Source organism: Haloplanus salinarum, from assembly GCF_024498175.1.
Lineage (GTDB): Archaea > Halobacteriota > Halobacteria > Halobacteriales > Haloferacaceae > Haloplanus > Haloplanus salinarum.
Window position 1 is genome coordinate 2,077,999 of sequence record NZ_CP101823.1, and the last position, 225,755, is coordinate 2,303,753.

Here is a 225,755-nt window from a genome sequence, read left to right on the forward strand (position 1 = left end):
CCGACCGAGGACCACAACCCTGAAGCGCGGCGCCGTCGGGGTCTTCGGTATGGCTACCGTCGCGGAACGCCTCGGCGTCGAACCGGCGCGGCTCTGGCTCGGGTCCGTCCTCGCCTTGCTCGCCGCGCTGATCGGCGGGTCGCTCGTCTTCCCACGCGCCGTCTACGACGGCTTCGTCTGGCACTACTTCTGGGGACCGGTGCAGGCGGACGCCAACGCCGCCGTCTGTGCCATCCGCGAGGGCGGCACCACGCGCTATCTCTACGACAGCGCGGCGTGTTCTGCGGCGGCCGAACCGGTCGCCTACCCGGGGTACACCCTCGTCTCGGAGGTCGGCTACGTCGTCGTCCTCCTGATCGCTCTCGCCGGGGTCGTCTTCCTCTTACAGCGACTCGAGATCGGCTCCGACCGCAGCCTCTTTTTCTCGCTCCTGCCGTTCGTCTTCTTCGGCGGCGCGCTCCGGGTCGTCGAGGACGTGACCGACGCCCCCACCGAGTCCGTGATCACCTACCCCCTGAACACCCTCCTCATCAGCCCCATCATCTACTTCACCGTCTTCGCGGTGACGCTGCTCGCCTTGCTCGCGAGCGTGACGCTCGAACGGAAACGGGTCGTCGAGCGGTACACCAGCCCGCTCGTCGGAATCGGGTGTGCCGTCCTCGTCACGACGCTCGCCTTCCTCCTCTGGAGCGCCGTCGTCCCCGGGGGTCCGGGCACGTTCTACCCGCAGGTGCTCGTCGTGATCCTCGCCGGGGCGACGGCCTTGGCGGGCCTCGTCTGGTGGCTGCTCGAACGGTACGCGCCGGCGGTCAACGCGGGCACCGGCCGCATCGGTGCGGTCGTCATCTGGGGACACGCCGTCGACGGCGTCGCCAACGTCGTCGGCCTCGACTGGATGGTCGCGCTGGGTGCCGGGACGAACCTCGTCCCCAAACACCCGGTCAATCGCTTCATCGTCGACGTCACCGCGTCGACCCTGCCCGCCTCGGTGCTGGCGATCACCGGAGACACCTGGCCCTTCCTCGTCGTGAAACTCGTCGCCGCGACGCTCGTCGTCTGGCTGTTCGACGAGCAGATCTTCGAGGAGAGCCCGCAGTACACCATCCTCCTGCTGGTCGCCATCCTCGCGGTGGGGCTGGGTCCCGGGACCCGCGACATGCTCCGGGCGACCTTCGGCGTCTAGGGGTACGGGTGGAACGGCCGGTCGAGACGCGGTTCGTACCCTAGGTCCCGCGGGACGGTCTCGGCCCGGTCGCCGAAGTAGGGGTCGTCGACGAACAGGGGTTGGGCCTCGGGAGAGAGGACGCGGACCGCCTCGAACCCGAGGGCGGCGACGTCGGGGGTGGTGAGCCGCGCGGCGAACGTCGAGAGGCCGGCGTCGGCCGCCCGCTCGACCACCGCGTCGAGTTCGGCCTCGCCCGTCGGCACGGGGTCGGGACCGACGCTCGCCGCCGGCACGCCGTCGTCGGCGTCGGTGAACGCCCGCGTCTCGGGCGGCCGGTCGGCGTACCGGCCGATGGCGCCCTCCTCGGCCGCCGCGTCCTCGGGACCCAGCGCCCGCAACTCCATCCAGTTCTGGAGCGCCTCCGCGAGCGCCGACCGCGCCGCCGCCCCGGCGTCCAGGTCGGCGGCCGAACCCAGGGCGAAGCGGGGCCACGCCCCCTCGCGGTGGACCGCGACGGCGACGACGGGCACGTCGACGTCGCCGGTGACCAGGACCGGCGACACCGACAGCCGTTCCGCGCGGGCGCGGTCGGCGAGCGCCGCGAACCCCTCGTCGTCGACGGCGAGCCCCAGCGGTTCGTACGTCGAGTACCACGCGCACATCGTCGCGTCACGCTCGATCACCTCGTAGAGCCCCGAGCGAAGCGCCTCGGCGCCGCTGCTGCCGAGTCCCAGCCCCGTGGTGATCGGCGGACGGTGTCGCTCCGTGGGCGGCGGGTAGTGGACGAACTCGGCTGGCAGGGAGACGGCCTCGCCGGTCCGCAGGTCCGTCCCCGGCACCCAGGGAATCGGGGCGTCGGGGTCGACCGTCGCGTCGTCGGGGCGGACGAACGCCGCCGGCGAGACGCCGTCCGCCCGGGCCGCGGGGGGCGCCGTCTCGAACGACGCCTCCCGGTAGGTTCCGGCACAGTAACGCTCCAGTCCCTCGCCGAGGGCCTTCATGAAGGCGTGGTCCCAGTCGTCGTCGACGCCGGCGGCGTAGGCCGCCGCGCGGGCGTCGCTGTAAACGGTCGTGTCGGCCGTCGCGGCGATGTAGTACGGTGCGGGGAACGACTCGCGCTCGCCGATCCGAGTGAGTAGGCCGACCCGGTCGTCGACGGCCCGCTCCGCCCGAGCGAGGGCGTCGTCGAGGGCCACGTCCCGGAATTCCGTCCGGAGGGTCCGGTCACGGTCGTCCGGCTCGGGCACGGCGAACAGACGCCGCTCGTCGCCGGGTACCTCGACGACCGTGCCCGCGAGGTCGGCCCCGGCGAGCAGGGAGACGGCGCGGCGGCCGGCGACCGCGCCGGCGAGGCGGACGGCGCTCCGATCCCCCGAGGGCGTGCCGTCGGCCCCGTCGTCGGCGTCGGCGGTCGACGCCACCCGGGCCCGCAGGTCGCGGTAGCCGACGCCGTCCGCGAGGACCGTCACCGCGGCGTCGAGGTCGGGGACGGCCCGGCCGCCGAGGCCGCCGATCTCGACGGCCAGCCAGTCGGTCGCCGCGTCGTCGGCCGTCCCGAACGCCGGGGCGCCCGTGGGCGCGATCACGACGCCCAGGGGGTAGGCCCCGAGTTCGTCGGGCGTCGTCGCCGTCGCCGTCGCGTCGATGTCGTCGAGGGCGGCCCGGACCGATTCGGCGGCCGGGCCGCTTCCCGCGATGCCGATCTGCATGGGACGGCCGAGGCCCCCCGGCGGCAAAAGTGATCGGGAGTCGGCCGGGTCGGGAGGGCGGCGGGCCCGACCGGCCCCGTCAGGCGGAGTGGTTGAGGGTGACGGCGGCGAGCTCCGCGGGCGTCACCCCGTCGAAGCGGTCCCCGTGGAGTTTCAGGCGGAGTCGGGGACGACCCACGTCGATGGGGACCTTCTCGGTGCGGATCAGCCCCTCTTCCTCGAGGGTGGTCTTGGTTCGCGAGAACGTCGCCTTGCTCGCGATTCCCACGTCCTCGCCCCACTTGCTGATGTCGTAGAGGAGGACGTCGTTGTGGGCCGCGACCAGAAGCGTGAGCGTCACCTCGTCGAACTGGGAGGCGGCGTCGCGGGCGTCGTTCAGGGCATCGAGGGCGGCGTCGAAATCCTCGCGGACGTCCTGCCCGATCTCCTCGGCGAGGGTCTCGCGGACCCGCGAGAGCGGGGGCGTCCGCAGGTCGAACGTCGGGGCGGGGTCCCACTGGGCGCCGTAGGTCTCCCGGACCGCGTCGACGAACGCCGTTTCGTCGCCGCCGAGGGCGGCCACGCGGTCGCCGACGGAGACCAGCGCCCACACCGCCGTCTCGGTGACGACGAGCGTGTTCGTGCTCCCGGTGCCGCCCGCGCGCATGGAGAGGGTGTCGGCGGCGACGTGGTCGGCCGCGTTGCTCGCGACCACGAAGTCGTCCATCACGTCCTTCAGCAGGGCCTCGTCGGCCAGGATCCGGATCGACGGCGGGTCGCTCGCCGAAGTGGTGACGGCCATCAGTGCCCGTACCGCCTCCGCCGTCGGATCGACCAGCAACAGTTCCTCGGCCGACTCGAAGACGGTCTCGAGTATCTCCTCGAACACCTTCCCGTGCAGGTTCGCCCCGGCGACCATGGCCCCAATACCGGCAGGTCCGTATTAATTTTAACGACGAGCGGTGCTCGTAACAGAGTAATTCCCGCCTCTACGTCGGCTTAATTTTTCCTCCGTGGGATGTGGCACCGTCGATCGACGGGACGGCGGAGAGACAGGTTTATGCGTCGCTTGTGCCGGAAGTACGTATGGAACACGAACACGTCCGCGAAGCCGATCCGGCGGTGGCGACGGCGCTCGCCGACGAAGTCGACCGCCAGCGGAACACGCTCTCGATGATCGCCTCGGAGAACCACGCGAGCAGGGCCGTCGTCGACGCCCAAGGGAGTGTCCTGACGAACAAGTACGCCGAGGGGTATCCGGGCGAGCGCTACTACGCCGGCTGCGGCCCCGCCGACGCCGTCGAGGAACTGGCCATCGAGCGCGCGAAGGAGCTGTGGGGCGCCGACCACGTCAACGTCCAGCCCCACAGCGGATCGCAGGCGAACATGGCCGTCTACCTCGCCACCCTGGATCCCGGCGACAGGATCCTCTCGCTCGAACTCGAACACGGCGGCCACCTCAGCCACGGGCATCCGGCCAACTTCGCCGGCCAGCTCTTCGAAGTCGAACAGTACCGCGTCGACCCCGAGACCGGCTACCTCGACTACGAGGGGCTGGCCGACATCGCGGACGAGTTCGACCCCGACGCCATCGTCTCGGGCTTCTCCGCCTACCCACGGACGGTGGACTGGGAGCGGATCGACGCCGTCGCGGACGCCGTCGACGCCTACCACGTCGCCGACATCGCCCACATCACCGGCCTCGTCGCTGCGGGCGTCCATCCCTCGCCCGTCGGGATCGCCGACTTCGTCACCGGCAGCACCCACAAAACCATCCGAGCCGGCCGCGGCGGGATGATCATGTGCGGCGAGGAGCACGCCGACGCCGTCGATAACGCGGTGTTCCCCGGCGTCCAGGGCGGGCCCCTGATGCACAACGTCGCGGGCAAGGCCGTCGGCTTCGGCGAGGCCCTAGAGGACTCCTTCACCGAGTACGCCGAGCAGGTCGTCGCGAACGCCCGCGCGCTGGGCGAGACGCTCGCCGACGCCGGCCTCACGCTCGTCTCCGGCGGGACCGACACCCACCTCGTGTTGGTCGACCTGCGTGACTCCCATCCCGACCTCTCCGGCGGCGACGCCGAGGCGGCCCTCGAATCGGCGGGGATCGTCCTCAACGGGAACACCGTCCCCGGCGAGACGCGGTCGCCGTTCGACCCCAGTGGGATCCGTGCCGGCACCGCCGCCCTCACCACCCGCGGGTTCGACGAGGCGGCGATCCGCGAGGTCGGGGACCTGATCGTCCGCGTCCTCGACGCCCCGACCGACGAGGCCGTCCTCGCGGCCGTGAGCGAGCGGGTCGACGAACTCTGTGCGGCCCACCCGCTGTACGAGTAGCGTAGTCCCGCCGAACCGTCGCCCTCTATCGACGTATATAGCGCTCCTAGTAACGGATATATCTCCGTCTTCCGACGAGTTTGTAATGACGTGCCGGACCGGCGCGATACTCCGAGCGGCGTACGACGACCTCCACGTCGGCATCGTGTTGTACGATCCCGATACCGGCGCGGTGCTGGACGCCAACGACAGACTGGAGTCGATCTTCGGGTTCACGACCGGCGAACTGCGCGACCTGTCGGTCGGGACCTACACCGCGAACACACACTCCTTTTCCGCGTCGGAGTTCCACGAGCGCCTCCGCGCGAGCGCCGACGGGGAGCCCCAATCGTTCGTCTGGCGGGTGAAACGCGGCGACGGGGAACTCGTCTGGGTCCGGCTGCACCTCTCACGACGGGCGGACGGCCTCGTCCGCGCGGAGGTGCGTGACGTCACGGACTCGTATCACACGCAACGCCGGGAGGAGCTGTTCTGGCGACTCCTCCGACACAACCTCCGAAACGGGGCGAACGTGCTCACGGGCCACGGCGAGCGGATCGCTACCGAGGCGGAAACCGAAGGGGTGCGCAGGTCGGCGGCAGTCGTTCGCGACACGGCGGGCAACCTGGGTCGGATGGCGGAGTCGGTCACGGAGATCGAACGGGCGATGAGAGGGGAAGACGGGGGACGGCGACGACCCGTCGCCGACGCGATCCGGGAGGTGGCCGACGACCTGGCGGTCGACCGTCCCGCGGCGACGGTCGAGATCGCGGAACGCGAGCGGATGTGGACGGTCGTCGACGACGCCTTCACCCACGCCGTCGCACACGCGCTCGAAAACGCCGTCTTCCACGCCGATCGGTCGGGGCCGGTCGTCGACGTCGCGGTCGGCCCGTCGCCGAACACCGGCCGCGTCGAGATACGGATCGAGGACGACAACCCCCCGATACCGAACGCCGAACTGCGCGCGCTCGACGACCGCGCGGAGACGACCACCACGTCCCACGGATCGGGCGTCGGGCTGTTCGTGATGAAGTGGTGCATCGAGTCGCTGGGCGGGGAACTCGCCATCGGGAGCGACGATCACCGCGGGAACACGATCCGGTTCTACCTCCCGCCGAAGGCACCGTCCACGTAGCCCCGGCGGGGATCACTCGACCGGCGTCTTGACCACCACCACCGGTTCGTCGGCGAGGCGGACCACGCGGTCGGTGACGCTGCCGAGCAGGCTCCGGTACTCCTCGGGGTGTCGACGGGTCCCGAGGACGATCAGGTCGACGCCCTCCTCGCCGGCGTAGTCGACGATCTCCTCGTGGGGGCGACCGTGTCTGAGCGTCTCGATCACCTCGACGCCGTGCTTGGCGGCGCGATCGGTCACCGCCGCGAGCGCCTCCTCGCCGACCTCCTCGAGGCCGTGTTCGGGGCCCTCGCGTTCGTCGACGTACTCGTCGCCGCTGTAGGCGGAGTAGACGTCGCTGTCGACGATGTAGAGGGCGTGAAGCATGGCGTCGTGGAGGTCGGCCAGGCCGATGGCGTGTGCGGTCGCGTCCTTGGAGGCGACGCTGCCGTCCGTCGCGAGCAGGATGTCATCGTACATATGGGAGGGTTGGCGGCCGCGTGTGAAAAATCCACACCGTGGCTCCCGGCGGCTGCGACTGCGGCAAACGGTGACTTGAATAGCACACGGAGACCCGGTTCGGGTATGACCGACGTTATCGACGGCGACGCCGTGGCGGCGGACGTCCGTGAGGGACTGGCCGACGCCATCGGGACGCTCGACGACGCGGGCGTCACGCCCACGCTCGCCACCGTACTGATGAGCGACGACCCCGCGAGCGAGACGTACGTCTCGATGAAACAGCAGGACTGCGCGGAAGTGGGGATCGAGGCACGGGACGTGGAACTCGATCCCGAGGCGCCCGCCGAGGAACTGTTCGAGACGGTCGCGGACCTGAACGCCGACCCCGCGGTGAACGGCATCCTGGTCCAGATGCCCGTCCCGGACCACGTCGAGGACCGGGACGTGATCCGCGCCATCGACCCCGCGAAGGACGTCGACGGCTTCCACCCCGAGAACGTCGGCCGACTGGTCGCCGGCGACCCCGTGTTCAAGCCGTGTACCCCCCACGGCGTCCTGAAACTCCTCGACGCCGCCGGCGTGGAGACCGAGGGCGCCGACGTGACCATCGTCGGTCGATCGAACATCGTCGGCAAGCCGCTGGCGAACCTGCTGCTCCAGAAGGCCGACGACGGCAACGCGACCGTGACGGTCTGTCACTCCCGGACCGAGGACGTCTCCGAGAAGACCCGGCGGGCGGACGTCGTGATCGCCGCCGCGGGCGTCCCCGAACTCGTCGACGGATCGATGCTCACCGACGGTACCGTGGTGATCGACGTGGGCGTCAACCGCGTCGAGCGCGACGGCGAGTCGACGCTCGTCGGCGACGTGGACTTCGAGAGCGCGAAGTCGAAGGCGCGGGCCATCACGCCCGTACCCGGCGGCGTCGGCCCGATGACCCGCGCGATGTTGCTCTACAACACGGTGAAGGCGACGAGCCGACAGGCCGAGGTGCCGGTCGACCTATAGTAGCGATTGAAACTGTTTGCACAGCCGACCGTACGCAGTACTGCGATCGGCTGTGTAATGACTTTCAATCGCTACTATACCGTAACCGGTCGCGGGCGGCCGCGAGCGCCGTCTCGTCGTCCTCGCGGAGGTACGTGCCGATCTCACGGGCCGCCGTCACGAGCGACTCGGCGTCCGACGGCGATACGTCGCCCTGGAGCGCTTCGATCCGCTTGATCCGCTCGCGGAGGGTTCCGAGCGCCCGTCGGGCCTCGGAGTCGGGGTGTTCGTCCAGCCACGCCAGCAGGTCGTCGCGGTAGGCGTCGGCGGCGTTCGCGTCGCCGAGGCCGCGGGCCGGGGCCAGCGCGTCGGTGACCGCCGACGGTCCCGGCCGGCCCCCACCGTCGGCGTCGCGGAGGAGCGCGAGGACGTAGGCGTGGTCGGCGTCGGTCGGGGACCGGAGGCGGTCGAAGGCGTCGACGACCTGCAGGAGCTCGGCGGCGGCGACGAGCGTCTCGTCGAGCGGGCGGAGCTGCCCCCCGTCGACGAAGCCACGGCGGCGGACGTACGTCCGCAGGTCGCGCTTGCAGTCGTCGACGACGTCGTCGAGTCTTCCCTCGGCCGCGGCGGTCCGGTACGGCGTCAGATCGAGCGTCGCCGGCGAGTCGGTGTGGAGGGAGCGGTCGTCGACGCCGACGCTACGGAGGCTCTCGCAGTCCGGACACGCCACGCTCCCCGTCTCGTAGTACGACCACCGGTAGCCACAGTCCTGGCACTCCCGTCGGCCGCGAACCTTCATGCCCGTCGTTCGCCGGGCGGCGACAAAAGGCCGACGCTCGGCCGGCGGCCGGGGGATACAGGTGGCCGGCGCCGCCACACGAGACCATGCGAGACGAAACCGAGGTGCGCGAGCAGTACGAGTTCCTCCGGGAACAGCTCGACGACGACGAGATGCGCCACGAGGGCGTTCGGGAACTGTTCACTCACTACAAGCGGGCGCTGGGCTGGGTGTTGGAAGAGGAACACATGTGAGGCCGAGGCGGTACATTTATATCTCCCGGCTCCACAGGTTCAGGTGACGCTTCGTCTGGAGGGCCGAAGCGTCAGCGGGGACCAATTCAGGGCGGCAAGCTTCCACGCGATTTTCGCGTGGCTTGCTTTCCTTTTGTCGTACCGAACTCCCGAGTCGACCGACCGGTCAGCCCCGGCCACGGACGTTCCGGCTACCCGCTCGTACGGATCGGTGTCCCGACGGGACCGATCCCCGACGACCCGTCTCAGTCACCCGCCGTCTCGTTCTCGTCCGTCCCCAGACTTCCGGGGTCGACCGCGAAGGGTCGGATGGGTTCGGATTCGAGGAGTTCGGGGAGAACGATCCGTGCGAAGTGGACGATCAACACGAGAAGCATGGGCGCGAGGAAGATGCCGTACCAGCCGAACAGCAGGGGCCCGAAGGTGTAGGCGATCATCAGGCTCCCGACGTGGAGACGCCGTCCCGAGACGTACGGCCGGAGGACGAGGTCGGGGATGGTGTCGACGACCACGAACGAGACGGCCACGAAGGCCACGACGAACCAGAGCGTGGTCGGATCGGTCAGGAACCCGACCCCGGCGAGGTAGGCGGTCACGGGCACGTAGACGAGTTTCATCCCGACCATGGGGACCAAACTCGCTACGCCGGCGAGCAGGCCGACGAGCGGCGCGGCGGGAATCCGGAGGCCGGCCGGCGCGTAGACGTTCAGGATCGAGTACATCAGAACGCCGATGGTCCCGGTCAGGACGGCGTTGAGGATGTTGCCGAAGAAGATGGCCTTGAAATCGCGGTCGACGGCCCGGACGTACGCTTCGAAGACGCCGCGGTCGTCGCCGAACCGTGCGAGCGTCCACCGCGCGAACCGACCCCCGTCACGGAGCAGGTAGAACGCGAGCGCGAGCATCACGAACAGGTGGACGGCACCGACGCCCAGAAACGCCACCGTGTCGACCGCCGAACTCAGCGACGACAGCAACGACTGCAGGCCCTCGCCGGTGAGGTACCGCTCGGGGTCGAGCGCCAGGAGGGCGGCCGGGTCGGCGACGGTATCGAGTAACTCGGAATCGACCAGCGGCCACCGCGCGGGGTCGAGCATCCCAGTGTTGACGTATTTCATGAGTTCGTTCAGCGCGATGCTGAGGGCATACAGGACCAGGAGGAGCGCGGGGAGCGCGAGGGCGAAAAGCGAGATGGCGGCCGCGAGGCTGGGCGGCCGGACCACCCGCCGCATACGGCCGTAGATGGGCCGGGTGGCGTAGTAGATGAACACGCCGAAGACGAAGGTGCCGACGAAGGAGTAGACGACGTAGGTCAGCGCGGCGCCCAGGACGAGCCCCAGACTCCACCATCCGAGCCGATAGCGGGACGGCCTGAACTCCGACATGGTAGCCACAGTCGGGTGCCGGGGTGAAAAACCTCCCCTGCGCCGGCCTCAGGTCCAGCGATCGAGCCCCGTCTGGACGAGCGCGTCCTCGATGCGCTCGAAGCCGCGTTCGACCTCCGCGGCGTCGACCTCCCAGTCCTCGATCACGTACTCGCGGGCGGCGGCCACGTCGGGGTCGACGTCGCCGTCGAGGGCGTAGTCGTCGGTCACGGGCGGATCACGGAAGAGCTCCCGCACCCGGTCGGCGTTGGCCACCTGCCAGCCCTCGGCGTCGAGGGCAGCCCACAGGTCGCCGTGCTCCGCGATGGCCCGGAGTGCCGTCTTCGGGCCGACGCCGTCGACGCCGGGGTTGAAGTCCGTCCCACAGAGGATGGCCACGTCGATCAGCCCCTCCCAGCTGATGCCGTGGCGGTCGAGGGTCGCCTCCAGGTCCATCAGTTCGGGCCGCCCCTTGCTCGTCAGTTGTCGGAGGGTGAGCGGCGCGCCGAACAGCAGGGTGTCGTAGTCCTCGCTGCCCGCGTAGTCGGCGTCGCCGCGACGGGCCATGTACGCCGCCTGAGCCTCGCCCTCGGCGGGCGCGTCGACAACCGGCACGTCCAGGCGGGCGAGCAGTTCGCGGGTCGTCTCCAGGATGACGTCGGTGAGTCGCTGGGTGCGCGCTTCGAGGCGGGCGGCCTCGACGGCGTCGCCGCGTTCCTCCGCCTCGGCGCGCCGCTCCTCGGCGCGTTCGCGCTGTTCCCGACGGGCCGCCACCTCGTCGTCCTTCAACTCGGTCACGCCGCCGTCGAAGACGAAGACCGGCGTCAGGTCGTGGTCGAAGAACTTGGGCAGGCCCTGAACGACCCCGACCAGGTTGGCCACCTCCTCGCCCGCCGCGGTGGTGTACACCTCGTCGTTCGTCCACTTGACCGTCGTCGTGAGGTAGCGATACAGCCAGTTGTGCGCGTCGACGGCCACGACGCTACCGGCCACCTCGTCCCAGTCCACCTCGGAGAGGGCCGCGAGCTGTCGGAGGTCTGCGTTGCCCATCGCCCGCGACTACGCGGGCGCGGGCTTTCAACGTCCGGGTTCGTGCCCGCCGCCGACGCGCTCGCCGTCGGCGTCGACGCCCGGCGGCGGGGCGACGGTCGGGGGCGGATCGCCCCCGAGCCAGTCGTCGAGCCGGGCGGCCAACCCTTCGTTCAGGTCCCGCTCCCGGTATCGGTCCAACCCCGCCCGGTACCGTTCGGGGTTCCGGTCGGCGGGCGTGGCCGCGGGTCGCTCACAGACGAGTTCCGCAAGCCCCGTCTCCCGACCCGTGAAGGCGAAGCCGGCGCGGTAGGCCGCACGGTAGGCCGCGGGGTTGTTGACGGCGATGCGGACCCGGTCGTACCCCCGGTCGGCGGCGCGGGTGGCGACGAAGGCGAGCAGCCGGGGCCCCAGCCCCTCGCCGCGCCGGTCGTCGCGGACGGTCACGTAGCGGACGACGAGGCAGTCGGCGTCGGTGCGGTCCGCGCTGAACGACGCGGCCGCGAGCACGTCGCGGTCGAAGTCGTCGTCGGGGTCGCCCTCCGGCGGGGAGTCGGAACGACGCACGACCGCCGTCCCCGTCGATCCGCGGACGAACTTGCCCGCGTAGGCGAACCGGCGGTAGTCGAGACGGAGCGTGGGAGCGCCCGGCGGCCACCCGAGGAGGGCAAACTCCATGCGACCCGTAGCCGTGCGTCCCCGAAACCTTTGGCGCTCGGCCGTCGACGTGGTGTATGACCGACGACGGTGCGGAACGCGGTTCCACGGGGGGGCGGTGGGAACCCGGCGACGTCGACTTCTTCGACCGCGTGGCGCGCCTCTACGACCGACTCGCGCCCGAGGCGGATCCGGAGCCGCTCTGGGCGGGGCTGGCGCGGGCGGACCGCCCCGTCGAACGGGTGCTCGACCTGGCCGGGGGCACCGGCCGGGCCGCGCGGGCGGCGAGTCGGCCGGGGGCGGACGGGTGGCGCGCCCCGACGGCCGTCGTCGTCGACGCCTCGCGGCCCATGCTTCGCCGGGCGGTCGAGCAGGGGTCGGCCGCGGTCCGGGGCGACGCCGGGCGGCTCCCGCTTTGCGACGGGGCGGTCGACGCCGCCGTCGTCCTCGACGCCTTCCATCACCTCCCCGACCCCGACGCGGCGCTCGTGGAGGCGGCGCGGGTCCTCCGACCGGGCGGGGTCCTGGTGATCCGGGAGTTCGACCCCGGGACCGTCCGGGGGCGGGCGCTGGTCGCGGCCGAGCGCCTCGTCGGCTTCGACTCGACGTTCCGGGGACCGGAGGCGACGGCGACGGCCGTCGCGGCCGCGGGGCTGGCGCCCTCGGTCCTCGACCGCGGGTTCGCGTTCACGGTTGTCGGGAAAAAGCGGGGAAGCCATTAGGCCCCAGTCGCAAGCGCGGATATGGCAAACGCAGTCGCGGACTTCTTCGACCGCCGCCTCGACGGCCGTGCGACGCCGCTCGCGGTCGGCGACCTGCTCGTCGTCGCCGCCGTCTTCAGCGCGGGCACGGTTCACCACAACGGCCTGCCGTTCGTCCTCGGGAACCCCGGCTACCTGCTGAGCACCATCGCCCCGTTTCTGATCGGATGGATCGTCGCGGCACCGCTGCTCGGAGCGTACGCTCCCGGCGCCGCCGAGTCGGCGAAGGCAGCCGTCCCGCTGGCGCTCCGCTCGTGGCTGGTCGCGGACGCCATCGCGCTGGGGATTCGCTCGCTGCCGTTCGTCCACGGCGGCGTCCAGTTGTCGTTCGTCGCCATCTCGCTGGTGACCGGGCTCGTCGGCCTCGGACTCTGGCGGACGCTCTTTTTCAAGCTCCGGTAGACCGGATCGGCCCACCGGGGGACTCACGGGCCGGCGACGACGGGACGCCCGCTCAGTCCCGGACGACGAGATAGACCGCAGCGGCGGACGCCACGAGCGCGAAGCCAGCCAGGACGCCGAACAGAACCCCGGCGTCGGCGTACGTCAGGACGGCGCCGGCGACGGCGCCGCCGAGCGCACCGACGCCGAAGGAGCCGAGGTACGTGTAACCGTAGGATAGCCCGCGCGTCCCGGCGGGAGTGTAGTCGGCGACGGCCGCCTGGTAGAGCGGCTGGGCCGCGAAGAGCGTGAGACCGAACACGGCTCCGAAGGCGAGGAGAGGGCCGATCCCCAGCGCCGCCACCGGGAGGAACGAAAGCGAGAGGAGGGCCAGGAGGCCGAAGACGCCGGCGATGCCGTACTCCGGGGGAACGTGGTCGGTGAGCTTCCCGCCGAGATACTGTCCGGCGATGCCGACGAGCAACAGCCCCGCGTAGAAGTACCGTTCCGGCCTGAGCGTGCGTTCCGCCCCCGCCTCGATACCGGGGACGAACGCGGCGAGGGGAACGGGGTCGAACCCGGGCAACCCCTCCAGTAAGTTCGGCAGGAAGGTCAACACCCCACGGTAGAACAGGCCGTTCCCCATGACGATCACGAAGACGACGACGAAGGCGCCGGCAAAGAGGAGTCTGGACTCGGCGACGAACTCGGACAGCGAGTCGACGCCCCCCTCGGCGCGAGGGTCGCCGCCGTCTGTACCGACGCCCTCGACGGCCGCCGTCTCGTCGAACTCGGCCCGGAGAGCGTAGAGTCCGGCGAGGACGGCCGGCACCGCGAGCACCGTCGCCACCGCCGTCCAGTCGAAGAGGAGCAGGAGGACGGCCGTCAGAAGGGGTCCGAGCCCGATGCCCACGTTGCCGGCCGCGCCGTGGTACGCGAAGCCGGTCCCACGCGCCCGCATCCCCTTACTGATGAGCGTCAACCCGGCGGGGTGATAGACGCTCGCCGCCAGCCCCCACAACAGGAGGGACACCGTCACCACCACGAGGTCGGGCGCAATCCCGAGGAGGAAAAAGGAGCCACCCATCCCGAACAGACAGGCGGCGATGAGTCGCCGGGATCCGAACCGGTCGACGAGGATCCCACCCGGCAACGCACCGAGACCGAACAGACCGTAACCGGCGGTGACGACCAGCCCCAAGGTCGCCTGGGTGACACCGACCTCGAACCCCGCGAGGGCGATCACGTCGAACTCGGCGAGCCAGATGGTGACGAAAATCGGGATCGAGAGCTCGTAGGTGTGGACCATCCCGTGTGCGAGCATCAGTAATCCCACGATCGACCGGTCGTTCGAGTTCACGGTCGAAAGAACGCCATCATCCAACTTAATTCCTGCTGGAATGGGCTGTAAGTATAATTATCGTCGGTGTTGGTCTTTCGACTCAAAACTTATGAATTAGTTATCGAATGGCTTCGAAATGGTTCTTCAAGTTCACGGAAAAAGCTATGTGATGCCCACACATACTATCGATCGGATCGTACCATGGTTGGATACTACGACTGCGTGCTCGGTCTCGTCCCCGTCGCCCTCGTGGGCCTCACCGCGGTCCTCGTCGCCCGTGGGTTCGCGTTCACCGTCGCCGTCCCCGCCGGCGCGGGAGCGGCGGCGCTGATCGTCGGTCACGCGCTGTTCGTCAACGGACCGGTTTCCCCCTCCGCGTCGGGGCGGGCGACGGACGATCGGTCGCCCGTCGATGCCGACTGAGGGCACCCGGTACGCGTCGGTCCCCGTCTCCGGGCCAACAGTATAACTACCCGCACGCACTGAGAGGCGGTATGACCGACACGCTGTTCCTGTCGAGCGAGGACGTCGCGGGACTGGCGACTCCCGCGGAGTACGTCGACGCCGTGCGCGACGGCTACCGCCAGCGCGGCGAGGGGGCGCCGGCCGAACCCCGGACCGCCCTGTACAACGAGGAGCCACCGGGGCTGTTCACCTCCTACACGGCCGTCCTCCCCGACACCGGAGTGATGGGTGGATACGTGTACGGCGCGGGCTTCGGCGAGGGCGACGCCTGGTTCGTCACGCCGCTGTTCGACGCCGACTCCGGGGAACCGCTGGCGCTCCTCGACGGTGCGAGCATGAACCCGTTCAAGACTGGCGCCGCGGGCGCCGTCGGCGTCGACGCCCTCGCCCGCCCGGACGCGTCGACGATGGCGGTCCTAGGGGCCGGCGCGCAGGCCCGCGGACAGTTACGCGCGGCCGCGACCGTCCGCGACCTCGAAACCGTGTGGGTGTACTCGCCAACCAAGGAGAGCCGCGAGGGCTTCGCGGGCGAGATGGACCGACTGCTCGACGCCAGCGTCGCCGCCGTCTCCTCCAGCGCCGCCGCCGTCGAGGGCGCCGACGTGGTCGTCACCGCGACGAACTCCCCGGAACCGGTCTTCGACGGCGACCTGCTCGACCCCGGCACCCACGTGACCGCCATGGGCCAGTACCACCCCGAGAAGCGGGAACTCGACGACACCACGGTCGCGCGCTCGACGTACGTGATCGACCTCCGGGGACGGCTCACGCAGGACGCCGGCTCGTACATGCACGCCGTCGAGTCCGGCGCCGTCGAGGCGGACCACTGTCACGGCGAACTCGGCTCGGTCGTCGCCGGCGAGCGTCCGGGCCGGCCCGACGAGGAGGCGATCACCGTCTTCGACAGCGGCGGGACGGGCATCGAGACCGTCGCCGCCGCCGCGATGCTCCACGGGAAGGCCGTCGAGGCGGGATTGGGGGAGACCATCTCGTTCGCGCCGGCCAGCGAGGCGCTGACCGGACGGGACGATCACTCCAGCCGGTAGCGCAACAGCGCCGCGATCCCGCCGAGGTTCTTCAGCCGCTGGCCGGGCTCGAACTCGCCCGAGAAGACGACCACGTCGCCGCCCTGTCGCTCGACCGAGGTGATGACCTCGTCGGCGTCGACGTCCCAGTCCCCGCGGCCGCCCCGCTCCTCGCGCAGCCGGTCGTCGAGGACGAGCAACGTCTCGACGGCGCCGTACTCGGCGGCTTCGGCGGTCGCCTCGGGACCGTACGTCGCCTTCGTGCCCGTCGCCATCCGCTCGGTCAACTCGTCGATGAGTTCCGCCTCGCGGGCGATGCGCGTCTCGTCCTGGACGTCCTCGACGGCGCCCCGCTTCAACACCTCGTGGACGCCGCGGTCGCCGACGCCCGAGGTGTCGACGGTCGTCGTCAGTTCCGCCACCTCGGGGAACTCGTCGTCGAAGTGATCCAGGGCGTCGCCCTTCGTGAACCCCGGCCCCGCGAGGATGATGGCGTCGGGATCGAGATGCGAGAGCGCCTCGCCCAGTTCGTGGAACAGCTCCGACCGCGGGCGGGCGTACTCGCCCTTGCCCGTCGGCCGGGTGAACGAGGCGTACTCCTCGGTGCCGTACTGGGCGACGGTGTGGACGTGGGCCTCCCCCTCCTCGACGGTCGCGATGGCCACGTCGGGGTTCTCGGCGGCCGCCTCGGCCTCCTCGACCCGTTCCATCTGGTCCGGTTTGAAGTGTTTCTCGATGGTCAGCTCGTCGTGTTCCTCGACGTTCAGCGTGTGGTGGTGGCCGAGCTGGTCCTCGCGGGAGCAGCCGACGATGACGCCGCCGACCCGGAGCCGGTTGGCGAAGCGGGCGAACTCCACGTCCTCGACCTCCAGGGTGACGTGGATGTGCTCGCGCTCGCCGCCGGTGTCGCGCATCTGATCGTCGTCGCGCTGGATGCGTCGGCTCGTGTCGCCCTCCACGTTGTCTCCGGGTTCGAGGACGTAGGAGAGGTGCCAGAGGTCGTCGACGTTCTCGGGGACGACCGTCAGCCGGGTGCGTCCCTCCTCGCCGCGACCACGGCTCTGGATTCGCATACCGGAAGGTCGCCGCCCACGGCCACATACCTTGCCATTCCGGACGGCGCGGAAGCCGTGAGCGTCCGACGTCAGGCCGTCGTCGACTCCGCCCCCACGCCGCCATCCTCGTCGTCGTGGAGCGTCAGTCCCCGGACGTCACCCCACGCGTGGCCGACGACGTAGTACGCGGCGACCGCGGCGTAGAAACTCAGGAACGCCCCGACGAGCGTCCCGAGCACCGGCACGGCGTTGAGGGCGCCGGCGACGATGCCGGCGCCGACGAGGAGGGCGAAGGCGAGCAGCCACGCCGTGGCGTACGTCCCCGAGGAGAGGACCGGACGCAGGTCGTCGACGGCGAAGCCCGCGCGGAGCGACCCCCGTTCGGCGTAGTTGGCGACGGCCGCCGGCACGACGTACGCGGCCAGGAGGCCGGCGATCAACGCGAAGAGGCCACCCACCAGCACCACGCCGCCGACGAGCAGTCCGCTCCGGGGACCGGGGCCCGCGATCAGCGCCCCGGCCGCGGCGGTCGCGGCGACCAACAGTCCGGGAACCACGCCGTAGACGAACGCGATGACGACCGCCCGGACGCCGTCGCCCGCGAGCGGCCCCCAGTCGTCGAACCGCGGTGGCACGTCGTCGCCGTGCATCGTCCCTCGGAGGACGCGGACGAGATAGCCCGCGACGAGAATCGCCGGCAGAATCAACACCCCGAGGAGTGACAGGAGACCGCCGATCAGAACCGTCTGTACCCAGTCGTCGCTCGTCCGGAGGTAGGTGAGTGATTCGTCGAGCATGGTGGCTGGCGACGGAGCGGACCGATCCGACATCGCCCGAACATATAACACAGCTGAAGATATTAAAGCTGCCGAGCGGGACGGCCCACGGCGCCCGACTCAGTCCCGAAGGTCCCGCAACGCGTCCCGGAGGTAGAGGACGGACTCGTAACGAGCCCGTTTCTCCTTTTCGAGGGCCGTCAGCAACACGTCGTCCAGCGTTTCGGGGACGTCGGCCACCTCGCTCGGCGGCGTCGGCGCCTCGTGCAGGACGCGGTGCATCGTTTTCGCCGGCTTGCCCTCGAACGGCGGCCGGCCCGTGAACAGTTCGTACAGCACCGCACCCAACTGGTAGACGTCGGTGATGTCGTCGACCGGGCCGAACTCGTCGTCGAACTGCTCGGGCGCGGCATATTGGGGTGAGAGCCCTTCGACGCTCGCCGAGTGGTCGAGCAGGTGTTTCGACAGGCCCCAATCCGCGACCTTCGGCACGTCCCAGGCGCCCTCGACGGACCGAAAGAGGACGTTCGCGGGTTTCAGATCGAGGTGGGCGACCCCTCTGCGGTGGGCGTGGCGGACGCCCTTGGTGATGCCGAGTGCCGTCCACAGCGCCTGGTCGAAGTCGAATTCGCCCGCCCGTTCCGAGAGGTCGCCGGCGTCCATGTACTCCATGGCGATCCAGGGGAGCGGTTCGGCGCCGTAGTCGACGACGCCCACGATGTGGTCGTGATCGTCGAGTTTGTCCCACGTCTCCGCCTCCGCCATGAGCCGTTCGACGGCGTCGGTGTGGAGCGTCCCCTGCATCCGCGGGCGCTTGATCGCCAGGGTCACGTCACCGGTCGGCGTCGACAGCGTGGCCCTCGTCACGTCGGCGTTGCCCCCGCCGCCGATCGGTTCCTCGTCGGTCAGCGCGTCGTAGTCGACCGACACGTCGGGCGCCCGCGGGATCGACTCCGGCGGGCCGAGGCGGCCCGTGCCTTCGGCGTCGGCCGACGGGTCCCGCCGGCGGCGGTCGTCGAACCCCGCTTCTGTCAGCCGATCGGCCAGCGCGCCGGCGCGGGCCGTCGCTTCCCGGAGCCAGCCACGGCCGTCGTCGAACCGCATCCCCTGGATCTCCCGTTCGGTGTCGTCGAGTCGGTCCAGTCGCTCGTCGACGGTGTCGGCGTCGACCGCGTCGCTCTCGCCCGCCGCGTCGCGGGCCCGACGGTACGCCTCGCGGGCGTCGTCGAGGAGGGAGAGCGCGCGGTCGTACTCGCCGGCCGCGGCGAGGTTCGTCGCCTCGACCTCGAGGCTGTCGCCCTCGTCGACGGCGTCGGCGGCGGGGTCGACCGTCCCGTCTTCGTCCGCCTCGGCGTCGGTCTCGGCCGCCTCGCCGTCGTCCGCCTCGGACCGGAGACGTTCGACGTCCTCCTTCGGCCACGAGATCCCGTCGGGATCGTCGTCGACGTCGAGGTCTCGAATGCGTTCCAGCGCCGTCGGCGTGTCGTCGTCGCGGAACACGTACTGTTCGTCCCCCTCTTGCGCCCGTCGCCGTCGCGTCAGGACGAGTCCGAAACCGAGGACGACACAGAGGCCGCCGCCGACGAGGAGTATCGGCCGCGGGTCGATGCCGGACGGAGGGAGGGCGTTTGGGAGGACGAGTGCGGCGGCGAAGAGGACACCCCCGGCCACCAGAGAGAGGAGGATCAGCACCGCGTCCGCGAACGTCCAGCCGTCGCCCATCACTACGGTCGACCGACCGGCCTCCACTAAGCCCTTTCCCCGCTACTCCTCGACGATGCTGCTCCCGCCCGGCGGCAGGAACTCCTGGATCTTGTCGGGGCTCGCCACCTTCCGGACGAACGACTCGTCGGCGAAGCGGTCCTTGAGCTTCCGGTAACACCGCTTGGCGGCGTCGTTCTGGGCGAACTTCCCGGGTTCGAGGCGAAGCGTCGTCTCGGCCCGCGGCTCGACCGCCGACGGCGGCCCGCCGATCACCCGCGTCTCGGGTTCACACTGGATCCCCACCGCAATGCTCGCGGAGACGTCCCGGAAGTAGGTGCGGTCGCCGCGGATGACGAACCCCCCTTTCTCGATGTACTCCCCGCTCTCGGGGGTCTTCGACACCTGGTCGGGGTCGACCATGTAGGCGTCGCCGGCGAAGCGGCCGTCCTTCCACACCGAGGAGTAGGAGACGGCGAACTGCGCGGCCTCCTCCAGACTGGAATCGGGGAAGTCCACGTCGCGAGCCTTTTCGCTCGGCCCCGTCGCCTTCAGCACCGTCACCGGGCCGCCGTGGGCCTGCGCGTGGAAGAAGCGGTCGTTGCCGTCCATATACTTCTTCACCAGCGCCTCGTTCTCGTCGGCGTTCCGGCCGCCGATGACGAGAAAGTCGTCGCTCGTGTGGAACCACCGGAAGTCCTCGTACCAGTGTTCGGGCTGTTTGATCGGCACCGAAGACATCGAGCGCCAGTCCACGTCGCGCTCCTCGTCAGCCTCCTCGTCCGCCTCGTCCTCGTCGTCGGCCTCCCACTCCTCACGCCGGCGCTCGACTGCTTCCAGTTCCTCGCGGGTGTTCTCGATGGCGGCCAGGGCGCCCTCCTTTTTCTCCTCGATGCGCTTGGCCTCCGTGTACCGCCGGTCGGCGTTCTTCTCGACGCCCACGGAGGGATCGACCGGGACGACGGTCCCGTCGAGGTCGACCGTCACTTCGCCCTCCGCGGGGTCGACGTCCTCGACGGCCTCGGCGGCGGGGATGCCACGCTCGGCGCCCGCCGCGAGGGTCTCCTCGATCTCCGCCCACGGGACGCTGTCCTCGCGGGCCGCCCGGACCGTCGAGATGACCTCGTCGACGAGGTCGTAGTGGGCGTAGAGCGCCTCGGCGCGCTCGCGTTCGGCCGCGGCCTGCTCCTCGAACCCCTCGATGGCCCCCTCCTGCTGTTCGATGATGCGCTGCTGTTTGGCGATCTCGGCCTCGAAGTCCGGGCGCTCGGTCCCGGTGGTCTCCTCCTCGGGTTCGCGCTCCAGCCGGTAGAAGTAGTCGTCGAGGGCGGCGTTGAAGGAGTCGAACCCCTCGGCCGACAGCCCGGATCGCTCCTCTAGGGGGAGCGGCGTCGCGTCGACGACGCGGTCGTCCTCGAGATACACCCGCGGGTCGAAGTCGCCGTTTCGGACCCGGTCGGCCAGTCGGCCGATGGCGTCGTAGAGCGCCTCGTACTCCGCCTCGCCGGCCTCGGCGATATCGAGGCCCTTCTCGACGCCCGCGCGCGAACAGATCTCCTCGCCGTAGAGCCCGCCGAAGTTGAGCTGTGTCGCCAGCGTGCGGACCACGTCCGTGTCGGAGTCCTCCATCTGCCGGACGAAGGCGTCGTAGCCGACGGTCAGCGGGTCGACCCGCGAGTCCGGGAAGCCGTACTGCGAGCCGGGGGCGACCGTCCGCGATTTCAGGCGCACGGTCTCCAGGCTCCGGACCACCTCGCCCGTCTCGTCGAGGACGGCGACGTTGCCTTGGCCGAACAGTTCGGCGACGACGGTGGTGTTCTCGTCGTCGCGCTCGAACTCGAAGGAGAGGATGCGGTCGAACTCGTACTGCTCGACGCCGGCGAAGTCGGCGCCGCTCAGGCGGTTTCGCAACATCATCGCGAAGTTCGGCGGCCGCCCCGGCGCGTCCGCGACGTGTTCGGGGTCGGCGACGTGGGCCCGCTTCACGTCGCCCACCTCGATCAGCAGTTCGACGCGGCCGCGGTCGAAGTCCCGCATCCGGAACCGCAGGAGGTCGTCGTCGTAGAGGTAGACCTTATCGACTTTCGCGCCCTCGTAGCGCCCGAGTTCGGCGACGAGGGCCGCGAGGTCGACGCTGGTCAGTTCCCGCTTCGCGTCCATACCGCTCTTTCTCCGCGGGGCGGAAAAGGCGTGTCGTTGTCCCGACGGGAGACGAGCGGGTCAGACGGATTATCGTACCTGTTTCCCGGTGGGTCGCCGGACTGTCATGGCGACCCACCGGTAACGGCTTACGATAACCAGTATCAGTCGTCGCTCAACACCCCCTCCGCCACCGCCATGTCCTCGACGTCGGGGTCGTCCTCGGAGACCCGGAGGACGAACCGCTTGCGGACGAGGTCGGCGGCGTAGATGGCCGTCCCGAGGATGATGAGCGTGTCGCCGGGGAGCCGCGCCCAGAACAGGGTCTGGACGATTGGCTGGTTGTAGAAGGCGAGGCTCCGGCCGGCGGCGTAGCTCCCCGTGAAGATGGCCTCCAGTTGCAGGAAGCCGACCGGGAGGACGGAGACGAACACCATCAGCCCCAGGCCGACGTTCCAGCACCAGAACGACGCCCGGAGCCACGAGCCGTCCCAGCGCTCCGGCTCGATGGACAGCTGGAGCATGTAGCTGACCATGCCGAGGGCGAGGAAGCCGAAGGCGCCGAACATGGCGGCGTGGGCGTGTCCCACGGTGAGGTAGGTACCGTGCTCGTAGTAGTTGATCAGCGGGAGGTTGATGAAGAAGCCGAGTACGCCGGCGCCGACGAAGTTCCAGACCCCGCTGGCGACGATGAACATGAACGGGATCTTGTAAGGGAAGTCGCCGGACTCGGTCATCGCTCCGTACTGGCCGAGCGCCTCGTAGAGGATGAACACCAGCGGGATGAGTTCGAGCGTCGAGAAGACGCTGCCGATGGGCACCCACATGTCGGGCATACCGACCCACCAGTAGTGGTGCGAGACACCGATGACGCCGGTGCTCATCACCAGAAGCGCCTGTAGCATGACGGCCTTCTCCGCGCTGCGCCGTCGGAGCAGGTTCATCGACACCAGCGTCAGGCCGACGATAGCGACGATGAAGAACTCGAAGGCGCCCTCGACCCACATGTGGACGACCCACCAGCGCCAGAACTCGGTCACCGCGATGTTGGTCTCGGGGGTGAAAAAGAAGCCGGCGGTAAAGAGGAGGGCGATGGAGCCGCCGGCGTAGAGGATCATGTGCGCCAGCCCGTACACCGGTTCGCGGTCGAGCAGGGGCTTCAGGCCGCGGATCGCTAAGACGGCCCAGGTGCCGAAGCCGGCCAGCAGGCCGAACTGCCAGACCTTGCCGACTTCGAGGTACTCTAGCCCCTCGTTGCCGAGGAGCCACCAGAGGTCACCGAGGTAGCCGTTCGCGCCGAGCCAGATGCCGCCGAGGCCGCCGACGGTGACCACGACCACCGCGGCCAGCAGTCCGTCGATGTACGTCGACTGGTTCTTCGGCTCGTGCCCGGTCAGCAGCGGCGGCAGGTACAGCCCCGCGCCGAGCCACGTGGCGGCGATCCAGAGGATGCCGAGGTCGATGTGCCAGGTCTTCGCGATGGAGAACGGAAGGATCTGGAGGATGTGGACGCCGAACACCTCCTCGATGCCGAAGAAGCCGGCCCGCTCGATGTAGAAGTGCGCGAGCAGGCCGCCGAGCAACACCTGTGCGAGGAAGAGTCCGGCGGCGACGGGGACGAAGCGGAGCGCCGAGCGCTGACTCGGGAAGACGCTCACGTCGCCCGGTTCGGGCACGGAGAGCCCATCGGCGGACGGTTCGGGCAGTCGGACCGAGCGGTAGAGCCAGATGCCGAAGCCGGCCCCCGCGACCAGCAACACCATGGCGATGACGCTCCAGGTCATCGCGGCGGCGGTGGCGTCGTTGCCCGCGCCGGGCGCGTACGGCCACTCGTTGGTGTAGGAGTGGTCACCGCCCGGCCGGTCGGTGTGGGAGAACCACGCCGTCCACATCGCGAAGTCCGCGAACTGGCGGGCGTCTTCCTCGCTGTCGATCATCCCCTCGGGGACGCCGCGCTCGTGGCTCCCCTCGTGGTAGCGCTCGACGTACTCCTCGCGGACCTGCTCGTGGGCGTACAGCTCCGCCGCCGAGTACTCGATGTCGCCGCCGCCGTACTCGCCGTCGAGGTCCTGTTTGACCACCTCGTCGACGGCGGCCCGCTCGCCGGTCGGCAGCGAGTCGTACGCGGCCCCGTACCGCTCCTGGGCGTAGTACGACCGCATGTACTGGGTCTTCAGCGCCAGGGCATCGGCGGTGTAGTCCTCGCCGTAGTACGCCCCGTTGCCGAGGATCGACCCGTGGTTCATCAGGCCGTGTTTCTGGAACGCCTTCTTTCCGTCCCTGATCTCCTGATCGGTGACCACCGTCTCCCCGTCGGGACCGACGACCTGGTCCGGAATGGGCGGTGCCTCCTGGTACGCGAACCACGCACCGCCACCCATGACGACGAGGTTGAACACGAACGCCACGGCGATCACCTTCGCGATCGTCTTTCGGGTGAGCCTCATGGATCGACGTGGGAGACACGACTCCTTGAACCGGAGCTCCATTCCCGACTCTCGGGGGACCCCTCGAACATGTTCGACCCTTGGGTGGGGTGTGTCCGTCGAATCCGTTCGGCCCGGGGAACGGGGTACCAGGAGTTACTATAACCCTCCGGAAACACTGGGTGCGGTATGCGACTGGAGGACTACTGGGGGGTGGGACCGAAGACGAGCGAGCGTCTCCGCGAGACGCTCGGGGAGGACGCCGCCATCGACGCCATCGAGTCCGCGGACGTGCGCGCGCTGACCGACGCGGGGATCACGCGCGGCCGGGCGACGCGCATCCTCCGTCGAGCGAACGACGAGGCCGGGATGGACGCGCTCGCCACCCGGGATACGCGGGCGGTGTACGACGACCTGCTCGAACTGGCGAGCGGCTATGCCCTCACCCGGCACGCGGCCGACCGCATCCGCGTGTTGACGCCGCTCTCCGAACGCGGGGCCGTCGAGGACCGCCTCGACGCCGTCGACGCCGCACGCGAGGCCTGGACCGCCCTCGACGACGCGGGCCGGGAGGCGGTGGTCGAGGCCTTCGCGGCCTACGACGCCGACGACGGGAGCGAGCGCGCCGCCGTCGACGCCGCCCTCGCGCTCCGGGATGCGGGGCTCGACGGCACGGCCTTCGACGCCCTCGGCGCGGTCGACCCCGACGCCCTCCGGGAGGCGGCCGACGCGCTCGGCCACGTGACCGCCGACGGGGTCGCCGCGGGGGCCGACGACCGCCTCGACGACCTCCGGGCCCGCCTCGACGACGCCCGCGCCCTCGAGAACGACGCCTTCGACGTGCTCGAACGGGTCCGCGAGACGGGCGTCCGCGACCTGGCGGACTTCCGGCGGGCGTTCGCGGACTACGTCGACCGCGAGACGGATCTCTCGCGGTCGGCCATCGAGGAGGCCGCCCCCGAGGAGGCCCACGACGCCGCCGACTTCGTGAGCACGGCCCTCCGGGCGCTCGTCGACGACCTCGAACGGCGGGCGACCGAGCGCGAACGCGAGATCGAGGACGACCTCCGGGCCGCGGTCGCCGACGCCCGGGCGGACGTCGACCGGGTGCTCGCCGCCGTCGACGACGTGGCCGTCGACCTCTCGCTGGCCCGCTTCGCCGAGGCACACGACCTCGTCCGGCCGACCCTCGGGGGCGACCGCCTCGCCGTCGAGGGAGCGCGCAACCTCTTTCTCGACGATCCGGAGCCCGTGACCTACGCCGTCGGCGACCACGGCCTGTCGCCCCCGAGCGGCGACCGCGTGGCGGTGCTGACCGGCGCCAACAGCGGCGGCAAGACGACGCTCTTGGAGACCTGTTGTGCCGTCGCGCTCCTGGCGGCGATGGGGTTGCCAGTGCCCGCCGACCGCGCCGAAGTCGGGAGCTTCGACGCCGTCGTCTTCCACCGCCGGCACGCGAGTTTCAACGCCGGCGTGCTGGAGTCGACGCTGAAGTCCATCGTCCCGCCGCTGACCGACGGCGGCCGGACCCTGATGCTCGTCGACGAGTTCGAGGCGATCACGGAGCCGGGACGCGCGGCTGACCTGCTGAACGGGCTGGTCGACCTCACCGTCGAGCGGGGCGCCCTCGGCGTCTACGTCACCCACCTCGCGGACGACCTGAGCCCGCTCCCCGACGCCGCCCGCATCGACGGCATCTTCGCCGAGGGGCTGACCGGCGACCTGGAGTTGCGGGTCGACTACCAGCCACGCTTCGGCACCGTCGGGAAGTCCACGCCCGAGTTCATCGTCTCGCGACTCGTCGCCGACGCCGGCGACCGACGGGAACGACAGGGGTTCGAACACCTCGCGGCCGCCGTCGGCGAGGAGGCGGTCCAGCGCACCCTCGCCGAGGCGTGGGACGAGTGATCCCCCGCGGAGCGTGCGACTCTTAACCCCGCGCCCTCTGTGAGGGGTATGTTCCGGGACCGGTCGGACCTGCTCGCCGACAACCCTCCGTTTCGCGGGTACGGGGCGGCCGTCACCGCCGGCCCCGACGGTCCCCTCGTTTTCGTCGGCGGCTTCGGCGACGCCAACCGCGTCCTCCGGACCGAGGACGGTGACGTCGTCGACGCGGCCTGTGGCGTCCTCGCCGACGACGGCCGTCACGCCATCGGCGTCGCCGCGGCCGACCTCGACGCCGACGGCCGGGAGGAGGTGTACATCCACAACGTCGCCTCCTTCGGCGGCACCTCCGCGGAGGCGGACCTGCTCCTCGATCCGGAGGGGGAGGGCTCCCGGTGGCGCGACCTCTTCGCCGACCCGGTGAACCGGGGGCGGGAGAACTACCGTGTGGGGCGCTCTATCGCCGCCGTCGACCGCCTCGGAACCGGCCGCTACGGCCTCTTCGTCACCGGATACGGCGCCCCCGCGCGCTTCTACGAGGTGGGCGACGACGGCGGGATCACCGACCTCGCCGACGCGGTCGGCCTGGACGTCGTCACCGGCGGGCGCTCGGTCGCCACCGGCCCCATCCTCTCGGAGCGGACGGACCTGTTCGTCGGCGCCGAGCGGGGGCCGAACCTCCTCCTGCGGAACGCCGGCGGGAAGTTCGTCGACGTGGCCCGGGAGTACGGCGTCGACGACCCCGAGGAGAACGCCCGGGGTGCGGCGCTCGTGACGCCCGACGGCGCCCCGACGCCCGACATCGTCTGTGGCAACTGGAACGGCGCGAACCGGCTGTTCGCCCGCGGCGACGCCGACGACGACGGCTTTCGGGACACGGCGCCGCCGGCGCTGGCTCGCCCGGCGCGGGTCCGAACCGTCGTCGCCGCCGACTTCGACAACGACCGCCGGACGGAACTGTTCGTCAACTGTCTGGGTGCCCCCAACCGCCTGCTGACGTACGGCGACGACGGCTGGACGCAGACGGGCGTGGGCGACGCCCTCGAACCCGAAGGGATGGGCACCGGCGCGGCCGTCGCCGACCTCGACGGCGACGGGACGCTGGAACTACTCGTGGTCCACGGCGAGGCCGAGGCACAACCGCTCTCGCTCTACAGCGCCCCCAACGATGGCGACTGGCTCCGGGTGCTCCCGCGGACGCCGGCCGGGGCGCCGGCACGTGGCGCCCGGGTGGTCCTCCGGACCGACGCCGGGCGACAGGTCCGTGTCGTCGACGGCGGGAGCGGCTACCTCTGTCAGATGGAACCCGTCGCACACTTCGGCCTCGGCTCGGCGGTTCCCCAGGCGGTCACGGTCCGCTGGCCCGACGGCCGCGAGCGGACGGTCACGGACCCGCCCGCCCGGACGACGATCCGTCCCGCACACCCGGGGTCGCCGTCGCTCGCCGACCGAGGTAGCGGGATTTAAGATGGGGTCCCCGCTACTGACTGGAAACATGATCGACCCCACGTCCGACATCGGCGAGGACGTCGACGAGAGCGACGCGCCGACCTGTCACACCTGCGGGAAGAAGATCGTCATGGAGCCGGAGCACCGCGTCGTCTCGTGGATCGAGGACGACGCCGTCGAACACCTACACTTCTGCGACGACGAGTGCCACGAGGGCTGGAGCGGGCGCCGGCCGGGGCGCTGACCGATCGCGTCGGGGGCTACCCACCCTCCGTCCCGAACCGATCCAGCCCCAGCGACAGCATATCCGGACTCACCGGCTGGAACTCCGCGCGCTCCCACGCGGGCAGGTAGTCACGAACGCCGTTCCACCGGTCCCGCGCGTAGCGCTCGTCGACGAGCACCCGGACGCCCCGCTCCGCGGGGCCGCGGATGACGCGACCGATCGCCTGGCGAGCCTTCCGGACCGCGGGCACCGTCAACGCCGTCTCGAAGCCGTCTCGGCCCTCCTTGTCCCCGCCGAACGCCCGGTCGTACGCCGTCACGACCGCCTTCGTTCGCGGCCGCGTCGTGTCGACCAGCGGGACGCCACACACCACCGCGGCGTGCAGGCGGTCACCGCGGTAGTCGACGCCCTCGGTGAGCGTCCCCCGGAGGCTCGTGACGAGCGTCTTGCCGCCGCCGTCGAAGAAGTCCGCCTTCAGCTTCTCGGTCGCGCCGTCGTCGCTCGACTCGTCGAGCAGGACCGGCGAGTCCAGACGCTCGTCGAGGCGGCCGGCCATCCACTCCGCCTCGGCGTAGTTCGGCATCCCCACGAGGACGTTCCCGCCGCGCCCGGCCACCTCGGCGACGGCGTCGACGTACACCCGCCGCGTCTCGGTGTCGTCGCCGACGGCGCCGCGGTTCTCGTAGGTGTAGGCCGGCGCGTCAACCGCGAAACTCTCGCGGTTCTCTGACGGGAAATCGAGGCCGTACGTCCGCTCGACGACCGGCCGGCCGTCGTCGGCGAGGCGGTCGAGGCCCGTCACCGTCCGGAAGACGTCGAGCGGTTCCAGCGTCGCCGACATCAAGACGCCGCCGCCGAAGTCGTTGAGTCGCTCCGCGATGGCGTCACCGGGCACGCAGTTGTGGAGCGACAGCCGGGCGTTGTAGGCCCGCCGCCACGAGTCGCCGGGTTCGGTCTCGTTCCACGTCCGCGAGAGGTCGACCGACCGGAAGAACCGGGTGTGATCCGCGCGGTACCACGCCCCGAGCACCCGACCGACCGTCGGCGCCGCCCGCTCCCGGTCGGCCTCCTCCAGTTCGTTCAGGACGCGCGCGACGACGGCGCCGACCGCCTCGGCGCGCACCCACACGTCGTCGCCGTACGTCCCGTCGGCCCACTCGGTGAACGCGTCCGGGCCCGGCCGCTCGGGGTCCCGGAGCGGAATCTCGTCGTCCGGGAGGTCCCGCATCGACGCGCGCCACCCCGGACGCTCCCGGTCGAGGTGGGCACGCACCCGCCGGTCGAGCTCCTCGCGCAGGTCGCGCACGAACGACCGCGTCGCCTTCAACTCCGCGAGGCTCACGTCCGACTCCTCGAGTTCGCCGCGGACGAGGTCCGCGTCGCGCTCGGTGGCTCCCGATCCCGGCCCCGAGTCGTCGAACTCGACCGGCTGGATCACCCGGGTGAGTTCGGACTCGGCGTCCCGGAGGGTGGCGTCACCCACCCCGTCGCTCACCAGGTCGCGCACCCGCGGTTCGAGCATGTGCGCCTCGTCACAGATCACGAACGTCGACTCGTCCAGCAGGGCGCCGGTGAACGACTCCGTCGTCCGCGGGTCGAAGGCGTGGTAGTAGTTGCCGATTGTCACCTCGACGTGGGGGATGAGCGCCCCGAGGATCGAGTGCGGACAGGTGCCGTGTCCCGCCGACAGGGCGACGAGGTCCTCGGTGTCGAGCAGGCCGCGGTCCGCGAAGTCGAAGGGAACGGCCTCGACCGGGTCGCCCTCCTCTGGCAGGTCGTCGAGGTACTGCGCGTAGAAGGGACAGTATTCCGTGTCGCCGCGCTCGGCGGTGTCGGGCGGATACGGCGTCGGCTCGTCGGCCGTCTCCAGGAAGTCGGCGGTCGACCCGCCGCCGGTGTCGAGCAGCCCGGTCTGGGCGCGGCGGGCGTCGTCCGCGAGCGCCGCGGCCGTCGTGGGGCCCTCCGCGCCCGTCAGATTCCGGGTTCGCTCACGGAGACCCTCACACCGGTCGTAGACGGTGGACTCGTCGACCCCGGCGACGCGCTCCCGGCTGTACGGACAGACGTCGGCCTTGCCGACCAGCGTCAGCGCCGAGACGGGACGCCAGTCCGCGGGGAGTTCGTCGTTGATCGTCCGGACGTCCGCCTCGAACTGGCGGAGTTGTTGTTTGACGCTCGTGAGGACGGCCACCCGCTCGAACCGGGAGTCGGGGTCGCGCACCCGATCGATACCCGCCGTCAGCGCGAGCATCGTCTTGCCCGTTCCGCAGGCGCCCTCGATGACGGCGAAGCCGCCCCGGTCGGCCGTCTCGATGGCCGTCTCGATGCCGTCGGCCTGATCCGGGTACGGCTCCTCGTGGCCGAACACGTCGCGCCACGTCTCGCCCATGTTATCCACAGGCTGGCGGCGTCCCCGGATAAAAAGCTCGGCTCACAGCGCCGACGGGATCAAAGCAGGCTCCGACCCAGCACGATCACCGCGAGGTTGTTGGCGAAGACGGCGAGGCCGACGGCGACGAGGACGCCAAGCCACGCCTCGATCAGGAGCGCGAAGTAGTGGTCGGCCGGCGGCGGCGTCCGGCGCAGGCGGCCGACGAGCAGGCGGAAGAAGCCGGTGACGAGCACCACGACGACGAGGTGCGCGCCGACCACGACGAGCGTGGGTCGGCCGAGTAGCCACCGCATCAACGGGTTGCCCTCGGCACCGCGGCCGACGACCCGCGCCGCGGCGAGCGTCGTCAGCAGGTCGACCGCGAGCAGGAGAAAGAGCGCGACGGCGATCCAGTCCCAGTACTCCTCGATCCGCGACTCGGTGACCCGCCGCGAACGGGTCACGGCCGGCCTCCGGAGCGGAGCGCCGACGGACGGGACGCGCTACTCGACACTGGCCTGCCGGCCCCCACTGTCGTCGGTGTCGCGCCCGTCGCCGCCACGCCGCCGGTCACCGTTCGCCGCCCGGTCGTCGCGCGCCTCGTCGCCGCCGTCGTCGCTCCGCCCGCTTCGCTCGTCCTCGCTCCCGGAGCGACCGCCGTCCGCGTCCGTCCCCTCGCCGTCTGCCGTGTTCGACCCGTCGGGACGCACGCTCCCGTCGTCGCGGCCGTCGTCGCGGGTGGCGTTGCGCGTCCCGTCGTCGGATCGGTTCCGCGCCGGTCGCTCGGCCGTGGCGGTGCTCGCCGCGCGGTCGGCCGTCGCGGCGGTCGAGGCGTCGACGCCGGCGTCCGTCGCCGGATCGTCGGCCCCGGCGGCCGGGCGGTCGGCCCCCTGCGTCGCCTCGACGGCCGCGAGGGCGTCGATCGAGCCGTCGTCGCCGTCGGCGGTGCGTTCGAGGATGGTCTCGACGCGTTCCGGGGAGGGGTCGCGGTCGCCCGACGCCATCAGCGCCGCGGTGCCGGCGACGTAGGGGGCGGCGGCCGACGTCCCGGCGAGGTCCATCGCCCGGGTCCCGGCGTTCGCCGGGGCGAGCAGATCCACCGTACCGTTCTCCGAGAGGGAACTGTACGCCGCCCGCTCGCCGTTCGCGGCCGCGCCGACGGCCACGACCCGGTCGCTCGTCGCCGGCGCGACCATGCTCCCGTGGGCGGTGGCGTGTTCGAGTCCGTGGTTGGCGGCGAACACCTGCACGCGACCCGGGGTGGCGACGGGGTCGTCGGCGTAGACGGCGAGGTAATACCGCCCCTGGGGGACCGCGACGTCGATACCCTCGACGCTCACCCCCGGGCCGGTCTCGTCGGCCGTCGACTTCGCCACGACGCGGTCGGGCGCGTTCGGGAGCCGACGGTAGAGATAGAGGTCGTAGTCGGCGGCGGACTGCCAGCGCAGGCGGGCGGTGACCCGCCCGCGAACGCGTTCGCCGTCCGCGAGGTGGTTCGCCGCATCGCCCTCGGCGAAGCTGACCCACCCGTCCGCGGTCCCCGTGCCGGCCCAGTGGCGGTCGGCGTAGTTGCCCGCCGAGGTGACGAAGACCACGCCCTCGGCGGCCGCCGCCTCCGCGGCGGCGGTGATCCGACTCCCGTCACCGGCGACGCTCGGGAAGTAGCTCCCGGAGTCGACGACGACGTCGACTCCCTGGTCGGTCAGCCACTTGACGGCGGTGGCGTACTCCTCGGGCGTCGGCGTCCGCCCGACGCCCGCGAGATAGAGGTCGGCCGACGGCGCCGTCTCGGAGACCACCTCGGCGACGGCGGTGTCGTGGGCCGTCGATCCCGGGTCGCCGCCGATCCGCCGGTGCTCGACGACGTGGGGGGCCATGACGCGGTCGTCCGCATCGAAGCCGCGGCCGATGACGCCGACCTCGACGTTCGATCCCGTGAGGCCGCGGTCGTGGACGGCGTCGGCCCGCACCGACCGGAGCGCGTCGGCCGTCGCCCCGGCGCTCGACGGGTGTCGCTGGACGGTCGAGCCGATGGTCGGCCCGACATCGCCGCCCGCGGTGGCCGCCCCGGTCGACCGATCGTCGGCGGTCGAGGAGGGGACGGGCTGTGCGAACGCGAGGACCACTACGACCGCGAGAAGGACGACACGCGCGCTGGAGGCGTCGAACATGGCGGATCAGCGACGGTATTGGTCCCAGACGACGAGCAGCGAGAGGACGAGGAGGCCGCCGGCGAGGAAGGCGACACCCGGGGGGACCAGGCCGAGAAGCGGCCCCGTCGCGCTCCCGACGCTGTCGCCGACGCGGGGCGCCGTCCCGGGGCCACCCAGGTCGACGACCCCGGTACCGAACGCCCGCTGGACCGCCAGCGCCCCCACCGCCAGGACGGCAAGGGCGCCGACGAACCGCTCCAGCGAGTCGAGAAAGCGCTCCTTGTCGTCGTCGGCGCCCACGCAGACGACCAGCGAGTCCTGCGTGGGCGCGTACACCTTCATCTCGCGTCCCTTCACCGAGTACCGCGTGTCGGCGACCTCGACCAGCCCGGCCTCTTCGAGGTTCCCGAGGTGATGGCGGACGTTCTGGAGGGAGGTCGACACCGTCTCCGCGAGCTCCGACGCCGTCGCGGGGCGTTCCTCCAGGGCGGTCAGGATCGAACGGGCCGTCTCGGAGGAGAGCGAGCCGATGAGATCCTCGGCGTCGTCGTCCGTCAGGGACAACACGCGGAGCTCGCCGTCGCCCTCCGCGCTCACGTCTCCCTCCGCCTGTGACGGTAACAACCCTGACATCAGGCCGTGGATTACCAATCCAGGGTAAAAACGCTTCGCCAGAATCTCATTCAGTAATCCTACTGATACTAGTCGTCGCCGGACGCGGTCGGGAGGACGCCGCGGAGATGCAGGGCCGCGAGACAGGCGAGCAGGGCGAGGAGGGCGCCGGCGAAGCCGCGGAAGATGGCGTCGAACGGGTAGAGTTCGCCCAGCGCGCCGACGGCGCCGCTCCCGGTGGCCTGGACGACGAGCGCCAGTCCGCCGTAGACGGCGTAGGCGCTCCCCCGGTTGTCCGACACCGTGCCGAGGACGTACGCGTCGAGGGCCGGAAAGAGGCTGTGGGCGACGAGCCCGAGGCCGACGCTCACGACCACGAGCGCGGCCGTCGACCGGGCGACCGTCAACGCCACGACGCCGACGGCGACGCCGGCGCCGATCGTCAGGATGTACGGGACGTGCGGGAGGCGGTCCGCGAGACTCCCACCCAGCCAGAACGCCGGCAGCCCGGCGGCGAAGGCCACCGTCAGGAGCGTCCCCGCGGCACCGGCGGTCAGCCCCTTGGTCGTGACGAGGTAGGTGACGTAGAAGTTGAACACGCCCTGCCAGACGAAGCCCGTGCCGCCGACCATCACGACGGCCGCGAGGATGACCGGCCAGTGGCCCAGCGCCGCGACGAAGTCGTGGTCCCTCCCCCGCGGAACCCCGCCGTCCCGTCGGCGGGCCACGACCAGAAAGAGGAGCGTCAGGGTCGCACCGAGCACCGCCAGCAGCCAGAAGACGGCGCGCCAGGAGTCGGCGGCCACGAGCGCGACGGTGAGCGTCGGCGCGACGACCGCCGCCGCCTGGGCCGCGGTGCCGTGGATGCCGGCCGCCCGCCCGATGGCGTCGGGGTAGAGGTCGCCGATGAGCGGGACGGCCGCGGCGTAGTACGCCCCGGAGGCGACGCCGATTGCGAAGGCGCCGGCCTGCAGGAGCGGGAGGGACGTCGTCGTGGCGGTCAGCGCGGACGCGACGGTCAGGAGCACGCCCGCCCCGAAGACGATACGTCCGCGGGCCACCCGGGTGACGAGGTAGCCGACCGGGATGCGGGGGACGGCGGTGCCGACCCAGACGAGCGTCGTCACGAGGCCGACCGCCCCCGTGCCGACCCCGAACGTGGTCCGGAACGTCTCCAGAAGGGGGGCGAAGGCCACCCGGCCGAAGTTGGCACAGAACACCAGCCCACAGAGCGTGCCGAAGAGCCGACGTGTCACGGTCGCCCTTCGACCAGGTGGGGCACAAGCGTTGCGCTCCCCGTGGCGAATAGTATAACGGCCGCCGGGGCGAAGCCGGGGTATGATCACCGCAGAGCGGATGGCGGCCGTCGACGAGAACGCGGCCGCCCTCGGCGTCCCGCGCAAGCAGTTGATGGAGTCGAGCGGCAACGCCGTCGCGCGGGCGGTCCGGGGAGCCGCCGACCCCGGCGCCGCCGTCGCCCTCGTCTGTGGCCGCGGCAACAACGGCGGCGACGCCTTCGTCGCCGCCCGTTTCCTCGACGACTACGACGTGACCGTCCACCTGCTCGGCCGTCCCGAGACCATCGGCACCGACATCGCCCGCGAGAACTGGGGGGCGCTGACCGCCGCCGACTTCGACACGCGAGTCGTCTCCGACTCCCGGGATCTGGCCCTCGACGATCCGGACGTCGTCGTCGACGCCCTCCTCGGCACGGGCGTGACGGGGGCGCTCCGCCAGCCCGAACGCGCGGCCGCCGAGGCGATCAACGGGACGGCGGCGACGGTCGTCGCCGTCGACGTCCCCTCGGGCGTCGACGCCGACACCGGCGAGGCGGCGGGCGTCGCCGTCGACGCCGACCGGGTCGTCACCTTCCACGACGCCAAACCGGGGCTGGACGCCCTCGACGCGGCGGTGACCGTCGCCGACATCGGCATCCCCGAGGCGGCGGAACTGTTCACGGGGCCGGGCGACCGCCGACTGCTCTCCCGGCCAGCCGACACGCACAAGGGCGACTTCGGCGAGGTGCTCGTCGTCGGCGGCGGACCCTACACCGGCGCGCCGGCGCTCGCGGCGCAGGCGGCGATGCGCACCGGCGCGGACCTCGTGCGAGTGGCCTGTCCTCGGGCCGTCGCCGACGGGGTCCAGGGGTTCGAGGAGGGGCTGATCCTCCGGCCGTTCGACGGCGACCGACTGCGGATCGACCACCTGGATCACGTCCACGAACTCGCCGCCACCCACGACGCCGTCGTCCTCGGCCCCGGCCTCGGCGACCACGAGGCGACGCTCGCGGCCGTGCGGGACTTCCTCGCCGACTTCGACGGCCGGGCGGTGGTCGACGCCGACGCCCTCGGGGTCGTCCCCGACGCCGACACCGACGCGACGCTCCTCTGTACGCCCCACGGGGGCGAACTCCGGGGGATGGGCGGGCCGAGCGCCGACGACTGGCGCGACCGGCTGGACGCCGTCGCCGACTTCGCCGCCGACCTGGGACACACGCTGCTGGTGAAAGGCGCGTACGACGTGATCGCCGACGGTGAGCGGGCGCGGGTCAACCGGACGGGCAACCCGGGGATGACCGTCGGCGGCACCGGGGACGTCCTCGCGGGCGCCGCGGGGGCGCTGCTCGCGACGCAGGACCCGGTCGACGCCGGCGCCCTCGCCGCCTACGCCAACGGCCTCGCGGGCGACCGGGTCGTCGACCGACAGGGGTATGGGTTGCTCGCCAGCGACCTGTTGCCGGAACTCCCGCGGACCCTGTGGGGTGGTGCCGATGAGTGACGACCCCGCCGACGACCTCACCCACACCGACGAGTCCGGCAACGTGCAGATGGTGGACGTGGGCGACAAGCCCGACACCGCCCGCCGCGCGGTCGCCGCGGGGACGATCCATCTCCAGCCCTCGACGGTCGCCGCCATCCGCGACGACGACATCGGGAAGGGGGACGTCCTGGCCACCGCCCGTGTCGGCGCCGTCCAGGCCGTGAAACACACCTGGGAGACGATTCCGATGTGTCACCAGATCCCGATCACGAACGTCGAGACCGACTTCGCGGTCGGCGAGGATCGGGTGGACCTGACCGTCGCCGTCGAGACGACGGGCAAGACCGGCTGCGAGATGGAGGCCCTGGAGGGCGTGACGACCGGCCTGAACGTCGTCTGGGACATGGTGAAGGCCGCCGAGAAGGACGACGACGGCGAGTACCCGGACACGGCGATCAGCGACGTGCGGGTGACCGAGAAGGTAAAGCGGCCGTTAGACTGATTCGACGGCCGCGAGGTCGCCCGCCTTGGCGCGGGCGCGCTCGACGACCGACGGCGGCGCCTCGAACTCCAGGGTGAGCTGTTCGCCCTCGTACTCCTCGGCCTCGACGTTGCCGTGATCGTGGACCCAGGAGACGAGACTCATGGCGTCGTCCGAGACCGGGAGGACGAGCCGTTCGAACTGCCAGTCGGGGAGTTCCCGCTCGATCCGGTCGCGGAGTTCGTCGACGCGTTCGCCGGTCAGCCCCGAGACGGCGACGGGGTTGGGGGCGAGCGCCGACAGCGCCTCCCGCTTCTCGGCGAACTCGTCGTCGTCGACACGATCGATCTTGTTCAACACGGTGACGATGGGCGCTTCGTTGCGCTCGTACAGCGTGTCGTGGCAGGTGACGAGCTTCTCGCGCATCTCCTCGACCGGCTCGCTGGCGTCGACTACCAGCAGGACGAGGTCGGCGTGATACACGGAATCGAGCGTCGACTCGAAGGATTCGACCAGCCAGTGGGGCAGGTCGGAGACGAACCCGACCGTGTCGGTCAGGAGGACGTCCCGGCGACCGGTGTCGGCTCGGCGGGTGGTGGTGCCGAGCGTCGTGAAGAGGCGGTCCTCGCTCTCGGCGGTCGTCTCCAGGTCCGGGTGGCGGTCCTCGTTCTCGTCGACGTCGAGGTCCGCGGCCAGCCGGCGCATTAGCGTCGACTTGCCGGCGTTGGTGTAGCCCGCGAGCGCCACCAGATCGAAACCGGACTCGCGGCGTCGCTCCCGCCGCGTCGCTTCCTTGTCGGCGATGGAGTCCAGTTCCCGCTTGATGTCGGCGATCTGGTTTTTGATGTCGCGCTCGCGGCTCTCGTCGTACTCCCCGAGGCCCATGAAGCCGGGGCGCTCGTCCCGCTTGGCGAGGCTGGTCTTGGCCTCCGCCCGCGGGAGTTCGTAGCGAAGCTCCGCGAGTTCGACCTGTAGCTGTGCCTTGCGGGTCCGGGCCCGCTGGCCGAAGATGTCGAGGATGAGGGTGAAGCGGTCGACGACCTCGACCCCCTCGGGGAGCTTGCCGCCGATGTTGTACGTCTGGTAGGGGCCGAGCCGGTTGTCGACGATCACCGCCTCGGCGTCGCGGTCGACGGTCAGGGCCGCCAACTCCTCGACTTTCCCCTCGCCGAAGCCGTAGGCGGCGTCCTCCTCGCGGGTCTGGGTGAGTTCGCCGACCACCTCGTGGCCCGCGGCACGCGCGAGCTCCTTGATCTCGTCGAGATCTGCGTCGCCGCGGTCGACGCGCTTGGCGACGATGGCTCTCATCGGTGCGTCCACCCGTCGGGACCCGGTTGTGTTCCCTGCACGTTCTACCGTAGCGGTAGGCGCTCGAACCACTTAAACTCCGCTCGCGCGCCACAAACGACTTACCCCCGCACGGTCCAGAGGGGGTATGGACGGGCTCCTGTATGCGTTGCAACTCGGGATCGACCCCCAGCAGTTGGGGATCGAGTTCGGGAGCGGGGCCGTGATCGGGGGGATCATCGGCTTCGCGGCCAAGAAACTCGCCAAGATCATCGCACTGATCGTCGGCCTCGAACTCGCGCTGTTCAAGTTCCTCGAATCCCGGGAGATACTGACCGTCGACTGGGAGGCGCTGTCGGCCGGCCTGCTGCGAACGGGCGAGGGGGCGACCGCCGGCCCGCCGGGCTGGGTGTCGACCATCCTCTCGACGCTCTCGGTGTCGGTGGGCTTTACCGGCGGGTTCCTCCTCGGCTTCCGGCGGGGATAGCCGGCCGGCGGCGCGTCGATACTGCCCGCGGCCTTACCGGACGTTGAGGTCGTCCTCGTCCTTGACGATCCGGGTCTCCGCCTCGCCGCTCGTGACCTCGTTCACCAGGTCGTAGAACTCGTTTTGCATCCCGGCCGGGAAGGTGAGCACGCCGATCCAGGAGCCGTCGGCCTGCCACTCCTCGCTGTCCAGGTCGGCGAACTCGCGGATCTTCGCCTGGGCGCTGCCCGCCTTGTCGGCGGGCACCTGGACCGCCACGGTCACCTCGGCAAAGCGGATCGGAATCACGGGTCGGAGGGCGTCGAGCGCCTCGTCGACCTGGGTCTCGACGCGCTCCATGGGATCGACCTGGAAGCCCGCCTCCTCCAACGCCCGCTCGATCCGTTCGGGCGGGTGCGGGGCGTCGTCCATCTGTGGGTTGACCGCGTTGCGCGCGATCCGGTTGATCAACTGCTTGCGCTTTTGCTCTTGCATCTCGCGGCGCTGTTCGGCGGTGATCTGGATCTCGCCGCGCGTGACGACCTCCGGGATGATCTCCAGGGGATCGGTCGTCCCGAACACCTCTTCGAGGTCGTTCTCGGCGGGCCGATCGCCCCGCGAGGCGTTCTCGAAGACGTCCTCGGCCGCGATGACGTCCTCCAGGTCGCCATCGAACTCGCCGCGCTTGATGGCCAGCGCCGCGTCGGGGTCGATCAGTACCTCGAAGCGCTCGCCGTGGGATTCGAGGCGGGCGGTGACGGCCTCGTCGAGTGAAATCATACGGCGAGGTAGATACTCCGGGGGTATATACTCTCGGCCCGGGATTCGGGGCGCGGGCGCCGTCGCCCGACGAACCGGCCGGAGGGCGGCGGCGAACGCCCGATCGAGGGGCAGCCTCAGGAAAGGTCGTCGATGACGTCGATCAGATCCGCCTTGTCCTGGACGCCGATCAGTCGCTCGGCCTGCTCGCCGTTCGCGTAGAACTCGAGGGTGGGGACGCTCCGGATGCCCCGATCCTGGGCGAGTTCCTGGAGTTCGTCGATGTCGACTTTCAGCACGACCGCGTCCGTCTCGGCGGCGATTTCCTCGACCGTCGGCTCCAGCATCTTGCAGGGACCACACCAGTCGGCGTAGTAGTCCACGAGGACGACGGCGTGTTCCGAAACGAGTTCGTTCAGGTGGTCGTCGTCCTCGACGTGGATCGGTTCGGACTGCTCCGCGGTCGACTTGCTCATATCCCCCTGTAGCCGTGCGAACCCCTTAACGGTTGAGTCGTTCTGGCGTCGTCACGCACGACCGTCAGGGCCGTCCGTCGACGCGATACCGGAGGACGACCCCGTCGTCGACCCGGTCGACGTCGACGAGGTCGAGGGCGGGGAACGCCTCGACGAACCCCTCGCCGTCGGCGAGGGTTGGGGCGTCGCGGCCGCCGACGACGAGCGAGCCGACGAACACGCTGAGTTCGTCGACGAGGCCCGCCTCGAACAGCGAGAAGACGAGTTCCCCGCCGCCCTCGGCGAGCAGCCGGTCGACGCCCGCATCGTCGAGGGCCGCGAGGGCCACAGGGAGGTCGACCCGCTCCTCGCCCGCGCGGATGGCCGTCACGTCGGCTCCCGCGTCGCGGAGAGTGTCGAGTCGGTCGTCGGGCGCCGCCTCGGAGACGAGCAGGTAGGTGGCGGCGTCGTCGTCCAACACCGTCGCGTCGGTCGGGGTCCGGGCGCGGGAGTCGGCGACCACTCGCGCCGGGTTGGCCGGGCGCCCGTTCCGGAGGCGTTCGACCCGGCGGTCCTCCGATTTCACGCCGAGGTGTGGGTCGTCCGCGAGGACGGTCCCGACGCCGACGAGGACGGCGTCGGCGGCCGCCCGGAGGCGGTCCACGCGGTCGAAGTCCGCCTCGCCGGAGATGCGGACCTGGCGGCGCTCGCGGGTCGAGAGCTTCCCGTCGACGCTGGTCGCCGCGTTGACGACGACTTCCATGCCGAACCGTTCGCGCGACGGCGCAAACCGCTTTCGGTGGCGGCCGTGACTCACCGCGAGCGGCGCCGGTATCGGCGAGCGGCCGGGTCGGGGCGGACGAGGTTTTTATGACCGCGCGACCAACCCACCACCCGATGCAACTCGACGATCATGCCGAGGAACTCGCCTCCGACCTCGGCGCAGACAAAGCGGAGGTCAAAGAGGACCTGCAGAGCCTGCTCGACTACAACGTGCCCATCGAGGAAGCGAAGGGGAGCGTCCGCCGGAAGCACGGCGGCGACGGGGGCTCCTCGGCGACGCCGACGGCGAAATCGCTCGCCGACGTCGACCCGGAGGACGGCTCCGTCACGGTGACCGTCCGCGTCCTGACCAAGGGGATGCGCTCGATCCGCTATCAGGGCGAGGACCAGGTCATCCGGGAGGGCGAGTTCGCCGACGGGAGCGACCGCATCGCCTACACGGCCTGGGAGCCGGTCGACTTCGAGCCCGGGGACTCGATCACCGTCGGCAACGCGAACGTCCGCGAGTGGGAGGGGGAACCCGAACTCAACCTCGGGACGAACACCACCGTCGCGGCCGCCTCGGACCCCGTCGAGACGCCCTACGAGGTGGGTGGCGACCGCGACCTGATCGACCTCGAACCCGGCGACCGCGGCCGGACCGTCGAGGTGACTGTCGTCGAGGTGGAGAGCCGGACCATCGACGGCCGGGACGGCGAGACGGAGATCCTCTCGGGGGTCGTCGCCGACGAGAGCGCCCGTCTGCCGGTGACCGACTGGGATCCCCACGCCGAACTCGAGGAAGGGGCGTCCCTCCGGCTCTCGGACGTGTACGTCCGCGAGTACCGGGGCGTCCCCCAGGTGAACGTCACGGAGTTCTCGACGGTCGAGCGGCTCGACCGCGAGATATCGGCGCCCGACTCGGCCCCCCGACTGGGGGTCGGCGAGGCCGTCGAGTCCGGCGGACTGTTCGACGTGGAGCTCGTCGGCAACGTGATCGAGGTCCGGGAGGGCTCCGGGCTGATCGAACGGTGTCCGGACTGCGGACGGGTCGTCCAGAACGGCCAGTGTCGCGCCCACGGCGAGGTCGAGGGCGAGGACGACCTGCGGGTGAAGGCCATCCTCGACGACGGCACCGGGACGGTGACGGTCGTCCTCGACACCGACCTGACCGCCGACGTGTACGGCGGCGGGATCGAGGAGGCGAAGGCCGAAGCACGCGACGCCATGGACAAGGAGGTGGTGGCCGACGCCATCCGCGACCGGATCGTCGGCCGCGAGTACCGCGTTCGGGGGTCGCTCTCGGTCGACGAGTACGGCGCCAACCTCGACGCCGAGACGTTCGTCGAGTGCGCGGACGACCCGGCCGACCGCGCGAGCGAACTGCTCGCGGGGGTGGCGCGATGAGTTCCGCCGACGACGGCGACGACGCGGGACCGGGGCGGCGCGAGGTAGCCCACCGCCTGTTCGCCGCGGAGTTCGACGACGCCACCGTCTCCTACGCCGAGAGCGACGAGGAGCGCGCCCCGAAGTACGTCGTCACGCCGACGGGCGCGCGGGTGAACCGTCTGTTCGCGGTCGGCGTCCTGACCGAAGTGGAGTCGGTCAACGAGGACGTCCTCCGCGCCCGGATCGTGGACCCGACGGGGGCGTTCGTCTCCTACGCCGGCCAGTACCAGCCCAACGCCGCCGCCTTCTTCGAGCGGGCGGACCCGCCCGCCTTCGTCGCGCTCACGGGGAAGGCCCGCACGTTCGAACCCGAGGACGGCGACCGGGTCTACAGTTCGGTCCGCCCCGAGAGCGTCGCCGAGGTCGACGCCGAGACGCGCGACCGGTGGACGGTGTCGGCCGCCGAGGCCACGCTCCGTCGCATCGCCGCGATGGCCGAGGCCAAGACGCTCGACGTCGAGGGCGAGGCGCTGCGGTCGATCCTCGAAGACCGGGGGTACGACGCGTCGACGGCCGCGGGCATCGAGGTCGCCCTCGATCACTACGGGACGACGACGGCGTACCTCGACGCGCTTCGGGGGGTGGCCCTCGACGCCCTGGAGGTCGTCGCCGGCGACCGCGACGCCGTCCGCTCGCTCGACCGCGCGCCTGGCGACGCCGGCACGTCGTCGCTCGGGCCGCTCCCCGCGACGGTGACGGGCGACGCGGGGTCGATCGACCCCACGACGACCGCCGACGCGGGCGACGGGGCGGGCGTCGCCGACGACGCGTCCGCCGACGAGGGAATCGCCGCACCGTCGACCGACGACGGCGAGGCCGGATCGGCGGAGACCGCTGCGGCCGAGACGGGGGCCGACGCCGCGACGGGGACGGGCCCCGAGACGGCGACCGAACCCGCGGACGCCGAACCGGAGCCGTCGGCCGCCGAGTCGTCGGGGACGGCGGACGACCTCGGCGACTTCGACGACGCCGGCGAGACGGCGGACGACCTCGGCGACTTCGACGACACCGGCGAGACGGCGGACGACCTCGGCGACTTCGACGGCGGCGTCGGGGACCCCGACGAGTCCGCCGACGACCTCTACGAACTCGACGAGGAGGAGCGCCGCGAGGTCGAGGAGTCCTTCGACGTCGGCTTCGAGAGCGGGGCCGAGGTCGACGAGCCGGGCGAGGCCGGCATCGACGTTCCCGGGCCCGAGGACCTCGACGCCGAGGCGGACGCGACCGGGACCGAGGGCGGAACGGCAGCCGACGACGGGGGGGACACCGACGCCGGATCGGCCGCGACGACCGACGAGGGCGGTGACGGGGCGACCGGCGCCGCGGACGTCGACCTGGAGGCTGTGGCCGTCGAGGCGATGGACGAGCTCGACGACGGCGACGGGGCGGCCCGGGACGCGGTCGTGGGTGCGGTCGTCGACGAGTACGGCGCCGACCCCGGCGCCGTCGCCGACGCCATCGAGGACGCGCTGATGAGCGGGAAGTGCTACGAGCCGAGCGAGGACAGCCTGAAGGCGATCTGATGGCGGCGGTCGAACCGGTTCCGGGCGAGCCGGCGGCGGTCGCGGACTGCGGCGACGAGTGCGCGCTGGTCGTCGCGGACTATCACGCCGGCATCGAGACCGGCCTCCGCTACGAGCGGGGCGTCGAACTCCGGAGCGACGCCGACGGCCGCCGGACGCGCCTGCTCGCCCTAGTCGAGCGGGTCGAGCCGGATCGGGTGATCGTCCTCGGGGACCTGATCCACCGGATCGGCGACCCTGGGGCCGACGAGCGCGACGAGGTGGTGGCCCTCCTCGACGCGCTGGACGATCGGGGGCTGCCGCTGACGCTCGTCCCCGGCAACCACGACGGCGGCGTCGCCGAGGCCTACGGCGACCGGCTGACGGTAGCCGACGCCGGCGGCCACCGCCGCGGCGACGTGGGGTTCGTCCACGGCCACACCTGGCCGGATCGGTCGATCCTCGGCGCCCGGACGCTCTGTATGGGCCACGAGCACCCGCAGGTCCGCCTCGAAGACGAGGTGGGGGGCGGCCGGACGGAGAAGACGTGGCTCCGGGGCCCCCTGCGGGCCGACCCGTTCGCCGACGAGTTGGGCGTCGACCCGGCGGCGCTTTCCTGGCCCGATCCGCCGCCGGAGCTCGTCGTCTTCCCCGCGTTCAACGACCGCTCGGGCGGGACGTGGATCAACGTCGAGGGCCAGTCCTTTCTCGCGCCGTTCCTGCCCGCAGCCCTGGACGACGCGGCCGAGGCGTACCTACTCGACGGGACGCGACTGGGCGCGTATCGGCGGATCTGAGCCGGGACGGCGGCCGTGGGCGAACGGTGAGCTTAATCGGCTCGCGCGACTACCGCGGTCGATGGCAGATACGGAGTCGTCGCGGATGGACGCCTTCACCCACCTCGGCGATCGGGTACGGTCGGCGCTCTCCGAGCGCGGCTTCGCGACGCCGACGGAGCCACAGCGGCGGGCGATCCCGCCGCTGGCGGCCGGCGAGAACGCGCTTGTCCTCGCGCCGACGGGGACGGGGAAGACCGAGACGGCGATGCTGCCGGTGTTCGACTCGATCCACCGCGCCGAGGACCGGTTCGGGATCTCGGCGCTCTACATCACGCCGCTGCGCGCGCTCAACCGCGACATGCGCGAGCGGCTGGACTGGTGGGGCGAGTACCTCGACGTCGAGGTAGACGTCCGCCACGGCGACACCACGCAGTACCGGCGGGGCAAGCAGGCCGACGACCCCCCGGACGTGCTGGTGACGACCCCCGAGACGCTGCAGGCGACCCTGACGGGCGAGAAACTTCGAACGGCCCTGTCCGATGTCGAACACGTCGTCGTCGACGAGGTGCACGAACTCGCGTCGTCGAAGCGGGGCGCGCAGTTGACGGTGGGCCTCGAACGCCTCCGCGACCTGGCCGGGCCGTTCCAGCGCATCGGCCTCTCGGCGACCGTCGGGTCGCCCGCGGAGGTCGGCCGGTTCCTGACCGGCGACCGCGACTGTGCGGTCGTCGAAGTCGAGGCGGGAACGAACGTCGAGTTCCGGGTGCGCGAACCGGAGGTGACCGACGAGGACGAGGCCCTGGCGGGGAAGCTGGCGACCGACGTCGAAATCGCCAGCCACGTGCGGACGATCCGCGACGTCGTCGCGGCCCACGAGTCGACGCTGATATTCGTCAACACGCGCCAGACCGCGGAGGCGCTCGGTTCGCGGTTCAAGCGCCTGGAGGAGCCCATCGGCGTCCACCACGGATCGCTCTCGAAGGAGGCCCGGATCGAGGTGGAGGACGCGTTCAAACGGGGCGAGGTCGACGGCCTCGTCTGCACGTCGTCGATGGAACTCGGCATCGACGTGGGACGGGTCGATCACGTGATCCAGTACGGGAGCCCCCGGGAGGTGGCTCGCCTCCTCCAGCGGGTCGGCCGCGCGGGGCACCGCCGGGACGCCGTCTCGGAGGGAACGGTCGTCACGAGCCACCCCGACGACACGCTGGAGGCGCTGGCCATCGCCCGCCGGGCGGTCGCGGGCGAGGTGGAGCCCGCGACCATCCACCACGGGAGCCTCGACGTGGTCGCCAACCAGACCGTCGGCCTCGTGATGGACCACGGCGAGGTCGGCGCCCGCGAGGCCTACGAGACGCTGACGCGGGCGTATCCGTTCCGCTCGCTGTCGGAGGCGGCGTTCCGGGCGGTAGTGCGCGAACTGTCCTCGAACCGCCTCCTGTGGCTCGACGAGGACGCCGACCGCCTGGAGAAATCGGGGGGAACGTGGCGGTACTTCTACGCCAACCTGTCGATGATCCCCGACGAGGAGACCTACGAGGTGTACGACCTCTCCGCCCGGAAGACGGTCGGGACCCTCGACGAGCGGTTCGTCCTCAACTTCGCCGGGCCGGGCGAGACCTTCATCCAGCGCGGCGAGATGTGGCGGATCACCGAGGTGGACGAGGAGGAGGCACGCGTCGAGGTGACGCCCATCGAGGACCCCGGCGGCGAGGTGCCGTCCTGGACGGGCCAGGAGATTCCGGTGCCGGCGGCCGTCGCGGGCGAGGTGGGCGAGATGCGCGACGTGGCGACGACGCAGTTCGAACGCGGCGCCGACCGGCGGGCCGTCGCCCGCGAGTTCCTCCCGCGGTATCCGGGCGACGAGTACACCGTCCGCGAGGCGCTCGACCCCGTGGAGCGACAGGTGGAGGCGGGCGCCCCGACGCCCACGGCCGACCGCCTCGTCGTCGAGGGGCAGGGCCGAGGGGTCGTCCTCAACGCCCCCTTCGGCCACGAGGTGAACGAGACGCTCGGCCGGCTGTGTTCGGCGCTGATCGGTCAGAAGACCGGCTCGTCGGTGGGGATGGAGGTCGACCCCTACCGGATCGAACTGGAGGTGCCCGGGCGCACCGGGCCGTCCGACGTGGTGGAGGTCCTGGAGACGACGGATCCGGACCACGTGGAGGGCCTTCTGGAACTCGCCCTGAAGAACTCGGGGACGCTGAAGTTCACGCTGGCGCAGGTGGCCGCGAAGTTCGGCGCGCTCAAGCGGTATCAGGGGCAGGGTCGGTTCGGCGCCGACCGCCTGCTCGCGGCCCTGGAGGATACGCCGGTGTACGACGAGGCGGTCCGGGAGGTGTTCCACACCGACCTCGCCGTCGACGAGGCAGCGGCCGTTCTAGAGGGAGTCCAGACGGGCGACATCGAGGTGACGACCGCCCGCGAACACACGCCCATCGGCACGGGCGGCCGGTCCAGCGGCCGGGAACTGCTCGTCCCCGAGAACGCCGACGCGAGCGTCGTCGAGACGCTGAAAGAGCGCATCCGGAACGACCGGGTGATCCTCGCCTGCCTCCACTGCACGGAGTGGACGCGGAAGACGAAGGTGCGGCGGGTGCCGGACCAGCCCCGGTGTCCGGAGTGCGAGTCGACCCGGATCGCCGCCCTGAATCCGTGGGACGACGACGTGGTCACGGCGGTGCGGGCAAAGGAGAAGGACGACGAGCAGGAGGGGATGACCCAGCGCGCCTACCGCTCGGCGAACTTAGTCCAGAGCCACGGCAAGCGGGCGGTGATCGCCATGGCCGCCCGCGGGGTCGGTCCGCACAACGCCGCCCGGATCATCGCCAAACTCCGCGAGGACGAGGACGACTTCTATCGCGACATCCTCGAACAGGAGCGCCAGTACGCCCGGACGCAGTCGTTCTGGGACTAGAGATCCACGGGGAGCGACGGCGAGACGGCCTCTAGCGCCGCCTCGAAGTCGGCGGCGGTCAGAGACACCTCGTCGGCGTGGTCGTTGGCCTCGGCGGCGGGGTAGGCGTCGGCCACCGAGCGCACGGCACGCATGGCCGCCTCCCGGCAGACCGCGGCGAGGTCGGCCCCGGAGTAGCCCGCGGTCCGGGCCGCGAGGTCGTCGAGGTCGACGCCGTCGGCCAGCGGCTTCCGGCGCGTGTGGACCGCGAGGATGGCCCGGCGGGCGGCCTCGTCGGGACCGGGCACCTCGACGTGGGACTCCAGGCGGCCGGCCCTGAGGAGCGCCGGATCCAGCGCGTCCTTTCGGTTCGTCGCCGCGAGGACGATCAGGTTGGGGTTGTCGGCGACGGCGTCGAACTCGGTGAGGAGTTGGGAGACGACGCGCTCGGTCACCTCGCTGTCCCCCCGATTCCGGTCGGTCGCCACGGCGTCGATCTCGTCGAAGAAGACGATGGCGGGGGCGGCGCCGCGGGCGCGGTCGAACACCTCGCGGACGGCCTTCTCGCTCTCGCCGACGTAGCGATCCAGGAGTTCCGGTCCCCGGACGTGGACGAAGTTGACGCCGCTCTCGGCGGCGACGGAGCGGGCGAGGAGCGTCTTGCCCGTCCCCGGCGGTCCGTAGAGCAGGACGCCGGCGGGCGGGTCGGCGTCGGCCGCCTCGAACAGCGGATCGTAGGTGAGCGGCCACGTCACCGCCCGTTCGAGGGTGGCTTTCGCCTCCTCGAGGCCGCCGACGGACTCGAAGCCCTCGGTCGGCGCCTCGGAGACGTACTCGCGCATGGCGCTGGGGTCGACGGCCGCCATCGCCGCCTCGAAGTCCTCGCGGGCGACCGAGATGTCGTCGGTGGCGGTCCCCTCACGGCGGGCACGGCGGAGCGCCGACATGGCCGCCTCCGTCACCAGCGACTGGAGGTCGGCGCCGACGAAGCCGTGGGTCCGGGCGGCGAGTCGGTCGAGGTCGACGCCGTCGGCCGTCGGCATCCGGCGGGTGTGGACGTCGAGGATCTCGCGGCGCCCCGTCTCGTCCGGGACGCCGATCTCGATCTCGCGGTCGAAGCGCCCGCCCCGCCGGAGCGCCGGGTCGAGGTCGTCGACCCGGTTGGTCGCGCCGATGACGATCACCTCGCCCCGCGCCTCCAAGCCGTCCATCAGGGAGAGGAGCTGGCCGACGATCCGATCCTCCATCCCGCCGCCCTCCTCGCGTTCCGGCGCGACCGAGTCGATCTCGTCGAAGAAGACGATCGACGGGGCGTTCTCGCGCGCGTCCTCGAACACCTGCCGCAGTCGTTCCTCGCTGTCACCCTTGTACTTCGAGACGATTTCGGGCCCCGAGACGGAGACGAAAGTGGCGTCCACCTCGTTGGCGACGGCGCGGGCGATCAGCGTCTTGCCCGTGCCCGGCGGCCCGTAGAGCAGGACGCCCTTGGGTGGGTCGACGCCGAGCCGGGCGAACAGCTCCGGCTCCGACAGCGGGAGTTCGATCATCTCCCGCACGAGGTCGAGTTCGTCGTCGAGGCCGCCGATGTCCTCGTAGGTGATCCCGGTGGTCGGGCGGCGGCCGGCGCCGGCGTCGCCGTCCGCCCCGTCGGTCGGCCCGTCGCGCGAGACCGGATCGTCGCGGGCATCCTTCGGTCGCGTGGCCGCCGCGTCGGCGGGCCCGCCGCGCAGGCGGAGGTCGGTCGCCTCGACCATCCGGACGGCGCCCGCGGGGGCCGTCTCCCGCACCACGAACGCGCCGGGGTCGAGACTCTCGACCCGAATCCGGTCGCCGGCCCGTAGCGGGCGGCCGTCGAGTTCCCGTCGGAGTTCCCGCCGGACCGCGTCGCGGTCGGCGTCGACACCCGTCGGCACCGCAAGGGTGACCGACTCGGCGTCCGTGACGGCGGCCGTCCGCACGCGGACGGCATCGCCGACGGCCACCCCGGCGTTCGCCCGCGTCCCGGCGTCGATCAGGACGGCGTCGTCGGGGACGCCGGCCCGCGCCGGCCAGAGTTTCGCCACCGTCGTCCGGTCGCCTTCGAGCAGGACGGCGTCGCCGCTCAGGACGCCGAGTCGCTTCCGGGCCGCCTCCGGGAGGCGTGCGATGCCGCGGCCCGCGTCGCGCTTCTCGGCGGCCCGAACCGTGAGTTCGATCCCGGCGCTGTCGGTCATCGTCGGGCGGTAGGGCCGGCCGGGCCTTTACGCTTCGCTCCCGCTCGGCCCGTCGGCGAAACCGTTTATGTGGGCTCCGGGTCGATCGGGTCGCATGGTGTCGGATCTGCTGACCGTGCCGGTCGTCCTCGTCGCGCTCGGCGCGGCGAGCGTGTACACGGGGTGGAAGCGTCGCCGCGTCCACGCCCGGATGGCCGCCCTCGAACCGACGCCGATCGGGTCGCTCCCGGCCGACGGCCGCGTCGAAGTCGAGGGGACGGCGACCCCCGTCGACGACCCGATCACCGCGCCGGTCTCGGGGCGGGAGGCCGTCGTCGCCGCCTGGACGGTCGAGGAGTGGGACGAACGCGGCGACCGGGGGCGCTGGCGGGAGGTCGCTCGCGGCATCGAGTCGGCCCCGTTCCGCGTCGACGACGACACCGGCTCGGTCGCGTGCGAACCGATCTCGAAGCGGGAGACGGCCGGCAAGTGGACGCAGACGACGGGCGTCACCGCCACCGAGGGCGTCCGGATCGACGACGCCCTCGCCGAGTTCGCGTCGTTCGCGGTGGAGATGGAACTGCCGCCGGACGCCGATCCGCCGCCCGGCATCCGGCGCCTCCACGCGGATCACGGCCTCTACGAGGACACCGGATCCGTGACGAACGTCGTCGACGTCGGCACGGAACACGGCCACCGACGATACACCGAGGGAACCGTCGACGTCGGCGAGTCGGTGTACGTCCTCGGACGGGTCGAGTCCGACGGGAACGGGCCGACCGTGACGACGCCGCGGGAGGGGCCCTTCGTCGTCTCGGACCGGGCCGAGGCGGCGCTGGAGGCGTCCATCGAGGGCACCGCACGGCGGCGACTCGTCGGGGGCGCCGTGGCGACAGTCCTCGGCCTCGCGGGCGCGGGGTACCTGCTCGCGCCGTTCTGACGCTCGGCGGGCGGAGCGTCGGGAGCGACCCGCCACGGCGGCGGACGAACGGGCCCAACGTTGATTAGCGCCGGCCGCGCCACTCCGGGCGTGACACCCACGACCGACGACCACGGCGTACCGACGGCCCGCCCGCGGGGGTGGGCGTGATGCGATACCTCGCCCGCACGGCGGACGGGCGGTCCCTGCTCGGCGACGACGCGGGGTTCGTCCCGCTCGCGGCGGCCTACCCCGACGCGTCGAGCGTCCGTGACGTGTTGCCCGCGGCGTCCGGCGGCCTCGTCGACCCCGACGAGGCGTCGGCCGGGCGGGTCGGCCGCGACGGGCTGACCCTCGGTCCGGCGCTCGCCGACCCCGGCAAGCTGTTCGGCATCGGCCTCAACTACGCCGACCACGCCGCCGATCTCTCGGAGGAGCCGCCCGACGAGCCGGCCAGCTTCTTCAAGCCGGCGACGGCCGCGACGGGGCCAGGGGGGCCGATCCGGCTGCCGCCGGCGGACGTCTCCGACCGCGTCACGGCCGAGGCGGAACTCGCCGTCGTCGTCGGCCGGACCTGCCGGAACGTCGCCGTCGACGAGGCCGCGGCGGTCATCGCGGGCTACGTCCCCGTCGTCGACGTGACTGCGGAGGACGTCCTCCAGCGCAACCCGCGGTTCCTGACGCGGGCGAAGAGCTTCGACACCTTCCTCGTCCTCGGGCCGCACGTCGCAGTCCCGGAGCCGGGACGTGACCTCGCCGACGTCGAGGTGCGGACGGTCGTGAACGGCGAGGTGGCGGCCCGCAACGTCGTCGGGAACATGCACTTCTCGCCGCGCGAACTCGTCGCCTTCCACTCGGAGGTGATGACGTTGGAGCCCGGCGACGTGATCTCGACGGGGACGCCCGGCGCGGCGGTCGTCGAACCGGGCGATCACGTCCGGGCCGAAATCGACGGGGTCGGACGCGTCGAGGCGGACGTGGTGCGTTAATCCCGGTCGACGGGTTCGAAGGACGGTTCCCCGTCGACGAAGGAGAGCGAGAGCCACGAGTCCACCTCGACGGCGTCGGGGGCCTCGCGGGCCAGCGCCTCGGAGACGCGGAACGCCGAGAGGTGGCCCGTATCGCGGATCCACGCCATCCGGACCGTCTCCGGATCGTAGGTGCCGATGGTCGAGAGCGCCGCGACGATTGCGCGTTGGTCGTCGGGGAGGACGACCGGAACCGTCGCCTTGCGAAGCGAGTTGCTGGTGAGCGCGTTGGTGTACACCTGATCGAGGTCGAGGTCCTCGACGGCCGCCCGGGTGGTCAGGTCCGCGAGGCCGATGCCGTTGCCGTTGCCGTGGGTGGCCTCGGTGAGCCCCCGGACGACGATCCGGTCGATCGACGGCGACGCGGGGTCGTCGGCGTTCAACACGCGGTACCGCCCGATCACGTTGGTGTCCATCCCCGCCCCCGAGACGTCCTTGCCGATGCGGTCGACGACGAGGACGTCGAGGTCGTCGTACGGCAGCGTGGGCATGTACTCGTCGGCGGCGGCCTTCAGGGGTTCCTCGGCGTCGGGCAGGTCGGCGGCGGGGACGCCCTCCACGGCCGCGGTGCGGTCGTGGAAGTTCTCGACGACGGCGATCCCGCCCAGCAGCGGCGTCGATTCGCGGACCACCGCGTACGCCGCCTCGATGACGGGGACGTACCCCTCGTCGAGCGCGTGTTCGTGGGCGGCCTTCGCCCCGGCCCGCTTGCCGAGGCCGATGGTCGCCATCTTCGTCAGGCCGCTCTCGAACCGCCCCGTGAAGTTCGTGTGGGCCTTCACGCGATTGACGACGACGACGCCGTCGGCCGCCAGTGCGGCCGTCGAGAAGGGAACGGGGGCGCCGACGGCGGACTCGCCGAGGGTCGTCGTCTCCATCCGGGCGTCGATCGGACAGCCGAGGGCGTCCTCGGTGAGGCCGATGCCGGCGAGCGCCTCGCGTTGGCCCTCGGCGGTCGCCCCGCCGTGGCTCCCCATCGCCGGCACGACCACGGGGTCGAACCCCCGCGCCCGGAGTTCGTCGACGACGGTCCGGGCGATGGGGACGACGTCGTGGATGCCGCGACTCCCGAGGCCGACGGCGACCGTCGCGCCGGTCGGCAGGTCCTCGAGTGGAAGGGCGTCGAGTTCGGTGCGAGTCCGGCCACGCACGTCGTCGAGCGTCGGCGTCTCGGGGTCGTAGCGGACCCGCGCGAACCGCGGGAGCGCCGGGTCCGAGAGCGCGGCGTCGACGACGTCGCCGTCGGGAAAGCGCATGGAAACCCTCGGGGCGAGCGGTCCGTAAACCCCCCGGCGTGCGGTCGGTCCACATAGACATTTAGTACCGGCCGTCGAAACGCCGGCCATGGCCGAGCGACGCGACAGGCGTGCCGACGTATCGACACAGTCGACCGACGTGGAGCGAACGGCGGACGGCCGCCGCGACGGGAGGCGGTCTTGAATGCGCGATTACGGTGCGGGGCCGAGCCGGCGGGCCGACGCCCGCGACGTCCGGATCACCGACGTCGAGACGGCCGTGATCGAGGGCAACTTCGACTGGAACCTGGTGCGGATCCACACCGACGCCGGCGTCACCGGCCTCGGCGAGTCCTACCGCGGCGGCCGGGTGACGGACATCATGGGGTACATGACCGACTTCCTCGTCGGCGAGAACCCCCTCGACGTCGAGCGACTCTTCCGGCGGCTGGTCCAGGAGACGTCGGGCCACGGCGGGACGACCGGGAAGGTGGTGACGGCGGCCTCGGGGGTCGAAATCGCCCTCTGGGACCTCGCGGGCAAGCTCCTCGACGTCCCCACCTACCAGTTGCTCGGCGGGAAGTACCGCGACGAAGTGCGGCTCTACTGTGACTGCCACGCGGGGGAGGCCTACGCCGTCGACACGGGGTACACCGACTACGGCGACGAGGCGGCCTACGAACCCGCGGCGTACGCGGAGACGGCGACCCAGGCGGTCGAGTTGGGCTTCGACGCGATCAAGTTCGACCTCGACACGCCCGCCGACAACGATCCCGATCCGTTCAACGGGCGGCTGTCGGCGGCGGACGTGGCCGAAAAGGAGGCCATCGTCGAGGCAGTCGTCGAGGCCGTCGGCGACGACGCGGAAGTCGCCTTCGACTGTCACTGGGACTACTCCCTCGACACCGCGAAGCGCCTGGCCCGGGCGCTGGAGCCGTACGAGCTGCTGTGGCTGGAGGACGTCGTACCGCCCGAGAACGTCGACGCCCAGCGCGAGGTGGCCCGGTCGACGTCGACGCCGCTGGCGACCGGCGAGAACCGCTTTCGCGTCCACGAGTTCTCCGACCTGCTCTACGACTTCGCCGTCGACGTGGTGACGCCCGACCCGACGACCTGTGGCGGCCTCGCGGAGTCCCGGGCCATCGCCAACCGGGCCGAGGAGAACTACATCACCTTCTCGCCGCACAACGTCTGTAGCCCGGTGGGGACGATGGCCTGCGTTCACCTGGGAGCCTCCGTCCCCAACTTCGACTATCTCGAGTACCACGCGCTGGAGGTGGACTGGTGGGACGACCTGCTCGTCCGGTCGGATCCCCTCATTCGGGACGGACGGATCGCCGTCCCCGAGAGGCCGGGACTGGGCGTCGAACTCGACGAGGACGTGGCCGCCGACCACGCCAAGGGCGAGGGCCTCTGGACGTCCCGGACCGATTGACGGGCGTCCGGGCCGGGGCGCGGACACCCGTCCGCGCGGCTTACCGCCTCCGACCGGATTTATACGTTCCCGGACGGAGGGGACGGACATGGACCTCGAACTCGACGGCACGAGCGCACTGGTCACCGCATCGAGCAGCGGCCTCGGCAAGGCGTCCGCACGGGCGCTGGCCCGGGAGGGGGCGAACGTCGTCGTCAACGGCCGGGACGAGGACCGACTGGCCGCGACCGTCGACGAACTGCAGGACGTCGGCGACAGCGAGGTGATCGGCGTCCAGGGCGACCTGACCGAGCGGGCGGATATCGAGCGCCTGGTCGAGCGAACCGTCGAGGCGTTCGGGGGCATCGACTCGCTGGTCACCTCCGCGGGCGGGCCGCCCTCCGGCCCCTTCCTGGAGACGACGGATCAGGATTGGTACGAGGCCTACGACCTGCTCGTGATGAGCGTCGTCCGGACCGTCCGCGAGGCCGCCCCGTACCTCGGGGAGTCCGAACAGGGGACGATCACCTGCATCACCTCGCGGTCGGTGAAGGAGGCCATCGACTCGCTGGTGCTCTCGAACTCGGTGCGGATGTCCGTCGTGGGGCTGGAGAAGACCCTCTCGCAGGAACTCGCGCCGGACGTCCGGGCGAACGCGGTGTTGCCAGGTCCCCACGAGACCAGCCGCATCGAGGAGTTGATCGAACAGGCCATCGAGCGCGGTGACTACGACAGCTACGAGGAGGGGCTGGCCGACTGGGCCGAGGGCAACCCCCTCGAACGCATCGGCGACCCCATCGAACTCGGCGACACCGTCGCCTTCCTCTCCTCGCCCCGCGCGGGCTACATCAACGGCGTCGCCCTGCCCATCGAGGGCGGCGAGAGCGGGTCGAACCTGTAGCGTCGGCGTCCCGACGAGAACGGGAAATTTTTCCGGGCACGAACGGAGACCGTAGGATAATGGACTGGAGTGCGTGATGTCGATTCGAGTGGACTGGCGACAGAGCGTCGCGCTCACCGGGACCGTCATCAAGTATCTCTCCGTCGCGATGCTCGTGCCGCTGGCACTCAGCCTCGTCTACGGGGAGGACACCGTCGCCTTCCTGCTGTCCATCGGCATCTCGGTCGCCGTGGGCCTCGCGCTGGAGCGGTTCGCCGACGACCCGCAACTCGACGCCCGGGAGGCGTTCCTCCTCGTCGCCCTGGCGTGGGGCGCCGTCGCGATCATCGGCGCGATCCCGTACGTCGTCGCGGGCTACGGCACCGAATCCGCGCTCCGACACCCGATCAACGCGCTGTTCGAGTCGATGTCCGGTTTCACCACGACCGGGGCGACCGTCACCGAGGAGATATCCTTCGACCAACACTCCCGAGCGCTGCTGATGTGGCGCCAGCTCACCCAGTGGCTCGGGGGGATGGGCATCATCGTGTTGATGGTCGCCATCCTCCCCGAGGCGGCGGTCAACGGCGCGCAACTGATCGATTCGGAGGCCCCGGGACCGGAACTCCAGAAGTTGACGCCGAAGATCGCCGAGACCGCCCGGCTCCTCTGGCTGTTCTATCTGGCCTTCACCGTTCTGTACGTCCTCATCCTGCTCGGCCTCCACTACGCGGGGCTGGCGCCGAACATGGACGCCTACAACGCCGTCGCACACGGGTTCACGACGCTGCCGACGGGCGGGTTCTCCCCGCAGGCCGACAGCATCGCCGCGTTCTCGCCGGCCGTCCAGTGGGCCGTCATCCCCTTCATGCTAATCGCGGGGATGAACTTCGCGCTGTTTTACCTGCTCGTCCAGGACGACTACGCCGAGTTCCTCCGCGACCGCGAGCTACAGGCCTATCTGGGGGCGAACGCCGGCCTGATCGTCGTCCTGTGGGGCCTGCTTTTCACGGGGTCGGCGCCAACCTTGGAACTCGGGGGCGTCACGCAGGGGGCCGTCGAGAACTCGCTCCGGCAGGCGACGTTCCAAATCGCCTCGCTCCTGAACTCGACGGGGTACGCGACGAGCGACTTCGCACAGTGGGGGACGACCGCACAGGGACTCCTCCTGTTCGCGATGTTCGTCGGCGGGTCGGCCGGCTCCACCGGCGGCGGCGTCAAGGTCGTCCGCTGGCTGGTGGTCATCAAGGGGATCCGCCGACAGCTGTTCACGACGGCCCACCCCGACGCGGTCAAACCGGTTCGGCTCGGCGGCCACGTCATCGACGAGGAGGTGATCCGGGCCATCTACGGGTTCACGCTGCTGTATCTCCTCACCTTCGGCGTGGCGACGATCCTCATCCTGCTCGACGCGGGGCGTGTCGGCCTAGAGATCACGACGCTCGAAGCGATCAGCGCGAGCCTGGCGACCATCGGCAACATCGGCCCGGGATTCGGCTTCCTCGGCCCGTTCGGGAGCTACGTCGACTTCCCCTCGACCAGCAAACTGCTGATGGTCTTCCTGATGTGGATCGGCCGGCTGGAGATCATCCCGGTGTTCGTGATGTTCACCGGCGCGTTCTGGACGGAGTGAGGCGGTACCGAGCGGGGCGACCCGTCGCGGCCGTGACGTTATGTGAATCCGTGGCGGAGTCCCGCAATGACCGACGCTTCGAACCCACCGACCCCGCCGGCGGGGCTCCCCGACTCGCTCGCGGCGGAACTCGCGGAGTTCACACCCGCGGAACTCCGAAACACGATCATCCACGCCCGGAAACGCCACCAGTTTCACGAGGAGCGGGAGTCGCCGGTCGAGCCGGGGCCGGGTGACGACATCCTTCGGGCGACCGACAAGGGGGCTACACCGAAGTCGTGAAGCGGTTCTACTGTGGCGAGGGCTGCGACGACTGTCCGCACGGTCCGTACCTCTATCACGTGCGTGAGGAGGATCACCCCGAGGGCGAAGTGCGTCCCGAGGAGGACTGACGGGGCCGGCGATCCCCCGTCCGTCACGGATCCAGGCCGTACAGCCCGGCACGGACGAACACGAGGACGGGGATGATCTCCAGGCGGCCGATCCACACGTTGAGGACGAACATCGCCTCGGCGACCGGGGACATCGTCGGGCCGGTGCTGCCGGAGGAGAGGCCGACGTTGCCCTGGGCGCTGGCGACTTCGAACAGCGCGTCGGCGTAGCCGAACTCGGGGCCGACGACGTTGACGAGGACGAGACTCCCCACGAGGGCGATGAGCCACAGGAGGGAGACGATGGCAGCCTCGCCGAACTCCCGTTCCATGGCAGCCCGGTCGAGCGTTCGGCCGCCGAGGCGGGCGGTCACGACGGCGTTTCTCGGGAGGAACACCCGCGAGAACTACCTGACGGTGCCGTGGTCGATGGTGTAGCCACGGCGATTTTGATGCCCCCGACGGTCGATCCGGCGGCGCTCCCGAGCACCATCACGCCGACGACCAGCACCTGCAACGTCTCCTTGGTCGTCGCGTCGTCGTTGATCACCAGACAGTCGTACTGCCTCGCCGCCCGATCGGCCCGGCCCTCGTCGCGTTCGATGGCGGCCACCTCGTTGACGCCGGTGGTTGCGATTTCAAGTAGGAATATGCCGATGTCGCCCGCGCCGACGATCACGAGATACATCGCTCGCGTGTTCCGAGTCGACGGTTGAAATACTGCCACTCTTCGCCCTTGGAGCACTTGGAAGTTGAGACTACAGTGGGTTTAGTGGGGCTGTGATGTGGTTTCGGGCGAATTTTCGAGGCGAAGCTGCTTCGGATCTACTCTCGATAGTCTTCTTGTGTCGTACTACCAACTAGACCGGTGAATTTCCAAGATCCCCGACAGCGTTGCCACTCAGGAATCCGGATTGTCCCGGACAGAGTATCTCTCTATCCGATTCCGGTCTCCTTCTTCAGCAGCGTGAGCGTATTGTCGGCTGTCACAATGGGTGAGTGTTCGTACTCACCCGTCAACTCGACTTGGACGAGCAAATCGACCGCTCGCCAAATCGAGTACAAGAGACACGCGAATGCGAAGTAGAAGAATCGGAGCCCGAAATTCTTCGACGTCGTCGCCGCCATAAACCGCTTTATCGACCTGTAGCCGCTCTCGATCTCCCAGCGATAGCCGTACTCAGTGAGGTGCCCACTCCCACAATTCGTCATGAACACCGAATACTGCCGGTGATCGTCGTGCTCGGAATCTTCTTTCCGGCGGTAGATCAGCGTCGTTTCGTGCCATTCGTTCTTCCCGAGGTGGAGCTTTCGGTCGGTCTCGTATCGGTCCTGGTCACGCTGGAGCAATCGCTTCGCCTGGGCTTTCTCGCTAGTCTGCATCCGCTTCGGCACGACGTAGGAGAGCCCACGTCGGCTGACCATCTCCAGAACGTGTTGACTATCGAACTCCCGGTCCATCAGGACGTTATCGACGTGAACGAGCTCTTCAGCCGAATCCAGCAAATCCCCGACGATCTCCTTGCGTGACTCGCCTTTCCGTACCGGGCGGGCATCAAGCACGAGTGGGATAGCGTTGCCGACCAACTGGACTGTCGCCCATTGGTAGGCGTACTCGTCGGTCTTCTCCTTCGTCCCGATGATTTCGTCTTCGTGGCCCGTTCTATCACCGGTGAAGGGGTCAGCTTCGGTGATATCGATGGCGACGATGCCCGCTCGAAAGAACTGCTCCGTCTCCGCGACTTCGCTCAGGAGCCTGTTGACGGCCTGTCGGTACATCTCGCGAATCTCTGATACCGAGAGATCGCGAATCTGCTCGCGATGGGCGTGCCCTAACGGTGTCCGCTCACGAGTCGACTCGTAGGTGAAGCTACGAGCGCCCTCGTTGGCCGCGAGGCGCTCACGAAGTCCGAGATACGTCTGTAAGTCCCAGTAGGCGTTCTCGTGAATCTCACAACCGTCCCCACGATCCAGCGAAAACGCCGGGAAAACGATACGGCTGACGTGATCGGTGATCTTCTCTGCCTGCTCCAACGTAGTTTGATCGTCAGGGTCTGACTCATCAGACTCGTTCCCGTGGTATCGGGGCTTTTGTGTCGGTTCACGCGGAACCTCAACACCCGCATCCTGGGCTTTGATGAGGATCGTTCGAGCCGCCGTTTCGACTGTCTCCCTGAGGTCAGCGGTGAATCTCTGGTGCCAACTTCGCCACAGTGTCGATTGGTCCGGGATCGTCTCGAACCCCAGTTTCTCGCGGAGCTCAGGACGGGTCCCGAGGTAACTGACGAGTGCGGTTTCGTGCTCCCACCCGTGGCATTCTTTCAGCACGAACACCCGAAAGAGCGTGTCCATCTGATACCGTGTCGACCCCTCATACTGATCATGGGTGCTGAATCGGAAGTAGGCTAGCGGGAGTGCACAGACGAACTCCTCGACCGAGTCGTGGCTCTCGTGGTCGAACCACATCTCCGACACTGTCCGGATATCAGATTCCAGTCCAGCAAGCGACGTTCGGTCGTACGGCGGTGTCGACTCATACGCCGGCCACTGAGCGTATTTTTGTTGTGCGAGCCGTCGAAAAACAGTCTGATGAGAGTCAAGAGTCCGCGGCACTACAACACACTGGTACCATAATCCTCAAGAACGTATCTGCGTGGCCAGTACAGTGGGACACATACTGCGACATGTGATTTCTTTTCTGTTAAGGGAAATACTATGTGTCTTCACGAACAGCACAATGTATGAGTTCAGTTCCATCTCTCACAGAGGTTCAGGAGGTGTTCGAGGCGCTTGGGCCGCCTGGAACACCGTTTACGACGACTGAGGTCGCCACAAGGTTCGAGTGTACCGACCGAACAATCTACAACAGACTTGAGACGCTGGTCGAAGATGGCGTGCTGGAGACAAAGAAAGTCGGTGCCCGCGGTCGTGTCTGGTGGCGACCAGTGGAGGGAGACGGCGAGAACGAACGGAATACCGAGGAAACGTACCAGAAACTGTTCGAGTCGATCAACGAAGGACTCTGTACTATCGAAGTGTTGTTCGACGCTGACGAGCAGCCAGTCGACTATCGATTTCTCGAAACAAACCCCGCGTTCGATGAACTCACTGGCTTACGAGATGCAGCGGGCAAACGGATACGCGAGTTGGACGTAGACCACAATGACTACTGGATCGAAAAATACGGTGCTGTCGCACAGACGGGTGATCCCATTCAGTTCACAGAATATGCAGAGCATCTCGGTGAGCAGTGGTACGAGATCAATGCATTCCGGATTGGTGACCCGACAGAGCACATTGTTGGCATCCTATTTGATGATGTCACCGAAGGTGAAAATGCTGAGAACGCGGTAGATGAGGGTGAAAAACGGCTTGAAGCGTTGCTGGAAGCCACCACAGAGGGAGTCTATCGAATAAGCCCAGATTGGTCGGAAATATACCAACTCGCGGGAGAAAATTTCATCGCTGACGACCCTCCCAACACGTGGCAAGAGTATATTCCGGAAGATGACCGAGAGCGTGTCGGGAAGGCAATCGAGGAAGCGATCGAAACACAGAGCCCGTTCGAATTAGAACACCGCATTACCCGCGCCGATGGAACCATCGGGTGGGTAGATTCGAGGGCAGTACCGATAGTAGAGAACGGCGAGATCGTCGAGTGGGTCGGCACGGCGACGGATATCACCGAACGCAAGGAACGCGAACAAGAGATCAAAACGCAGCGTGAGTGGCGAGAAGCTGTGTTTAATGGAAGTCGCGACGCAGTGTTCATCTCTGATTCGGACGCAGCCTTTGTCGACATAAACGACGCCGCAACTGATCTCACCGGGTACGATCGTAAGGAACTGTTGTCGATGCGGATTCCGGATCTCCATGAGGAGACAGATATGGATGCCTACCGCGAGTACAACGACCGTATTCTCGCTGGCGAGTCAATAACTACTGAAGCGCAGTTATTGCGCGCCGACGGATCGAAAGTTCATGTCGAGTTTGATAACAAGCGTATCGAGATTGATGGAAATGTATATATGCACACTACTGCCCGTGATGTCTCCAAACGAAAAGAGCAGGAAGCAGAGCTTAGACGGCATGAAATGTATCTCGAAAGCATGCCAGACCATGTCAGTCTTGTCGATCAGAATGGAATCATCCGATACGATTCGCCCAGCGTCACTAAACTCCTCGGCTATGATTCCGACGAGCGACTCGGGGATTCGGGATTCAACTATATCCATCCCGACGACCGTGACCGGATTAAGAAAAGATTCCACGAGTCCGTTACTGGAAGTGCGACCACCGAATTATACGAATACCGCGCGAAGACAAAAGACGGTGGATGGGTTTGGGTCGAGAGTTCTGCCCGTAATCTTACCGACGATCCGGACGTCGGCGGTGTTATCGTGAGTGTGCGGGATATAACTAAACGCAAAGAAGAGCGACGGCAGCGCGAGACGCTTATTGACAACCTCCCCGGGATAGCCTATAGATGCCGGAACGAGAAGGGATGGCCGATGGACACTGTGGGAGGGGAATGCGAGGAACTTACCGGGTATGCCCAATCGGCTTTCGAGTCTGGCAAGGTGTCGTGGGGTAAGGACATCATCCACCCCGACGATTGCGACGAGGTATGGGAGACCATACAGACAAGTGTTCAGCAGAACGACGCCTTCGAGACAACATACCGAATCATCACGCGTGACGGCGACCAGCGGTGGATGTGGGAACGTGGGGAACCTGTCTCAACAACCTCGGGGAGCGACCCGGTACTTGAAGGATTCATCACAGATATTACCGAACGTGAGCAGCTAGAACGTGAGCAGCAACAGGTAATCGACCGGGTGAACGACGGAATCTTCGAGACGGACGCAGAAGACCGGTTTGTATTTGTCAGCGATATGGGCGCAGAACTATTGAATACGCCGAAGACGGAACTCCTTGACGAACACATCTGGGACGTGTTTGAGAGCGCACGTGGCACGCCCTTCGAAGAGCAATACTACAAGGTGATGGAGACACGCGAACCAACTTCCTTCATCGAGTATTATCCGGAGCTCGACAAGTGGTTCGACGCGCAAGTGTATCCAGACGACGATGGTGGAATTGCCGTCTACTTCCGTGACGTGACTGAACGTGAGGAACGGGAACAAGCACGGCAGCGAGCCGAAAAACGGTACCAGACGCTACTGGATGCGGCCCCGGATCCGATTGTCGCTGTCGATACCGAATGTAGAGAGGTCATCGAAGCGAATCAAGCAGCCGAAGATCTGTTCGGACTGACGAAATCGGACCTTATCGGCCGATCAGGGCTCTCTCTCCACCCGGCTGAAAGAAATGCGTCGTACGAGACGTTCATGGCAACCGCTATCGAAGAAGAAGAAGGAAGGTGGCGGTACCTATCTGATGGCTCTCCGATCCACGCCGAAACCAGTACAGGTGAACATATCCCTGTCGAAATCAGCGTTCGGACGCTCGAACTTGGTGAGGGAGCGGTTGCCTTCGGTATCTTCCGAGATATCAGCGAGCAACTCACACACGAACGCCGCTTGAAGGAACTCAACAAGTCAACCCGAGAGTTGCTTGACAGTGAAAACATATCGAGCGTCGAACAGACTGCGGTCGAGACCCTGGACAACTTGCTAAATGTCTCAGCCGTTGGCTTCTATCATTTTTATGAGAAAGACTCCTCACTTCAACCGACGACTACAATTGCCTCGAGGGGATCCGAGCAGCAGTCAGAATATCTTCCGGTAGTTGAAGCGGGTGTAGGTGCTGAGTGGCGTGCGTTTTCCACTGGCCAGACCGTAGCGATCGATGACTTCTGGGCACGCGAAACGGAGTACGAGTCAGAGCGGGCGGTTCGAAGCGAGGTTGTAGTGCCAGTTGCTGACTACGGTTGCCTTGTTGTGAGTGACACCCAGCCCGCGGTGTTCACCGATCAAGAGATTTCTCTTGTTAAGGCATTAGGAGCCGCAGTCAAGGGAGCACTGAGAAGTGTCGAACGTGAAGAACGAATCCGAAACCAGCGCCGTGGTCTTCAACAGATCGAATCGATAAACAAGCAGATTCGAGACATTGCTCACGCAGTCGTTGAGTCCGAATCGCGGACGGAACTTGAACAGACGGTTTGTGATCGCCTCCTCAGTTCCGAACTGGTGGACTTCGCTTGGGTCGGTCGCGTAGATTTCAGCGAACAACAGTTGTCTGCCCACGGTCAGGCCGGTGACAACGAAAGCTATCTTGACAACATTGCTCTTGGGTTAGAAGAGGGAGGCGGGTCTGAACCATCTGTACAGGCCGCACGCTCCCGCGGGGTGTGTAGTAGTTCGAATGTCCCTGAAAACATCCATCGCGACGAGTGGCGGAGCATGGCTCTCGAGCAAGGGTTCAAATCGGTGCAAAGTATTCCACTCGTCTCTCAGGAGACGCTCTATGGGGTACTCAGCGTGTATACAAAAACTTCATCGGGTTTCCCGGAGGGGCTGCAGTCGGTGCTTGGTGAACTAGGTGACCTGATCGCACACGCGGTTGTGTCGATAGAACGGAAACAAGCAATGTATACGCAGCAGACAATAGAGTTAGATCTCGAAATTCAGGATCCGACCTGTTTCTTTGGCCGGCTCACCGACAGAGTCAATTCGACTATCGAACTAGATGGGATCGTTCCGCAGTCTGATCGATCCACGCTTGTTTTCATCAAAGTTACTGATGGATCCGCGGAACAGGTCCGAGAAGCGGTGAAAAAACAAGATGAGGTCAGACGTAGCCACCTCATCAAAAGGACCGAAAACGATCTACTGAAAGCATATCTTACCAAACCGTCTATTCCATCAGTGTTGTCCGAACAGGAGCTCAAACTGAAACAACTGGTAGCGGACGACTCTCAGTGTCAGGTCACGGTGGAAGTTCCACAAACAGTCGATGCTCGGGAGGCGATGGCGCGAGTTACGTCTCACTACGAAAATGTACAGTTACTAGCCAAACGAGAAGCAAGTCCTACGACCGACTCAAGTATATCTTCGCCCAGAATCATTGAAACTCTCACCGACCGCCAGCGCGAAGTCATCGATACAGCCTACCGGTGTGGATACTTTGATTCACCACGAGGTGCCAGCGGCAAGGAAGTTGCAGAGTTGTTGGATCTCTCTAATGCGACGTTCCACCAACACGTCCGGAACGCAGAAAAGACCGTATTTGAGGCGCTGCTGACGGCTGACTCCTCTTCTTTTCAGCACACCAGTAGCTCAAACGTTGAGTGATACAATCTCATATATTAGTGTCCAGAGGATAATCGCACAGATATCTGGGGAAGTGCCTTCTTCTTCACAAAATCCTGTGCAAGAGCGTGGAAACACAGTACCAGTGAACCCCAATGTTCGAAGCAATACTCAATACAATATCGGTTGGAATGGCTGGCACGCGAACAGGGACTACAGACACAGACGGGCAACCCCAAACCGAACAGCAAGGTAATCTCTCCACGACGGATGGAGACGAAGCTGTCTCTAGCATCCTCAATGGTCTTGAAACACCAGCTATTTTCGTTGGAACGGGTGGGTTGATACAGAATATCAACAAACAGGCGTCAAACCTATTTGACACGACTGAAGCGGAGGCGGAGGGAACGGAACCCAGTTCTCTTCATGATGCTGACAGTGAGGCAACGGACTTCGCAGCGAAGGTGCTCCGGACTGAGAAGGAGTTCCAGCAGGTGCAAGAACCGATCAAAATTAATGGTACTGAGATAGTCAGTGAACGGACGGCAACTCCGATATACGACGGGCAAGATCAACTCGTTGGTGTCCTTGAACTGAATCGCGATGTATCAGAGAGGGTGAAAGAACAAAACCGGAAAGAAGCCCTCGAAGACTATCAGCAACGAGTGCTTGACGACCTACAGGACAAAATCAGCAGAGTAGGCCGTGGAGACCTCACAATCGATCCAACTGTCCCAGAGCCAAATGCGGACTTCGACGAAATTCAGACGGTGTACAACGAGTTCACCGAGATGAACCGTGAACTCGGTTATGCCGTCGACAGTATCCAAGACCTTGTTGACGAACTACAGTCGCTGTCGGACGACATAGCGGAGACCAGCCAGGAACTCGGCGGGACGAGCGAGGAGGTCACATCGTCCATCGAACAGATTAGCGCATCTAGCACTGAAGTGACGGAAGGTGCGGAGGATCTGGCACAGAAAGCGGAGGTGGCTTCTGAGAATGTGACCGAACTCTCTTCATCGATCGAGGAAATAACAGCCACCCTGCAGCAGATCGACTCACAGTCTGAAGAAGCGGCCTCTCTCGCAGGCGACGGAGTGTCTGATGTTTCGGATGCAATCGCTCAAATCGAGGAAGCTGTCGAAGCGATGAATGAGATTGAATCAGCCATCGATTCGTTAGAATCCCAGATGGAAAATGTGGGGGAAATCACCGAAGTGATCGAAGATATTGCAGAACAAACGAACCTTCTGGCACTTAACGCGAATATCGAGGCCGCCCGAGCCGACCAATCTGGTGATGGGTTTGCGGTGGTTGCAAACGAAATAAAAAGTTTAGCTAATGAATCTCAAGAATCGACTGCGAATATTACACAGATTATTGACGAGGCGCGGGAAGAAACAGCAGCGGTTACTGAACGATACGAAACAGTCAACGACGAAATCACCAGTGGAGTGGCTGCAGTCGAAGCAGTGGTAGATATACTTAATCAAATTGAAACGGGGATCGAAGAAACCAGTCAGGGAGTTGCTGAAGCAAGTGACGCAGTCGAGAGCCAGGCAGAAAATGCCGAGGAAGTCAGTTCTGTTGTCGAAGACACTACTGCGGCGACTGAAGAGATTACGGCCTCAATGCAAGAAGTCGCCTCAGGTATCGATCAACAGTCTACAGCCATGGACGAGGTCGCTGAAATGGCACAGGCGCTGAGTGCGCGTGCTGAAACGCTTGAAGAAAAGACAAGCGAATTCAAAGTCGATACCGACCAATCGGCATCGCTCTCGGATTAATATGCTCGAACCACTACAAATCGCCGCTAATGTGGGGTCAGAAGAGAGATGAACGGAATACAGAACCACTCAGAGCAACACGCCGACGAGAGCACGCAGGTACTCACTTTCGGCATCGCAGACCAGTCGTATTGTATCGAGCTTGAGTATGTAACCGAGATTATTGACAGCGGAGATATGACTACGATCCCTGACACGCCTGTCCACGTTGAGGGGGTGATGGATCTGCGTGGCCAGACGACGACGATTGTCAATCCGCTGGTCTTGCTCGAAGGAGAGTCGCTCAATCCCGAAGACATCGTCACCGATGGCGGTGAAGAAACGCATCGGATCATCATGCTTGATGAGAAACTCGTCGACAGTGATGGAGCACTCGGCTGGTTGGTTTCAAGTGTCTCTGCTGTGGATAAGATTCCGATCGAAACACTCGAAGCTGAGGGACTCGCCAATTCGCCGATGTTCCGGGGGGTTGTGAAACAGGATGATAACGGCTTTCTGATATGGCTGGACCCAGAGGAGCTCACGGTATGATCATCCCCCCAAATCAGTCACCAATGCTCGGGTTGTCAGCAACGGAGGTACACATCGGCTACAAAAAGCCTCTGAGGAAAGAACTGGCCGCGATGGTGGACGAAGTATCGAGTGTGGGTAAGCAAGCGGCGGTGGAGACCGGTAAATTCTCTGACTCACTAGAAAGCAGAATAATTCACTGCCTGGAAATTTCAGAAAGTAGACGAAGCCTGTCACAGCTGCCAGGTAACCTCTACGACCAACTTTCTGGGTTCAAGACCCAGGCCGACCCAAGAAATGACATTCCAATGACTGTAGGGGCGCTGAGCGGGACATCTGAGACTGTTCACGCGGATGACGGTCATATGTCCGTCGAACGGCGGTCTGACAGGGGTGGGCCGGTTTGATTAGGCAACAACAAGCAGGCCACCTTCTCGACCAATGGCGACTGCCTACGGTCAGGCTCTATCCGAATGAGGTGGGTAATCGATAGATGGCAGATACTAGTGTTCCAGCGACAGAAACCAGACAGCGACTGTACTCTATCATACGGAAGCAAATCCCGTTTGACAAAAAAGCCCGTGAGGTGCTGGAAGTTGGCGCAGAGTATCTCGGTCTGGAGTACGGATACATCACCCGGATTGACAACGAAATGGGCGATTGGGAGGTAGCCATCACAACCGACACCGAGGAGTTCCCCGTCGGGCTACGTTGTCCACTTCAAAACACACACTGTCGCGAAACCATCACAACAGAGACTCACTACGCGCTTTACGATGCGCCCTCTCTAGGGCGGGCTGACGACCCGAAACCCCAAGCCCGCAAACAGGGTACGTACCTCGGGATACCACTTATCAGCAACGAAAGCCTATACGGAACGGTCTGTTTTGCCGCTGAGGAGCCCCGCTCCGACCCATTCAGTGATGTGGAGACGTGGTTTGCCGAACATCTGGCCGGGTTGCTTGAACGTGAACTCGTCCGCGACCGCGTTGAAGCCAAACTCACGAACCAAACCAACCTCGCTACCGTGTTGAACCGTGTCCTCCGACACAACCTCCGTAATGACATCTCTGTCATCCGAGGATACACAGAACTTCTCAACGAGCAGGTTGAAAATGTCTCAACCATTCAGACCATCCTTGACCATATCGATGATCTCATCGAGATGAGTCAGAAAGCCCGTGAACTACAACAGACCGTAACCGCCGGTTCTGAACGGCGCCAGGCGGAGCTAGGGGAGTTCATACAGGGGATTGTACACGATATCGAACAGGACTATCCAGAGGCGTCCATCTCCGTCGAACACGACGGGAAACTCCATGTGGATGTCCTACAGAATTTCGACCGCGCTGTCGAAGAACTCGTGAAGAACGCTGCCAAACACAGTGGAGACACTCCGAACGTCACCGTTGCTATCGATGGAGCTCCAAACGCTGCCGAAATTCGAATCGACGACGACGGTCCCGGACTCCCAGAAGACGAAGCCCAAGTCCTTACGACGGGTGAGGAGACGCCACTCGCCCATGGCTCCGGATTGGGGATATCGTTGGCCCGTTGGATCGTCACCAGTCACGGCGGTTCCCTCACAGCAGAAGTTACCGAAGGCGGAACAACAATCACGATAACAATTCCTCGACAGTCCGGTTTAGGCATACAACAACAGCTGACAGAACTCTCGCGGTCGCGAGACAAGTACAAATCGGCCTTCGATGAAGCGGTCGACGCGATGGTTATCGCTGACGACGACGGACGATATATCAAGGTGAACGACAGCGCAACCGACTTGTTTGGCGTGCCCGAAGGAAAATTACTCGGACGCACGATTGCCGATTTCATACCCGAGGGCGTTGGTTTCGAAGAGGAGTGGCAACAGTTTCGCACCGCAGACGAACAACAGGGAACGGTTCGAATCATGCGCCCAGACGGATCCGAGAGAATCGTAGAGTACGCTGCCAAATCAAATATTGTGCCCGGCGAACATCTTTCAGTCCTGCGCGACGTCACTGAACGTGAAGAACGCAAACAGGAGCTAACGGCACTGAAACAGCGGTACAAAACACTGCTTGAGGCGGCTCCTGATCCAGTGTTTATCGCAGACATTGAAACCGGTGAGATTATCAATGCGAACGCGGCTGCCGAAACAACTCTCGACAGGTCGCGTCAAGAGATAGTCGGCCACCACCAATCAGACCTCCATCCTTCAGACAAATCTGAGCTATATCATGAACTGTTTCAAGAACACGTTCAGTCGGAAGGAATGAGACGATATCTCCCCGATGGAGCGCCCATCTATATGATAACAGGCGACGGGGAGCAAGTCCAGGTCGAAATCAGCGTCGGCAGGGTATCACTTCCTGATGGTCCCGTCGCATTCGGAATCTTCCGAGAACTCACCAGTCGTATCGACTATACTAGCGAGACGGTACAGCAACTGACTACGGAGTGACAAACAGACATGGAAGGTTCAGAACGACCACCAGCTCATCAACGACAGCAACCTCTAGCACAAAGCAATGATTTCGACCTCGTTCTGAACACGAGCCAAATTACTACGCCCGGGAGAATCGACGTCCTCCACGTTGACGACGACGAGAGCATCTTAGATCTGTCTGCCACGTTGCTCGAAAAGAATCACGGTCTGTTGTCGATTCACAGCAAACTCGATGCCAAAGAAGCGCTCGACTATCTCGAAACGAACGACATTGATTGCATTGTCTCCGACTACGATATGCCCGGTCTCAACGGTATCGAGTTTCTCGAACAGGTGCGCGAGGTACATCCTGATATCCCGTTTATTTTGTATACTGGCAAAGGGTCCGAAGAAGTCGCAAGCAAGGCTATCTCGAAGGGAGTGACCGACTATCTACAAAAAGGCACAGGGACGGAACAGTACGAACTTCTGGCTAACCGAATCGAGAACGCCGTTGCTCAGCGTCGGTCGGAACGACGCGCCAACAAGATCGAACGCTGGCTCGTAGAACTCGCCGAAGAGACGACGAACATACTCTGGATCTTCACAGCGGATATGGATGACGTGATATTCATCAACTCCGCTTTCGAGGAACTCTACGGCATCCCCATAGACCGACTCCGCGACGATCCAATGGCCTTTCTTGACGCAACTCACCCCGAAGATCGACGGCATGTGGCGAAGGCCGTCGAACGGCTTCGGAACGGGCAGACCGTTGAAATTGAACATCGAGTTAACGAAAGCGAGGACTACCAACGCTGGGTATACGTCCAAGGAAAGCCGATCCGTACTGACGACGGCGAAGTCACCCGGGTCGTTGGCTTCATAACAGACGTCACCGAGCGCAAAGAACGCGAACAGCAACTCCGAAAGTTCCAGCGTGCCGTCGAATCCTCAGGCCATGCGATTTATTGTACAGATACTGACGGCATCATTGACTACGTCAACCCAGCCTTCGAAGAGATAACCGGATACACGGCCGAGGAAGCGATCGGAGAGAACCCAGCTATTCTCCAGTCGGGAGAACACGAGCAAGCGTTCTACGAAGACCTGTGGCAAACCATTCTTGACGGCGACGTCTGGCGTAACGAGGTGGTCAACGAACGCAAAGACGGCGAGCGGTTCGTCATCGACCAGACGATCGCTCCGGTGACCGACGAGTCGGGAGAAACAACCCACTTCGTTGCGGTCAATAACGATATCACTGAGCAACGCGCTACCGAGCGCAAGTTAGAGATCCTCCAGACAGCGATCGACAATGCCCACGCGCCACTCACCCTGACTGATCCGCACAAAGAGGACAACCCGATGGTGTACGTCAACAAGGCGTTCGAAGACCTCACGGGCTATACAGAATCGGAAGCTCTCGGTCGGAACTGTCGGTTTCTACAGGGTGACGGTACCGATCCCGAAACCGTTGCTCGGTTGCGGGAGGCGATCGACAACGAAGAGCCGATCACCGTTGAAATCCGCAACTACCGGAAGGACGGAACCCCGTTCTGGAACGAACTGAGCGTCGCGCCGGTGTACGACGCCGATGGCGATCTCATCCGGTATCTTGGCACGCAGCGAGACGTTACCGACCGGAAAGAACGTACCCAAGAGCTACAACGCCAGAACGACCGCCTCGAGGAGTTTGCAAGCGTCGTCTCCCACGATCTTCGTAATCCACTCAATGTAGCTGAAGGACGGCTTCAGCTTGCCAAAGACGAGTGTGAGAGTGAGGAGCTATCGCACGTCGAGGGTGCCCTCGATCGAATGGGGGCGCTGATCGACGATCTCCTGACGCTGGCTCGACAGGGAGAAACGATTACTGATTTCGAGTCCATCGAGCTTGCGGCACTGGTCGAGAAATGTTGGGCCACTGTCGAAACAACGAGCGCCTCTCTCGTCGTCGAGATCGATAGTGAAACCTCGATCCAGGGGGATGCGAGTCGGCTGAAACAGGTGTTCGAGAACCTGATTCGAAACGCGGTCGAACACGGCGGCCCGGATGTCACGGTGACGGTCGGCGAACTGGATAACGGGTTCTATGTAGCAGATGATGGACCTGGAATCCCCGAAGAGGATCGCGGTCAGATCTTCGACGCCGGGTATTCGACGGCGGACGCAGGGACCGGGTTCGGCTTGAGTATTGTCGACCAGATCGTCGGTGCTCACGGGTGGAGCATCCAGGCTACCGAGAGTGAGGCCGGCGGTGTTCGCTTCGAAATTACTGGCGTCAGCGGTGCTGGGTCTGCTAGCCATGAACGAGTTGGAGGAAACAATGGGGGAGACCCAAGAGTATGACCGAAGCACATCGCCCATCCTCGGATCGAAAAATGGTGCTAGAACTCTGCGAAGCACTCGATGAACATGATGTGGACTTGGGCAGTACCCCGTTGCACCAGTATGTTGATCCGGAAGCACTGGAACGAGTTGTTAATTCGCTGGATGACGACTTTGAAATTACCTTTACAGTCGAAGCGACTTCCGTTACTGTAACGCCGAAAGGTGTTCACACACAGCGACGCGAGTGAACAGTGTAGCTATGACGTCGGGCAATCCGCGAAGGCATTTTCTGCCCGTATGATTATTCTATCTTTGTACCGGAGATTTTTTTTTGATTGTTTCGTCAACAGTTAGGTTCGTACTATAAGCAAGTTTCAAATTTATAGGGACCTTCGGCTGGGAGATGTAGCAGACTCCTTCTGATGGCGTATGAATTGAGATGCCCAGTCTCAACTTCTCCCGATTCGCTGAAGTTGAGACTACAGCGGGTTCAGCGGGCCTGTGATGCATGGTTTCGGGCGAATCGATAGCAGAATCTGCTTCAGATCCCTCTCCAAACGACCATTCTTGTTGAGATAGAAACTAATTCGGAGTGTTTCCGTGGCCTCGGATAGTGTAGCCACTCGGACGCCGGGCTAACGCCGGTGGCGCACCCTCACTATCCGATCCCTTTCTCCTTCTTCAGCAGCGTCAGTGTGTTATCGGCCGTCACGACCGGCGCTTGCTCATACTTGCTGGTCAGTTCGACCTATACGAGCAGACCAACCGCTCGCCAAATCGAGTAGAGCAAACACGCGAACGCAAAATAAAAAATCGAAGCTCAAAGTCCTTCGACGTGGTCGCGGCCATAATCCGATTAATCGATCTGTAGCTCGACAGGACGACCCCGTTGGTGCCATCAGGCAGTGATCTGGATGCCTGTGAAAAATGGGTAATGGTGGGTAAGACTGATATATGCGTGGGCAATAGTGGGTTACAAGATGAAAGTTGACGCTGACAAACTCCAGACGAACGAGACCGACGATCGGGGACGGGTGTACCTCGGGACTGAGTACGCGAACAAGCGCGTCACAGTGGCTATCGTCGAGGTTGAGTCCGAGACTCCCGACGAGGCAGAACTAGCCGCTGCGTATCGTGAGGCGTCGGAAAGCGCCAGTGATCTTGCCGACGAGTGGGACGGGGCTTCGGACGAGGCGTGGTCGGGACTTGATGAATGAGTGACGACACCGAGGTTCGGCGCGGTGATGTCGTTATCGTTCGACTCGATCCTGCCGAGGGGCACGAAATGCGGAAAACACTGCCTGCGGTAGTGGTTCAGAACGATGTCGGGAACAAGAACTCTAATACCACAATCGTCGCACCTGCGACGGGAACGTACCGAGGCTATCCCTTCGAGGTACTCGTGGAAGCGTCTGGCTCACCGTTCGAGAAAGACTCCTCCGTGCGGCTTGATCAGATTCGAGTCGTGTCTGTCGAGAAGCGAATCCATTCGGTGGCTGGCAGTCTCGCCGACTCGACAATGGGCGAGGTCGACGACGCGCTCAAATTGAGTCTCGGACTCGACTGATCCGGAAACGTTTTGCGAAGAGACCAGTGTCACTGTTCATCCTCAACGCTCGGGTGTGACTCGCTAGGCGCGTGTTTGCGCCAGGATTCCGTGTCCTCTGTGCCAAGCTGCTCGTTGAACAGTGCAGTCGCCCGCTCGTAGCCGCTGTATCCTTCGAATCGCTCGGTCTCGTCGGTGATCGCCCAGTACGTTGCCTTGTGTTCGACGAGATCACGATCCTTCAATCGCGAGAGAGCAGTGCTGACCGCGCCCTTGTCGGTGCCAATCTGAGAGGCGATTTCGCGGGGCTTGAACGCCCGATTCTTATTGGCGGCGAGAAATCCAAGGACTTGATCAGGCACGGAGAGCTCTTCAAGTTCCTCCTTGCTCGTGTTCTCGAAAGTGTCTCGGTCGATGGACATCGTTGAATGGAGGTACGTCATCCTATGTAAAGAGCGTTAGAAGTGAAAGTAACGAAAATACTGAAATCACTGTTGCCACGAAGCGAGTTGAGGAATGCATTGAGACGATTAGTCTCAACTTCAGGTCCAGCACATACGCCCATGAGGGCGTCCGGAAGGCCGTCGCGCTGGCCAGGTACGCTCGCGAACTCCGGACGTGGGCAGCTGACCTCCACGACCGCGCTGACGCCGCGACTGGCGTCGACGACTGGTTGCTCCCCGACCAGCGCGGCAGGCACAAGCGCGAGTCCGTGCCGTTGGTCGTTCCTGATCGATATACCGAGCGGTTCGACCAGCTTCGCAGCTACCTCGCAGATGAGATGGAGGCTGTGGATGATGAGTCGATGCAGCAGGAGGTGGAACTCCTGGAAACACTGTGTCAGCAGGCGCCCGCGACGCCGCGCGAGGTGAGTGACTAATGCTCGTGTTCGCGTTCGACCGAGACTGGACTGTCGACGTGAATCCACATCCCCGCCGCGACGCTGTCCCGCTGGAGTGGGTGCGTCATCTCGCACATGAGACGCCGCACACGGTCTACGCTATCGGGAATCAGACGCTGGCCGAGGAGGCCGCAATTCCGGGTGTCGTCGACATCGTCGGCCGCCACCCCGACGACTGGGACGAGTGGCTCGGCGAGAAACAGCCCGACGGCCGGTACGAGCAGTTCCCACTCCGGCGCGAGCGGCTATCACTCATCGCCGACCTACACCCGGACGCGGACGGCTACGTCGTTGTCGACGACCTCGATCTGAGTGATGTCAACGGGTGGGAGCACTACCACGCTTGGGAGTTCGTTCCCGCGGTCGAACGGGGAGACATCCATCCCGACCTCCCATGGGTTCGTGACCTAATGACCGACGGTGGACTCCCGACGTCTGCTGGAATCATCCCTCCGGACGCATCGGCGCTATCGTCGTTCCTCGATGAGCACGCCGATGCGCCCGGATTTGAGCTCACATACGAGGAGGAGGGGACCGAACGGACGCAACTGTGCCACGATGTCTCCCTTCACGCGGTGACACTCGAACGACCCTCAGCAGCACCGGCACTCCAGTGTACGCCGCTCGCGCCCGGTCGCGATCAGTTCACCGTCAGTGTCGATGCGATCGAGTTGCTCTCGGTGGTTGATCCGCCTCCGGAGCTGTATACGGCAGACGCTGAGACGCTTGCCGAGGAGGCAACAGGGCTCCGCCGGCTCGCCCATGCGAATCCAGAGGCAGTCCGTATCTCATCGATCCTCGCTCTTCTGGATCGCGAAGATGAAGATCGAGTTCGAGACAGGAATGCAGTCCAGGCACTTCGTCGGGTGGCGGCAGTGCATCCGGAGGACTGTACGCCGGCGATTCCAATCCTCCGGTCACTGCTGGAACGTGACGAGCTACCCGCTCGGGCCGACGTGTTGGCAACTCTTCGAGCGATTAGTGATGCCGATCCGGGGGGGATCGCTCCGCTCACCGACGAACTCGTACCGTATCTGCAGTCGAACATTGTCTCCGTCAGGCGTGAAGCGACCAGATGTATCGCCGCGATTGCCGAGGAAGACCCCGAGGATGCTGTGGATGCCGTTCTGGGACTTGCAACGATCGTTGAGGACGACGCTGACGGACTCCAGTACGCGGTGTACGCACTTTCGCGGATCACGCGCGAGTATCCGGAAGAGGTCAAACCGGTCGCCGAGACACTTGGGGAAGTCACGCTCCGTGACTCGTTGTCCGACAGCGTTCGCTTGAACGCGACCGCTGGGCTCGGCCGGATCGTGGGCGAATACCCGAGTACCGCCGTCGAAATTGTCGACGACGTCGCGACCCTGTTCGATGCCGACAACCCCAAGCTCCGAAACAACGCGATCGGACTAATCGGCGACGTGGCGATCGTTCACACCGACGTAGTCGAACCATACACCGAGGAGATCACCGCATTGTTGACGGTCGAAGACACATACACGCGAATCAATGCGAGTGGTGCCCTCAGCCGCGTAGCGGAGGACTTCCCGGAGTCGGTCGAACACGTCACGCCGACGTTCGTGGAGTTGCTGTCGGACGAGAATCCACTCGTCCGTGAGAACGCGTGCTGGGCGCTCGGACACCTCTGTGCTCGCGGCGCGACTTCGACCTTGGAAGAGCGGGCACGCGGTGATGACAATGCCGATGTCCGCACGAGGGCATCGTGGGCACTCGCCCAGATCAACAACGGGGATCAACGTGATGACTGACAACGTACCGCCCGATGTGTTCACGGCTTCGAAGCTGGATCGTCTCATGGAAGTCCTCGCAAAGCAACAACGACGAGTGATTCTGTACCGGTTGAAAAAAGCCGATCGGCTGCAGCTATCCCGGGGACCAGACGCTCTAGATAGTGCAGCTATTGAACTCTATCATATCCACCTTCCAAAGTTAGAGGCAGCAGGGTATATCGACTGGAACCAGGGAACTCGCGAGGTCAAGAAGGGGCCTCAGTACGACGAGGCTGAAACCTTGCTTACACTGCTCGAAAACAATGCTGACGAATTCTTGGTGACATACGATGACTGAGATAAGGAACGTACAGGACTGTTTACGGCTGCTGTCACCGTTTAGTGTTGGTTAAGATAATCACCAGTGTTGGTTAATTTTTGCCAGTAAGTCGATATCGTGGTGACGCCCCTGCTGAACACCGAACTATGCTGATTCTCATTGACGCTGCTCGTGTATTAGTATCATATTTTATACTATTTTGTCTCCTGCCTCCTTGTCAACGAATATAGATTCATATTCGACCTGATTCGCTCTTATATTTTATTTGGTATATTCTTGGAGTAGTGCGATTGGATTTTGACGTCCTTCAATACTGAAATTGCTACGTGGACAGACGATGGCGTTGACTTTGAGGTCTCGATCAATGGAGTTGAACGGACGGTCGAGATAAAAACAAGTCAAAAGAGTCCGGATTTTTTACCGGTGAAAGAAGGACGCGTTAATTCTGATTATTACATTCTCGGCCATCTGGAGGATTCTACGGTGACGTTCCTTGGCGCGGCAACGAAGGAGACGGTTCTCGACAGGGAGCCAACGAAGTCGAAGTATGGACACTACAATTATTTGGTTCCCGTTTCGGTACTGGAGGCGCTCCCTGATAGCGACTCGATTGTGAGTGTGTAGGGAAGATTGCCAGTCGGAATCTGTGCGGTGTTTTCTGGAACGTACTCCTGTGACACCCGATGTTGCACCCGCTGGTTATTTATATACCCGTGTAGTTATTTCGGGATGAGAAGGGAGAAGTCGGATCAAGAACCAGCAATAGTGGCCTTGAAGTAGCCGATTTCGGCCGATTTGGAAAAAGTTTTTGATAAGGACGAGACCCCGGGTTCAAATCCCGGCCTAGGCTCTCTTTCCCTGTTACGTCCGGTAGTTACCGGGTTCTTCGTCGGTGAAACAATGTACACCACGCAAGAACGGGTACCCGGTGTCAAATACGGCACTCCGACGCCTTACAGCGGTTTCAACGTAGTTGGATAGCAGTTCCATGCCGAGACGATTTCGTAGCAGTCTCATAGATCGTTCACCAGTGCTGAACTACTGTGTCGCTGGGGAGTCGCGGATCAACGGAATCGGCAGATTCCGTGATCCGCACCGACGATAGTTCGCTACTCCGCCAGCAGCTGGTAATCAAAGAGCTTGAGAACCGATTTCTACGCCGCCAGATCATTGCACAACAACAGGAGATCGAACAGCTTGAGGCTCGCCTCAAGCAGTACGAAAACCCAAACACACCACCCAGTAAGCAGGGTGGTGCGGCTAAATCACCGGGTGGCGACGGTCAAGACGGGGATGAAGACGAAGAATCTGAAGAAGATGACGCTGGCGGCGACCCTGACGCCGCCAGCGACTCTTCACCAGGACGGAGTGAAGGTCACGAAGGAACAACACGACCGCCACCAGAACCCGAAGAGACGATTCGGGTTGATCAGGGATACTGTCCAGACTGTGAGCAAATCCTCTCGAACCCTGATAACTACGTCTCACGAACTATTATCGATGTCCCGCTTCCCGTTCCAACCACCGTCGTAGAGTTCCAACTCGGCAAACATAACTGCTCCTGTGGAAACGAGGTGTTGCTGAGCATCCTGACTGTCCCGAAAAGGGGCGGTTTGGGCCAAATATCCTGGCCCAAACCGCTCTCGGTCGGTTCCATCAACGACTGCCAAACCGAAAACAGGCCGAGTTGTTTGACTGGGAGCTCGACCTTCCGATCTCCCACCGGACGATCTACAACTTAACCAAGCGGGTCGCAGACCGGCTGCGACCCGCATACAACGATGTCAAAGAGAAGATTCGAGAGAGTGAGGTCGTCTACTGTGATGAACAGGCTTTCCGGTTGACGGAGAGCAACACTGGGCGTGGACGTTCGTCACTGATGACGAAGTGCTGTTCTGGGTTGATGAGAGCCGTGGAAGTCAGGTCCTAGAAGACGTCCTCGGCGAGGAATTCGCCGAGGACTCGACACTCAGTTGTGACGGCTGGTCAGCGTATCCGAGTTATCACCCGAAGCTTCAGCGGTGCTGGGCGCATCTGTTGCGGGAAGCCGAGTACGTCGCTGAACGGTACGACGAAGCAGAGCGGCTGTCTGGAGAGTTGCACGCACTCCACGACGATCTAACGACGTTCGTCGAAGGAGATCCGTCCGCTTCCGCCCGCGAGCAGAAGCGGGCGGAAGCGTCCTTGCACTTAGAGGGCCTGATTAGGGAAGATTACGAGGTCCGAGAGGTTCAGCAGCTGATCAAGAAGATCAGCAATGGGCTGGGTCATTGGCTGACGTTTGTGACTGAGCCAGACGTTGACTCAACGAATAATCGCGCAGAGCGGGCTCTGCGCGAGCAAGTAGTCCTTCGGAAGATGTTTCGGACCCTCCGTTCGGCAGAAGGGGTCCAGATTCACGAGACAATAACAACGATGTTGGCGACGTGGAAACGGCGAGGACTTGACCCACCTGAACAGCTCCAGTCAATTTTGGGTGGGAGAGAACTTCGGTAAGGACGAGAGGCATCACTGAGCGGTGTATCTTGGTCTTACTATCCAACTACTGAGGAAGTACTGTGCGACCACGCGGTCAGTCGCCCGGCGAATTGTCTCGCTGGCGGTCGATTTATCGACCCCGAGCGCATCCCCCAGCTCCGTCAAATTGCACTGTCGCGGCACCTCGAAGTAGCCTCGCTGGTGGGCCACCATCAAGCACTCGCGCTGTCGGTCGGTCAGCAAGCTCTCGCTGTCCTCGGTGTGGACTACGGAGAGGAGTTCGTATCGAATCCCAGCGAGTCCACTACTTTCTGGCCGTCTTCCGAAGGAAACTTCGTTATTTCTGTGATTTCGGTCCGACCGGCCCATACCGTCGGCCGTCGCAAACGTAACCCCGAGGTCGACGTACGGGGAGAACGCGTCCCGTACGGACCTACTCGCTCTCGGCGTTGACTACCGTGACAGGCACGTCGGCGTCCAAGAGGACCTGCTGAGCGACGCTCCCAAACAGGGCCTTTCCCGTGGGGGAGCGACGGTGGGTTCCCATCGCGATGTGATCGACGTCGAACTCCGCAGCGATCTCGAGGATGCCGTCGGCGGGCGGATGTCGTGCCTCCGCAAGCTCGACGGCGACGCCGTCGTCTTCGAGCCGGTCTCGTACGAGGGAGACCGTATCGACGCGGTCGAGGTTCTGTAGCTCGTCCGGCGCGTCGGCTTCCTCGCCGGTCAGCGTGTGTGTCACGACGACCTCGATGTCCGCCGTGCCGGGGAGGCCGGTGACGAACTCCGCCTGCGAACGGGCCCGGTTCTCGTCGTCGTCGACGGGGAGAAGGATCCGATACATCGACATCGGTTATCCCCCCAGGTAGAGCCGGCCGACCTCCTCGTTGTTGAGGAGTTCGGTGCCGGTCCCCGTGAACTTGATCTCGCCGCTCGCGAGGACGAACCCGCGGTCGGCCACCGAGAGCCCTTTCTCGGCGTTCTGTTCGACCAACAGGATGGTCGTCCCCAGCTCGTTGAGCTGTTCGATTCGCTCGAACACGTCGTCGATGAAGCGCGGTTCGAGCCCGATCGAGGGCTCATCGAGCATCATCACGTCGGGTTCGACCATCAGCGCGCGGGCGAGTTCGAGCAGGCGGCGCTGCCCGCCCGAGAGCGTTCCGGCCTCCTGGTCGCGGATATCTCCGAGGATCGGGAACTCGTCGTAGAGCTCCTCTGCGCGTCGGTTCGCTCTCTCGTCGTCCTCGAAGACGTAGCCGCCCATGAGCATATTCTCGTGGACGCTCATCCCCGGGAAGACGCTCGCCTCTTGCAGGACGTAGCTCATTCCGTTGGCGAGGTTCTCCTGCGGCGAGCGTCCCGTGATGTCCTCGTCGCGGAGCGTGACCGTCCCCTCTTTGACGTCGGCGAAGCCGTAGATGCTCTTCATCAGCGTCGACTTCCCGGAGCCGTTCGGGCCGATCAGACATGCGATCTGGCCGTCCTCGACGGCGATATTCACGTCGTGCAGGACTGTCGTGTTACCGTAGCCGGCGACGACGTGGTTCATCTCGAGGAGCGCGTCCGTCCCGTCGTTGCTCTGGGATTCGGGTGTCGTGGACACGGATCACTCCCTCCCGAGGTACGCGTCGAGGACTCGTTGGTCGTTCTGTATCTCCTTCGGGGTGCCTTCGGCGATCCGCTCGCCGTGGGCGAGGACGTAGATGCGATCGGCGATTTCCATAACGAAGTCCATATTATGTTCGATGAGGAAGATCGTCGCTTCCTCGTCTTCGTTTGCCGTCCGGATGTACTCGATGAGGTTCTCAAGCATCGCGGGGTTGATCCCGCCCGCCGGCTCGTCCATCAGGAGGATGTCCGGTTCGGCCATCAGTTCCATCGCGAACTCGATGAGTTTCTGCTGCCCGAAACTCAGTCGGCCCGCCCGCGTCTTCGCGAGCCCGCCGAGATCGACGTAGTCGAGCAGCTCCTCCGTCCGCTCCAACAGCGAGTCGTCGGGCCGTCGGAGCAGATTACTCACGTCGGACCCGCCCTCCTGCGCGGCCAACAGCAGGTTCTTTTCGACGGTCATATCGCCGAAGATGCGAGTCTCCTGGAACATCCGTCCGAGACCGGCCCGCGCGATCTTGTACTCCGGCCAGTCGGTCACGTCTTGGCCCTGGAGATGGACGCTCCCCTCGTCGGCGCTGAGCGTCCCCGTGATGCAGTTGAACAGGGTCGATTTGCCAGCGCCGTTCGGGCCGATGAGACCGACGATCTCACCGTTGTTGACCGTCACGTCGACGTCGTCGACGGCGGTGAGACCGCCGAACCGCTTGGTCACGCCGTCGGTTCGCAGCACTGCTCTGTCGGCGTCGGTAGCCTCACTCATCGTCGATCACCTCCGAATCGCCGTCGCCGGCGGCGGCCATCCCGCCGCGTTCGTAGTAGTCCATCTCGCTCGCGTACTCTCTGAGCGTCCCGACGATCCCCTCCGGGAAGCCGATCACCGTGACGACGACGACGACCCCTAGGAGGACGAGATGCCAGCCGACGAAGGCGGTCTCGACGTACTCGATGACGGTGTGGAGGCCGAACGCGCCGAGCACCGGGCCGGCGACGGTGCCCGATCCGCCCAGCAGCGCCATCGCGATCAGCTCGACGTTCCAGGCGCCGTTGTACGCCGTCTGTGGATCGATGAACGTGTTGAACAGGCTGTACGTCCCGCCGGCGAGTCCGGTGAAAAGCGCCGCCAGCATCCAGGCGGCCGTCTTGTAGTAGGCCGTGTTGAACCCCATCGCGGTCGCCTTCTCCTCGTCGTCGCGGATGGCGTTCAGGATGAACCCGAACCGCGTGTTCGAGAGGTAGTAGACGACCGCCATTTCGACGACGAGCACGCCGAAGAACAGGTAGTAGAACACGGTCCCCGGCGGCACGTCGAGGAGGATTTTCCCGCTCGCGCCGCCGGTGATCTCGATGATCCGCGAGACCTGCTGGGTGGCCAGGAGGACGCCGAGCGTCGCGATAGCGAAGTAGTGGCCGCGGAGCCTGAGCACGGCCGCGCCGATGATCGCCGCGAACGCGACGGCGATCAGTCCGGCGGCGACCATCGCCAGCGGCACCGCCACGGTGAAGTCCTTCACCAGGATCGCCGTCGTGTAGGCACCGATCCCGAAGAAGGCCATGTTTCCGAAGCTCGGATAGCCCGTCTGGCCGCCCACGATATCCCACGAGAGCGCCAGGATCGCGAACAGGTACATCTCGGAGATGACGGTCATGTAGTACCCCTGTTCGAGTCCCAGGAGCGGCGGCAACGCGCCGGCGACGGCGCCGAATGCGAGGAGCTTCCAGGCGTGTGCGTCACAGAAGTCGAACACGCGTTCGATCTGATTCGGCGGCACGATCGATCGAAGCAGTCCCTCGCTGCCGTCCGATTCGTTCGTACTCATTGTTCAGCCCCCTCGCCGAACAGGCCGTTCGGTTTGACGACCAACAGGACGATCAGCAGCGTGAAACTGACCGCGAGCGTCCACTGCGAGGAGACGAACCCCGTGGTCAGTTCCTCGACGGTCCCGAGCAGCAGGCCGCCGATGAGCGCCCCGGGGATCGATCCCACGCCGCCGAACACTACGATGACGAAGCTCTTGAGCGTGTAGATGAGCCCCATCTGCGGCTGGATGTTGAGGATGGTCGCGATGAACGCGCCGATCCCCCCGGCGATGGCCGACGAGATGCCGAACGTCACCGCGCGGGTGTGTTCGACGTCGATCCCGACCAGTGCCGCGGCCTCCGGGTTCTGCGAGACGGCTCTGATCGCCCGTCCGGTCCGCGTCCGCTGCAGGAACAGATAGAGCACGGCGGTCAGGGCGATCGCGCCGACGAACGCGACGAGCTTCATCTTCGGAATGACGAGGCCGACGACGTTGATCGACGGATCGCCGAACGCGACCTGGATCGACCGCGGGTTCGCCGACCACGCCTGGATCGCCAACTGCTGGATCGCGATGCTGATGCCGAACGTCACCAGAAGCGTCAGGAAGATATCGGTCCCGATGACGCGCGAGACGAGCGTCCGCTGGAGCCCGTATCCGACGACGTACAGCACGGCGATCGCGGCCGGGATCGTCGCCAAGAACAGCAGCGGGGTGCCCTCGGCGTTCCCGGTGATGAGGCTCAGCACCCAGTAGGAGGTGTAGCCGCCGAGCATCACCATCTCGCCGTGGGCGAGGTTGATGATGTCGACGACGCCCCAGATGAGCGCGAAGCCGACCGCGACCGCCGCGAACAGCGCCCCGATGAGCAGGCCGTTGACGACGAACTGCGTGACAGCCATCCGTCTCAGCGCTCACTCCAGTCGGGCATCGGGTAGATGGGGTCCGACTGCGCGACGTTGTCCGGATACGTGATCTGGAGGCCCGGTTCGGGCTGCCACTGGTAGACGAGCATGTTCTTGTTGATGACGCCGGAGTCATCGAAGGAGACGGTGCCGTACACCGTCGAGAACTCCGCCTGCCGGATGTGGTTCCGGACGTTTGTGGGCGTGATCTCGCTGACGTTCTCGAAGGCGTTGACGAACGTCATAATCACGGCTTCGCCGGCCGCGCTGTGGTAGTCCGGCGTGTAGTCGTAGTTCTCCTCGATGGCCGAGACGAAGTCGCCCGTCGTCCCGTACACCGAATCCTCGAAGTCGGCGTTGACCGCCCACGAGGACGGGCCGTACATATAGTCGCCATTCGCGCCGACCTCATCCTTGAACGACTCGTTGAGGCTGCCGACCGTTCCCATCGCCGCGTCGACGTTGACGCTCTGGCTCTCCATCTGGTTCGCCAGGATGATGTTGTGCTTCTGGTGGGCACACAGGAGCAGGATGTCGGCGCCGGCGTCCCGCACGCGGCCGAGGTTCGTCGAGAGGTCCGAGGTCCCCGAGGGGAACGTCTGGTCGACGACCAGTTCGAGGTCGGTGTTCTCGATCTTGTTCCGTGCGCCCTCCGCGGTGGACTGGCTGAACGTCCCGTCCTCGGCGAGGATGGCGATGGACTCCGGCGTCGAGTCCTGCGCGAGGCACATATCGATGTAGCTCTTGGCGTACTTGTTGGCCGTCGGCAGGAGCCCGAAGATCCACTCGTTGCCCTGTGCGAAGATTTCGGGGCTCGCGCCGCCGCCCTCGACCATCGGCTTCTGGTTTTGGGCCGCGACCGCGCTCGCCGGGAGCGTCACCGTACTGGAGTAGGGGCCGAGCAGGTAGTCGACGCCCTCGCGGTCGATGAGCTCCTGGTAGATGCTCTTGGAGGTCGAGGCGTCGGTCCCGTCGTCCCGGAGAATCATCTCCAGTTCGTAGGTGTTGCCGTCGCCGGCCTCGACGCCGCCGTTGTCGTTGATGCGCTGGATCGTCAGCTCGTATGCGTCCTTGTACAGCTGGCCGAGGTCGGCGTTGTCGCCGGTCAGGCTCATCGACCCGCCGAGGGTGATGGTCTGTGGGTTGCCGTCCGAACTCCCGGTCGTCCCGCCGCCACTGTCCGTCGAGTCGCCGCCCGACGAGCCGTCGTCACCGCCTCCGCCGTCGCCGCCGCCGCCGGAACATCCCGCGAGTCCGGTAATTCCGATCGCACCTGTGCTTCCTGCCACCTTGAGGAACGTCCGTCGGTTCTGTCTGTCTTCCATAGTGTCTGCCCCGGCGCGTATCAGTGATACACGCTCTGTCGGCGCCAATGTATACCATAGTAATAAATGCTAGTGATCTATAGCAATCAATATCGGCGGTCGGCCCGCTATGCGGCGCACCGACTCGCGTTCTCCCCGGTGATCACCAGAGGACGTGCGGCCAGAGGAGTCTGAACAGGAGTACGACGAGCGCCGTCAGGACGAGCGTCATCACCGCGTTCAACAGCACACCCGCCCGGATCATATCGCGCTGTTCGAGGTGCCCGCTTCCGAAGACGATGGCGTTCGGCGGCGTCGCCACGGGGAGCGCGAACGCGAAACTCGCGGCGACCGCGCCCGTGACGGTCAGGAAGACCGAGGCCGGTATCGGATCGACGCCGAGGGTCCCCGCGAGGACGCTCCCGAGGCCGATGAGGATGGGCGCGAGGATCGTCGTCGTCGCCGTGTTCGAGGTGAGTTCGGTCGCCAGCACGGCGAAGACGATGACGGAGAGCACCACGAGCGCCAGCGGCGCGCCGACGACGGTGTCGAACACCGACTGCGCGAGCCACGCGGTAGCATTGGTGTCGCCCAGCGCGTCGGCGAGCGAGATGCCGCCGCCGAAGAGCAGGATCGTCCCCCAGTCGATGTCGATGAGGTTCTCCCAGTCGTCTGCGCCGCTCAGCACGAGTGCGGGGATCGCCAAGAGACCGACGACCACGAAGTAGAGGGTTCCCCGGTGGCCGTTCAGTCCGAAGAGGTTCGGCCCGTCTCCGCCGAACAGTGTCACCTGCCACGCCGTCGGCAGGAGCCCCTCGAACAGGAACCCGAGCCCGCCGAGCATCCACAGCCCGGCGGTCGCCGCGAAGATGTACGCCGCCCTGCGGGCCCGCTTCGACATCGGTCCCTCCTCGGCGACGAGCTCGGCGGCCTGCGATTGGGCGTCGTTCACGTCGTCGATCTCCGGCGGATACAGCCAGAACGTCAGCGCGTACCACGTCAGCGGCAGCGTCACCGCGACGATGGGCAGCCCGATCGCGAGCCACTGGACGAACGAGATCTCGATCCCGACCAGTCTGTCGAGGAACGCCACGGCGACGACGTTCGGCGGCGTTCCGATGAGCGTTCCGACGCCGCCGACGCTGGCGGCGTAAGCGGTGCCCAAGAGCGTCGCGACCCGCATATTCGAGGTCCCGCTGCCTTCGGTTTCGCGTCCGACGACGCCCGCGAGCACGCCGAGGGCTACCGGCGTCATCATCGCCGTCGTCGCAGTGTTCGACACCCACATCGAGAGGAACGCCGTCGAGAGCATGATCGCTAAGATGAGCAGCCGCGGCGACCGCCCCAGCCAGTTGATGAGATTCAGCGCCAGCCGCCGATCGATATTGTGTGTCTGGAGCGCCTCGGCGAGCACGAACCCCGCGATGAACAGGAAGATGAGCGGATCGGCGAACCCCGACAGCGCCGCCTCCATCCGATCGTAGATCCCGAATATCGTCAGCACGACCGGAATGAGGAGCCCCGTCAGTGCCAGCGGAAGCGCTTTCGTGACCCACAGGATCGCCGCCAACGCCATCGTCGAAAGCGCCAGCTGTCCCGCCCTGCTGAGCCCCGGCGGCGTCGGCACCCCAGCGATCACCGCGGTCGCGACCAGCGCGACGATCAGCGACAGCGCGGTCCGGCCGGTCATCTCCCACTGTGTTCGACTCATCGTCAGAAGTACTCCACTAGAACGCGGATCTGCTCGTCGCTTAGCTCGGTCCGGTACAGGTCGAACAGCTGCTCCAGCCGTTCGCGGGAGAGGCTCCGGGTGTCGTTTTCGAGCATCGAGATGTGAGCCTGCATAATATCGTCGAGCTCCCGTTCAACGTTTCGCTGATCGAACCCGGCGGCGACCCGGAGGAGCCGCCAGGAGTCCGGAGAGATCTTCCCGATCTCGATCCCGTCTTCCCCGCCGGATTCCATCTCTCGTCTATTACCAATATTAAACACGTTCATATAACTGTCCGTTCCGGAGCTATCGGCCGCGTTGGGTTTTTGTCCATCCCCCGTGGCCGCTCCGTATGGCGTTCCTCGTCTTCGGCATCTACTTGCTCCTGTGGGCCTTCGTCGCTGGATCGATCGTCGTGACCTTCACCGCTGCCCCGTCGGGCGGACTCGTCGATACGCTGTTCCGGGCCCCCGGTCAGTTCTACCTCGAGACCGTGCTGACGCTCCGGCAGTTCGCGCTCTTGACGACCCTCCCGGTGCGGTGGACCGACATCGGCTACGCGGCGCTGTCGATGGTGCCGCTCGGGACCCACTTCTTCATCACTAGCGTCGGCATCGACGTGGCCGCCGAACAGTACTGGAAGGACTCCGACGTCGGCATCCACTTCCTGCTCGTCGGGGTCGTGATCGCCGTCCTCGTCATCTTCGGCGCCGTGCTGCTTGAACTGGGCGCGCAGCTGCTCGTCCTCTCGCTCCTCGCAATCGGTGTCGCGCTCCTGACGCTCGCGTTCGCAGCAGTCTTCATCGCGTCGTGATCGGCCTCAGTTCAGCGAACTCGACCTGTCGGCGTCCTGGGGTGGCCGCGGACGGCTGGTCCGATCGTCCGGGTCGGTCCGCAGATACTTGGCGAACAGATCTGCAATCCGCGTGTACGCGTCGACGACGGTCTCGCGCTGCGTGAATCCGTGGCCCGCGTCGGCGTATCGCTGCAGTTCGTATCGCTTGCCGTGTGCGTCGAGTTCGGCAGCGAGCTGCTCGGACTGTGAGATCGGCACGCGCTCGTCTGCCTCGCCGTGCAGTAACAGCAGCGGTGCGTCGATATCCGGCACGTCTTCGATGGGGCTCGCGTGGGTGAACTCGGCGAGATCCGGCGCGGGGAGGCCGAGTTCACGCCTGACGACGCGCCAGCCGATCTCGTCTGTGTCGTCGACGAACGTCTCGTAGTCGTACACGCCTGCGAGTGCTGCGCCGGCCGCGAACCGGTCAGACGCGGCGAGTGCCTTCACCGTCAGCTGTCCGCCGGCACTGCCGCCGACGATGCCGGCCCGACCGCCGTCGATCGGTCCGTACTCGCCGTCGAGGTGTTCGACCGCGGTCACCACGTCTGCGACGTCGCCGCGGCCACGGCGGTGGTTGTCGCCGTCCCGAAAGGCACGGCCGAAGCCCTCTGACCCGCGGTAGTTCGGTTTGACGACAGCGTAGCCGAGCGCGGAGAAATACTGCGCGCGGACGTCGAAGCCCGGTTCGTCGACGGCGGTCGGCCCCCCGTGTGGACTGACCACGAGCGGGATCGAATCGGGCGCTGCCGTCTCGATCCCCTCGGGAAGATAGAGGTGAGCCTGGATCTCGGTCTCGTCCACGGACTCGTACCGGACGCTCTCGGGGACCGTGAGTCGCTCCTCGAATCCCACCCCGTCCGTCCGGTGGATCGACTCTCCGGCCGTTACGTTCCGGACGTCCAGCGGTCGCGTCGGCGTGCTACGCGTGCCGAGGAGTTCGCCGTCCCACCACGCGGGCGGCTGTCGCGCCGCCGGGCCGCTCGACGCCTGGTCGGGTTCGCCCTCGACCGGGACGATGTACCACTGTGACGCTCCGTTCGCGGAGACGGCCGTTGCGACCCGGTCGCCTGTCGCGTCCCACGCCGGGACCCCGGCTTCGACCCCGTCTTCGACGAACAACGCCTCTCGGTCGCGTCCCGGGCCGTCGAGATACAGTCCTTTGCAACCGCTCGATTCGTGGACGAACGCGAACTCGTCCGTCCCGGGCCTGGGGCGTGGGCCGAACGCCAACACCCCGGGTTCGGCGTACAGCACTTCGAGCGCTCCGCTCCGGGAGACACGGACGATCTCGGATTCGTTATCGAACGTATCCCAGTGCTCGGTTCGAACCGCGAGCATCGTCTCCGTATCCAGCCACACCCGGTAGAAGGGAGATTTCTTGATTCAACTACTTCCCTCACGAGTGATCTTGACGGCCTGGCGAACCAGTGCGTCGTGTGGATCGGTTTCCGGCCTTTGCTCGATTATCTGGTTGAATGCTTCGTTGAGGTTGTTTTCTGTAAGGTGTGTGATTGCGGCTGCGGCGACTGAAGGGCTGCGGGAGGATCCAGCCGAACAGTGAACCAGGACGCACCGACCGTTTTCACGTTGCTCAACAACTGTTTCTACGGCTTCGGCGAATGACTGGTAGCTGTTCTGAGGGCCGTCCACCATCGGGACATCTACTCGGGTGATGTCTCCTGTTTCCGGGTTGCTGTGTGTTAGAGAGATGACGGTGTCGACACCGTGTTTCTGTAGAAGCAACTCGTCGCCGGCGTTAGATTCTGTCCCTACGTAGATCCCGTTGAATACTTCGTTCATCCAGATTCGACCTGTTGAGAGGTATCTACAGTCACTGTTCGGTTAAGTTCTGCTCGTCAACGCCTCCGTGTTTCCGATGGCGATCAGGACAGATTATTTAAATATTTTAGACCAATTTTCGGATGAAAACCCAAACGAAGGAAGGAGACGTGAAAAGCACGGTAGGAAACGCCAGAGAAACGTTAATTCTCCGCCCGGCTTTCCCATTCTATCAACGGTTTAATCGGCATCATCTGAATCCGGGGTGAAGTGATTCAACAGAAGCCGTGTGTCACCGTTCTTCTTCCAAACTATGCAACGTGAATAGCACTATATGTCATCTCAAAAATACGTGGATGTAGAACGCGAACTTCAAAATCTGGAAAACGAGGTTTCTCAAAAAAATTACCGGGTGATCCGGGAGTTCATAGACCACGCTGCTGCTGAAGGTATCAGTGAGACACAGCAGACCAGGCAGATTCAGTCGTTGAAGTGTCTGCTCTGTTGAATAGATGCTGAGCCACGGTTACAGCGGCTCACACAGTGATTCTATGTTGATGATGGCGAACATCAGGACAATTTCACGAAACTGGCGATACCAGCCGAGCGCTCGCACGGCGTCGCCGAGCGAGCGCTTGGCTGTTGAGTACGACGTTTCGGCCATCCAGCGCTGAGAGTAGCCGTTTGCCCGGTTGAGCGCGTTGTTCAGGGCTGATTTCGGTGATGATCCACGATAGTGAACAAGATACTCAAGGTCATACGCGGCGATCTCGTACTCGGTGTGCCAGTCTTGGAAGCCGTTGTCGGCAGCGACGGACTGCAGGTCGTCCGCGTTTCGGCGGACGACCGGCGGTCCGGTCTTCGTATCGTGCTTCCACCGTGCTGTGATGTGAACGTCAAGAACCGCAAGCGATTCCACATCAGTTAATGTCGTCACTTTCAGCGTCTGTACGGTGCTTCCCGATCGCTGGCGGAAGTACGAGGAAGCACGACGACGGTCGAAGAACGTGCTGTCGAGAGCGGCGTGACCAGACTGCGGGTGCTGCTGCGCAGAAACGCGCAGCAGCGCCCGCCAGACCCACATTTTCAGCCGGTCAAAAGATTTGTAGATCGTGCTGTAATCCGGCAGGTCGTCCCGATCTAGGCCGAGGGCGTCACGAACCTCAGTCAAGTACTTCAACCGATTCGGCGTTTCACGGTAGCTGTGGCCTTCTTCGAGCCGAAAGCAGTGCAGAACAACGTGGACCCAGCGGGCGAACCCGCCGCTGGCGGGCTCGCCCGCGTGCTTCCCCAACGCTTGTTTAGCTAGGTCACGACACTGCTCAACGAAGTCGAGGAGGTCGACTTCCATAGGCAAGAATCGAATTCCTCGTCTTCATCCTTCTAAACCCGTGATATCGGCTGAATAGATCGCTCTTCAACAGAGCAGAATATTTGAACGCGTTACTGCTGCCCCTCACAACAGGAACGTCGGCACGACTGGCTGATCGCCTCCAAAGCGCCCGCTGCCTACTGCAATAACGCTCTAGGCCCCAAACGAGGGTGTCATAGAAGGATTCACAAGATGTTGTTTCCACTCAAATCCCCTGTGAATTAGCCGATACGTGAGTATACGAACGTACCGTCCACCTACGAAGACTCGGGATTTTCCAAGTGATAGAGCAGTTCGTAGTCACCGACATTTTCTCCGCTTTCGAGCACATCAGACAGTACCTGCTTGTGTTCTTGATCGATGTCGTGCGATGAGTCCTCGAACGATTCATACACCTGTTCGATGCTGTCCGCTTTCATATAGTAAATCAAAAAGTCGCTCTCCTCCGTATGTTCGATAAACGCAGTCTCCGAATGCATTCCCTCGCTCTTGAGTGTTTCAACCGCCTCTGCTTCTCTCTCGGTGATTTCCTCCATCCATTCCCTGAGCCGCTCCGTCTTCCCCTTCTCTATTTTTTGCTTCGCCAGCACTATTTCAGCCATATCTCGAAATGATATGTTGGAAGATTAGTTCTATCGTCTGTCTCTACCGATAGCTCGGACTCGAAACCGTCGGTGTGTGAACTCTTCTATGACACCCTCCCCAAACGCGTAAATTATCAACTGTAGTGTATTGTGTATGGGCTTAGTGAGGGGCAGTTCCTACTCTGCGAAGTAACTGATAATCCGGGTCCCGGGTGTCTCCCCACGGGATTATAATCGACCACAATCACATCCTGTCCCTCTGAGGTGCTCGATCGGCTCTGCCCTTTTGAGTTCTTCCCCATCCGTTCTGTCGCTCTAATCGATTTTTTGACTCTCCCTACCGCGTCACGCCTACTCTTCGTCGCGGAACACATGATACCAGACTAAGATAATCGATCCCAGTCTTGATGCGATCGTGCCCAATTTTGACCAGGGAGTTAAATTGAACAGCCAGGTCAGCGGACCGGATCCAGTACCAGGGGTCGGGGTCGAGTTTTGGTTCTTTGGGAGGGACGGATCCGCAGTTCCCGGCTGCTCAGTCCCCCCAGATCCCGCCGACGAGTCGGACGATTCGTTCGATATCGAAGACTCGGCCTGTTGGGGGCCGAATGAAGCGATCCAATTGCCGTCATTTGAGCTCCCGCCCACAATGTAGTGGTCGCCAACCTGAATCGGCTTCGTGAAACTGTAGCCGCCGACCCCGCCACTAAGCAGGTTCTCCGGCTCGCTGAGCGGGACCTCCCACTCGAAAGCTTGCGTTTCGATGTCTCTGGATCGAATGTACCCGTCGCCACTGTCACGACCGATTACGACCAACTCCGTGCCAAACACGTCGAAGGAGAGCTTTGTCGCCTCAAAGTTCAGTTGCCACTCGATCTCACCAGTCGTCTCTCGCATCGCATTGATGCCCTCCGAATCACCGATGAAGAACAGCCCTGCTGCGGGACCACAGGAGCTGATACCGGAGCCAGTGTACTGGAGTTGTCGCGTGGTGCCAGCCTGCAAATCAAAAATATAGGCCGCATTAGAATTCCGCTCAACGACACAGGCAGTGCTATTATTACTAATCGTCCCGGTCCACTGTCCAAACGCCCCTTGGTAGACCGCAGTTTGGGTTATCTCTTCGAGGACGGTGCCGTCGGTCGGATCAACAAAAAGCAACCGGCCACCACTCTGTGTGATCACAAGTCCATTCTCGCCTGCGAGCGGCGTTTGTGGGTTCCGAGCCCGACCGTAGCCGAGATCCTCTTGCCAGAGTGGTTCCGGGCCGCTGGCATCGAATTTTTTCAGTGTCGCATTCGTATCGACGACGTAGAGATACTGGCCAAAGCTGGTCATTCCAGCGGGCTGTGCGCCAATGGGAAATCGGCCGACTGGCTCCTGTGTTGCCAGATCGAAAAACCGGACACTCCCAGATTGTAGCGTGACAGCGAGGATCGAATCCGCCACAGTGAGCCCGTAGGCTGTAATACTCCCATCCACGCTCTGCTTGAATTGTGACTCGCCGGAGCTGGCGTCATAGCCGAAGATGTTCCCATCTGAGTCGGCGACGTACGCGACCCCATCATGCGCGACTGGCCATGTTGGTGAGCCATTCAATGGCCGATACCACGCCGTTCCAATGTCGTTTGACGTGGTCGCGGATTGGGCGTTACCCCGCTGTGAGGTGGCCCCAGCCACTCCGGCCCCTGCGATCATCGACAGTGCCGTACGACGGCTCACGGCGGGCACCCCCGGCGGACGGTTATCCGATGTGTGGTTTGGTACCATACAGACTACTTACAAATATGACAGTATTGGCTAATAATTTGCGTTGGTGACGACTCGTCGCGGTTGATCGGCTGCTGGCTCTGTGCGTGAGGCTAACGTATGGAAACCAGTCACCCCGCAATCGGCATGAGGACGTGGCGTAGCCTCCCTCCGGCCGATAGCCGATAGCGGGGTCAGCCGCTGGTGTCGTTTACCACTGTCCTGTTCGACTCGTTGAGGTTGATGGTGATGTTCTTCGTCTGGGCGGTCGTGTTGTCGGCCCCAGCTGAGCTGTCTTCGTCAACCATCTCAATATTCGAGTCATCGATCTGTAGTTCGACCCACGAGTGCACGACGGTCTCCGCGCTGAGATCGACGGTCAGCATAACTGTACTTCCGTTCCCGTCGGGGCGCTGGAGTTTGATGTCGACGTGGCCGTCAGTGGTTGCCTCCGTGACCGTTGCATCCAACTCCGTGGCGTCGAGGTGCGCCCGAACGTTATAGCTCGTCTGCTTGTCGGACACGACGAGACGCTCGATCAGCTCCCGGTCGGCCTGGTCCAGTACTCCCATATCGTCGGTGTAGTTCAGGCTTACCGCCTGGACATCCGGACGGACTGTCTGGACCGTCACCGACTCGTTAGTGTGGTTTACCGTCCCCCGAACTAATGGGAGGCAATCGTCAGCCGGTCGAACGCGAATCCCCGCGATATCCAGCGGTTTGTCGCGGGCTGTGGATTCGTAGTACTGATTGATTTGTATCTCAAGCTGGCGGTACTCACTGAGGCCGGCACGAGTACCCACCTTTGTAACGACGAGTTCGGCAAGCCGCTGGCGTCCGATCTCCTCGATCACCGCTCCATCATGATGGGTGACCAACGTGACAGTCACGTTTCCGACCCGATGGGTGGTGCTGTTGCGCGCCGAACTGTTGAGGCGGAGGGCACCACTACAGGTGCGCTGGGCTTGCTGCAGGGTGTACTTGCCCTGGTCAGTCCGGGTCTGTGTCACGTTGAACTGCTGATCTGCCTCTAGTTGTGTCGTGTTGGTTCCGTCAGCGGGGCTGGCTATCGGATCGGAGGGTAGACTGGCACCTGCGATGACGACGACGCCACTGGCTACAAGCAGGACAGCCGAGATGCCGAGGGCGTACAGTGCGAGTCTGTAGTCACGTTGCATGGTTCTTGCTCCCATCATATCGAGTGTGTTGTCTCATCGGTTGCTCCAGCAACAGCCGGGCGGGGACCAACGGGCGGCCACGAGCACCGTGGAGCCGGATCGCAGTCGATTGTGGGCAGCCGGCCGACTGCTGCACTCGTGGCTTGCAGGAAAGTCCTTGTAAATCACCGTTGGAAACGGCTATGAAACACGACTGAAACGCGCCTGAAACGCGTTTCAGCCGCTGAAAATACTGAAAATCATCAGATACATACTGTCGATGTGTCGAGAACGAACTATGCCCTTGGTCCCCCCATCCCGACTGGCACTGGTCCTCTCGCTGGTCGTCCTCGGCAGTAGTCTTGCGGTGTTTGGCAGCGCTGCCGATATCGTCACCAGCGACCCCCACGAATTCACAATCAAGGACGGTGCCCTCGTCGCTACGACCGATGGGAGCCAGCAACACGTACTGGTCGAAGACGTACGCACAGTCACTCGCATCGAGATCAGCCATCAAGACCGCTATTATGCGATCCAAACGGTCACCCGTGGGCCTCCACCAGTGGATACGCAGACACGCCTGCGTGCACAGCAGGCTGTCACGTCCGCACAGACCGTCGGCAGTGACATCCCAGCGCCAAGCAGTGCCGCGTATGCTGTCCGTCGGATCCCAGCCCGTCTCTCCAGCGACCGCGCAGCGGCCATCGGAGCCACACCGAACACGTCGCTGCAGACGGCGCTTACCGCCAACGCGTCCGCCTTCACTGTCCGACAGCACGACGATACGATCGTCTTTGCACGGCGTGAATCACGGTGGAGCGACGATCGCGTACTCGTCGTCGTGACACCACACGCGTCTGGTGTCCAGTACAGTGCCGTGGTCAATCTTCGTACCGAGACCGTGGAATCGCTCGTTCGACTCGATAGGAGCGGCCGATGAAAGGCGGCTGTTCGCTCCTCCATCGGACTCATATCCGTACTCGGACGTGGGTGCCATCCCTCCGCGCTGTCGCCCCGACTGACCTCCGAGGGCGTCTGAGACACTGGTTGTACGACATGCATCTCGGTGATAAGCCATGACACAGCGACGCTCCCGCCCACGCTTTGAGCTACTCGCTGCCGGGATTCTCGTCACTGCCATGGCGGTCCTCGTCGCCCAGTTCATGAGCGCCACGCCAGCTATCGTCGTGGTCGCCGACGAGAGTACGCGAGTTGGGACCTTTGGCTGGCAGTTCACGTTTCACGATGTGGTCGTCATTGCCGTGTCAGCATGTTCCGCCGGAGCGAGCGCGACGGTCCTCCTCGATAGAGCAGATTCAATGTCGGCAATCGCAGTGGATATTGAGCGTCTGGACTCGGATGCACAGCAGCCCACCGGCGAGTCCAGCAACGAGCTACTGCAGGCCCGCCGGCAGGAGTGGGCCACCATCTCAGAACGGCTTACGAGCAACGAGGAACTGGTCTATCAGACGGTACTCGAAGCTGACGGCGTCCTTCCACAGAGCGAGATCGTCGACCAGACAGATCTCTCGAAAGCGACTGTCAGCCGCACGCTCGACAGTCTGGAGGCCAAAGATCTCGTCGAACGCAAGCGCCGCGGAATGGGCAATACCGTGTTGCTCACGTAACGTGTGTCGAGTGTAACACGTCATCTTATATCGGCCTCTCGAAGGGCTACGTGCTACAACGAGCGGTCACGGCGCCCACTGTGTTTTTTCTGTGGTTGGCGTTCGCTGTCGCAACGAGCTCACAAGGAGAGTCAACTCGGAGTGCAGTCGCAGTCGGCGCCGGCGACGACCGATGCAACACAATCGAGTCCACATTGGCAGTGAACGAGACTGCAACGCGCGTTACAGCTTCCGGAATCGATTTTTCGGGGTGCAGGCTACTGTTGAGTGCCCCTGCTGTCCTCCCCGAGACTGGCAGGGGCTGCCATCCCCCTCCGCGTCAACACGTTGCATGGTGCCGCCCATCCAAGGGCGGCAATTCGTCCCTACCGTGTTACAACGTAGGTGCACACCACCCCGCCCTGGCGGTGACACGCAGCCTGATGACGGCGCTACTGCCGTCGCCATCTCAGTAGCGAACCTGCAGATCAGTTGGAGTGGAAAAGATCCAGAAGCAGGGAGGTGTGATCGTTATCGCTCCAGCTTCGATAAGCTGGCTTCAGTCTTGCTATACTGTGAGGTCGAATCGCCTCGACGAGAGCGGATGCTGCAGACATTGCGCGTACGTGCCACGGTATGCCTGAGGCGGCCTGACCCGTTCTATAGAGGAGTGTGTGACCGATCTGCAGTATCTTCTTGCGGGACTTCGCCCCGCTTCGTATCGAAATTTCTGCCTTTCGTGACGACGTGTTCGTCTCTGTCCCACTCGAGTACTCTTCTCGTCTCCAATTCCCGAAACGAGTGGTGGGAAAACCAGAGATGGAGCCTCGCAGCAGCCCCACTGCGACTCCCACGCCGGTGCATCCGTATCCAAGTCGGTGAAGTCGCTCGTTGGATGGTCATGCTGGGTGCGGGCCGCTCGCTGGCATGCTTCAGTTCGTTGCTGGCGTCCTTGCTCCATCGCTCGGCCGCAACGCGTCCGCTACCTGCTGCAATAACGCTCCAGAGCCCCCAAACACGTAAATTATCAACTGTATTGTATTCTGTATGGGGCTTCCCGAGTGGATCGGGTCGGTCCGCAGGGCGCTGCGTCGCCGGTTCGGTCGTGACCGCGACCCCGACACTCGCACGGTGGAGACGACCGATCTTGAGCTCAGCCTGTATTTTCGCGTTGACCGAGTCCGGTTCGAGTCGGCTGATCAGAGTCCGAGTGCCCAAGCCAGAGTTGAAACCTCTGAGCTAACCACCGAGTTAGCCGACGATCCGCACATCCGAGAGGTTCGGACGGATCGCTACTGCCCGACGCCGTCGCTGTCGCCTGTGTTTGGTGATGTTGTTGAGATGGCGTTCACCACGGGCACGACGATCACACTCGGCGCACTTGCGAACCTTCTGTACGACTATCTGAAGCATACTTCAGGGGTGCGGTACATCGAGATTGGAAGCGTCCGCATTCCATTCTCTGAGGAGATGGATAAAGAAGAATTCAAACAGCGACTCGATGACGCGTGGGATCAATTGGACAAGTAACGACGGGTCGCGGCGGGTCCCTGGTGATCCACTCGCCCGGGGATACATGTCGGGTGTCATCGGGTGCTGTTCCCTTTCTGGAGTGAGCGTGACGGCGCTGTTGAAACCCTCTGCAATTGATAGACACAGCGTCCGAGATACAGAGGTTGCACCTCGCACAAGGGGCTCAGCATGGTACGCGGTTCAAATTCCTCGATGCAGTCGCTCGACACACCATGATATCGGTCCCGGGTGGCCCGACGAATAACTACGGCCGTCGGTTACCGGCCCGAGGACCGTCAGGATGATAACCGTCGCGGTATATGTCATTATATGCCATGTAGGATCCGCTGTAACGAGTGTGATCTTGATCGATGGCTGGAGGATTGTGTGATCGCTCACAAACAGGCAAAGGAACACGAGGCTCGGTACACCGACCACTGGATCACCCTTCACAACCCACCCGACTACGGTTCCGATTCGAGCGGTGAATAACCGACGTGTTCGGGACAGCTGTTACGGTCGATCGAAGCGCTTCGGATTATCGGTTACTGTCCCGACGACTCCTGATTTGTACCGACTGGTAGAGATGGACCGTGGAGTACGCTCTGTCCGAACGAATCCAAGGAGCGTGCCAGCCTCCCCGAATTCGTCGTCTGACGGACGTTCGGCCACGGACGAGAGCGCCCGTAGTTCGGGTGTCGCATGACATCCGCGATCCCGTTCGTGCGAGAGGAGCGCTGTGTATGCAGCAATGCTGTTTGGAACCACTTAGTGTCCGATAGTCGCTACGTGACCGATACAGAGAGAACATCGGCCGGTTCGTATTCAAAATAGACAGGATTTGATCCATATTAAATAAAATTAAGGAGGTAATAATCCCATTAGCATTAATAACAGAGCATTTTTGACTCCGAACGTGTACATGTAGTTGAGGCGGTCGGGGTTGGCGGGCGCTGGGAGTGGGTAACATCCACGTTTGCGACATGCCATACGTGACAGGAACTTCACAACCCGTCCACGAAAGCCATGTTACCGCCTCATTGCCTCATCAGGGATAGTAAACTACCCTGGCGAGGTTGCTTTGTAAGATATGTGCTCTGTATTCAGCACGCAGTTCGTATCAACTGCTGAGGGTTTCAACAGAGCCATGTTGTCCTATGAATTGTTAAACGCTGGGGAGTCAGCCTGCCACAGTCGCGTGGTTTGGCTCCCAGTTGTCGGCTTCATCCCACGGCTAAAGCCGTGGGTTTTCGCTTCGCACTTTCTATCTCATTGGAACTGATTACGTTCGTCTCTCACCGTTCTACGCCTCAATCGGTGCATTCCTCATCACCGACCTTGGAAATCTCGCCTGGCTCTCCATACGAACGCGCAACTAACGATCCAATCAAGCGTACCCACCTAGTATTCGATCCCGGACGTACGAATGCCAGGACGATCATCCCCGTCACGAACACTCCAATTCGTTGGAGCCATCACGGCCGTCGTTGCGCTGATCGGATACATCGTATTTGGCTGGCGATTCGGTGACACTAACGCATCACTCCCGTTCCTCCTCGGTGCTCTCTGTGCCGTCATCGCCGTTGGATGGGAACTCTATCGACGGTCCTGAAACCAGACCCCACTCGGAATCGTCTCCACCCAATCAGAACTCCTCGTCGATCATTCCGCGTAGGTTCCACCCGCCGTCAGTATCTCCTCTGAGGATCAGCCTGTATGCGAGGGACTAGTTGATGTGCGTAAGAAAATGCTCGTTGACAAATCCTCGACCATACTGTCTCATCGCTCGAAGCAGTGGTTGTGCGGACACGCGTTTGAGTATCGATTTATCTGGCGGGGTACTGCCGGCGAGCGACGTCTCCCAGCCGGTACGCGCCTGCAGGCGCTCACGCTCTCGTGTCGCGGCTGCACGAACGGCCTCGACGTCCATCGATGTGACCGATTGCTCCTCCATGAGTACCTCACCGTCGACGACGACCGTTTCGATATCTCCCGCAGTCACCGAGTTCGCCAGCACCGACGGGAGGTTGCTGAATGGCTGGAGACGTGGCGTATCGACGTCGATGACGAGTAGGTCGGCGCGTTTGCCGGGTTCGAGACTGCCGATTTGATCCTCGATCCCGAGTGTGCGTGCGGCGTCGATGGTGAGCATCTTGAGGAGATCATACGAGGACCACTGCTGGGCTCCGTACTCGAAATTCGACAACAATCGAGCGTGTTTGGCTTCCTGGAAGAGATCCCAGGAATCGAACCAGAACGGATCATCGAGGCCGATGACGACGTTCGCGCCGAACTCCTGGAGGGCCGGAAGCGGAAACCAGGTTCGCTTCCCAGCTTGGAAGTAACTGTACACAGTCGGGCAGTGAAGCACGTGCGCACCGGCCTCGGCGATGCGTCGTGCATCTTCCCGATCTGCATAGAGGAGATGCGTCAACAGCGTCCGTTCGTCGAGCAGTCCGTAGCGGTCTAACAAGTCGAGCGGATCGTCAGCACCGCTTCCAGCCGCCATCGTATCGGCTTCGGCCGAGTCATAGAGGTGGGTGTGGAGTCGCAAGTCTGGATAGTCATCTCGGAGTTCTGCAACACCTTCCCAGAGTTCTCGCGAACACCCAGCCTCGCCACCCGGTGCGATGCTCGCCATGATACGGCCATCGTACGTGTCGTGGTGGGTTTCTATGAACTCACGTGCGTCTGTGAGCTGTTCGTCTGCGGACGCGGGGTTGAGAAAGTCCGCGAGTTCGGGACCGATCACACCACGTAATCCGGCCTCGCCGATGGCTTCTGCTCCGAGTGCTGGCGTGAAGTCCATCGCGTTGACCGTCGTGACGCCATGTGTGAGCTGCCGGAGGCAGGCGAGTTGCCATGCGGCCTCGAAGAACGACTCGCCGAGTGCCGGCTCAGCTGTGTGGTACAACGCGAAGGCTTCTTTCAGCAGTTCGGTTCCGTCGAGTTCGCTGAATAGGCCTTGGACGAGGGTGAAATCGGTGTGGCGGTGGGTGTCGATGAGGCCGGGTATCACGACCTTGCCGCTGGCATCGATTACGTGCTCCGCAGTTGAGACTTGGTCTCCAGGCTCGGTCGTTTCGACGGCCGAAATGGTCCCGTTTGTCACCCGAATAGAACCGTTTTGTAGAATCTGGTTCTCTTGATTCACCGTGACAACGATTGCGTCGTGAATTAGGAGATCAGTCATTATTCGATGGGCAGGATTTAAATCGGGAAAGCAATCCGGGGGAATGACTCCCCTGTAGGCGAGCAGTAAGTCTATCTGACCGTTGAGAGATCGTCAACATTGCGTCAGGCAGCCTGAGGTGACCACGTGTTCAGTCGGTAGATCATTCGTAGCACGTCCAGTACAATCACGCCTCCGACTAGGGCGCCAAGATACGATGGGGTATTCATCAGAGATATAAGTGTACCAACGACAAAAGCGGCGATACTGATGCGGAGAACGGTATTCCCTGCTATATTCTGTATCACGTCGTCTGGGACGGAAGCAGACTCGTCGTAGCCTGCGAGGAGAAACAGCCACCCGCGGGACCTGATTAGTACGCCGAGGATCAACAGGAGGATTCCGGCGGCGAATCATAACAACGTCCCTGAGGATAACTCTATCATCGTTCAACACCCCGGTCAGGAGTCATCTCGAAGGTAGTGATCGTACCGAACAATCCCGTTGTCGTTTCCCTGACTGAGAGTCCTGCTGCTTTGACGACCTCGCTCGGTTCTTGTGTCCAGCGACAGCCACTTTTCGCGTAGTGGGCATCAGCGCGCCATTCCTGAAACCGAGCAATAGCTCCCACGTCACTCCGACCGTGTTCGACGAGGCGGATCGTCCCGTCCGGTTTGCAGACTCGTTCCATTTCCCGTAGTGCAGCAATCGGGTCGGGGAACGTACACGTCGACAGTGCGGAGATCACCGTATCGAAACTGTTGTCGGGAAATTCGAGATTCTGTGCGTTCATCTCTCGAAGAGTTCCATCCATACCTAACTTGGCAAGGCGCTTCTCAGCGTTTACCAGCATGTCCGGACTGATATCGATGCCAACGAGTTCAACAGGATCGGGCAGATACCGGAAGTTCGTTCCGATGCCGCATGCGACATCCAACAATCTTCCGTCAACGTCTCCAAATTGCGCTTGACGGTAGCGACCGATGAAGAGACGGTCAACCCATTCAAACCGGTGCATCCGGTCAGCGTACTCAGCGTACCATTCCTCGATCTCCGAGACCGACATCGGGTGGTTCGATACTGGATCGGTATCGTTTCTGTGGTGTTGGTGGTTGGATTTCATCTGTTTCGATTTCTCAGTTGAGGCCCGTGTTGTCGGCCGTCAGTTCGCAGTACTGTCTGAGGAACGTCTTGTGGTCGGTTCGGCCGGCGTCGGCCGCCACGAGCGTCTCCTCCAGCCCGTCTCGGTTCTGATGACAGCAATCCCGGTGACAGGGTTTGCAGAGGTACTCAAACGTCTTGTCCTCACGGCTCCAGCGGTCGCCGTGTTTGTCGTACTCACGAGCATCCTCACGGGCGACCTTCTCGCCGCAGGCAATACACGTTACCTGCTGGTTAGAGTTGCTCCCCAACAGTGTCGAGACAGTCATGGTCACCGATCCACCTCTCCTATAATAGTGTCGAGACTCCCGAGGGTCGCGACAAGGTCGGGAACGTACTCACCCTCCGCCATTGCCGACAGCGCTGACAGATTCGAAAATGACGGCCCGCGGATCTTGAACCGGGCAGGGGTCTCGGTGCCGTCGGCACGGATGTAGATCCCGAGTTCGCCCTTGGCCCCTTCCACAGCTTTGTAGCACTCGCCAGAGGGCTTCAGCGTTCGCGGAACGTTAGCTTGTACGGTACGCTCCTCGTTCGGCCAGTCTTCGAGAAGATCCACGCACTGTTCCACGATGGCTGCTGACTCCTCGATCTCCCGCAGGCGGACGAGTACGCGGGCGAAGTTGTCGCAACCGTCCTCGGTGACGACGTCCCACTCTAGCCGGTCGTAGTAGCCGTAAGAGTCGTCTCGTCTGAGATCGTAGTCGATGCCGGAGCCGCGAGCGACTGGGCCCGTGCAACCGTACTGCTTTGCAACCTCCGGCAGTAACTTACCGGTGTCGACACAGCGGACCTGGAGGACTTCATTGCTCGTCAGCAGGTCGTGATACTCGTCGAGCCTCTGTGGAAGATCGTCAATGAAAGAGCGCACGTTATCAAAGAACTCCCCGCGGGGTTCGGGGATGTCCCAGACGACGCCGCCGACCCGGGAGTAGTTGAACATCATCCGTTGGCCGGTGAGGTCTTCTAAGAGGTCCTGAACGATTTCCCGGTCTCGGAAACCGTACATAGAGGTAGCGTTGAACTCGCCACTGACGTCTAGTGCATACATCGCAGTGAATAGCAAGTGCGAGAGGATGCGTGACAGCTCGGCGCTCATCGTCCGGATGACCTGCGCGTACTCGGGGACTTCGGTATCGGCTAGGTCCTCGATGACGCGGGCGTAGGCCCACTCGTTGAGCAGGCCCGCCCCACCCCAATCCCATCGGTCGGGGTACGGCATAATCTGGTGGCGGTAGGTACCCTTCTGGCACATCTGTTCCTCACACCCATGGATATACCGGATATCCGGCTCGACATCGGTCACCTGTTCGCCGTCGAGAACCACCTCAAGGTGAAGCACGCCGTGGGTGGACGGATGGTGGGGCCCGATGTTGAGGAACATCGTGTCTCCCTGCTGAGTATCATCTTGAACAGGGTTGGCGTGCTCGCGCAGCGTCACGATTTGCGGCTGGGCCTGATCGTGGTCGTTCTGGAGCGGGTGCCCCTGCCACGTCTCTGGGAGCAGAATGCGCCGGAGGTTAGGATGGTCTTCGTATTCGATACCCACGAGGTCGTAGGCCTCCCGTTCGTGCCACTCCGCTGTCCGGTAGACCGGCGCAGCGGACTCGCTGACTGGGTTGTCCTTCGTCGTCGGAACGATGACCGATAACTCACGCGCCCGGTCATCGTAGCTGGTAAGATGATACACCGTCTCGAAATGGTCGTCGTACTCCTGGGCGGTTACACACGAGCAGTGGTCAAACCCGACTTCCGAGCGAAGCGTCGAGGGTGCCTTCTGGACGTGATCGGCTCGAATCACGAGCGCGGGGGCGTTCTGGTGTGAGTCACGGTTGACGATGACATCGTCGGGGAGGGCTGTGACCGCCTCGTCCACGAGTCGGTTGGCGGTCGAGGACTGTTGCTGTTGCATCGTCCTTCGGCTGTCAGTTCTCAGTATAGTTCCGTAGCCACGCTGCCTCACTAGTGGTGTGATTTAAACCTAGATCAGCGAGGTATTTTATTGCGCGCAGTTTTGGCTGACGCTATGCGATACCTCACCGCGTTAGTCAAACCAGATGGAGGGGCAGCATTCCATCCACTCGGAGAGGAACTGACGGATGACCCGTCGATCAGGCGGCGGGCTATCCATCATCTTGAGCTTCTTGAAGATGATACTGTCCTCCTGTTTGCCGAGGCAAGCGGCAGTAAGGAACGGTACAAACAGATTATGGAGGATTCATCGTATGTCCTCAGTTATCTTACTGCGGGCGAAGATCGGTGGATGGCTGTGAGCCAATTCGAACCGACAGAAGCGGTTCACCGATCCCTTAAACTGCAACAGGAATCGCTGCTGGTGATCGAGACTCCGATTCATTTCACGTCTGAGAATCATCTTAAAGTCACCTACCTTGGAACTGACGAAACGTTCAGTAAATTATACGAATACGCCGAGGAGATGGATCAACTCACGTTCGAAGTCCTTGGGATGGGTGATTATGAGTCCGACAAATCATCGCTCAATAGGATGATTACACCGAGGCAGGAAGAAGTGCTTGAGGCAGCCGTTGATTTAGGATATTATCGTGAACCCCGCCAAGCGTCGCTCGAAGACATCAGCGAGATTGTTGGGATTTCTCCCGGAACAGTCGGTGAGCACCTTCGGAAAGCTGAAGAACGCGTGTTCAGCGAACTCGTTCACTAATCGTAGCGTCGGTGAGATCCTCACCGTACAGTAGACAGAAGCTTCGGGATATATAAGCAGCCACACCCATGCGGCAGTCCTCGTATTCAGCTTTGTCGCGTATTTCCCTCCACGGGAACACGATGTCTACGACGAAACCCAGACCCATAACCACAGAGGCGGTTACAAAGACTGATGCATCGTTGTTCAGTGGGCACGATGTCGAATCGACCTATCGTAACATCAACGGCGTGCAGTTACACGTCGTCACTGCCGGTGATTCCGACGCACCTCTATAGTAGCGATTGAAACTGTTTGCACAGCCGACCGTACGCAGTACTGCGATCGGCTGTGTAATGACTTTCAATCGCTACTATAGTTGTCCTTCTGCACGGACATCCCGATTTCTGGTACGGCTGGCGTGATCAGATCCATCCGCTCGTTGAGGCCGGCTTTCGTGTGGTTGTTCCGGATCAGCGAGGCTGTAATCTGAGCGACGCACCTGATGAGGTTGATGCCTATCGACAATCGAAATTAGTCGCTGACGTGCGCGAATTGATTCACAGCGAGGGACGCGACTCGGCCCACGTAGTCGGACACGATTTCGGCGGGTTCGTCGCTTGGAACGTGGCACTCCGCCATCCATCTGTCGTTGACCATCTTTCAATTCTAAACGTACCACATCCAACGGTGTATCGAGAGACCTTACGGTCTAGCCTCGAACAAATCGTCCGGAGCTGGTACGTCTGGTTCTATCAGGTACCGAAGCTCCCCGAGTGGATGCTGCGTCGGAACGATATGGCCAATATGGTTGACTCGCTTGAAATAACTTCGAACAAAGGAACATTCGACGAAGAAACGATTAACCGCTACAAGGCGGCTTGGCAGCATTCAGGCATTGAGCCGAGGATTAACTGGTATCGTGGATTCCGTCGGTCGGAACGCTCATCACGCGACACCGTTACCCAGCCGATGCTGATTTGTTGGGGAGAAGATGACATCGCACTTCGTCCCTCGATGGCCGAAAAAAGCCTTGACTACTGTGAAGACGGTCAGTTAGAGATGTTTCCTGACGCATCACATTGGGTACATCATGAGCGTGAAGAGGTTACTGATGCGCTAGTCCGTCATCTCACGGGGAACAACAGACTCGAATCAACCGAGTCGGTGAAACCGCACTATTAGTCTCCGACGGGAGCGACATTCGCTCTGTTGGCGAAGTCGTTCTCGATCACAAAGCAATTTGAGATCCGTATGCATTGAAACTACCAGCCTCCACTTTGGTTATCCTGTGAGGTTGAGACTACAGCGGGATTAGCAGGGCTGTGATGCGTGGTTTCGGCCGAATCGATGAGCAGAAACTGGTTCAGATCGCTTTCTGAACGGCCGTTATTGTTGGATGGTCAATTTATTCGGGGTGTTTCCGAGACCGCGGATAGTGTAGCCACTCAGACGCCGCTTTACCACGGGTAAAGACCCTCGCTATCCGATTCCAGTTCCCTTCTTCAACAGCGTAAGAGTGTTGTCGGCCGTCACGATCGGCGAATGGTCATATTCACCGGTCAAATCGACCTGTACCAGCAAATCGACCGCTCGCCAGATAGAGTACAGCAGACAGGCAAAGGCGAAGTAGAAGAATCGAAGTCCGAAATCCTTCGACGTCGTCGCCGCCATGAATCGCTTTATCGACTTGTAGCCGCTCTCGATCTCCCATCGGTAGCCATACTCGGTGAGGTGACCACTCCCGCAATTCGACATGAACACCGAATACTGCCGGTGATCGTCGTGCTCTGAGTCCTCTTTCCGCCGGTAGATCAGCGTCGTCTCGTGCCATTCGTTCTTGCCGAGGTGGAGCTTCCGGTCGGTCTCGTAGCGGTCTTGGTGCCGTTGGAACAACCGCTTGGCCTGGGCTTTCTCGCTGGTCTGCATCCGCTTGGGAACGACGTAGGAGTGCCCGCGCTGGCTGATCATCTCCAGGACATGCTGACTATCGAACTCCCGGTCCATCAGCACGTTATCGACGTGAACGAGGTCCTCAGCCGAATCGAGCAAGTCCTCGACGATTTCTAGTCGTGTCTCTCCCTTTCGGACGGGGCGCGCGTCCAGCACAATCGGGACGGCATTCCCGACCAACTGCACCGTCGCCCACTGGTAGGCGTACTCGTCGGTCTTCTCTTTCGTCCCGATGATTTCGTCTTCGTGGCCCGTTCTATCGCCTGTGAAGGGGTCAGCTTCGGTAATGTTGATCGCGACGATCCCGGCGCGGAAGAACTCCTTCGTCCCCCCGACCTCGTCGATGAGTTGCCGGACCGCCTGTCGGTACATCTCACGAATCTGCTCGATAGGGAGATCACGAATCTGGTCGCGATGCCCGTGTCCGAGTGGTGTTCGATCACGCGTCGACTCGTGGATGAAGCTCCGAGCGCCCTCGTTGGCGGCCAAGTTCTCACGGAGCCCTAAGTAGGTCTGTAAGCCCCAGTAAGCGTTCTCGGAAATTTCACAGCCCTCGCACGATCGAGCGAGAAAGCGGGGAACACGACGCGACTGACGTGGTCAGTGATCCTCCCTGCCTTGTCGAGGAGGGCCTGATCGTCAGAGTCCGATCCGGTAGCGTGGGGGCCTCGATCCGGGAGGTTCCGTTCTGGTTCGCGTGGTACGGCGACATCCGCGTTTTGTGCTTTGATCAGGATCGTTCGAGTTGCTTTCTGGACCGTCTCGCGGATATCTCGCGTGAAGCGCTCGTTCCAGCTGCGCCATAATGTCGACTGATCGGGCACCATCTCCAACTCTAGGCGTTCGCAGAGTGCGGGATGGCTATCGAGGTAGTTGAGGGGTTCTTTTTCGTGCTCCCATCCGTAGAGTTCTTTCAGCACGAACACGCGAAAGAGAGTGTCCATCTCGTAGCGTGTCGACCTTCCACAACAGTCGTGAGCCTCGAATCTGAAGGAGGCTAGCGGGAGTACGCAGACGAACTTCTCAACGGAGTTGTGGCTCTCGTGGTCAAACCACGCCTCTGAGACTGTCCGCATATCTGATTCCAGTCCAGCGAGCGACGTTCGATCGTACAGCGGTGTCGAATTATATACCGGTCACTCAACATTGGACCGACGCGAAATTTTCCGGAAAACAGTACGATGAGACAACTCATTTACTCCCATGAGAATTGGTGGAGTAGGCATGCCGCAACGCGCCGGTCTCGATCCGCCGAGGAAGTGGCGCGAGATACCGAGGGAGGCGCTCAGTCGTGTCCGCGCCCATCTGGAGAGGGTGTCTGTGTGGGTCCCAGGGTGTCGGCTTCTGTGAGGAGCGCCACCAGATCCGCTTCCGTCACTGGCTGTGCGGTCGTCCCCAGCCCTGCATCGCGAGCCACACGGACCGCACTCGGCGGGTGAAGGTTCGCGTCCGACAACAGCGCGTCGTCGTAGAACACCGCTTTGGGCGTTCCGCTTCCGACGACGTTGCCGTCGGCCATCACGCAGACTCGGTCTGCGACTTCAGCGGCAAATTCGAGGTCGTGCGTCGACAGGACGACGCTGATACCGTCCTCGTGAATCTGCTTGATCCGGTCGGCGACCAGTTGGGACCGCTCGGGGTCGAGCCCTGCGAGCGGTTCGTCCAGCACGACCACGCTCGGTTCGAGGACGAGCACGCCGGCGAGGCCGACGAGGCGTTTCTCGCCACCGCTCAGATAGTGAGGAATCCGGTCTTCGAGGTGGCCCGCGTCGACAGTCGCGAGCGCCTCACGAGCGCGTTCTCTCGCTTCGTCACCGGGGACGCCGTAGTTCTGGAGGCCGAACATCACGTCATCGAGGACCGTGGGCGCGACGAGTTGCGTATCGGCGTCCTGGAAGACGAACCCGACTTCCCGCCGCGCGTGTGCCTTGTTGTCTTCGGTGATCGGCGTGCCGTCGACGACGAGTTCGCCGTCGTCGGGAACGAGCGTCGCGTTCAGGTGTTCGAGGAGCGTCGACTTCCCGGCACCGTTGCCACCGACTAAGGCGACGACTTCGTCGGGGTACACCGAGAAGTCGACGTCGTGCATGCCGACCGTCCCGTCTGGGTAGGTGTGGGCCTCACACTGAAGATCGACGAGCGGTGAATCGTCTCGACTCACAGTCTCACCCCGTAGACCGCGACCGCTGCGTAGCCGACGACAGCGACGTACGACCCGATCACGACGAACAGTTCGTGGACCGGCGGTCGCGAGACGTCGCCGTACAGCGTGATGTCGCCGTTGTAGCCACGGGCTTCCATCGACTTGACGAGTCGTTCTGACTGTTCGATCGCCGACAACATCGTCATGCCGAGGATTCTCGCGTACAGCCGTTTGTTCGACCAGAACTCCGAGAAGTTCGCACCACGGGAGAGTGCGGCTTTCACGAGGTCCTCGAGCGTCTCGATCATGACGAACGTGAACCGATAGGTGAGCAACGCGATCTGGTCGATTGGCCGCGGGAGTAGTCGCCCGAGCATGTACGCGACGTCCGTGTATTTGGTCGTCATCGACGCCGTCAGCGCAAACGTGACGACCGTGAGTGATCGACAGCTGAGCTCCCCGAAGAGCACGAGCCCTGCCCACGTGACAGAAAGTTCACCGAGCGGTGTCGAGAGCGCGCCACCGATCGGTGTCCCCGGTTCGAGGAACGCCAGCGGCCCGGCGACCGAGACGATGAACAGCATCGGGAGCGTGTACCAGCCGGCCAACCGTCGGTATGGCAGTCCTGCGAGTCCGTAGACCACCAGTACGGCTCCGTACAGTCCGGCCAAGAGCGCAAGGCGGTTGAACACCGTGACGGCGAGGACGAGTGCACCGACGACGCCGACCTTCGTCCATGGGTTGACGCGGTGTAACGGTCCGTCTCGCCGTTCGGCGAACGCCGTGATGAGCCGCGGATCGGGAACGTGGTTCGAGAGTGTCGTCACGGTTACCGAGCCGGGCGTTCTCCGTCCTCGAAGCCACCGTAGCGGTCGACGTAGACGTACAATCCGATACCGAGGACAACCAGTACGAGGACGATCGCGCCGAATTCGAGCATCATTCCGCCCTTCCGAATGGGGCCGGCCACCACGATGCCGCGGCCGAAGTCGACGAGCGCGCCGCCACTCTCTTGGACACCACGCTGAAGTGCCTGTGCGGAGCGTTTGGCCCACGGCAGTGCGCCGCCGGTTGCGGTGAAGCCCCAGTAACCAGCGGCGAGAAAGGCAGCGAAGAGGCCGGCAAGGCCACCGTACTGCTTCCAGCGCTGCATCAGGTGGTCACCCCAGTCGGCTCCTCCTGGGTGTCACGGTCGGCAAGGCCGACGAGGTCGGGGCGGACGGAGGCGAGGAACTGAACGATGAAGCCCGTCAGGATACCCTCGATGACGGCGACGCCGAGGTTGAGTCCGACGAGACCGGCGACGGCAATCGTCAGATCACCGCGCGGCAGCGCGCTCCCGTTCACGCCGCTGATGACGATGATCGCCCCCATCAGGAACGCGCCTGCGGAAAGGCCGAGCGTCGCGGCACTGGCGCTGGCGGGGAAGACGTCCCAGTCCATTCCCATCAGGGTCTTGAACGCGTAGTAGGCGACGATAGCTTCGCTCGCGTTGACGAGCGTATTCGCGCCGATCAGACCGACCGCACCGTGCCCGAGCGCCGCCGAGAAGATGTTGACGACCAGCGCGATCAACGCACCGAGCAGCGGCCCGGCGAGAATCCCAACGAGGCCGGTGAGGTTCATGTGGATGCCACCCCAGACGGGGATATTCAGCTGGAAGATTGCGAAACTCGCTGCCGCACCGATGCCGGCGAGTGCGATCTGGTGGGTCTTGATGCCACCTTTCCGGACTCGGTAAACTACAGCACTGATCAGTCCGACGCCAAGCAGCGTCCAGAGTACCAGTGCCCATAGCGGGAACGAGCCTTCTCCGAGGTGAATGTGTGCCATCTCTGGTTTGCCAATTCTTGTTGCAATTATAATAAGGTTGCTGTACTGGATTAAGCAAGCTAACAATCATAGCGTAGAATGAGACAGTATATTGATAGAGAACGGAGTCGACTTTTGTCGGCGCGAATGATTTCGAACCTACTGCTCGCTGATCTGTGCGTTCATGGCATCGACGGGTAGGACCGTGTATTCGACTGAAACTGACTCGTCTGCTCCTCTAACGGTTCCGATGAAACGCAGGACATCGTCGTGCGCGGCTTCGATGACGAACGTCTCGACACAACCGGCGTTCCCTTCGAGGCAGTTGTGGGAATTCGACCGGATCGACGCTTCGAATTCGTGGCGGATATCCATCATCCGGCGTTCGATTTCCGGTTCGTCGTAGCCGAAGACAGCAGTAACTGTCGCCAATACCCGCCGACCCTCGTAGTCTGTCTCTTGGTACTCTTTGAGTAGTGACTGGCACGCTTCGCGGATGACCTCACTTCGTCCGGTGTAACCGTGTTCTTCCGCAAACGTATCGAGATCGTCTCGGAGTCGCTCCGTCATCGAGGAGCTCACGATGGGCATATATTAAAAATTGTCTCAAAGATAATAGTAATAGCAGTCTAGTAAACCGCTATTAATAACCTTGCTGTAAGAGCGTATCACTGGCTAGTGTCGACAGGACTTCCGAGCGTATTCCTAATTCGCGCGACGTGGTTCACGAAGTCACGAGAGGTCCGTTCACGTGGGCGTTCTAGGTCGATAGAGAACGTCGACTGCACGGTTCCCGGGTCGGCATCCATGACGACCACGCGATCAGCGAGGGTCACTGCCTCGTCGATGTCGTGGGTGACGAACACGACGGTCTGTCCGGTCTGCGTCCAGATATCGAGCAATTCGGCGTGCAAGCGGTCGCGCGTCCGAGCGTCGACACTACCGAACGGTTCGTCCATCAAGAGGATCTCCGGATCGGGGGCGAGCGCGCGGGCGATACCGACGCGCTGTTTCATGCCGCCGGACAGCTCTTTTGGGTACGCGTCCTCGAAGCCGTCGAGCCCCACCAAGTCGATCAACTCCCGGACTCGTCCCTCGCAGTCGGGACAGTCACAGGCGGGCCGGTCGAGGCCAAACCGGATATTCCCGCGGACGGTTCGCCACGGGAACAGCGCGTACTCCTGAAAGACCATTCCCCTGTCCAGCCCAGGATCGGTAACCGGGTCTCCACCGACCAGTATCGACCCACCATCCGGATCGTCAAGCCCGGCGATTGCTCGCAACAGCGTCGTCTTCCCACACCCCGAGGGACCGACGACACAGCAGAACTCCCCCTCCGCAACCGAAAACGAGACGTCTGCGAGCGCCTGCGTCGACTCGTATGACCGGCTGACGTTCTGGATGGTGATCTTCTCACGTGCGTCTCGACCGGTAGACGAGTCCGAACTCAGCGCCATGCGAGGACCCTCCGTTCGAGTAGTCGGAACCCGACGTCCATACAGAGGAACGCCAGGCTGATCAGGAACATGTAGGCGACGCTGGTTGCCATCGCGAGGTTGTTCGAGGCGTTGATGATCTCGTAGCCGACGCCTGGTGCGCCGAACAGTTCGGCGCCGACGACGATCATCCAGCAGCGACCAATGCTCGTCCGAAATCCGGTCAACACCTGGGGAGCGGCACTTGGGAGTGCAACGAGTTTCAGCATCGAGAGGTCGCGCTCCACGCCGAGCGTCGACGCCGCATCGGTCAGTTCGGTCGAAACGCCCTCCACGCCGCCGTAGGCGCCGTAGAAGTTGATCCAGAACGCGCCGACGAAGACGATGAACGCCGCGCCAGTGTGGTGGATGCCGAACCAGACGATGGCGAAGACGATCCACGCCAGCGGTGGGATCGGTCGCAGTACCCGGACGAGTGGTCGCAGCCAGTCGTCGAGCGCACCGTTCCAGCCCATCGCAAGGCCGAATCCAGCTCCACTGACGGCACCGAACAGGAGGCCGGGAACGTAATGTAACAGCGTCTGTGTGAGGTGTGCAATCCCGGTCGGAAGTGTTATTTCGGCACCGAATAGCGGAACGAGGAGCGCTGTCGACGTAGTAAACAGGTCGAGAAATGCTCGTGCCGACTCGACCGGCCCCGGTAACAGATACGACGGTTGTGTGGTCGCTGCACCGATCCACCACACCGTGAGGAATATACAGAGACCGCCGACGCCGCGAGCATACCTTCGCGTATCGATCCCGAGTCGTGGACGCTCAACGTCGCCGATGCCGGTAGTCGTGCGTGCCGTCATTCTCGAACGGACTCGTATGGCTCGAATGCGAACAATTCGTCTGATTCAACCGCTTCGTCGATGTTACCCACCTCCGCGACGTATTCCGACATCGTCTCGGTCTGGTCAACGATCTGTCGCGGGTCAGAAATGAAATCTGCCGCGCGAGACTGCATCGCGGCCTCAGCGAGTTCGACGCTCACCCCCGACCCGATGACCGACGCTGCGTGAGCGGCAGCCGTGTTCGGATTAGCGTTCACAAACTGAGTCGCTCGAATGTGCGCGTCAACGAGCGATTGAGCAACCTCTGTCGCCTCGAGTACCCGTTGGTTCACGAACAACCCGGTCATCGGATGCCCCGGAAATATGCTTCCAGACCATTCGAGTTCGGTGAATCTCTCGTCGCGTCCGATTATTGTCGCAAACGGTTCCATAATCATCGTCGCGTCGATATCGCCTGCTTGGATAGTCTGTACCGAGCGAGCCGGATTGATTTTCGACTTCGTTACAACTGTGTCGAAGTCCCCCACACCGAGATCCCGTTCGATCCAGTACCGAAGAACCACATCGGGGACGCTCCCGTCCGGGGGGGCCCCAAATCGCATCTTACGCCCGGATTCTGCCTCGAATTGCTCGAATGTATCCGAACCCACTTGCCCGTATAGATCTGCGATATCGGTAGTCGCCATCACTTTGAACGCGTTTCGCCCGTTTGCCGTGAGAACGGTTGCATTAGCTCCTCTATCGACGAGAACCATCGCAGGAGTGACTCCTCCAATAGCGACATCGATATCGCCGCTGGCGAACGCCTTCACCAAGCTCGGACCGTTGCTGAACCGTTCAACGGTGACATCGACAGATAGCTCGTCGTAGTAGCCCTCCTCCTGCATCACGAAGTGTTGCATGTTCGGGTAAATCGGGACGTACGCGACCGTGACGGAATCGAGTGATGCACCTCCCTGACCGAGACAGCCGGCGATTCCTGTCGCAGCAATCGCGGTTGCGCCTGCCTTCTGGAGTAGTCTTCGGCGCGAGATTTGAACCATCAGTATTGCTAACTCTAGAAGTATTCCTAATAATAGATGTGATTCCAACAAAATAGTTAATAGTTATAGAGGATAGAGTTCGCAGATGTTGCTAGAGTCGGCGTGAATTCAGCGAGAATCCCGCGAGCGACCGCAGGGAGCGAGTGGGATGTCGGCGAGCCTACTGACTGGAGCGAGTGGAACGAGCGGAATGAAGTAGGCTCGCCGGAAGGGGCAAAACAGTATCAGTTCATATCGGCCAGCGGGCCGAAGTCGTCGACGGGTAGCACTGAGTAGTCGATTGTGAGCGTGTCCTTCGTCGCTCGAATCTTCCCGACGAACGTCGAAATCTCTTCGAGCGACCCTTCGAGTACGAACAGTTCCATGCAATGATGGCCGCCGACGTGGCTATGGAAGTTCGAAGCGACGATGTCCTCGTGCTCGTGGCGGAGGTGCATCATCTTCTCCTCGACGCTCGTCGTTTCGTAATCGAAGACCACCGTGACGACACCCATCAAGTCTCGATCTTCGAGTTTCGTATCCTCGAACTCACCGAGGAGGTTCCGACTCGCCTCACGAAGTACTTCACTGCGACCAGTATAGCCGTGATCGTCCGCGAACTGGTCGATTCGGTTAAGCAACTCCTCCGGCATCGAGACGCTGACCACACTCATATAACAATGTAGGCAGCACGAAATATTAAGGATTATCATTTTCAGCTGCGGCATTACAGTGATTAGCGACTTGCTTTCTCACGATAGTGGCGGCACTCTAAGAGACGGTGGGTTGCTTCGAAATTGCGGAGTGTTGCTGAAACGAATTTCAGGGTTAGTCAGAAACTTGTGATGTATTTTGTTGGAATGAAAAAACAGAATACACGCATCAATACCACCCTCCGAGTTGTGGGGATTTGAGACTTCGTTCAGAAGAAGGTGTAACGCGCAGAGACGTGAGTGCTCGAAAGGAGCTACCGTAATTCTTTGACGAGAGCAGTGGTCGCGTTATCGACGATATCATCCGCCAGACGACCCTGCCAGAAATCGATGTCCTCGTGGCCGATCGATTGCACACCCCATGGAACGATCCGGCTCTCATCTGGCGTACCGCCACGAAGCCAACTCTCCTCGGGAATGTCGATGAGTCCATCCATCCATGATTTCGACGTCAGCGTGAGCGCGATATACTGCTCGCCGTGGAACGGACGCCCTTCGTGGTTCGAAAGAATGAGCCAAGGCCGAGCGTCCTCGTCACGTTTGAACGGGTCATCGCCGTAGACGACGTCGCCACGGTCGAAAATTGGTGGTTCTCCGTTGGTCACTGTTCATCCTCAACGCTCGGGTGTGACTCGCTGGGCGCGTGTTCGCGCCAAGATTCCTTGTCTTCTGTGCCGAGTTGCTCGTTGAACAGAGCAGTCGCCCGTTCGTAGCCGCTGTACCCCTCGAGTCGCTCGTCGTTGTCGGTGATCGCCCAGTACGTTGCCTTGTGTTCGACGAGATCACGATCCTTCAATCGTGAGAGAGCAGTGCTGACCGCGCCCTCGTCGATGCCAATCTGAGAGGCGATTTCGCGGGCCTTGAACGCCCGATCCTCGTTGGCGGCGAGAAATCCGAGGACTTGGTCAGGGACCGAAAGATCCGCGAGCTCGTCCTCGCTCGCGTTCTTGAATGTGTCTCGGTCGATGGACATGGTTGAAAGAAGGTACGTCATCCGCTGTGAAGAGTGTTAGGTGTGAAAGCTACGAAAATTGCTGAAGGCGAATCACTGTCCATCACGAAGGAGTTTGAGAACCGTATGCATTGAGACGATCAGTCTCATCTTCTGGGAGCACTGGTTCGCTATCGCGACATGCGATTTATCGAGGCGTTTCGGGTGGAAGTTGAGACTACAGTGGGTTTAGCAGGGCTGTGATGCGTGAATTTGACCGATTCGGTCAGCGGGTACTGCCCCAGATGGCCCTCCAAGCGGCTATTCTTGTCACCCATCCAACTATATGTGCAAATTTTCGAGACTTCCAGCAGCGTAGCCACTCAGACGGCACGCTAACCCGAACAGAGTTCCTCACTACCCGATTCCAGTTTCCTTCTTCAGCAGTGTCAGCGTATTATCTGCCGTCACGATTGGCGCATGTTCGTACTCCCCGGTCAATTCAACCTGGACGAGCAGATCAACTACCCGCCAGATCGAGTACAGCAAACACGCGAACGCGAAGTAGAAGAAGCGGAGTCCGAAGCCCTTCGATGTCGTCGCCGCCATGAACCGCTTGATCGACTTGTACCCACTCTCGATTTCCCACCTGTAGCCATACTCGGTGAGGTGGCCACTCCCTCGATTCGTCATGAACACCGAGTACTGTCGATGGTCGTCGTGCTCTGAGTCCTCTTTCCGCCGGTAGATCAGCGTCGTCTCGTGCCATTCGTTCTTGCCGAGGTGGAGCTTCCGGTCGGTCTCGTAGCGGTCTTGGTGCCGTTGGAACAACCGCTTGGCCTGGGCTTTCTCGCTGGTCTGCATCCGCTTGGGAACGACGTAGGAGTGCCCGCGCTGGCTGATCATCTCCAGGACATGCTGACTATCGAACTCCCGGTCCATCAGCACGTTATCGACGTGAACGAGGTCCTCAGCCGAATCGAGCAAGTCCTCGACGATTTCTAGTCGTGTCTCTCCCTTTCGGACGGGGCGCGCGTCCAGCACAATCGGGACGGCATTCCCGACCAACTGCACCGTCGCCCACTGGTAGGCGTACTCGTCGGTCTTCTCTTTCGTCCCGATGATTTCGTCTTCGTGGCCCGTTCTGTCGCCCGTAAAGGGGTCAGCTTCGGTAATGTCGATCGCGACGATTCCGGCTCGAAAGAACTGCTCTGTCTCGGCAACTTCGTTTAGGAGACGAGTGATGGCCTGCCGGTACATCTCTCGCACTTGGTCAATCGAGAGGTCCCGGATCTGTTCCCGATGGGCGTGCCCCAGCGGTGTCCGATCCCGAGTCGATTCGTAGACGAAACTGCGAGCCCCTTCGTTCGCAGCCAGCCGCTCGCGAAGTCCGAGATATGTCTGCAGGCCCAGTAGGCGTTCTCGTGTATCTCACACCCATCGCCCCGGTCCAGCGAGAACGCCGGAAAGACGACACGGCTGACGTGATCGCTGATCTTCGCTGCTTCTTCCAAAACAGTCTGGTCGTCCAGATCGGTCGCACTAGGCTCGTCGTTATGGTACTGGAGCTTCCGTTCCGGGTCACGAGGAATCGCAACACCGACATTCTGTGCGTTGATGAGAATCGTCCGAGCCGTTCTCTCGATTGTCTCACGGAGATCGGCGCTGAAGCGCTTGTTCCAACTGCGCCAGAGTGTCGACTGGTCGGGAACGGAACCGAACCCGAGCGAGCGACGGGTTTCAGAGTGCTGACGAAGATACTGGACGAGCGCGGTTTCGTGGCCCCAGCCGTACATTTCTTTCAGTAGGAACGCTCTGAAGAGCTGTGGCATCTCGTATCGAGTCGGGCCGGAGTACTGATCATGGGGACTGAACTCCACGTAGGACAGTGGATACTGACAGACGAACCCCTCGACCGAGTTGTGAGCGCTGTGTTCGAACCAGATTCCCGAGCCGGTCCGGATATCCTCTGTGAGCGCTGTCAGTGAACTTTGGTCGTACAGTGGCGTCGAGTCGTAGGCCGGCCAATCGACGTGTGGGCGTTGAGCGATTCGTCGAAAGACATCACGGCGGGAAGTATCACTCGGGACCACTAGAACTCCATACCCCTGACTCGTGTACGGACTCATCTCCATCGAAAGATGTGCGGCACTGTCCGAAACGGGCCAATTCCAACTTTGCCGTCATTCCTCTACTATCAGGCTGAGTCGACACCACGGGAAGGTCAACCACCGATTGCAGTGATAATGTGGAGGACGAGGACGATAGCAGTGACAACAGTCAGCAAGACGTGTACTTGTCGCCATCGTGAAAAGAGAGTCTCTTTGGTGACGGTCAGCACACGGCCAACGACTGACGGTGTCTCATCTCCTCGTCCAAGCCGGACGACGTGCCGATGTAGATATCGACCATACAGGCCACTCGCCACCTCTACACCGAGTAAGACAGCAACTGCGAGACCGAGGCCTTCCCACTCTTCGACAGCAATGAAGTGTGGCAGCGTTAGTGCCGTCCCGATAAGAACGACCCACTGGTGTGTTTGTAATTGATACCGACGGTACTGCACCGGCAGCAATCGCTTTCGCTTTGCAAGACTGTACCCAAGGACACCGAGGACGAGAAAGACAACGCCAGCTTCAACCACACCAATGTACGGGGCCTCACTCACTTCACCACCAAGGCCCCACCAATCTCCAATCAGACTCGCGCCTGTCTCATCTTCGTCCGAATCCTCTGCATCTTCACCTTCCTCTTCCTCACCATCCAATTCATCCACGTCCGCAACAGGAGGGAGTGACTGTTCTGTTGCGTCGAGATTTTTCACGACTATATGATCACCATCTACTGGTGATGCCCCCGCTTGAACAGTGCCGACTCCGCTAACGACCAGAATGAGCACAACGGCGAGGCCGACTTGCGATAATCGATTATACATATCCAGCTGTGGGTACGGTATCAAAAAGTGTGTTCGCGTCCAGTCATCGAATCGTATGCGTCCACACAGTATTCTGGCATAATACGAAGGGCTCAACGCAGGTGCCCGGGACTACTGTGCCTGCAGGCGGTTACTATACAATAGCGGATAGGTTTGATCCGGTATCAGCTAATCTTCGTCATCATCGTCGGAGTGGTCGTCGGAGTCATCATCGTCGGAGTGGTCGTCGGAGTCATCATCGTCGGAGTGGTCGTCGGAGTCATCATCGTCGGAGTGGTCGTCGGAGTCATCATCGTCGGAGTGGTCGTCGGAGTCATCATCGTCGGAGTGGTCGTCGGAGTCATCATCGTCGGAGTGGTCGTCGGAGTCAGAGTCTGAATCAGGATTGCCGGCGTCATCCTCATCAGAGCTTTCGTCACCTTCGTTCTCGTTGGAGCTGTCGTCAGAAACCGTATCCTCTGAATCCGAATTGTCGTCTGAGTCGGTTTCGTTGAGGTCGTCTGAGTCGGTTTCGTTGAGGTCGTCTGAGTCGGTTTCGTTGAGGTCGTCTGAGTCGGTTTCGTTGAGGTCGTCTGAGTCGGTTTCGTTGAGGTCGTCTGAGTCGGTTTCGTTGAGGTCGTCGATATTGATGGTCTCACTTGGGGTGTCGGCAGTCAAGCTATCGGATGCACTATCATCGGAAAAGAGCGCTCCGAGCGAATCAAATAGCGATAGTCCGCTAAGTGACTCTATCTCTATCTCACTCGTCCACGTAGTAGTACTGTTCGTATCTTGATCAGCATCTGCTGTTTGGTTTGCGGGCGCGGCGGTGACGGAACCAGTTGCTGCTGCGCCTGCGCTCAATATGAGCAGGGTAGCGAGGGCGATACTGGCTATCTTATTGCGTGGCATCACACCCACCTGGGTACCGTTTACAAAATAGCGTTCGCGTCCATCTATCGAATCGTCGTACAACCATCGAATCGTTTGCACGCACGGATTAGACAGAGCACTGATTGCACCAGATGCCTGGTAACCGAATGACATAGATTCTCAGAACTCACTTCACGTCCTGAACCGATTCGATAGCTGTACGAACATTCGATGGTTGGACGCGAACGCCTTACTACGGCTGTCTCAACCTTCTATCTGTAATGGCAGCACGTAACGACCGACACGTCGAAGATAGTGGTTCTGAACCGAGGGGTAGCTAATTATGCGCGTTCCCGTCCCGAAAAACAAACTCGTCGCCTTCACGCTCGTCGGTGCGCTCCTCACAGCTGGTGTCGCCGGGGCCCTCGCGCTGCCCGGTGGCGGCCTCGCGCAAGTTGGCGAGCAAACTGACTCATCCGGTTCAACGGCATCGGATGTAGCACAACAGGCCGCTTCGGATGCGCCGACGCCGAATCAGGAGTTCACCCCAGCAGTCCAGACACAGTCCGGATACGAGGACGAAGAACACGAGGAGTATGAAGAAGACGACGAGGATGAATACGAAGAGGAACACGAGGACGAAGAACACGAAGAGGACGAGTGACCGAGATGATGGGATCGCTCGCATCGGTCTACGAACGGTTTGGGGACACCTACCGCGAGTTCGAGTGTTGTGACACGACGTTTCAGATTCAGGCGACGGGCGTTCGGGCCGAGGGTGGGGCAACTGCGGCCCGAAAAACGGCTGAATCACTCGAAGCCCAGCTGAACGCCTTCGATGCGGCGAGTGCCGTCAGCCAGCTCAACCGTGAAGAAGAAGTCAGGAACGAACACGTTGCCCAAATCGTTCGCCGTGGAATCGAATACAACGACCGGACTGACGGGGTGTTCGATATTCATCAGGGCCGCGTCGAACACACCCTCAAAACATTCCTGCGCGGTGACAGCGAAACACCACCAACGGAGTTTGATACCGGAACTGTCCGAACCAGCGGGTCGCACGTCACGACCGACGTCGAACTCGACCTGAATGGCCTCGCCAAGGGATACATCGTGGATCGAACCGCCGAGACGCTCACGGGACTCAGCCGATGCGGGTTCGTCAGTGGTGGGGGGGATATGTCTCCACCGACGGGCCCGGTCGCCATCGAGAGCCCGTACGGTGACGACACACCGCTGAAGGTCCTCGACACGGACTGGTATGTCGCAACATCCGGCGGATACCGACGGTCGCGAAACGGCACTGACCACGTCTACGATCCGACCACCGAATCGCTCGGCTCTCGCCATGAATCGGTCACCGTCGTGGCGCACCGAGACTGTATGGAAGCCGACGCCCTGGCGACGACCCTCGCGGCACTCCCACTTGCCAAGGCACGCGAATTAGCATCGGAATGGGAGGGTCTAGAGGCGCTCATCATCCACGATGGCGTCTTCCATACGACAGATGGCTTTGAGACACATGTCTTGGACACATAAGCAACGAATCACTGTCGTGGCGATGGTCGTCTTAGTGGTGGCTGTCCCTGCTCTTTGGCAGATCGGAGACGTGCGTGCCGCCCAAGCGACCGAACAAAAACAAAGCGACCTCGTCGATCAGACCGTTTCGACGCGACAGGCCCCTGCCGATTACGATGGTGATGGTATCAACGACTCGGCGGATAAGTGTCCGACACGACCGGAAACGAAAAACGGGTTCCAGGACGCGGACGGCTGTCCCGATGTCGTCGAAACGACGGGGGCATCGTGATGTCACAGCTCGTCTGGCTCCTCGACCGAGGCGCCGCACTCGTGACGTATCCGGCGTTGTATCTGGCAGTTCTCACGGGGATCCTCTACAACACGGAGTCGTTTGGAATGCTCCACGAGGCCGCTCAACGAATCCATATCGAACTATCCGTGTTCGCGATGATCGTCACGTTGCTACACGCGGGACTCGGTGTGCTTGATGCGTGGTTCGTCGTCACCGGACAGGTTCCACCGCCGGCATACTCGATGCTGTACTTTCTCGGCGGCATCACCGTAGGTGCGGGGGCACTGCTTATGCTCGTCGTTGCGGTGCTTGGCTTTACTGACGCAAAACGCTTCCAACGCCCCTGGGGCCCACGCGTCGTCCACTCATTCGCATATGCTGGGTTCGCGTTCGGGACAATCCATGCTGCAGCGATCGGGACTGATCTGGCGGGACTCATCCGTCCGCTGCTGGGACCCTCAGTGGCATTTCTCGTATACGTACTCCTGTTGCGTCTGTTGGTGCTTCGAGGGATACCGTCGAACGCGACCCCGGGTTAGTAGCTGTCCCAGAGACCCAGAATTCGGTCGACGACTTTGTCAGTGAACGAGCGTTGGTGAACCGTGTAGAGGTATTTTACCCGATCAGGATTGCTGACCTCGTAGACGACGCTCCGGCCGTCGCGTTCTTTCGTGACGAGGTCAGCCTCGGCGAGCTTCGAAAGATGCCACGAGATGGTCGATTGCGCCTTGTCCAAGCGGTCGCCGAGTTCGGTTGTCGAGAGTGGACCGTCCGTGAGAAGATGTGCGAGGATGCGGCGACTGTATTCCCGGCGCAGCGCGTTCATCACTGTTCGATCGGCTTCGTCGAACTCGGCAGCCGGATAGTACCGCGTGTACTTGCCGTCGTCAGAGACGTCGATCAGGTCTTCATCGGCGAGCCACCTGAGCTGGTACTGGAGCGTCCCCTGCGCGTACTCGAGTTCGTCGAGGAGCGCGCGAAAGTGAATTCCAGGCGTATCGGCTATCCGCTGGTAGATTTCCCGCCGAGAGGCCAATTCGAGATCCGGGTCCGACATTGCTTAGTCCCGCGTCAAAGCGACGAAAAACGCCAGGAGGCCACCGAGGATCAGGATTGCACTCCCGTGTTCGAGTAATTCCAGCGTCGCGTACGGGAAGTACGGGAGCAGCGGGTACTCGAGAAACACGATGAGTCCGTAGACGGCGAACATCGCGTACCCGAGCGTAACGATCCACATACGACGATCACGTTCCCGCCGCCATGCGAGGAAGCTGAGTACACTCAGGCCTGTCGCGAGGACGAAGATGCCCAGACTGACATATTGTTCGAGGAGTTGAGCGAGTGGCATACGTTGTATCTGTACACACAGCCGGAGCGACGTACTCGGCGATCGATACAATTCAATCGAAGGGGGTAGCGGGGAAAACGATTGGCGTTCAACCGTCGAATCCAATCTTATGCATTGAGACGACCAGTCTCAACTTCTGGTTTCGGGAATCAGTATCTTCAACACGGCACGCCCCGGAGTCGGGGACATGAGCCTCGAGATGACCCGCGACTGCCCCGAGTGTGCGAACGACCGGTTCTGGCGGACCGCGAGCACGACGATGCATCTGGGGGAGAAGACGAAGTGGACCTGCACCGAGTGTGACTACAAGCTGATCCGGATCGACGGCATCGACAGCGCCGAGGCCTGATCGGCGCTATTCGACGTTGTCGCGGTACTCGTCGGCGGTCAACAGGTCGTCGAACTCGCTCTCGTCGCTCGGTTCGACCTCCAGCATCCAGCCGTCGCCGTAGGGATCCTGGTTGAGCAGTTCCGGCGCGTCGAACAGGTCCTCGTTGACGGCGGTCACCGTCCCCGACACGGGCGAGAGGAGGTCCGAGACGGCCTTGATGCTCTCGACGACGCCGAACTCCGCCTCGGCGGTCACCTCGCTGCCGACGTCGGGGAGTTCGACGAACACGACGTCGCCGAGTTCGTCCTGTGCGAAGTCGGTGATGCCGATGCGGACGGTGTCGCCGTCCGTCGTCGTCCACTCGTGCGATTCCAGATACCGCCGGTCGGTGGGTACGTCGAAGCTCATTTGTCGATGAATGGTGGGCTGACCACCTTTGCCTGCTTCGGTTCGCCCCGGACCACGACCCGAACGCGGGTTCCCGGGGGTGCCTCGTCGGCCGCGAGGTAGCCGAGGCCGATGGGTTCGCCGAGCGTGGGACTCATCGTGCCGCTGGTGAGGTGGCCGAGGTGGTCGCCGTCGGCGTCGACCACCTCGTACCCGTGTCGCGGGACGCCCCGTTCCAGCAACCGAACGCCCCGGAACCGCTCGTCGATCCCCTCGCGCTCGACGCGTTCGAGCGCGTCACGCCCCACGAACGACGTATCGAGGTCGACGGTCCAGGCGATGCCGGCCTCGTAGGGCGTCCGGGGCTCGTCCTCGGGGTCGAAGTCCTGACCCGAGAGGAGAAAGCCCATCTCCAGACGGAGGGTGTCGCGCGCGCCGAGCCCGCAGGGCTGGCAGTCGAACGCCGACCACACCGTCTCCACCTCGTCCCACGGACAGAGGAACTCGAAGCCATCCTCGCCGGTGTAGCCCGTCCGTGACGCGAGCGAGCGGACGCCCGCCACCTCCAAAAACGAGGCCTCGAACCGGTCGACGTCGCGGGTCGCGCCGTTCGTCGCGTCGGCGGCGAGGTTCGTCGCGTCCGGCCCCTGTAACGCCAGCATCGCCCACTCCTCGGTCGTGTTTCGCACCGTCGCGTCGAGGCCCCGCTCGTCGCGGTGATCGACCCACCGCTCGTACATCTCCTCGTCGTGCCCGGCGTTCGGGACGAACAGGTACCGGGGACCCGCGTCGTCGGGCAGCCGGAACACCACCGTGTCGTCGAGGATGATCCCGTCCGCGTCGGTGATGCAGGCGTACTGGGTGTCTCCCGGATCGAGTTCGGTCACGTCGTTGGTGGTCAACCGGTTCAGCAACGCCGTCGCGTCGGGACCGGACACCTCGATTTCGCCCATGTGCGAGACGTCGAACAGTCCGGCGGACTCCCGGACGGCCGCGTGTTCGGTACTGATGGAGTCGAACTCCACCGGCATCTCCCAGCCGCCGAATTCGGTGAACGAGGCACCCCGCGAGGCGTGTGTCTCCCGCAAGGGTGGCTTCCGTAGACCCATACCGACGCAACGACGCCTCGGATCCTAATGCTTTGGTCCGCTCGGGACTGCCCGGACGGTGGATAAATCCTATGTCGCGATAGCGAAGCGCGGTGCGGGGGCGAACACGGCGTGCGTCACTCGTGTGGGTCGTCGATGGACGCCAGCCCCTGTGCCATGAGTCGGCGGGCGATCACGACGAGGCCGTTGCCGAACCCCTCGCCGAAGATGGCCTGTTCCTCCCCGGAGTCGGGGACGATGGAACTCACCAGGATCGACGCCCGGTCGACGAGGAGGAGGCGACCGATCGCCGTCTCGTCGGTTCCCGCCCGCCGAAGCCACTCCAGTCCGGAGAGAAACGTCGTGGCGTCGGGGAGGGCCGTCGCGATCCGCTCCTGGAGCGGTTCGGTCAGCGCGCCGACCACGACGTCGACGTCGTCGTCGACCCCGTCGAGGGTGTCGACGAGGTCGTCGGTGAAAAGGGATTCGTCGCCGACGACGAGGACGACCTCGTCCGAGGCGTCGGCGATGAGGTCGTCGGCCCGGTTCTCGATAGCCTCCCGTCCGGACATCGCCCACACCTCCTGGATCGCCTTGCCGTCGTCCTCGTCGACGACTTCGATCGTCTCGAGGGCCGTGTGGAGGCGGTCGACGCGGTCCTCGTACCGGTCGCGGAGCGTCTCGGTCGCCTCGGCCAACGGGACCGCCCGGAACTGCTGTGGGCTGGAGTGCTGGATCTCGACGAGTCCCTGTGACTCCAGCACCCGGATCGCGTCGTACACTCGGGTTCGGGGTACCTCGGTCATCTCGCTCAACTGCTTCGCCGTCCCCGCACGGACCCGTGAGAGGCCGACGAAACACCGTGCTTCGTACTCCTTGAGCCCGAGTTGCTGGAGTACGTCGACCGCCCGTTCCAAGTCGTTTGTCGTGGTCATGTGTCCCAACCTCACGGGATGACCCCGTGATTCGCTACCCGATTCTCCGTCGGGCCGGATAGATGTTGTCACTAGCGGAGTGACGGACTCGAAAGGTAACGCCGTCGTTCGCCGTTCGTAACCCGATCTCTCAGATGACGTTTTTGTTGTGATTCGATCGGTTACAGTGTCGGCATCGCTCGTAAACAGCCGTTCCACGGATCGAGGAACTGGACCGCGATGTGACGCATTTGATCACAAAAGAGATATATCGGGAGAGTTCGAAGGTCCCTCTTGGCACGCAGAGTTCTGTGTCCCAACCACCGTTCTACTGCGTGCCGACCCGGCCACCCCGTGGTCGGGTTCGCACTCGCGCCGGCGGCCGGTGATCCACTACTCCCGTCGAGCGACTCGCACGGCTCCCGAGTGTCAACGTCGTCCGGTGCGTCCCCCTCGATACGCCCGACGGCCGGAAGTCGGCGCGTCGTGGCCGACGGCTACGGCTCGCCGGTGAAGTCGACGGCCGTGATCTCGAACCGGGCGCCGCCACCCGCCGCGTCGGTCACCGTGATGTCCCATCCGTGAGCGCCGACGATCGAACGCACGACCGAGAGGCCGTATCCCGTCCCGTCCTCGTGGGTGGTGTAGCCGTGTTCGAACACCCGGTCGCGGTCCGCCGTCGGGATGCCCGAGCCGTCGTCCTCGACGTAGAACCCGTTTTCGAGCGGGCCGACGGCGACGTGTACCGGGGGGGCGCCGGCTTTGCCGGCTTCCCGAGGGATCTCCGATCCCTCGCTGTCGCCGGACTCCGTCCGATTGCCCGTCGAACCGTGTTCGACGGTGTCGTCGGCGCTTTCGCGCCGACTGCTCGTGGAACCATGTTCCACGCTGTTCCGCAGAAGGTTCTCGAACAGCTGGACCAGCCGGTCCGGATCGGCCATCACCGCCGGGACCGGGTCGTAGGTACAGGTCGCATCGCCCGACAGCGCGCCCTCCTTGGCGATATCCAGGACACGCCCGATATCGGTCGTCTCCGGCCGTTCGACCACGTCGCCCTGTCGGGCCACGCGGAGGAGGTCGTCGACGAGGTCCTCCATCCGGTCGGTCGTCGCCTCGATGGCCGCGAGGTGTTCCGGGTCGCCGGTCTCCCGGAACAGTTCGAGACGGCCGTCGACGACCGACAGCGGGGTGCGGAGGTCGTGAGAGAGGATGTCGGTGAACTCCTTGAGCCGGTCGTTCTGGCGTTCGAGCATCCGCTCGCGTTGCTTGCTGGCGGTCGTGTCGTGGCTGACGACGGCGTAACCGTCGGTGCCGTCGGTCCCGAGCGGCGAGACGGTACAGGTCGCCCAGAACACCGATCCGTCGTCCCGGACGTGCCAGCCCTCGATTTCGATCGGGGCGGTCGCCGCCTCGGCCAACAGGTCGTCGAGGGGCGGCGGCGTCCCCCGGTCGTCGGCGAAGAGCCGTTCCAGTCCCCGGCCGACCATCGCGTCGGGGTCGTGACCGTAGAGGCTGCGGGCCACCGCCGGCCACATCGAAACGTCGCCGTCGGCGTCGAGCATGAACGTCGCGTGAGCGGCCGTCCCCTCGAGGAGCCGTCGGTACGCCCCCTCGTCGTGTCCCGTTCCAGTGGAAACGTCGGATGTGGCGTCCATGTGTCAGGCGGTGCGAGGGCGGCCGTCGTCACCGCCCGCGTCGCGGACGGGATGCCTCGTCATGGAACACCAATCGTCCTTCGACGGCGTAAAGTGATGGTGTTTTCACAGTTCCTGTCGTTTCGATTAATCGGGTGACAGCCGGCGAGCGTCCGGGAGGCGACATCCGGGACGAGTTCGACACGGACGCTCCGGAGTCCTCGATCGAGCGGCGCGAGGACGGCGCGTCGCTCGGCGGCGGCGTTCCCGTGCCGGATCGTCGACGATCGGCTCGACACCGAGTTCGAGAGCGACGACGTCGAGGATCGACGGGTTCGTCTGCAGCCGTCTCGGCAGGGTGCCCGAGGTGGGCGACCGGATCGAAGCGGGTGGGTCTCTCCTCGAGGTGGCGGCCGTCGACGACACCCGCATCGAACGGTTCGTGCTCCGGGCGGCACACGACGACGCCTAAAAACGGGGGAGATACCAGCCCTTTTGACACGCCCGTGTCTGCCTCCGCTATGTCCGTCGTCTCGGTCGCGCTTGCCGTTCCCGGAACGTCGACGCCCGTGACGGTCGAGATGCTCGTCGTCTTCGCGCTCATCCTCCTCGCACTCGTGCTCTTCGCGACGGAACGGTTCCCGGTCGACGTCACGGCCATCCTAGTGATGGTCCTCCTGATGGTCCTCGAACCGTGGACGCAGATCTCGCCACGCGAGGGCATCTCGGGGTTCGCCAACCCCGCGACGATCACCGTCCTGGCGATGCTCATCCTGAGTACGGGGATCAACCGGACCGGTCTCGTCCAGTTGCTGGGCCGGAAGATGGCCGCGTTCGCGGGAAGCGACCGGCGCAAGCAACTCGCGGCGACCATCGGTGTCACCGGGCCGGTCTCGGGGTTCGTCAACAACACGCCGGTCGTCGCCATCCTGGTTCCCGTCATCGCCGACCTCGCCCACGAGGGAAAGACCTCCCCGTCGAAGCTACTCATGCCGCTTTCCTTCGCCTCGATGCTCGGGGGGACGCTGACGCTCATCGGGACCTCGACGAACATCCTCGCGAGCGACATCGCGGCCCAGTTGGGCGCCGAAAACCCGGCCCTCGAGTTGGAGGCGTTCGGGATGTTCGAGTTCACGAAACTCGGGGTCGTCGTCTTCGTCGTCGGCGCCCTCTATCTCATGACCGTCGGGGTGCGGCTCCTGCCGGAGCGGGTGCCGGCCGACGAGGACCTCGTCGAGGAGTACGACCTCCAGGAGTACCTCACCGACGTCGAGGTTCCGCCGGAGTCGCCGCTCGTCGGGCAGACCGTCGATGAGGCGCTCGGCGACGACGACCTCGACATCGACGTGTTACAGCTGCTCCGGGGCGGGGAGGGGTTCTCCGACCCCCTCGCGCGCAAGGAGATCCGTCCGAACGACACGCTCCGTCTCAGGACGAACCGCGAGACGCTCGAACGGATCCTGGAGGCCGAGAGCCTCTCCCTGTCGGGCGGCCCCGAGACCGAGGACGACCTAGGTCCGGACGACGAGCCGCCGATGCTCGTCGAGGTGGTCGTGCCGTCGGGGTCGTCGCTCGTCGGCGAGACGCTGGCGAGTTCGACGTTCCGTCAGCGCTACGACGCGAACGTCCTCGCTTTTCGGAGCCACGGCGACGTGGTCCGGGACCGCTTCGAGGATATCCGCATCCGCGTGGGGGATACGCTGCTCGTGCAGGCGCCGCCCGACAGCTTCACTCGCCTCGTCGACAACGAGGACTTCATCGTCGCCCACGAGTTCGACGAGACCACCTACCGGGGCGAGAAGATCCCGTTCGCGGTCGGGATCATCGCCGGCGTCGTCGCGCTCCCGGCGCTGAATCTCCTCCCCATCGTCGTCTCGGCGCTGGCCGGCGTCGTGGCCATGGTCTTCACCGGCGTTCTCAAACCCACGGAGCTCTACTCGTCGGTCGAGTGGAACGTGATCTTCCTGCTGGCGGGGGTGATCCCGTTGGGGATCGCCCTCCAACAGACGGGGGCCGCGACGCTACTCGGGGAGGCCGTCGCCGCGACGGCGACCGTCCTCCCACCGATCGGCGTCCTGTGGGTGTTCTACCTCGCCACCGGGCTCCTGACGAGCGTCATCAGCAACAACGCGAGCGTCGTGTTGCTGATCCCGGTCGCCGCCAACGCGGCCCAGGCCATCGGCGGGAACGCCTTCGCCTTCGTCCTCGCGGTGACGTTCGCGGCCTCGACGGCGTTCATGACCCCCGTGGGCTACCAGACGAACCTCTTCGTCTACGGTCCCGGCGGCTACCGGTTCTCCGACTTCCTGCGCGTCGGCGCGCCCCTCCAGCTCCTACTCTCGGTCGTCACCGTCCTCGGCATCGCCTTCTTCTGGGGCGTCCGGGCGTGACGGAGGTCGCTCCCGCCGTGCGACCGACCGCAGCAGTCGGTTCGTCTATAACCAGTCCAGTGTGAATTCCGTATCGGCGTTCGACACGGGGTCGTTCGGAACGGTTTAGTACGTGACGAGCGAACAGCTGCCGATCACGGACCGATGAGGGAGATCGAGTTCTCGGTAGCGTACGAGCCCGGCACCGACGCGCTGATGGACGTGTTCCACGAGTACCCCGCCCTCTCCTGTCGATCGTCGGCCTGTTATTCGAGTCCGTCGACGATGTGGCGGATCGACCACGTCCACGGCCCGGAGGCGGGGATCGAGGCGTTCGCGGACGTGTTCCTCGACGAGGGGCGTTGTAACGAGTGTCTGGACCAGCCGGGGTGTGACTCCCGGCGGGAGTATCACGTCCTCGACGGGACGCCGACCTCGCGGACGATCTACACCTACCGCGAGGAGGTCCACCGGTGTCACTCGCTACCCTACTTCGTGTTGGACCACGTCGGCGAGGGCGTGGTCTTCGAGTCCTGTCGGACGGACGGCGGGTACCGGTGGAAGATCCTCTATCCCGGCGAGCAGGCCGTCGGCGAGCTGTTCGACACCATCGAGTCGAACCTTCGGGACGGCCTCTCGCTGGAGCTCTCCCATCTCCGGCAGTCGGGAAAGTGGGACGCCGACGTCCGCACGGCCTTCCAGCTCTCCCACGAGCAGTGGGAGGCGCTGACCCACGCCGTCGAGGCGGGCTACTACACCCGTCCGCGCGAGGCGACGGTCGCCGAGTTGGCCGAGGATCTCGGCCTGCCGCGGTCGACGGTGCAGTACCGCCTGCGCTCCGCGGAGGACGTCGTCGTCTCCGAGTTCGTCCGCAACACGCTCTAGCCGAACAGGAGCCGAACGTTGTACGCGGTCGTGAACGCGCCGACGAGTGCGAGGGTCGTCGGCGGCCCGTAGTAGAGCAGGGGGTCGGCGTCCCGGGCGCCCGCGAGGCTGATCCCCAGACAGACGAGGAAGGCGAGGAGTTTGAGCCCGACCAGCCCCCAGAGGCCGAAGGCGTCGATGGCCGTCCGGAGGACGGCGTTGGCCTCGCTCACCGAGGCGCTGAACTGCACGAGCGCGATCGTGGTCACCACGTCGCCGACGCCGTAGGTCGTCGTGGCGACGAACCACAGCCGGGAGAACTCGGTAAGGTCGTAGGGCGTCCCCTCCAGGGACAGGGCACCGCCTGACACACCGGGAGTGGGACGGCACGACACAAAACGGCGTCGCCGCCGACGGTCGGAACTCCGGAGACGGCGTCGTGGCTCGGTCCGTACCCCGGCCGTCCGGGAACCGGGACGTATATGTCCGCGAGCGGGGTAGGAGGCCCATGGACCCCCTCGGGTGGCTGTCGGACGGCGGGGACGACGAGCCACGCGTGGCGCTGTTCGTCGACGGGCCGAACGTCCTCCGCGAGGAGTTCGACGTGGACCTGGACGACGTGCGCGAGGCGGCGACCGCCGCGGGCCGACCGGCGACCACCCGGCTCTACGTCGACGAGCACGCGACGCCCGAACTCATTCAGGCCGCCGAGGCCCGCGGGTTCGAGGTGATCGTCACCAGCGGCGACGTCGACGTGAAACTCGCGGTCGACCTCACCCGTTTTGCCGTCGAGGATCGGGCGGACGTGATCGCCGTCGCCTCCCGGGATACGGACTTCAAGCCGGCCGTCGAGACGGCCAACGCCCAGGGACTCCGCACCCTCGCCATCGCGCCCGGCGAACACGGCCGCTCCGACGCGCTCCGGAACGCCGCCGGCGAGAGCGTCACCCTCGACTGAGCCGGCAGTCAGCCGACAGAAACGCCACGGGGCGCGAACGCAGTCACTCCGTGGCGGTGGCGTTCTCCGCGCTCAGTTCCCGGGCCTGGTCTACCCACTCGTGCTCCGGAAACGGGGCCGGCTTGACTTCGTACGTGTAGCGATAGTCGTCACCGTCCGCGTCGACGGTGACGTCGAACGCGTACACGACGCCATCGTCGACCCCGAGTTGGAGCGTCCCGTCGACGACCGGCGGTGCACGGGTGTCCGGGCGGCTACCGGTCGCCCGGTAGGTGACGACGGGGACGCCGTGGTGTGTCGTCGTGTCGACGGCTTCCCACGTGTACGCGTCGAGGAGGCCGGGATGGCGCCCGATGTTGGTGGGAGCGACGCTTCCGTAGTTCCGGTCGTACCGGTAGTACGCGTCCGTGGCCGCGTCGTAGACGAAGGAATCGTCCGCGTCGAGTTGCTCGCGTTCGCGTTCGGGGACGCTATCGGCCGGCTGGACGAACGCGTACGTCGACCCGTTTATGTAGACCCGGGCGTCGTTCCAGCGTTCGCCGATGATCGCACCCGTCGAGGAGTCGATGTAGTAGTTCCCCTCTACGAGCCGACGCTCGGGCGGCGCCGTATAGACGATGGCGTACGACTCCCAGTGATCCCGGGGGCTGTCCGCGACGCTCCGGTTGTCGGCGTCGAGCGCCGCGAAGTCGACGTGGTTCGGCCCGGCACCCTCGGGATACTCCCCGTCGGGGGTCGGGGATCCCGTCCCGTCGGACGGGGTCGCGGGTGCGGCACAGCCGGCCAGGAGGACTATCGTCGCCGAGAGAACGATCGTGAGGCGTCGATCCATCGTGTTATCGCGGTATCTCGGACGGGTGGTACGTAATGGTCCTGATGGGTCAAACGGTGATCGTAGTCCCGGGGAACGCCCCGGTCGGACCGACGGCGAATACTCTCCGGCCGCCCGTATCGGGCGCGGTCGACGGGACGATCCGACCGAGTTTTGCCGGCCGAGCCCCCAGGGACACCCGTGACCGACCCGGAACTCGACACCCCGGTACTCGACGATCACCTCCACCTCGATCCCGACGCCGGGCGGGGGCTCGACGCGATCCGTGACTTCCGCCGACTCGGCGGGACGCACCTGCTCGTGGTGAACAAGCCGTCGTGGCACCTCGGCGTCGAGGCCGATGCGGGCGAGGACTTCCGTGCCGTCTTCGAGCGGACGCTCGAGGTGGTGGCCGACGCCGACGACCTGTTGCCCGGCCGCGCGTGGCCGGTCCTGGGCGTTCACCCCGGCCTGATCTCGCGGCTCGTCGACGAGCGTGGCCGCTCGGCGGCCGCTGCACGGGACCTGATGCGGGCGGGACTGGACGTCGCCGCCGAGTACGTCCGCGACGGGCGCGCGCTCGCGCTCAAGTCGGGACGCCCCCACTACGACGTCCCCGAGGAGGTGTGGGACGCCTCGAACGCGGTCCTCCGGTACGCCCTCGAACTGGGGGCGGAGTTGGACTGTGCAGTCCAGTTGCACACGGAGGCCAGCGAGGACTTGACCGAAATCGCGACCTGGGCCGAGGATCGGGGGCTGTCGGCCCACCGCGTCGTGAAACACTACGCGGGGGCGACGCTCGCGGGGCCGACGCCGAGCGTGATGTGTCGCAAGGAGTGGCTCCGCGAGGCCGCCGAGCGGGGCGACCCGTTCCTGATGGAGACGGATTTCGTCGACGACCCCGACCGGCCGGGCGCGGTGATGGGGCCGAAGACGGTCCCCCGGCGGGTCCGGATGCTACGCTCGGAGGGGTACGACGACGCGATCAGGCTAGCCCACGTCGAAACGCCCGCCCGCGTCTACGGAATCGACACCGAGGCGACGCTGACGGGCTGAGATCGGCGTTCGACGGGTACCAACGGGCACATAGGAAAGGCCTTTGAGTCCACGAACGTTCGGTCAGGGTATGACCGACGTGGAGGACACGTTCTACACCGAAGACCGCTGGCAGAACTGGATCGGGAGGGTCGCCGAGGAGGACCTCGACCCGGAGAACGAGGATTCGGCGCGACTCCTGCTCAACCTGCAGGACGACGCCGCCATCGCCGTCGCGAAGATCATCAGCGCCCACGAGGACGGCCGCCTCGACGAGGAGGCCGCGATCGACGAACTCGCCGGCGTCCGCGACATCGTCCTCGACGACGTCGACCTGGAGGACGAGGAAAAGCGGATGCTGGTCGACGGCGTCCAGACGAGCCTCGTCTGTGTGTTCTACGCCGCCGAGGAGTACATCGCCGCCGGCCCGGCCGAGGACGGTACCATCGAGGAGTACGTCCACGCGGCGGCCGACGCCGAGGCCAACGAGGACTTAGACGCCGCGCTCGGCTACCTCGTCCAGGCCGGAACGCGCATCATCGACGGCGACGAACTCGACATCGCGCTCGTGGAGGACCTGGAGTACGGCCTGGTCTCCGAGTGGGTCAACGGGCTGGACAGCCTCCAGAGCGCGATGAGCGACCCCGAAGTCGTCGAAGAGGACGAGAACGAAGACTGATATTCGGGCCGGCACCCTTTTGAACGCCGGTGGCAAAGGCTCGCTATGCGATTCCGGGACGACCGGCGAGCCGCCGCCCTCCAAGTCGGCGCCATCCTCCTCCTTGGCTTTCTCGTCATCGGCTTGGCGCTCTACCAGTCGACGGTCGTCCCCGACCAGAACGAGCGCGTTGAGTTCGACCACAACCAGCAGGTTCAGGAGAGCCTGCAGGACGTACGCAATGGGATTCTACGGACTGCGGCCGCGGAGCGCACCAGTCCGACGACGGTACCGCTCGGCACGCGCTATCCGACCCGGATCGTCGCGGTGAACCCACCACCCTCCAGCGGCCGCCTCGCGACCGACTCCGGCGGCGACGTGACGCTCGTCAACGCCACGGCCATCAACGACGAGACGGCGGACTACTGGAACGGGACGAACCGCTCGTACGCGAGCCAGCGGCTGACGTACGACCCCGACTACAGCGTCTACCAGAACGCGCCACGGACCGTCTACGACGACACCGTCCTCTACAACGAGTTCGACGGCGGGAGCCGGGCGGCGACCGGCCAGCGCCTCCTCGAGGGGAACCTGATCTACGTCGTCGCGCTGAACGGGTCGCTGGGCCGGAGCGGAACCCAAGCGGTGTCGGTCAGCCCCACGCCCGTCAGCGCGAGCGATCGGACCGTCGCCGTCAACGGCAGCGACATCGACATCGAAGTCGATACGGACCTCTCGGAAGAGGAGTGGGAGCGCCTGCTCGAAGACCAGTACGAGTCGAACGGCGGCCGCATCGACGGGAACGCGAGCGGCGTAACCGTGAGCGGCGGCACCCTGACCGTCGACCTCGTGTCGAACCGCACCTACCGCCTCCGGATGGCGAAAGTCGGCGTCGGCACCGGCGTCACCGACACGACCGAGCGGTACCTGACCGTCGTCGACGGCGCCGACAGCGTCACCACGGGCGGCACCCGCCGGATCGTCCTCGAAGTGCGGGACGGCTACAACAACCCCGTTTCCGGCGTGACCGTCGACGCCAGCGTCGACGGCGAGGGGTCGATCCCGGAAAGCGAACGGGAGACCGTCTCCGACGGTCAGGGACAGGTCGTCTACGAGTACGACGCGCCCGACTCGATCCCCGGCGGGAGCGTGACCGACCGCCTCAACTTCACGTTCGACACGCCCGCGGACCGGCCGGACTTCAGCGGCGAGGAACCCGAGTCGGTGCGGATCAACGTGACTGTAGTGGCGAGTGGTGGCGGTGGTGGTGGCGGCAGTAGCGGGAGCCTGGTCGAGTACGTGGACGGCTCGGCGCAAGTCCCCGACAATCAAAATAAGGAAGACGTCCGATTCATCCTCAGGAACACGGGGTCGCGAAGCGTAAACGTGACCGATATTTCGGTCGACAGCACGACGGATTCGAAAGCGGAATCGGTCAGTGGGAGCGTGGCCGACCCCTCGGTGTTCACTAACCGGACAGGAGAAGTGACGACCGGAATCACGGTCGGTGGCTCCGCCGAGCCGTTCTCGACGCCGGCTCGACTCCCCGGCGGGAGCGAGACCGAATTCACCATCGGTCCCTTCGTCGACGACAAGAACAAGGAAAGGAACATGCAAAACGACGAGATCACCATCACGGTCACGTTCGCGGACGGAACGAGCGAGACGATCTCGTTGACACCGTAGAGCGACCCCCGGCCCGCCTTCCAGAGCCATCACGTATCACGGCTGATACTGTCGTCGATAGCCTCATCATACGTCACGAACGAGAACCAACCCGATGCCCAACCGGGCCCAGTCCGAAGCCGTCGGCTCGATCCTCGTCATCGGCCTCGTCGTCGTGGTCGTCGGCGTAGCGGGGACTGCGGCGCTGGGTCCGATCACGTCGGGGACGGACGGCGTCCGAGCGGAGATCACCGGCGGCGTCGACACCGACGGAATCACGCTCTCTCACCAGGGCGGCGACTCGATTTCGGGCGACGAACTCCGCCTGATCGTCCGGGTAAACGGGAGCGAGACGGGCCTCGACTGGGCCGACGGCACGCTCTCGGGCGGCGACGACGCCTTCGACCCCGGCGAGGGGTGGCGCGTCAGCCGGGACTACCACGCGGACAGCGTCGTCGCGGTGACGCTGATACACGACCCGTCGAACGCGGTCCTGTTCGACACCGAGCGGAACCCGGCGAGCACGGATCCGGTCGTCGCCGACCGGGGCGGGAACGTCGGGGCCAGGGACAGCGAGGGTGCGGTTCCGGGCGGAGGGAGCGGGTCGTCGCCGGGGGACGGAAGCGGCGACGGTGACGACGATGACGGTGACGATGACGACGAAGACGACGAGGGCGACGATGACGGTGACGAAGACGACGAGGGCGACGATGACGGTGACGAAGACGACGAGGGCGACGATAACGGTGACGAAGACGACGAGGACGACGAGGATGACGGCGCTCCGGGGAACTCCGGCTCGGCACCGGGACAAAACAGGTGATACCCGGCCCCAAAAGATATCATCGTCAACGAGGAAACCAGCACGGATGTCGCCGACGACACGCCTCGTCGCCCTCGCCGGAACGGGACTGCTCGCGACGAGCGCCCTCGCCGCCTGCGCGGGCCTCGCTCTCCTCGCGTGGCTCCTGATGGCCGGGGCGACCGCGCCCCGCGTGATGGCCGCGATGGTCGCCTTCGGCCTCGCCCTGAGTGCCGGACTCGTCGGCGTCGTCGCCCGCAAGCACGCGGCCGGGACCCTCCTGCCGTCGGACGTCGACAAGTCCGTCGGGTTCCGCGGCGGTCAGGGCGGGCTGTAGGGGGTCCTCACGCCACCAGCGGCTCCACGGCTCGTCCCTCGCCGCTCCGCTTCGAGGCCTCACTCCCTTTGGTCGTTCGGCCTCGCTTTCGCCGAACCCGTATTTCGACGTCCGACGTATCCAGCATCGACAAACCCATATAGCGGCTCCCGCAACCCGAGGGTATGACAGCCGTCGGCATCGACGCAATCGAAATCTGGACGGGGAAACTCGCCTTGGACCTGGCCGAGACGTTCGCGCCGGCCAAGGACGACAACCCGGAGAAGTACACGAAGGGACTGGGGCTGCGGGCCTCCTCGTTCCCGGACACCTACGAGGACATCGTCACGATGGGCGCGAACGCGGCCAAGCGTTTGATGGACCGGAAGGGGCTGGAACCGGACGACATCGGCCGCATCGACGTGGCGACCGAGAGCGCGTTCGACAACTCCAAACCCGTCTCGACGTACATCGCCGGCTGCCTGGAGGACGTCTACGACGGCGACTTCCACCACGCGAACAAGGGCGAACGGAAGTTCGCCTGCGTGGCTGGCACCCAGAGCATCGACGACGCGTACAACTGGATCAAGGCGGGGCGCAACCGGGGCCGCGCGGCGCTGGTCATCGCCACCGACACCGCGCTCTACGCCCGGGGCGATCCCGGCGAGGCCACGCAGGGGGCGGGCGCGGTGGCGATGCTCGTCGACGAGGACCCGAACGTGGTCGAACTCTCGACCCACCAGGGCTACGGGAGCGCCGACGAGACGGACTTCCTGAAGCCCAACCAGCAGTTCCCGAGCGTCGACGGCAAGCGCTCCGTGCAGGTGTATCTGGCGCGGATGCGCGAGGCCCTAGAGGACTTCGAGTCCGTCGCCGGGCGCACCCACCCCGACGACTACGCGTACATCCCCTTCCACACGCCGTTCCCGGGGATGGTGCGGAAGGCCGCGCTGCTCGGCTTCCGGCACATGACCCGCGACACCGAAGTCGAGGACGGCCTCGCCGACGAGATCGGACGCCAGCCCCGCGAAACCGACTTCGAGGACTGGGACGCCTACGAGGGAGCCATCCGCGAGTACATGGACGCGCTGAAGGAAACCGATACCTACGACACTTGGTACGCGCGGGCCATCGACCCGACGCTCACGCTCTCGCGACAGGTGGGTAACTGGTACACCGGGTCGGTCCACGTCGCCCGTGCGAGCGCGCTCAAGACCGCCGCCGAGACGGGGCGGGCGCTCTCGGGCGAGAAGCTCCTCCTCGGCTCCTACGGCTCCGGCGCGCAGGCGGAGATCCACTCCGAGACGGTCGCCGAGGGGTGGCGCGAGGAGGTCGAGGCACTCGACATCGACGAGCAACTCTCCCGGCGCTACGACCTGAGCTTCGAGGAGTACGGGCGCGTCCACGACGCCCACAACCACGAGAAAGAACGGGAGTTGGAGGAGTTCACCGTCCCGGGCGGGGAGTTCGTCTTCACCGGCTGGGGCCGGATGAACGAGCGAACCTACGAGTACGTCGACTAAGGGAGGTCGCGGAGTTCCGCGAGCGCCGTATCCAGATCGTGGTTCGATACCGCGAGGGCGAACCCGTCGATCTTGGCGAGTTCAGTCGCGTGCTCCCAGAGATCCGCCGGTTCCAGACCGTGGAGCACGACGGCGTTGGGGGTCGGGTTCACCACACGCAGGGCCACGAGCGGCGACTCTCCCCGGGTCACGTCGGTGAATACGAGCGCGCGGTTCGTGCTCTGGCCGTACAGCCGGTAGAACTCCTCGCTCGGGAGGCGCGTGATCGCCTCGATGCTGTTGATTACGGTGTGCCCGCTGACGTGGTCGTGCTCGCCGCCGATGACCTCCGTCGCCTCCATCACCTCGTAGAACCGCTCCAAGGGGATCGAGGTCGGATACTCGCGGAGGTCGTGGACGATGTCGCTCTCGAAGCCCGCGGAGATGACTCTGGCGTACTGTCGGATGCGCCCGCCGCCGCGTGACTCGTCGATGTCGAGCAACGCGCGGACGATCCGACTGACGACGCCGATGCCCGGGCTCTCCCGGCGGCCGCTCTCGTAGTCGGAGATGACAGACGAGGAGACGCCCAGTCGCTCGGCGAGCTCCGTCTGTGAGACGTCGAAGTCCGTGCGCCACTTCCGGAGCGTGGCACCGGGGTTGGAGCTGAGCGTGATCTCGCCGGCGATCCGCCTGGCGAGGTCGTCACGGGGCTCGTCGCTCATCGGTCACCCCACCCTCCGAGGGACCAGATCATATCCGAAATCCGGGCGGTGAGCGCAAAAGGGTACCGAAAGGCCGGACGTTGGACGATCCCCCGAAGCTTTGTCGATCCGGTCCACAGGGACGGTCGATGCCACGAACCATCGACGCGTCGGCCGTCGCGGATCTCGCCGACCGGCTCTACGAGGCCAACCGGACGGGGGAGCCGATCGATCCGCCGGAGCAGCCGCTGACGGTCGCCGACGGCTACGCCGTCCAGCGCGCGGTGCTCGACCGCCGCGAGGACACGGCGGGGCCACCGGTCGGCTACAAGGTGGGGTTCACCTCGGCGGCGATCCGGGACGAACTCGGCGTCGACGAACCGGCGTACGGGCGCGTCCTCGACGGGACGGTTCGCACCGAGGGGCGACTGGACGACGGGCTGATCGAGCCGAAGGTGGAGCCGGAGCTCGCGCTACGGCTCGGGGAGCCGCTGGAACCGCCCGTCGATGCCGTCGACATCCTCGCCGCGACGACGGCGGTCGTGCCGGTCGTCGAAGTCGTCGACTCGCGGATCCGCGACTGGACGGTCGAGGCCGGGAGCGCGGTCGCCGACAACGCCCTCGCGGCTCGGGTGGTCCACGGCGGCCGGACCGCCGCCCCGACCGACCTGGATCTCGAACTCGAAGCCGTGGCCGTCCGCCGGAACGGGGAGCGGGTCGCGACCGGCGTCGGCGCCGACGTCCTCGACGGCCCCGCGCGAGTGGTGGCGTGGCTGGTCGAGGCGCTCGCCGACCGCGGGAAGCGGCTGGCGGCCGGCGACCTCGTCTCGACGGGATCGCTCACGCCGCTGGTGTCGCTCGACCCCGGCGACACCGTCGAGGCCCGGTTCGCGTCGCTCGGATCCGTGACCGTCTCGCGTCCCGAGTAGGCGAGCGATCCGTCCGGCGGCAGGTGGCCGTGAAACGCGGCGACAGTATCAAGCCCGTGACGGCCAAGGCCTACCCATGCCCTCGACGGTCGTCCACCTCGCCGTCGGCGGCCTGATCGCCGCCGCGCTGCTCGGCGACGAGTTCGACCGCCGTGCCGTCGCCGCCGTCCTCGTGGCCACGGCGGTGCCCGACCTGGACACGTTCGCCGGGCTAGTCGTGCAGGGGGGCCACCGGGCGCTGTTGCACACGTTCGTCCTGCCCGCCGTCGGCGGCACGGTTCTCGCCTACGACACCCGGCTGCGTGCCCGATCCCACCTCCGTGGCCGCTTGGGAGCCCGAGGCGTCCGCGTCGCGTGGGTCGCCCTCGCAGCCTTGCTCTGTGGCGGCATCCTGCCCGACCTGATGACCAACGGCGTCAACGCCTTCTACCCGCTCCACGACCGCTTTTTCACCGTCGACGGCGAACTCCTGCTGTCGAACCAGCGGGGGGTGGTCCAGACGTTCGTCGACCTCTCGGCCGAGCCCGAGCGGACGACCGAGAACACCCACTACTGGACGGGCGTCGACCCGTCGCCGGGGGCGGAACCGGAGAACGTCGAGCGGATCTTCCCGGTCGTCCGCTCGGGGTTCCAGCTGCTCGTGATCCTCCTCGGAGCGTTCACGCTCGCCGCGCGGTTCGCCGAGGAACGGTAGCCCGGCCGCGCTTTGATGGGACTGTGACCGTTACGGGAAACGATGGCCTCGAAGACTGCCCTCCTGTGGCTCCGGCGCGACCTGCGTCTCCACGACAACCCGGCGCTGGCCGCTGCGGCGTCGGCCGACCGCCTGCTCCCGGTGTACGTCGTCGATCCACGCCGGTACGGGACCGCGACCTTCGGCGGCGCGGACTCCTTCACGTTCGAGAAGACTGGCGGGCACCGCGTCGCCTTCCGGTGTGAGGCCCTCGCCGACCTGCGCGAACGCCTCCGTGACCGGGGGAGCGACCTCGTCGTGCGGACCGGGGAGCCGTCGTCGGTCGTTCCGGCCCTGGCAGCCCGAGTCGACGCCGACGCGGTCCACGTCCACACGCGGCCGACCCCCGAGGAGCGCACGGTCGAGCGGCGGGTCGCGGACGGGCTCGAGGACGTCCCGCTCGTCCGCTGCTGGGGGCACACGCTCTATCACCCCGACGACCTCCCGATGGCCGTGGACGAGGTGGACGACACCTACACCCCGTTCCGGAAGCGCGTGGAGTCGGCGGCGACGGTTCGGGACCCGCGTCCGGTGCCCGATCTCCCGACTCGGCCGGCGGTCGACCCCGGAACACTGCCGACGCCCGGGGATCTCGGAGTCGAGAACCCGTCCCACGACGACCGGGCGGTCCTCGACTTCGAGGGCGGGGAGACCGCCGCCCTGGAGCGCGTCGAGGAGTACCTCTGGGAGACCGACTCGCTCCGGGAGTACAAGGAGACCCGGAACGGCCTGCTGGGCCGGGACTTCTCCTCGAAGTTCTCGCCGTGGCTGAACGAGGGGTGTCTCTCGCCGCGCCGGGTGAGCGCGGAGATCGACCGCTACGAGGACCGCCGCGTCGCGAACGACTCGACGTACTGGCTCCGCTTCGAACTGCGCTGGCGGGATTTCTTCCAGTTCCAGTTCGCCAAGCACGGGGCGACGTTCTTCACGCCGGGCGGCATCCGGGAGCGCGACGTCGACTGGATGGACGACGAGGCGGCGCTCGACCGGTGGAAACGCGGGGAGACGGGAATTCCCTTCGTCGACGCGGCCATGCGGGAACTGAACCGGACGGGCTACATGTCGAACCGGGGGCGCCAGAACGCCGCCTCCTTCCTCGCGAACGACCTCCGGATCGACTGGCGGAAGGGCGCGGCGTACTTCGAGACGCGACTCGTCGACTACGACCCCGCGTCGAACTACGGCAACTGGGCGTACGTCGCCGGCGTCGGCAACGACTCGCGGAACCGCTCGTTCGACGTCCTGGGACAGGCAAAGCGGTACGACCCCGAGGCGGCGTACGTCACCCGCTGGCTCCCCGAGCTCGACGCGCTCCCGCCGGCGGCCGCCCACGAACCGTGGCGGCTCACGCCGGCCGAACGGGCCGAACACGGCCTGGAACTCGGCGTCGACTACCCGCGACCGATGGTCGATCTCGAGGGGTCGGAATGAGCTGTTCGGTGGTGTACGTCCGGGTGGTGGACGGGGACAGGGACGGGGACGGGGACGGGGACCTCCTGGTCGCGCCGGCGGGAACGACCCTCCGGACGGCTCTCCTCGACGCGGGTCACTCGCCGTACACGCGCCTCACCGAGCGCGCGAACTGCGGCGGCCGGGGGCTGTGTGCCACCTGTGGCGTCCGGATCGAGGAGGGAACGGCGCCGCCGACGGACTGGCACGACGAGTTGGCGTCACGGTGGGGGTATCCGCGGCTCTCCTGTCGGATTCGACTGGAGTCCGACCTGCGGGTCCGGATCCCGGAGAAACGGATCTGGGGGCGGCGAGAGCGGACGAACGGGTGACCGGGTCGTTCGACGGGCTGCCGTGACCGTTTCCCGACGAGGTGCTCCCGATCAGGCGGGGCGACCATCGACGTCGGTGCCGACGAGGTACGTGCCGATGGTCAAAAGCGCCGCGGCGGCGAGCACCAACAGGTCGACGGTGAACGTGGTCCCGGGGAACACCGCCGGGAAGAAGGCCGCGGTGCCGACGACCATCAGAACGATCCCGATCAGTCCTCGCTGCGAGAGGCCGAGCATACGACACCTCTCCGTTCCCAGGTACATAATTGATTACGCTTCGTGTCGGGAGCGGATCACCGACCGTGTTCGTGGCCGAGGACGAGGGCGGCGACGTTCACGGACAGTAGGCCGGCGAACACCGTCGCCTGCTGGCCCTGAAGGCCGCCGACGAGCAAGGGGAGATAGAGGAAGGGGAGGGCGACGGCGATCCAGAAGGCCAGGAACCTGAGCGGCGCGGCGACGACTTCGAGGCTCCGCTGCAGGGGCCAGGCTTCGACGAGTTCGTGTGGGCGGGGCAAGCGGTCGATGGGGGCGGTGGGGGACGAGTTCGACATCGGGGACACCTCGTTTCCTCGATGCGCCCCGGACCCCATATACCCCACAGAGCGTTGGCGTCGTTTCGGGGATTTTCACTCCCGACCGCGCGCAACACGACACCGTTCACGACGTCTCGAATCGGAATCTAACCTTTTATAGAGCTATCTCACTTTTTTATTCTATTTTTAGATATCGGATACAAGTCGCCGAGCGATCGGGGCGTTCGGATCGGTCGGAACCGGTGTTCTCTTAACGACGGTGACGCGTAGGTGCTGACGAACGTTCATGTCGAACGCGAGCGCCACCACAGAGCGGCAAGTCGACAGCAACCTGTTCATCACCGTCTCCGGCCCGCCGGGGTGTGGTGCGACGACGCTCACCGAGGGGTTGGCGGAGGCCCTCGACTGCGGGTACGTCATCGGCGGCGACATCTTCCGTGACCTCGCGGCTGATCGTGGGCTGTCGGTCCAGCAGCTCATCGCCAAGGCCGAGGAGGACGACCGGATCGACCGGGCGCTCGACCAGCGGTTGCGCCGGATCGCCGAACAGTGGGGTGCGGCGAACAAGGCGTTCATCCTCGAATCGCGGCTCGCGGGGTGGCTCGCGGGCAACCGGGCCGACCTGCGGATCTGGCTCGACGCGCCCGAGGAAGTGCGGATCGAACGCCTCAGCGACTACGAGGTGAGCTACGAGATAGAGCGGCCCGACGAGCGCGCGTCCAACGACGTCCGCCTCGAAGAGCTGGACGACGAGGATTCGATCGGCCCCCTGCTTCGCGTTCGCGAGGTGAGCGAGGCCGGGCGGTACGAGAGCTACTACGGCATCGACGTCGAGGATCAGTCCTTCTACGACCTATCGATCAACACCGCGCGGTGGGAGGCCGACACCGTCCTCGACATCGTGCTCTCGGCGGTCGAGGGGTACGAGGCCGAGGCGGACGAGGGGTCCTTCACCACCCGCGACGTGGACATCTAGTCGTCGCCCAGCCCCCGGATCGACGCGCCGAGCCGCGGGAGCTCCGCACGGATCGCCCGGCGCTTGACTAGGAGGAATCCCAGGAAGATCAACAGGAACCCGGCGGCCGTCGCCGGAGAGAGCCCCTCGTCGAGGAAGAGCCAGCCGGCGAGCGCGGCGAACACCGGCGCGACGTAGGAGACGAGGTTGATCTCGACGGCCCCCAGTCGATCCAGCAGGTGGAAGTAGATGAGAAAGCCGAGCGCGCTCGCCGCGAGCGCGAGATAGGCAAGCGAGAGGACCGCCGTCGTCGAGAGGCTGACGTCCCCGACCGACTCCCCGAGGCCGACGGCGACGAGATGCATCAGGAGGGCACCGCCGATCATCGACCACGCCTCCATCGTCTCGATGGGCAACTCGGCGTCGATGCGCCGAGTCAGCACCGACCCGAGGGCGAAGGCCGTCGCGGCGCCGAACACGAGCAGCTTCGCGACGACGCCGCCGGTCACCAGCGCGTCGGGGTCCGGGCGAGCGAGGACGGCCACGCCGAGCAGCCCACAGAGCAGGCCGACGCTCCCGACGACGGTCAGGCGTTCGGCGGGGAGGAGGGCGCGAGCGAACCCGGTCGTCAGCACGGGGCTGAGGCTGACGATGACCGCGGCGGCGGCACTGGTCACCGCGGGATCGGACTCGCCGAGAAAGAGCAGGACGTGATAGCCCGCAATCAGGAGCGTCGATCCGACGGCGATCAGCGCCCACTCGCCGCGTCCGCGGGGAAAGGGGTCGTCGACGGCCCAGACGGCGTAGCCGAGCATGAGTACGCCGGCGACGTCGTACCGGAGCGCCGCGAAGAGGACGGGCGGGAAGTAGGCGAGCCCCGCCTTGATCGCCATGAACGCGGAGCCCCAGACGGCCGCGAGCGCGAGAAAGAGGCCGAAATCTCGGTACCGGGACACGGCCTACCCTCGGCGCGAGCCCGCACTCAACGTTTCGATTCGACGCGCTCGTCGCGAAGCGCCCGCAACACGTCCTGTCGGGCGACGATGCCGACGAGTCGGCCGCCGTCGTCGGCCTCCCGCCGACTCTCCGAGGAGCGTGGCTCCTCGCGCTCGACGACCGGGAGCCGGTTGATGTCCCGCTCGTCGTCGGCCAACAGGTCGAGGATCGTCTCGAGGTCGGTGTCGGGCACGACCGTCACCACGTCGCTCGTCATCACCTCGCTGATCGGCCGGCCGGCGTTCCGCGCGAGGTCGATGCCGAGGTCGAGGTCGTCCCACGACACGTCGACCGCGTAGGTGAGCGTCTCGGTGAACGGCGGGAGACCGATCGGGATCCAGAGCGTCCGATCCTCGGTCCCGAAGAGGTGGACGAGGTCGTGTTGGGTGACGATGCCGACGACACGCTCCTCGCTGTCGACGACCGGAAAGCCGTTGAACTCGACGTCCGCCAGTCGACCGAGCACCTCGCTCACCTCGTCGTCGGGGGCGACCGTCTCCACGTCGGTCTCCATCAGGGACCGGGCAGTCAGGGTCATGGCTGCAGAGACGCCCGTCGGCCGTGTAGGTGTTACGCAACTGGCGGGGGAGCGACACGCCGGCGCCGTCGGTCAAGCTGATGGAGATAAACGAAGCGTCGTTCGACCTGCAGAGCCGGATCTGGATCCGGGATCCGGGCGACTCCGACTTCCTCGGGATCCGCGGGCGGTTCGTCAAGGACGTCACGGACCGATTCGAGGCGGCGGGGATTTCCATCCCGTACCCCCATCGGACCGTGGAGGGGTCGCTCGACACCTCGGGACGGGAGCGGTCGGAGGCCATCTCGGACGACTGACACTGTTTATTGTAAGTCAGTACCGGTGGTTCGCCGGGACAGCCCCGACGAACCACCGGTGAACAGGTACAATAATCCGTATGAGTGTCGGACACGACGGGCGGACCGCGCGTGGCGGGAGCGTGACGCGGCACCGAGAAGCGGGCAGGGTGTTCGATCGGCGGAACACGGGCCGGATTCCGCCGTACGTTTAAGTAACCCGACTCCAAACGCATCGTATGGCCGTTCACGGCCGTTCGACGCTCCGGGACCTGTTCGACGACTCGCCCACGCCCCACATCGCGCATCCGCCGCGCACACACCACCGACATTTCTACGTCGCCACCGACGGCTCCTACCGCGCGGACGGTGGCGGACTCGGGGCGGTCATCGAGACGCGCGACGGTCGGCGGGTCGCACGGATCGCGCTGCCGGACACGCCGCCCGACAACAACGTCGCCGAGTATCGGGCGCTCCACCTCGGTCTCGACGTCCTCGCGGCCCGTGCCCCGCCGGGGTCCCGCGTCGGCGTCCTCGTCGACCACGACGACCTAGCGGCGAACGTCAACGACGCGACCCTCGCGGCCGGCCACCCCGACTGGGAACCCGCCCATCCGGTCGAGGTGCCGACACACGGGAAGTACCACTGGCGAGGGGTCCGCGCACGGATCGCCCACTTCGAGGAGCTACGGGCGGCCCGCATCGACAGCCGGGTCAACCCCGCACATCCGCTCGCCAACGCCCCCGATCAGTACGCACACGTCAACCGCCGAACGGACCGGTGTGTGATTCCCGCGTCCGGCGAGCGTGCGCCGGAGGACGGCCGTGCCGACGCCGGGAGCGAGATTCCGCCGCCGTCGCGGGCCGAACGGCGGGCGGGCGACTGATACCGTTTGTTGTGAGTCAGTACCGGCGGTTCGCCAGGGCAGTCCGGCGAACCACCGGTGAACAGTTGCGATATATGAGCGCGGACACGCCTCCGCGTCGGCGAACGCGTGACTACGCGTCGCGTTCCTGTGCGTCGACGACGGCGACGCCCGCGAGGTTGACGATATCCTTGACCTCGTCGCCCCGCTGGAGGACGTGGACCGGTTCGTCCATCCCGACCAGCATCGGCCCGATGGCGTCGGCGCCGCCGAGCCGCTGGAGGAGCTTGTAGCCGATGTTCCCCGCCTCCAGGTTGGGGAAGATCAACACGTTCGCTGGGTCGTCGAGTTCCACGAAGTCGTAGGTGCCCTCGAGGATGTCCTCGACGACCGCCGTGTCGGCCTGCATCTCGCCGTCGACCGGGAAGTCGACGGCGGGATCCTCGCGCAACATCCGGGCGGCGCGCCGCGGTTTGCGCGTCCCCTCGTTGTCCACGCTCCCGAAGTTCGAATACGAGAGCATCGCCGCGCGCGGTTCGACGTTGAACCGGCGGGCCAACTCGCCGGTGTGGCGGCCGATCTCCGCCAACTCGGCCGCCCCGGGATCCTGGTTGACCGTGGCGTCGGCGACGAAGACCACCTGATTGCGGAAGGTGAGCATGTAGACGCCGGCCGCGTACTCGGCGTCCTCGGCCGTCCCGATCACCTGGAGCGGCGGCCGTAGCGCCGACGGGTAGTGGTGCATCAGGCCGGTCAGCATCGCGTCGGCGTCGCCCATCTCGACCATCACGCTCCCCAGGTAGTTGCCGTCGCGGACGAGTTCGTTCGCCTCGCGGCGGGTGATCCCCTTGCGCTTGCGGAGTTCGTACAGCCGGTCCGCGTAGGCGTCGAGTTCGTCCACGGCGGGGTCGACGATCTCGGGATCGAAGTCCAGTCCGAGGTCGTCCATCGCCGTCCAGATGGCCTCGCGGTCGCCGAGGAGGATCGGGTGGGCGATGCCCTGTTCGGTGATCTGGTAGGCGGCGCGGATCATCTTCTCGTCGGTCCCCTCGGCGAGGACGACCCGCTTGGGGTCGGTCTTGGCCTTGTTGAGGACGACCCGCATCATCTCGCGGGACTTGCCCAAGCGGGCTTCGAGCTCCTCGCGGTAGGTGCTGAGGTCGATGGACTTCCGGGCCGCGCCGCTCTCGATGGCCGCCTGTGCCACGGCCGGTGCCACCTCGAACATCACGCGCGGGTCGACCGGCTTGGGGAGGATATATTCGGGGCCGAACTGGAGCGGCTGATCGCCGTAGGCCTTCAGGACCGAGTCGGGGACGTCCTTGCGGGCGAGGTCGGCGAGGGCGCGGGCGGCCGCGATCTTCATCTCCTCGTTGATCTCGCGGGCACGAACGTCGAGGGCGCCCCGGAAAATGAAGGGGAAGCCGAGGACGTTGTTCACCTGATTCGGGAAGTCGGAGCGGCCGGTGCCGACGATGACGGTGTCGTCGCGGGCCTCCTTGGCCTCGTGGTATCCGATCTCCGGCTCCGGATTGGCCATCGCGAAGATGACCGGATCGGCGGCCATCGACTGCACCATCTCCGGGGAGACGATGCCGGCGACCGACAGGCCGACGAAGACGTCGGCGCCCTCCATGGCGTCGGCCAGGTCGCCGGCCGGGCGGTCGCTCGCGAACCGCGCCTTGTAGTCGTTGACCTCGCCGGCCTCGGCGCGCTCGGTCGTGATGATGCCCGAGGAGTCACACATCGTCACGTTCTCGCGGGGGACGCCGAGCGAGACGAGGAACTCGGCGGTGGCGATGGCGCTGGCGCCCGCGCCGGAGATGGCCACGTCGAGGGATTCGAGCTCCTTGTCGACGATGTCCGCGGCGTTGACCAGCCCCGCGCCGATGATGATGGCGGTGCCGTGCTGGTCGTCGTGGAAGACCGGGATCGACATCTCCTCGCGGAGGCGTTCCTCGATCTCGAAGCAGTCGGGCGCTTTGATGTCCTCGAGGTTGATGCCGCCGAAGGTCGGCTCCATCGCCCGCGTCGACCGGATGATGTCCTCGGGGTCGTCGAAGTCGAGTTCGATGTCGAAGACGTCGATGTCCGCGAAGCGCTTGAAGAGGACGCCTTTCCCCTCCATGACCGGCTTCGACGCCTGCGCGCCGATGTTGCCCAGACCGAGAACGGCCGATCCGTTCGAGATGACGCCCACGAGGTTGCCCTTCGACGTGTACTCGTAGGCGAGGTCGGGGTCCTCGTCGATGTCGGAGCACGGCGCCGCCACGCCGGGGGAGTACGCGAGGCTCAGATCCCGCTGTGTGTTCGTCGGCTTCGTCGTCGAAATCTCGATCTTTCCGGGAGGATCCTGTCGATGATACTCCCTGGCGTCGTCGTCGAGTCCCATAACCGCGACCACAGAGGGTGCGGGTAAAAAAGTATCCGAGGGGAGACGGACCGGTTCGCGGCGACGGGACGGGCGGGCCGCGACGGCGTTCCCAACCCCTGGGCAGGTCGGACAGGTCTAAGTGCGCGTGGTTCCGAGACGCGCGCATGAGCCGCTCCATACGAGGGATCCGGGAGGCGATCAGCTTCCCCCGGTTCGCGGCGTTCACGACCGGGATGACCCTCTCGCTCGTCATGCTCGGGATCTACACCGCCGCGACCGGGTCGGGACTCGCCTGTTCGGCCCAGTGGCCGCTGTGTGACAACGGGCTGCTCCCGCAGACGATTCCGAGCTTCATCGAGTGGTTCCACCGCCTCGTCGCGATGGTGACCGGGTGGTTCATCATCGGAACCGCGCTCTGGGCCTGGCGCCGGCCGGGCCGGCGGACGCGCCTCGCGGCGACGCTCGCCGTCTGTCTTCTCCCCCTCCAGATCAGCATCGGGGCCGTGACCGTCACCCTCAACGGCCTCCTGCCGGGGGGTTACTCGGCGCCGACGCAGGGCGCCCACCTCGTCGTCGCGCTCACCATCTTCTCGTTGCTCGTCTGGACGACCCTCTCGGCGCGGACCGAACGCGGTCCGTCGCTCCCCCGCGTCCGGAAGGCGCTGGGCGTCGCCCTCGCGGCCGTCGTCGCGAGCGTCTTCGCCAGCCGGGTCTTCACCCCCGTTCCCTACTCCCCGGCCGCACAGGCGCTGTTCTACGGGGCCGGCCTCGTCGCCGTCGCGGCGCTGCTCGCCGCGATCCGCTGGCTCGCCGCGACGACCGTTCCACACCTTCGATACGCGACCGGACTGGCCCTCCTCTCCCTCTTCGTGGGTATGCTCCTCGGTCGCGACCTGGTCTTCTACACCTCGACCGTCCGCCTGATCAACGCCGCCTGTTTCGCCCTCGCGGCGGGCACCGTGCTGGCCGCGGCGCTACTGGCCCGGCGGGCCCGACCCGACGGCCCGACCGGAGCGGTCGCCTCCACCCAGGGCGACTGACCGGCGCCGTCACGCGAACTCCGTGACTACCTCCACGCCCGTCGTCTCGTAGTCGGTCATCGCCGCCAGCCGCTCGGGGACCTCGTCGAGTGACACCTCGCGTCGAACCAGCCGCCCGGGCTCGATGGCATCCGATTCGAGCAGGCGGAGGAGTTCGTCGTACCGCGTCGGCGGCATCCCGCGAGCGCCCTTGAAATCCGCCTCCATCATCGCCATGCGCTCGACGGGGAGCGACACCTCGCCGCGCTCCTCGTCGGTCGTCAGGCCCACCTGGACGTGGGTCCCGCGCCGGCGCAGGGAGAACACCGAGTTTCGGCACGTCTCGGCCACCCCGAGGGTGTCGACGGAGACGTGGGCGCCGCCGTCGGTCGCCGAGCGCACCTCGCCGGTGACCGCGCGGCCGTCGCGCCCGTCGGCGTTCACGACCGCGTCGGCGCCGAGGTCGGTCGCCAGGTCGAGGGCCGCGTCCCGGATGTCGACGGCGACGACCCGCGCGCCAAGGGCGTCGGCGATGTGGACCGTCGAGAGGCCGACCCCGCCACAGCCGTGGACGGCGACCCAGTCGCCGCCGCCGACCTCCCCGCGTGCGGTCAGCGCGTGGAAGGCGGTCATGAACCGACAGCCCAGGGCGGCCATATCGCGGGCCGAGACGCCGTCGGGGAGAGCCATCGCGTTGTAGTCGGCGTGGGGTACGTGGACCTCCTCGGCGAAGGCGCCCTGGGCCTCCTGTTGGAAGCCGAGCGCGAGGCCGTCCTCGCAGACGTTGCCGTGGCCGCCGAGACACTGGGGGCAAGCGCCGTCGCCGAGGTTGAACGGGACGGCGACGCGGTCACCCTCGCTCACGCGCTCGACGTGATCACCGACGGCGACGACGCGACCGGCGGGTTCGTGGCCGAGGATCTGGCCGTCGGTCACGCGGTCGCCGACCCACTCGCCGTGGCCCTGCCACGCGTGCCAGTCGCTCCGGCAGACGCCACAGGCCTCGACGGCGACGACGGCGCCGTGGGGCGCCGGTTCGGGTCGGTCGACGTCGGTGATCTCCAGCGGTTCGCCGTGCTCGCGGAGGACGGCAGCTCGCATACGCGACCCCACGCCACGGTGTGACAAAAAGTGTCGTCACATGAAATCCGAGAGGCCCGCCTGCCCCTCGTCGTCGTCCGCTTCTCCGTCGGGTTCACCGTTCCCATCGTCGCCCTCGGGGTCGGCCGTCGACTCCGGCGCCGCCGTCGCGGCCGCGTCGTCGCCGTCGTCGATCCCCTCGTCTCGGGTGCCGCCGAAGGCTCCGGAGTGTTCCTCCATCTCGGACGCCCGACGTTCGTTCGCGTCCTCGACGATGCCGGCGACCTTGTTCGTCGTCTCGCCGCTCCCGGTCACGAACGACACCGCCTCGGCGTCGAAGTCGTAGTACGCCGCCATCGCCACCGTCAGGTCGCGGGGTTTGCAGTGGTGGGTCATCGCCGCGAGGAAGGGCAACACCTCGCGACGGGCGGTCGCCATGCTGAAGCCGCCGCGTTCGGCGACCGTACGGACCACCTCGTCGGCCGTCGAGTCCGAGGAGGGCCAGAACTGCGGGCGCGAGAAGCGCGTCCACCCGCCTTTCGACCCGTCGCGGGCGGCCGCTACCCCGCCGGCGAGGGCGTCGGTCGCGTACCGCCAGTAGCCGTACTCCTGGCTGGCGCGTACCCGTCCCAACCAGCGGTCGGCGTCCGCGAGAGCGTCGTACGCCCGGGCGAGTTCCGCCCCCTCGTACACCTTCGGGGCGTTCTCGGTGACCCACTTCGTCAGATCGTCTGGCGTCTCGTCGACGCGGTACGCGGACTGGATCGCCTCCTCGGCGGACTCCTCTTTCAACACCGCATCGAGGAAGGGGAAGACGTCCAACCCCCGGTCGCGGTCACCCGTCGCCACGTCGTCGACGGTCAACCGCCGGCCGTCCTCGGCGGCGGCCTGGAGGTCGTTGACCGCCGATCGGAGGTCGCCGTCGTTGACCTCCGCGATCCGGTCGAGGGCGTCGGCCTCGAACTCGATTCCCTCCCGTCGGCAGATATCGCGGAGGACGGGGACGATGGACCGGGCGGACACGTCGCGGAACTCGATCTCCCGGCAGGCGTTGCGGAGCCCCCGACTCATGTCGTAGTAGTCGTTGGCGATCAGGACGATGGGCTGGTCGGCGTCCTTCACGACGCGGGTGAGGGCACTGGCGCCCCCGCGGTCGTAGTTGCCGTGGATGTTATCCGCCTCGTCGAGGATCACGAGCTGACGGCCGCCGCCGTCGCCGCCCGTCGCGCCGACGAGGGTCGTGTTCTTGGACGCCCGTCCCGCGAACCGTTCGATCACGTCGGCGGTCCGCTGGTCCGAGGCATTGAGTTCGACCGTCTCCCAGCCCATGTCCGACGCCAGCGCGTGCGCGGCGGACGTCTTGCCCACGCCCGGACTCCCGTGGACGACGACCGCCTCCCGGTGGTCGTCCCACGCCTCCGCCCACTCGGCCAGCGCGTCACGGGCCTTGTCGTTCCCCCGGACGGCCGACAGCGTCGACGGCCGGTACTTCTCCGTCCAGTCTACCATACTTTGTGTATATCCTGTGTATTGAAGTGTCCTCGGTTCCTTAGTTGACTCATGCCACGGATACCCGTCGTCGTGTCCGACGAGCAGAAACAACGGTGGGGAGAATTTGCCGACGACGACCCCCGAGTAGACTCCATATCCGACTTAGTTCGGACCTCCGTCGAGGAGTTCATTGCTACCGATAACTCCGGGGGCGGCCAACTTAACGATGAGGTTGTCGACGAAGTACTGAGCTCACTGGACACGCTCGAACGCGATATAGGGTCTCTCGAAACGGAGATTAAGGCCCTACGAACGGAGAACGTTCGGGAAGACACGATGGAGGCACTGGTGAGAGACGAGGTCGAAACGATACTGGGAAATCTGGAACTCTACGCGCCTGAACTGTTTGAATCGACGAGTGACGCAGAGGGAGGTGAATAGCGGTGGCAACAGCTGAAGAAGAGGACATTCTGGGTCGAATTAACGAGGACACGATTGACGATGTCGTTGGTGCTGACATCATTCGCAAGCATCTAAAACGTGTGAAAGCTCGGAAGTCATCCTCCACTCTCCGGAACCGAAGGGTTGCCATTCGCCAGTTCGCCGACTTCTGCGAACGCGAGGAGGTATCCTTCGATGATATCTCCAAGGAACATATTAATGACTGGATTGACGGATTCCTCTTGGACGAGTATGCACCACGCAGTATCCGAACGAAGGTCTATGACCTCTCCAGCGTCTACCAGTACTTAGAAGGGCGAGGTATTGTCGACGCAAACCCGATTGAAGATGTTGACCTGAAAGACTTCTCTGGAACCAAGATTGACGAATACACGGATGTTCGCTATCTTGAGATTGAAGAGTACGAGGCGATGGTAGAAGCTTGTTCAAAACTACGCAATCAGCTCCTGATTGAGCTTCTATGGGAGACAGGATGTCGTGCCAGCGAGGCGGTGTCGATACAGATATCCGATATCGACCGCGAAGAACGGTCAATTAATATTGAGACGGCGAAGCAGGGTGCCCTTTCGGCGTCGAAAAGCCGCACAGTCTACTATTCACGTTCATTCAGTCGAACACTTCAGAAGTGGCTGGACCGTGGTGGGCGCTCGAAGTATCTCGGGGCCAGTTCTGATGGAGACGGCTATCTCCTGGTGACGAAGGAAGCCCCATCGATGGCTGTGAACCGCGTAAATGAAATCGTCCATAAACTCGCTTCAGAGGATTATGCTGACATTCAACAGGTGCTCTACACGGATGCGTCCGGTACAGAACGGAATCGAGTGACTGCTCACGCATTTCGGCATAGCTACGCTGTCCACCGTGTGAAGAACGGTATGCCACTTGTGTACCTGCAAGACCTCTTGGGCCACGAAGAAATCGAAGTCACGAGGAAGTACCTGCAATTCCGTGATGACGATGTCGCGGAAGCAGAGCGTAAGTACCGACCGTAGTTGCCGGTCCCGATGGGCGTGAGAGATGAAGTGTTGGATGAGCACTACGATATGGCGACCCCCGATAAAAAACACAAGCGGCGTCAGGAGTTCCTCGACCAAATCTGAGCGTATCAGGCCCTGTTAGAGTAGATATCTCTCAACAGCTTTCTTTCCACTTTTTCCGAAGGTTGGATAATATCTCTCTCACCCACTCTCGACGATTCATATCTATCGCGCCCCACTCCTTCCGTTCGGTACATAGAATGGCATGAATTTCATGCACTATCCATACCAACCATGTGATACCCAGGAAAAGTGCGAAGATATCTGTAACTTGTTTTGTGAATGGGCGTGAGAGAAGAATCAGATACATTCCCAAGAACAACACTAATCCGGCATATCGTACGGAAGTTAATTGAAAATTGAAAAATATCATCCTCAGGCCCGCAATAACTCTCGTTGCAAACGCTAACATCACAAAAATCGATGCAACGACCATAGCGGTCGCACTGAGTGCCTCGTATTGGGTTAACTCGCCACCCTCTATTACGAACTCAATAATAACGAGGATTAGGGCAAACAATGCAATGGCTTGCCCAGCCATCGTATCCACAATATCCATAGCATCCTCATCGCTCGGCGATTCAGTAAGCAGAGTGGGGTTAGTGTATAACTTGATAAGTTGTGCGACAAACGGAATGATAATCAGAACGGTCGCCAATTCACCTGGCTCAATCATAATTTAAGGGTCATTGTTCAACTATTCCGCCCGATGAAGTGCGTTCATCAATCCCGATGTTGCAGACAATACTTTCGGCCTCTTAATACAGACCTGTCGCATCCATCTGCTGAACAGACGCTTTGGAGCTCTTCTGTATCTTCGTCACTATCGGTCATCTGAGCTCCTGCTCATTCGGTGTCTCCGACAGTATTTGCGCCCTCTCGAAGTTGTGGCATCACAACCTGAGTGAGCACAGACATCCTGTAAGTACCGCTTTTCATCATCCGACATCGAAGCTGGTCAGGGTTTATGCTTGGTACAGTACTTTCGGCCCCTGGCTGTAGTCCGGTCGCATCCTGGTTCTGAGCAAGTAGCTTGTCGTTCGATGATATCATCATCGTCTGGCATACATGCTAGCAATCATCTCGCTGTTAAAAGTGTAACTTCGCCAGTGGTGGGTGGGTAGTTCAAATCACATCGATTTGAAGAGGTCTCATTGGGTTGGGTAGAAGTTCTTAATACCTGACAAGTATTATACATACCCGGGTTCTCAGGCCCCAGAAGACCGATGAGTGGCGACCACGACCAGTTCCGGTTCGGGGAGGACGGCGAACTCGAAGAACCGGACGACGACGAAGACGAGGAGGAACAGACGAACGACCTCGGCGAGGAGATGCCGTGGTATGAGACGAAAGGCGGATTCCGGCGCGACGTGATGTCGAGCCTGTTTCAGAAGGCGGTGCGCCGGTCAGACGATGAGACTGCGGCGTTCGCAGCGTGGGAACTCGTCCGCTCCGGACCCAAGTATGAGACCCATTACTGGAACCGCGCCGTTCTCGCTTGCATCGAGGATTTGGTGGCGGGCAACGAGGCGACTGAACACGTCCTCCGATACGAGGACCTCGCCAAGAACAGATACGCCGATAACGACTGGGCACGACGACTCTGCGCGATTGCCGCCGCGATGGTCTGCGCCCGTGCCCGGTCGGGCCGCGAGACCACTCACGCCAACGGTTACTTCAGCAACACGATGGTCGACCGAGCGCGAGCACAGCAGGACGACGACCACGAGCCTCTGTACGCGCCGCCGGTCACGGACGAAGAACTCGAAGGAGACGGCAAGTACGGCTTCATCGCCAAGGACAAGCACACCTACCCAGGGTCGGGGATGGGACGCGGCTGGGCACACTTCCGGATTCACGGGGCACGGTGTAGCGACGAAACAGAACTCGGACAGAAGTGGTGGCGACGTGTGCTCCGCTACGATGCGCCAGAATACGCCTATAGGGAGCCGGAGGTCACGTTCACCGAGGAAGAAATCGAGCACGCCGTCGAGCCGACTCCCGAGGACGAACCGTGGAGGTGCGACCTCGCCGAAGACGCGAACCTCAACGAGTTCGACGAGTAACGGAACCGCCCTTCGGATACCCCTTCTCCCGAGTGTATTTGCGTGAGTGCTTCGAACAAACGTTGCAGTATTAGAATAGCTCTTAGAGCCGTTACTGATAGCAGAGCCGGTGAGAGTTCGAAGCTGATACTCTATTCTCGCCTCATGGTCCGTTCGTATGCTCCACGGCTCTTTTGTTCCTGTAGTGCCTCTGTTAGGTTAGCATGTCCACTCCAAGAAAACCAGCCGGTGGGCCCGCCGATGTAACCGCTGACATAGCCGAACGAGCGTGGGAAGGGACCGTTGCCAGCGCCGTCTTGGTCCCCGCGATGCAACTTTTTCTCTTAGAGTTCGCCAACGCACTCCAGCCTATCGCAGGTAACGCGCTGGCCGTCGACCCGATGACGATGCTGTCTACGGCTATCGTTGTCCTGGGCGTGTTGCCGGTCGCCTCAACGCTCGTTTCGACAGCCGTCGCATATGCGGCCGCTGGCTGGCCGGGGGTGGTGTTCTACTACCTTATGTCGACGGGAGCCTCGATGGTGCTCGGTGCAGAGCTACTTGGGGCTATCATCTTCATGACCGGCGTCGTGCTGTTCCTGGTCGTTGCCGCGCTCAAGATGCGAGGTAGTCAGCGACGACGGCGTCCACGACGCCCGATGTAGGCCGCCACCCACCCTTCAGACGACGTACCGCCAAGACGCGTGTGTATGTACGTACGCCGAATGGCTCACCCCCGCAGAAACATCCGCTTCAGACTCATTTAATATCTGAAACGTTCTAATTCCCATAGGGTCACCAACAGACCCACTGGTATCTATGGCAACTGACTCGACGACCAGCGATAGCTACGGCGAACAGCACGCAGTCAAACAGATGGACGTGAATCTCGTGAAGGCCGCCGAGCGCCTCATATTCGACCAAGCTGGGTCGCTTGAGGATGGTATCCGCGAAGGCGTCCAGAACGGCGTCGACGCCCCCGGTAGCTCGCACGTCCAGGTCGCGGTCCAGCCCAGCCAACAGCGCACCATCATCTGGGACGACGGCGAAGGCATGGGCCTCAGCAACGACGAAGTCGAGACGTTCCTCACCGAGTTGTTCGAATCGACGAAAGACGACGCTGACGCCAGCATCGGCCAGTTCGGGATTGGCTTCGCGCAGATGATGGCGAAGGCGCAGGTGACAGTCTACACGCGCGCGTACATCACTGAGTTCGACGCCAGCGAACGCACCGCGTGGAGTGACTCGCCTCTCGACTACCGCCTGTGGGGGCCGGACGAGGTCGCTCAACAGACAGACGGCATGAACCCACGCTCCGAGTTCGACGGCGAGCCGCGCTTCGACGGCTTCGACGGGTTCTGGGTCGAACTCGACCACTACGACGACCAGGTGCCCGACAGCGAGGACCTCGGAGACTGGGACGACGTGACCGACGAGCTACGTTCTCGATTCAAGTTCATCGCCGCCGCGACCGGGGTGCGCGTCTACCTGAACGGCGAGGACATCTCGCAACCACCAGGCGAGCGGTACGGCAACTACCAAACCTACGAGGACGAGCAGGTCTACATCGCGCTCAAGCACTCGTCGTACGGGAACGTCTCGGTCTACAGCAACGGCATCCACGTCGAGAATCAGTACCGTGACGGTGTGAAGGGCTACGTCGTCACCAAGGCGAATCTCAGTCTCAATATGAGCAGAGACGAGGTGAAATCGGACTGTCCCGTTTGGGCGGAGGTCGAGCCCAAAGTAGCGGACCTGACGAAGCAGGTACTACAGAACACGTCTGACAGCAGGCTCAGCGAATCAGGCCGGACCGCTATCGCCCGGCTAGTACGGGAGGGTCACGACGACATGGGCGACCGAGAAGTGTTCGAGACCGCCAACGGCGAGACCGTCTCACTGGAGGACATCGCTGACCACGACTCGCTGGCGTTCGCCCCGCAGGGCCACCGCCGGGCCGACAAGATGCTCGAACGCGGATTCATGGTGCTCCGCGAACCCGGCGATGGTGGCGACGACCCCAACCGCGAACTGCAAGAGGCCCTCAGCGAGAACGTCGTTGACGACACGCCCGACGAGCGGGCCATCGACCAGTGGGCGTCGGCCCACGGGGTGAGCGGGGGCTACGAGACACTCGACGACCCGACCGACTGGAACGCGACGATGGCCGTCGTCGAAACGCTCAACGACCAGATAGCCGCCGAAATCGAGCAAGACCGACGGGACGTACGGTTCGGTCAGGACGAATCGCGGAAGGGCTGGACGGACGGGGGTTCAGAAATCGTCGTCACCGAGACCGCCTGGCACGGCGACTACACCGTAGGTCGTATCCTGAACATCTGGCGGCATCTGTGTCACGAGTACGCTCACGAGGAGAATACTGAGGGTGTGCAGGAAGCCCCCCACGGTGATGGCTTCGCCCGGCGATTCCGCCGATACATCGACGCAACTGAGCACGTCGCCACAGACCTCATTGACGAGGTTCAGCGCAACGGCAAGAAGCAGACGATGGCCGAGCACGGACACCCGCTGAGCCAGTACCGGGGCTGAGCGCCCGTGCCGGTTACTCGCCGCCGTTCGACACCCCCTGTCGACGCCCCCCATAAGGCCGACCGGACGGTGACCTCGCCCTCTTGCCCTCTTTCACAACCGAACCTGTTGTTGCAGGTTAGCCAAAATAAGCGTCGAAGGTTTTTTATTCCCCGTCGTACCATGTAGTTCTACGCAGTAGTTGCACTCAGTAGCTACTGCTGACCCAATCAAGATGTAAAATACACTACATGTTCGAACGGGTAACACGAAAGTGGAAGCGTCCGTGCTGTTGTAGCAGCACGAACATTCCGCCACAGGCCGGTAAGCCCGAGACGGGGAACTTCGTACGGGTTGGGATTTTTCGTCCCAGTTCCTCATTGCCCATGGAGAGGCATCAACGTTACCCACCTCTCCAGAAGGGCTGTTCTCCGTCGCACCTTGGCACTCAGACCGGGAGCCAAGGTTGGTAAATAGACACGAACATGAAGAACGACAATCCAAAGCGCGGAGAACAGCGCGCATACGAACCAAATAGTTCCGTCCAGACGCATAACGGTACACCCCCAGTAAACAAGTCAAAACTCACCTCGGAACACAGACTGCGACGCGAATTGAAGCCCACGATTAAGAAGGTTGAGCAACACCCGGTGTTCACGCAGTTCGAAACGTTCGACGACGTTCGAATGTTTCTGGAACACTTTGTCTACGCCGTATGGGACTTCAAAGTGCTCGTGGAAGCGTTCAGGAATCCCGAGGACGACCCAAACCCATTCCCAGGCCCGGAAGTAGTCTTGCCCCCCGCCGAGGACAAGGACTGGATTTACGAGATGGCTCACTTCGAAATCGAGGGAGATTGGAAGGCTCGACTCCGACCCTACCACAGTCTGTTCACCGACTCGATGGAGGTGTTTGGAGCAAACCAGCGTGAAATTATCACACTGATGCAACTCCTTGACGAGGGTGGGAATCTCAACAGTGCACTCAAACGAGTGTCTATTCCCGACGAATCGGAGGCGCATCTTCGCACCACCTGGAATATAATTCAGACCGGTGAGCTCCCACGTATTGTGGGTGCACTTGCGCTCGGACGCAGGGACATCATTCCAGCCGAGTTCCCGAAAAGGGCCAAGGACCTTCATCCGCGTTCTCTCGACTTTGTTGACGCGCCGTTTACCGACTTCCGGCGTGGGATGGAACTCGACAGAGTCGAACACGTAGGGCGTATTCTCACTGACTCTCGCCTACCAGAGGATTGGGAAAGCAAGGCGAAAGACGGGGCACAGGAGATGCTGGAAGCTCGACTCAACTTGTTGGATGGCATCATGGACAAAATGCCGCAATATGACCCAGCCGAAATGAACCGCCGGTTAGGAGTTGACGAGTGATGCGAGAGTCCATTTACCGGTGTCCGAATTGTGGGTCACGCATCAACGAATTTCCAGGAATGGAAGACGTTGAGGACGAAGACCACGGGTATTGCCACGGCTGCGATACCATCGCCCATGAGCCGGAGAAAGTCGGCGAGCGGATTCATCTCTACACGAAGACTGCTCTCGCCTGTCGACCGCACGGCACATTGGAGGAATTAGCGGAAAGCTGTGAAGCGTTCGCTGACAAGGTGAGAGACTTGGAAGAAGAAGGCTTTGAGGTAGTCCAGTCAAGCCCGGACGGTCATATCTATCTCGAACAGATGATGGAATCCGAGGCCGAACACGCCGACTTGGCTGACTAACCCTCGAAGGGAAACCCCTCTTACACGGTATTTGGCTTGAGAAACCTTCTCAGGCCGGTATTGATAGCACGACCTCATCTTCTTGCGGTTTTTAGCTCTCTATCTGTCGGAGTACACGAATAATGCCGGATAGTAATATAGCGGAGAGCACTGGAGGCTAACATATCGTCAGTTTCTGACTTCAAAGACCGCCTGACAGCCCATACTTATTTGATGATTCTATATGAAATCGGATATATGCCATACTGTCCCGAATGCGGGGCGGATGTGGGTGAAAGTGCCAGCTTTTGCCAAGAGTGTGGACACGCTCTTAATGGCGAGAGCAAAGATATAGACGACCAAGCAGCTACGACCGGAAGCCAAACTTCATCCACAGGCGGAGAATCAGCCGACACGGGCGAGGAACAAGAGGAAGAGGGTATTAACTGGGGACACGCGGCCAAGGCGGTAGCAGTAGGATTTATTCCTGCACTTGGAGCTTATGTTGGGGTCAGCGTAGCAGCCTATCAGGCCATAGGAATTGTATTGGTATTGGGAATCCCAATCTTCGGATATCTGTTGTACCAGCGCTCAACAGTAAAAGCGATGGTAGGTGGTGCCTGTTTCTGGCTGGCGATTGAGGCGTTCCTCACACCCCTTGCGCTGTTGATTTATACGTTTGCGTTTGCGAGTCAGGAATCTATGACGGCGGCTGGACAGGCTGGTGCAGCTATTGGAGGTATCATTTTAGTCATCGTAGCGTTCCTCGTTGGTTTTCCTATCGGAGTTGTATTATACCTCATATCCAGACGACTCGATGTCGATGCTGACGACTCAACGTCAGAACCGAGTGCTGGCGGTCAGGCCACCGGGTAGACAAGACAGGTAACTAGGACAGTCAACGACCTGTTTAGCTTTAGTGTTTCGACACACCATGTTCGATGTGCCCACCACCGATAACCGCCCCACCCATATCGACCGTCGCGTCGGAAGCCCCTCCAGTCGCTCTCTCACAACCGGGACCAGTCTGTAGGGACGATTACACAGGAGCCAGATATGTTGGGACCCGTTGTCACAGGCCTGACAGCCCGGATAGGGTAGCGTCTGGCGAAATCATCGCCGACGCATGCGTAGAAAGAGTGGGATTTGACATCGAAACCCGATGCCACCGGACTGAAAGGACCAACGGTCTGGAAAGCTCTCCCCAGTCAGTATGGCTCACCGACCTATCCTGTAAGTGACCGTATCTGAACGCGCTCCCACATGTGACATCACCAGACAAGTATCAGAAAAACGAAAACTTGTATATATACATCATCCCGTAGCATAGGATGTCAGGTGAGTCCTGGAAAATGAACATCACCACCATCGGTCCCGTCACCGAGTCTCGGCGCGACGAGGTGAAGGACCTCCGTGATAGCCTGGGTCACGAAAACTACAACGAGACCATTGGCTATCTGTTGGAAAAACTGGATGAAAGTAACAGCGCCACCGACGACTGAACGATACGAACTGAGTGCCGTCCGGACGGGGTGTGTCCGTCGCGGACAGCGCCGAACTGAACGAACGAAGCGGTCCCGGAGGAAGCCGGTTCGACCACGAGACTGGGCTTCCGTGTTAGCGTACGTCACGGAGCCATCTAGTCTTTTCGGTCGAACTGGTGCCCTCGGCCAGCCGACGCCTCAGTTCGGCGTTCAAAAAATGTCCGACACACCACCGGCCGAAACCGAGTCAGAGGAACCGGCACCAGACGACGCCATCGCCATCGAGCACGACTATGAGAGTATCACTTCGCTGCTCGACGACGACCCCGAGCGTGCTCACGACGACGAGGTCATAACAGCCCTCGCCATGTCGAAGGTGAACGGGACGAAACTCTGGTCGCAGTTTGCACCAGAGATGTCGGAGTACGAGACCATTGACTACAACGCCTACCAGAAACTCGTTGCGTCGAGAGCGGACGAGCTCAAACAGGAGGAAGAAAGCGACACCACGTTCGAGGAAACGACACCGGACGCGCCACCCGAGCCAGAGAGCAACCCGCCAAATTGGGAGACTGTAGCAGAAGCCGCTGAAGAGATGTTCGACGAACGGTCACGGCACCTCGCAGACGCATTTATGACCGTTCCAGGTCGCATGCTCTTCAGCAAGGTCACGGACTGTCCTATCGTAATAGGTGTCGGTGCGCCTTCATCCGGGAAGTCAACTATCGCGGAAACGTTCGGAGGAATCAACTTCGTCAACAGTTATGGGAAGGTGACACCGAACGCCTGGATTAGCCATAACGCCGACGCCGAGAAGGGTGAGTATGACCTGTTGCCGCGTATCAAACAGCGGGTCATGCTGGCCACCGAAATTAGTACGTGGTTCACTGGCGACAACGTCGAGGAGTACATGCGCGTACTGGCCGCCGTCGCTGACGGGAACGGTGACAGCAAGACCACCGGTGCACATGGCACGACGCGCTACGAGGCCGACTATGCCGGAGAGTATCGCTTCGGCCTCATCGGTGCAACCGTCTACCCGACCAAGCGAGCGTGGATAGAGATGGGACACGCCGGGTCACGATTCCTGTTCCATCCGCTCCCCAAAGAGGACGACCTCGGAACGCTCGTCGAACAACTGAACGACGGGAACTATGCTGAGCGGAAGCAGGAACTGCAGGAGATGATTACGCAGTGGTGGCGAGGATTCTATCACCAGTACGACGGCGAAATCGCTGAAGACGAGCGTCCGTCACTCACCGACGAGGAGGATATGACGGTCGCATGTCTGGCCCGCATTATTTCCCGAGGTCGCGCAGTAGACTTCGGTGGCGACCACGGACAGAGTGGCGTCGACATGTCCGAACAAGAGAGCCGTGCCTTCTGGATGCTGAAACGGATGCTCCAGATGCGGGCGCTGGCGTACGAACGCGACGAACTCACTCAGGCCGACATGGCGATGGCGGCACGAGTAACGTTCGCATCGATTCCGCAGTGGCGCAAACCCATCGTCAAGATGCTGTGTAACCCGGACCATTCAGGTGGCTACAGAGCGGACGACGTTGAGAGTCACACAGGCTATGCCCGCAGTACGGCACTTGACCGGATGAAAGAGGCTGGCCGCATCGGCATCGCCAATTACCACGAAGAGGAAGGTGACAGCGGGAGGAACGCTGTCGTCACGCTTGCCGATAAAAAGCTCCAAGGAGTCTTCCAAGACGGCGACCGCGTCCCTTGGCCGTTCGAGGAATAGGAGCTTTTGCGATTTTCGTCGGACAGAGGGGACCCCCCTCCCCCCTGGTATAACCCCATTTGGGGTGTCAGTGTGTCCCCACCCACAGTAATTCTAAATCAAGCGGTAGGGGGAGGGAGGGGGTGGCCCTGTCCGTCGAGAACTGCAAAAGCCTCTGGGTAGGGTGGCTGAGTTCCAGTAGCGATTAGACCGGAGCGCACCTGCTATCAATACCGATAGGTAAACAGCTAATCACAGGATAGAGCAGTAATTTCTGATTAAAGATATTTTATACTTCTTCCCACCCTACCACTAAACACGGGAACCCACAGAGCTACTGCTACCGGATTCGGTCCGGAGCAGAAACCGGTGCTTGGGACACCGGTCCGTGGGCTTCCCGATGGAGGCGAGAAGCCAATGGAATCAACGAACTCGATAGAGGAATCACTGTCGAACAGACACCCCGACGCCGAAACCGTCGGTAACCACCTCGTCATCGACAAGACGCAGTGGTGTCCAGGGCCGCATCCTGACCCCCACCGCCGACGAGAGGGCCAGACCGAGTACCTGGCGCGGTACCTGCGCTGTATCCAGTGTGGGGCCGAGGTACTGAGCGAAGGAGACCTCCCCGAGGAGTGTGATGCGCGATGAAGTTGTTGGATGCTCAGGTCGACTGGCGCGAAGATGTCGGCAACGACCCTCGGCTGGAGGTGCTCGTCGACGAGATACCCGACCGGTCCGGCCTCCGGTTCGAGCACGAGGATGTTCTCTGGGTCGCCATCGACAACGGATACGTGGAGTATTTCTCCTGGTCTGGTGACGGCAACGATGGTGGCTACAGCGGTCGGTCGTTCGAGATTACTACCGTCGACGGCGAGCAGGTCACGCTCAAAGGGCCGTGGAGTTCCCGTGCCGGATGCGTGAACAAGCGGAGCTTCGGGCCGGTCGTCGATGTGCGGATGGCGACCGACCCCGACGTGCTCGAACGGGGCTACACGTTCCGGACGGGTACCCTGACGCTCTCGGCGGTGAAGCAGGCCATCGACCTCACCGACGAGGATGCTCACCTGGAGCGCGTCATCAAGTTCGATTCGAACGAGCCCTACTGGCGTCCCGTTCGGGGAGGTGACGACTGATGGCGACGTGTCGGGAACTCGGGTGCAACCGCGAGGCGACTCACACAGTCGTCGTCAACGCGCCAGGTCGTGGATACGCCGAAGACCCCTGCTGTACCGAGCACGCCGAGAAGGCACGCGGTCGGGTCTACGTTCGAGACGTGCGACAGCGAGGAGGTGAGGCCTGATGTCGTCGGTCCAACCCGACATCGAGCCACGCACCCTCCGGGCCGCCACCGAGCATATGACAGTCATCGAGGAAGCGCGGTCCCTGTTCTCTGTCACGACCCAGAGCGGCTCCGAGTACACCGTCGACCTCCGTGAGCCCGCGTGTACGTGCCCGGACTTCGAGTACCGAGACGGCGTCGAGGAGTGCAAGCACATCCGACGGGTTCGCATCGAGGTGGGCCAAGTCGACACCGATGCGCTCGAAACCCGAATCGCGGAGACGGCTGACGACCTCGACGCGAACGCCGCCGACCTCGAACAGCAGGCCAAAGAACTCGCGGAGACCGCCGAGGAACTCCGTGATGCGCTGGACCGGCTGGAGGAGGTGGCCTAATGTCGCGCCAACCCCAGGGTTCGACCGGCGGAAACGCCCGTCTACGACCCTCGAACGAAGGGGAACAGTCGAGGGCCACGACGGAACACGTCTACCACGGTCGGCGCGACCCGACTGCGCCGGTCGGTCAAGAGTGTACGGTCACCGTCGACGGCGAGCCGTTGGACCTGCGGTACGACCTTCTGTCGGCGAGCCCGGCTGGATTCGAGTGGAGCTACGGTGGGAGCGGTCCCGCCCAACTCGCCATCGCGCTTCTGGCCCACGCCTTTGAGGACGAGTTCGCCGAGCGCCATTACCAGCGATTCAAGCGTGAGGTGGTATCGGAGCTTCCCGAGGAGAGGTGGATACTCCGGAAGCGGAATCTCGATGCGTGGCGTCGGGAGGTGGTCAGCGATGCTTGAGCGATACCTCCGACTGATGCGCTGGTGGGTGCGCCGCTGGTACGGCGTTGCTCGCTACCTCGGTCGACTTTCTGGTCAGGAGGAGTACGTCGAGCGAGCCATCGACGTGACGGAGAAGAACTTCGAGCAGATTCTGGAGGGTGACGACGGATGACCCGTCCCGACCCTGCGGCGGCGATGAACGGAGTCGGTACGGGCCACATCTGCGACCGATGCAACCGCCGGATACAGCACGGCGATAAAGCCGGAATGTATGTGACGTGGTACGACGAGGGGGGATGGACCCCCCGTAGGATGTGGTGCCTCGACTGCTGTCCCAAAGAGGTCGACCCCGGTACTGAGGGCGCAGACGAAGCGATACTACTCGGGGTGTTCTTCGCACATCGGCTGGTGTCGGTAACCGTCAGAGACAGGAGTCTTCCGAATCAGGAAGTAAATAATGAGACGGGTTGAAACAGGCGACAGTGTTCGGGTCGACATCCCCGACCAGTCGGACCCGGACTACGAGCGGTTCCACGGGCGGTACGGGGAAGTCGTAGATGTGCTGGAAGACGACGTAGGTCGTGAGACGGGCGACCAGCGTGATTCGCACCTGTTCACCGTCGAGTTCGAGGATGGAACCACCCACGGCTTTCGGTGGCGAGACCTCCGTCCGGCACCAGAGGAGTAACATCCATGCCGACAGCCCGGAAAGTCGAGGAGACGTGCCCGCGATGCGACGACGATAGCGACGTGTGGATGTTCGAGAAGCCCGAGGGGTCAGTCACGAAGGAGTGCTACACCTGCGAGACGTGCGGGTGCGAGTGGTCTGAAATCATCGACTGCTAATCTTTCTCACTCTCTGTCGAGTGCTTCGAGAAGCAGATTGCCGTTCTCAGTTAATCGGTAAAAGGTTCGTTGGCGACCTTCAGATTCCCGGTCAGCTACCTCAATCATGCCCTCGCTTTCTAATTCACCCAGCACGTCATAGATGTAGCTCTGAGTGTAGTTGATGTCGTTCTCTTTGTCGCTGGCAATTGCGTAACCAGTGACCGGCTCATTTTCGCGGATGTAGACGAGGACCTGTACCTTGCGCTCATCAACCAGTCCCATCACACGAGAATACCCGAGGGGTCGAAATAGTCGATATAAGCAAAGTGATAGACCGGTCTAATAGTTAGACTTGTTCAGTAGTTTGATATTGTATCCGTCGGATGGACGCCGTATGGAAGTGTGTCTCGTGGAGCAAAAGGACTTGAAACGAGTCCCCGAATCCAAACTGGACACAGAAGCGAACTCTGAACAGCGAGTTGGACGAACAGTTGGAGCGAAAATCGGGGTTACCCCATAATGTCGGAGGATGGAGGAGTGTCTAATGACGAGTCAGGGGGGCCAGCTATCCTGAAAACCATAGGTAAGATTGTATCTTGGGCGTTAGGTTTGTTCCTTCTTCTGTTGAGTCTGGGCGGATTTCAGGATTCAATCCCATTCGGATTCTCCTTGCTACTATTAGGTCTGTTTCTACTACCCCCGGTACGGAACAGATTCGGAAATCTAATCGACTCCAAGTTTTCCCGTTGGATAGTGAGTGGTATCCTTATACTTGGATTTGTTACGATGTTGGTGACTGTCCCGCCGACTGAGGTCAGTGAAAATAATGATGCCTCTGAGGGGATTGAGACATCCTCACCTGGCACTTCCGCACGATGTTGGATTGTAAATCACCGGAGCGAGATTTCTGAAGCAAGTGAGCAACTGAATCAGGGTACTAATGCTCTGGAAGAGGGAGACGGGTCGAGGGCACTCATGCACTTAGAGAAGTCGTTCAATCAATATGAGACCCTGAATGAATCGGCACATGAGGCCCCTATTAGAAACGATACACGGGAACAACTGCTTGAAGGGTACTTTCATGCGGCATTTCAGGGTACAGCCGCTACGTATTCCGGTGTTTATGAGTTGCAAGTAAACGATGATGCTGATGCTGCAAACAGGATGGCTGAGCGACAAGAACGCCACTTCGAGACGGCGGCGCAGAGGCGGGAAGAGCTCAAGGAAAGCCTCGGGGTGAGTCCTTCGACAGATTTGACTGAAATTAGTGGGAATTGTTGAGTGGTTAAAAATACAAACTGGAGAGGACGGAGACGGGTGTGTCCATCATCTATTTGTAACTTCCCCAGCGGCATATAAGATACTTCGAATGAGTCAGGCTACGCTCTCCGACCGACCCTACGTCAACGCGAATCTCTTCTCTGGTCACTACCTGGACGAGCGCGTACAAGAACGCGACGAGTGGGACTGTGACGATGACGCCCGCGAAGCGATGGATGACCTCCGGACGCTCTATGAGTTGGAGGGCTCGCTGGTCGAGGGGTACGGCGAGGACGCGCTCATAGATAACTGGATAGACGAGGTACTGGACGTACTCGGGTTTGGAACGCAAGAGGAAGTGACGCTCCCCAACGGCGGCGGCTTCGTCGACGAACTCCTCTTCGAGACGCCGACCGCTCGCCGGGACGCCGCCGAGGTCTACCTCGGAACCGAAGATACGACCGACCTGTTCGAGCGGGGCGTCGGCATCGTCGAGGCCAAGCAGTGGGACGCCGCGTTCAACATCCAGTTCAGCGAGCAACGTCCCTACCGCAACGCCTCGCACCAGACCAAGCACTACCTGGAGAACACGCCGCCGAACATCCAGTGGGGCGTACTCACAAACGGACGGAAGTGGCGGCTCTACGGTACGAACGACTACGAGACGCAGACCTACTACGAGGTCGACCTCCCCGAACTACTCGAACGGGGCGACCTGGGGGCGTTCAAATACTTCTACGTCTTCTTCCGGCCCGACGCCTTCCACGAGTCCGGCGGCACGACGTTCCTCGACGAAGTGTGGTCCGAGAGCGAGACGGCGTCACAGGAACTCGGGGAGAACCTGCAAGATAACGTCTTCACCGCACTGCGCGTGCTCGGGCGCGGCTTCGTCGAGACCAACGACGACCTCGACATCGACCCCGACGACGAGGAGGCCTTGGACGAACTGAAAGAGCAATCGCTCGTCTTCCTCTATCGGCTGATGTTCGTCCTCTACGCTGAGGCACGCGGACTCATCCACCCGGAAGGTCAGTCGGCGCAGGACGAGTACGACCAGAACTTCAGCCTCGACGAACTCCGGCTGGACATCCACGACACCATCGGCGAGGTCGACGAGGGCTTCGAAGACGAGTTCAGCGACTACTCGACGACGATGTGGAGTCGGCTGGAGGACCTGTTCCGGCTCATCGACCAGGGCGAGGAAGACCTCGGCATCCCCCCGTACAACGGTGGCCTGTTCGACCACGAGGAACACGACTTCCTGACCGACCACGAGGTGAGCAACCAGTACCTCGCCGAGGTCATCTACCGACTGTCGACCACGCAGAACGACGAGGGTCGGTACGTCCTCGCCGATTACGCCGACCTCGACACCCGCCACCTTGGGAGCGTCTACGAGGGCCTACTCGAACACCAGTTCCGCATCGCGCCCGAGCAGTACGCGGCGGTCGCGGAGGACGGTGGCCAGGTCTGGAAGCCCGCCACCGAAGTCAGCGTTGCCGACGCCGTCGAGACCGTCCCCGAGGGCGGGCTGTACGTCGTCAACGATGAGGGCGAACGCAAGGCCACGGGTGCCTACTACACGCCCGACTACGTGGTGACCTACATCGTCGAGGAGACGGTCGGCCCGCTGGTCGAGGAGATACGTGAAGACCTGATAGACCAAGGGTTCGAGCCGGGCACACAGGAGTACATCGGGCCGTTCTTTCGGCGTGTGACCGACCTTCGGATTCTCGACCCTGCGATGGGGAGCGGTCACTTCCTGACAAAGGCTACTGGCTACCTGTCCGAGCAAGTGATGGCCGAGGTCCGCGAGGCTGAAGAGGAGTTCGGGGTGGCGTTCGACGAACAGCACATCCGGCGGGAAATCGCCAAAGAGTGCATCTACGGCGTCGACCTGAACGGGATGGCCGTCGAACTGGCGAAGCTGTCGATGTGGCTGGAGACGCTGGCGGCCGACCGTCCGCTCGCCTTCCTCGACCACCACTTCAAGCAGGGTAATTCGCTGGTCGGGTCGGACATTGAGGATATCGAGGAACTGGAATCAGACGCGAGCAACGACGCTGATTCACAGGCGTCCTTGGCCGAGTTCGGCGCGACACGTGAGGGAACTATCGAGCGCCTGATGGACATTTACTCGGAGTTCCTCGCCATCGAGAACGAGACGGTCGAGGACGTGCGCGAGATGAAGCGCAAGTACGCCGAAATCGAGCAGGACGAACTCCGTAAACGGCTCGTGACGATGGCGAACGTTCACACCGCCGAGCGATTCGGTCTTGATGTTCCCGGTGGTGCATACGAGCGAATGGCAAAGGCGCTGGAAGATGATGAGGAATGGGCGGGCGTTAAAAACACAGATTGGTTCGAAAGCGCACAGGCAACAGCTGGTGAGCAAGATTTCTTCCACTGGAAACTGGCCTTCCCCGAAGCCTACTATGATGAAGAGGGGTCATTGAGAAACGATGACGGATTTGACGCGGTAGTCGGAAACCCGCCGTATGTTAAGATACAAAACTTACCAGACACCGATAAAGAATATTACGGAAATGTCTATAATGTAGCCCGGGAACGCTATGACCTTTACAATTTATTCGTTGAAAGAGCGGAGGCCCTTTCTAATAATCGCGTTGGGTTGATTTTACCAAATAAATTCTTTGAGGCACGCGCGGGTTCGCCGCTCAGGCAACATCTTGAGGACATACAGAGTGTTGAAAAGATAGCTGATTTTAAACAAAACCAGGTGTTTGATGGGGCAACCACCTATACGTGTCTCCTGTTCTTATCGCAGTCTCATCAATCAACAATAATTGACTATGGTGCAGTTTCAGACGACCCAGAAACCAATCTCACAGAAGTTGAGTGGGTAGAGATAGACTTGGATAATGAAGGAGAAAAGTGGAATTTAACTGGAGAAGAAGAAAAGAAGATACTCAACAAGATTGAAAGTACAGGAATTGGATTTGACGAAATCACCGACCAGATTCTGGTAGGGGTTCAGACCAGTGCTAACGATGTTTTCGTCTTGGAAGAGTGTGAGTATGATGGTGATTATGTTGAAGGGTATTCATCAGCAGTAGGTGAGCGTGTCTCCGTTGAGACCAGTATTACGAAACCGTTTGTAACGGATAGTGGGGTTTCTCGCTACACTCCACCGGAAACCGATTCTTGTCTCATCTATCCGTATCTTGATGATGGTACGATAATGCCAGAGAATGAGCTTGAGAATAGGTATCCCGAATGTTTTGACTACCTCTTGGACAACAAGGAGGACCTCAGCGAACGTGGTAGCGAGAATCAGGTATTCGAGACGTGGTACGCTCATTGGTGTCCAAGACATCCTGCAAAGTTTGAACGGCTGAAAATAATGATTTCTCAGGTCGTCAAACAAGGGGAATCGACTTATGATTCGCAGGGGGATGTCTTCTTTTCCAGTACAGTCTATAGTCCAATCCTTGCGGAGACGTATAGGGATGTTGAGCTTGGATTATTAGGATTATTGAACTCTTCGCTCGTCTGGTACTATATCACTCAAACAGGAACTGTGCTACGAGGAGGTTACTACCGATACAAAACAGAATACTTAGAACCGGTTGGTATACCAGTTGACAGTTTTGACAGTAGTATCGAACAACATGTAGAGAATCTAATGGAATATACTGGTGAGCGTGTGAGAATAAACATGAATCTCACTGATTATCTTGGCAACTACTCTGACGGACCGGACCTCACAACCGTTGGAAGATATAATCCGCCAGAGGGTGTGGGAGATTCGACGTTAGACGCTACTAACGAGGACTACGAAAATCTTCGTATCGGTGAAGTCGTCTGCGAAAGGAAGAATGAGACTACCGTCGTCATCCACGCTACGGCGCGCTACAAGCCCGACGACGAGGCCACCCACGAGACCGACCAGTGGGGCTACACAGAGACCGAGCCGATGCCAGCAATACGACTGACTGACCTCTCAGAGACCGAGGCCGACCTCGTGGAGGCGTTCGTGCCGGTCGCCGTCGAGGAGGCCGGTGGGTTCGCAGGATTCCGTGAGACGGCGACGAAGACGAACTCGCTGGTCGACCGACTGGAGGCCATCACGCTCCCCGACCCCGACGGCGTGGCCGACGACCTCGAACGGTACCGGGACGCCGTCGAGCGAGCGGAGGAACTCGACAAGAAAATTCAGCGTACCGATGACCTGATTGATGAAATCGTCTACGACCTCTACGGGCTGACTGACGAGGAAATCGAAATCGTCGAGGAAGCCATCGCGGATGACTGAGAGCCGACTCGACGAGTTCAACCCTGTCGCCGAGCGCGTTCGCCAACAGCTTCGCACGTTCCCGCTCAAGTTCAGGGAGTTGGGCGAGGGCGGAAAGCTCAGTCTCATTCTCACCGACGACGAGACCACGGCCCTCCCTGGACCCTACGTCGGCCAGCAACCGGAGGTATTCACCGAACAGTATCTGATTGAGCCGGTTCTGCACGGCTTGGGGTACACCAATCCTGCATCGACCGAGTACGACGGGACCGGTCCGCATTTCGTTCGCAGACCGACGACGTTCCGACACGTCGAAAGCAAACGTCCGGATTATTTGCTGAAACAGGTCGACCCCACGCTGGTCTGTATCCTCGAAGCCAAGGCCGCGAACAAGGAGCAGAAGACGAGGCGAGCGGCGACCAGCGACATCCGCGAGTATATCGAAGTGAACGCCTTCTGCAAGTACCTTCGAGAGATGGCGCACGAGCAGATGGTAGCCATCGGCACAGATGGACTCCGGTGGACCCTGTGGCGGTCACACCTACACGAGGACACGCAGGGGCAAGTCTGTCGGGTCGACCTTACGGAGGTGCTTCGAGCCATATCGAGACGGCACGACGTAATCGAGGGACAGACGGACTGGAGTGCAAACGATGTACGGAATCGAATCGAGGAGTTCGTCGACCACTTCGCGGCGGCTCGGCTTCCGGGTGTGATTGAGTAGCGGCTGAACCGACCGCGCCGAGGATGGGCTGGCTACGGTGACAGCCTACGCTGTGAACCGTGTGTATGTACGTACGTGTGTTGGCGGTACGGAGTCGAGTATTTTGTTGTTTCTGAGAGGACTCTGCTATCAACCCCGTCTGCTCGTTGTCCGGTGGTTGTCCGAATTGAAGAGTGGTACACGAGCAATAATCCTCTGGCCCCGTTAGCTTAGACTTGAGACTAAGTACAGGATAAGTTTTAACACCCTGTGGATAGATAGTGGTAGATATGGCGCGAAGCATCAAGCTGGCCGACGAACTGTACCAAGAGCTCGGTCGCTACGGTAACCGAGATGAATCGTGGAATGACGTGGTCGCTCGTGTGCTCGCTCACGTCAACGAGGAGGCGGCGCTTGAGGACCGAGACACCCGTGAAACGACGCATAGGGGAAAGTCGGAGAGTTCCGGAAAATCGGGCCTTGAGAAGTTACCGGATGGGACGGTCGTTCGCCATTCGTATTCCCGTGGCGATTACGGTGGACAGTCAGTCGAGGCGACCGTTGTGGGTGACCAACTTTCGGTCGAGGGGGATACCCAGGAAACACGAAGTCCAACTGGTGCCGCCAGGGTGGCTGATAAAAAGTTGCGTGGCGACGACGCACGGGGCGAAGGCTACAACGGCTGGACCTGGTGGACGTATCAGAACGAAAGAGGCGAATGGCGGCCAATTCAGGAGCTTTCGGAGTGATACCGATGAAAGAAAAAATGCCGCCACATCTCAATTCGAAGCTCGCACAGTTAGACAACGGTACGACTCTCCGTCACGTTTACAGGCGTGGGGAGTACCGAGACGAGGAGGTGACCGCCCACGTCAAAGATGAGCGGATTAGCGTACCGGGTGATTCTGGCCCTGACGATTCAGAATTAACGACGCGAACCCCATCCGGTGCCGCCCGCGAGGCTGACCGATTCCACAGGGGAGCCGACCCTCGGGACGACCCCTACGGCTACAGCGGTTGGGACTGGTGGGAATACAAAAACGAAGACGACGAATGGGTACCTATCAGAGAACTTCCCGACTGGAAGTCGTAGTGCGAAGTGAACGGCTGTAACTGCTTTCCCGTCATGGCTCGATAGAAGTCTCGAATCGACAGTAATCACCAACTCCGACGTATTAGATTCCTATACGTGATGGTTGGCGATTCTACTTTGGAAGACGCGTTATTGGGTACTACAATAACGGCTGTTCGAAAATAGACGTAGTCTATCAATTGGACAGCTACTACGTGGGGGAAACGACTAATCCGTATGCTTCCGGAGTACTGATATGACCAGACGCCAGGACCTCGACCGATTCTACTCTCTGCTCGACGACCTGGAGGCGACAGTCGGTGGCAAGAGACGGCTTGGAAACTGTGACGGTCGAATGAACTGGCCCGACCGCGGCATTTACTTCTTCTTTCACCCAGACGAAACCCGCGAGTCCAGTGACCAGCTACGAGTAACTCGTATCGGTACCCATGCGGTCTCGGAAGGAAGCAGTACGTCGCTCTGGGACCGGCTACGAACGCATCGAGGGGCACAACGCGGTACCTACGAAGGCGGCGGCAACCACCGCGGCTCCGTCTTCAGGAAGCGCGTCGGGGAGGCCCTCATCGAGAAGGATAGCCTCGAAGAGCAGTATCCTGAGTGGGGCGTCGGCTCAAGTGCTGGACGGGAGTTGCGGTTAGATGAACTGGAGATGGAGCGACGGGTGAGCGAGTACGTCCGCGATTTACCGTATCTCTGGGTCGACATCGACGACGAACCGAGTCCGAACAGCGACCGCGCCTACATCGAGCGAAACGCGATTGCGCTGGTGAGCAACTACGGCAAGGAATCTATCGACTCCCGCCGCGAGGAATGGCTCGGGCACTACAGTCCGGTCACGGACATCGAGCAGTCCGGTCTGTGGAACATCAACCATGTCGGGGAAGATTACCAACCCGACTTCTTGGAGACCTTGGAGGGCTACACCGACCGGATGCCGGGATTTGATTAAATCCGTTCGTTGTACCACGCCAGCGTCTTCCCATACTGAAGCCCGTCGGTCGGCGTCTCGACCTGTACCGGCGTCTCTTCGAGGAGCGGGAGTAGCTCATCGTAATAGTCGCGGCCAGCGTGGAAGACCAGCGTGTTACCCGAGGTGAGTAGCCCTTCCTCTCGTAGCTGGTCGTAGACCGTTTGGGTCCACTCGCGTTTCCTGTCGACGGACGCCCCGCTCAGCGTCTCGTCGTAAGGTTCGATAGGTGGGCCATCTGGGTCGAGCAGGTGGTGCTTTGCGGAGAGGATGTACCACGCATCGTGATTCGCCTCGACGTACTCGCGGGCCTTCCTGAAGAACGCGGACTCCATGTAGAGGTCGGCGGGCTTCGCGGCCTGCTCACGCTTGCTCTTGGTACAGCTTACAAGCCCAATCTCCATGACAAATGGACTCCTAGTCTTCCTCCGGTTCTGCGTGGGCTCTTGCCGCCTGACTCGGAGACAGTTTTGCTACAGCAACGTCCCCTTCTTTTTCAATGATATTTCCACCCACTTTTTCAGCCTCGTCGACATCAATAAAGTAGATGTCGCCCTCACCTTCATGCTTAACCGTTATTTCTGTTGAGGGGTCTTCTTCTTTTACTACTGAATATGCTGTAAGCGCAAGACCCGCAGTCCCAACGACTGCACTATAGATTGCTATCGCAGTTCCTACACCAAGCTCTTCGCCGCTACGTTCCTCCAGGTCAATATGCAGCTCATCCTCTACCCGGTCAATAATATACTCTTGCTCCTCTTCCACTTTCAATTCAATCTCATAATCTCTATTTTCCATAGTGACATGTTTAACAAGACTATTTTAAAAAGAACCGGGGCGGCTCCTGAGTGTGTATCTACGGGTCTTGGCGGTACGAAGTTGAGTATTCTATTGCTTCTGGGAGGACTTCGTTCTCAGCAACTGAGTACGAGTCGGAAAATTGTTGCACCGGAATCCTATAGTCCAACAGTCACCAATAGATATCCAGGCTATCACACATGACAACCTCTAACCAGGCTATAGAAGAAGAGCTTGACAGGTTAGAAGAGGATGCCGAGGAAATTGAAACTCTTTATACCGATTTTTTCAATAATATCCAAACAAGGGCAAGTGAAATAGGCGGTGGTGGATACTATTGGAATACCCCTTCGGAAGAATTGGAGCAGATTCAGCGTGAGGCACTGCAAAAATACGAAGTGTGGTACAATACTGCGCTTCCGCTTGTTACAGATTACATTCCGAGCCGAAGGGATGATTTCGAACACCACTATCAAGAGTTCAAAAACCGCCTACGGTTAGATAAAAAGGCCCGAAGAGATACGCGCAAGGTTCTGAACGCTCAAAACAGTGATTTTGATTCCCAACGAAGTCTACTCCGTTCTATACCCTCGAAAATTCGTGTAGAGGAACTCAGAGTTCGAAAGCAAATCTCTCGTGATGTTTCGCAGACAGAACATGACAAGGCAAGAGACCTTTATGAGGAGGGTGAGATTCGGGCCAGTGGGGTGATTGCCGGTGTTGCTCTGGAAAGATATCTCCTCATGCGTTGCGAAAACGCCGGAGTTGATATTGATTACAATTATGACGATGGTATTGATGCACTTGCGCAGAAATTATACGAAGGAAATGAAATCAACAAGAGTCCATACCAACATTTGAAACACCTTTCATCAATTCGTGCAGACTGTGCCCATGCAAATGAGGAAGACCCGGCTGAAAAGGATGTAAAGCGTCTATTGGAGGATACAGAGGACTACATCCGAGGGAGAAGGATATAATTCACCGATAGCATCAATCGAAACTCACTGATGACCACCTACTGCTTCCGCGTGAAGTTCGAGTACGACCCGACAGAACTGTGGCGCGACATCGTAGTTGGCGCGGACCGCACGCTCGACGAGTTCCAAACGGTGCTGAACCGTGCGGTCGGCCTCGACCAAGACCACCTCTGGTTCTTCGGCACTGACCAAGACTACTGGCAAAGCCCTGTGCAGTACAAACGGCCTGAGGAGTTGGCGCAAGCAGTCCCAACGATGGGCGACGAAGACGAGTACAGTGCCGCTGAGACGACAGTGGGCGAAATGATTCAGGAACTGAGGCTGCAAGAGCGTGACCGTATCTGCTACCTGTTCGACTACGGCGACGAGTGGCGGTTCTACGCCATCCTGAAGGAGGCCGACAACGATGGACCCAGCGACAGCGAGCCGGAGGTAGTCAACGAGAAGGGCGACCCCGTCGACCAGTACTCTCCGCCGGGCGAACGACTGTGACCGGTTTCTCGCCACGTCCCGGTAGGTGTCATGGTCACTACGTCCGAGGAGCGCTTGTGTATATTCTGTGTATGATTAAGTGTATTTCTCCGTCCAATCTACCATCACCGGAGGAAGGGCGGAAGCGCGTTTAGTGGTTGCGGAGCACCCCGCGAGTCCGACCCTCGACTCGCTCTGTCGTGTGACTGTCACCCACACATTTATGAATGATGGCTGACGACTTCACCGTGGCCGCGGCCCACCTCCCCCCACTCACGACTGGCATCCCAGTTCGAACGCGACATCGTCGTCGTTCAGGGCCGCGGTTGCGTTTTTGACGTGTTCGACGTCCAGCCCCTTCCGGCGTTCGATTACGTCCGTCCCGGACGGCATCGACGGCGCCGTCGCTGTGTGGGTGAGTTCGATAAAAGAGACCGCGTCGGGTGACCGCTTTCGGCGGTCAGTCGTGATCAGTTAGTCGCGCCGAGTGGCCAGCAGCGCGGCCGCGAGCAGCGCGATGACCGCGACGATGGCGCCGAAGCCGGGGCCGCCGCCCTCGGTGGGCGTCGGCGTGTCGGTCGGTTCGGCGGTCGCCGTGTCCGTCGGCTCGGGCGTTGCCGTGGCCGTCGGTTCGGGCGTTGCCGTCTCAGTCGGCGTCGGTTCCGGCGTCTCCGTCGGTTCCGGCGTCGCCGTCTGGACGTTCTGGACGATCTCTACGGTGACGATGTCCGTGTTCTCACCGTCGTCGGCTTCGAGGTCGTACGTCCCCGTCTGGACGTCCTCGAGCTCGATGGTGGTCGACCACGTGCCGTCGTAGGACCACTCGTCGGTCGTCGACAGCGCGACCGAGTCGCCCTCGGTCGTCAGCAGTTCGGCCGTGATCGAGTTGTCGTCCGGACGGAGGTTCGTCTGGCCTTCGACGACCATCGTGTCGTCGACTCCGACCGGGTTGACGCCCGAGGCTTCCATGCCTTCGGGGTAGACGTTCTGGATCGTCGACTGCGCGTCGGCGTACCGGAACGTCGAGGTGACCATCCGGTCGTCGCTCGCGACTGCTTCAGTCGTGTTGTCCACGATCCGGGCACGGACCTGAGCGCCCGTCAGCGTGCCGTCGCTCGGCACGATGTCGTCGACAACGTCCGTGTCCGTGTTGCCGTAGTTGCCGTCACGACCCGGGAACAGGACGTGGACGCTGACACTCTGGGAGCCCTGGACGTTGTTGATCGTGACCTCGTCCTCCGAGAACGTGTTGTCGTCGTCCACGGAGATGTCCGTGGTGTAGGTGTTGCCACGGTCGCCGACGAAGATCACGTCGACGTTACTGGCACCGAACGCGGTGCCCGAGATGTTGACCGTCGAGTCGGTCGTCGAGACCTGCCCGCCCACGGTCTTGACGTTGGCCGTCAGTTCCGTGTCGGTCACACGCAGGGACATCTGCGTGCTCGTGTTCGTGTTGAACTCCGAGGTCGTCAGGTCGTCGGTCACGGGCTGGTTGAGTCCGTCGACGTCGAGCGCGCCGAAGCGGTAGGTGCCCGGCTGGCTCAGGATATCGCTGTCCTCCGAGAGGACGATGTCTTCCTCTTCGAAGGTGTCGTCAGCGTCGACGGTGAGCGTGTCCTCCCCGTCGATCGGGACGTGTTCGTAGTTGTTGTTCCGGCGGGCGTAGAAGGCGACTTCGTCGATGCCTTCCGAGGCCGTGCCGTTGATGTCGACTTCGCTGCCGACGACGTAGGTGCCGCCGGGCGACTCGATGGTGAGGTCGCCTTCGTTGACGGTGAGGGTCTGCTCGTCGTCCTCACCCTCCTGATCGGTGTTGCTGCCGATCTCGAAGGGAACCTGAGTCGAGGCGTTGTACAGCGTGAGGTCGACGTCCGAGTCGTCGAGGTACTGCGTTTCGACCTGACCGACGCCGACACCGGTGTCGTCGTCGATGGTGATGTTCGCGTACGCGTAGTCGATGGTGCCGGAGACTCCGGTCGAGTCCGCAACCGAGCGGTTGACCGCAGTGTCACCGGAGTTGTTCACGAAGCCGACTTCGCCCGTGTCGCCAACCTGGCGGAAGATGCGCGCGGCGTTCTCCGCAGTCAGGGTGTCGTCACGGAAGTCGTCGGACTCGATGATGACCGTGTGGGTGTCACCGGCGTCCGAACCCTGGATCTCGAAGCGGACGTCCTCGCCGCGAGTGACTTCGTCCGAGTCGAGCACGAGGTTCGCGTCGTCGTCACCGGTGACGGTGATGGTCGTGGACTGGGACGCCTCACCGAAGCCGAGGTCGTCCGTGCCAGCGAGGGAGATCGTGTAGGTGCCGGTACCCGTGTTCGCGAGGTCGATCGGGTAGGCGACTTCGTTGTCGGAGATGTCGCCACCGCGATCGCTACCATCATCGGTCGTGTACTCGGTCCCGCGGTCGCCGGCCGACCGGATGGGACTGTTGGACGGGTTGACGTTGTCGTCGACGACGTCACCGGTCACGTCGAGACCGGAGTCGTCCTCGACGGTCAGTTCGAGGTCCTCGGCGTTCTGGTAGTTCCAGGCGCCGATGACCGTCAGGTTACCAGCACCGCTACCGTCGCTACCGGAGCTCGGACTGGTACCTTCCGCGACCGAGCCGCCGGCGATGTCGTTGAGGTTGCTGTTCAGGACGTCCAGCGTGGTGACACGCGGCGTCTGGACAGTGACGTTGTTGTTGCCGTTGTCACTGTAGCGACCGGTGGACTGGCTCTGGGGGATGTTCGGCGTTTCGAGCGGAACACCCTCGTCGTTCCCGGCGACCTTGGTCGGCGTGCCGTCGAAGTTGTCGCCCAGGAAGACGTCGGACTCGCCCTGGAAGATCGTCGCACCGGGGAAGATGTAGCCTTCACCGTCCGCGGTGTTGAAGTCACCAGTGCCGTCCGCGTTACCGGCCCGGTTGTTGTCACCGCCACCGGAGACGAACGCGAAGTTGGGGGTTTGCGCGCTAGCAGTGCCCTGAGCATCATCAATCGTGATGGTGTTACCTGTCGAAGTGGCCACGCCGACCGTGTCCACAGTTACCTGAATCTCGACAGTACCGCTAGCAGTGTTACCGTCGTTCGTAGTATCGTTGAGACCTACTTCAACGGTGCTTGCTCCGGTAGTAGAGCTGTTGTTAATCTCAAGCCCCGAACTACTGCTGATGGTAGCGCTGTCAAGGCCCTCCACCGTGTATCCGGGAGCTCCATGATCGAAGCTGATGTTGTCTGTACCTCCATCTGTGACGGTTACCTCAACGGAAACCGTCTGTGTAGTCGCATCTGCCCCAACAATGACGTCCGATGCGGACGCATTGCTGAGATCAGTTGCCTCTGCAGCAGCCGTCCCCGAGAGCGCCACGGTACCAGCGAAGACGCTGAATACCATGAGCGCAGCAAGGACGACCGCGCGAGCTTTCTTGTTATAGTCTGTCATTTTTTTGCGTTGTTGATCTGCACCGCAGTGACAGTCCGGAGGTCGGTCCTCTTTCGTGCCGGTTCGTGATCTTGCCATCCGGGTGGACAGCGCGACCACTGGTAGGGGTACGGGCACTTCTTTATCCAAGTCTGGTATATGTTTTGTGGTATTGTCGTATGTGTCAGACGTTCTCAGAGAAGGGCGAAATCGGGGACGGGACGGCGGTCGGCGCGGTCGTGATCACCGTTCGTGTTCGACGGACCCGAACCACGAACGGGAGCGCGACGGCGGACCGGACACCATTTATGTCGGGGGAGCGGAGGACGACGTATGCGACGCCGCGCGTTCCTCGCTTCGGCCGGAATCGCCGCCCTCGCGGGCTGTTCGAACGGCGACGGTCCGAACGACACGACGCCGACCGGGACCGAGACCGGGACCGAAACCGGGACGGGAAGCGGCTCCGCGGAGTTCGAGTTCCTCGGGGTCGAGGCAGCCGACCAGATCTCGATCAACGTCCCGACCACCTTCGGGTTCGGCGTTCGTAACGTCGGCTCGGCGGAGGGGACGTTCACCGCGACCCTGGAGACGAGACGGGCCGGCGAGGAGTGGACACAGGCAAGCGAGATCGAGATGTCCCTCGCTGCCGGCGAGACGGGCGAGTGGCACAGCCCCCGGTTCGCGCTCAACTATCTCGACACCTACGAGTTCCGGCTCCCGGCCGTCGACGAGACGTGGTCGATCGAGACGATGCCACGACGGCTGGATTTCGGCAACTACTACGCCGTCCCGACGGGGCTGTACATCAACGTCCTCGGCGGATCGTTCGAGGCGGAGTATCCGACGAGCGACGAAACGACGAACGCCACGGCGACCCCCACCAACGGGACCGCGACGCCCGAACCGACCCCCACCAACGGGACCGCGACGCCCGAACCGACCCCCACCAACGGGACCGCGACGCCCGAACCGACCCCCACCAACGGGACCGCGACGCCCGAACCGACCCCGACGCCGAGCACGCCGAGTCCCGACGAGGGGGATATCTGGGCGGTCATGCGCATCGACGTGCGGAACCGCCTCCAAGAGCCACAGTCCACGCCCGATCCCTCGGAGTTCGTCCTCGAGATCGAGGGCGAGCGCCGACCACAGCACCAGGAGGTCAGCGACGACCCCTACGACGGCGGGGAGCTGGCGGCCCGAACCGTCGAACGGGGCGACCTCGTGTACGCCGTCCCCGAGGGGACGCGTGCACGCGACGTCACGTTGTGGTGGGAGTCGTCGCTCCCGGGCGGCGACGTGAGATCGATCTGGACGAAGTAGGCGATCAGGGGAGGGCGGCGACGGCACAGCCGGCCATCGCGACGAGCAACAGCGCGGTCGACAGCGCTTCGACCATGCAGCCGACGGGCGAGAGCACGTGAAAGACGTCACGAAGGGTGATCTCTATTTGCATTTTCGTATTCCAAACGACGATTGTATCTCGATGTTTTAGAGTTTGACGCTCCAATTCTAACTATTTATTGTATTCGTGGGCGAAAAACGTTACATACTTCTTCCGATATCGTGGACGTCGCTGTCCGAGTGAGAACGGGAAGGAGTGCCCGGGGTGGGCTCCGAACCCACGATCTCCGCATATCCCAGGTACGAGGCTCGGCGGGCCTCACGGGATCGGGAGGCTTCCAAGGCGTATCCGCACCGAAGCTCGAATACCCTATGAGTGCGGCGCTATGTCCAGCTAAGCCACCCGGGCGCACTCACTCGTAGGCAAATCGTCCCCTTGAAGCTTCCCATATCGGTCCACCTCTCGGGGACGGAGTGGCGGCGACTGGTTCGGGGCGGGAGGGGCGACGACCGCCGCCAGCGACGGACAGCCGGCAGAATTATCATCCGCGGGGGGAACACTCCGTCCATGAGTTTGCCGGAGATCGTCCAGTCTAGCCTCGACGGCGAGTCCGTGGCGGCTCGGGTCGGACTCGGCGGCGAGGACCTGCTTCTCGTGACGCCGACGCGGACGCTCGTCTACCGGGCCGAGGGCCTCCTCTCGGACGAGGCGGTCGAGGAGTTCCCGCACGACGCCGAACACGTCGGCGTCTCGGAGGGGCGACGGAAGGCGGAGATCACCCTCGATTACGGCCTCGACGGCGAGCGGACGTTCTCGGTCCCGACGAAGCAACTCGACCAGGTGATCCACCCGGTGCTCGCGGGCGTGTTGAACGCCCGGGGCGTAACCGACACCGGCGAGACGGTGAAACAGACCTACCGCTTCAGCGAACTCACCATCGTCGTCACGAGCGCGCGATTGGTGCGTCACATCGGCGAGGCCGTCTGGGACGAGGAGTACGACGAGTACCACTTCGACGACGTGACCGACCTCGATTTCGAGGAGGGGAGCGTCGCCACGTCGGTCGTCATCACCGTCGGCGGGCGACAGGAGCGGTTCAAGGCGCCGAACGATCAGGCGCGGGCGCTTCGCGAGGGGCTCGTCGAGGCCGTGTGTACGCACCACGGCGTCGACGGCCTCGACGACCTCCGGGCGGCCACGGCGACCGACGACGAGGAGGACGAGGCCGAGGAGACGGTATCGTTCGGCGAGGGGCCGGCGCCGCTGGGATCGAGCGACGGTGCGAATGTGGACGAGGGCGAGGAGAGCGAGGACGAGTCGGCGGCGACGACCGGCGCGGCGGACACCGCACCCGTCGGCGAGGGTAAAGAGAGCGGGTTCGACGACTCCGGCTTCCAGTCCGCCGGCGTCGTGGACGACCCCGCGGTCGCGCGGGAACTCGCCGAACTCCGCGAGGCGGTGGAGGCCCAGAACGAGCGCCTCGAACGGCAGGAGCGGACGATCCAGCAGTTGATCGAGGAACTCAGACAGGGCCGGTAGCTACTCCCGGCCGAGCACTTTTCGCACGCAGGAGGAGCCGAAGGGGCCGAGTTCGCCGGCGTCAAGCCGGACGAAGTGGCCGGTCGAGAGCGACGCGCCACAGCGCCGACAGTCGAAGTCGCCCTCGCGCGAGACGACGTCGCGTTCGAAGCTGACGTAGCCGCCGCGGCGGACGCGGATCCGGCCGTCCTCGCGTTCGAGGATGCCTCGCAGTTCGGCCTCGTCGAGGATCCGCCGCACGAGCGCCGGATCGGTCGTCACCGTCTCGATCCGGTCGACGGCCGCCGGGAGCGGCAACTGCTCGTGTTCGAGGTTCGCGAGCAGGTCGAGCGCGAGTTCGACGCGCTCCTTCCGGGGGGTGCGGTCCGACTCGGTCACGACCGCCCGTTCGACGGCCCCCGTCAAGAACGTCCCGACGAAGGACAACGCGTTTGGGGCGGGACGACGACCGGAGCGTATGGACCGCCGGATGCGGCTCGTCGCCGGCGCGGGGCTGTGCTCGCTCGTCGCCGTCCTCGCGTGGGCGAGTTCGCCGGCGTGGGCGCTCGGCCGCCTGGCGTGGGTGGCGGCCGATCCGCTGCGCCTGACGGCCGCGCTCGTCGTCGTCGCCGCCGTCCGGCCGCTGTTCGCGTGGCCGACGACGTTGCTCGCCGTCGTCGCCGGCTACGGCCTGGGACTCGCTGGGCTTCCCCTCGCGCTCGCGCTCGTAGTCCTGACGAGCCTCCCCCCCTACTGGCTCGCCGGGCGCGGCGTCCGGGAGGGGCGGCTCACGGCCGCGGGCGAGCGACTGGTCGCGGAGACGGGCGACCTGCGGAGCGTCGTCGGGAGTCGGCTCCTGCCGCTCCCCTCCGACGTCGTCTCGGCCGGCGCGGGCGTGGCGGGGGTCGCCCCGGGGACGTTCGCGCTCGGCACCGCGATCGGCGAGGTGCCGTGGGTGGCGGCCGGCGTCCTCGCGGGCGACTCGTTCGCGACGCTGGAGACGGCGTCGCTGTCGGCGGCGATGGATCCCCGCGTGGTCGTCGGCGCGGCGCTCCTCGCGGCGCTCGCCTTCGCCGGGCCGGCCTACCGCCTGATCGCCGGCTCAGTCGAGCAGTGACTCGCCGGTCATCGCCGCCGGACGCTCGACGCCGGCGAGTTCGAGCAGCGTCGGCGCCACGTCACACAGGGAGCCGCCGGTCCGGATGCGTCGACCGCCCGAGGGGTCGTCGCCGGGCGCGAGGTAGACGACCGGAACCGGGTTGGCCGTGTGGGCGGTGTGGGGATCCTCGGGGGTCCCCATGTCGTCGGCGTTGCCGTGGTCGGCGGTGACGAGGACGTCCCCGCCGGCGGCGTGGACGGCCTCGACGAGGCGAGCCAGCTGGGCGTCGACGGCCTCGACGGCCGCGACGGCCGCCTCGAAGTCGCCCGTGTGACCGACCATGTCGGGGTTGGCGTAGTTCAACACGAGCACGTCGGGGTCGTCGCGCTCGATGTGGTCGACGGCGGCGTCGGTGACCGCGGCGGCGCTCATCTCGGGGCGCTCGTCGTAGGTCGGCACGTCCGGGCTCTCGACGATCCGGCGTGTCTCGCCCTCGAAGGCCACCTCGCGGCCCCCGTTGAGGAAGTAGGTGACGTGGGCGTACTTCTCGGACTCGGCGATCCGCAGTTGGGTCCGGCCGGCGCCGGCGAGCGCCTCGCCGAGCGTTCCCGCCGGTTCGAACGGCGGGAAGGCGACGGGGAACTCGAAGCGCTCGTCGTACTCGGTCATCGTGACGAGGTGGGTCTCCGGGGGGTCGACGGGGTCGGGCCACGCCGGGTCGACGGCCGCGAGCATCCGGACGAGCTGGCGGGCGCGGTCGGCCCGGAAGTTGGCGACAACGACGGCGTCGCCGTCCCGGAGCGGCGGCCCTCCCTCCACCAGCGTCGGCTCGACGAACTCGTCGGTCTCGTCGCGGTCGTAGGCAGCCGCGACGGCGTCGACGGCCGTCGGCGCGGCGTGCTCGGCCTCCCGTTCGACGATGGCGTCGTACGCCCGTCGCGTCCGCGTCCAGTTCTCGTCCCGGTCCATCGCGTAGTACCGGCCGATCACCGTCGCCACGTCGCCGGTGCCGTGGTCGTCGACGGCGGCTTCGAGCGCCCCGAGGGCGTCGACGCCGGCCGTCGGCGGCGTGTCGCGGCCGTCGGTGAAGGCGTGAGTGACCGCCTCGACGTCGTGTCTGGCGGCGAACTCGATCAGGGCGTGGAGGTGTCGCTGGTGGGAGTGGACCCCGCCGTCGCTGACCAGGCCCAGCAGGTGGAGCCGTCCGCCCGTGGTCCGGACGTGGTCGACCGCCCCGCGGAGGGCGTCGTTCTCGAAGAAGGAGCCGTCGTCGATGGCGTCGTGAATGCGCGCCAGCGGTTGCGTGACCACCCGACCGGCGCCGATATTGAGGTGACCGACCTCGCTGTTGCCCATCTGGCCGTCGGGCAGGCCGACCCGTCGGCCGGAGACGTCGAGGGTACCCGAGGCCCCCGTGGCGAGAAAGCGGTCGAACGTCGGCGTGTCGGCGGCTGAGACGGCGTTGCGGCCCGGGCCGTCGAGGCCCCATCCGTCGAGGATGACCAGCGCGGCGTCCATGTCCGGAGCGAGGCCGCCGCCGGTTAACTACCTGTTGAATCGGGTCAGTGCAGGTCGAGCGTCAGCCCGAACTCGTCGAGGTAGAACTGCTCGCCGACGCCCTCGTCCGCCAGGTCGTTGAACGCCTGCTTCACGACGTGGGGGTCGTACCCCGCCTCGCGGACGTCCGCCAGGGTGACGGAGTCGGCGGTCACGTCGTCGACGTACGTCTCGCGGACGTGGTCGACACACGCGGCCACGCGCTCGGCGGTCACCGGCGGTTCGAACAGCGCGGCGTTGTCCGCGACCACCGGGTCGGTCTCGTCGTAGTAGAGGGTCCCGTCCTGGAGGTCGACCAGACAGAGGCTCAAGCGCCGGCTGAACCGGCTGCCGCCGTCGCCGTCGCCGCCGGCGACCTGTCGGCGGGCGCGCTCGGACCATCCCGTCGGCGACGCCACCGCGAGGAGGTAGTGGTAGCCCTCGCGTTCGGCCTCGTAGACGACGGGGTTGACCACGTCGAGCAGTCGGTCGACGTCGGCCGGCGCGGCGTCGAAGCCGGCGCGGACGTGGGCGTCGAGGTTGCTGATCACCTGCGCCTCGATCACGAGCGTCGGATCGCGCGAGAGGCCGAGGTACCGCTCGTCGGTGACCTCGTACCGCGCACAGCGGTTGTGCGGATACCGTTCCGGGTCCTCGTCGTCGGGGAGGAGGTCGAGCAGGCGGGCCCGGTCCGTGCGCCGCTCGCTGCGGTCCTCCCAGTAGCCGTCGGGGACGTCCCGCGCCCCGTCGGGCGTGTGGACGACCGACGCCTCGTGCATCGAGATGTCGAACCGGCCGAGGTAGTCCATCTCGAACAGCCGGGCCATCGGGGTCGTCACCACGTCGTCGCCGCCCTCGGGGTCGTCGTCGCCGACGGCGGCCTCCAGGTCGGCCCGCCGCTCGTCGAGGCGCTCGCTCTCGGCGGCCAACTGCTCGCGTTCGCGTTCGAGGCGGCGGACCTCCGCCTCGATGCGCTCGTGCTGGGCGTCGAGGTCCGACAGTTCGTCGTCGAGGATGGCCGAGGCCTCCTCCCGGACGGCCTCGCGGGCGGCCTCCTTCGTCTCCTCCCGGACGGATTCGAGGCTCGACGCCTGTGCCTCCAGGTCGGCCTTGAGTTCCTTCACCTGCTCGACCTGCGCGGCGAGCTCGGCCATCGCCTCGCCGCTGCGATCGGTGTATCGCTCGATCCGGGTCTCGGCGCTCGCGTCGGCCGAGGGGTCGAGGAGGGCGGCCTCGAGTTCGCGGAACTCCCCGCGCAGGTCGCCGTCGATCCGTTCGGAGAGGTCGGCGAGGCCGGACTCCAGTTCCTCACTCACGCGCTCGCGCTCGCGCTCGGCCTCGCCCACCGCGGTGATCGCTTCCTCGATGGTCTCGACCGTGTGGACGAGTCCCTGGGTCTCGACGTAGACGAAGAAGCCCTGTCGGATCTTCTCCCGGCGCTCCTCGTAGCGCTCGATCAGTCGCTCCATCACGTCGCGCTGGACGTCCGGATCCTCCAGCAGGTCGTCCAGGTCGCTGAGTTGCGTGGCGGTGTACTCGGTCACGAGTTCGTACACCTCGCCCTCCATCCGGCGGACGCGGGTGGCGATCTGTTCCTCGGAGAGCGCGTCGAACTGTTTGTACCGCTCGAAATCGACGACCGCCTGGAGTTCGGCGTCGACGAAATCGCCCGCCATGGCGGGCGGAACGCCGCCGTCGTCGTAGAAACTCGCCGCCACGAAGAGCCTGGCGAGGCGGAACTCGCTGCGGATGCGGTCCTCCTCGGCGCCGGTGAAGAAGTCCGGACACTCCGCGGTGAACTCGAAGACGAAATCCTCCTCGTCGGCCTTGAGTTCGTTGTACCGCTCGATGCGGGCGCGCTCCGACAGCCGTTCGAGCGCGGCCAAGTCCTCGTTCAGCACGCGATCCTTCGTGTGGGTCAGCTCCCTGTATCGCTCCTTGCAGTTGCTCATGCGTGGGTCAACTCCGCTGGCTCGCCGCGTAGTCCGTCAGTTCGGTCTCGAAGAACTCCGCCAGGAACGACGGCGCGTCCGAGTAGCCCCTGATCCGGAGCCGCACCGTCGTCCCGTCGTCCGCCTCGTCGAGTTCGTAGGCCGCCGTCGCCCGCCCCTTCTTCGTGTACATCTCGTACTCGTTGTGCGCCGCCGACTGGAGGACCGCCTTCTTCTTCGAGAGCATGTACTCGACGAACGACTCGACGGCGTCCGGCTCCGCGGGCACGGTGCGTTCGACGGTCCGCGTCGTCGGCGACACCTCCGCGCCGCTCTCCTCCAGCCGGTAGGCTCGAATCCGCTCCTCGGGGACCTTCGAGATGAGCCGCTCGTAGAGGCTGTCGTGGTCGACGTCGGCGGCGAGTCGAACCACCCCTTCCGGCCGACGCAACTCGCCTTCGGACCAGTTGTTGAAGAGATACTCGACGCGCTTTCGCTCGGCGTCGTCCGCGTAGTCGACGACGTAGAGGTACGACGGCTCGTCGGTCATCGACGGGACGCGACGATGGGGGGATCACCACACGCCCTTCCAACGCGCGGGCTCTCGACGGGGTCACTCACTGTCGGTCACGCTCGTTCGAACGTGTCGGACCCGAACCATTAAAGTGTTTCTCCGAGTGGGTTTCGATAGATAGTCTCCACTATGGAGAAACGATGTTGCTCCTGATGGGAGAAAAGTTTAAGTCAATAGATATGGACATTCATCGTGAACGTCGAGGGAACACGATACATGGCACCTGTGCACTGGCTGTCCGCCGGCGTACTCGCACTCAACGTCGTCATCGGCGTCGCGCTCGTGTTGGGCGTCTTCATGTTCATGGAGCGTCGCATCCAACTGGGCGCGTTCGGGGGCCTCTTCGCGGGGGCGGCCGTCATCTACGTCGAGGCGACGATAGGGGAGCAGCTACTCCGAGTTAGTGTCGGCGAGATGAAAATTCTCGTCCTCGCGGCGGCGTTCGGCGCAGTACTGGGCGTCGTCGGAACGGTCTTGACGGTCAAGCCGGAGCTATGAGCGACCGTCGCGCCGGCTAGGGGGCATCGTGCGGAGAAAGTATCATGACGGTACCACAACGAAACACGAATCATGGAAGTTCGAAGCTGGGTCAAAGAGAAGTTCGGCACCACCGATCAGACGCTGTTGAGCACCGAGGTCTACTCCGACAAGGACCTTCGGCGTGACAAGATCAAGCTGGAGCGCCAGCGCAACCGCATCGAGGGGGAGATCGAGGAGCATCGGACCAAGTACAAGAAGCTGGTGAAGGAGGCCGCCGGCGAGGACGAAATGCGAAAGCAGGTGCTGGCGAAGAAGGCGAAAAACCAGAAGAAGCAGTACCAGCTCAAACAGAAGAAGTACCAGAAGACCTCGATGAAGTACGGGACGCTCCTCTCCATCGAGGGGGCCCGGGAGCTACTGGCGGAACAGGGGAGCAACACGAGCCCGGATCTCGCCATCGACGACGTGATGGACCAGGATCTCCAAGTCGACGAGTTCGAAGCCAAGATGGAGGAGAAGATGGTCGAGTTCGACATGGAGGTCGACATGATGGACCGCATCCAGGGGAGCCTGGATTTCAACTTCACCTCCAGCGACATGTCGATGGACTCCGACGACGACGTCATGGGCACCATCGAGGACCTCGAGGAGGACCAACTCGACGAGGAGGAGATCGACATCGAGGACGACACCAGCGTCTCGGCCAGCGCCGAGGCGTCGGTCGACGTCCAGGCGGAGGAGATCGACATCGAGGACGACATGAGCGAACACGGGCTCTGATCGCCCGCCGACCATGGACGAGAGCATCCAGCGGGACATCCTCCAGGACCGGTACGAGAAGTACCGCACGAAGGCGGACGAACTCAGATCACAGGGAGACGCCGAGGAGGCGGCGGCGTACTACGAGCGGTGTGCCGACGCGATGGCGGATCTGGCCGAGACCGAATCCAACGAGTCGCTGGCCAAGAAACGCCGGAACCTCGCGCAGAACCTCTCGACCGTCGCGGAGAAACTCCGGGAGTCGGGGACCGTCGAGGCGGACGTCGCGGACGGTCGGGACGGTGTCCCATCCGGCGACCGGGACGCGGCCGCCGACGCCGGGGAACCGACGGCGGACGCGGACCCGGACGCGGACGCGGACGCGGCGGCGGTCGCGGAGGCCAGCGAATACCTGGAGTCCCCGCCGGATCTCGACTTCGAGGACGTGGGGGGGATGCACGACCTGAAGCGGACGCTCCGGGACAAGGTGATCGACCCGCTGGAGCGGTCGGAGCTGTACGCGGAGTACGATCTCGGCGTGGTCAACGGCGTCATGCTGTACGGCCCCCCGGGAACCGGGAAGACGCACATCACGCGGGCGCTGGCGGGTAAACTCGGCTACAACTTCGTCGACGTCGAACCCAACGACATCACGAGTTCGCTGGTGGGCGAGGCGGCGGACAACGTCGCCGAACTCTACGACGTCGCCCGCGACAACCAGCCCTGCCTGGTCTTCGTCGACGAGGTGGACGCGCTGATGCCGTCCCGCAGCGGCGGGTCACAGAAGACCCAGAGCGAGCGCCAGATGGTCAACCAGTTCCTCACGGAGTTGACCGAGTGTCGGGGCGAGGACGTCATCACGGTGACGGCGACCAACATCCCCGACGAGGTGGACGGCGCGGCGACGAGCCGGTTCCAGGAGCGGATCGAGGTCCCGCCGCCGGACGCCGAGGCCCGCGAGGCCATCCTCCGGGTCCACCTCCGGGACCGGCCGGCGCTCCCGGACGAGATCGACTGGGATCGGATCCGGCGGCTGAGCGAGGGGTACTCGGGGCGCGACCTGGAGGTCGTCGCCGACGACGCCGCCCGCAGGGCGCTCCAGGAGGCGGTCGACGCCGACGAGATCCAGCATATCCGTCAGGAGCACGTCGAGACGGCACTCGAGGAGACCGAACCGAGCCTCGACCACTGGGACGGCTAGCCGGCGGGCGAATGCCGCGGGTCGACAGGCGGCACCTTTTTTGTGGGTAGTCGATCACGGCACAGTCACATGACAGAGAGACGGTGGGACACGTGGTGGTCGAACTACTTTCTCGCACTGGGCATCCTCTCGGTCGTCGTCGCCGGCTACCTAGGGTGGACGCTGAGCCAACAACCCCGGATGGGGGGGATGGGGTCGGTGATCGGGGTCGTACTGGCGCTCTTCGGCGTTACCGCCCTGCTGAACGTGGGGATCGGCCTCTGGATCAGGCGGGGGAGCGCGTACGCGTGGTACGTGGGAATGGGGCTGCTCGCCCTGTCGGTGCTCGGATCGCTCGGCGGCGGCGGGGAGGCGATGGGCGGTGTCGCGGTTTCGGGGATCGGACTCGTCCTCGGCTACCTCGCGCGGGACGACCTCCTCGAATCCAAGACGGTGACCGAGGACGCGTCGTCGACCCCGGCCGAGCCGACGGGAGCGGGCGGCGGTCGGGACCCCGACCGCCGGCCGAACCGCGAGGGGGAGACGGCGCCGCGGGACCGACCCGCCTCGACGGCCGACGACGCGGCGGGGGCACGACGGAACGCGGGCTCGGCGTCCGGATCCCCCGAGCCGGCGGCAGAGACAGGAGCGGAGGCGGGGACGGCCCAGTCGATGGACGCGGAACGACCATCCTCGGCAGCGTCGCCGGAGTCCGGCAGCGAGGACGGGACGAAGTTCTGCCCGTACTGTGGCGAGGAGATTCCGGACCGGGCGGACCACTGTCCGTACTGTTCGTCGTCGATCCCGTAACCCGGGGCGACCGGACGCCCAACTCCGTCGAAATCCACCGGGGCAGCCCGCAACAGCCGCCCCGTGTGTTCGCGCTAGCGATGTGATTCGATCCTGATGATCGGGGTCCCGCTCCTGTCGGCACTGATCGTGGTTGTCGTCGAATCGGCCTCGAACCGGAGGGTGATTGAGATTGTGTTCTTGGAAGAGTCGGTCGAGCGCGTCAGTGTCGATGTCCTCGTTGATGAGCCACTTGAGGATATCCTCGTCGTGGGCCTTCGCAACCGCCGTGACGACGGCCGTGCTCAGCTCTTCGTCCGCGTCCGGCTCGTAGTAGAGATCCGCCGTGTCGTCCATACGTGCAATTCGGCACTCGACACCAAACCCGTCGGTACCAGTATATGCTGGCGTAGTGACCCGTCGGGTGGAGAACGGTGTCGACTGCAGTGGGTTTCGGCGGAGCGCGACTCCACGGAGGGTTACGGCCGCCTCAGAGGTCGGCGCCGCAACTGATACACGTGTTCCACTCGGGGTCGACCTCCTCGCCGCAGTGTGTACAGAAACGGGTCGCGTCGGGCGACCCGCCACCCCCGTCGCCGGCCGCCGATCCGCCCCCCTGGGAGTGCGATTGCCGGTCGGTCCGGGCCGGCTCCCCGGCCCGTCGGTCGGCGGTCCCCTGACGGCGTTCCCGCTGGGCACGATCGCCCTGCGGCTGTGATCGGCCGCCCTGGCCCTGTGGCGGCCGGTCGGCCGCGGCTCGCTCGCCGCCGGCCCGACCGCCGTCGGCGCCGGCCTCGGGTTCGGCGGAGGCGGTGATGTCCGACCGGTTGACGACGCTGTCCTCGACCTGCGTGCGCTGATCCTTGACGGTCTTGCTCTGGTCGACGCGGGTCGTGCTCTGGTCGATGGTGTCGACGTTGGTGGTGCTTTGATCGACGTGAGTCTGCTGGTTCTTCCGGTCGACCATGTCGCCCTGCACGTTCGTCACCTGGTCGGGCCCCTTCTCGACTTCCTTTTTTGTTTCGAGGTACTCCTTGCCGGCCTTGGCGACGGTTTCCTTGGCCGCCTGTCGTTTCTTCTTCGCCATGATCGTGTAGTCGTACAGCCCGAGCAACATGACGACGAGGATGGCGAACGCGGAGGCGCCCAGCGCCGACCCGCTGAGGTTCCCGACCGCCAGCGCCAACCCGACGAGCAGGAGGATGATCGCCCCGATCCGCAGGAAGCCACTGAACTTCGAGAGGTTGTCCGGCGCGTCGATGTCCGGATGGTCCCCCGCGACCGCCGCCCCGTACAGTACGACCGACAGTGTTTGCGCGACTACCATACTGCCAGCCTGCGAATCGACCGACTTTAATCTTGGCCCGAGCGACATGTTCGAATACAGGGAGGTATCGTCGACACCGTCGGCGCCCGGACCCCGACCGGGCTTTCGTCGGGTGGCTGTCGGTGAGAGGCGACCGGACGGGACGGGCACGGGCGGACGGGGCAACCTTTATTCCCATCCTCGTATCATGTTTTCCGATAACGAGGTTCTCGGGGCGTCCCCGGTGGGGGTGGGCGCGGCCGTGAGCCACGGGAGACAACCAATGCCTTCGACATGCCCGAACTGCGACGGACGTGTGCCATCGGACGGCGACTTCTGTCCGAACTGCGGGGAGTCGCTGTCGACGAACTGTCCCGGCTGTGGGGAGTCGCTACCGATCGACGCCCAGTTCTGTGCCAACTGCGGCCAGGACCTCACCAGCTCCACCGGCCAGCGGGGATCGGGGAACGCCGCGGGAGGCGGCAGTTGGCGACTGGGCGACGACGAGTTCGCCAAGCGCGTCGACGGCGCCGCCCTCGACGGCGACGGACTGCTCGCCACGCTCAGCCGGCGAAAGGACGTCGAAATCGAGGCCGGTAATCGGGCGCTCCTGCTCGAGAACGGGAAGCTCGTCGAGACGCTCGAGGCCGGCAAACACAAGCTCGACAGCCTCGGCAAGCGGATCCGAGAGCTCAGATCCAGCCACAACCTCACAGTCGTACTGGTCCAGGAGGGGCGGACCACCGTCGCCCGCTCGTTCGACGACATCCGGACGGCCAGCGACTACCTCGTCGACGTCACGGTCGAACTCGACGTGGGGATGCACGACCCACAGACGTTCTTCCGTTCGATGATGGCCGACCGGGACGTGCTGACGACCGGCACGTTCAACCAGTTGCTCGGGCGGGCGATCCGGAACGCCCTGGAGGCGACCATCTCGGAGTACGACCACCAGGAACTCTACGGGAGCAAGGAGGTCAAGCGTCGCGTCGCTCGCGAAATCGAGGAGCAGTGTCGCTCGGTCCTCGAGAGCAACGGGCTCGAACTCGTCGAACTGGTCTCCTTCGACTACGACGACGACCGGGGCGAGATCCGTCAGGGCCGCAAGGACGTCGACATCCGCGAGGAGAAAGAGGAGATCAAGGACCGCGAGAGCGAGCTGGACCGGCGGGGGCGCGAACGGCAGACCGAGGACAAGGTCCACGGGGAGAAACAGCGCGTCCGGAAGGAGTCCGCCGAGATGAGTGCCGACCACACGCTCGACAAACAGGAGGTCGAGCAACAGCAGGAGATCGACGACAAACGGCGCCGGCACGGCCACAAGGCCGAACGGGAGGACGTCGAACACGAGGAGGACGTGCGGACCTACCGGACCGAATCCGAGGTCGAGCGCGAGGACATCCGCCACGAGCAGGAGATGAAAGAGCGGGAGCAGGAACACGAACAGGACGTCTCCGAAATCGAGGATCTGGTCGACCTCAAGCGGAAGAAAGACGAGCAGAAACTCGACAAGCAGGAGCGCAAACAGGAGATGGAGATGCAGAAAGAGAGCCACGAGGTGGACGTCGAGAAGGAGCGCCTCGAGGCTCGCGACGACGTGGACGCCCAGACCCTCGCCAGCATGGAGGATACGGACGAGGAGATGATCGACCTGGCGAAGATGGACAAGGCGGAGAACCTGAACGCCGACCAGCTCGACTCGCTGGGCGCCCAGAAGAGCGACGAACTGGCGAAGGCCCGTCAGGAGGCAAACAGCGCCGAGAAGGAGCGCGAACGGGTCGAGGACCAGAAGCAGTTCCGCGAGGAGATGCAGGACATGATGGAGGGATCGATGGATCGCATGGAGCGAACCACCGACAAGGCGATGGACAGCATGGGCGGCGCGGCGGAGGCGGCCGCCGAGGACACCTCGGACAACGTCATCGTCAGCGGCGAGGGCGGCGACTCGTCGGGCGGGGACACGACCATCGTCCAGGGCGGTCCCGGCGGGGGTGGCGACGGCACCACCGCCGAATCCGACGGCGGAGCCGACGAGCCCGAGAAGATCATCGTCTGTCCGAGCTGTGGCTCCGAGGAACCGTACGCCAACGACTTCTGTATGGGGTGTGGACAGGAGTTCTGACCGGCGTCAGTCCTCGGTGATGAAGAAGGCGACCATCGTATCCTCCCAGCGGGAGAACTGCACGTCCGTCACGTCGTGGTGGTCGAGGTAGGCGTTGATCTGGGACTCCATCTCCTCGATGCTCGTGGATTCGTACTGGAACTCCAGCACCTGCACTTGCATGTCCGCCCGTCCGGACGAGCGGGGTATATGCCTTCGGGCCGGCGTCACACCGACGCCACGGCGGACGTTCCGTGACACAGGGTCACGACGGTCGTCGGGTGAAGCGTCACCGACGACGGGCCCCGGTTCGGCCACCGGCCACGGCACGCGGGCGGTCACTCCCCGTCGTACAGGTCCGCGAGCGCGTCGCGCAGGTAGACGATGTCGTCGTAGCGGTCGGCCTTTTCCTTCGCCAGCGCCGTCAGTACCACGTCGTCGAGCGCGGCGGGGACGTCGGCCACCTCGCTGGGCGGCCTCGGTCGGTCGTCCAGTACCGCGCGCACGACTCTCGTGCGCTCGCCCTCGAACGGCGGCCGGCCGGTGAACAGCTCGTAGAACACCGCCCCCAGCTGGTAGACGTCGGTGAGGTCGTCGACCGACCCGTAGGACTCGTCGAACTGCTCCGGCGCGGCGTAGTGGGGCGACACCCCCTCGACGCTCGCCGAGTGATCGAGCAGGTGTTTCGACAGCCCCCAGTCGGCCACCTTCGGGACGTCCCAGGCCCCGTCGACGGACCGAAAGAGGACGTTCTCGGGTTTCAGATCGAGGTGGGCGACGCCGCGTCGGTGGGCGTGGCGCACGCCCTTCGTCACCGCGAGGGCCGTCCACAGCGACTGCTGGACGTCCATCGTCCCCGCCCGGTCGCCGAGGTGGCCGCCGTCCATGTACTCCATGGCGATCCACGGGAGGGGTTCGGCCCCGTAGTCGACGACGCCGACCACGTGGTCGTGGTCGTCGAGTTTGTCCCACGTTTCGGCCTCGGCCAGCATCCGCTCGACGGTGTCGGTGTGGAGCGTCCCCGAGAGGCGTGGCTTCTTGACGGCCAGCGTGACGGTGCCGTCCGGGGTCGGTGCCGTCGCCCGGACGACGTCGGCGTTCCCGCCGCTTCCGATGATGCCCGCCTCCGTGAGCGCGTCGTACGCGACCGAGACGTCGGGTGCGCGCGGGATCTCCGTGGGCGGTCCCCCCGGCGGTCGGTTCCCGGTCGACGGCCCGTCCGCCGGCCGTTCGACGGGGTCGTCGCCGGGGGCCGGCGCGTCGGCCGCGGTGCCGAGCGAGACGTCCGCGAACCCATCGGTCGCCTCGTCGGGCGTCACCGGGGTCGATCCCGCGTCGGGTGACGGTCCGGAGTCGGCGTCGGCCACGTCGCTCCGTTCGGATCGTGGCGACGGTGTGGACCCGGAGTCGTCCGCGGTATCGGAGTGTCGGGACGGGGACGCGGAGCGACCGCGGCGCGGCGACGCGGGGCCGGGACCGTCGAACGCGGACGTCGTCCCGTCCGATCCGCCGGACCCGTCGCCGGAGCGGCGCAGCCACCACCAGCCACCGCCCAGTCCGGCGGCGAGCAGGCCCGCGGCCGGCAGGACGACCCCGCCGTCGCCGCCCGCCGCGTCGTTTTCGGGGTCGCCCCCGTCCGACGAGTCGCCACCCGCCGGGGCCGCCGTGGACGTCGCGGTGGGGGTCGGCGTCGCGGTGGGCGTCGGGGTCGTGGGCTCGCCGGCGACCGCAAGCAGGAAGTCGTCGGCCGCCGTCACGTAGACGGTCCCGTCGGCCACCGCCGGGGAGGACGTGATGTCGTTCGAGTGGCCGTCGTACGCCCACAGCCGGTCGCCCGTCTCGGCGTCGAACCCGTACAGCGTGTCGCCATCCGCGAGGTAGACCGCGCCGTCGGCCACGGCTGGCGAGGAGCGCCGGTCGCCGGGGTCGGCCGACCATCGCTCCTGGCCCGACGCCGCGTCCAATGCGTACAACGCCGTCCCGGCCGCGAAAACGGTCCCGTCGGCTACCGCCGGCGATGCGAACCCCCAAGCGTCGTCGGCGTCGGCCGTGAACCGCCACCGCTCGGAGCCGTCGTCGGCCGACAGCGCGTAGACGGCCCCGTCGGTGCTGCCGACGTAGACGGTGCCGTCGACGACTGCCGGCGAGGAACGCACCTCCCCGTCAGTCTCGAACGTCCACGCCGGCCGTCCCGAGTCGGTCGGGAGAGCGTAGACGCTCCCGTCGTTGCTCCCGACGTAGACGGTGCCGTCGACGACCGCCGGCGAGGAGAAGACCTTCCCGCCCGTCCGGTACCGCCACCGTTCGGACCCGTCGGCGACGGGGAGTGCACGGACGTAGCGGTCGTTGCTCCCGACGTAGACGGTTCCGTCGACCACCGCGGGCGACGACGTCGGGCGGTTGTCGTCGGCAAACACCTGGCCGCTCGGGCCCGCCGAGGCCCACGTTCGGTCGACGTCGGCGACCGGCCCGGAGACGGCCGGCGCGTGTCCGGTGTTCGCGGCGTCGCGGTGGTGTTGGGGCCACGACTCCTCCGAATCGGACTGGGCCGCCGCGAGTCCGGTCGCCCCGTCGACGGCCGAGTATCCGGCCGCGGCGCCCGCGGCCGCCCGCAGGAACTCCCGTCTCCTCGGCGCCATACGGTACGAACGTGCTCTAGGACCCTCATAACGGTTTTCCCGCGGTGTGACGGAGTCGATCGTCCGAACGGGGTGGACGGGGTCGAGGGCCGACCCCCCCGGGCCGGCCCCAGATTTATGTATCGGGTGGAATATCTCGGATCGTATGAGTTGTCAGGCACCGGGGATGCTCGGGGACGACGGTCCGGTCGACGATCGGGTCGCCAGGACCGAAGTGTTGGCTCGGGCGTTCGCCGACGCGGCAGGGGAGTTTTTCGAACGGCGGAAACAGTACGAGGACGCCATCGAGGAGGCCGAATCCGAGAAAGATCGGATGAAAATGATCGGAATCGGAGGAGTCGGCGTCGGGGTCCTCCTCCTCGTGGTCGGCGTCGCCGGCGGGAACGGGGCGTCGCTTCCGCTGATCGGGATCGGACTGCTGGTCGCCGCTGCGGGCGGCGCGTACGCGTACACACAGTACCAGGCGGCCGAGGAACGGATCGAGGAGAACCGCCGGAACCTCCGGGAGAACGAACCCGACGGGGAGGTGTCGTTCGTCTCGCAGGTGACGGTCCCGTTCTATCTGGTCCCGTACCAGGAGCGGTTCATGATCTTCGACGGCCTCGATCAGGCCCCCGAAACGCGACTGGAGCTCGCGAACATCGACGGCGACGCACTGACGAGCGAGGCCGAGCGGTACGGGGAGATGATCGACACCTTCGAGGAGACGCTCGGCGGTGAGTCGGTCGTCTCGCCGGAGTTCGCCGAGCAGTTCGCGCCGGACGTGGCGGAACACGGACGGCTCGAACGGCCGTTGCTCGATCGGATCGACGCGATGACCGACGTCGCGTCGTCCGTCTCCCACGACGTGGTCGACGTGAACGTCCACGCGAACGACGCGAAAAGCGAGAGCATCCGGACCTTCGCCGAGCGCGGGGCGTTCCGGGAGGGGAGCGACCTGCCGAGCGTGCCGACCCGGCGGTCGGCGGCCGAGAGCGAGGCGGCGGTCGACGAGATCCGCGGCGTCGAACAGGAGGCAGTGAGCGGCGACCTGCTCTCGCAGGCCCGCGAACAGCGGACGTTCGTCAACGAGACGGCGACCGAGTTCGCCGAGCGACTCCAGACGAACGAGGAGGCGGTGAACGACCACTACGGCGCCTACGCCGAGTCGGCGGAGACGGCCGTCCACCGCCACGTCTGTGCGGAGTGTCTCGCGGAACGCATCGAGGACATCGACGGTCGCCTCGATCTGGTGTCCGAGATCCTCAGTTCGGAGACGGGGAGCCTGGGTGCGGCGCTGAGCGACCGCGACCTCGACGAGGGGTACGACGGCAAGTTCACCGAGAAGATCCGCAACGACATCCAGCGGGAGATTCCCGAACTCTCGGAGACGCTCAAGCGGGCGTACAACACCCTGCCGGAGCTGGGCGCCGGCGGCGGACACTGTGAGGTCCACGGCGAGGTGCAGACGACGCCGGTCCCCGACGGCGGCGCCATCTTCGGCGAAACCTGGCGGAGCCTCTACTACGCGTTCCGCGAACCGATCATGGAGAGCGCCGACGACCTCGAACGCGACGCCGAGGAGGTCAGACAGAACAAAGAGCAGAAGATGATCGACATGACACAGTACGAACAGATCAAGGAGCGGGCCGAGCGCGACTACCACCAGGTCAGGTCGGATTACGAGGCCGCGAAGACGGTCCAACGGAGGCTCCGCTAATGGCCGAGCGCGACAGGGTTCGGATCACGAATCCGGGCGACGTCGGGGACGCCGCGGCCAGGGGCATCAAGAGTCAGATCTCCAAGCTCAACAGTTCGATCGAACAGACAAACCGGGAGATTCAGAACCTCGAGAAGCGCATCGGGGAACTGGAGCAGAGTTTCGCGCGGATCGAACAGACGAAGGCAGCGGCCCGGGCGGAGGCGATGGAGGACCTGGTCGACGATCTCAAAGAACAGGTCGACGAGAAGCGCGCGGAGTTCCAGCGGCGCCGACGCGACGTGCTGGAGGATTACCGCGACAGCATCCGGCGGCTGAAGGACCGGTTCGTCGGGACCATCTCCGGCAACCGCGAGCAGTTCGATCAGGTGGAGTCTGAACTCGCCGATATCGAGGAGCGTCGAGGGGAGACGGCGGCGGCCGCGGGCCGGTTGAGCGACGGGGCAGCCCGGGAGTACGATCGGCGTCTCGACGCGGTGATCGAGAGCCGGAACGGCTTCCTGTCGGCGATCAACGACTTCCTCGACGACCGCGAGACGACGGCGGAGACCATCGACTCGCTCCAGACGCCGCTGCCCGGCGTCTCGGGAGTGACGACCGTCGAGGTGCCGTTCTGGGTGGTCGGCATCGAGCGCGACGGCCGGGAGGAGGTCCGGGTGTTGCCGGTACTGGCACGCGGGAGCGGCGACGCGTCGGCGACGCGCGCCCAGCCGTACGTGAACTACCTCCGGGAGCATCCGACCCACAGCTACGGCGACATGGCCGACGCGGTGTCGGAGTACGTCCGGCGAGACGAGGTCCGGGACCGGCTGGCCAAACAGGACGGCGAGTTCGCCGACCCGGACGTCCTCCGGCGGCGCGACGAGACGCTCGATCGGTTCGTCGACGCGCTGGCGGAGTACCAGCTGGACGGAGACGACCGATCCGGGGAGGCGTCCGGGAGGGCGACCGACGCGGCGGAGCAAACGGAGGTGGCGGCGGATGACTGAGGAGGCGAAGGGCGCGATCACCTCGGAGAAGATCGAGACGGATAACACGAACTTCGCGACGGTCAGAGCCGACCAGACCTGCGAGGAGGTGCTCGTCCCGCGGGAGAACGCGTACCGACAGCTCAACTGGCAGATCACCTTCGAGAAGGGCTCGGTCTACAAGCCACAGGAGGACGTGGGCATCTACGCCGACGAGGTCGACTGCAAGTACGGCGTCCAGATCCGGGGGGACGTGTTCGGCCGGAGCGCGGTCGGGCTCGAACACGGCGGCGCGGCCCACTCCGGCGCCGACCGTGCGGACGGGGAGACGCCGGTCGTCGGTGCGCGGGTCATCGGGTCGGTGCTCTCGGATGGACAGGTCGACATCACGGAACCCGCGTCGCGGATGGACGACTGGGAGCCACGCCCGGTCCGGGTGTACGGCGACGTGGTCGGCGATCACGTGACGGTCGAGGCGCCGACGGTCGTCTACGGGACGGTGAGCGCCGAGACGACCCTGCGGGCGAACGCCCCGCTGGTCGTGGTCGGCGACGTGCGCTCGGAGGGGATCATCGAGGCGTCGGACCTGTTCGCGTTCTCGGTGAGCGCTCGGGACGACGTGACCCTCGGCCACAACGTCGCGGTGATCAACCCGGAGCTCCGCTCGGACGAGGGGAGCCTGACCATCGCGGACCGGGTGGGCGTCCTCACCCCCGACCTCCTGGAGCGGATTCACGAGGGGAACGACGTCGACGCGGTCGGGCCGTGGGTGTTCGACGTCGACGCCGTCTGGGAGGGGTCGGTCCTGGTGCCCCCCGACGTCTCGGATCACGGGCAGGGCCAGGTCACCAGCCGCGCCTGGCGGACCGTCGAGGAACCGACGGAGTCGCGGTCGAAGGCGCGCCGGCTCTTCGAGTCGATGATCGAGCGGACGCGCAAACGGCCGCCGGACTTAGAGGAGTTCCGGTACGCCGGCGTCGGGTCGGCCGCCGGCGGGACGGAGATCACCGTCGAGGGCGACATGGTCGTCGGGGAACAGGAGAAACGCGTCGACGAGAGCACGACCGCGGTCGACCGGAGCACGGAGGTCCACGACGAGAGCACGACCGTCGAGGACAGCGTCGTCAACCGGTCTGACCTGAGCGACGGCGACGGGGAGGACTGACCGTGCCCTACTGTGATCGACACAACGAGGTGTACAGCGGCCCGGAATGTCCGGCCTGCGCGGACGAGGGCGGGGACACGGCACCCGCCGAGGACGGGCCGGGCGCGGGCGGGGACGCCGGCGCGGCCGGGGGCATCGACGACCTGGTCGACGAGGCCGTCTCGGCCGCGACGGACGCCGTCGACGACGCGGACGACGTGGTCGTCGGGGAGCAGTCGAAACGCGTCGACAGGAGCACAACCGTCGTCGACGACAGCACCGAGGTCCACGACCGGAGCACGACCGTCTCGGACAGCGTCGTCAGCGACTCGGAGATCGACGCCGGCGACGGCGCCGGCGAGGGGACGACCGTCGTCGACGACAGCGTCGTCAGCGACTCCACGGTCGGCGGCGGGGGGGAGACCGAAGTCGAGGACAGCGTCCTCGACGACGCGACCGTCGGGGACGAACACGTCGAGTCGGCGGTCGGCGACGTCGGCGGTGGGTCGGACCCCGATCCGGCGACCGACGACGACGCGGCGTTCTGCATCTACTGTGGCACCGAGATTCCGGCGACCGCGGGGTTCTGTCCGGCCTGCGGGGAGGAACAGTGAGGGACGTCCACAAGACACTTACGCGGCCTCGGAGATGGCGAACCAACGGACGCGACGGAGGGAGGTCCGCATGAACGACATCGTCAGCGAACTCCGGACACAGGCACTCGAATCGACGTACGGCGAAGACCGCCGGGACGCCCTAGAGCGACTGGCCGACCGGTACGACGAGGCCGGCGAGGCCGAGCGTCGGGAGATCCGACAGACGCTCGCCGACGTGGCGCGGGACGCCACCCACAAGGAGGAGCGCGAACTGGCGCGCGAGCGCCTCGACGACCTCTACGAACGCGACTCGGCGGCCGCGGGGACGGTCGTCGGCACCTACTGCTGGCTGGCCACCGAGGCGGACTACTCGGGGGAGCGCGAGGCCGCCCTCGACCGCCTGCGGCGGATCGGCCGGTCGGGGGTGTCGGCCGACCTCCGGGACCGGATCGCCGACACCTTCGAGACGGTGACGGCGGAGGCGACCTACAGCGCCGAACGCGAACAGGCTCGTCGAGGGCTATCGGAACTGCCCGACGGTGGCGACGCGGACGCGGACGCGGGCGGTGGCGGTGGCGGGGCGGGCGCGTCCGAGAGCGGCGACGCCTACCTCGCCGTCTCGCTCACCGAACACCTCGTGGCCGCCCGGACCGAGGGCGCCGACGCGTGTCTCGGCCGCGCGGAGGAACTCCACGACTTCGTCGACCGCCATCCCGTCGACGACGACGCCTACGGGGAGGTCCGCGACGACCTGTCGTCGCTGGTCGACCAGTTGAGCGTCGTCGCCGACGGGCAGTCGTCGCTCGGCGAGGAGCGCCGGACGCAGGTCGAACGGGTGGCCGATCGGACCAAGCGACTCTACCTCCGAAGCGGCGACGACTGACCGACCGGCACGTCTTTCAGCGCCGCCCGGGAACGAGCTGTCATGTCGAACGGTTCGGATGAGGGCGTCAGCGTCGGCGTGCTGTCGCTCCACAACAGCAAGGAGACGAAGGCGATTCTGAACGCGGTCGAGGACCTCGGCCACGATCCGGTGTGGCTCCGACAGGAGAACACGACCGTGACCATCGAGGACAGCACGGTCACGGTCGAACCGGACGTCGACGTGGTCGCGAACCGGCTTCTCCTCTCGACGACGGGCGATCCCGCGGAGTTGCTGGGGCTGGCGACGACGTTCGAGCGGATCCGGCCGATGCTGAACGAGCCGGACGCGGTGTTGACCGCGATCCACAAGTTCGCGACGGCGGCGACGCTCGCCGACTGGAACGTACAGGTGCCCGACGCCTTCCTGGCGCTGTCGAACGAGGGACTCAACGAGGGGCGGGAACGGTTCGGCGACGTGGCCGTCTACAAGACCGCCATCGGCACCCACGGCGGCGGGACCTGGAAGGTCGACCTGACGGAGCCGGTCAATCCGCGGGTGGGCAACCGCCAGGCGTTCCTCCAGGAACTCGTGGAGCGCGACGAGAGCGAACACCGCGACCTGCGGGTGTACGTCGTCGACGACGAGATCGTCGGCGCGATGTACCGTTACGCGCCGGAGGGTGACTGGCGGACCAACGTCGCCCTGGGCGGGGCCGTGGCCGACGCCAGCGACGACCTCCCGGAGACGGCCGCGGAGACGGCGCTGTACACGACCGAGGTGATGGGACTCGACTACGCCGGCGTCGACCTCATCGAGGGCGAGGACGGCTGGTTCGTCCTCGAGATCAATCCCACGGCGGGGTTCAAGGGTCTGTACGAGGCGACGGGGGTCAGTCCGGCGCCCCACATCGCGAAACTGGCCATCGAGCGCGCCGGGGGGACGGTCGACGAGGAGCGCGTCCGACACCTCGCGGCGACGCTCGACGACTCGACGCCGGCGTGCAAGCCACGGACCCTCCCGCCGGAACAGGAGGATCTCCCGCTCATCGGCTACATCGAGGAGGTGATCGTCAGCGGGACGAGCGGGTCGACGCAGGTGATGGCCAAATCCGACACCGGGGCGACGCGGACCAGCATCGACACGGGGTTGGCCGCCGACATCGGCGCGGGACCGATCAAGAGCATGACGCGGGTCCGATCGGGGAGCGTCAAGTCGGGGAAGGCCCGGCCGGTCGTCGACCTGGTCGTCGGTATCGGGGGCACCCAACACACCGTCACGGCGAGCGTCGAGGATCGGAGCCACATGGACTACCCCGTGTTGCTCGGCCGGGACGTGCTGGAGCGGTACCGCGTCGACGTGCGACGCCGCGCCGACGGCGAGGAGCGCGACGGGAGCGAGGTGCTGGAGGAGTAGATTTTTCAGCCTCGTTCCGGAACCGGTCGGGCGATGACCCCGCTGGAACTGACCGTTCGGCTCGTCGCCGGCGTCCTCCTCATCCTGGCGAACGGCTTTTTCGTCGCTATCGAGTTCGCGCTCACGCGGGTCCGCCAGTACCCCGAATCCGAGTTCGACACGCCGGCGCTGCGTCGCGCGTGGGAGATGACACAGGACCTCGAGATCTATCTCACGAGCTGTCAGGTCGGCATCACCGCCTCCAGCATCGCGGTGGGTATCGTCGCCGAACCGGCGCTCGCCGCGCTGTTCGAGCCGGTCTTCGCGGGGAGTGCTCTGGCCGGCGTGGGGCTCGGCGCGCTGATCGCGTACGCGATCATCAACCTCCTCCATCTGACCCACGGGGAGCAGACGCCGACGTATCTCGGCGTCGAGCGCTCGAAGTTCGTCTGTCGGTACGGCGCCCGCCCACTCTACTGGTTCGCGTGGCTCATCTCGCCGGTGATGCGGATCGGCGACGGCGTGGCGAAGGCGACGCTCAAGCTGTTCGGCATCGAGATGACGGGGGCGTGGCTGGAGACCGAAGAGGAGGTGATCGAGTCGCGGGCGGACCTGCGCAACCGCCTCGGGTCCCTGCTCGCCGAGGGCGACCTCCCCGAGGAGCGCCAGGAGGAGGTGCTCAACGCGCTCGAAGTCGGCGAGACGGCGGTCGAGGAGGTGATGACCGACGCCGCGGACGTCGTCTCGCTGTCGACGACCGACTCCGTCGCTGAGAACCTGGCGGCGATCAGCGAGACGCCACACACCAGATTCCCGCTGTTCGGCGAGGACCAGTCCGACTTCCGGGGGATCGTCTACACGCCGTCGATCGTCACCCACATGGACGCCCTCGAAGCGGGGGACCGGACGTTCGAGGAGATCGCGGCCCCGCCGATGACGGTCACGGCCGACACCAGCCTCAGCGACGCCTTCGACCAGTTCCAGGCCGAGGATCAGGAACTCGCGCTGGTGCTAGCGGACGGCGAAGTGCGCGGTCTCGTCACCGCGACGGACACGCTAGAGGCCGTGATGGGCGAACTCGAGGACCCGCTGGACCGGGTATACGGCTAGTCCACCACCCGCACTTCCTCGACGGCGTCGGCGACGTCCTCCTCGACCTGCCACAGGTAGAGACTGGCGTAACTGCGGTACGGCGCCCAGCGCTCGGCCCGTTCGGCCATCGCTTCGCGGCCGATGTCGCCGTACAGCGTCCGCATCCCCTTGCGAACTCCCAGATCTCCGACCGGGAACACGTCGGGACGACCGAGGGAGAACATGAGCTGCATCTTCGCGGTCCACGTCCCGACCCCGGTGATGGCTGTGAGTTCGTCGATCACCGCCCGGTCGTCCATCCCCGCGAACGAGTCGAGCGTGTAGCCACGATCACGGAAGGCCGCCGCGACGTTCGTCACGTACCGCGTCTTCTGCCGGGACAGCCCCGCGTCACGGAGGGTATCCGTCTCCGCGTCGAGTACCCCCTCGGGGGTCACCTCGACCGCCTCGAAGAGGCGTCGCCGCGTGGCCGCCGCGGACGCCATCGACACCTGCTGGCGGAGGATGGAGACGACGAAGCGGGCGAAGAAGTCGTCGGCCGGATCGATCGAGAGGTGGCCGTGGCGCTCGATCAGCGGCCGGAAGTCGGGATCGGTCCGGAGGGCGTCGATTGCCTCGTCCATACCGGCGGTGAGCGGGCCACGGTCATAAGCGGCCTGCCGCGAGCGCCGTCACGCGGTGTCGTCTCGGACGAGTTCCTTCTTGAACGTATAGCAGAACCGCTCCATACCGAGTTCGTCCTCGTAGAAACGGTGTGCGTCGCTCCGCCAGAGACCGGATTCGAGCGTGATGCTCTCGCAGTTTCGCTCGCGTGCCCAGTCCTCGAGGAACGCCATGAGACGGCTGCCGTGGCCCTCGGAACGGCGGTCGGTTCGCGTGACCAGATCGTACACGAACAGGTGGCGCCCGTTGTAGAAGTTCGTTCGGAGCGCGACGCCCGCGACGGAGACAGCCTCCCCGCGTCGGAAGAGCGCGAACAGGCGGTACCCCTCCTCGTGCATCCTGCGCAGCCGGTCGATGAACTGGTCTTCGGACAGGTGTTCGCGGAGTTGACTGAGCACGGGAAACGCGGCACGCCACTCGGCTTCGGTCGTCAGTTCTCGAACGTCGGATGTGCTCACACCGCACGGTTCGGGATCCGGTACCAAAACGGTATCCACCCCGTCGCACGGTCGGCGGACGGATCGGAGGGCCACCCCGCCATCGGTCGCCGGAGGGAGGCTCGACCACTGCGAGACCGGGTGGACAGTGCCGACGGTCCCGTCACGTTCCGGCCGGCGCCAGCGGATCGAAGTCGTCGGGTCGGTCGAACAGGCGGTGCGCGGCGGCGACGGCCCCCACCGAGAGGAGGAGCGTCGCGAGGATCAGCGGCACCCCGGGGTCGTACCGGAGCGGCGGGTGGTAGCCGAGCGCGTAGTCGAAGACGTCGTTCAGGAGGAGGGCGGCGAGGGCGGCCTTCAGCGCCCGGTCGGTCGTCCGGCCGTAGTAGGGGATCACGAGCGCCTCGACGACGAACAGCAGGTGGGTGAGGACGATGCCCCAGTAGTCCCAGAGGGCGGCGCCGGCGAAGCCGAGATACTGTTCCGGGTGGAGGTTGAGGGCGACGACGGTCCAGAGGCCGTACTTGACGAGCCAGACGAACGCGAAGGTGTGGAGGTAGACGAGCGGCGTGTTCGTCGGCGCGTCGGCGACGCGACGGCGGCCGAGGAGCGGCAGGAGCGTCGAAAGGGAGAGCGTCACGAGTGCGAGCGCGGTGGGGGAGTCGGCGAAAAGCGGGTAGAGGAAGGTGGGGAGGTCCGCGAGGGAGGTCGGCGAGGCATTGACGTAGAAGCTGACGCCGACGAGGAAGGCGGCGCCGTTGGCGACCAGGAGCGTCGAGAGGCTGGGCGCGTTACCGAGGTAGTACTCCACGTATCGCCCGGCGTCGAACGAGACCGAGACCATCGATGGGTTGCAGGGGCGGTCGGTGGTAAAAGCTGTCGCGTCCGGCCGTCGCCGGCGTCGGTTCGACCATTTAAGTAGGCGCCCCGCGGAGTGAGGAGTATGACTGCGGACGCGGCCTTCACGTACGACGGCGGGAAGGTCGCCCCCGGGGAGCGACAGAACCTCCGGTATCGAGTCAGCGAGACGTATCTCGGCGACCCGGTACGCATCCCGGTCACCGTGATCAACGGGGAGCGGCCGGGGCCGACGCTGTATCTCTCGGCGGCCGCCCACGGCGACGAACTCAACGGCATCGCGGTGGTGCGGTCGGTGGCCTACGACTGGGACCTGACGGACCTGGCGGGGACCGTCGTCTGTCTCCCCGTGTTGAACGTCCCCGGCTTTCTCACCCAGCAGCGGTATCTACCGATCTACGACCGCGACCTGAACCGATCGTTCCCGGGCGATCCGACCTCGACGAGCGCCAAGCGGATGGCCCACTCCATCTTCCGGAACTTCGTGGAGCCGTGTGATCTGGGCATCGACTTCCACACCTCGACGCGGGGGCGGACCAACACCCTCCACGTGCGCGCCGACGTGGACCGCCCGGCGGTGTCTCGGCTGGCACACGCGTTCGGGGCGAGCGTCGTCGTCGACGGCGAGGGGAGCGATGGGACCCTCCGCGGGGAGGCCACGCGCGCGGGCGTTCCCACGATCACGGTGGAGATGGGCGAGGCCCACCGGTTCGAGCGGTCGCTCATCGACGAGGCCCTCGCGGGCGTCCGAAGCGTCTTCGCCGAGTACGGTCTCGACGAACGGGGTCGGGTTCGGTGGCCGGGGTGGCGGACGGTGGTGACCGAGAAGACGTGGATCCGGGCCGACGCCGGCGGCATCGTCGACATGCATTACGACCGCGGGGAGGCGGTGCGAGAGGGCGAACGGGTCTGTACGGTCACCGATCCGTTCAAAGCCGACGGGACGCCGATCCGGGCGCCGTTCACCGGGGTGTTGCTCGGGGTGCTGGAGAACCCGGTCGTCTACCCCGGCAACCCGATCTGCCACCTGGCCGAACTCGACGATTCGACGGCGCGGATCGTCGAGCGACGAGCGGCGGATCGATGATCGACGGGATCGGAAGACGGCGGGGAAGCGAGCGAGCGCGTGTGGCGGGCTCCCGTACGTAACTTCTATACCACGCCGGTCCCGACTCCCGGACGAGCATGAGTCAGTCCTACGATCGGGGCCTCATCGAGGACTTCGGCCGGTGGCGGGAGTTCTCGGCGGGAATGTGGGCCTGGATCTTCCACAAGTTCACCGGGTGGGTGCTGGTCGGGTATCTGTTCACCCACGTCGCCGTGCTGAGTACGGCCCTTACGTCGGCGAGCGCCGATCCCGCGACGGTCGCGGCGAACCAGGACCTCTACACGCAGACGATCCGGACGCTGGAGAGCCTGCTGGTGGTCCGCGTTCTCGAGGTCGGACTGCTGGCGGTGGCGGTGTTCCACATCCTGAACGGGACGCGCCTCCTCCTGGTCGACCTCGGGATCGGTCTGGAGTCCCAGGATCGGAGCTTCTACGCGTCGCTGATCCTGACCGGCGCCATCGTCGTCGCGAGCGTCCCCACGTTCCTCGCGGGGGTGTCGCTCTGATGGCCGAGCGCTACTCGTCGTTCCGGAAGGGCGGCCGCCTGTGGCTCTGGCAGCGCATCACCGCCGCCTTCCTCATCGTGGTCCTCGCCTTCCATTTCTTCCTCCTCCATTTCGTCCACCACGCCGACGAGGTGACCTTCCTGATGAGCGCCAACCGGATGGAGACGTGGAGCTACTACTCGCTGATGGTCCTCTTTCTGGTGACCGCGACGTTCCACGGCGTCAACGGGGTCTACAACGCCCTGATCAACGTGGGGCTGTCGGGGACCAAACGGCAGGTCGTCAAGGGCGTCCTCGTCGTCGCGAGCCTCCTCCTCCTCGTACAGGGCTTCCGAACCGCGAACGCCTGGGCGGGCATCGACCTCCTCCCGATACTATGAGCACGCAACGACCCGAGACCGAGACCGAGACGGAGAGCGCGGAAACCGACGCCGAGGCGGCCGAGGGGACGCCGAAGGAGCGGCGCCTCGACGAGAAGCGCCGCCGCGCCGAGGAACGCGAGCGAAAGCGAGTCGAGGAGGCCGAACGCGTCGCGGCCGACGCGGAGCGATACCACCTGAAGGTGTTCCGCTACGATCCGGAGGTGGCGGGCAAACAGGAGCCACGCTTCGACGACTTCCACGTCCCCTACGAGACGGGAATGACGGTGCTGGACGCGCTCATCTACGCCCGCGACGAGTTCGACGCCAGTCTCACCTTCCGACACTCCTGTCGGCAGGCGATCTGTGGCTCGGACGCGCTGTTCATCAACGGCCGCCAGCGCCTCGGCTGTCAGACCCAGCTCTCTGATCTCGATCAGCCGGTGCGGATCGAACCGCTCCCCCACCAAGAGGTGGTGAAGGATCTGGTCGTGGACATGGAACATTTCTACGACCAGATGGAGTCGGTCGAGCCGTACTTCCAGACGACCGACCGACCGGACGGCGAACTGGAGGAACAACGCCAGAGCCGGGAGAACCGCGAGAAGATCAAGACCTCGACCCGGTGTATCTGGTGTGGGGCCTGCATGTCCTCCTGTAACATCGCGGCGGGCGACAACGAGTATCTCGGCCCGGCGGCGATCAACAAGGCCTACCGCTTTGCCATGGACGAGCGGGAGGGCGAGGAGATGAAACAGCGTCGGCTGGAGATCGTCGAGGAGGAACACGGCGTCTGGCGGTGTCAGACGCAGTTCTCCTGTACCGAGGTGTGTCCGAAGGATATCCCCCTGACCGAACACATCCAGGAGCTGAAACGCGAGGCAGTCAAGAGCAACCTGAAGTTTTGGTAACCATGTACGAATACGACGTCATCGTGGTCGGCGCGGGCGGGGCGGGCCTGCGCGCGGCCATCGCGGCACAGGAAGCGGGCGCGGACGTGGCGATGGTCACGAAACTCCACCCCGTCCGGAGTCACACGGGCGCAGCGGAAGGCGGGATCAACGCCGCGCTCCGCGAGGGCGACGACTGGGAGCTCCACGCCTACGACACGATGAAGGGCGCGGACTACCTGGCCGACGCGCCGGCGGCGGAGGCGCTGACCCAAGAGAGCCCCGAGGAGGTCATCCAACTCGAACACTGGGGGATGGCGTTCTCCCGTGACGACGACGGGCGCGTCTCCCAGCGTCCCTTCGGCGGCCTGTCGTTCCCGCGGACGACCTACGCGGGCGCGGAGACGGGCCATCACCTCCTGCATACGCTGTACGAGCAGGTGGTGAAACGCGGCATCGACGTCTTCGACGAGTGGTACGTGCTGAACCTCGCCGTCTCGGACGAGGAGCGCCCCGAGGACCGGACCTGCCACGGCGTCGTGGCCTACGAGACGGCGACGGGGAACGTGGAGGCCTTCACCGCCCGAGACGGCGTGATCCTCGCCACCGGCGGCCTGGGCCAGGTGTACGACCACACCACGAACGCGGTGGCCAACACCGGCGACGGAGTGGCGATGGCCTACCGCGCCGGCGTCCCTGCCGAGGACATGGAGATGATCCAGTTCCACCCGACGACGCTCCCCTCGACGGGCGTCCTGATTTCGGAGGGCGTCCGCGGCGAGGGCGGTATCCTCTACAACGACGAGGGCGAGCGGTTCATGTTCGAACACGGGTACGCCAAAAACGACGGCGAACTCGCCTCCCGGGACGTCGTCTCCCGCGCCGAGCTGACCGAGGTCAACGAGGGTCGCGGCATCGAGGACGAGTACGTCCACCTCGACATGCGCCACCTCGGCGAGGAGCGCATCCTCGACCGCCTGGAGAACATCCTCCACCTCGCGGAGGACTTCGAGGGCGTCGACGGGCTGGAGGAACCGATGCCGGTCAAGCCCGGGCAACACTACGCCATGGGCGGTATCGAGACGGACGAGTTCGGGCGGACCTGCGTCGACGGGCTCTACGCCGTCGGCGAGTGTGCCTGTGCGAGCGTCCACGGGTCGAACCGTCTGGGCGGGAACGCCCTGCCGGAGTTGATCGTCTTCGGCAAGCGGGCGGGACGACACGCCGGCGGCGAGGACCTGGGCGACCCACGCATCCCCGTCGGTCGGACCGGCGAGGTCGAACCGGGTGACGTCGAGACGCCGGTCGAACTCGGCGAGCCCTGGGGCGCGGCCGCCGTCGCCGACGGCGGCGCGGCCGCCGAGGCGGCCGAGGCCGTCGTCGAACGGACGCTCGAACGCGAGCGCGAGCGGATCGACCGCCTCCTCGAACGCGACGAGGGGACCCAACACGCGGACATCCGCGCGGCGGTCCAGCGGACGATGACCGAGAACGTCAACGTCTTCCGCGAGGAGAGCGCGCTGAAGGAAGCGCTGGTCGACATCCACGCCGCGCGCCAGCGCTACCGCGACGTCTACGTCGCGGATCCGTCGAGCACCTACAACACGGACCTGATCCAGACTATCGAGACGCGCAACCTGCTCGACATCGCCGAGATGATCACCGTGGGCGCGCTCGCCCGCGAGGAGTTCCGTGGTGCTCACTGGCGCAAGCAGTACCAGGAGCGCCGCGACGACGAGTGGCTCAAACACACGATGGTCTCGTGGTCGGACGGCTCGCCCGAACTCTGGTACAAGCCGGTCGTCCTGGAGGGCGAGGCGGGCGCCTACGAGCCGAAAGAGCGGAGCTACTGAGAACGGCCCGACGTCGGTCCGACCGGTGGACCGCCACGTCGTGTCAACTCCCTAATTACATGAGACGATAATTGGCCGGTTGATTTATCCCTCAGCACCCCATTTCTCACATCGACACACGTCGAGGCGTGCCCGCGCGGGAGCTTCTCCCCCCGGCTCCGGCCCGGCGTGTCAAGACAACCATGAACTTCAAAGAACTACTGACGGAGGATCGGGCGGTTAGTCCGGTCATCGGCGTCATCCTGATGGTGGCCATCACCGTCATCCTCGCCGCCGTCATCGGCACCTTCGTCCTCGGACTGGGCGACCAGGTCAGCGAGAGCGCACCGCAGGCGAGCATGAGCTTCGACTTCAACATCGGTGCTGACTCGGGAGACTACGTCAACATCACCCACGAGGGCGGTGAGACGCTCGACAATTCGAGTATAAGCGTCGACGCGGACAGCACACTGACGTACCAATCCACCCCCTCACAGTGGAGCGATACGATTTCCGCAGGAGACACTGGCGTCTTCACGGGAGTCAGTAACGGAGACACCGTCCGCGTCATCTGGACCAACCCGGCCGGCGGCTCCACGAACACCATCGCCCGCGCCACCGCACCGCAGTAACGACCACGCACGGATTTTTTTCGACGACCGCGACCCCGGCAGTCGTATCGCCGAACGGATCGGAACCGATTATGACTACGGACGTCACCGATCGACTCTCCAAATATCACACAAAATAACCTAGGGGTGCGTTTATCAATGTCGGGCGCCTCCAGAACGGCACACACGTCGAGGCGTGCCCGCGCGGGAGCTTCATCCCCCCTGGCTCCGGCCCGGCGTGTCGAGACATCATGAACTTCAAAGAACTACTGGCGGAGGATCGGGCGGTCAGCCCGGTCATCGGCGTGATTCTGATGGTCGCGATCACCGTCATCCTCGCCGCCGTCATCGGCACCTTCGTCCTCGGACTGGGCGACCAGGTCAGCGACAACGCACCGCAAGCCAGCTTCAGTTTCGACTTCTCGGCGACAGGCGATTTCGACGGCGGGACCGACGACTACGTGAACATCACCCACGAGGGTGGTGAGACGCTGGACAACAGTACGATCAGCGTCGACGGCGACGGAACCACCACACTCGCGCTCAACGATTCGGGCGGCTGGGGCGACGGAACGATCCAGGCCGGCGACCAAGCCTCGTACAACGGCGTCGACGCCGGCGAGACGATCCGCGTCGTCTGGACCAACCCCAACGGCGGCAGCACGAACACCATCGCGCGCTCGACCGCACCGCAGTAACGCGCCGATCGGCTACCGTTTTTTCGCGACGGATCGGAACCGCCAGTATCAGTACCGACGGGACCCTACGCCCCGTATGGACACCGACACGTTGCTGACGCGGGACACCCTGCTCGTGATCGCCCTCCTCGTCGTCGGCATCGGCGGGTCGGGGATCGCCCGCGGACTGCTCGCCGAACGGGGGTACGACGTCCTCGGGTCGGCCGTGTTCGTGCTCGGCTACGGGACGATGGTCGCGCTGCTGTGGTGGGGGTGGCTCAGGCCGCTCGACATCACCGGGCCGAGCGACCGACGGGAGTAGGGGGCGACGGCCGTCGGTAAACGGAACTTTAATGCCCGATTCCGGGCGAGTTGTGAGTAGGAATGCTCCCGTTACAGGTCATCGACAGTTTCCTGCTCAACTACAACGTCGGGCAGGCGCTGTTGCTGTTTTTCATCCTCGCCACGGTCGGGGCGCTGCCGCTGAAATCGAGGCGGATCATGGCCATCAACGTGACCGTCTTCGGTCTGGTGTTCATCATGACGCCACAGTCGCTGGCGCCGATCCACTACCTGTTCCTCGGCATCGTCCTGCTGGTCGTCGGGCCGGTGCTGTGGGTGACGGCCGAGCGGTGAGGAGCGCGACGTTTAACCGGGCGAGGATGCAACCCGAGGTATGACGAAACCGGGTGTCCCCGGCGACACACGTACGATCGACCTCCCCTGTGGGGAGACCGTGCCGGTCACGGAGTTCGACCTCGGGATGCGGGAGTTCGAGTGTGCCTGCGGCGACGCCCACGCCGTCGTGGTGGACGTCCACCCGCCGGAGCGGTTCCTGCCGGAGTTCCTGGTCGAGGTGTTGCGGGAGACGGTCGAGACGACCAGCGAGGAGATGCCGGAGTTCGACACCCCCCACCTCCTCGGTGTCGTCCTCGAGGAGTTCCCCGCCCGCGTGGCGACGGCGGACCTGAGCGAGGAGGGCGACGTGGGCTATGCCCTCCTGTGGGTGACGGACTTCGACGCGCGTCGCCTCCACGAGATCATCGTCGAACTCGTGGTGGAACTGATGGAACACGCGGTCAGTCATGCCGAGGACGACGCCACGATCGAGGAGTTTGAGCGACGGATGCTCGATTTCGACGTCTCGACGTTCGTCGAGCAGTACCGATCGGAGCGGGACCTGGACGCCGACGACGTATACGTGTGAGTTACGCCGTCTGACAGTCGTCGGACGGTCGTCTCACTGAACACTAAGGCGTTCCCGGCCGTTGTAGGACGTATGCGCCCCCAGTCGACGCAGTACGAGAAACTCCGGGGCGTGCTCTCCGAGGCCGACGAGCCGTTGACCGCCCGTGAGATCCTGTCGCTCCTGGAGGAGCACGAGGAGTTCGAGAGCGCCCACCGCGTCGCGACGGTTCTCGGCCGGTGGGCCGAGGAGGGCGACGTAGAGGTCCTCCAGGGCAGTCCGTATCGGTACCGACTGAACACGTAACGGGTCCCACCTGACGAGCGACCGACCCTCGGGAGCGACCGCTCGGGCGACGCGACGACGGCCGAGTTCGGCGGACACACCGCCGCTCACACCGACACCGTGGGACGGCGGACCGCGCGACCGTCAGTTTCGAAATCCGTAATCCAGTTGCGTATCTCGTACTGTTCCGTCGGGCTTATTACGATGTGCGGACTCCGATCGGATGATGACCGACGAGGCCACCGTGGCGGACACCTCCGCCACCGAATCCGAGAACCGGACGATACTGTTGATCGGAAGCGGTCCGATCCAGATCGGACAGGCCGCCGAGTTCGACTACTCCGGCGCGCAGGCCTGCCGAGCCCTGCAGGAGGAGGGCGCTCGGGTCGTCCTCGTCAACTCGAACCCCGCGACGATCATGACGGACCCGGAGATGGCCGACCGGGTCTACATCGAACCCATCACGACCGAGGCCATCGCGGAGATCATCCGGCAGGAGCAGCCGGACGGCGTGATCGCCGGCCTCGGCGGGCAGACGGGGCTGAACGTCACCGCCGAACTCGCCGAGGAGGGCGTCCTCGACGAACACGACGTCGATATCATGGGGACCCCCCTCGACACCATCTACGCGACCGAGGACCGCGACCTCTTCCGCAAGCGCATGGAGAAGATCGGCCAGCCGGTGCCGGCCTCGACGACCATCGTCCTCGACGACGACGAGTCGGCCGAGGCGATGAGCGAGGACGCCCTCCGTGACCGGGTCGCGGCCGCCGTCGAGGAGGTCGGCGGCCTCCCCGTCATCGCCCGGACGACCTACACGCTCGGCGGGTCCGGATCGGGCGTCGTCGACGACATGGACAAGCTCGTCGAGCGGGTCCGGAAGGGGCTTCGCCTCTCGCGGAACGACGAGGTGCTCATCACGGAGTCCATCGCGGGCTGGGTCGAACTGGAGTACGAGGTGATGCGCGACGCCGACGACTCGACGATCATCATCTGCAACATGGAGAACATCGATCCGATGGGCATCCACACGGGCGAGTCGGTCGTCGTCACACCCTCGCAGGTGATCCCCGACGAGGGCCACCAGGAGATGCGCGACGCCGCGCTCGAAGTCATCCGCGAACTCGGCATCCAGGGCGGCTGTAACATCCAGTTCGCGTGGCACGACGACGGCACGCCGAGCGGCGAGTACCGCGTCGTCGAGGTGAACCCCCGCGTCTCCCGCTCCTCGGCGCTGGCCTCGAAGGCGACGGGCTACCCCATCGCCCGCGTCACCGCGAAGGTCGCGCTCGGCAAGCGCCTCCACGAGATCGAAAACGAGATCACCGGCGAGACGACGGCGGCGTTCGAACCCGCCATCGACTACGTGGTGACGAAGGTCCCGCGGTGGCCGATCGACAAGTTCGACGACGTGGACTTTACGCTCGGCCCGGCGATGAAGTCGACGGGCGAGGCGATGTCCATCGGCCGCACCTTCGAGGAGTCGCTGTTGAAGGCGCTTCGCTCCTCGGAGTACGACCCGGCGGTCGACTGGATCGACGTGGACGACGAGACCCTCGAACGCGAGTATCTGGAGCGCCCGAGCCCGGACCGGCCCTACGCCATCTTCGAGGCGTTCGACCGCGGCTACACCGTCGAGGACGTCGTCGGCCTGACCGACATCAAGGAGTGGTACGTCGAGCGGTTCAAGCGCGTCGCCGACTCGGTGGCGGCCGCCGCCGAGGGCGACTTCACCGAGGCCGCCGTCAAGGGCGTCACCAACGCCGAAATCGCCTCGACGGCCGGCACCGACGTCGGGAGCGTCGAGACGTCGGTCCCCGGGCGCACCTACAAGCAGGTCGACACCTGCGCCGGCGAGTTCGCGGCCCAGACGCCGTACTACTACTCCTCGCGCAAGCCGGAGTTCGTCACCGGGCCGTTCGAGGGCGACGCCGCGGCCGGCGAACTGCGCGTCGACCGCGACGTCGAGAGCGTCGTCGTCGTCGGTGGGGGCCCCATCCGCATCGGCCAGGGCGTGGAGTTCGACTACTGTTCGGTCCACGCCATCCAGGCGCTTCGCGAGGAGGGAATCGACGCCCACGTCGTCAACAACAACCCCGAGACGGTGTCGACGGACTACGACACCTCCGACGGCCTCTTCTTCGAACCCATCACCGCCGAGGAGGTCGCGGACGTGGTCGAGGCCGCCGACGCCGACGGCGTGATGGTACAGTTCGGCGGACAGACCTCGGTCAACATCGGCCACCCGCTGGAGGCGGAGCTGGAGCGCCGCAGCCTCGACTGTGAGATCCTCGGGACGAGCGTCGACGCCATGGACCTCGCGGAGGACCGCGACCGGTTCAACCGCCTGATGGACGAGCGCGGTATCGCCCAGCCGGAGGGGGGCTCCGCCACCAGCGAGAGCGAGGCGATCGAACTCGCCAACGACATCGGCTACCCCGTGCTGGTGCGCCCCTCCTACGTCCTGGGCGGGCGCGCGATGGACGTGGTCTACGGCGACGACGAACTGAAGGAGTACATCGAGGAGGCGGTTCGGGTCTCGCCCGACAAGCCGATCCTCATCGACGACTTCCTCGAGGACGCGGTCGAACTCGACGTCGACGCCGTCGCCGACGGCGAGGACGTGTTGATCGGCGGCGTGATGGAACACGTCGAGTCGGCGGGCGTCCACTCCGGCGACTCGGCGTGTATGATCCCGCCGCAGGCCGACGAGGTCCGCGACGTGATGGATCGGGTCCGCGAGGTAACCCTCGAAATCGCCCGCGAACTCGACACCGTGGGGCTGTTGAACGTCCAGCTCGCGGTCAAGGACGGCACGGTGTACGTCCTCGAGGCGAACCCGCGGTCCTCGCGGACGGTCCCCTTCGTCTCGAAGGCGACGGGCGTCCCCATCGCCAAGCTCGCGGCGAAGGTGATGGCCGGCGACGACCTCGCCGACCTCGACGTCGAGGAACGGATCCCCGAGCAGGTGAGCGTCAAGGAGGTCGTCCTGCCGTTCGACCGCCTGGAGGGGAGCGACCCCCGCTTGGGGCCGGAGATGAAATCGACCGGCGAGGTCATGGGCACGGCCCAGCACTTCGGCAAGGCCTACGAGAAGGCCCAGTCGGCGACGGGGAAGGCCATCCCGACCGAGGGGACCGCCGTGGTCGACCTCTCGGCCGAGGAGTTCCCCGCCCCCGACAGCGAGGCCGGTCAGGCCCTGCTCGATGGCTTCGGCGACTTCTTCGACGTGCGGGAGTTCGACGACCTCCGCAAGGCCATCCGCACGGGCGAGGTGGACGTGATCGTCTCGCGGAACCGCGAGGCCCTCGAAGTCGCCGTCGAGGAGGACGTGACCTACTTCTCGACGCACGCCTCCGCGAAGGCCGTACTGGAGGGGCTTCGCCACCACGACGACCCGATGGACGTGCAGGCAATCTCGGACCGTCCGAAGCGGCGGACGGAGTGGGGCGGCGAGTAGCGGCCTGCGCCGACCCGATCAGTCCAGTTTCCCGAGCGCCTCGAAGAAATCGGCGGCGGGGCCGGCGACCCGCATCGGCGAGTCGGCCCGCGCGACGCTGACCTCCGCGGGCGGCGCGAGCTCCTGTAACACCCGCCCGTCGCCGACGACGACCGCCCGGTCGGCCCCGGAGACGGTCACGCTGACCGTACTGTCCGGGCCGACCACCAGGGGCGGCATCCCGTCGCTCGCACACATCTCGTTGACCACGATGGCGTCGACGCCGGGGTGGACCAGCGGCCCGGACTCGCTGAGGTTGTAGGCGGTACTCCCCGTCGGCGTGGCGACGAGGAGTCCGTCGGCGTGCCCGTCGGAGTACCGCTTCCCGTCGACGCTGACCTCGATGTCGACCCCGCCACCGGGGCCCCGGATCGACCCCTGGACGACCACCTCGTTGGTCGTGGGGGGCGCGGTCCAGCCGTCGCCGCTGGCGGCCAGTCGCGGCGCCTCGTGGACGGTCAACTCGCCGGCGCGGAACGCGGCCACCTCGTCGAGGACGACGTCGACCGCCTCCTCGGGGCCGACGGCGTTGAGGAAGCCGACCTCCCCGAGGTTGACGCCGAGGATCGGCGTGCCGTCGGCCCCGCGGGCGGCAAAGAGGAAGGTACCGTCGCCGCCGATGCTGACCACGAGGTCGCAGTCGTCGAACGCCTCGATGGGCGTCCCCTCGACGTCGAGCGTCTCGGCGGTGGTAGTGTCGACGGCCACCGTCACGTCCGCCTCGCGGAGTCGCCGGCGCAATTCGGCGGCGAGAAAGGCCGCCCGGCCGTTGTCCTTCTGTGCGACGAGACCGACGTGCATACCCCGGCCTCGCCCCCGGGAGAAAAAAGCCCACCGGAGACAACATTCATGATACCTCCGTTCGGAGTGCATCCCGATGGCGCAGTACGTGCCGACGACCGTCGGGCCCGGCCGCGGGGACCGGCGGACGGGTCGTCACCGCCGACGCCGTGGACGTGAGCGTCCATGAGTGGAGACGACGACTGGTTCGAACGGGCCGTCGGCGAGGCCGACGACGACGCGGAGGGAGACGAGGAACGCGAGACGACCGAGCCGGATGTCGACCCGTCGGACGACGACTCGGAGCGGCCGGACGCCGAACCCGACACCCCCGACCCGGACGCGTTCGAGGGGTTCGGGGACGAGTCGGGAGGGTCCGGCGCCGCGGTCGACCCCGATAGCGGGGACGACGACGGATCGCCCTTCGAGGAGGACTTCGCGAGCGCCTTCCAGAACGCCCCGGACCCGGAGGGTGGGTTCGGTGGCGGCGGTCCGGGGCCGGGTGGCGGTCCGGGCGAGGCCGGGCCGGAGGCGGACTTCGGCGGTGGTTCGGGGGGCCCCGGCGCCCCCGACGGCGCCTCCGCCGAGGACTTCGACGAGAACGAGTTCGAGTCGGCCATCGAGCGGATCGACCTCGGCATCGACGGGCTCGACGACATGATCCTCGGAGGCGTGCCGAAGCGGTCCCTGATTTCGGTCATCGGATCGGCCGGGACCGGGAAGACGACCTTCGGGCTCCAGTTTCTCAACCGGGCACTGGCCGACGGGAAGCGCGGGGTCTACGTGACCCTAGAGGAGAGCACCGACCGCATCTACGACACCGCCGAGGAGAAGGGCTGGTCGTTCGTCGAGTACGCCGACGAGGAGCGACTCGCGATCGTTCACCTCGACCCGGTCGAGATGGCGAACAGCCTGTCGAGCATCCGGAACGACCTGCCCGACCTGGTCAAGGCGTTCGGCGCGGACCGCCTCGTCCTCGACTCGGTGTCGCTGCTGGAGATGATGTACGACCACCCCTCCGACCGCCGGAGCGAGGTGTACCAGTTCACCCGCTCGCTCAAGGAGGCGGGGGTGACGACGCTCGTGACCAGCGAGGCCAGCGGCGACAACCCGTACAGCTCCCGCTACGGGATCATCGAATATCTCGCGGACGCGGTGTTCGTCCTGCAGTACGTCCGCCCGTCCGACTTCCAGGAGACGCGACTGGCCGTCGAGATCCAGAAGATCCGGGACGCGAACCACTCTCGGGAGACCAAACCCTACGAGATCACCAACGAGGGGCTCAGCGTCTACCGGCAGGCGAACATCTTCTAGTCGTCGGCGGACGCGGGCGCCTCGCGGGCGACGGGGTCGAAGCCGTCGAAGTGGACGAACTCCTCGGTCGAGCGGCGGAACTTCCGGGGCCGTTCGAGGTCGGCGGCCTCCTCGGCGGGGTGGCCGAGGGTGACGAGCATGACGGGTTCGTAGTCGGCGGGGACGTCGAACTCGTCGTGGAGGGCCGCAGCGTCGTAGCCGCCCATCGGACAGGACGCGATACCGCGGTCCCACGCGGCGTGCATGAGGGCCATGGCCGCGAGGGTACAGCTCTGGACGGTCCAGACGCGACGCGTCTCCGCGTCGGCGTCGGCGAGGCCGTCGACGGTGTCGAGACGGGCCTCGGCGGCGTCCTCGTTCGGGAGGTAGCCTTTCTCCAGCAGGTCCGCCGTGACGCGCTCGGCGTGGTCGCTCGGATCGAGGGTGCCGAGGACGACCACCGCGGCCGCCGCGTCGGTGACGTGTTCCTGGCCGTAGGCGACCGACTGCAGGCGTTCGAGGTCCTCGCCCTGGACGACGAGGAACTCCCACGGCTGGAGGTTGAACGAGGAGGGGGCGAACCGTACGTCCTCGAAGAGATCGACGAGCGTGTCGTCGTCGATATCCGTGTCGGCGTACTGGTGAACGGACCGGCGGGTGTGAATGAGGTCGTCGAACTCCATCACCGAGCGAAGGGGCCGGACGGACATGAACCGGCGGAAGGCGGCCGTACTCGCCGGGTGTGGGGTGGTCACATCCGCACTACCGGACCACGGTCACGGGCGTCGGCGACCGTCGGACGACCGCCTCGGCGACGCTCCCGAGGAGGACCCGTGAGATGCCCTCGCGGCCGTGGCTCCCGAGGGCCACGTGATCGAAGGCGTCCTCCCCGGCCACGTCGACGATGACGCGGGCGGGACCGCCGACCTCGATTCGGGTGGCGAGCGGACCGTCGGCGCGTTCACGGGCCGCGTCGAGCTGTTCCTGTGCGTGTTCGCGCGCCCGTTCGTACCACGTCTCCGAACTCCCGGGGAACCGCCCCCCGAACCCGGCGGTCACCGGGTCGATGACGTAGAGGAGGGTGTAGTCCGCGTCGGGCCACTCGTCCAGCACGAACCGGAGCGTCGCCTCGGACTGGGGCGTCCCGTCGAAGGGGACGAGGACGTGCGATGGCATATCCCGACCTACGCGGGAGGGATACAAAAGTACCGCCGGCCAGGGGCGTCGACGATGGGCGACCGGGCCCAAGAGCGGGGGTGGGACGTCCCCGGACTACGGGTCGGCGCCGGTGGGCGTCGCCGACGCGTCGGGACGGCCGTCCGTCCCGGTGCCGTCGACCACGAAGGTCGTGAGGAGATCCTCGAGTTCGCCGGCCTGCGTGGCGACCGAGGACACGCTCTCGCTGATCTCGTCCATCGACGCGGTCTGTTCCTCGACCGCGGCGGAGACGCTCTCGGCCTCGGCGGCGGATCCGTCGCTGATCTCCGTGACCTCGTCGATCATCGATACGACTTCCTCGATGCTCGCCGCCTGGCTGTCGGTCGTCTCGCTGATCTCCCGAACCCCGTCGTCGGTGCGTTCCGCGTTCGACGCGACCCGCTCGAACACCTCGACGACGTCGGTGACGGCCTCGATCTCCCGTTCCATCAGGTCGCTGGCCCGCTCGACTTGGGAGACGACGTCGTCCGTCCGCGACTGCGTCGCCGCGATGCGATCCCGAATGTCGCCCGCGGAGTCCTGGGTCTCTTCGGCCAGCTGCTTCACCTCGTTGGCGACGACGTCGAACCCCTCGGCCGAACCGCTACCGCCGTTGCCGCCGTCGCCGGCGCCGGCGCGCGCGGCCTCGATGTTGGCGTTCAGTGCGAGCAGGTTCGTCTGCTCGGCGATGTCGGAGATGACGTCGGTGATCTCGGCGATGGCGTCCATCTGGGTTTCCAACTCGTCGACGGTCTCGACCGTCGTGTCGATGGAGGCCTGCACGCTCCGTGCGTCCTCGAGCATCTCGTCGGCCAGCTCCCGCCCGTCGGCGGCGATGGTCGTCGTCTCGTCGGACACCTGCGCGACCTCCTGTGCCGACGCGGCGACCTCCTCGATGGCGGCCGAGAAGTCGGACACCTCGCCGGAGGCCTCGTCGAGCATCCGCCGTTGGTCGTCCGTCCCGGTCGCGATCTCCTGGATCGAGTCGCTCACCTCCTGGCTGGCCTCCGCGACCTGCCGGGTCGCCGAGTCAGCCTCGGACGTCTGGGTTTCGACCGCGGCGGCGAACGACTGGATCCGGGTGACCGTCCCCTCGATCTCCCCCGTCATGTCGTTGAGCGCGTGGCCGATCTCGGCCATCGCCTCGCTCTGGCTCTCGGGGTCGACCCGGACCGTGAGGTCACCGTCGGCGGCCCGCGACATCGCGTCGCGGTACTCCTCGGCTTTCTCCTGTAGGTGTGCGTTCAGCTCCTCCACCTCCTCGCGTTGCCGTTCGGCCTCGGTTTTCAGTTGCTCCGCCTCGGCTTTCTCGCGTTCGATCTCCGCCTGCCGCTCCTCGAGGTCGTCGATCTGCGTCGCCCGTTCCCGTGCCCGTTGCAGTTCCCGTTGTGCCTTCTTCCGGGACCGCTCGATCGAACTGAGATGGATCGTCAGCGCGCCCGCGAGGACGGCGACGAACCCGCCGTGGATCACGCCCCACACCCACGGGTTCAGCTGTGCCGCGGTGTGGTTGTAGACCCGCGACGGGTCGATCATGCCGAAGAGACCGTGCGTGACGACGACGTACGTGATCCCGACCCCGAACGGCAGCCAGTCCTCGTAGATGGCCGCGATCCCGATGGCGACGAAGAAATGGAAGTGTGCCTCGATGTAGCCGCCGCTCACGTGCACCAGCGTCCCCGAACAGAACGCGAGCCCGGTCACCGCGAGCACCGTCCGCAGCCGGCGGCCGAGCTGCGGCACCGCCGCTGCGCCGGCGAAGGCGACGATGATCCCGGTCTCCAGCAGGAGGGTTTCGAGCGGAATCGCCGGGAGCGTGGCCCCCGTCACCGGCTCGGTCCCTTCGAGCATCCCGAGCCCAAACAGCACCGGAACGTGCACCAGGACGGTGACGATGAAGTACTTGTGGCGGCGTGCCCACACGTCGTCCGGGATCGTACTCCCGGTCGGTATGTACGCCAGTAAGCCATCCAACGATCGGTCGACGTCGACCTCGGTTTTTTGTTCCCCCGATGATAGCTCCCCGGTCATATGAGCCGACTACCGCATCGGACAGTATAACATGTAGGCCCCGAGTATCATCGGAGAGAACGACGCAACCGGCCGATATTCGGGGAAGCCCTCCGACCGGGCGGCACCCCCGAGTCGAGGGGGGCGACCCCGACGCAGGCCCGTGATCGGACGCCGCCACGACGGGCCGGCGGCCGGCGTCGCACACACAGCCCTTATCACCTGTCGACGTTTACCTCACGTCATGGACTCGGCGGTACTACTCGATCTCCTCGGCAACGAGAACCGCCGGCGGATCCTGCGACTGCTGTCGCGGAAGCCCTGCTATGTCACCGAGATCAGCGAATACCTCGGGGTGAGCCCGAAGGCCGTCATCGATCACCTCCGGAAACTGGAGGAGGCGGGCCTGATCGAGAGCCACACCGACGACAAGCGGCGGAAATACTTCCACATCTCCCGGAACCTCCGCCTGGAGGTGAGCGTCTCGCCGTACGGGTTCGGCGCCAAGAGCGCGTACCCCGCGAGCCCGAGCCTCGATATGGACGGCCACTGTCGGCACGTCTCGCTGGACGCGCCGGGCGAGGCCGAGGACGACGTGCAGGAACTCGCGACCGCCTTCGAGCGGTTACAGACCCTAGAGAACGAACTCTCGCTGGCCCAGCGGTGGGTGTACGGCCGGATCACGGAGGTGTTGGAGCGGCTGGACGACCACCTGGGCGTCGACGCCGACAACCGCTTTCACGCCGAGGTGCTGGCGGCCGTGGCGACGGGTGCCCGGACCACCGACGAGGTCGTCGACGCCGTCGACGCCCCGACGGACGCCGTCCGGGGCGCGCTCAACACGCTCGCCGACCGGGGGGTCCTGGCCCGACGGAGCGACGAGTGGCAGGTCGCGCGCTCGTACGGTAGCGAGTGACGTCGTTTCACGGTCGCTCGCAGCATCGCGTACGATCGGCGGTACAAACGAGACCTATATCTCCCGGGTCAGGCCCGCCCGGAGATCGCGGCCGAAGTAGTGCCCCAAGAGGGCCGCGATCAGCCCGGCGGTCGTGCCGACACCCGCGACCTGGAGCCCGTAGTCCGCGACGACGGGCAGGAGGGCGGTGTCGAACGCCGACACGACGAACCCGATTCCGGCCGTGAGCGCGCCCGCGAGGCCGGCTTCGACGTATCGGTGGTCGGAGACGACGAACGCGAGGACGAACCCGGCGAGCGCGATGCCGAGGAAACGCCCGACCGAGCCGATCAGCGGGACGCTCCCGCCGGCGACGAGGCCGACGAGCGAGAGGACGACCGCGAGGAGGAACGGACGGAGGGCGAAGATCCTGGCCAGTCGACGGCGGAGGCCGGCGAGGCGGCCGGTCGAGGCCTCGGCGTCGTCGGTGCGGCGGAACTCGGGGCGACGCATACGCCGACTCGGGGGGCGAGCGGCAAGTGACTTGCGCCCAACGAATGGATTCAAGTCCGCCCGGGCGGTACCGCGCTGTATGAACCCAGGGGATCGCGTCCGCGTCGAACGCGGAAGCGTCGCAAACGAGGGCGTCCTCATGCCCTCGACGACGGCCGACCACCTCGTCGTGAAACTGCCGGGCGGGTACAACGTCGGCATCGACCGCGAGGCGGCGGCGGTCGAGGTGCTCGAACGCGACGTCTACGACGTCGATGGCGCGGGCGAGGGTGCGGGTGCGTCGACCGTCGAGTTCGACGACGACCTGCCGACCGTCTCGCTCATCTCGACCGGCGGCACCATCGCGTCGACGGTCGACTACCGGACGGGCGCGGTGACCGCCCAGTTCGACGCCGAGGACGTCCTCCGGGCGGTGCCGGACCTAGCGGGGCGGGCCAACTACCGCGGCCGGGTCGTCGCCAACATCCTCTCGGAGAACATGACACCCGACGTGTGGCGGGAGCTCGCCCGGGCCGTCCACGAGGAGATCGAGGCGGGCGCCGACGGGGTCGTCGTCATGCACGGCACCGACACGATGCAGTACACCGCGTCCGCGCTGTCCTTCATGCTGGAGACGCCGGTCCCCGTCGTCTTCACCGGGAGCCAGCGCTCCGCGGATCGTCCCTCCAGCGACAACGTGATGAACGCGGTCTGTGCCGTGGAGGCGGCCACGAGCGACCGCGCCGAAGTGCTGGTCTGTATGCACGGATCGTCGAGCGACGACGCCTGTGCCCTCCACCGGGCGACCCGGGTCCGCAAGAACCACACCTCGCGGCGCGACGCCTTCGAGACGGTCGGCGCGGAGCCCATCGGCCGCGTCGACTACGACACGGAGACCGTCGAGTTCCGCCGGGACGGCCCGGAACGGGGCGAGACCGACCTCGCCATCGCCCCCGACCTGGAGACGAGCGTCGAACTCGTCAAGTTCACGCCGGGGATGAACCCCGCGGCCCTCGACCACCTCGACGACGCCGACGGCGTCGTCATCGAGGGGACTGGACTGGGACACGTCGCCACGGACTGGATCGACCGGATCGAGGAACTGGTCGACGGGGGCACGATCGTCGCCATGACCAGCCAGTGTCTCGAAGGGCGGGTCTGTGACCGGGTGTACGACACCGGCCGCGACCTGCTCGACGCGGGGGTCGTCGAGGCCGGCGACACGCTTCCCGAGACGGCGACGGCGAAGCTGATGTGGGTGCTGGAAAACCGGTCGGAGCCGGCCGCCGCGATGCGTGAGTCGCTCGCGGGCGAACTCCAGCCGCGGTCGACGCCGTGGCGTTGAGTGGCTGCCCCGACCCGAACGGGCGACGAGTGCTACGCCGGGACAAATCGGCGCTGGCTTACAGCTCCGTCTGGACGTCGAGTGCGTTCAGCTGATCGACTTCGGTACTGATCGCCTCGATCCGACTCGTCTGTTCTTCGTTGGCGGCGGCGATGGTTTCCGCCCGGTCGGCAACGTTCTCGAAGCCGTCCGTCGTCTCGTCGACCATACTCGCGATCTCCTCCGTGCTGACGGCTTGGTCGTCGGTAGCCTCCGCGACTTCGGTGATACCGTCGGACACCTCCTCGACGACTTCCGCGATCTCCTGGAAGTTCTCCCCAGAGTCTCGAACCTTCTGCGCCCCGTCCTGTACGACCTCGTTAGTCTCTTCGAGGCTTTCGACCGTCTCCTCGGTATTGGTGCGCACCTCGGCGACGATCCCCTCGATTTCGCCGGCACGGCGCTTCGACTCCTCCGCTAGTGACTTGACTTCGTCGGCGACGACAGCGAAGCCCTCGCCGGCTTGGCCGGCGCGGGCGGCCTCGATCGAGGCGTTCAGCGCGAGCAGATTCGTCTGGTCGGCGATGTCGTTGATGACGTCGACCAGTTCGTCGATCTTTTGAATGCTTTCGTGGAGGTCCTGTATCTCGCGGGTGGCGGTCTGTGCTTCCGTCTCGATCGTCTCCATCATCTCGATTGTCGCCTCGGCGTCGTCCTCGCCCGCGCGAGCCTTGTCCCGGGCTCGATCGCTAATGGCGTTCACCTCGTCCGCCGTGGCGGCGATCTCCTCCACGGTCGCCGACAGGTTCGACACCTCGCTGTCGACCTCGGTGATCGAACGGAGCTGCTCGGAGGTGTCGGTACTGATCCCTTGGGAGGCGTCAGCGACCTCGCGTGCAGTCGCTTTCACCTCGTCGATTGCGGTTTTGATGCTGCCGGTCGCCTCTTTGCGGTCGCTGATGTCGTGGAACGTCTCGCTGATCGCGACGACGTCGCCGTCGTCGTTGCGGATCGGACGAACCACGAGTTCCGTCGGGATGACACGGCCGTCGTAGCTTTCCTTCTCGACTTCGACGCGGATTTCCTCTTTTCCGTTGTCGACGATCTGTTTGAGGGTGCAACTGTCCGTCCCGCAGACATCCGGGTGACAGAACTGGTCGTAGCAGTTGAGGAGTTCGCTTCCCTCCGCTTCGACTCCGCCCAGCTCCGTCATCAGATCATTTTCGACGACGACATTGAACTCCGTGTCCAGAATACGCATTGCTGCCCCCGTCGAGTTCATTATCTCGCGTATGCTGTTCGAGAGGACATCGTGGAGTTCGTCGTGGTCGAGGGTCTTTCCGCCGGTGATCTCCTGTGAAAAGTCGACACCGCTCGTGGCACCGGACTCCTGTGTCGCCATACCGCTAGCTGCGAGAGTCTTGTATAAATGTATCACCGCTAGCTATTCACAATTGAGAATTTGATCCCGGTCGAACGGGCCACCGACCGCCGAACCGATCCACAATCCACTTATCGCTCCCCGGCGGAAGGTGGGTATGATCCACGTGGTCGGCGGCGGCATCGCCGGACTGTCCGCCGCCTACCGGCTCCAGCAGCACGGCCACGAGGCGACGGTGCTGGAGGCGAGCGACGACCTCGGGGGGCTGGCGGCCACGTACTCGACCGCCGGCGACGACGTCGAGAAGTTCTACCACCACCTCTCGAAGTCCGAGGAGACCATCGTCGAGTTGGCCGAGGAGCTGGGGCTCGGCGACCGGGTCGAGTGGCTGGTCGGGAAGAACGCCTACTACGTCGACGGCGTGGTCCACCCGCTCGACACCCTGCCACAGATCGCCGCCTACCCCCATCTGAGCCTCTACGATACGTTCCGCCTCGGCCTCCTGACCCTCGAAATCGACGTGCGCGGCGGGCGTCCCCGGTTCGACACGTACGACGACCTGGAGGCCTTCGAGGACGTGCCGATCAAGGAGTTCCTGCTCGAACACACCACCCGTGGGGTCTACGAGAACTTCTTCGAACCCCTGCTCGACGCGAAGTTCGGCGACCGGAAGGAGGACGTGAGCGCCGCGTGGCTGCTCGGCCGGATCAAGTTCCGCGGCGAACGCGACCTGCGCCGGGGGGAGATCCTCGGCTACTTCGAGGGTGGCTTCGCCGTCCTGATCGACGCGCTCGTCGACGCGGTGGGTCGGGACCACGTCGAGACGGGGACGCGAGCGGTCGACCTGTCGACGGCCGGGGGCGCCGTCGAGTCGATCACCGTCGAGACCGAGTCGGGCACGGAGACCCGGCCGACCGACGGGGTGGTCGTCGCGACGATGCCGAACGTCCTCGAATCGCTGACGGGGTACACCTGCGAGATCGACTTCCAGGGCGCCGTGTGCGCCGTGATGACGATGGACGAACCACTCACGGAGACGTACTGGCTGAACGTCGCCCACGACGCCCCCTTCGGGGCGTTGATCGAACACACGAACTTCGTCCCGCCGGCGCGGTACGGCGGCGACCACCTGTGCTACATCGCCAGCTACGTCCAGGACCGGGAGGAGGACGTCTGGCGGATGGACGACGACGAACTGGAGGCGACG

General features: G+C 64.5%; 215 protein-coding genes, 1 tRNA gene and 11 pseudogenes (1 of these 227 running past the window's edge). 122 read left to right on the plus strand and 105 right to left on the minus strand.

The features are described from left to right. Positions 1 to 49: 49 nt before the first annotated feature. On the plus strand, positions 50 to 1,183 hold the full coding sequence (locus NO364_RS10825) for a DUF63 family protein (RefSeq protein WP_257627496.1): 1,134 nt from the start codon (positions 50 to 52) through the stop codon (positions 1,181 to 1,183). On the opposite strand, the gene NO364_RS10830 is transcribed toward NO364_RS10825, so the two are convergent. Then, the gene (locus NO364_RS10830) at positions 1,180 to 2,874 is read right to left on the minus strand and encodes a YcaO-like family protein (protein ID WP_257627497.1); all 1,695 of its coding nucleotides are present in this window, start codon (positions 2,872 to 2,874) and stop codon (positions 1,180 to 1,182) included. The genes NO364_RS10825 and NO364_RS10830 overlap by 4 nt on opposite strands. Before the next feature lie 79 nt (positions 2,875 to 2,953). Beyond that, positions 2,954 to 3,772 (minus strand): transcriptional regulator TbsP, encoded by an 819-nt coding sequence (gene tbsP, locus NO364_RS10835; protein WP_257627498.1) that lies wholly within the window; start codon positions 3,770 to 3,772, stop codon positions 2,954 to 2,956. Between the two features lie 167 nt (positions 3,773 to 3,939). Here tbsP and glyA point away from each other — a divergent pair, with 167 nt between their 5' ends. Together glyA and NO364_RS10845 are read left to right on the plus strand one after the other, a co-directional pair. Further along, on the plus strand, positions 3,940 to 5,187 hold the full coding sequence (gene glyA, locus NO364_RS10840) for a serine hydroxymethyltransferase (protein WP_157690737.1): 1,248 nt from the start codon (positions 3,940 to 3,942) through the stop codon (positions 5,185 to 5,187). Between the two features lie 85 nt (positions 5,188 to 5,272). Further along, the gene (locus NO364_RS10845) at positions 5,273 to 6,304 is read left to right on the plus strand and encodes a PAS domain-containing sensor histidine kinase (protein WP_257627499.1); all 1,032 of its coding nucleotides are present in this window, start codon (positions 5,273 to 5,275) and stop codon (positions 6,302 to 6,304) included. A gap of 12 nt (positions 6,305 to 6,316) precedes the next feature. On the opposite strand, the gene NO364_RS10850 is transcribed toward NO364_RS10845, so the two are convergent. Beyond that, positions 6,317 to 6,763: a universal stress protein gene (locus NO364_RS10850; RefSeq protein ID WP_157690735.1), complete on the minus strand. Its 447-nt coding sequence runs from the start codon at positions 6,761 to 6,763 to the stop codon at positions 6,317 to 6,319. Between the two features lie 105 nt (positions 6,764 to 6,868). Here NO364_RS10850 and NO364_RS10855 point away from each other — a divergent pair, with 105 nt between their 5' ends. Next, complete coding sequence (locus NO364_RS10855; RefSeq protein WP_157690734.1) at positions 6,869 to 7,753, plus strand: tetrahydrofolate dehydrogenase/cyclohydrolase catalytic domain-containing protein; 885 nt, start codon at positions 6,869 to 6,871, stop codon at positions 7,751 to 7,753. 64 nt (positions 7,754 to 7,817) lie between these two features. Here the strand turns inward: NO364_RS10855 and NO364_RS10860 are convergent, their stop codons facing one another. Beyond that, entirely contained in the window at positions 7,818 to 8,531 is a 714-nt protein-coding gene (locus NO364_RS10860) for a DUF7117 family protein (protein ID WP_257627500.1), read from the minus strand. 86 nt (positions 8,532 to 8,617) lie between these two features. Here NO364_RS10860 and NO364_RS10865 point away from each other — a divergent pair, with 86 nt between their 5' ends. Then, complete coding sequence (locus NO364_RS10865; protein WP_199243676.1) at positions 8,618 to 8,764, plus strand: hypothetical protein; 147 nt, start codon at positions 8,618 to 8,620, stop codon at positions 8,762 to 8,764. A gap of 245 nt (positions 8,765 to 9,009) precedes the next feature. On the opposite strand, the gene NO364_RS10870 is transcribed toward NO364_RS10865, so the two are convergent. Genes NO364_RS10870 through NO364_RS10880 form a run of 3 tightly spaced genes read right to left on the minus strand, consistent with a single transcriptional unit; the run spans position 9,010 to position 11,835 of the window. Then, positions 9,010 to 10,149: an AI-2E family transporter gene (locus NO364_RS10870; protein ID WP_157690732.1), complete on the minus strand. Its 1,140-nt coding sequence runs from the start codon at positions 10,147 to 10,149 to the stop codon at positions 9,010 to 9,012. Between the two features lie 48 nt (positions 10,150 to 10,197). Then, positions 10,198 to 11,178 carry a flap endonuclease-1 gene (gene fen / locus NO364_RS10875; RefSeq protein ID WP_157690731.1) on the minus strand — a complete coding sequence of 327 codons (981 nt, stop codon included), beginning with the start codon at positions 11,176 to 11,178 and terminating at the stop codon, positions 10,198 to 10,200. 27 nt (positions 11,179 to 11,205) lie between these two features. Beyond that, entirely contained in the window at positions 11,206 to 11,835 is a 630-nt protein-coding gene (locus tag NO364_RS10880) for a GNAT family N-acetyltransferase (protein ID WP_257627501.1), read from the minus strand. Positions 11,836 to 11,891: 56 nt separating this feature from the next. Between NO364_RS10880 and NO364_RS10885 the strand changes: the two genes are divergently transcribed. Together NO364_RS10885 and NO364_RS10890 are read left to right on the plus strand one after the other, a co-directional pair. After that, complete coding sequence (locus tag NO364_RS10885) at positions 11,892 to 12,536, plus strand: class I SAM-dependent methyltransferase (RefSeq protein ID WP_157690729.1); 645 nt, start codon at positions 11,892 to 11,894, stop codon at positions 12,534 to 12,536. A 21-nt stretch (positions 12,537 to 12,557) separates the two neighbouring features. Then, positions 12,558 to 12,977, plus strand: a complete 420-nt coding sequence (locus NO364_RS10890) for a DUF3054 domain-containing protein (RefSeq protein ID WP_157690728.1) — start codon at positions 12,558 to 12,560, stop codon at positions 12,975 to 12,977. Positions 12,978 to 13,029: 52 nt separating this feature from the next. On the opposite strand, the gene NO364_RS10895 is transcribed toward NO364_RS10890, so the two are convergent. After that, positions 13,030 to 14,280, minus strand: a complete 1,251-nt coding sequence (locus tag NO364_RS10895) for an MFS transporter (protein ID WP_257629117.1) — start codon at positions 14,278 to 14,280, stop codon at positions 13,030 to 13,032. 219 nt (positions 14,281 to 14,499) lie between these two features. Between NO364_RS10895 and NO364_RS10900 the strand changes: the two genes are divergently transcribed. Both NO364_RS10900 and NO364_RS10905 read left to right on the plus strand, forming a co-directional pair. Beyond that, complete coding sequence (locus NO364_RS10900) at positions 14,500 to 14,721, plus strand: DUF8015 family protein (protein WP_157690726.1); 222 nt, start codon at positions 14,500 to 14,502, stop codon at positions 14,719 to 14,721. 71 nt (positions 14,722 to 14,792) lie between these two features. Continuing rightward, on the plus strand, positions 14,793 to 15,809 hold the full coding sequence (locus tag NO364_RS10905; protein ID WP_157690725.1) for an ornithine cyclodeaminase family protein: 1,017 nt from the start codon (positions 14,793 to 14,795) through the stop codon (positions 15,807 to 15,809). On the opposite strand, the gene NO364_RS10910 is transcribed toward NO364_RS10905, so the two are convergent. The 5 genes from NO364_RS10910 to NO364_RS10930 form a co-directional block, all read right to left on the minus strand. Then, on the minus strand, positions 15,794 to 16,861 hold the full coding sequence (locus NO364_RS10910) for an mRNA surveillance protein pelota (RefSeq protein WP_257627502.1): 1,068 nt from the start codon (positions 16,859 to 16,861) through the stop codon (positions 15,794 to 15,796). The two genes, NO364_RS10905 and NO364_RS10910, sit on opposite strands and share 16 nt — an antisense overlap. 71 nt (positions 16,862 to 16,932) lie before the next feature. Then, positions 16,933 to 17,640, minus strand: a complete 708-nt coding sequence (locus NO364_RS10915; RefSeq protein ID WP_157690723.1) for a DUF4013 domain-containing protein — start codon at positions 17,638 to 17,640, stop codon at positions 16,933 to 16,935. 99 nt (positions 17,641 to 17,739) lie between these two features. Then, a complete protein-coding gene (locus tag NO364_RS10920; RefSeq protein WP_257627503.1) occupies positions 17,740 to 19,341 on the minus strand; it encodes a serine/threonine-protein kinase in 1,602 nt (533 codons plus the stop codon). A 42-nt stretch (positions 19,342 to 19,383) separates the two neighbouring features. Continuing rightward, positions 19,384 to 21,480 (minus strand): ribosome rescue protein RqcH, encoded by a 2,097-nt coding sequence (gene rqcH, locus NO364_RS10925; protein ID WP_257627504.1) that lies wholly within the window; start codon positions 21,478 to 21,480, stop codon positions 19,384 to 19,386. Positions 21,481 to 21,623: 143 nt separating this feature from the next. After that, complete coding sequence (locus tag NO364_RS10930) at positions 21,624 to 23,906, minus strand: nitric-oxide reductase large subunit (RefSeq protein ID WP_257627505.1); 2,283 nt, start codon at positions 23,904 to 23,906, stop codon at positions 21,624 to 21,626. 168 nt (positions 23,907 to 24,074) lie between these two features. Between NO364_RS10930 and NO364_RS10935 the strand changes: the two genes are divergently transcribed. The 3 genes from NO364_RS10935 to NO364_RS10945 are packed head-to-tail and all read left to right on the plus strand — an operon-like array spanning position 24,075 to position 27,462. Then, complete coding sequence (locus NO364_RS10935) at positions 24,075 to 25,793, plus strand: MutS-related protein (RefSeq protein ID WP_157690719.1); 1,719 nt, start codon at positions 24,075 to 24,077, stop codon at positions 25,791 to 25,793. Positions 25,794 to 25,841: 48 nt separating this feature from the next. Next, the gene (locus NO364_RS10940; RefSeq protein WP_257627506.1) at positions 25,842 to 27,236 is read left to right on the plus strand and encodes a CRTAC1 family protein; all 1,395 of its coding nucleotides are present in this window, start codon (positions 25,842 to 25,844) and stop codon (positions 27,234 to 27,236) included. A gap of 28 nt (positions 27,237 to 27,264) precedes the next feature. Further along, positions 27,265 to 27,462 carry a DUF7576 family protein gene (locus NO364_RS10945; protein WP_157690717.1) on the plus strand — a complete coding sequence of 66 codons (198 nt, stop codon included), beginning with the start codon at positions 27,265 to 27,267 and terminating at the stop codon, positions 27,460 to 27,462. 16 nt (positions 27,463 to 27,478) lie between these two features. On the opposite strand, the gene NO364_RS10950 is transcribed toward NO364_RS10945, so the two are convergent. The 5 genes from NO364_RS10950 to NO364_RS10970 all read right to left on the minus strand — a co-directional run bounded on the left by NO364_RS10950 (position 27,479) and on the right by NO364_RS10970 (position 33,836). Next, entirely contained in the window at positions 27,479 to 29,833 is a 2,355-nt protein-coding gene (locus tag NO364_RS10950; protein WP_257627507.1) for an ATP-dependent DNA helicase, read from the minus strand. A gap of 59 nt (positions 29,834 to 29,892) precedes the next feature. Then, positions 29,893 to 30,279, minus strand: a complete 387-nt coding sequence (locus NO364_RS10955; protein WP_257627508.1) for a DUF5658 family protein — start codon at positions 30,277 to 30,279, stop codon at positions 29,893 to 29,895. A gap of 39 nt (positions 30,280 to 30,318) precedes the next feature. After that, complete coding sequence (locus tag NO364_RS10960) at positions 30,319 to 31,986, minus strand: S8 family serine peptidase (protein WP_257627509.1); 1,668 nt, start codon at positions 31,984 to 31,986, stop codon at positions 30,319 to 30,321. Positions 31,987 to 31,992: 6 nt separating this feature from the next. Then, on the minus strand, positions 31,993 to 32,601 hold the full coding sequence (locus NO364_RS10965; protein WP_157690713.1) for an ArsR/SmtB family transcription factor: 609 nt from the start codon (positions 32,599 to 32,601) through the stop codon (positions 31,993 to 31,995). A 68-nt stretch (positions 32,602 to 32,669) separates the two neighbouring features. Beyond that, complete coding sequence (locus tag NO364_RS10970; RefSeq protein WP_257627510.1) at positions 32,670 to 33,836, minus strand: MFS transporter; 1,167 nt, start codon at positions 33,834 to 33,836, stop codon at positions 32,670 to 32,672. A gap of 82 nt (positions 33,837 to 33,918) precedes the next feature. Here NO364_RS10970 and NO364_RS10975 point away from each other — a divergent pair, with 82 nt between their 5' ends. Continuing rightward, positions 33,919 to 35,358, plus strand: coding sequence for an NAD(P)H-hydrate dehydratase (locus NO364_RS10975; RefSeq protein ID WP_257627511.1), 1,440 nt, complete (start codon positions 33,919 to 33,921; stop codon positions 35,356 to 35,358). Further along, positions 35,351 to 35,842, plus strand: coding sequence for a cyclic pyranopterin monophosphate synthase MoaC (moaC, locus tag NO364_RS10980; RefSeq protein WP_157690710.1), 492 nt, complete (start codon positions 35,351 to 35,353; stop codon positions 35,840 to 35,842). The genes NO364_RS10975 and moaC overlap by 8 nt, the downstream gene beginning before the upstream one ends. Here moaC and hflX read toward each other — a convergent pair. Continuing rightward, the gene (gene hflX, locus NO364_RS10985) at positions 35,834 to 37,129 is read right to left on the minus strand and encodes a GTPase HflX (RefSeq protein WP_157690709.1); all 1,296 of its coding nucleotides are present in this window, start codon (positions 37,127 to 37,129) and stop codon (positions 35,834 to 35,836) included. The two genes, moaC and hflX, sit on opposite strands and share 9 nt — an antisense overlap. A gap of 139 nt (positions 37,130 to 37,268) precedes the next feature. On the opposite strand from hflX, the gene NO364_RS10990 reads away from it, so the two are divergent. Further along, positions 37,269 to 37,595, plus strand: a complete 327-nt coding sequence (locus NO364_RS10990; protein ID WP_157691262.1) for an FUN14 domain-containing protein — start codon at positions 37,269 to 37,271, stop codon at positions 37,593 to 37,595. 33 nt (positions 37,596 to 37,628) lie between these two features. On the opposite strand, the gene NO364_RS10995 is transcribed toward NO364_RS10990, so the two are convergent. From NO364_RS10995 to NO364_RS11005, 3 genes are all read right to left on the minus strand, one after another. Beyond that, entirely contained in the window at positions 37,629 to 38,354 is a 726-nt protein-coding gene (locus NO364_RS10995) for a ribosome assembly factor SBDS (RefSeq protein WP_157690708.1), read from the minus strand. A gap of 116 nt (positions 38,355 to 38,470) precedes the next feature. Continuing rightward, entirely contained in the window at positions 38,471 to 38,809 is a 339-nt protein-coding gene (trxA, locus tag NO364_RS11000; RefSeq protein WP_157690707.1) for a thioredoxin, read from the minus strand. 64 nt (positions 38,810 to 38,873) lie between these two features. After that, on the minus strand, positions 38,874 to 39,551 hold the full coding sequence (locus NO364_RS11005; protein WP_257627512.1) for a 2,5-diamino-6-(ribosylamino)-4(3H)-pyrimidinone 5'-phosphate reductase: 678 nt from the start codon (positions 39,549 to 39,551) through the stop codon (positions 38,874 to 38,876). 134 nt (positions 39,552 to 39,685) lie between these two features. Between NO364_RS11005 and NO364_RS11010 the strand changes: the two genes are divergently transcribed. The 4 genes from NO364_RS11010 to NO364_RS11025 all read left to right on the plus strand — a co-directional run bounded on the left by NO364_RS11010 (position 39,686) and on the right by NO364_RS11025 (position 46,197). Beyond that, on the plus strand, positions 39,686 to 40,957 hold the full coding sequence (locus NO364_RS11010) for a Single-stranded DNA binding protein (protein ID WP_257627513.1): 1,272 nt from the start codon (positions 39,686 to 39,688) through the stop codon (positions 40,955 to 40,957). After that, positions 40,954 to 42,522, plus strand: coding sequence for a hypothetical protein (locus NO364_RS11015; protein ID WP_257627514.1), 1,569 nt, complete (start codon positions 40,954 to 40,956; stop codon positions 42,520 to 42,522). The genes NO364_RS11010 and NO364_RS11015 overlap by 4 nt, the downstream gene beginning before the upstream one ends. After that, positions 42,522 to 43,298, plus strand: a complete 777-nt coding sequence (locus NO364_RS11020; protein ID WP_257627515.1) for a metallophosphoesterase — start codon at positions 42,522 to 42,524, stop codon at positions 43,296 to 43,298. The genes NO364_RS11015 and NO364_RS11020 overlap by 1 nt, the downstream gene beginning before the upstream one ends. Positions 43,299 to 43,359: 61 nt before the next feature. Next, positions 43,360 to 46,197, plus strand: coding sequence for a DEAD/DEAH box helicase (locus tag NO364_RS11025; protein ID WP_257627516.1), 2,838 nt, complete (start codon positions 43,360 to 43,362; stop codon positions 46,195 to 46,197). On the opposite strand, the gene NO364_RS11030 is transcribed toward NO364_RS11025, so the two are convergent. Then, a complete protein-coding gene (locus NO364_RS11030; RefSeq protein WP_257627517.1) occupies positions 46,194 to 48,389 on the minus strand; it encodes an AAA family ATPase in 2,196 nt (731 codons plus the stop codon). The two genes, NO364_RS11025 and NO364_RS11030, sit on opposite strands and share 4 nt — an antisense overlap. 94 nt (positions 48,390 to 48,483) lie before the next feature. On the opposite strand from NO364_RS11030, the gene NO364_RS11035 reads away from it, so the two are divergent. Beyond that, complete coding sequence (locus NO364_RS11035) at positions 48,484 to 49,308, plus strand: E3 ubiquitin ligase family protein (protein WP_257627518.1); 825 nt, start codon at positions 48,484 to 48,486, stop codon at positions 49,306 to 49,308. Positions 49,309 to 49,457: 149 nt separating this feature from the next. Further along, positions 49,458 to 50,276, plus strand: a complete 819-nt coding sequence (locus tag NO364_RS11040; RefSeq protein ID WP_257627519.1) for a fumarylacetoacetate hydrolase family protein — start codon at positions 49,458 to 49,460, stop codon at positions 50,274 to 50,276. On the opposite strand, the gene NO364_RS11045 is transcribed toward NO364_RS11040, so the two are convergent. After that, positions 50,273 to 51,571, minus strand: coding sequence for a nickel pincer cofactor-dependent isomerase, group 22 (locus NO364_RS11045; RefSeq protein ID WP_257627520.1), 1,299 nt, complete (start codon positions 51,569 to 51,571; stop codon positions 50,273 to 50,275). The genes NO364_RS11040 and NO364_RS11045 overlap by 4 nt on opposite strands. Positions 51,572 to 51,755: 184 nt before the next feature. Here NO364_RS11045 and NO364_RS11050 point away from each other — a divergent pair, with 184 nt between their 5' ends. The 4 genes and pseudogenes from NO364_RS11050 (at position 51,756) to NO364_RS11065 (ending at position 55,869) form a co-directional block, all read left to right on the plus strand. Then, positions 51,756 to 52,985, plus strand: coding sequence for a mandelate racemase/muconate lactonizing enzyme family protein (locus NO364_RS11050; RefSeq protein WP_157690697.1), 1,230 nt, complete (start codon positions 51,756 to 51,758; stop codon positions 52,983 to 52,985). Between the two features lie 88 nt (positions 52,986 to 53,073). Next, positions 53,074 to 53,865, plus strand: coding sequence for an SDR family oxidoreductase (locus NO364_RS11055; RefSeq protein ID WP_257627521.1), 792 nt, complete (start codon positions 53,074 to 53,076; stop codon positions 53,863 to 53,865). A gap of 76 nt (positions 53,866 to 53,941) precedes the next feature. Next, complete coding sequence (locus NO364_RS11060; protein WP_157690695.1) at positions 53,942 to 55,477, plus strand: TrkH family potassium uptake protein; 1,536 nt, start codon at positions 53,942 to 53,944, stop codon at positions 55,475 to 55,477. 66 nt (positions 55,478 to 55,543) lie between these two features. Further along, positions 55,544 to 55,869 (plus strand): annotated as a pseudogene (locus NO364_RS11065) (hypothetical protein). A 23-nt stretch (positions 55,870 to 55,892) separates the two neighbouring features. Here the strand turns inward: NO364_RS11065 and NO364_RS11070 are convergent. The 3 genes and pseudogenes from NO364_RS11070 to NO364_RS11080 form a co-directional block, all read right to left on the minus strand. Continuing rightward, positions 55,893 to 56,362: pseudogene (locus NO364_RS11070) on the minus strand (potassium transporter TrkG); the annotation flags it as partial. After that, positions 56,360 to 56,536 (minus strand): annotated as a pseudogene (locus NO364_RS11075) (NAD-binding protein); the annotation flags it as partial. The pseudogenes NO364_RS11075 and NO364_RS11070, both read right to left, overlap by 3 nt. Positions 56,537 to 56,784: 248 nt before the next feature. Further along, complete coding sequence (locus NO364_RS11080; protein ID WP_420191822.1) at positions 56,785 to 58,461, minus strand: transposase; 1,677 nt, start codon at positions 58,459 to 58,461, stop codon at positions 56,785 to 56,787. A 128-nt stretch (positions 58,462 to 58,589) separates the two neighbouring features. Between NO364_RS11080 and NO364_RS11085 the strand changes: the two genes are divergently transcribed. The 7 genes from NO364_RS11085 to NO364_RS11115 all read left to right on the plus strand — a co-directional run bounded on the left by NO364_RS11085 (position 58,590) and on the right by NO364_RS11115 (position 70,351). Further along, positions 58,590 to 63,104, plus strand: coding sequence for a PAS domain S-box protein (locus NO364_RS11085; protein ID WP_257627522.1), 4,515 nt, complete (start codon positions 58,590 to 58,592; stop codon positions 63,102 to 63,104). Between the two features lie 113 nt (positions 63,105 to 63,217). Beyond that, complete coding sequence (locus NO364_RS11090) at positions 63,218 to 64,852, plus strand: methyl-accepting chemotaxis protein (RefSeq protein ID WP_257627523.1); 1,635 nt, start codon at positions 63,218 to 63,220, stop codon at positions 64,850 to 64,852. A 48-nt stretch (positions 64,853 to 64,900) separates the two neighbouring features. Then, a complete protein-coding gene (locus tag NO364_RS11095; protein WP_257627524.1) occupies positions 64,901 to 65,383 on the plus strand; it encodes a chemotaxis protein CheW in 483 nt (160 codons plus the stop codon). Next, positions 65,380 to 65,769: a hypothetical protein gene (locus tag NO364_RS11100; RefSeq protein ID WP_257627525.1), complete on the plus strand. Its 390-nt coding sequence runs from the start codon at positions 65,380 to 65,382 to the stop codon at positions 65,767 to 65,769. Before NO364_RS11095 ends, NO364_RS11100 begins: the two co-directional genes overlap by 4 nt. Before the next feature lie 86 nt (positions 65,770 to 65,855). Next, positions 65,856 to 67,808 (plus strand): PAS domain S-box protein, encoded by a 1,953-nt coding sequence (locus NO364_RS11105; protein ID WP_257627526.1) that lies wholly within the window; start codon positions 65,856 to 65,858, stop codon positions 67,806 to 67,808. Between the two features lie 9 nt (positions 67,809 to 67,817). Further along, on the plus strand, positions 67,818 to 70,121 hold the full coding sequence (locus NO364_RS11110) for a PAS domain S-box protein (protein ID WP_257627527.1): 2,304 nt from the start codon (positions 67,818 to 67,820) through the stop codon (positions 70,119 to 70,121). Then, a complete protein-coding gene (locus tag NO364_RS11115; RefSeq protein ID WP_257627528.1) occupies positions 70,118 to 70,351 on the plus strand; it encodes a HalOD1 output domain-containing protein in 234 nt (77 codons plus the stop codon). The genes NO364_RS11110 and NO364_RS11115 overlap by 4 nt, the downstream gene beginning before the upstream one ends. Positions 70,352 to 70,761: 410 nt before the next feature. On the opposite strand, the pseudogene NO364_RS11120 reads toward NO364_RS11115, so the two are convergent. Beyond that, a pseudogene (locus NO364_RS11120) lies at positions 70,762 to 70,979 on the minus strand (transposase); the annotation flags it as partial. Between the two features lie 104 nt (positions 70,980 to 71,083). Here NO364_RS11120 and NO364_RS11125 point away from each other — a divergent pair. Together NO364_RS11125 and NO364_RS11130 are read left to right on the plus strand one after the other, a co-directional pair. Then, positions 71,084 to 71,320, plus strand: coding sequence for a hypothetical protein (locus tag NO364_RS11125; RefSeq protein ID WP_257627529.1), 237 nt, complete (start codon positions 71,084 to 71,086; stop codon positions 71,318 to 71,320). Then, on the plus strand, positions 71,317 to 71,670 hold the full coding sequence (locus tag NO364_RS11130) for a type II toxin-antitoxin system PemK/MazF family toxin (RefSeq protein WP_257627530.1): 354 nt from the start codon (positions 71,317 to 71,319) through the stop codon (positions 71,668 to 71,670). Before NO364_RS11125 ends, NO364_RS11130 begins: the two co-directional genes overlap by 4 nt. 29 nt (positions 71,671 to 71,699) lie before the next feature. Here the strand turns inward: NO364_RS11130 and NO364_RS11135 are convergent, their stop codons facing one another. Beyond that, the gene (locus tag NO364_RS11135) at positions 71,700 to 72,071 is read right to left on the minus strand and encodes a MarR family transcriptional regulator (RefSeq protein ID WP_257627531.1); all 372 of its coding nucleotides are present in this window, start codon (positions 72,069 to 72,071) and stop codon (positions 71,700 to 71,702) included. A gap of 2 nt (positions 72,072 to 72,073) precedes the next feature. Between NO364_RS11135 and NO364_RS11140 the strand changes: the two genes are divergently transcribed. The 4 genes and pseudogenes from NO364_RS11140 (at position 72,074) to tnpC (ending at position 77,119) form a co-directional block, all read left to right on the plus strand. Then, positions 72,074 to 72,529, plus strand: coding sequence for a hypothetical protein (locus NO364_RS11140; protein WP_257627532.1), 456 nt, complete (start codon positions 72,074 to 72,076; stop codon positions 72,527 to 72,529). After that, positions 72,529 to 74,322 carry a HEAT repeat domain-containing protein gene (locus NO364_RS11145; protein ID WP_257627533.1) on the plus strand — a complete coding sequence of 598 codons (1,794 nt, stop codon included), beginning with the start codon at positions 72,529 to 72,531 and terminating at the stop codon, positions 74,320 to 74,322. The genes NO364_RS11140 and NO364_RS11145 overlap by 1 nt, the downstream gene beginning before the upstream one ends. After that, on the plus strand, positions 74,315 to 74,641 hold the full coding sequence (locus NO364_RS11150) for a hypothetical protein (protein ID WP_257627534.1): 327 nt from the start codon (positions 74,315 to 74,317) through the stop codon (positions 74,639 to 74,641). Before NO364_RS11145 ends, NO364_RS11150 begins: the two co-directional genes overlap by 8 nt. A gap of 1,645 nt (positions 74,642 to 76,286) precedes the next feature. Beyond that, a pseudogene (tnpC, locus tag NO364_RS18210) lies at positions 76,287 to 77,119 on the plus strand (IS66 family transposase). 12 nt (positions 77,120 to 77,131) lie between these two features. Here tnpC and NO364_RS18385 read toward each other — a convergent pair. The 9 genes from NO364_RS18385 to NO364_RS11195 form a co-directional block, all read right to left on the minus strand. Then, complete coding sequence (locus tag NO364_RS18385; protein ID WP_420191821.1) at positions 77,132 to 77,470, minus strand: helix-turn-helix domain-containing protein; 339 nt, start codon at positions 77,468 to 77,470, stop codon at positions 77,132 to 77,134. A gap of 64 nt (positions 77,471 to 77,534) precedes the next feature. After that, complete coding sequence (locus NO364_RS11160) at positions 77,535 to 77,951, minus strand: universal stress protein (RefSeq protein ID WP_257627535.1); 417 nt, start codon at positions 77,949 to 77,951, stop codon at positions 77,535 to 77,537. Between the two features lie 3 nt (positions 77,952 to 77,954). Continuing rightward, a complete protein-coding gene (locus NO364_RS11165) occupies positions 77,955 to 78,650 on the minus strand; it encodes an ABC transporter ATP-binding protein (RefSeq protein ID WP_420191859.1) in 696 nt (231 codons plus the stop codon). Between the two features lie 57 nt (positions 78,651 to 78,707). Then, positions 78,708 to 79,472 (minus strand): ABC transporter ATP-binding protein, encoded by a 765-nt coding sequence (locus tag NO364_RS11170; protein WP_257627537.1) that lies wholly within the window; start codon positions 79,470 to 79,472, stop codon positions 78,708 to 78,710. Continuing rightward, on the minus strand, positions 79,465 to 80,529 hold the full coding sequence (locus tag NO364_RS11175) for a branched-chain amino acid ABC transporter permease (RefSeq protein ID WP_257627538.1): 1,065 nt from the start codon (positions 80,527 to 80,529) through the stop codon (positions 79,465 to 79,467). The genes NO364_RS11170 and NO364_RS11175 overlap by 8 nt, the downstream gene beginning before the upstream one ends. Further along, a complete protein-coding gene (locus tag NO364_RS11180; protein WP_257627539.1) occupies positions 80,526 to 81,413 on the minus strand; it encodes a branched-chain amino acid ABC transporter permease in 888 nt (295 codons plus the stop codon). The genes NO364_RS11175 and NO364_RS11180 overlap by 4 nt, the downstream gene beginning before the upstream one ends. A 5-nt stretch (positions 81,414 to 81,418) precedes the next feature. Beyond that, positions 81,419 to 82,741, minus strand: coding sequence for an amino acid ABC transporter substrate-binding protein (locus NO364_RS11185; RefSeq protein ID WP_257627540.1), 1,323 nt, complete (start codon positions 82,739 to 82,741; stop codon positions 81,419 to 81,421). Positions 82,742 to 82,883: 142 nt separating this feature from the next. Next, positions 82,884 to 84,431, minus strand: a complete 1,548-nt coding sequence (locus NO364_RS11190) for an SLC13 family permease (protein ID WP_257627541.1) — start codon at positions 84,429 to 84,431, stop codon at positions 82,884 to 82,886. A 2-nt stretch (positions 84,432 to 84,433) separates the two neighbouring features. Beyond that, positions 84,434 to 84,685 carry a helix-turn-helix domain-containing protein gene (locus NO364_RS11195; RefSeq protein WP_257627542.1) on the minus strand — a complete coding sequence of 84 codons (252 nt, stop codon included), beginning with the start codon at positions 84,683 to 84,685 and terminating at the stop codon, positions 84,434 to 84,436. 98 nt (positions 84,686 to 84,783) lie between these two features. Here NO364_RS11195 and NO364_RS11200 point away from each other — a divergent pair, with 98 nt between their 5' ends. Next, entirely contained in the window at positions 84,784 to 85,245 is a 462-nt protein-coding gene (locus NO364_RS11200; RefSeq protein WP_257627543.1) for a hypothetical protein, read from the plus strand. Positions 85,246 to 85,251: 6 nt separating this feature from the next. Here the strand turns inward: NO364_RS11200 and NO364_RS11205 are convergent, their stop codons facing one another. The 6 genes from NO364_RS11205 to NO364_RS11230 form a co-directional block, all read right to left on the minus strand. Continuing rightward, entirely contained in the window at positions 85,252 to 86,628 is a 1,377-nt protein-coding gene (locus NO364_RS11205) for an alpha/beta hydrolase family protein (RefSeq protein WP_257627544.1), read from the minus strand. A gap of 24 nt (positions 86,629 to 86,652) precedes the next feature. Further along, positions 86,653 to 87,069, minus strand: a complete 417-nt coding sequence (locus NO364_RS11210; protein ID WP_257627545.1) for a dual specificity protein phosphatase family protein — start codon at positions 87,067 to 87,069, stop codon at positions 86,653 to 86,655. Positions 87,070 to 87,574: 505 nt separating this feature from the next. Beyond that, positions 87,575 to 88,399 carry an IS5 family transposase gene (locus NO364_RS11215; RefSeq protein ID WP_257627546.1) on the minus strand — a complete coding sequence of 275 codons (825 nt, stop codon included), beginning with the start codon at positions 88,397 to 88,399 and terminating at the stop codon, positions 87,575 to 87,577. A 278-nt stretch (positions 88,400 to 88,677) separates the two neighbouring features. Beyond that, a complete protein-coding gene (locus NO364_RS11220) occupies positions 88,678 to 89,022 on the minus strand; it encodes a DUF6176 family protein (RefSeq protein WP_257627547.1) in 345 nt (114 codons plus the stop codon). Between the two features lie 333 nt (positions 89,023 to 89,355). Further along, entirely contained in the window at positions 89,356 to 90,726 is a 1,371-nt protein-coding gene (locus NO364_RS11225) for an outer membrane protein assembly factor BamB family protein (RefSeq protein ID WP_257627548.1), read from the minus strand. 221 nt (positions 90,727 to 90,947) lie between these two features. Next, a complete protein-coding gene (locus NO364_RS11230) occupies positions 90,948 to 91,931 on the minus strand; it encodes a hypothetical protein (protein ID WP_257627549.1) in 984 nt (327 codons plus the stop codon). 277 nt (positions 91,932 to 92,208) lie between these two features. Here NO364_RS11230 and NO364_RS11235 point away from each other — a divergent pair, with 277 nt between their 5' ends. From NO364_RS11235 to NO364_RS11245, 3 genes are all read left to right on the plus strand, one after another. Further along, positions 92,209 to 92,850, plus strand: coding sequence for a hypothetical protein (locus tag NO364_RS11235; RefSeq protein WP_157687991.1), 642 nt, complete (start codon positions 92,209 to 92,211; stop codon positions 92,848 to 92,850). Positions 92,851 to 93,049: 199 nt separating this feature from the next. Then, positions 93,050 to 93,538 carry a helix-turn-helix transcriptional regulator gene (locus tag NO364_RS11240; protein WP_199243703.1) on the plus strand — a complete coding sequence of 163 codons (489 nt, stop codon included), beginning with the start codon at positions 93,050 to 93,052 and terminating at the stop codon, positions 93,536 to 93,538. Positions 93,539 to 94,564: 1,026 nt separating this feature from the next. After that, on the plus strand, positions 94,565 to 95,047 hold the full coding sequence (locus NO364_RS11245) for a hypothetical protein (RefSeq protein WP_157687993.1): 483 nt from the start codon (positions 94,565 to 94,567) through the stop codon (positions 95,045 to 95,047). Positions 95,048 to 96,755: 1,708 nt separating this feature from the next. Here NO364_RS11245 and NO364_RS11250 read toward each other — a convergent pair. The 5 genes from NO364_RS11250 to NO364_RS11265 form a co-directional block, all read right to left on the minus strand. Continuing rightward, complete coding sequence (locus NO364_RS11250) at positions 96,756 to 98,222, minus strand: amidohydrolase family protein (RefSeq protein ID WP_157687994.1); 1,467 nt, start codon at positions 98,220 to 98,222, stop codon at positions 96,756 to 96,758. Between the two features lie 104 nt (positions 98,223 to 98,326). Further along, positions 98,327 to 98,602, minus strand: a complete 276-nt coding sequence (locus NO364_RS18450; RefSeq protein WP_474509146.1) for a hypothetical protein — start codon at positions 98,600 to 98,602, stop codon at positions 98,327 to 98,329. Positions 98,603 to 98,643: 41 nt separating this feature from the next. Further along, a complete protein-coding gene (locus NO364_RS11255; RefSeq protein WP_257627550.1) occupies positions 98,644 to 99,324 on the minus strand; it encodes a class I SAM-dependent methyltransferase in 681 nt (226 codons plus the stop codon). Positions 99,325 to 99,337: 13 nt separating this feature from the next. Then, positions 99,338 to 99,631: a DUF7562 family protein gene (locus NO364_RS11260; RefSeq protein WP_199243704.1), complete on the minus strand. Its 294-nt coding sequence runs from the start codon at positions 99,629 to 99,631 to the stop codon at positions 99,338 to 99,340. A 2-nt stretch (positions 99,632 to 99,633) separates the two neighbouring features. After that, the gene (locus tag NO364_RS11265) at positions 99,634 to 101,274 is read right to left on the minus strand and encodes an NADH-quinone oxidoreductase subunit D-related protein (RefSeq protein WP_257627551.1); all 1,641 of its coding nucleotides are present in this window, start codon (positions 101,272 to 101,274) and stop codon (positions 99,634 to 99,636) included. Between the two features lie 114 nt (positions 101,275 to 101,388). Between NO364_RS11265 and NO364_RS11270 the strand changes: the two genes are divergently transcribed. Together NO364_RS11270 and NO364_RS11275 are read left to right on the plus strand one after the other, a co-directional pair. Beyond that, positions 101,389 to 102,045: a helix-turn-helix domain-containing protein gene (locus tag NO364_RS11270; RefSeq protein ID WP_157687997.1), complete on the plus strand. Its 657-nt coding sequence runs from the start codon at positions 101,389 to 101,391 to the stop codon at positions 102,043 to 102,045. Positions 102,046 to 102,167: 122 nt separating this feature from the next. Next, a pseudogene (locus NO364_RS11275) lies at positions 102,168 to 103,209 on the plus strand (alpha/beta fold hydrolase). A gap of 297 nt (positions 103,210 to 103,506) precedes the next feature. Here the strand turns inward: NO364_RS11275 and NO364_RS18390 are convergent. The 15 genes and pseudogenes from NO364_RS18390 to NO364_RS11355 all read right to left on the minus strand — a co-directional run bounded on the left by NO364_RS18390 (position 103,507) and on the right by NO364_RS11355 (position 116,696). Continuing rightward, a pseudogene (locus NO364_RS18390) lies at positions 103,507 to 105,182 on the minus strand (transposase). A gap of 80 nt (positions 105,183 to 105,262) precedes the next feature. Then, positions 105,263 to 106,066 (minus strand): energy-coupling factor ABC transporter ATP-binding protein, encoded by an 804-nt coding sequence (locus NO364_RS11290; protein WP_343218001.1) that lies wholly within the window; start codon positions 106,064 to 106,066, stop codon positions 105,263 to 105,265. A 68-nt stretch (positions 106,067 to 106,134) separates the two neighbouring features. Further along, complete coding sequence (locus tag NO364_RS11295; RefSeq protein ID WP_257627555.1) at positions 106,135 to 106,947, minus strand: energy-coupling factor transporter transmembrane component T family protein; 813 nt, start codon at positions 106,945 to 106,947, stop codon at positions 106,135 to 106,137. A 2-nt stretch (positions 106,948 to 106,949) separates the two neighbouring features. After that, positions 106,950 to 107,273 (minus strand): cobalamin transport operon protein, encoded by a 324-nt coding sequence (locus NO364_RS11300; protein ID WP_257627556.1) that lies wholly within the window; start codon positions 107,271 to 107,273, stop codon positions 106,950 to 106,952. Beyond that, entirely contained in the window at positions 107,273 to 107,953 is a 681-nt protein-coding gene (locus NO364_RS11305; protein WP_257627557.1) for an energy-coupling factor ABC transporter permease, read from the minus strand. Before NO364_RS11305 ends, NO364_RS11300 begins: the two co-directional genes overlap by 1 nt. Before the next feature lie 138 nt (positions 107,954 to 108,091). After that, complete coding sequence (locus NO364_RS11310) at positions 108,092 to 108,502, minus strand: CopG family ribbon-helix-helix protein (RefSeq protein ID WP_251330255.1); 411 nt, start codon at positions 108,500 to 108,502, stop codon at positions 108,092 to 108,094. Positions 108,503 to 108,600: 98 nt separating this feature from the next. After that, positions 108,601 to 109,389: an ABC transporter ATP-binding protein gene (locus NO364_RS11315; RefSeq protein ID WP_257627558.1), complete on the minus strand. Its 789-nt coding sequence runs from the start codon at positions 109,387 to 109,389 to the stop codon at positions 108,601 to 108,603. Further along, positions 109,380 to 110,222 (minus strand): ABC transporter permease, encoded by an 843-nt coding sequence (locus tag NO364_RS11320; protein WP_257627559.1) that lies wholly within the window; start codon positions 110,220 to 110,222, stop codon positions 109,380 to 109,382. The genes NO364_RS11315 and NO364_RS11320 overlap by 10 nt, the downstream gene beginning before the upstream one ends. Next, on the minus strand, positions 110,219 to 111,247 hold the full coding sequence (locus NO364_RS11325; RefSeq protein WP_257627560.1) for an ABC transporter substrate-binding protein: 1,029 nt from the start codon (positions 111,245 to 111,247) through the stop codon (positions 110,219 to 110,221). Before NO364_RS11325 ends, NO364_RS11320 begins: the two co-directional genes overlap by 4 nt. Before the next feature lie 224 nt (positions 111,248 to 111,471). Next, positions 111,472 to 111,900 (minus strand): CopG family ribbon-helix-helix protein, encoded by a 429-nt coding sequence (locus NO364_RS11330; RefSeq protein WP_251330251.1) that lies wholly within the window; start codon positions 111,898 to 111,900, stop codon positions 111,472 to 111,474. 293 nt (positions 111,901 to 112,193) lie between these two features. Then, on the minus strand, positions 112,194 to 112,544 hold the full coding sequence (locus NO364_RS11335; protein WP_257627561.1) for a type II toxin-antitoxin system PemK/MazF family toxin: 351 nt from the start codon (positions 112,542 to 112,544) through the stop codon (positions 112,194 to 112,196). Next, on the minus strand, positions 112,541 to 112,912 hold the full coding sequence (locus NO364_RS11340; RefSeq protein ID WP_257627562.1) for a MarR family transcriptional regulator: 372 nt from the start codon (positions 112,910 to 112,912) through the stop codon (positions 112,541 to 112,543). The genes NO364_RS11335 and NO364_RS11340 overlap by 4 nt, the downstream gene beginning before the upstream one ends. Positions 112,913 to 113,287: 375 nt before the next feature. Further along, positions 113,288 to 114,999: pseudogene (locus NO364_RS11345) on the minus strand (transposase). 95 nt (positions 115,000 to 115,094) lie between these two features. Further along, positions 115,095 to 115,769, minus strand: coding sequence for a hypothetical protein (locus NO364_RS11350; RefSeq protein WP_257627563.1), 675 nt, complete (start codon positions 115,767 to 115,769; stop codon positions 115,095 to 115,097). Positions 115,770 to 115,973: 204 nt separating this feature from the next. Further along, positions 115,974 to 116,696, minus strand: a complete 723-nt coding sequence (locus NO364_RS11355) for a hypothetical protein (protein WP_257627564.1) — start codon at positions 116,694 to 116,696, stop codon at positions 115,974 to 115,976. 304 nt (positions 116,697 to 117,000) lie between these two features. On the opposite strand from NO364_RS11355, the gene NO364_RS11360 reads away from it, so the two are divergent. The 4 genes from NO364_RS11360 to NO364_RS11375 are packed head-to-tail and all read left to right on the plus strand — an operon-like array spanning position 117,001 to position 119,009. Further along, positions 117,001 to 117,321, plus strand: coding sequence for a hypothetical protein (locus tag NO364_RS11360; RefSeq protein ID WP_257627565.1), 321 nt, complete (start codon positions 117,001 to 117,003; stop codon positions 117,319 to 117,321). A gap of 5 nt (positions 117,322 to 117,326) precedes the next feature. Next, the gene (locus NO364_RS11365) at positions 117,327 to 118,196 is read left to right on the plus strand and encodes an FAD:protein FMN transferase (protein ID WP_257627566.1); all 870 of its coding nucleotides are present in this window, start codon (positions 117,327 to 117,329) and stop codon (positions 118,194 to 118,196) included. Beyond that, positions 118,180 to 118,467, plus strand: coding sequence for a thrombospondin type 3 repeat-containing protein (locus NO364_RS11370; protein WP_220599877.1), 288 nt, complete (start codon positions 118,180 to 118,182; stop codon positions 118,465 to 118,467). Before NO364_RS11365 ends, NO364_RS11370 begins: the two co-directional genes overlap by 17 nt. Continuing rightward, a complete protein-coding gene (locus NO364_RS11375; RefSeq protein WP_257627567.1) occupies positions 118,467 to 119,009 on the plus strand; it encodes a ferric reductase-like transmembrane domain-containing protein in 543 nt (180 codons plus the stop codon). The genes NO364_RS11370 and NO364_RS11375 overlap by 1 nt, the downstream gene beginning before the upstream one ends. On the opposite strand, the gene NO364_RS11380 is transcribed toward NO364_RS11375, so the two are convergent. Next, a complete protein-coding gene (locus NO364_RS11380) occupies positions 119,006 to 119,527 on the minus strand; it encodes a winged helix-turn-helix transcriptional regulator (RefSeq protein WP_257627568.1) in 522 nt (173 codons plus the stop codon). The genes NO364_RS11375 and NO364_RS11380 overlap by 4 nt on opposite strands. Before the next feature lie 3 nt (positions 119,528 to 119,530). Continuing rightward, complete coding sequence (locus NO364_RS11385) at positions 119,531 to 119,707, minus strand: hypothetical protein (protein WP_236044526.1); 177 nt, start codon at positions 119,705 to 119,707, stop codon at positions 119,531 to 119,533. Between the two features lie 298 nt (positions 119,708 to 120,005). Between NO364_RS11385 and NO364_RS11390 the strand changes: the two genes are divergently transcribed. Continuing rightward, a complete protein-coding gene (locus tag NO364_RS11390; RefSeq protein ID WP_199243674.1) occupies positions 120,006 to 120,167 on the plus strand; it encodes a DUF7838 family putative zinc beta-ribbon protein in 162 nt (53 codons plus the stop codon). A 6-nt stretch (positions 120,168 to 120,173) separates the two neighbouring features. On the opposite strand, the gene gcvH is transcribed toward NO364_RS11390, so the two are convergent. The 4 genes from gcvH to NO364_RS11410 form a co-directional block, all read right to left on the minus strand. After that, complete coding sequence (gene gcvH, locus NO364_RS11395) at positions 120,174 to 120,557, minus strand: glycine cleavage system protein GcvH (protein WP_157690694.1); 384 nt, start codon at positions 120,555 to 120,557, stop codon at positions 120,174 to 120,176. Next, positions 120,554 to 121,645 (minus strand): glycine cleavage system aminomethyltransferase GcvT, encoded by a 1,092-nt coding sequence (gene gcvT / locus NO364_RS11400; RefSeq protein WP_157690693.1) that lies wholly within the window; start codon positions 121,643 to 121,645, stop codon positions 120,554 to 120,556. The genes gcvH and gcvT overlap by 4 nt, the downstream gene beginning before the upstream one ends. Before the next feature lie 116 nt (positions 121,646 to 121,761). After that, positions 121,762 to 122,559 (minus strand): TrmB family transcriptional regulator, encoded by a 798-nt coding sequence (locus tag NO364_RS11405; RefSeq protein WP_257627569.1) that lies wholly within the window; start codon positions 122,557 to 122,559, stop codon positions 121,762 to 121,764. Between the two features lie 476 nt (positions 122,560 to 123,035). Further along, positions 123,036 to 124,193 carry a two-component system sensor histidine kinase NtrB gene (locus NO364_RS11410; protein WP_257627570.1) on the minus strand — a complete coding sequence of 386 codons (1,158 nt, stop codon included), beginning with the start codon at positions 124,191 to 124,193 and terminating at the stop codon, positions 123,036 to 123,038. Between the two features lie 337 nt (positions 124,194 to 124,530). On the opposite strand from NO364_RS11410, the gene NO364_RS11415 reads away from it, so the two are divergent. The 3 genes from NO364_RS11415 (at position 124,531) to NO364_RS11425 (ending at position 127,426) form a co-directional block, all read left to right on the plus strand. Beyond that, positions 124,531 to 124,644, plus strand: a complete 114-nt coding sequence (locus NO364_RS11415) for a hypothetical protein (RefSeq protein ID WP_257627571.1) — start codon at positions 124,531 to 124,533, stop codon at positions 124,642 to 124,644. A gap of 109 nt (positions 124,645 to 124,753) precedes the next feature. Next, positions 124,754 to 126,562: an SLC13 family permease gene (locus NO364_RS11420; RefSeq protein ID WP_343218002.1), complete on the plus strand. Its 1,809-nt coding sequence runs from the start codon at positions 124,754 to 124,756 to the stop codon at positions 126,560 to 126,562. A gap of 144 nt (positions 126,563 to 126,706) precedes the next feature. Beyond that, positions 126,707 to 127,426, plus strand: coding sequence for a helix-turn-helix domain-containing protein (locus NO364_RS11425; protein ID WP_157690690.1), 720 nt, complete (start codon positions 126,707 to 126,709; stop codon positions 127,424 to 127,426). Here NO364_RS11425 and NO364_RS11430 read toward each other — a convergent pair. Then, complete coding sequence (locus NO364_RS11430; RefSeq protein WP_257627573.1) at positions 127,423 to 127,776, minus strand: DUF5658 family protein; 354 nt, start codon at positions 127,774 to 127,776, stop codon at positions 127,423 to 127,425. The genes NO364_RS11425 and NO364_RS11430 overlap by 4 nt on opposite strands. 137 nt (positions 127,777 to 127,913) lie before the next feature. On the opposite strand from NO364_RS11430, the gene NO364_RS11435 reads away from it, so the two are divergent. After that, complete coding sequence (locus NO364_RS11435; protein WP_157690688.1) at positions 127,914 to 128,363, plus strand: NYN domain-containing protein; 450 nt, start codon at positions 127,914 to 127,916, stop codon at positions 128,361 to 128,363. A gap of 43 nt (positions 128,364 to 128,406) precedes the next feature. On the opposite strand, the gene NO364_RS11440 is transcribed toward NO364_RS11435, so the two are convergent. Continuing rightward, positions 128,407 to 129,195 (minus strand): hypothetical protein, encoded by a 789-nt coding sequence (locus NO364_RS11440; protein WP_157690687.1) that lies wholly within the window; start codon positions 129,193 to 129,195, stop codon positions 128,407 to 128,409. 180 nt (positions 129,196 to 129,375) lie between these two features. Here NO364_RS11440 and NO364_RS11445 point away from each other — a divergent pair, with 180 nt between their 5' ends. From NO364_RS11445 to hmgB, 6 genes are all read left to right on the plus strand, one after another. Beyond that, positions 129,376 to 130,230 carry a TatD family hydrolase gene (locus tag NO364_RS11445; RefSeq protein ID WP_257627574.1) on the plus strand — a complete coding sequence of 285 codons (855 nt, stop codon included), beginning with the start codon at positions 129,376 to 129,378 and terminating at the stop codon, positions 130,228 to 130,230. A 70-nt stretch (positions 130,231 to 130,300) separates the two neighbouring features. Beyond that, entirely contained in the window at positions 130,301 to 130,888 is a 588-nt protein-coding gene (locus tag NO364_RS11450) for a DUF2150 family protein (protein ID WP_157690685.1), read from the plus strand. Between the two features lie 45 nt (positions 130,889 to 130,933). Continuing rightward, complete coding sequence (locus tag NO364_RS11455; protein ID WP_257627575.1) at positions 130,934 to 132,553, plus strand: hypothetical protein; 1,620 nt, start codon at positions 130,934 to 130,936, stop codon at positions 132,551 to 132,553. A 94-nt stretch (positions 132,554 to 132,647) separates the two neighbouring features. After that, the gene (locus NO364_RS11460) at positions 132,648 to 133,355 is read left to right on the plus strand and encodes a type IV pilin domain-containing protein (RefSeq protein ID WP_257627576.1); all 708 of its coding nucleotides are present in this window, start codon (positions 132,648 to 132,650) and stop codon (positions 133,353 to 133,355) included. Positions 133,356 to 133,401: 46 nt separating this feature from the next. Beyond that, positions 133,402 to 133,671 (plus strand): hypothetical protein, encoded by a 270-nt coding sequence (locus NO364_RS11465; RefSeq protein WP_257627577.1) that lies wholly within the window; start codon positions 133,402 to 133,404, stop codon positions 133,669 to 133,671. Positions 133,672 to 133,835: 164 nt separating this feature from the next. Next, positions 133,836 to 135,173 (plus strand): hydroxymethylglutaryl-CoA synthase, encoded by a 1,338-nt coding sequence (gene hmgB, locus NO364_RS11470; RefSeq protein WP_157690682.1) that lies wholly within the window; start codon positions 133,836 to 133,838, stop codon positions 135,171 to 135,173. Here the strand turns inward: hmgB and NO364_RS11475 are convergent. Next, positions 135,170 to 135,877, minus strand: coding sequence for a helix-turn-helix domain-containing protein (locus tag NO364_RS11475; RefSeq protein WP_257627578.1), 708 nt, complete (start codon positions 135,875 to 135,877; stop codon positions 135,170 to 135,172). The genes hmgB and NO364_RS11475 overlap by 4 nt on opposite strands. A gap of 128 nt (positions 135,878 to 136,005) precedes the next feature. Here NO364_RS11475 and NO364_RS11480 point away from each other — a divergent pair, with 128 nt between their 5' ends. The 4 genes from NO364_RS11480 to NO364_RS11495 all read left to right on the plus strand — a co-directional run bounded on the left by NO364_RS11480 (position 136,006) and on the right by NO364_RS11495 (position 139,299). Beyond that, complete coding sequence (locus NO364_RS11480) at positions 136,006 to 136,785, plus strand: 2-keto-4-pentenoate hydratase (protein ID WP_257627579.1); 780 nt, start codon at positions 136,006 to 136,008, stop codon at positions 136,783 to 136,785. 76 nt (positions 136,786 to 136,861) lie between these two features. Next, positions 136,862 to 137,479, plus strand: a complete 618-nt coding sequence (locus NO364_RS11485) for a metal-dependent hydrolase (protein WP_257627580.1) — start codon at positions 136,862 to 136,864, stop codon at positions 137,477 to 137,479. Between the two features lie 42 nt (positions 137,480 to 137,521). Continuing rightward, entirely contained in the window at positions 137,522 to 138,949 is a 1,428-nt protein-coding gene (locus NO364_RS11490) for a DASH family cryptochrome (protein ID WP_257627581.1), read from the plus strand. Further along, complete coding sequence (locus NO364_RS11495) at positions 138,946 to 139,299, plus strand: 2Fe-2S iron-sulfur cluster-binding protein (RefSeq protein WP_257627582.1); 354 nt, start codon at positions 138,946 to 138,948, stop codon at positions 139,297 to 139,299. Before NO364_RS11490 ends, NO364_RS11495 begins: the two co-directional genes overlap by 4 nt. A 51-nt stretch (positions 139,300 to 139,350) precedes the next feature. On the opposite strand, the gene NO364_RS11500 is transcribed toward NO364_RS11495, so the two are convergent. Both NO364_RS11500 and NO364_RS11505 read right to left on the minus strand, forming a co-directional pair. Continuing rightward, complete coding sequence (locus NO364_RS11500; protein ID WP_257627583.1) at positions 139,351 to 139,536, minus strand: DUF8178 family membrane protein; 186 nt, start codon at positions 139,534 to 139,536, stop codon at positions 139,351 to 139,353. Positions 139,537 to 139,592: 56 nt separating this feature from the next. Then, a complete protein-coding gene (locus NO364_RS11505) occupies positions 139,593 to 139,853 on the minus strand; it encodes a DUF8028 family protein (RefSeq protein ID WP_157690675.1) in 261 nt (86 codons plus the stop codon). Between the two features lie 268 nt (positions 139,854 to 140,121). Between NO364_RS11505 and cmk the strand changes: the two genes are divergently transcribed. Continuing rightward, the gene (gene cmk, locus NO364_RS11510) at positions 140,122 to 140,811 is read left to right on the plus strand and encodes a (d)CMP kinase (RefSeq protein WP_157690674.1); all 690 of its coding nucleotides are present in this window, start codon (positions 140,122 to 140,124) and stop codon (positions 140,809 to 140,811) included. On the opposite strand, the gene NO364_RS11515 is transcribed toward cmk, so the two are convergent. Both NO364_RS11515 and NO364_RS11520 read right to left on the minus strand, forming a co-directional pair. Next, positions 140,808 to 141,746, minus strand: a complete 939-nt coding sequence (locus tag NO364_RS11515; RefSeq protein ID WP_257627584.1) for a DMT family transporter — start codon at positions 141,744 to 141,746, stop codon at positions 140,808 to 140,810. The two genes, cmk and NO364_RS11515, sit on opposite strands and share 4 nt — an antisense overlap. 26 nt (positions 141,747 to 141,772) lie before the next feature. After that, complete coding sequence (locus tag NO364_RS11520) at positions 141,773 to 142,324, minus strand: CBS domain-containing protein (protein ID WP_157690672.1); 552 nt, start codon at positions 142,322 to 142,324, stop codon at positions 141,773 to 141,775. A 29-nt stretch (positions 142,325 to 142,353) separates the two neighbouring features. Here NO364_RS11520 and NO364_RS11525 point away from each other — a divergent pair, with 29 nt between their 5' ends. Together NO364_RS11525 and NO364_RS11530 are read left to right on the plus strand one after the other, a co-directional pair. Continuing rightward, positions 142,354 to 142,620, plus strand: coding sequence for a hypothetical protein (locus NO364_RS11525; RefSeq protein ID WP_157690671.1), 267 nt, complete (start codon positions 142,354 to 142,356; stop codon positions 142,618 to 142,620). A gap of 218 nt (positions 142,621 to 142,838) precedes the next feature. After that, positions 142,839 to 143,486: a ribonuclease H family protein gene (locus NO364_RS11530; protein ID WP_157690670.1), complete on the plus strand. Its 648-nt coding sequence runs from the start codon at positions 142,839 to 142,841 to the stop codon at positions 143,484 to 143,486. A 112-nt stretch (positions 143,487 to 143,598) separates the two neighbouring features. On the opposite strand, the gene NO364_RS11535 is transcribed toward NO364_RS11530, so the two are convergent. Further along, complete coding sequence (locus tag NO364_RS11535) at positions 143,599 to 145,857, minus strand: NADP-dependent malic enzyme (protein WP_157690669.1); 2,259 nt, start codon at positions 145,855 to 145,857, stop codon at positions 143,599 to 143,601. Positions 145,858 to 146,072: 215 nt separating this feature from the next. On the opposite strand from NO364_RS11535, the gene NO364_RS11540 reads away from it, so the two are divergent. Next, the gene (locus NO364_RS11540) at positions 146,073 to 146,879 is read left to right on the plus strand and encodes a COX15/CtaA family protein (RefSeq protein WP_420191858.1); all 807 of its coding nucleotides are present in this window, start codon (positions 146,073 to 146,075) and stop codon (positions 146,877 to 146,879) included. A gap of 9 nt (positions 146,880 to 146,888) precedes the next feature. Here NO364_RS11540 and NO364_RS11545 read toward each other — a convergent pair whose 3' ends face one another. Next, positions 146,889 to 147,959 (minus strand): zinc-dependent alcohol dehydrogenase family protein, encoded by a 1,071-nt coding sequence (locus NO364_RS11545; RefSeq protein WP_257627586.1) that lies wholly within the window; start codon positions 147,957 to 147,959, stop codon positions 146,889 to 146,891. A 36-nt stretch (positions 147,960 to 147,995) separates the two neighbouring features. Beyond that, complete coding sequence (locus tag NO364_RS11550; protein WP_257627587.1) at positions 147,996 to 149,447, minus strand: replication factor C large subunit; 1,452 nt, start codon at positions 149,445 to 149,447, stop codon at positions 147,996 to 147,998. Between the two features lie 72 nt (positions 149,448 to 149,519). Here NO364_RS11550 and NO364_RS11555 point away from each other — a divergent pair, with 72 nt between their 5' ends. Both NO364_RS11555 and NO364_RS11560 read left to right on the plus strand, forming a co-directional pair. Further along, entirely contained in the window at positions 149,520 to 149,870 is a 351-nt protein-coding gene (locus tag NO364_RS11555; protein WP_257627588.1) for a hypothetical protein, read from the plus strand. A 2-nt stretch (positions 149,871 to 149,872) separates the two neighbouring features. Beyond that, a complete protein-coding gene (locus NO364_RS11560) occupies positions 149,873 to 150,883 on the plus strand; it encodes a tyrosine-type recombinase/integrase (protein WP_257627589.1) in 1,011 nt (336 codons plus the stop codon). A 139-nt stretch (positions 150,884 to 151,022) separates the two neighbouring features. Here NO364_RS11560 and NO364_RS11565 read toward each other — a convergent pair whose 3' ends face one another. Further along, positions 151,023 to 151,604, minus strand: a complete 582-nt coding sequence (locus tag NO364_RS11565) for a hypothetical protein (protein ID WP_257627590.1) — start codon at positions 151,602 to 151,604, stop codon at positions 151,023 to 151,025. A gap of 550 nt (positions 151,605 to 152,154) precedes the next feature. Here NO364_RS11565 and NO364_RS11570 point away from each other — a divergent pair. The 15 genes from NO364_RS11570 to NO364_RS11640 all read left to right on the plus strand — a co-directional run bounded on the left by NO364_RS11570 (position 152,155) and on the right by NO364_RS11640 (position 163,180). Continuing rightward, the gene (locus NO364_RS11570) at positions 152,155 to 152,994 is read left to right on the plus strand and encodes a hypothetical protein (RefSeq protein ID WP_257627591.1); all 840 of its coding nucleotides are present in this window, start codon (positions 152,155 to 152,157) and stop codon (positions 152,992 to 152,994) included. A gap of 203 nt (positions 152,995 to 153,197) precedes the next feature. After that, positions 153,198 to 153,638 (plus strand): zinc-binding metallopeptidase family protein, encoded by a 441-nt coding sequence (locus NO364_RS11575; RefSeq protein ID WP_257627592.1) that lies wholly within the window; start codon positions 153,198 to 153,200, stop codon positions 153,636 to 153,638. A gap of 154 nt (positions 153,639 to 153,792) precedes the next feature. Then, positions 153,793 to 155,523: an ATP-binding protein gene (locus NO364_RS11580; protein ID WP_257627593.1), complete on the plus strand. Its 1,731-nt coding sequence runs from the start codon at positions 153,793 to 153,795 to the stop codon at positions 155,521 to 155,523. 593 nt (positions 155,524 to 156,116) lie between these two features. Further along, positions 156,117 to 156,890, plus strand: coding sequence for a DUF3050 domain-containing protein (locus NO364_RS11585; protein WP_257627594.1), 774 nt, complete (start codon positions 156,117 to 156,119; stop codon positions 156,888 to 156,890). Between the two features lie 59 nt (positions 156,891 to 156,949). Continuing rightward, entirely contained in the window at positions 156,950 to 157,237 is a 288-nt protein-coding gene (locus NO364_RS11590; RefSeq protein WP_257627595.1) for a hypothetical protein, read from the plus strand. A 237-nt stretch (positions 157,238 to 157,474) separates the two neighbouring features. Next, a complete protein-coding gene (locus NO364_RS11595) occupies positions 157,475 to 158,092 on the plus strand; it encodes a zinc ribbon domain-containing protein (protein WP_257627596.1) in 618 nt (205 codons plus the stop codon). A gap of 455 nt (positions 158,093 to 158,547) precedes the next feature. Continuing rightward, on the plus strand, positions 158,548 to 158,718 hold the full coding sequence (locus NO364_RS11600; protein ID WP_257627597.1) for a hypothetical protein: 171 nt from the start codon (positions 158,548 to 158,550) through the stop codon (positions 158,716 to 158,718). A 199-nt stretch (positions 158,719 to 158,917) separates the two neighbouring features. Beyond that, positions 158,918 to 160,453, plus strand: coding sequence for a hypothetical protein (locus NO364_RS11605; RefSeq protein ID WP_257627598.1), 1,536 nt, complete (start codon positions 158,918 to 158,920; stop codon positions 160,451 to 160,453). Positions 160,454 to 160,849: 396 nt separating this feature from the next. Then, positions 160,850 to 161,083: a hypothetical protein gene (locus tag NO364_RS11610; RefSeq protein ID WP_257627599.1), complete on the plus strand. Its 234-nt coding sequence runs from the start codon at positions 160,850 to 160,852 to the stop codon at positions 161,081 to 161,083. Further along, a complete protein-coding gene (locus NO364_RS11615) occupies positions 161,080 to 161,568 on the plus strand; it encodes a hypothetical protein (RefSeq protein WP_257627600.1) in 489 nt (162 codons plus the stop codon). Before NO364_RS11610 ends, NO364_RS11615 begins: the two co-directional genes overlap by 4 nt. Then, positions 161,568 to 161,735 carry a hypothetical protein gene (locus NO364_RS11620; RefSeq protein WP_257627601.1) on the plus strand — a complete coding sequence of 56 codons (168 nt, stop codon included), beginning with the start codon at positions 161,568 to 161,570 and terminating at the stop codon, positions 161,733 to 161,735. The genes NO364_RS11615 and NO364_RS11620 overlap by 1 nt, the downstream gene beginning before the upstream one ends. Further along, positions 161,735 to 162,109 (plus strand): hypothetical protein, encoded by a 375-nt coding sequence (locus NO364_RS11625; RefSeq protein ID WP_257627602.1) that lies wholly within the window; start codon positions 161,735 to 161,737, stop codon positions 162,107 to 162,109. The genes NO364_RS11620 and NO364_RS11625 overlap by 1 nt, the downstream gene beginning before the upstream one ends. Continuing rightward, complete coding sequence (locus tag NO364_RS11630) at positions 162,109 to 162,510, plus strand: DUF6166 domain-containing protein (protein WP_257627603.1); 402 nt, start codon at positions 162,109 to 162,111, stop codon at positions 162,508 to 162,510. Before NO364_RS11625 ends, NO364_RS11630 begins: the two co-directional genes overlap by 1 nt. Next, on the plus strand, positions 162,503 to 162,664 hold the full coding sequence (locus NO364_RS11635; RefSeq protein WP_257627604.1) for a hypothetical protein: 162 nt from the start codon (positions 162,503 to 162,505) through the stop codon (positions 162,662 to 162,664). Before NO364_RS11630 ends, NO364_RS11635 begins: the two co-directional genes overlap by 8 nt. 285 nt (positions 162,665 to 162,949) lie before the next feature. Next, on the plus strand, positions 162,950 to 163,180 hold the full coding sequence (locus NO364_RS11640; RefSeq protein ID WP_257627605.1) for a DUF8139 family protein: 231 nt from the start codon (positions 162,950 to 162,952) through the stop codon (positions 163,178 to 163,180). A 164-nt stretch (positions 163,181 to 163,344) separates the two neighbouring features. On the opposite strand, the gene NO364_RS11645 is transcribed toward NO364_RS11640, so the two are convergent. Continuing rightward, on the minus strand, positions 163,345 to 163,602 hold the full coding sequence (locus NO364_RS11645) for a PadR family transcriptional regulator (RefSeq protein ID WP_257627606.1): 258 nt from the start codon (positions 163,600 to 163,602) through the stop codon (positions 163,345 to 163,347). A 237-nt stretch (positions 163,603 to 163,839) separates the two neighbouring features. Between NO364_RS11645 and NO364_RS11650 the strand changes: the two genes are divergently transcribed. The 5 genes from NO364_RS11650 to NO364_RS11670 all read left to right on the plus strand — a co-directional run bounded on the left by NO364_RS11650 (position 163,840) and on the right by NO364_RS11670 (position 171,580). Next, on the plus strand, positions 163,840 to 164,601 hold the full coding sequence (locus NO364_RS11650; RefSeq protein ID WP_257627607.1) for a hypothetical protein: 762 nt from the start codon (positions 163,840 to 163,842) through the stop codon (positions 164,599 to 164,601). Positions 164,602 to 164,689: 88 nt separating this feature from the next. After that, entirely contained in the window at positions 164,690 to 168,856 is a 4,167-nt protein-coding gene (locus tag NO364_RS11655) for an Eco57I restriction-modification methylase domain-containing protein (RefSeq protein WP_257627608.1), read from the plus strand. Next, positions 168,849 to 169,559 carry a hypothetical protein gene (locus NO364_RS11660; RefSeq protein ID WP_257627609.1) on the plus strand — a complete coding sequence of 237 codons (711 nt, stop codon included), beginning with the start codon at positions 168,849 to 168,851 and terminating at the stop codon, positions 169,557 to 169,559. The genes NO364_RS11655 and NO364_RS11660 overlap by 8 nt, the downstream gene beginning before the upstream one ends. A 269-nt stretch (positions 169,560 to 169,828) precedes the next feature. Then, entirely contained in the window at positions 169,829 to 170,287 is a 459-nt protein-coding gene (locus tag NO364_RS11665) for a hypothetical protein (RefSeq protein WP_257627610.1), read from the plus strand. Positions 170,288 to 170,866: 579 nt separating this feature from the next. Then, positions 170,867 to 171,580 carry a GIY-YIG domain-containing protein gene (locus tag NO364_RS11670; protein WP_257627611.1) on the plus strand — a complete coding sequence of 238 codons (714 nt, stop codon included), beginning with the start codon at positions 170,867 to 170,869 and terminating at the stop codon, positions 171,578 to 171,580. Here the strand turns inward: NO364_RS11670 and NO364_RS11675 are convergent. Together NO364_RS11675 and NO364_RS11680 are read right to left on the minus strand one after the other, a co-directional pair. Then, positions 171,577 to 172,002: a DUF6884 domain-containing protein gene (locus NO364_RS11675; RefSeq protein WP_257627612.1), complete on the minus strand. Its 426-nt coding sequence runs from the start codon at positions 172,000 to 172,002 to the stop codon at positions 171,577 to 171,579. The two genes, NO364_RS11670 and NO364_RS11675, sit on opposite strands and share 4 nt — an antisense overlap. A 13-nt stretch (positions 172,003 to 172,015) precedes the next feature. Next, entirely contained in the window at positions 172,016 to 172,396 is a 381-nt protein-coding gene (locus NO364_RS11680; protein WP_257627613.1) for a hypothetical protein, read from the minus strand. Between the two features lie 200 nt (positions 172,397 to 172,596). On the opposite strand from NO364_RS11680, the gene NO364_RS11685 reads away from it, so the two are divergent. Further along, complete coding sequence (locus NO364_RS11685) at positions 172,597 to 173,376, plus strand: hypothetical protein (RefSeq protein ID WP_257627614.1); 780 nt, start codon at positions 172,597 to 172,599, stop codon at positions 173,374 to 173,376. 30 nt (positions 173,377 to 173,406) lie between these two features. Next, positions 173,407 to 173,853, plus strand: a pseudogene (locus NO364_RS11690) (IS1096 element passenger TnpR family protein); the annotation flags it as partial. A 468-nt stretch (positions 173,854 to 174,321) separates the two neighbouring features. Here NO364_RS11690 and csg read toward each other — a convergent pair. Together csg and NO364_RS18395 are read right to left on the minus strand one after the other, a co-directional pair. Beyond that, positions 174,322 to 176,859 (minus strand): HVO_2072 family ArtA-dependent S-layer glycoprotein, encoded by a 2,538-nt coding sequence (csg, locus tag NO364_RS11695; RefSeq protein WP_257627616.1) that lies wholly within the window; start codon positions 176,857 to 176,859, stop codon positions 174,322 to 174,324. Positions 176,860 to 177,177: 318 nt separating this feature from the next. Next, a pseudogene (locus tag NO364_RS18395) lies at positions 177,178 to 177,351 on the minus strand (surface glycoprotein); the annotation flags it as partial. A 234-nt stretch (positions 177,352 to 177,585) separates the two neighbouring features. Between NO364_RS18395 and NO364_RS11700 the strand changes: the two are divergent. Beyond that, the gene (locus NO364_RS11700) at positions 177,586 to 178,575 is read left to right on the plus strand and encodes a hypothetical protein (RefSeq protein WP_257627617.1); all 990 of its coding nucleotides are present in this window, start codon (positions 177,586 to 177,588) and stop codon (positions 178,573 to 178,575) included. 4 nt (positions 178,576 to 178,579) lie between these two features. On the opposite strand, the gene NO364_RS11705 is transcribed toward NO364_RS11700, so the two are convergent. Together NO364_RS11705 and NO364_RS11710 are read right to left on the minus strand one after the other, a co-directional pair. Further along, on the minus strand, positions 178,580 to 178,708 hold the full coding sequence (locus tag NO364_RS11705; RefSeq protein WP_257627618.1) for a hypothetical protein: 129 nt from the start codon (positions 178,706 to 178,708) through the stop codon (positions 178,580 to 178,582). A gap of 145 nt (positions 178,709 to 178,853) precedes the next feature. After that, positions 178,854 to 179,005 (minus strand) — tRNA-Met (locus NO364_RS11710). A gap of 159 nt (positions 179,006 to 179,164) precedes the next feature. Here NO364_RS11710 and NO364_RS11715 point away from each other — a divergent pair. Continuing rightward, positions 179,165 to 180,136 (plus strand): DUF7115 domain-containing protein, encoded by a 972-nt coding sequence (locus NO364_RS11715; RefSeq protein ID WP_257627619.1) that lies wholly within the window; start codon positions 179,165 to 179,167, stop codon positions 180,134 to 180,136. Here the strand turns inward: NO364_RS11715 and NO364_RS11720 are convergent, their stop codons facing one another. Continuing rightward, the gene (locus NO364_RS11720) at positions 180,137 to 180,514 is read right to left on the minus strand and encodes a DUF5830 family protein (protein ID WP_157690663.1); all 378 of its coding nucleotides are present in this window, start codon (positions 180,512 to 180,514) and stop codon (positions 180,137 to 180,139) included. 79 nt (positions 180,515 to 180,593) lie between these two features. On the opposite strand from NO364_RS11720, the gene NO364_RS11725 reads away from it, so the two are divergent. Beyond that, positions 180,594 to 181,232 (plus strand): VTT domain-containing protein, encoded by a 639-nt coding sequence (locus tag NO364_RS11725; RefSeq protein ID WP_257627620.1) that lies wholly within the window; start codon positions 180,594 to 180,596, stop codon positions 181,230 to 181,232. On the opposite strand, the gene gpmI is transcribed toward NO364_RS11725, so the two are convergent. From gpmI to NO364_RS11740, 3 genes are read right to left on the minus strand one after another with little or no spacing between them, the layout of a single operon-like run. Next, positions 181,218 to 182,732 carry a 2,3-bisphosphoglycerate-independent phosphoglycerate mutase gene (gpmI, locus tag NO364_RS11730; RefSeq protein ID WP_257627621.1) on the minus strand — a complete coding sequence of 505 codons (1,515 nt, stop codon included), beginning with the start codon at positions 182,730 to 182,732 and terminating at the stop codon, positions 181,218 to 181,220. The two genes, NO364_RS11725 and gpmI, sit on opposite strands and share 15 nt — an antisense overlap. A gap of 44 nt (positions 182,733 to 182,776) precedes the next feature. Then, complete coding sequence (locus tag NO364_RS11735; RefSeq protein ID WP_257627622.1) at positions 182,777 to 184,702, minus strand: coiled-coil domain-containing protein; 1,926 nt, start codon at positions 184,700 to 184,702, stop codon at positions 182,777 to 182,779. A 7-nt stretch (positions 184,703 to 184,709) separates the two neighbouring features. Further along, a complete protein-coding gene (locus NO364_RS11740) occupies positions 184,710 to 185,231 on the minus strand; it encodes a hypothetical protein (protein ID WP_157690659.1) in 522 nt (173 codons plus the stop codon). A gap of 240 nt (positions 185,232 to 185,471) precedes the next feature. Between NO364_RS11740 and NO364_RS11745 the strand changes: the two genes are divergently transcribed. From NO364_RS11745 to NO364_RS11760, 4 genes are all read left to right on the plus strand, one after another. Then, positions 185,472 to 185,753 (plus strand): hypothetical protein, encoded by a 282-nt coding sequence (locus NO364_RS11745; protein ID WP_157690658.1) that lies wholly within the window; start codon positions 185,472 to 185,474, stop codon positions 185,751 to 185,753. A 72-nt stretch (positions 185,754 to 185,825) separates the two neighbouring features. Further along, complete coding sequence (locus NO364_RS11750; RefSeq protein ID WP_157690657.1) at positions 185,826 to 186,515, plus strand: hypothetical protein; 690 nt, start codon at positions 185,826 to 185,828, stop codon at positions 186,513 to 186,515. A 13-nt stretch (positions 186,516 to 186,528) separates the two neighbouring features. Continuing rightward, a complete protein-coding gene (locus NO364_RS11755) occupies positions 186,529 to 187,695 on the plus strand; it encodes an ATP-binding protein (RefSeq protein WP_257627623.1) in 1,167 nt (388 codons plus the stop codon). 69 nt (positions 187,696 to 187,764) lie between these two features. After that, positions 187,765 to 188,484, plus strand: coding sequence for a zinc-ribbon domain-containing protein (locus NO364_RS11760; protein ID WP_257627624.1), 720 nt, complete (start codon positions 187,765 to 187,767; stop codon positions 188,482 to 188,484). A 234-nt stretch (positions 188,485 to 188,718) separates the two neighbouring features. On the opposite strand, the pseudogene NO364_RS11765 reads toward NO364_RS11760, so the two are convergent. Together NO364_RS11765 and NO364_RS11770 are read right to left on the minus strand one after the other, a co-directional pair. Further along, positions 188,719 to 188,820: pseudogene (locus NO364_RS11765) on the minus strand (HalOD1 output domain-containing protein); the annotation flags it as partial. Between the two features lie 133 nt (positions 188,821 to 188,953). Continuing rightward, positions 188,954 to 189,790 (minus strand): zinc ribbon domain-containing protein, encoded by an 837-nt coding sequence (locus NO364_RS11770; protein ID WP_199243671.1) that lies wholly within the window; start codon positions 189,788 to 189,790, stop codon positions 188,954 to 188,956. Between the two features lie 262 nt (positions 189,791 to 190,052). On the opposite strand from NO364_RS11770, the gene NO364_RS11775 reads away from it, so the two are divergent. Continuing rightward, positions 190,053 to 191,891 carry a double zinc ribbon domain-containing protein gene (locus NO364_RS11775; RefSeq protein ID WP_257627625.1) on the plus strand — a complete coding sequence of 613 codons (1,839 nt, stop codon included), beginning with the start codon at positions 190,053 to 190,055 and terminating at the stop codon, positions 191,889 to 191,891. A gap of 6 nt (positions 191,892 to 191,897) precedes the next feature. On the opposite strand, the gene NO364_RS11780 is transcribed toward NO364_RS11775, so the two are convergent. Then, positions 191,898 to 192,053, minus strand: coding sequence for a hypothetical protein (locus tag NO364_RS11780; RefSeq protein WP_157690651.1), 156 nt, complete (start codon positions 192,051 to 192,053; stop codon positions 191,898 to 191,900). A 155-nt stretch (positions 192,054 to 192,208) separates the two neighbouring features. Beyond that, positions 192,209 to 194,509, minus strand: a complete 2,301-nt coding sequence (locus NO364_RS11785; protein ID WP_257627626.1) for an outer membrane protein assembly factor BamB family protein — start codon at positions 194,507 to 194,509, stop codon at positions 192,209 to 192,211. 145 nt (positions 194,510 to 194,654) lie between these two features. On the opposite strand from NO364_RS11785, the gene NO364_RS11790 reads away from it, so the two are divergent. From NO364_RS11790 to NO364_RS11820, 7 genes are all read left to right on the plus strand, one after another. After that, on the plus strand, positions 194,655 to 196,208 hold the full coding sequence (locus tag NO364_RS11790) for a hypothetical protein (RefSeq protein WP_157690650.1): 1,554 nt from the start codon (positions 194,655 to 194,657) through the stop codon (positions 196,206 to 196,208). Beyond that, entirely contained in the window at positions 196,208 to 197,197 is a 990-nt protein-coding gene (locus NO364_RS11795; protein WP_157690649.1) for a hypothetical protein, read from the plus strand. The genes NO364_RS11790 and NO364_RS11795 overlap by 1 nt, the downstream gene beginning before the upstream one ends. Beyond that, positions 197,190 to 198,341 carry a hypothetical protein gene (locus NO364_RS11800; RefSeq protein ID WP_157690648.1) on the plus strand — a complete coding sequence of 384 codons (1,152 nt, stop codon included), beginning with the start codon at positions 197,190 to 197,192 and terminating at the stop codon, positions 198,339 to 198,341. Before NO364_RS11795 ends, NO364_RS11800 begins: the two co-directional genes overlap by 8 nt. 2 nt (positions 198,342 to 198,343) lie before the next feature. After that, positions 198,344 to 198,934: a zinc ribbon domain-containing protein gene (locus tag NO364_RS11805; protein WP_157690647.1), complete on the plus strand. Its 591-nt coding sequence runs from the start codon at positions 198,344 to 198,346 to the stop codon at positions 198,932 to 198,934. Positions 198,935 to 199,004: 70 nt separating this feature from the next. Beyond that, positions 199,005 to 199,799, plus strand: a complete 795-nt coding sequence (locus NO364_RS11810) for a hypothetical protein (RefSeq protein ID WP_257627627.1) — start codon at positions 199,005 to 199,007, stop codon at positions 199,797 to 199,799. A gap of 42 nt (positions 199,800 to 199,841) precedes the next feature. Further along, positions 199,842 to 201,194 carry a RimK family alpha-L-glutamate ligase gene (locus NO364_RS11815; RefSeq protein WP_257627628.1) on the plus strand — a complete coding sequence of 451 codons (1,353 nt, stop codon included), beginning with the start codon at positions 199,842 to 199,844 and terminating at the stop codon, positions 201,192 to 201,194. Between the two features lie 33 nt (positions 201,195 to 201,227). Then, positions 201,228 to 202,283, plus strand: a complete 1,056-nt coding sequence (locus NO364_RS11820; protein ID WP_257627629.1) for a CNNM domain-containing protein — start codon at positions 201,228 to 201,230, stop codon at positions 202,281 to 202,283. Here NO364_RS11820 and NO364_RS11825 read toward each other — a convergent pair. The 3 genes from NO364_RS11825 to NO364_RS11835 all read right to left on the minus strand — a co-directional run bounded on the left by NO364_RS11825 (position 202,280) and on the right by NO364_RS11835 (position 204,209). Continuing rightward, on the minus strand, positions 202,280 to 202,888 hold the full coding sequence (locus NO364_RS11825; RefSeq protein WP_257627630.1) for a DNA-3-methyladenine glycosylase family protein: 609 nt from the start codon (positions 202,886 to 202,888) through the stop codon (positions 202,280 to 202,282). The genes NO364_RS11820 and NO364_RS11825 overlap by 4 nt on opposite strands. 48 nt (positions 202,889 to 202,936) lie before the next feature. Beyond that, the gene (locus NO364_RS11830; protein ID WP_257627631.1) at positions 202,937 to 203,386 is read right to left on the minus strand and encodes a GNAT family N-acetyltransferase; all 450 of its coding nucleotides are present in this window, start codon (positions 203,384 to 203,386) and stop codon (positions 202,937 to 202,939) included. 142 nt (positions 203,387 to 203,528) lie between these two features. Then, complete coding sequence (locus tag NO364_RS11835; RefSeq protein ID WP_157690641.1) at positions 203,529 to 204,209, minus strand: DUF1405 domain-containing protein; 681 nt, start codon at positions 204,207 to 204,209, stop codon at positions 203,529 to 203,531. A 99-nt stretch (positions 204,210 to 204,308) separates the two neighbouring features. Here NO364_RS11835 and NO364_RS11840 point away from each other — a divergent pair, with 99 nt between their 5' ends. From NO364_RS11840 to carB, 12 genes are all read left to right on the plus strand, one after another. Beyond that, positions 204,309 to 205,310 carry a succinylglutamate desuccinylase/aspartoacylase family protein gene (locus NO364_RS11840; protein ID WP_157690640.1) on the plus strand — a complete coding sequence of 334 codons (1,002 nt, stop codon included), beginning with the start codon at positions 204,309 to 204,311 and terminating at the stop codon, positions 205,308 to 205,310. A gap of 98 nt (positions 205,311 to 205,408) precedes the next feature. After that, on the plus strand, positions 205,409 to 205,837 hold the full coding sequence (gene sdhC / locus NO364_RS11845) for a succinate dehydrogenase, cytochrome b556 subunit (protein ID WP_157690639.1): 429 nt from the start codon (positions 205,409 to 205,411) through the stop codon (positions 205,835 to 205,837). Next, positions 205,837 to 206,217 carry a succinate dehydrogenase/fumarate reductase transmembrane subunit gene (locus NO364_RS11850; protein ID WP_157690638.1) on the plus strand — a complete coding sequence of 127 codons (381 nt, stop codon included), beginning with the start codon at positions 205,837 to 205,839 and terminating at the stop codon, positions 206,215 to 206,217. The genes sdhC and NO364_RS11850 overlap by 1 nt, the downstream gene beginning before the upstream one ends. Beyond that, the gene (locus NO364_RS11855) at positions 206,214 to 207,107 is read left to right on the plus strand and encodes a succinate dehydrogenase/fumarate reductase iron-sulfur subunit (protein WP_157690637.1); all 894 of its coding nucleotides are present in this window, start codon (positions 206,214 to 206,216) and stop codon (positions 207,105 to 207,107) included. The genes NO364_RS11850 and NO364_RS11855 overlap by 4 nt, the downstream gene beginning before the upstream one ends. Before the next feature lie 2 nt (positions 207,108 to 207,109). Beyond that, positions 207,110 to 208,939, plus strand: a complete 1,830-nt coding sequence (locus NO364_RS11860) for an FAD-binding protein (protein ID WP_157690636.1) — start codon at positions 207,110 to 207,112, stop codon at positions 208,937 to 208,939. A 182-nt stretch (positions 208,940 to 209,121) separates the two neighbouring features. Beyond that, positions 209,122 to 209,550 (plus strand): type IV pilin N-terminal domain-containing protein, encoded by a 429-nt coding sequence (locus NO364_RS11865; protein WP_257627632.1) that lies wholly within the window; start codon positions 209,122 to 209,124, stop codon positions 209,548 to 209,550. A gap of 230 nt (positions 209,551 to 209,780) precedes the next feature. Next, positions 209,781 to 210,227, plus strand: coding sequence for a type IV pilin domain-containing protein (locus NO364_RS11870; protein ID WP_257627633.1), 447 nt, complete (start codon positions 209,781 to 209,783; stop codon positions 210,225 to 210,227). 76 nt (positions 210,228 to 210,303) lie between these two features. Next, on the plus strand, positions 210,304 to 210,528 hold the full coding sequence (locus NO364_RS11875) for a DUF7996 family protein (protein ID WP_157690633.1): 225 nt from the start codon (positions 210,304 to 210,306) through the stop codon (positions 210,526 to 210,528). A gap of 62 nt (positions 210,529 to 210,590) precedes the next feature. Further along, positions 210,591 to 210,842, plus strand: a complete 252-nt coding sequence (locus tag NO364_RS11880; protein ID WP_157690632.1) for a DUF8006 family protein — start codon at positions 210,591 to 210,593, stop codon at positions 210,840 to 210,842. A 40-nt stretch (positions 210,843 to 210,882) separates the two neighbouring features. Next, a complete protein-coding gene (locus NO364_RS11885; protein ID WP_157690631.1) occupies positions 210,883 to 211,413 on the plus strand; it encodes a DUF5815 family protein in 531 nt (176 codons plus the stop codon). Between the two features lie 72 nt (positions 211,414 to 211,485). Beyond that, positions 211,486 to 211,698: a hypothetical protein gene (locus tag NO364_RS11890; RefSeq protein WP_157690630.1), complete on the plus strand. Its 213-nt coding sequence runs from the start codon at positions 211,486 to 211,488 to the stop codon at positions 211,696 to 211,698. A 205-nt stretch (positions 211,699 to 211,903) separates the two neighbouring features. Continuing rightward, entirely contained in the window at positions 211,904 to 215,137 is a 3,234-nt protein-coding gene (carB, locus tag NO364_RS11895) for a carbamoyl-phosphate synthase large subunit (RefSeq protein WP_157690629.1), read from the plus strand. Between the two features lie 18 nt (positions 215,138 to 215,155). Here carB and NO364_RS11900 read toward each other — a convergent pair whose 3' ends face one another. Beyond that, complete coding sequence (locus NO364_RS11900; RefSeq protein ID WP_157690628.1) at positions 215,156 to 215,977, minus strand: NAD(+)/NADH kinase; 822 nt, start codon at positions 215,975 to 215,977, stop codon at positions 215,156 to 215,158. 165 nt (positions 215,978 to 216,142) lie between these two features. Here NO364_RS11900 and NO364_RS11905 point away from each other — a divergent pair, with 165 nt between their 5' ends. Then, positions 216,143 to 217,270, plus strand: a complete 1,128-nt coding sequence (locus tag NO364_RS11905) for a KaiC domain-containing protein (RefSeq protein WP_157690627.1) — start codon at positions 216,143 to 216,145, stop codon at positions 217,268 to 217,270. On the opposite strand, the gene NO364_RS11910 is transcribed toward NO364_RS11905, so the two are convergent. The 3 genes from NO364_RS11910 to NO364_RS11920 all read right to left on the minus strand — a co-directional run bounded on the left by NO364_RS11910 (position 217,267) and on the right by NO364_RS11920 (position 220,477). After that, positions 217,267 to 217,932, minus strand: coding sequence for a nitroreductase family protein (locus NO364_RS11910; RefSeq protein ID WP_157690626.1), 666 nt, complete (start codon positions 217,930 to 217,932; stop codon positions 217,267 to 217,269). The two genes, NO364_RS11905 and NO364_RS11910, sit on opposite strands and share 4 nt — an antisense overlap. Positions 217,933 to 218,011: 79 nt before the next feature. Then, entirely contained in the window at positions 218,012 to 218,425 is a 414-nt protein-coding gene (locus NO364_RS11915) for a universal stress protein (protein WP_157690625.1), read from the minus strand. Positions 218,426 to 218,521: 96 nt separating this feature from the next. Further along, positions 218,522 to 220,477, minus strand: coding sequence for a methyl-accepting chemotaxis protein (locus NO364_RS11920; RefSeq protein WP_257627634.1), 1,956 nt, complete (start codon positions 220,475 to 220,477; stop codon positions 218,522 to 218,524). A 223-nt stretch (positions 220,478 to 220,700) separates the two neighbouring features. Between NO364_RS11920 and NO364_RS11925 the strand changes: the two genes are divergently transcribed. Beyond that, positions 220,701 to 221,372 (plus strand): ArsR/SmtB family transcription factor, encoded by a 672-nt coding sequence (locus NO364_RS11925; protein ID WP_257627635.1) that lies wholly within the window; start codon positions 220,701 to 220,703, stop codon positions 221,370 to 221,372. 54 nt (positions 221,373 to 221,426) lie between these two features. Here NO364_RS11925 and NO364_RS11930 read toward each other — a convergent pair whose 3' ends face one another. Next, a complete protein-coding gene (locus NO364_RS11930) occupies positions 221,427 to 221,864 on the minus strand; it encodes a hypothetical protein (protein WP_257627636.1) in 438 nt (145 codons plus the stop codon). Positions 221,865 to 221,943: 79 nt separating this feature from the next. Between NO364_RS11930 and gatD the strand changes: the two genes are divergently transcribed. Further along, on the plus strand, positions 221,944 to 223,188 hold the full coding sequence (gatD, locus tag NO364_RS11935) for a Glu-tRNA(Gln) amidotransferase subunit GatD (protein ID WP_157690619.1): 1,245 nt from the start codon (positions 221,944 to 221,946) through the stop codon (positions 223,186 to 223,188). A gap of 58 nt (positions 223,189 to 223,246) precedes the next feature. Here gatD and NO364_RS11940 read toward each other — a convergent pair whose 3' ends face one another. Continuing rightward, positions 223,247 to 224,569, minus strand: coding sequence for a methyl-accepting chemotaxis protein (locus tag NO364_RS11940; protein WP_257627637.1), 1,323 nt, complete (start codon positions 224,567 to 224,569; stop codon positions 223,247 to 223,249). Between the two features lie 136 nt (positions 224,570 to 224,705). Here NO364_RS11940 and NO364_RS11945 point away from each other — a divergent pair, with 136 nt between their 5' ends. Then, positions 224,706 to 225,755, plus strand: the 5' portion of a protein-coding gene (locus tag NO364_RS11945) for an NAD(P)/FAD-dependent oxidoreductase (RefSeq protein ID WP_257627638.1). Its footprint extends 258 nt past the window's final position; 1,050 of the gene's 1,308 nt are visible here — the first part of the coding sequence; it begins with the start codon at positions 224,706 to 224,708; its stop codon lies beyond the right edge, outside the window.

Excerpts from the sequence above, each read along its gene's own strand:
- NO364_RS10825 (WP_257627496.1), top strand. The coding sequence starts at position 50 with ATGGCTACCGTCGCGGAACGCCTCGGCGTCGAACCGGCGCGGCTCTGG.
- NO364_RS10830 (WP_257627497.1), bottom strand. The coding sequence starts at position 2,874 with ATGCAGATCGGCATCGCGGGAAGCGGCCCGGCCGCCGAATCGGTCCGG.
- tbsP (WP_257627498.1), bottom strand. The coding sequence starts at position 3,772 with ATGGTCGCCGGGGCGAACCTGCACGGGAAGGTGTTCGAGGAGATACTC.
- glyA (WP_157690737.1), top strand. The coding sequence starts at position 3,940 with ATGGAACACGAACACGTCCGCGAAGCCGATCCGGCGGTGGCGACGGCG.
- NO364_RS10845 (WP_257627499.1), top strand. The coding sequence starts at position 5,273 with ATGACGTGCCGGACCGGCGCGATACTCCGAGCGGCGTACGACGACCTC.
- NO364_RS10850 (WP_157690735.1), bottom strand. The coding sequence starts at position 6,763 with ATGTACGATGACATCCTGCTCGCGACGGACGGCAGCGTCGCCTCCAAG.
- NO364_RS10855 (WP_157690734.1), top strand. The coding sequence starts at position 6,869 with ATGACCGACGTTATCGACGGCGACGCCGTGGCGGCGGACGTCCGTGAG.
- NO364_RS10860 (WP_257627500.1), bottom strand. The coding sequence starts at position 8,531 with ATGAAGGTTCGCGGCCGACGGGAGTGCCAGGACTGTGGCTACCGGTGG.
- NO364_RS10865 (WP_199243676.1), top strand. The coding sequence starts at position 8,618 with ATGCGAGACGAAACCGAGGTGCGCGAGCAGTACGAGTTCCTCCGGGAA.
- NO364_RS10870 (WP_157690732.1), bottom strand. The coding sequence starts at position 10,149 with ATGTCGGAGTTCAGGCCGTCCCGCTATCGGCTCGGATGGTGGAGTCTG.
- fen (WP_157690731.1), bottom strand. The coding sequence starts at position 11,178 with ATGGGCAACGCAGACCTCCGACAGCTCGCGGCCCTCTCCGAGGTGGAC.
- NO364_RS10880 (WP_257627501.1), bottom strand. The coding sequence starts at position 11,835 with ATGGAGTTTGCCCTCCTCGGGTGGCCGCCGGGCGCTCCCACGCTCCGT.
- NO364_RS10885 (WP_157690729.1), top strand. The coding sequence starts at position 11,892 with ATGACCGACGACGGTGCGGAACGCGGTTCCACGGGGGGGCGGTGGGAA.
- NO364_RS10890 (WP_157690728.1), top strand. The coding sequence starts at position 12,558 with ATGGCAAACGCAGTCGCGGACTTCTTCGACCGCCGCCTCGACGGCCGT.
- NO364_RS10895 (WP_257629117.1), bottom strand. The coding sequence starts at position 14,280 with ATGCTCGCACACGGGATGGTCCACACCTACGAGCTCTCGATCCCGATT.
- NO364_RS10900 (WP_157690726.1), top strand. The coding sequence starts at position 14,500 with ATGGTTGGATACTACGACTGCGTGCTCGGTCTCGTCCCCGTCGCCCTC.
- NO364_RS10905 (WP_157690725.1), top strand. The coding sequence starts at position 14,793 with ATGACCGACACGCTGTTCCTGTCGAGCGAGGACGTCGCGGGACTGGCG.
- NO364_RS10910 (WP_257627502.1), bottom strand. The coding sequence starts at position 16,861 with ATGCGAATCCAGAGCCGTGGTCGCGGCGAGGAGGGACGCACCCGGCTG.
- NO364_RS10915 (WP_157690723.1), bottom strand. The coding sequence starts at position 17,640 with ATGCTCGACGAATCACTCACCTACCTCCGGACGAGCGACGACTGGGTA.
- NO364_RS10920 (WP_257627503.1), bottom strand. The coding sequence starts at position 19,341 with ATGGGCGACGGCTGGACGTTCGCGGACGCGGTGCTGATCCTCCTCTCT.
- rqcH (WP_257627504.1), bottom strand. The coding sequence starts at position 21,480 with ATGGACGCGAAGCGGGAACTGACCAGCGTCGACCTCGCGGCCCTCGTC.
- NO364_RS10930 (WP_257627505.1), bottom strand. The coding sequence starts at position 23,906 with ATGAGGCTCACCCGAAAGACGATCGCGAAGGTGATCGCCGTGGCGTTC.
- NO364_RS10935 (WP_157690719.1), top strand. The coding sequence starts at position 24,075 with ATGCGACTGGAGGACTACTGGGGGGTGGGACCGAAGACGAGCGAGCGT.
- NO364_RS10940 (WP_257627506.1), top strand. The coding sequence starts at position 25,842 with ATGTTCCGGGACCGGTCGGACCTGCTCGCCGACAACCCTCCGTTTCGC.
- NO364_RS10945 (WP_157690717.1), top strand. The coding sequence starts at position 27,265 with ATGATCGACCCCACGTCCGACATCGGCGAGGACGTCGACGAGAGCGAC.
- NO364_RS10950 (WP_257627507.1), bottom strand. The coding sequence starts at position 29,833 with ATGGGCGAGACGTGGCGCGACGTGTTCGGCCACGAGGAGCCGTACCCG.
- NO364_RS10960 (WP_257627509.1), bottom strand. The coding sequence starts at position 31,986 with ATGTTCGACGCCTCCAGCGCGCGTGTCGTCCTTCTCGCGGTCGTAGTG.
- NO364_RS10965 (WP_157690713.1), bottom strand. The coding sequence starts at position 32,601 with ATGTCAGGGTTGTTACCGTCACAGGCGGAGGGAGACGTGAGCGCGGAG.
- NO364_RS10975 (WP_257627511.1), top strand. The coding sequence starts at position 33,919 with ATGATCACCGCAGAGCGGATGGCGGCCGTCGACGAGAACGCGGCCGCC.
- moaC (WP_157690710.1), top strand. The coding sequence starts at position 35,351 with ATGAGTGACGACCCCGCCGACGACCTCACCCACACCGACGAGTCCGGC.
- hflX (WP_157690709.1), bottom strand. The coding sequence starts at position 37,129 with ATGAGAGCCATCGTCGCCAAGCGCGTCGACCGCGGCGACGCAGATCTC.
- NO364_RS10995 (WP_157690708.1), bottom strand. The coding sequence starts at position 38,354 with ATGATTTCACTCGACGAGGCCGTCACCGCCCGCCTCGAATCCCACGGC.
- trxA (WP_157690707.1), bottom strand. The coding sequence starts at position 38,809 with ATGAGCAAGTCGACCGCGGAGCAGTCCGAACCGATCCACGTCGAGGAC.
- NO364_RS11005 (WP_257627512.1), bottom strand. The coding sequence starts at position 39,551 with ATGGAAGTCGTCGTCAACGCGGCGACCAGCGTCGACGGGAAGCTCTCG.
- NO364_RS11010 (WP_257627513.1), top strand. The coding sequence starts at position 39,686 with ATGCAACTCGACGATCATGCCGAGGAACTCGCCTCCGACCTCGGCGCA.
- NO364_RS11015 (WP_257627514.1), top strand. The coding sequence starts at position 40,954 with ATGAGTTCCGCCGACGACGGCGACGACGCGGGACCGGGGCGGCGCGAG.
- NO364_RS11020 (WP_257627515.1), top strand. The coding sequence starts at position 42,522 with ATGGCGGCGGTCGAACCGGTTCCGGGCGAGCCGGCGGCGGTCGCGGAC.
- NO364_RS11025 (WP_257627516.1), top strand. The coding sequence starts at position 43,360 with ATGGCAGATACGGAGTCGTCGCGGATGGACGCCTTCACCCACCTCGGC.
- NO364_RS11030 (WP_257627517.1), bottom strand. The coding sequence starts at position 48,389 with ATGACCGACAGCGCCGGGATCGAACTCACGGTTCGGGCCGCCGAGAAG.
- NO364_RS11035 (WP_257627518.1), top strand. The coding sequence starts at position 48,484 with ATGGTGTCGGATCTGCTGACCGTGCCGGTCGTCCTCGTCGCGCTCGGC.
- NO364_RS11040 (WP_257627519.1), top strand. The coding sequence starts at position 49,458 with ATGCGATACCTCGCCCGCACGGCGGACGGGCGGTCCCTGCTCGGCGAC.
- NO364_RS11045 (WP_257627520.1), bottom strand. The coding sequence starts at position 51,571 with ATGCGCTTTCCCGACGGCGACGTCGTCGACGCCGCGCTCTCGGACCCG.
- NO364_RS11050 (WP_157690697.1), top strand. The coding sequence starts at position 51,756 with ATGCGCGATTACGGTGCGGGGCCGAGCCGGCGGGCCGACGCCCGCGAC.
- NO364_RS11055 (WP_257627521.1), top strand. The coding sequence starts at position 53,074 with ATGGACCTCGAACTCGACGGCACGAGCGCACTGGTCACCGCATCGAGC.
- NO364_RS11060 (WP_157690695.1), top strand. The coding sequence starts at position 53,942 with ATGTCGATTCGAGTGGACTGGCGACAGAGCGTCGCGCTCACCGGGACC.
- NO364_RS11085 (WP_257627522.1), top strand. The coding sequence starts at position 58,590 with ATGAGTTCAGTTCCATCTCTCACAGAGGTTCAGGAGGTGTTCGAGGCG.
- NO364_RS11090 (WP_257627523.1), top strand. The coding sequence starts at position 63,218 with ATGTTCGAAGCAATACTCAATACAATATCGGTTGGAATGGCTGGCACG.
- NO364_RS11095 (WP_257627524.1), top strand. The coding sequence starts at position 64,901 with ATGAACGGAATACAGAACCACTCAGAGCAACACGCCGACGAGAGCACG.
- NO364_RS11100 (WP_257627525.1), top strand. The coding sequence starts at position 65,380 with ATGATCATCCCCCCAAATCAGTCACCAATGCTCGGGTTGTCAGCAACG.
- NO364_RS11105 (WP_257627526.1), top strand. The coding sequence starts at position 65,856 with ATGGCAGATACTAGTGTTCCAGCGACAGAAACCAGACAGCGACTGTAC.
- NO364_RS11110 (WP_257627527.1), top strand. The coding sequence starts at position 67,818 with ATGGAAGGTTCAGAACGACCACCAGCTCATCAACGACAGCAACCTCTA.
- NO364_RS11115 (WP_257627528.1), top strand. The coding sequence starts at position 70,118 with ATGACCGAAGCACATCGCCCATCCTCGGATCGAAAAATGGTGCTAGAA.
- NO364_RS11125 (WP_257627529.1), top strand. The coding sequence starts at position 71,084 with ATGAAAGTTGACGCTGACAAACTCCAGACGAACGAGACCGACGATCGG.
- NO364_RS11130 (WP_257627530.1), top strand. The coding sequence starts at position 71,317 with ATGAGTGACGACACCGAGGTTCGGCGCGGTGATGTCGTTATCGTTCGA.
- NO364_RS11135 (WP_257627531.1), bottom strand. The coding sequence starts at position 72,071 with ATGTCCATCGACCGAGACACTTTCGAGAACACGAGCAAGGAGGAACTT.
- NO364_RS11145 (WP_257627533.1), top strand. The coding sequence starts at position 72,529 with ATGCTCGTGTTCGCGTTCGACCGAGACTGGACTGTCGACGTGAATCCA.
- NO364_RS11150 (WP_257627534.1), top strand. The coding sequence starts at position 74,315 with ATGACTGACAACGTACCGCCCGATGTGTTCACGGCTTCGAAGCTGGAT.
- NO364_RS18385 (WP_420191821.1), bottom strand. The coding sequence starts at position 77,470 with ATGGGCCGGTCGGACCGAAATCACAGAAATAACGAAGTTTCCTTCGGA.
- NO364_RS11160 (WP_257627535.1), bottom strand. The coding sequence starts at position 77,951 with ATGTCGATGTATCGGATCCTTCTCCCCGTCGACGACGACGAGAACCGG.
- NO364_RS11165 (WP_420191859.1), bottom strand. The coding sequence starts at position 78,650 with ATGAACCACGTCGTCGCCGGCTACGGTAACACGACAGTCCTGCACGAC.
- NO364_RS11170 (WP_257627537.1), bottom strand. The coding sequence starts at position 79,472 with ATGAGTGAGGCTACCGACGCCGACAGAGCAGTGCTGCGAACCGACGGC.
- NO364_RS11175 (WP_257627538.1), bottom strand. The coding sequence starts at position 80,529 with ATGAGTACGAACGAATCGGACGGCAGCGAGGGACTGCTTCGATCGATC.
- NO364_RS11180 (WP_257627539.1), bottom strand. The coding sequence starts at position 81,413 with ATGGCTGTCACGCAGTTCGTCGTCAACGGCCTGCTCATCGGGGCGCTG.
- NO364_RS11185 (WP_257627540.1), bottom strand. The coding sequence starts at position 82,741 with ATGGAAGACAGACAGAACCGACGGACGTTCCTCAAGGTGGCAGGAAGC.
- NO364_RS11190 (WP_257627541.1), bottom strand. The coding sequence starts at position 84,431 with ATGAGTCGAACACAGTGGGAGATGACCGGCCGGACCGCGCTGTCGCTG.
- NO364_RS11195 (WP_257627542.1), bottom strand. The coding sequence starts at position 84,685 with ATGGAATCCGGCGGGGAAGACGGGATCGAGATCGGGAAGATCTCTCCG.
- NO364_RS11200 (WP_257627543.1), top strand. The coding sequence starts at position 84,784 with ATGGCGTTCCTCGTCTTCGGCATCTACTTGCTCCTGTGGGCCTTCGTC.
- NO364_RS11210 (WP_257627545.1), bottom strand. The coding sequence starts at position 87,069 with ATGAACGAAGTATTCAACGGGATCTACGTAGGGACAGAATCTAACGCC.
- NO364_RS11215 (WP_257627546.1), bottom strand. The coding sequence starts at position 88,399 with ATGGAAGTCGACCTCCTCGACTTCGTTGAGCAGTGTCGTGACCTAGCT.
- NO364_RS11220 (WP_257627547.1), bottom strand. The coding sequence starts at position 89,022 with ATGGCTGAAATAGTGCTGGCGAAGCAAAAAATAGAGAAGGGGAAGACG.
- NO364_RS11230 (WP_257627549.1), bottom strand. The coding sequence starts at position 91,931 with ATGCAACGTGACTACAGACTCGCACTGTACGCCCTCGGCATCTCGGCT.
- NO364_RS11235 (WP_157687991.1), top strand. The coding sequence starts at position 92,209 with ATGCCCTTGGTCCCCCCATCCCGACTGGCACTGGTCCTCTCGCTGGTC.
- NO364_RS11240 (WP_199243703.1), top strand. The coding sequence starts at position 93,050 with ATGGCGGTCCTCGTCGCCCAGTTCATGAGCGCCACGCCAGCTATCGTC.
- NO364_RS11245 (WP_157687993.1), top strand. The coding sequence starts at position 94,565 with ATGGGGCTTCCCGAGTGGATCGGGTCGGTCCGCAGGGCGCTGCGTCGC.
- NO364_RS11250 (WP_157687994.1), bottom strand. The coding sequence starts at position 98,222 with ATGACTGATCTCCTAATTCACGACGCAATCGTTGTCACGGTGAATCAA.
- NO364_RS11255 (WP_257627550.1), bottom strand. The coding sequence starts at position 99,324 with ATGAAATCCAACCACCAACACCACAGAAACGATACCGATCCAGTATCG.
- NO364_RS11260 (WP_199243704.1), bottom strand. The coding sequence starts at position 99,631 with ATGACTGTCTCGACACTGTTGGGGAGCAACTCTAACCAGCAGGTAACG.
- NO364_RS11265 (WP_257627551.1), bottom strand. The coding sequence starts at position 101,274 with ATGCAACAGCAACAGTCCTCGACCGCCAACCGACTCGTGGACGAGGCG.
- NO364_RS11270 (WP_157687997.1), top strand. The coding sequence starts at position 101,389 with ATGCGATACCTCACCGCGTTAGTCAAACCAGATGGAGGGGCAGCATTC.
- NO364_RS11290 (WP_343218001.1), bottom strand. The coding sequence starts at position 106,066 with ATGCACGACGTCGACTTCTCGGTGTACCCCGACGAAGTCGTCGCCTTA.
- NO364_RS11300 (WP_257627556.1), bottom strand. The coding sequence starts at position 107,273 with ATGCAGCGCTGGAAGCAGTACGGTGGCCTTGCCGGCCTCTTCGCTGCC.
- NO364_RS11305 (WP_257627557.1), bottom strand. The coding sequence starts at position 107,953 with ATGGCACACATTCACCTCGGAGAAGGCTCGTTCCCGCTATGGGCACTG.
- NO364_RS11310 (WP_251330255.1), bottom strand. The coding sequence starts at position 108,502 with ATGACGGAGCGACTCCGAGACGATCTCGATACGTTTGCGGAAGAACAC.
- NO364_RS11315 (WP_257627558.1), bottom strand. The coding sequence starts at position 109,389 with ATGGCGCTGAGTTCGGACTCGTCTACCGGTCGAGACGCACGTGAGAAG.
- NO364_RS11320 (WP_257627559.1), bottom strand. The coding sequence starts at position 110,222 with ATGACGGCACGCACGACTACCGGCATCGGCGACGTTGAGCGTCCACGA.
- NO364_RS11325 (WP_257627560.1), bottom strand. The coding sequence starts at position 111,247 with ATGGTTCAAATCTCGCGCCGAAGACTACTCCAGAAGGCAGGCGCAACC.
- NO364_RS11330 (WP_251330251.1), bottom strand. The coding sequence starts at position 111,900 with ATGAGTGTGGTCAGCGTCTCGATGCCGGAGGAGTTGCTTAACCGAATC.
- NO364_RS11340 (WP_257627562.1), bottom strand. The coding sequence starts at position 112,912 with ATGTCCATCGACCGAGACACATTCAAGAACGCGAGCGAGGACGAGCTC.
- NO364_RS11355 (WP_257627564.1), bottom strand. The coding sequence starts at position 116,696 with ATGCCACGCAATAAGATAGCCAGTATCGCCCTCGCTACCCTGCTCATA.
- NO364_RS11360 (WP_257627565.1), top strand. The coding sequence starts at position 117,001 with ATGCGCGTTCCCGTCCCGAAAAACAAACTCGTCGCCTTCACGCTCGTC.
- NO364_RS11365 (WP_257627566.1), top strand. The coding sequence starts at position 117,327 with ATGATGGGATCGCTCGCATCGGTCTACGAACGGTTTGGGGACACCTAC.
- NO364_RS11370 (WP_220599877.1), top strand. The coding sequence starts at position 118,180 with ATGTCTTGGACACATAAGCAACGAATCACTGTCGTGGCGATGGTCGTC.
- NO364_RS11375 (WP_257627567.1), top strand. The coding sequence starts at position 118,467 with ATGTCACAGCTCGTCTGGCTCCTCGACCGAGGCGCCGCACTCGTGACG.
- NO364_RS11380 (WP_257627568.1), bottom strand. The coding sequence starts at position 119,527 with ATGTCGGACCCGGATCTCGAATTGGCCTCTCGGCGGGAAATCTACCAG.
- NO364_RS11385 (WP_236044526.1), bottom strand. The coding sequence starts at position 119,707 with ATGTGGATCGTTACGCTCGGGTACGCGATGTTCGCCGTCTACGGACTC.
- NO364_RS11390 (WP_199243674.1), top strand. The coding sequence starts at position 120,006 with ATGAGCCTCGAGATGACCCGCGACTGCCCCGAGTGTGCGAACGACCGG.
- gcvH (WP_157690694.1), bottom strand. The coding sequence starts at position 120,557 with ATGAGCTTCGACGTACCCACCGACCGGCGGTATCTGGAATCGCACGAG.
- gcvT (WP_157690693.1), bottom strand. The coding sequence starts at position 121,645 with ATGGGTCTACGGAAGCCACCCTTGCGGGAGACACACGCCTCGCGGGGT.
- NO364_RS11405 (WP_257627569.1), bottom strand. The coding sequence starts at position 122,559 with ATGACCACGACAAACGACTTGGAACGGGCGGTCGACGTACTCCAGCAA.
- NO364_RS11410 (WP_257627570.1), bottom strand. The coding sequence starts at position 124,193 with ATGGACGCCACATCCGACGTTTCCACTGGAACGGGACACGACGAGGGG.
- NO364_RS11420 (WP_343218002.1), top strand. The coding sequence starts at position 124,754 with ATGCTCGTCGTCTTCGCGCTCATCCTCCTCGCACTCGTGCTCTTCGCG.
- NO364_RS11425 (WP_157690690.1), top strand. The coding sequence starts at position 126,707 with ATGAGGGAGATCGAGTTCTCGGTAGCGTACGAGCCCGGCACCGACGCG.
- NO364_RS11435 (WP_157690688.1), top strand. The coding sequence starts at position 127,914 with ATGGACCCCCTCGGGTGGCTGTCGGACGGCGGGGACGACGAGCCACGC.
- NO364_RS11440 (WP_157690687.1), bottom strand. The coding sequence starts at position 129,195 with ATGGATCGACGCCTCACGATCGTTCTCTCGGCGACGATAGTCCTCCTG.
- NO364_RS11450 (WP_157690685.1), top strand. The coding sequence starts at position 130,301 with ATGACCGACGTGGAGGACACGTTCTACACCGAAGACCGCTGGCAGAAC.
- NO364_RS11455 (WP_257627575.1), top strand. The coding sequence starts at position 130,934 with ATGCGATTCCGGGACGACCGGCGAGCCGCCGCCCTCCAAGTCGGCGCC.
- NO364_RS11460 (WP_257627576.1), top strand. The coding sequence starts at position 132,648 with ATGCCCAACCGGGCCCAGTCCGAAGCCGTCGGCTCGATCCTCGTCATC.
- NO364_RS11465 (WP_257627577.1), top strand. The coding sequence starts at position 133,402 with ATGTCGCCGACGACACGCCTCGTCGCCCTCGCCGGAACGGGACTGCTC.
- hmgB (WP_157690682.1), top strand. The coding sequence starts at position 133,836 with ATGACAGCCGTCGGCATCGACGCAATCGAAATCTGGACGGGGAAACTC.
- NO364_RS11475 (WP_257627578.1), bottom strand. The coding sequence starts at position 135,877 with ATGAGCGACGAGCCCCGTGACGACCTCGCCAGGCGGATCGCCGGCGAG.
- NO364_RS11480 (WP_257627579.1), top strand. The coding sequence starts at position 136,006 with ATGCCACGAACCATCGACGCGTCGGCCGTCGCGGATCTCGCCGACCGG.
- NO364_RS11485 (WP_257627580.1), top strand. The coding sequence starts at position 136,862 with ATGCCCTCGACGGTCGTCCACCTCGCCGTCGGCGGCCTGATCGCCGCC.
- NO364_RS11490 (WP_257627581.1), top strand. The coding sequence starts at position 137,522 with ATGGCCTCGAAGACTGCCCTCCTGTGGCTCCGGCGCGACCTGCGTCTC.
- NO364_RS11495 (WP_257627582.1), top strand. The coding sequence starts at position 138,946 with ATGAGCTGTTCGGTGGTGTACGTCCGGGTGGTGGACGGGGACAGGGAC.
- NO364_RS11500 (WP_257627583.1), bottom strand. The coding sequence starts at position 139,536 with ATGCTCGGCCTCTCGCAGCGAGGACTGATCGGGATCGTTCTGATGGTC.
- NO364_RS11505 (WP_157690675.1), bottom strand. The coding sequence starts at position 139,853 with ATGTCGAACTCGTCCCCCACCGCCCCCATCGACCGCTTGCCCCGCCCA.
- cmk (WP_157690674.1), top strand. The coding sequence starts at position 140,122 with ATGTCGAACGCGAGCGCCACCACAGAGCGGCAAGTCGACAGCAACCTG.
- NO364_RS11520 (WP_157690672.1), bottom strand. The coding sequence starts at position 142,324 with ATGACCCTGACTGCCCGGTCCCTGATGGAGACCGACGTGGAGACGGTC.
- NO364_RS11530 (WP_157690670.1), top strand. The coding sequence starts at position 142,839 with ATGGCCGTTCACGGCCGTTCGACGCTCCGGGACCTGTTCGACGACTCG.
- NO364_RS11535 (WP_157690669.1), bottom strand. The coding sequence starts at position 145,857 with ATGGGACTCGACGACGACGCCAGGGAGTATCATCGACAGGATCCTCCC.
- NO364_RS11540 (WP_420191858.1), top strand. The coding sequence starts at position 146,073 with ATGACCCTCTCGCTCGTCATGCTCGGGATCTACACCGCCGCGACCGGG.
- NO364_RS11545 (WP_257627586.1), bottom strand. The coding sequence starts at position 147,959 with ATGCGAGCTGCCGTCCTCCGCGAGCACGGCGAACCGCTGGAGATCACC.
- NO364_RS11550 (WP_257627587.1), bottom strand. The coding sequence starts at position 149,447 with ATGGTAGACTGGACGGAGAAGTACCGGCCGTCGACGCTGTCGGCCGTC.
- NO364_RS11565 (WP_257627590.1), bottom strand. The coding sequence starts at position 151,604 with ATGATTGAGCCAGGTGAATTGGCGACCGTTCTGATTATCATTCCGTTT.
- NO364_RS11570 (WP_257627591.1), top strand. The coding sequence starts at position 152,155 with ATGAGTGGCGACCACGACCAGTTCCGGTTCGGGGAGGACGGCGAACTC.
- NO364_RS11575 (WP_257627592.1), top strand. The coding sequence starts at position 153,198 with ATGTCCACTCCAAGAAAACCAGCCGGTGGGCCCGCCGATGTAACCGCT.
- NO364_RS11580 (WP_257627593.1), top strand. The coding sequence starts at position 153,793 with ATGGCAACTGACTCGACGACCAGCGATAGCTACGGCGAACAGCACGCA.
- NO364_RS11590 (WP_257627595.1), top strand. The coding sequence starts at position 156,950 with ATGGAAGACGTTGAGGACGAAGACCACGGGTATTGCCACGGCTGCGAT.
- NO364_RS11595 (WP_257627596.1), top strand. The coding sequence starts at position 157,475 with ATGCCATACTGTCCCGAATGCGGGGCGGATGTGGGTGAAAGTGCCAGC.
- NO364_RS11600 (WP_257627597.1), top strand. The coding sequence starts at position 158,548 with ATGTCAGGTGAGTCCTGGAAAATGAACATCACCACCATCGGTCCCGTC.
- NO364_RS11605 (WP_257627598.1), top strand. The coding sequence starts at position 158,918 with ATGTCCGACACACCACCGGCCGAAACCGAGTCAGAGGAACCGGCACCA.
- NO364_RS11610 (WP_257627599.1), top strand. The coding sequence starts at position 160,850 with ATGGAATCAACGAACTCGATAGAGGAATCACTGTCGAACAGACACCCC.
- NO364_RS11615 (WP_257627600.1), top strand. The coding sequence starts at position 161,080 with ATGAAGTTGTTGGATGCTCAGGTCGACTGGCGCGAAGATGTCGGCAAC.
- NO364_RS11620 (WP_257627601.1), top strand. The coding sequence starts at position 161,568 with ATGGCGACGTGTCGGGAACTCGGGTGCAACCGCGAGGCGACTCACACA.
- NO364_RS11625 (WP_257627602.1), top strand. The coding sequence starts at position 161,735 with ATGTCGTCGGTCCAACCCGACATCGAGCCACGCACCCTCCGGGCCGCC.
- NO364_RS11630 (WP_257627603.1), top strand. The coding sequence starts at position 162,109 with ATGTCGCGCCAACCCCAGGGTTCGACCGGCGGAAACGCCCGTCTACGA.
- NO364_RS11635 (WP_257627604.1), top strand. The coding sequence starts at position 162,503 with ATGCTTGAGCGATACCTCCGACTGATGCGCTGGTGGGTGCGCCGCTGG.
- NO364_RS11640 (WP_257627605.1), top strand. The coding sequence starts at position 162,950 with ATGAGACGGGTTGAAACAGGCGACAGTGTTCGGGTCGACATCCCCGAC.
- NO364_RS11645 (WP_257627606.1), bottom strand. The coding sequence starts at position 163,602 with ATGGGACTGGTTGATGAGCGCAAGGTACAGGTCCTCGTCTACATCCGC.
- NO364_RS11650 (WP_257627607.1), top strand. The coding sequence starts at position 163,840 with ATGTCGGAGGATGGAGGAGTGTCTAATGACGAGTCAGGGGGGCCAGCT.
- NO364_RS11655 (WP_257627608.1), top strand. The coding sequence starts at position 164,690 with ATGAGTCAGGCTACGCTCTCCGACCGACCCTACGTCAACGCGAATCTC.
- NO364_RS11660 (WP_257627609.1), top strand. The coding sequence starts at position 168,849 with ATGACTGAGAGCCGACTCGACGAGTTCAACCCTGTCGCCGAGCGCGTT.
- NO364_RS11665 (WP_257627610.1), top strand. The coding sequence starts at position 169,829 with ATGGCGCGAAGCATCAAGCTGGCCGACGAACTGTACCAAGAGCTCGGT.
- NO364_RS11670 (WP_257627611.1), top strand. The coding sequence starts at position 170,867 with ATGACCAGACGCCAGGACCTCGACCGATTCTACTCTCTGCTCGACGAC.
- NO364_RS11675 (WP_257627612.1), bottom strand. The coding sequence starts at position 172,002 with ATGGAGATTGGGCTTGTAAGCTGTACCAAGAGCAAGCGTGAGCAGGCC.
- NO364_RS11680 (WP_257627613.1), bottom strand. The coding sequence starts at position 172,396 with ATGGAAAATAGAGATTATGAGATTGAATTGAAAGTGGAAGAGGAGCAA.
- NO364_RS11685 (WP_257627614.1), top strand. The coding sequence starts at position 172,597 with ATGACAACCTCTAACCAGGCTATAGAAGAAGAGCTTGACAGGTTAGAA.
- NO364_RS11700 (WP_257627617.1), top strand. The coding sequence starts at position 177,586 with ATGCGACGCCGCGCGTTCCTCGCTTCGGCCGGAATCGCCGCCCTCGCG.
- NO364_RS11705 (WP_257627618.1), bottom strand. The coding sequence starts at position 178,708 with ATGCAAATAGAGATCACCCTTCGTGACGTCTTTCACGTGCTCTCGCCC.
- NO364_RS11715 (WP_257627619.1), top strand. The coding sequence starts at position 179,165 with ATGAGTTTGCCGGAGATCGTCCAGTCTAGCCTCGACGGCGAGTCCGTG.
- NO364_RS11725 (WP_257627620.1), top strand. The coding sequence starts at position 180,594 with ATGGACCGCCGGATGCGGCTCGTCGCCGGCGCGGGGCTGTGCTCGCTC.
- gpmI (WP_257627621.1), bottom strand. The coding sequence starts at position 182,732 with ATGGACGCCGCGCTGGTCATCCTCGACGGATGGGGCCTCGACGGCCCG.
- NO364_RS11735 (WP_257627622.1), bottom strand. The coding sequence starts at position 184,702 with ATGAGCAACTGCAAGGAGCGATACAGGGAGCTGACCCACACGAAGGAT.
- NO364_RS11740 (WP_157690659.1), bottom strand. The coding sequence starts at position 185,231 with ATGACCGACGAGCCGTCGTACCTCTACGTCGTCGACTACGCGGACGAC.
- NO364_RS11745 (WP_157690658.1), top strand. The coding sequence starts at position 185,472 with ATGGCACCTGTGCACTGGCTGTCCGCCGGCGTACTCGCACTCAACGTC.
- NO364_RS11750 (WP_157690657.1), top strand. The coding sequence starts at position 185,826 with ATGGAAGTTCGAAGCTGGGTCAAAGAGAAGTTCGGCACCACCGATCAG.
- NO364_RS11755 (WP_257627623.1), top strand. The coding sequence starts at position 186,529 with ATGGACGAGAGCATCCAGCGGGACATCCTCCAGGACCGGTACGAGAAG.
- NO364_RS11760 (WP_257627624.1), top strand. The coding sequence starts at position 187,765 with ATGACAGAGAGACGGTGGGACACGTGGTGGTCGAACTACTTTCTCGCA.
- NO364_RS11770 (WP_199243671.1), bottom strand. The coding sequence starts at position 189,790 with ATGGTAGTCGCGCAAACACTGTCGGTCGTACTGTACGGGGCGGCGGTC.
- NO364_RS11775 (WP_257627625.1), top strand. The coding sequence starts at position 190,053 with ATGCCTTCGACATGCCCGAACTGCGACGGACGTGTGCCATCGGACGGC.
- NO364_RS11780 (WP_157690651.1), bottom strand. The coding sequence starts at position 192,053 with ATGCAAGTGCAGGTGCTGGAGTTCCAGTACGAATCCACGAGCATCGAG.
- NO364_RS11785 (WP_257627626.1), bottom strand. The coding sequence starts at position 194,509 with ATGGCGCCGAGGAGACGGGAGTTCCTGCGGGCGGCCGCGGGCGCCGCG.
- NO364_RS11790 (WP_157690650.1), top strand. The coding sequence starts at position 194,655 with ATGAGTTGTCAGGCACCGGGGATGCTCGGGGACGACGGTCCGGTCGAC.
- NO364_RS11795 (WP_157690649.1), top strand. The coding sequence starts at position 196,208 with ATGGCCGAGCGCGACAGGGTTCGGATCACGAATCCGGGCGACGTCGGG.
- NO364_RS11800 (WP_157690648.1), top strand. The coding sequence starts at position 197,190 with ATGACTGAGGAGGCGAAGGGCGCGATCACCTCGGAGAAGATCGAGACG.
- NO364_RS11810 (WP_257627627.1), top strand. The coding sequence starts at position 199,005 with ATGAACGACATCGTCAGCGAACTCCGGACACAGGCACTCGAATCGACG.
- NO364_RS11815 (WP_257627628.1), top strand. The coding sequence starts at position 199,842 with ATGTCGAACGGTTCGGATGAGGGCGTCAGCGTCGGCGTGCTGTCGCTC.
- NO364_RS11820 (WP_257627629.1), top strand. The coding sequence starts at position 201,228 with ATGACCCCGCTGGAACTGACCGTTCGGCTCGTCGCCGGCGTCCTCCTC.
- NO364_RS11825 (WP_257627630.1), bottom strand. The coding sequence starts at position 202,888 with ATGGACGAGGCAATCGACGCCCTCCGGACCGATCCCGACTTCCGGCCG.
- NO364_RS11835 (WP_157690641.1), bottom strand. The coding sequence starts at position 204,209 with ATGGTCTCGGTCTCGTTCGACGCCGGGCGATACGTGGAGTACTACCTC.
- NO364_RS11840 (WP_157690640.1), top strand. The coding sequence starts at position 204,309 with ATGACTGCGGACGCGGCCTTCACGTACGACGGCGGGAAGGTCGCCCCC.
- sdhC (WP_157690639.1), top strand. The coding sequence starts at position 205,409 with ATGAGTCAGTCCTACGATCGGGGCCTCATCGAGGACTTCGGCCGGTGG.
- NO364_RS11850 (WP_157690638.1), top strand. The coding sequence starts at position 205,837 with ATGGCCGAGCGCTACTCGTCGTTCCGGAAGGGCGGCCGCCTGTGGCTC.
- NO364_RS11855 (WP_157690637.1), top strand. The coding sequence starts at position 206,214 with ATGAGCACGCAACGACCCGAGACCGAGACCGAGACGGAGAGCGCGGAA.
- NO364_RS11860 (WP_157690636.1), top strand. The coding sequence starts at position 207,110 with ATGTACGAATACGACGTCATCGTGGTCGGCGCGGGCGGGGCGGGCCTG.
- NO364_RS11865 (WP_257627632.1), top strand. The coding sequence starts at position 209,122 with ATGAACTTCAAAGAACTACTGACGGAGGATCGGGCGGTTAGTCCGGTC.
- NO364_RS11870 (WP_257627633.1), top strand. The coding sequence starts at position 209,781 with ATGAACTTCAAAGAACTACTGGCGGAGGATCGGGCGGTCAGCCCGGTC.
- NO364_RS11875 (WP_157690633.1), top strand. The coding sequence starts at position 210,304 with ATGGACACCGACACGTTGCTGACGCGGGACACCCTGCTCGTGATCGCC.
- NO364_RS11880 (WP_157690632.1), top strand. The coding sequence starts at position 210,591 with ATGCTCCCGTTACAGGTCATCGACAGTTTCCTGCTCAACTACAACGTC.
- NO364_RS11885 (WP_157690631.1), top strand. The coding sequence starts at position 210,883 with ATGACGAAACCGGGTGTCCCCGGCGACACACGTACGATCGACCTCCCC.
- NO364_RS11890 (WP_157690630.1), top strand. The coding sequence starts at position 211,486 with ATGCGCCCCCAGTCGACGCAGTACGAGAAACTCCGGGGCGTGCTCTCC.
- carB (WP_157690629.1), top strand. The coding sequence starts at position 211,904 with ATGACCGACGAGGCCACCGTGGCGGACACCTCCGCCACCGAATCCGAG.
- NO364_RS11900 (WP_157690628.1), bottom strand. The coding sequence starts at position 215,977 with ATGCACGTCGGTCTCGTCGCACAGAAGGACAACGGCCGGGCGGCCTTT.
- NO364_RS11905 (WP_157690627.1), top strand. The coding sequence starts at position 216,143 with ATGAGTGGAGACGACGACTGGTTCGAACGGGCCGTCGGCGAGGCCGAC.
- NO364_RS11910 (WP_157690626.1), bottom strand. The coding sequence starts at position 217,932 with ATGGAGTTCGACGACCTCATTCACACCCGCCGGTCCGTTCACCAGTAC.
- NO364_RS11915 (WP_157690625.1), bottom strand. The coding sequence starts at position 218,425 with ATGCCATCGCACGTCCTCGTCCCCTTCGACGGGACGCCCCAGTCCGAG.
- NO364_RS11920 (WP_257627634.1), bottom strand. The coding sequence starts at position 220,477 with ATGACCGGGGAGCTATCATCGGGGGAACAAAAAACCGAGGTCGACGTC.
- NO364_RS11925 (WP_257627635.1), top strand. The coding sequence starts at position 220,701 with ATGGACTCGGCGGTACTACTCGATCTCCTCGGCAACGAGAACCGCCGG.
- NO364_RS11930 (WP_257627636.1), bottom strand. The coding sequence starts at position 221,864 with ATGCGTCGCCCCGAGTTCCGCCGCACCGACGACGCCGAGGCCTCGACC.
- gatD (WP_157690619.1), top strand. The coding sequence starts at position 221,944 with ATGAACCCAGGGGATCGCGTCCGCGTCGAACGCGGAAGCGTCGCAAAC.
- NO364_RS11940 (WP_257627637.1), bottom strand. The coding sequence starts at position 224,569 with ATGGCGACACAGGAGTCCGGTGCCACGAGCGGTGTCGACTTTTCACAG.